This window comes from Fictibacillus sp. FJAT-27399 (genome assembly GCF_001510655.1).
GTDB lineage: Bacteria > Bacillota > Bacilli > Bacillales > Fictibacillaceae > Fictibacillus_C > Fictibacillus_C marinisediminis.
In genome coordinates this window covers 106,582-269,678 of the sequence record NZ_LMVC01000002.1, presented here as the reverse complement: position 1 = coordinate 269,678, position 163,097 = coordinate 106,582, and the positions used below count along the sequence as shown (strand labels likewise).

187 protein-coding genes, 3 pseudogenes, 5 riboswitches and 1 other annotated feature are annotated in these 163,097 nt (G+C 43.2%); of the genes and pseudogenes, 58 read left to right on the top strand and 132 right to left on the bottom strand.

The annotated features are described in order from the left end of the window. Window positions 1-115 precede the first annotated feature (115 nt). On the bottom strand, window positions 116-1,465 hold the full coding sequence (locus tag AR335_RS06430) for a glucose-6-phosphate isomerase (protein ID WP_062233302.1): 1,350 nt from the start codon (window positions 1,463-1,465) through the stop codon (window positions 116-118). A 155-nt stretch (window positions 1,466-1,620) separates the two neighbouring features. Beyond that, the gene (locus tag AR335_RS06425; RefSeq protein ID WP_062233299.1) at window positions 1,621-2,784 is read right to left on the bottom strand and encodes an iron-containing alcohol dehydrogenase; all 1,164 of its coding nucleotides are present in this window, start codon (window positions 2,782-2,784) and stop codon (window positions 1,621-1,623) included. 243 nt (window positions 2,785-3,027) lie between these two features. Between AR335_RS06425 and AR335_RS06420 the strand changes: the two genes are divergently transcribed. Further along, complete coding sequence (locus AR335_RS06420; RefSeq protein WP_062233296.1) at window positions 3,028-3,264, top strand: DUF378 domain-containing protein; 237 nt, start codon at window positions 3,028-3,030, stop codon at window positions 3,262-3,264. 51 nt (window positions 3,265-3,315) lie between these two features. On the opposite strand, the gene yugI is transcribed toward AR335_RS06420, so the two are convergent. The 4 genes from yugI to AR335_RS22985 form a co-directional block, all read right to left on the bottom strand. After that, entirely contained in the window at window positions 3,316-3,714 is a 399-nt protein-coding gene (gene yugI / locus AR335_RS06415; protein WP_053357353.1) for a S1 domain-containing post-transcriptional regulator GSP13, read from the bottom strand. Between the two features lie 183 nt (window positions 3,715-3,897). Continuing rightward, window positions 3,898-5,280 carry a class II fumarate hydratase gene (locus tag AR335_RS06410; protein WP_062233293.1) on the bottom strand — a complete coding sequence of 461 codons (1,383 nt, stop codon included), beginning with the start codon at window positions 5,278-5,280 and terminating at the stop codon, window positions 3,898-3,900. A 343-nt stretch (window positions 5,281-5,623) separates the two neighbouring features. Next, complete coding sequence (locus tag AR335_RS06405) at window positions 5,624-5,887, bottom strand: hypothetical protein (protein ID WP_053357350.1); 264 nt, start codon at window positions 5,885-5,887, stop codon at window positions 5,624-5,626. Window positions 5,888-5,985: 98 nt separating this feature from the next. Further along, the gene (locus AR335_RS22985; RefSeq protein WP_082683383.1) at window positions 5,986-6,153 is read right to left on the bottom strand and encodes a sporulation protein YjcZ; all 168 of its coding nucleotides are present in this window, start codon (window positions 6,151-6,153) and stop codon (window positions 5,986-5,988) included. Window positions 6,154-6,327: 174 nt separating this feature from the next. On the opposite strand from AR335_RS22985, the gene AR335_RS06400 reads away from it, so the two are divergent. Beyond that, a complete protein-coding gene (locus tag AR335_RS06400) occupies window positions 6,328-7,200 on the top strand; it encodes an alpha/beta fold hydrolase (protein WP_062233289.1) in 873 nt (290 codons plus the stop codon). A gap of 12 nt (window positions 7,201-7,212) precedes the next feature. On the opposite strand, the gene AR335_RS06395 is transcribed toward AR335_RS06400, so the two are convergent. The 5 genes from AR335_RS06395 to kynU form a co-directional block, all read right to left on the bottom strand. Continuing rightward, window positions 7,213-8,352 carry a conserved virulence factor C family protein gene (locus tag AR335_RS06395; protein WP_062233286.1) on the bottom strand — a complete coding sequence of 380 codons (1,140 nt, stop codon included), beginning with the start codon at window positions 8,350-8,352 and terminating at the stop codon, window positions 7,213-7,215. Window positions 8,353-8,364: 12 nt separating this feature from the next. Further along, complete coding sequence (locus tag AR335_RS06390; protein WP_062233283.1) at window positions 8,365-8,652, bottom strand: hypothetical protein; 288 nt, start codon at window positions 8,650-8,652, stop codon at window positions 8,365-8,367. A 121-nt stretch (window positions 8,653-8,773) separates the two neighbouring features. Then, a complete protein-coding gene (locus AR335_RS25430; protein ID WP_369795801.1) occupies window positions 8,774-8,962 on the bottom strand; it encodes a transposase in 189 nt (62 codons plus the stop codon). Between the two features lie 190 nt (window positions 8,963-9,152). Further along, on the bottom strand, window positions 9,153-9,779 hold the full coding sequence (kynB, locus tag AR335_RS06385; RefSeq protein WP_062233280.1) for an arylformamidase: 627 nt from the start codon (window positions 9,777-9,779) through the stop codon (window positions 9,153-9,155). Beyond that, window positions 9,779-11,044, bottom strand: a complete 1,266-nt coding sequence (gene kynU / locus AR335_RS06380; protein WP_062233277.1) for a kynureninase — start codon at window positions 11,042-11,044, stop codon at window positions 9,779-9,781. The genes kynB and kynU overlap by 1 nt, the downstream gene beginning before the upstream one ends. A 214-nt stretch (window positions 11,045-11,258) precedes the next feature. Further along, a riboswitch (cyclic di-GMP riboswitch) is annotated at window positions 11,259-11,343 on the top strand. Between the two features lie 26 nt (window positions 11,344-11,369). Here kynU and AR335_RS22980 point away from each other — a divergent pair. Next, window positions 11,370-11,525: an anti-repressor SinI family protein gene (locus tag AR335_RS22980; protein ID WP_082683509.1), complete on the top strand. Its 156-nt coding sequence runs from the start codon at window positions 11,370-11,372 to the stop codon at window positions 11,523-11,525. Between the two features lie 81 nt (window positions 11,526-11,606). Continuing rightward, window positions 11,607-11,936 carry a helix-turn-helix domain-containing protein gene (locus tag AR335_RS06375; protein WP_062233274.1) on the top strand — a complete coding sequence of 110 codons (330 nt, stop codon included), beginning with the start codon at window positions 11,607-11,609 and terminating at the stop codon, window positions 11,934-11,936. A gap of 29 nt (window positions 11,937-11,965) precedes the next feature. Here AR335_RS06375 and AR335_RS06370 read toward each other — a convergent pair whose 3' ends face one another. From AR335_RS06370 to AR335_RS06345, 6 genes are all read right to left on the bottom strand, one after another. Then, window positions 11,966-12,205 (bottom strand): hypothetical protein, encoded by a 240-nt coding sequence (locus AR335_RS06370; protein WP_062233271.1) that lies wholly within the window; start codon window positions 12,203-12,205, stop codon window positions 11,966-11,968. Next, window positions 12,202-12,537, bottom strand: coding sequence for a helix-turn-helix domain-containing protein (locus AR335_RS06365; protein WP_062233268.1), 336 nt, complete (start codon window positions 12,535-12,537; stop codon window positions 12,202-12,204). Before AR335_RS06365 ends, AR335_RS06370 begins: the two co-directional genes overlap by 4 nt. Before the next feature lie 202 nt (window positions 12,538-12,739). Beyond that, window positions 12,740-13,225 carry a hypothetical protein gene (locus AR335_RS06360; RefSeq protein WP_062233265.1) on the bottom strand — a complete coding sequence of 162 codons (486 nt, stop codon included), beginning with the start codon at window positions 13,223-13,225 and terminating at the stop codon, window positions 12,740-12,742. A 25-nt stretch (window positions 13,226-13,250) separates the two neighbouring features. Next, window positions 13,251-13,853, bottom strand: coding sequence for a hypothetical protein (locus AR335_RS06355; protein ID WP_062233262.1), 603 nt, complete (start codon window positions 13,851-13,853; stop codon window positions 13,251-13,253). A gap of 64 nt (window positions 13,854-13,917) precedes the next feature. Beyond that, window positions 13,918-14,442 carry a TasA family protein gene (locus tag AR335_RS06350; protein ID WP_062233260.1) on the bottom strand — a complete coding sequence of 175 codons (525 nt, stop codon included), beginning with the start codon at window positions 14,440-14,442 and terminating at the stop codon, window positions 13,918-13,920. Between the two features lie 123 nt (window positions 14,443-14,565). Further along, window positions 14,566-15,129, bottom strand: a complete 564-nt coding sequence (locus AR335_RS06345; RefSeq protein ID WP_062233257.1) for a signal peptidase I — start codon at window positions 15,127-15,129, stop codon at window positions 14,566-14,568. A 309-nt stretch (window positions 15,130-15,438) separates the two neighbouring features. Between AR335_RS06345 and AR335_RS06340 the strand changes: the two genes are divergently transcribed. Beyond that, complete coding sequence (locus AR335_RS06340; protein WP_082683382.1) at window positions 15,439-16,608, top strand: CapA family protein; 1,170 nt, start codon at window positions 15,439-15,441, stop codon at window positions 16,606-16,608. Window positions 16,609-16,683: 75 nt separating this feature from the next. Here AR335_RS06340 and AR335_RS23710 read toward each other — a convergent pair whose 3' ends face one another. Together AR335_RS23710 and AR335_RS23705 are read right to left on the bottom strand one after the other, a co-directional pair. Next, window positions 16,684-16,836, bottom strand: coding sequence for a hypothetical protein (locus AR335_RS23710; RefSeq protein ID WP_156418876.1), 153 nt, complete (start codon window positions 16,834-16,836; stop codon window positions 16,684-16,686). Between the two features lie 90 nt (window positions 16,837-16,926). Continuing rightward, window positions 16,927-17,076, bottom strand: a complete 150-nt coding sequence (locus AR335_RS23705; RefSeq protein WP_156418875.1) for a hypothetical protein — start codon at window positions 17,074-17,076, stop codon at window positions 16,927-16,929. Between the two features lie 375 nt (window positions 17,077-17,451). Between AR335_RS23705 and AR335_RS06330 the strand changes: the two genes are divergently transcribed. Continuing rightward, window positions 17,452-18,795, top strand: a complete 1,344-nt coding sequence (locus tag AR335_RS06330) for a serine hydrolase domain-containing protein (protein WP_062233251.1) — start codon at window positions 17,452-17,454, stop codon at window positions 18,793-18,795. A gap of 14 nt (window positions 18,796-18,809) precedes the next feature. Here the strand turns inward: AR335_RS06330 and AR335_RS22975 are convergent, their stop codons facing one another. Both AR335_RS22975 and AR335_RS06325 read right to left on the bottom strand, forming a co-directional pair. Continuing rightward, window positions 18,810-18,983 carry an aspartyl-phosphate phosphatase Spo0E family protein gene (locus AR335_RS22975; RefSeq protein WP_082316160.1) on the bottom strand — a complete coding sequence of 58 codons (174 nt, stop codon included), beginning with the start codon at window positions 18,981-18,983 and terminating at the stop codon, window positions 18,810-18,812. Between the two features lie 138 nt (window positions 18,984-19,121). After that, window positions 19,122-19,641 (bottom strand): annotated as a pseudogene (locus AR335_RS06325) (molybdopterin-dependent oxidoreductase). Window positions 19,642-19,755: 114 nt separating this feature from the next. On the opposite strand from AR335_RS06325, the gene AR335_RS06320 reads away from it, so the two are divergent. The 4 genes from AR335_RS06320 (at window position 19,756) to AR335_RS06305 (ending at window position 22,174) form a co-directional block, all read left to right on the top strand. Then, the gene (locus AR335_RS06320; protein WP_062233246.1) at window positions 19,756-20,349 is read left to right on the top strand and encodes a biotin transporter BioY; all 594 of its coding nucleotides are present in this window, start codon (window positions 19,756-19,758) and stop codon (window positions 20,347-20,349) included. 166 nt (window positions 20,350-20,515) lie between these two features. Beyond that, the gene (locus AR335_RS06315) at window positions 20,516-21,160 is read left to right on the top strand and encodes a TetR/AcrR family transcriptional regulator (protein WP_082683381.1); all 645 of its coding nucleotides are present in this window, start codon (window positions 20,516-20,518) and stop codon (window positions 21,158-21,160) included. Then, entirely contained in the window at window positions 21,150-21,821 is a 672-nt protein-coding gene (locus AR335_RS06310; protein WP_062233243.1) for an MBL fold metallo-hydrolase, read from the top strand. The genes AR335_RS06315 and AR335_RS06310 overlap by 11 nt, the downstream gene beginning before the upstream one ends. Before the next feature lie 17 nt (window positions 21,822-21,838). Beyond that, window positions 21,839-22,174 (top strand): YrdB family protein, encoded by a 336-nt coding sequence (locus AR335_RS06305; RefSeq protein ID WP_062233240.1) that lies wholly within the window; start codon window positions 21,839-21,841, stop codon window positions 22,172-22,174. 330 nt (window positions 22,175-22,504) lie between these two features. Here the strand turns inward: AR335_RS06305 and AR335_RS06300 are convergent, their stop codons facing one another. The 3 genes from AR335_RS06300 to AR335_RS06290 all read right to left on the bottom strand — a co-directional run bounded on the left by AR335_RS06300 (window position 22,505) and on the right by AR335_RS06290 (window position 25,503). After that, the gene (locus tag AR335_RS06300; RefSeq protein ID WP_062233237.1) at window positions 22,505-23,443 is read right to left on the bottom strand and encodes a cation diffusion facilitator family transporter; all 939 of its coding nucleotides are present in this window, start codon (window positions 23,441-23,443) and stop codon (window positions 22,505-22,507) included. Window positions 23,444-23,592: 149 nt separating this feature from the next. Beyond that, entirely contained in the window at window positions 23,593-25,080 is a 1,488-nt protein-coding gene (locus AR335_RS06295) for a leucyl aminopeptidase (RefSeq protein WP_062233234.1), read from the bottom strand. Window positions 25,081-25,116: 36 nt separating this feature from the next. Beyond that, the gene (locus AR335_RS06290; protein ID WP_062233231.1) at window positions 25,117-25,503 is read right to left on the bottom strand and encodes a DUF309 domain-containing protein; all 387 of its coding nucleotides are present in this window, start codon (window positions 25,501-25,503) and stop codon (window positions 25,117-25,119) included. A 175-nt stretch (window positions 25,504-25,678) separates the two neighbouring features. Between AR335_RS06290 and AR335_RS06285 the strand changes: the two genes are divergently transcribed. Together AR335_RS06285 and AR335_RS06280 are read left to right on the top strand one after the other, a co-directional pair. Beyond that, window positions 25,679-26,161, top strand: a complete 483-nt coding sequence (locus AR335_RS06285; RefSeq protein ID WP_053357326.1) for a divergent PAP2 family protein — start codon at window positions 25,679-25,681, stop codon at window positions 26,159-26,161. A gap of 13 nt (window positions 26,162-26,174) precedes the next feature. Beyond that, window positions 26,175-26,963 carry a cobalamin-binding protein gene (locus AR335_RS06280; RefSeq protein WP_062233228.1) on the top strand — a complete coding sequence of 263 codons (789 nt, stop codon included), beginning with the start codon at window positions 26,175-26,177 and terminating at the stop codon, window positions 26,961-26,963. Window positions 26,964-27,010: 47 nt separating this feature from the next. Here the strand turns inward: AR335_RS06280 and AR335_RS06275 are convergent, their stop codons facing one another. The 5 genes from AR335_RS06275 to AR335_RS06260 all read right to left on the bottom strand — a co-directional run bounded on the left by AR335_RS06275 (window position 27,011) and on the right by AR335_RS06260 (window position 30,362). Next, window positions 27,011-27,700, bottom strand: a complete 690-nt coding sequence (locus tag AR335_RS06275) for a 3D domain-containing protein (RefSeq protein ID WP_304438390.1) — start codon at window positions 27,698-27,700, stop codon at window positions 27,011-27,013. Window positions 27,701-27,827: 127 nt separating this feature from the next. Next, a complete protein-coding gene (locus tag AR335_RS06270) occupies window positions 27,828-28,145 on the bottom strand; it encodes a YuiB family protein (RefSeq protein ID WP_053357324.1) in 318 nt (105 codons plus the stop codon). 102 nt (window positions 28,146-28,247) lie between these two features. Next, window positions 28,248-28,379 carry a YuiA family protein gene (locus AR335_RS24655; RefSeq protein WP_175501778.1) on the bottom strand — a complete coding sequence of 44 codons (132 nt, stop codon included), beginning with the start codon at window positions 28,377-28,379 and terminating at the stop codon, window positions 28,248-28,250. Window positions 28,380-28,521: 142 nt separating this feature from the next. Further along, a complete protein-coding gene (locus tag AR335_RS06265; protein WP_053358493.1) occupies window positions 28,522-28,995 on the bottom strand; it encodes an NUDIX domain-containing protein in 474 nt (157 codons plus the stop codon). Between the two features lie 164 nt (window positions 28,996-29,159). Beyond that, the gene (locus AR335_RS06260; RefSeq protein WP_053357323.1) at window positions 29,160-30,362 is read right to left on the bottom strand and encodes an NAD(P)/FAD-dependent oxidoreductase; all 1,203 of its coding nucleotides are present in this window, start codon (window positions 30,360-30,362) and stop codon (window positions 29,160-29,162) included. 350 nt (window positions 30,363-30,712) lie between these two features. On the opposite strand from AR335_RS06260, the gene AR335_RS06255 reads away from it, so the two are divergent. The 3 genes from AR335_RS06255 to AR335_RS23695 all read left to right on the top strand — a co-directional run bounded on the left by AR335_RS06255 (window position 30,713) and on the right by AR335_RS23695 (window position 32,171). Continuing rightward, complete coding sequence (locus AR335_RS06255) at window positions 30,713-31,693, top strand: NAD(P)/FAD-dependent oxidoreductase (RefSeq protein WP_053357322.1); 981 nt, start codon at window positions 30,713-30,715, stop codon at window positions 31,691-31,693. Between the two features lie 15 nt (window positions 31,694-31,708). After that, window positions 31,709-31,879: a hypothetical protein gene (locus AR335_RS23700; protein WP_156316332.1), complete on the top strand. Its 171-nt coding sequence runs from the start codon at window positions 31,709-31,711 to the stop codon at window positions 31,877-31,879. A gap of 130 nt (window positions 31,880-32,009) precedes the next feature. Continuing rightward, window positions 32,010-32,171, top strand: a complete 162-nt coding sequence (locus tag AR335_RS23695; protein ID WP_156316331.1) for a hypothetical protein — start codon at window positions 32,010-32,012, stop codon at window positions 32,169-32,171. Here AR335_RS23695 and AR335_RS06250 read toward each other — a convergent pair. The 4 genes from AR335_RS06250 to AR335_RS06235 all read right to left on the bottom strand — a co-directional run bounded on the left by AR335_RS06250 (window position 32,168) and on the right by AR335_RS06235 (window position 33,489). Beyond that, window positions 32,168-32,434, bottom strand: a complete 267-nt coding sequence (locus AR335_RS06250; RefSeq protein ID WP_062233224.1) for a hypothetical protein — start codon at window positions 32,432-32,434, stop codon at window positions 32,168-32,170. The two genes, AR335_RS23695 and AR335_RS06250, sit on opposite strands and share 4 nt — an antisense overlap. Next, complete coding sequence (locus AR335_RS06245) at window positions 32,435-32,650, bottom strand: hypothetical protein (protein ID WP_062233221.1); 216 nt, start codon at window positions 32,648-32,650, stop codon at window positions 32,435-32,437. It abuts the gene before it with no gap. A 216-nt stretch (window positions 32,651-32,866) separates the two neighbouring features. Next, window positions 32,867-33,223 (bottom strand): HesB/IscA family protein, encoded by a 357-nt coding sequence (locus tag AR335_RS06240; RefSeq protein ID WP_062233218.1) that lies wholly within the window; start codon window positions 33,221-33,223, stop codon window positions 32,867-32,869. 83 nt (window positions 33,224-33,306) lie between these two features. Beyond that, window positions 33,307-33,489 carry an aspartyl-phosphate phosphatase Spo0E family protein gene (locus AR335_RS06235; RefSeq protein WP_062233215.1) on the bottom strand — a complete coding sequence of 61 codons (183 nt, stop codon included), beginning with the start codon at window positions 33,487-33,489 and terminating at the stop codon, window positions 33,307-33,309. Between the two features lie 353 nt (window positions 33,490-33,842). Between AR335_RS06235 and mqnE the strand changes: the two genes are divergently transcribed. Further along, window positions 33,843-34,937, top strand: coding sequence for an aminofutalosine synthase MqnE (gene mqnE, locus AR335_RS06230; protein WP_062233211.1), 1,095 nt, complete (start codon window positions 33,843-33,845; stop codon window positions 34,935-34,937). Between the two features lie 109 nt (window positions 34,938-35,046). Here mqnE and AR335_RS06225 read toward each other — a convergent pair whose 3' ends face one another. Next, the gene (locus AR335_RS06225) at window positions 35,047-35,277 is read right to left on the bottom strand and encodes a hypothetical protein (protein WP_053357316.1); all 231 of its coding nucleotides are present in this window, start codon (window positions 35,275-35,277) and stop codon (window positions 35,047-35,049) included. Between the two features lie 950 nt (window positions 35,278-36,227). Between AR335_RS06225 and AR335_RS06220 the strand changes: the two genes are divergently transcribed. Then, entirely contained in the window at window positions 36,228-36,803 is a 576-nt protein-coding gene (locus AR335_RS06220) for an ECF transporter S component (protein WP_053357315.1), read from the top strand. Between the two features lie 201 nt (window positions 36,804-37,004). On the opposite strand, the gene AR335_RS06215 is transcribed toward AR335_RS06220, so the two are convergent. Beyond that, window positions 37,005-37,241 (bottom strand): YuzB family protein, encoded by a 237-nt coding sequence (locus tag AR335_RS06215; protein ID WP_053357314.1) that lies wholly within the window; start codon window positions 37,239-37,241, stop codon window positions 37,005-37,007. A gap of 233 nt (window positions 37,242-37,474) precedes the next feature. Here AR335_RS06215 and AR335_RS06210 point away from each other — a divergent pair, with 233 nt between their 5' ends. Further along, entirely contained in the window at window positions 37,475-38,539 is a 1,065-nt protein-coding gene (locus tag AR335_RS06210; RefSeq protein ID WP_053357313.1) for an NAD(P)/FAD-dependent oxidoreductase, read from the top strand. Window positions 38,540-38,633: 94 nt separating this feature from the next. On the opposite strand, the gene AR335_RS06205 is transcribed toward AR335_RS06210, so the two are convergent. After that, a complete protein-coding gene (locus AR335_RS06205) occupies window positions 38,634-38,960 on the bottom strand; it encodes a YuzD family protein (RefSeq protein ID WP_062233208.1) in 327 nt (108 codons plus the stop codon). Between the two features lie 162 nt (window positions 38,961-39,122). Here AR335_RS06205 and AR335_RS06200 point away from each other — a divergent pair, with 162 nt between their 5' ends. Then, window positions 39,123-39,362, top strand: a complete 240-nt coding sequence (locus tag AR335_RS06200; RefSeq protein WP_053357311.1) for a NifU family protein — start codon at window positions 39,123-39,125, stop codon at window positions 39,360-39,362. A 44-nt stretch (window positions 39,363-39,406) separates the two neighbouring features. On the opposite strand, the gene thrB is transcribed toward AR335_RS06200, so the two are convergent. The 6 genes from thrB to yutH all read right to left on the bottom strand — a co-directional run bounded on the left by thrB (window position 39,407) and on the right by yutH (window position 45,651). Beyond that, window positions 39,407-40,318 (bottom strand): homoserine kinase, encoded by a 912-nt coding sequence (gene thrB / locus AR335_RS06195; RefSeq protein WP_062233205.1) that lies wholly within the window; start codon window positions 40,316-40,318, stop codon window positions 39,407-39,409. Then, window positions 40,315-41,376, bottom strand: coding sequence for a threonine synthase (gene thrC, locus AR335_RS06190; RefSeq protein WP_062233202.1), 1,062 nt, complete (start codon window positions 41,374-41,376; stop codon window positions 40,315-40,317). Before thrC ends, thrB begins: the two co-directional genes overlap by 4 nt. After that, window positions 41,373-42,671 (bottom strand): homoserine dehydrogenase, encoded by a 1,299-nt coding sequence (locus AR335_RS06185; protein WP_062233199.1) that lies wholly within the window; start codon window positions 42,669-42,671, stop codon window positions 41,373-41,375. The genes thrC and AR335_RS06185 overlap by 4 nt, the downstream gene beginning before the upstream one ends. A 171-nt stretch (window positions 42,672-42,842) precedes the next feature. Beyond that, window positions 42,843-43,433 (bottom strand): SDR family oxidoreductase, encoded by a 591-nt coding sequence (locus AR335_RS06180; protein ID WP_255357581.1) that lies wholly within the window; start codon window positions 43,431-43,433, stop codon window positions 42,843-42,845. A gap of 78 nt (window positions 43,434-43,511) precedes the next feature. Continuing rightward, a complete protein-coding gene (locus AR335_RS06175) occupies window positions 43,512-44,489 on the bottom strand; it encodes a 2-hydroxyacid dehydrogenase (RefSeq protein WP_062233192.1) in 978 nt (325 codons plus the stop codon). A gap of 136 nt (window positions 44,490-44,625) precedes the next feature. Beyond that, entirely contained in the window at window positions 44,626-45,651 is a 1,026-nt protein-coding gene (yutH, locus tag AR335_RS06170) for a spore coat putative kinase YutH (protein WP_062233189.1), read from the bottom strand. 141 nt (window positions 45,652-45,792) lie between these two features. Between yutH and AR335_RS06165 the strand changes: the two genes are divergently transcribed. Next, window positions 45,793-46,290, top strand: a complete 498-nt coding sequence (locus AR335_RS06165; RefSeq protein ID WP_053357304.1) for a phosphatidylglycerophosphatase A family protein — start codon at window positions 45,793-45,795, stop codon at window positions 46,288-46,290. 44 nt (window positions 46,291-46,334) lie between these two features. On the opposite strand, the gene AR335_RS06160 is transcribed toward AR335_RS06165, so the two are convergent. Continuing rightward, a complete protein-coding gene (locus AR335_RS06160; RefSeq protein WP_062233186.1) occupies window positions 46,335-47,105 on the bottom strand; it encodes a TIGR01457 family HAD-type hydrolase in 771 nt (256 codons plus the stop codon). A 115-nt stretch (window positions 47,106-47,220) separates the two neighbouring features. Here AR335_RS06160 and AR335_RS24845 point away from each other — a divergent pair. Then, window positions 47,221-47,325: pseudogene (locus tag AR335_RS24845) on the top strand (small, acid-soluble spore protein, alpha/beta type); the annotation flags it as partial. Between the two features lie 320 nt (window positions 47,326-47,645). Here the strand turns inward: AR335_RS24845 and AR335_RS06155 are convergent. From AR335_RS06155 to AR335_RS06140, 4 genes are all read right to left on the bottom strand, one after another. Then, a complete protein-coding gene (locus AR335_RS06155; RefSeq protein ID WP_062236911.1) occupies window positions 47,646-48,035 on the bottom strand; it encodes a VOC family protein in 390 nt (129 codons plus the stop codon). A 91-nt stretch (window positions 48,036-48,126) separates the two neighbouring features. Further along, window positions 48,127-49,431 carry a homocysteine synthase gene (locus tag AR335_RS06150; protein WP_062233183.1) on the bottom strand — a complete coding sequence of 435 codons (1,305 nt, stop codon included), beginning with the start codon at window positions 49,429-49,431 and terminating at the stop codon, window positions 48,127-48,129. A 304-nt stretch (window positions 49,432-49,735) separates the two neighbouring features. After that, window positions 49,736-49,841: riboswitch (SAM riboswitch) on the bottom strand. 343 nt (window positions 49,842-50,184) lie between these two features. Beyond that, window positions 50,185-50,826 (bottom strand): helix-turn-helix transcriptional regulator, encoded by a 642-nt coding sequence (locus AR335_RS06145; RefSeq protein WP_091003332.1) that lies wholly within the window; start codon window positions 50,824-50,826, stop codon window positions 50,185-50,187. A 90-nt stretch (window positions 50,827-50,916) separates the two neighbouring features. Then, window positions 50,917-51,369, bottom strand: coding sequence for a DUF86 domain-containing protein (locus AR335_RS06140; RefSeq protein WP_062233180.1), 453 nt, complete (start codon window positions 51,367-51,369; stop codon window positions 50,917-50,919). Between the two features lie 155 nt (window positions 51,370-51,524). On the opposite strand from AR335_RS06140, the gene AR335_RS06135 reads away from it, so the two are divergent. Continuing rightward, window positions 51,525-51,794, top strand: coding sequence for a DUF3055 domain-containing protein (locus AR335_RS06135; RefSeq protein ID WP_234293217.1), 270 nt, complete (start codon window positions 51,525-51,527; stop codon window positions 51,792-51,794). 92 nt (window positions 51,795-51,886) lie between these two features. Next, a complete protein-coding gene (locus AR335_RS06130) occupies window positions 51,887-52,177 on the top strand; it encodes a hypothetical protein (RefSeq protein ID WP_199805060.1) in 291 nt (96 codons plus the stop codon). A gap of 25 nt (window positions 52,178-52,202) precedes the next feature. On the opposite strand, the gene AR335_RS06125 is transcribed toward AR335_RS06130, so the two are convergent. Then, on the bottom strand, window positions 52,203-52,478 hold the full coding sequence (locus AR335_RS06125; RefSeq protein ID WP_053357299.1) for a YutD family protein: 276 nt from the start codon (window positions 52,476-52,478) through the stop codon (window positions 52,203-52,205). 109 nt (window positions 52,479-52,587) lie between these two features. Between AR335_RS06125 and AR335_RS06120 the strand changes: the two genes are divergently transcribed. After that, the gene (locus AR335_RS06120; protein ID WP_062233173.1) at window positions 52,588-53,202 is read left to right on the top strand and encodes a YhcN/YlaJ family sporulation lipoprotein; all 615 of its coding nucleotides are present in this window, start codon (window positions 52,588-52,590) and stop codon (window positions 53,200-53,202) included. An 87-nt stretch (window positions 53,203-53,289) separates the two neighbouring features. On the opposite strand, the gene lipA is transcribed toward AR335_RS06120, so the two are convergent. Beyond that, the gene (gene lipA / locus AR335_RS06115; protein WP_053357297.1) at window positions 53,290-54,183 is read right to left on the bottom strand and encodes a lipoyl synthase; all 894 of its coding nucleotides are present in this window, start codon (window positions 54,181-54,183) and stop codon (window positions 53,290-53,292) included. Between the two features lie 190 nt (window positions 54,184-54,373). Here lipA and AR335_RS06110 point away from each other — a divergent pair, with 190 nt between their 5' ends. Next, a complete protein-coding gene (locus AR335_RS06110; protein ID WP_053357296.1) occupies window positions 54,374-55,375 on the top strand; it encodes a M23 family metallopeptidase in 1,002 nt (333 codons plus the stop codon). A gap of 46 nt (window positions 55,376-55,421) precedes the next feature. On the opposite strand, the gene AR335_RS06105 is transcribed toward AR335_RS06110, so the two are convergent. Both AR335_RS06105 and AR335_RS06100 read right to left on the bottom strand, forming a co-directional pair. After that, window positions 55,422-55,898: a dihydrofolate reductase gene (locus tag AR335_RS06105; RefSeq protein WP_062233170.1), complete on the bottom strand. Its 477-nt coding sequence runs from the start codon at window positions 55,896-55,898 to the stop codon at window positions 55,422-55,424. After that, window positions 55,895-56,689 (bottom strand): thymidylate synthase, encoded by a 795-nt coding sequence (locus AR335_RS06100; RefSeq protein ID WP_062233167.1) that lies wholly within the window; start codon window positions 56,687-56,689, stop codon window positions 55,895-55,897. The genes AR335_RS06105 and AR335_RS06100 overlap by 4 nt, the downstream gene beginning before the upstream one ends. Window positions 56,690-56,866: 177 nt before the next feature. Between AR335_RS06100 and AR335_RS06095 the strand changes: the two genes are divergently transcribed. Then, a complete protein-coding gene (locus AR335_RS06095; protein WP_062233164.1) occupies window positions 56,867-57,049 on the top strand; it encodes a hypothetical protein in 183 nt (60 codons plus the stop codon). 34 nt (window positions 57,050-57,083) lie between these two features. On the opposite strand, the gene AR335_RS06090 is transcribed toward AR335_RS06095, so the two are convergent. The 3 genes from AR335_RS06090 to AR335_RS06080 form a co-directional block, all read right to left on the bottom strand. Further along, entirely contained in the window at window positions 57,084-57,386 is a 303-nt protein-coding gene (locus tag AR335_RS06090; RefSeq protein ID WP_062233161.1) for a YunC family protein, read from the bottom strand. 56 nt (window positions 57,387-57,442) lie between these two features. Further along, window positions 57,443-58,840, bottom strand: a complete 1,398-nt coding sequence (locus AR335_RS06085) for a bifunctional metallophosphatase/5'-nucleotidase (RefSeq protein ID WP_062233158.1) — start codon at window positions 58,838-58,840, stop codon at window positions 57,443-57,445. A gap of 128 nt (window positions 58,841-58,968) precedes the next feature. Then, window positions 58,969-59,814 (bottom strand): DUF72 domain-containing protein, encoded by an 846-nt coding sequence (locus AR335_RS06080; protein ID WP_062233155.1) that lies wholly within the window; start codon window positions 59,812-59,814, stop codon window positions 58,969-58,971. A 558-nt stretch (window positions 59,815-60,372) separates the two neighbouring features. Between AR335_RS06080 and AR335_RS06075 the strand changes: the two genes are divergently transcribed. Together AR335_RS06075 and AR335_RS23685 are read left to right on the top strand one after the other, a co-directional pair. Then, window positions 60,373-60,543, top strand: a complete 171-nt coding sequence (locus AR335_RS06075) for a hypothetical protein (RefSeq protein WP_053357289.1) — start codon at window positions 60,373-60,375, stop codon at window positions 60,541-60,543. 33 nt (window positions 60,544-60,576) lie between these two features. Then, on the top strand, window positions 60,577-60,681 hold the full coding sequence (locus AR335_RS23685) for a Fe-Mn family superoxide dismutase (RefSeq protein WP_234293215.1): 105 nt from the start codon (window positions 60,577-60,579) through the stop codon (window positions 60,679-60,681). 550 nt (window positions 60,682-61,231) lie between these two features. Here the strand turns inward: AR335_RS23685 and AR335_RS06070 are convergent. Together AR335_RS06070 and AR335_RS22965 are read right to left on the bottom strand one after the other, a co-directional pair. Further along, window positions 61,232-61,561: a YmaF family protein gene (locus AR335_RS06070; protein ID WP_062233152.1), complete on the bottom strand. Its 330-nt coding sequence runs from the start codon at window positions 61,559-61,561 to the stop codon at window positions 61,232-61,234. A 77-nt stretch (window positions 61,562-61,638) separates the two neighbouring features. Further along, window positions 61,639-61,797, bottom strand: a complete 159-nt coding sequence (locus AR335_RS22965) for a lysozyme family protein (protein WP_234293273.1) — start codon at window positions 61,795-61,797, stop codon at window positions 61,639-61,641. Between the two features lie 183 nt (window positions 61,798-61,980). Between AR335_RS22965 and AR335_RS06065 the strand changes: the two genes are divergently transcribed. Then, window positions 61,981-63,411, top strand: a complete 1,431-nt coding sequence (locus AR335_RS06065) for a PQQ-dependent sugar dehydrogenase (protein WP_062233150.1) — start codon at window positions 61,981-61,983, stop codon at window positions 63,409-63,411. A gap of 455 nt (window positions 63,412-63,866) precedes the next feature. Here AR335_RS06065 and AR335_RS06060 read toward each other — a convergent pair whose 3' ends face one another. The 4 genes from AR335_RS06060 to AR335_RS06045 are packed head-to-tail and all read right to left on the bottom strand — an operon-like array spanning window position 63,867 to window position 66,862. Beyond that, entirely contained in the window at window positions 63,867-64,358 is a 492-nt protein-coding gene (locus tag AR335_RS06060) for a thioesterase family protein (RefSeq protein ID WP_062233147.1), read from the bottom strand. A 28-nt stretch (window positions 64,359-64,386) separates the two neighbouring features. Then, window positions 64,387-65,346 (bottom strand): 3-hydroxyacyl-CoA dehydrogenase NAD-binding domain-containing protein, encoded by a 960-nt coding sequence (locus AR335_RS06055; protein WP_062233144.1) that lies wholly within the window; start codon window positions 65,344-65,346, stop codon window positions 64,387-64,389. Window position 65,347: 1 nt separating this feature from the next. Further along, window positions 65,348-66,241 carry a 3-keto-5-aminohexanoate cleavage protein gene (locus tag AR335_RS06050; protein WP_062233140.1) on the bottom strand — a complete coding sequence of 298 codons (894 nt, stop codon included), beginning with the start codon at window positions 66,239-66,241 and terminating at the stop codon, window positions 65,348-65,350. 57 nt (window positions 66,242-66,298) lie between these two features. Beyond that, on the bottom strand, window positions 66,299-66,862 hold the full coding sequence (locus AR335_RS06045; RefSeq protein ID WP_369795798.1) for a GbsR/MarR family transcriptional regulator: 564 nt from the start codon (window positions 66,860-66,862) through the stop codon (window positions 66,299-66,301). Between the two features lie 262 nt (window positions 66,863-67,124). On the opposite strand from AR335_RS06045, the gene AR335_RS06040 reads away from it, so the two are divergent. From AR335_RS06040 to AR335_RS06025, 4 genes are read left to right on the top strand one after another with little or no spacing between them, the layout of a single operon-like run. Then, the gene (locus AR335_RS06040) at window positions 67,125-68,273 is read left to right on the top strand and encodes a betaine/proline/choline family ABC transporter ATP-binding protein (protein WP_062233134.1); all 1,149 of its coding nucleotides are present in this window, start codon (window positions 67,125-67,127) and stop codon (window positions 68,271-68,273) included. A 13-nt stretch (window positions 68,274-68,286) separates the two neighbouring features. Continuing rightward, a complete protein-coding gene (locus tag AR335_RS06035; RefSeq protein WP_062233131.1) occupies window positions 68,287-68,940 on the top strand; it encodes an ABC transporter permease in 654 nt (217 codons plus the stop codon). 17 nt (window positions 68,941-68,957) lie between these two features. Further along, window positions 68,958-69,872 (top strand): osmoprotectant ABC transporter substrate-binding protein, encoded by a 915-nt coding sequence (locus AR335_RS06030; protein WP_062233128.1) that lies wholly within the window; start codon window positions 68,958-68,960, stop codon window positions 69,870-69,872. Window positions 69,873-69,895: 23 nt separating this feature from the next. Beyond that, complete coding sequence (locus tag AR335_RS06025; RefSeq protein WP_062233125.1) at window positions 69,896-70,558, top strand: ABC transporter permease; 663 nt, start codon at window positions 69,896-69,898, stop codon at window positions 70,556-70,558. Here the strand turns inward: AR335_RS06025 and AR335_RS06020 are convergent. The 8 genes from AR335_RS06020 to AR335_RS05990 form a co-directional block, all read right to left on the bottom strand. Beyond that, window positions 70,546-70,749 carry a hypothetical protein gene (locus AR335_RS06020; protein WP_062233121.1) on the bottom strand — a complete coding sequence of 68 codons (204 nt, stop codon included), beginning with the start codon at window positions 70,747-70,749 and terminating at the stop codon, window positions 70,546-70,548. The two genes, AR335_RS06025 and AR335_RS06020, sit on opposite strands and share 13 nt — an antisense overlap. Window positions 70,750-71,357: 608 nt before the next feature. Beyond that, a complete protein-coding gene (gene sufB / locus AR335_RS06015) occupies window positions 71,358-72,755 on the bottom strand; it encodes a Fe-S cluster assembly protein SufB (protein WP_053357276.1) in 1,398 nt (465 codons plus the stop codon). A gap of 262 nt (window positions 72,756-73,017) precedes the next feature. After that, window positions 73,018-73,458, bottom strand: a complete 441-nt coding sequence (gene sufU / locus AR335_RS06010; protein ID WP_062233119.1) for a Fe-S cluster assembly sulfur transfer protein SufU — start codon at window positions 73,456-73,458, stop codon at window positions 73,018-73,020. Beyond that, window positions 73,448-74,668 carry a cysteine desulfurase gene (locus AR335_RS06005; RefSeq protein ID WP_062233116.1) on the bottom strand — a complete coding sequence of 407 codons (1,221 nt, stop codon included), beginning with the start codon at window positions 74,666-74,668 and terminating at the stop codon, window positions 73,448-73,450. Before AR335_RS06005 ends, sufU begins: the two co-directional genes overlap by 11 nt. Continuing rightward, on the bottom strand, window positions 74,668-75,963 hold the full coding sequence (gene sufD / locus AR335_RS06000; RefSeq protein WP_062233113.1) for a Fe-S cluster assembly protein SufD: 1,296 nt from the start codon (window positions 75,961-75,963) through the stop codon (window positions 74,668-74,670). The genes AR335_RS06005 and sufD overlap by 1 nt, the downstream gene beginning before the upstream one ends. A 21-nt stretch (window positions 75,964-75,984) precedes the next feature. Continuing rightward, the gene (gene sufC / locus AR335_RS05995; protein ID WP_053357272.1) at window positions 75,985-76,770 is read right to left on the bottom strand and encodes a Fe-S cluster assembly ATPase SufC; all 786 of its coding nucleotides are present in this window, start codon (window positions 76,768-76,770) and stop codon (window positions 75,985-75,987) included. A 215-nt stretch (window positions 76,771-76,985) separates the two neighbouring features. After that, a complete protein-coding gene (locus AR335_RS24650) occupies window positions 76,986-77,123 on the bottom strand; it encodes a hypothetical protein (RefSeq protein WP_197275540.1) in 138 nt (45 codons plus the stop codon). A 264-nt stretch (window positions 77,124-77,387) separates the two neighbouring features. Continuing rightward, window positions 77,388-77,762, bottom strand: a complete 375-nt coding sequence (locus AR335_RS05990) for a carboxymuconolactone decarboxylase family protein (protein WP_082683377.1) — start codon at window positions 77,760-77,762, stop codon at window positions 77,388-77,390. Window positions 77,763-77,926: 164 nt separating this feature from the next. Here AR335_RS05990 and AR335_RS05985 point away from each other — a divergent pair, with 164 nt between their 5' ends. Then, on the top strand, window positions 77,927-78,772 hold the full coding sequence (locus AR335_RS05985; protein WP_062233107.1) for a metallophosphoesterase: 846 nt from the start codon (window positions 77,927-77,929) through the stop codon (window positions 78,770-78,772). Window positions 78,773-78,846: 74 nt separating this feature from the next. Here the strand turns inward: AR335_RS05985 and AR335_RS05980 are convergent, their stop codons facing one another. The 9 genes from AR335_RS05980 to AR335_RS05940 all read right to left on the bottom strand — a co-directional run bounded on the left by AR335_RS05980 (window position 78,847) and on the right by AR335_RS05940 (window position 86,058). Beyond that, the gene (locus AR335_RS05980) at window positions 78,847-79,281 is read right to left on the bottom strand and encodes an RDD family protein (protein ID WP_062233104.1); all 435 of its coding nucleotides are present in this window, start codon (window positions 79,279-79,281) and stop codon (window positions 78,847-78,849) included. A 97-nt stretch (window positions 79,282-79,378) separates the two neighbouring features. Continuing rightward, window positions 79,379-80,206, bottom strand: coding sequence for a MetQ/NlpA family ABC transporter substrate-binding protein (locus tag AR335_RS05975; protein WP_062233101.1), 828 nt, complete (start codon window positions 80,204-80,206; stop codon window positions 79,379-79,381). A 30-nt stretch (window positions 80,207-80,236) separates the two neighbouring features. Next, window positions 80,237-80,902 (bottom strand): methionine ABC transporter permease, encoded by a 666-nt coding sequence (locus AR335_RS05970; protein WP_053357268.1) that lies wholly within the window; start codon window positions 80,900-80,902, stop codon window positions 80,237-80,239. Further along, the gene (locus AR335_RS05965; RefSeq protein ID WP_062236900.1) at window positions 80,895-81,920 is read right to left on the bottom strand and encodes a methionine ABC transporter ATP-binding protein; all 1,026 of its coding nucleotides are present in this window, start codon (window positions 81,918-81,920) and stop codon (window positions 80,895-80,897) included. The genes AR335_RS05970 and AR335_RS05965 overlap by 8 nt, the downstream gene beginning before the upstream one ends. An 88-nt stretch (window positions 81,921-82,008) precedes the next feature. Next, a riboswitch (SAM riboswitch) is annotated at window positions 82,009-82,122 on the bottom strand. 122 nt (window positions 82,123-82,244) lie between these two features. Beyond that, complete coding sequence (locus tag AR335_RS05960; RefSeq protein ID WP_053357267.1) at window positions 82,245-82,547, bottom strand: hypothetical protein; 303 nt, start codon at window positions 82,545-82,547, stop codon at window positions 82,245-82,247. A 102-nt stretch (window positions 82,548-82,649) separates the two neighbouring features. After that, a complete protein-coding gene (locus AR335_RS05955; RefSeq protein WP_062233099.1) occupies window positions 82,650-83,933 on the bottom strand; it encodes an anti-sigma factor domain-containing protein in 1,284 nt (427 codons plus the stop codon). A 131-nt stretch (window positions 83,934-84,064) separates the two neighbouring features. After that, the gene (gene sigI / locus AR335_RS05950) at window positions 84,065-84,811 is read right to left on the bottom strand and encodes an RNA polymerase sigma-I factor (protein ID WP_062233096.1); all 747 of its coding nucleotides are present in this window, start codon (window positions 84,809-84,811) and stop codon (window positions 84,065-84,067) included. Between the two features lie 404 nt (window positions 84,812-85,215). Then, a complete protein-coding gene (locus AR335_RS05945) occupies window positions 85,216-85,545 on the bottom strand; it encodes a thioredoxin family protein (RefSeq protein WP_062233093.1) in 330 nt (109 codons plus the stop codon). 165 nt (window positions 85,546-85,710) lie between these two features. Next, complete coding sequence (locus AR335_RS05940; protein WP_062233090.1) at window positions 85,711-86,058, bottom strand: toprim domain-containing protein; 348 nt, start codon at window positions 86,056-86,058, stop codon at window positions 85,711-85,713. 304 nt (window positions 86,059-86,362) lie between these two features. Here AR335_RS05940 and AR335_RS05935 point away from each other — a divergent pair, with 304 nt between their 5' ends. Continuing rightward, on the top strand, window positions 86,363-86,746 hold the full coding sequence (locus AR335_RS05935) for a KGG domain-containing protein (protein ID WP_062233086.1): 384 nt from the start codon (window positions 86,363-86,365) through the stop codon (window positions 86,744-86,746). A 59-nt stretch (window positions 86,747-86,805) separates the two neighbouring features. On the opposite strand, the gene AR335_RS05930 is transcribed toward AR335_RS05935, so the two are convergent. The 6 genes from AR335_RS05930 to AR335_RS05905 all read right to left on the bottom strand — a co-directional run bounded on the left by AR335_RS05930 (window position 86,806) and on the right by AR335_RS05905 (window position 93,567). Beyond that, window positions 86,806-87,054: a YusG family protein gene (locus tag AR335_RS05930; RefSeq protein ID WP_234293213.1), complete on the bottom strand. Its 249-nt coding sequence runs from the start codon at window positions 87,052-87,054 to the stop codon at window positions 86,806-86,808. Window positions 87,055-87,133: 79 nt separating this feature from the next. After that, a complete protein-coding gene (gene gcvH / locus AR335_RS05925; RefSeq protein WP_062233080.1) occupies window positions 87,134-87,520 on the bottom strand; it encodes a glycine cleavage system protein GcvH in 387 nt (128 codons plus the stop codon). Window positions 87,521-87,596: 76 nt separating this feature from the next. Continuing rightward, the gene (locus AR335_RS05920; RefSeq protein WP_062233077.1) at window positions 87,597-87,956 is read right to left on the bottom strand and encodes an arsenate reductase family protein; all 360 of its coding nucleotides are present in this window, start codon (window positions 87,954-87,956) and stop codon (window positions 87,597-87,599) included. A 211-nt stretch (window positions 87,957-88,167) separates the two neighbouring features. Then, a complete protein-coding gene (locus AR335_RS05915) occupies window positions 88,168-89,952 on the bottom strand; it encodes an acyl-CoA dehydrogenase family protein (protein WP_062233074.1) in 1,785 nt (594 codons plus the stop codon). Window positions 89,953-89,974: 22 nt separating this feature from the next. Continuing rightward, window positions 89,975-91,153, bottom strand: a complete 1,179-nt coding sequence (locus AR335_RS05910; RefSeq protein WP_062236897.1) for an acetyl-CoA C-acetyltransferase — start codon at window positions 91,151-91,153, stop codon at window positions 89,975-89,977. Window positions 91,154-91,170: 17 nt separating this feature from the next. After that, a complete protein-coding gene (locus AR335_RS05905; protein WP_062233070.1) occupies window positions 91,171-93,567 on the bottom strand; it encodes a 3-hydroxyacyl-CoA dehydrogenase/enoyl-CoA hydratase family protein in 2,397 nt (798 codons plus the stop codon). A 206-nt stretch (window positions 93,568-93,773) separates the two neighbouring features. Between AR335_RS05905 and AR335_RS05900 the strand changes: the two genes are divergently transcribed. From AR335_RS05900 to AR335_RS05890, 3 genes are all read left to right on the top strand, one after another. Then, window positions 93,774-94,655 (top strand): hypothetical protein, encoded by an 882-nt coding sequence (locus AR335_RS05900; RefSeq protein ID WP_062233067.1) that lies wholly within the window; start codon window positions 93,774-93,776, stop codon window positions 94,653-94,655. Between the two features lie 242 nt (window positions 94,656-94,897). Beyond that, window positions 94,898-95,587 (top strand): CoA transferase subunit A, encoded by a 690-nt coding sequence (locus AR335_RS05895; RefSeq protein ID WP_062233064.1) that lies wholly within the window; start codon window positions 94,898-94,900, stop codon window positions 95,585-95,587. 18 nt (window positions 95,588-95,605) lie between these two features. Further along, window positions 95,606-96,283 (top strand): CoA transferase subunit B, encoded by a 678-nt coding sequence (locus tag AR335_RS05890; RefSeq protein WP_234293211.1) that lies wholly within the window; start codon window positions 95,606-95,608, stop codon window positions 96,281-96,283. A gap of 101 nt (window positions 96,284-96,384) precedes the next feature. Here AR335_RS05890 and AR335_RS23680 read toward each other — a convergent pair whose 3' ends face one another. Next, window positions 96,385-96,579: a hypothetical protein gene (locus tag AR335_RS23680; RefSeq protein ID WP_156418871.1), complete on the bottom strand. Its 195-nt coding sequence runs from the start codon at window positions 96,577-96,579 to the stop codon at window positions 96,385-96,387. Between the two features lie 90 nt (window positions 96,580-96,669). Between AR335_RS23680 and AR335_RS05885 the strand changes: the two genes are divergently transcribed. The 3 genes from AR335_RS05885 to AR335_RS05875 all read left to right on the top strand — a co-directional run bounded on the left by AR335_RS05885 (window position 96,670) and on the right by AR335_RS05875 (window position 100,599). Further along, complete coding sequence (locus tag AR335_RS05885; RefSeq protein WP_156418870.1) at window positions 96,670-98,064, top strand: GntP family permease; 1,395 nt, start codon at window positions 96,670-96,672, stop codon at window positions 98,062-98,064. 114 nt (window positions 98,065-98,178) lie between these two features. Beyond that, entirely contained in the window at window positions 98,179-98,964 is a 786-nt protein-coding gene (locus AR335_RS05880; protein ID WP_062233061.1) for a 3-hydroxybutyrate dehydrogenase, read from the top strand. Window positions 98,965-99,054: 90 nt separating this feature from the next. Continuing rightward, a complete protein-coding gene (locus tag AR335_RS05875; RefSeq protein ID WP_062233058.1) occupies window positions 99,055-100,599 on the top strand; it encodes a hypothetical protein in 1,545 nt (514 codons plus the stop codon). A gap of 381 nt (window positions 100,600-100,980) precedes the next feature. On the opposite strand, the gene AR335_RS05870 is transcribed toward AR335_RS05875, so the two are convergent. From AR335_RS05870 to AR335_RS05830, 10 genes are all read right to left on the bottom strand, one after another. After that, window positions 100,981-101,898 carry a proline dehydrogenase family protein gene (locus AR335_RS05870; RefSeq protein WP_062236889.1) on the bottom strand — a complete coding sequence of 306 codons (918 nt, stop codon included), beginning with the start codon at window positions 101,896-101,898 and terminating at the stop codon, window positions 100,981-100,983. Window positions 101,899-102,199: 301 nt separating this feature from the next. After that, window positions 102,200-102,451 carry a YusU family protein gene (locus tag AR335_RS05865; protein ID WP_062236886.1) on the bottom strand — a complete coding sequence of 84 codons (252 nt, stop codon included), beginning with the start codon at window positions 102,449-102,451 and terminating at the stop codon, window positions 102,200-102,202. A gap of 85 nt (window positions 102,452-102,536) precedes the next feature. Further along, window positions 102,537-103,628, bottom strand: coding sequence for an MBL fold metallo-hydrolase (locus AR335_RS05860; protein WP_082683376.1), 1,092 nt, complete (start codon window positions 103,626-103,628; stop codon window positions 102,537-102,539). A 111-nt stretch (window positions 103,629-103,739) separates the two neighbouring features. After that, window positions 103,740-104,822 (bottom strand): copper resistance D family protein, encoded by a 1,083-nt coding sequence (locus tag AR335_RS05855; protein ID WP_062233055.1) that lies wholly within the window; start codon window positions 104,820-104,822, stop codon window positions 103,740-103,742. Window positions 104,823-104,974: 152 nt separating this feature from the next. Further along, entirely contained in the window at window positions 104,975-105,751 is a 777-nt protein-coding gene (locus tag AR335_RS05850; RefSeq protein ID WP_062233050.1) for a hypothetical protein, read from the bottom strand. A 208-nt stretch (window positions 105,752-105,959) separates the two neighbouring features. After that, window positions 105,960-106,697 (bottom strand): UMP kinase, encoded by a 738-nt coding sequence (pyrH, locus tag AR335_RS05845; RefSeq protein WP_062233048.1) that lies wholly within the window; start codon window positions 106,695-106,697, stop codon window positions 105,960-105,962. Between the two features lie 238 nt (window positions 106,698-106,935). After that, window positions 106,936-107,067, bottom strand: coding sequence for a hypothetical protein (locus AR335_RS25125; RefSeq protein ID WP_255357545.1), 132 nt, complete (start codon window positions 107,065-107,067; stop codon window positions 106,936-106,938). Between the two features lie 126 nt (window positions 107,068-107,193). Beyond that, window positions 107,194-108,513 (bottom strand): nucleobase:cation symporter-2 family protein, encoded by a 1,320-nt coding sequence (locus AR335_RS05840; RefSeq protein ID WP_062233046.1) that lies wholly within the window; start codon window positions 108,511-108,513, stop codon window positions 107,194-107,196. Beyond that, complete coding sequence (locus AR335_RS05835) at window positions 108,510-109,106, bottom strand: xanthine phosphoribosyltransferase (RefSeq protein ID WP_062233044.1); 597 nt, start codon at window positions 109,104-109,106, stop codon at window positions 108,510-108,512. The genes AR335_RS05840 and AR335_RS05835 overlap by 4 nt, the downstream gene beginning before the upstream one ends. 149 nt (window positions 109,107-109,255) lie before the next feature. Then, a riboswitch (purine riboswitch) is annotated at window positions 109,256-109,357 on the bottom strand. Window positions 109,358-109,512: 155 nt separating this feature from the next. After that, complete coding sequence (locus tag AR335_RS05830) at window positions 109,513-110,106, bottom strand: superoxide dismutase family protein (RefSeq protein ID WP_062233041.1); 594 nt, start codon at window positions 110,104-110,106, stop codon at window positions 109,513-109,515. A 46-nt stretch (window positions 110,107-110,152) separates the two neighbouring features. On the opposite strand from AR335_RS05830, the gene AR335_RS23675 reads away from it, so the two are divergent. Next, entirely contained in the window at window positions 110,153-110,299 is a 147-nt protein-coding gene (locus AR335_RS23675; RefSeq protein ID WP_156418804.1) for a hypothetical protein, read from the top strand. Between the two features lie 263 nt (window positions 110,300-110,562). Here AR335_RS23675 and AR335_RS05825 read toward each other — a convergent pair whose 3' ends face one another. The 3 genes from AR335_RS05825 to AR335_RS05815 form a co-directional block, all read right to left on the bottom strand. Next, entirely contained in the window at window positions 110,563-111,258 is a 696-nt protein-coding gene (locus AR335_RS05825; protein ID WP_234293209.1) for a peptidase E, read from the bottom strand. A gap of 261 nt (window positions 111,259-111,519) precedes the next feature. After that, complete coding sequence (locus tag AR335_RS05820) at window positions 111,520-112,848, bottom strand: ABC transporter permease (RefSeq protein WP_062233035.1); 1,329 nt, start codon at window positions 112,846-112,848, stop codon at window positions 111,520-111,522. Next, complete coding sequence (locus AR335_RS05815) at window positions 112,832-113,536, bottom strand: ABC transporter ATP-binding protein (protein ID WP_062233032.1); 705 nt, start codon at window positions 113,534-113,536, stop codon at window positions 112,832-112,834. The genes AR335_RS05820 and AR335_RS05815 overlap by 17 nt, the downstream gene beginning before the upstream one ends. A 162-nt stretch (window positions 113,537-113,698) precedes the next feature. On the opposite strand from AR335_RS05815, the gene AR335_RS05810 reads away from it, so the two are divergent. Together AR335_RS05810 and AR335_RS05805 are read left to right on the top strand one after the other, a co-directional pair. After that, window positions 113,699-115,315 carry a M20/M25/M40 family metallo-hydrolase gene (locus tag AR335_RS05810; RefSeq protein WP_062233028.1) on the top strand — a complete coding sequence of 539 codons (1,617 nt, stop codon included), beginning with the start codon at window positions 113,699-113,701 and terminating at the stop codon, window positions 115,313-115,315. A gap of 107 nt (window positions 115,316-115,422) precedes the next feature. Further along, entirely contained in the window at window positions 115,423-116,259 is an 837-nt protein-coding gene (locus AR335_RS05805) for a dimethylarginine dimethylaminohydrolase family protein (RefSeq protein ID WP_062233025.1), read from the top strand. 23 nt (window positions 116,260-116,282) lie between these two features. Here AR335_RS05805 and AR335_RS05800 read toward each other — a convergent pair whose 3' ends face one another. Beyond that, window positions 116,283-117,341, bottom strand: a complete 1,059-nt coding sequence (locus tag AR335_RS05800) for a M42 family metallopeptidase (RefSeq protein ID WP_062233022.1) — start codon at window positions 117,339-117,341, stop codon at window positions 116,283-116,285. 268 nt (window positions 117,342-117,609) lie between these two features. Here AR335_RS05800 and AR335_RS05795 point away from each other — a divergent pair, with 268 nt between their 5' ends. After that, on the top strand, window positions 117,610-118,941 hold the full coding sequence (locus tag AR335_RS05795; RefSeq protein ID WP_062233018.1) for a murein hydrolase activator EnvC family protein: 1,332 nt from the start codon (window positions 117,610-117,612) through the stop codon (window positions 118,939-118,941). A gap of 89 nt (window positions 118,942-119,030) precedes the next feature. Here the strand turns inward: AR335_RS05795 and AR335_RS05790 are convergent, their stop codons facing one another. The 3 genes from AR335_RS05790 to AR335_RS05780 all read right to left on the bottom strand — a co-directional run bounded on the left by AR335_RS05790 (window position 119,031) and on the right by AR335_RS05780 (window position 121,775). After that, window positions 119,031-119,801: a hypothetical protein gene (locus AR335_RS05790; protein WP_082683375.1), complete on the bottom strand. Its 771-nt coding sequence runs from the start codon at window positions 119,799-119,801 to the stop codon at window positions 119,031-119,033. 106 nt (window positions 119,802-119,907) lie between these two features. After that, window positions 119,908-120,924, bottom strand: a complete 1,017-nt coding sequence (locus tag AR335_RS05785) for an ABC transporter permease (protein ID WP_062233014.1) — start codon at window positions 120,922-120,924, stop codon at window positions 119,908-119,910. Further along, window positions 120,921-121,775, bottom strand: coding sequence for a hypothetical protein (locus AR335_RS05780; protein ID WP_062233012.1), 855 nt, complete (start codon window positions 121,773-121,775; stop codon window positions 120,921-120,923). The genes AR335_RS05785 and AR335_RS05780 overlap by 4 nt, the downstream gene beginning before the upstream one ends. A gap of 185 nt (window positions 121,776-121,960) precedes the next feature. On the opposite strand from AR335_RS05780, the gene AR335_RS24840 reads away from it, so the two are divergent. Beyond that, window positions 121,961-122,806: a hypothetical protein gene (locus AR335_RS24840; RefSeq protein ID WP_231689216.1), complete on the top strand. Its 846-nt coding sequence runs from the start codon at window positions 121,961-121,963 to the stop codon at window positions 122,804-122,806. Window positions 122,807-123,153: 347 nt separating this feature from the next. Here the strand turns inward: AR335_RS24840 and AR335_RS25605 are convergent. The 8 genes and pseudogenes from AR335_RS25605 to AR335_RS05740 form a co-directional block, all read right to left on the bottom strand. Continuing rightward, a pseudogene (locus tag AR335_RS25605) lies at window positions 123,154-123,575 on the bottom strand (nuclease-related domain-containing protein). A 44-nt stretch (window positions 123,576-123,619) separates the two neighbouring features. Beyond that, complete coding sequence (locus tag AR335_RS25600; protein WP_425589897.1) at window positions 123,620-123,781, bottom strand: hypothetical protein; 162 nt, start codon at window positions 123,779-123,781, stop codon at window positions 123,620-123,622. Window positions 123,782-123,998: 217 nt separating this feature from the next. Then, entirely contained in the window at window positions 123,999-125,366 is a 1,368-nt protein-coding gene (locus tag AR335_RS05765) for a sigma-54 interaction domain-containing protein (protein WP_062236877.1), read from the bottom strand. A gap of 61 nt (window positions 125,367-125,427) precedes the next feature. Further along, on the bottom strand, window positions 125,428-127,056 hold the full coding sequence (locus tag AR335_RS05760) for a long-chain fatty acid--CoA ligase (protein ID WP_199805085.1): 1,629 nt from the start codon (window positions 127,054-127,056) through the stop codon (window positions 125,428-125,430). Between the two features lie 265 nt (window positions 127,057-127,321). Further along, window positions 127,322-127,567 (bottom strand): hypothetical protein, encoded by a 246-nt coding sequence (locus AR335_RS05755; RefSeq protein WP_062233003.1) that lies wholly within the window; start codon window positions 127,565-127,567, stop codon window positions 127,322-127,324. Between the two features lie 130 nt (window positions 127,568-127,697). Next, a complete protein-coding gene (locus tag AR335_RS05750; protein ID WP_062233000.1) occupies window positions 127,698-128,453 on the bottom strand; it encodes a DUF4931 domain-containing protein in 756 nt (251 codons plus the stop codon). Between the two features lie 83 nt (window positions 128,454-128,536). Then, complete coding sequence (locus AR335_RS05745; RefSeq protein WP_062232994.1) at window positions 128,537-130,564, bottom strand: penicillin-binding transpeptidase domain-containing protein; 2,028 nt, start codon at window positions 130,562-130,564, stop codon at window positions 128,537-128,539. Between the two features lie 93 nt (window positions 130,565-130,657). Next, window positions 130,658-131,197 carry a GNAT family N-acetyltransferase gene (locus AR335_RS05740; RefSeq protein ID WP_062232991.1) on the bottom strand — a complete coding sequence of 180 codons (540 nt, stop codon included), beginning with the start codon at window positions 131,195-131,197 and terminating at the stop codon, window positions 130,658-130,660. A gap of 146 nt (window positions 131,198-131,343) precedes the next feature. Between AR335_RS05740 and AR335_RS23665 the strand changes: the two genes are divergently transcribed. Next, the gene (locus AR335_RS23665) at window positions 131,344-131,487 is read left to right on the top strand and encodes a hypothetical protein (RefSeq protein WP_156418869.1); all 144 of its coding nucleotides are present in this window, start codon (window positions 131,344-131,346) and stop codon (window positions 131,485-131,487) included. 543 nt (window positions 131,488-132,030) lie between these two features. On the opposite strand, the gene AR335_RS05730 is transcribed toward AR335_RS23665, so the two are convergent. From AR335_RS05730 to AR335_RS05720, 3 genes are read right to left on the bottom strand one after another with little or no spacing between them, the layout of a single operon-like run. After that, entirely contained in the window at window positions 132,031-132,642 is a 612-nt protein-coding gene (locus AR335_RS05730; RefSeq protein ID WP_062232985.1) for a flavin reductase family protein, read from the bottom strand. 21 nt (window positions 132,643-132,663) lie between these two features. After that, complete coding sequence (locus AR335_RS05725; RefSeq protein ID WP_053357224.1) at window positions 132,664-133,278, bottom strand: alpha/beta hydrolase; 615 nt, start codon at window positions 133,276-133,278, stop codon at window positions 132,664-132,666. Then, window positions 133,275-134,234 carry a ring-cleaving dioxygenase gene (locus AR335_RS05720; protein ID WP_199805059.1) on the bottom strand — a complete coding sequence of 320 codons (960 nt, stop codon included), beginning with the start codon at window positions 134,232-134,234 and terminating at the stop codon, window positions 133,275-133,277. The genes AR335_RS05725 and AR335_RS05720 overlap by 4 nt, the downstream gene beginning before the upstream one ends. Window positions 134,235-134,548: 314 nt before the next feature. Between AR335_RS05720 and AR335_RS05715 the strand changes: the two genes are divergently transcribed. The 4 genes from AR335_RS05715 to AR335_RS25120 all read left to right on the top strand — a co-directional run bounded on the left by AR335_RS05715 (window position 134,549) and on the right by AR335_RS25120 (window position 138,321). Next, window positions 134,549-136,015, top strand: coding sequence for an NAD(P)/FAD-dependent oxidoreductase (locus AR335_RS05715; RefSeq protein WP_062232984.1), 1,467 nt, complete (start codon window positions 134,549-134,551; stop codon window positions 136,013-136,015). A 106-nt stretch (window positions 136,016-136,121) separates the two neighbouring features. After that, complete coding sequence (locus AR335_RS05710) at window positions 136,122-136,790, top strand: SOS response-associated peptidase (RefSeq protein WP_062232983.1); 669 nt, start codon at window positions 136,122-136,124, stop codon at window positions 136,788-136,790. Window positions 136,791-136,831: 41 nt separating this feature from the next. After that, window positions 136,832-137,074: a binding site (T-box leader), on the top strand. A 42-nt stretch (window positions 137,075-137,116) separates the two neighbouring features. Then, window positions 137,117-138,112, top strand: a complete 996-nt coding sequence (locus AR335_RS05705; protein WP_062232982.1) for a tryptophan--tRNA ligase — start codon at window positions 137,117-137,119, stop codon at window positions 138,110-138,112. 83 nt (window positions 138,113-138,195) lie between these two features. Next, complete coding sequence (locus AR335_RS25120) at window positions 138,196-138,321, top strand: hypothetical protein (protein WP_255357535.1); 126 nt, start codon at window positions 138,196-138,198, stop codon at window positions 138,319-138,321. A gap of 171 nt (window positions 138,322-138,492) precedes the next feature. Here AR335_RS25120 and AR335_RS05700 read toward each other — a convergent pair whose 3' ends face one another. After that, complete coding sequence (locus tag AR335_RS05700) at window positions 138,493-139,107, bottom strand: DedA family protein (RefSeq protein ID WP_062232980.1); 615 nt, start codon at window positions 139,105-139,107, stop codon at window positions 138,493-138,495. 187 nt (window positions 139,108-139,294) lie between these two features. Here AR335_RS05700 and spoVB point away from each other — a divergent pair, with 187 nt between their 5' ends. Beyond that, window positions 139,295-140,827, top strand: a complete 1,533-nt coding sequence (gene spoVB, locus AR335_RS05695) for a stage V sporulation protein B (protein ID WP_062232977.1) — start codon at window positions 139,295-139,297, stop codon at window positions 140,825-140,827. Window positions 140,828-141,160: 333 nt separating this feature from the next. Here the strand turns inward: spoVB and AR335_RS05690 are convergent, their stop codons facing one another. The 3 genes from AR335_RS05690 to AR335_RS05680 form a co-directional block, all read right to left on the bottom strand. After that, the gene (locus AR335_RS05690) at window positions 141,161-141,757 is read right to left on the bottom strand and encodes a DedA family protein (RefSeq protein ID WP_062232973.1); all 597 of its coding nucleotides are present in this window, start codon (window positions 141,755-141,757) and stop codon (window positions 141,161-141,163) included. Window positions 141,758-141,786: 29 nt separating this feature from the next. After that, window positions 141,787-142,599: a pyrroline-5-carboxylate reductase gene (gene proC, locus AR335_RS05685; protein WP_062232970.1), complete on the bottom strand. Its 813-nt coding sequence runs from the start codon at window positions 142,597-142,599 to the stop codon at window positions 141,787-141,789. 84 nt (window positions 142,600-142,683) lie between these two features. Then, a complete protein-coding gene (locus AR335_RS05680; protein WP_369795797.1) occupies window positions 142,684-143,742 on the bottom strand; it encodes a M42 family metallopeptidase in 1,059 nt (352 codons plus the stop codon). Between the two features lie 122 nt (window positions 143,743-143,864). Between AR335_RS05680 and AR335_RS05675 the strand changes: the two genes are divergently transcribed. Next, window positions 143,865-144,365, top strand: coding sequence for a peroxiredoxin family protein (locus AR335_RS05675; protein WP_062232965.1), 501 nt, complete (start codon window positions 143,865-143,867; stop codon window positions 144,363-144,365). A gap of 494 nt (window positions 144,366-144,859) precedes the next feature. Here the strand turns inward: AR335_RS05675 and trpE are convergent, their stop codons facing one another. Beyond that, the gene (trpE, locus tag AR335_RS05670; protein WP_062232961.1) at window positions 144,860-146,365 is read right to left on the bottom strand and encodes an anthranilate synthase component I; all 1,506 of its coding nucleotides are present in this window, start codon (window positions 146,363-146,365) and stop codon (window positions 144,860-144,862) included. 226 nt (window positions 146,366-146,591) lie between these two features. On the opposite strand from trpE, the gene AR335_RS05665 reads away from it, so the two are divergent. Continuing rightward, window positions 146,592-147,530: an NADP-dependent oxidoreductase gene (locus tag AR335_RS05665; protein WP_062232958.1), complete on the top strand. Its 939-nt coding sequence runs from the start codon at window positions 146,592-146,594 to the stop codon at window positions 147,528-147,530. A gap of 149 nt (window positions 147,531-147,679) precedes the next feature. Beyond that, window positions 147,680-147,853, top strand: coding sequence for a hypothetical protein (locus tag AR335_RS23655; RefSeq protein ID WP_156418866.1), 174 nt, complete (start codon window positions 147,680-147,682; stop codon window positions 147,851-147,853). Here AR335_RS23655 and AR335_RS05660 read toward each other — a convergent pair. From AR335_RS05660 to AR335_RS05645, 4 genes are all read right to left on the bottom strand, one after another. Further along, on the bottom strand, window positions 147,848-148,366 hold the full coding sequence (locus tag AR335_RS05660) for a GNAT family N-acetyltransferase (RefSeq protein WP_062232955.1): 519 nt from the start codon (window positions 148,364-148,366) through the stop codon (window positions 147,848-147,850). The genes AR335_RS23655 and AR335_RS05660 overlap by 6 nt on opposite strands. A gap of 229 nt (window positions 148,367-148,595) precedes the next feature. Then, window positions 148,596-149,387, bottom strand: coding sequence for a lipid II flippase Amj family protein (locus AR335_RS05655; protein ID WP_062232951.1), 792 nt, complete (start codon window positions 149,385-149,387; stop codon window positions 148,596-148,598). 168 nt (window positions 149,388-149,555) lie between these two features. Next, a complete protein-coding gene (locus tag AR335_RS05650) occupies window positions 149,556-150,335 on the bottom strand; it encodes a class I SAM-dependent methyltransferase (protein WP_062232950.1) in 780 nt (259 codons plus the stop codon). Window positions 150,336-150,348: 13 nt separating this feature from the next. Then, a complete protein-coding gene (locus AR335_RS05645; protein ID WP_062232947.1) occupies window positions 150,349-151,116 on the bottom strand; it encodes a class I SAM-dependent methyltransferase in 768 nt (255 codons plus the stop codon). A gap of 210 nt (window positions 151,117-151,326) precedes the next feature. Between AR335_RS05645 and AR335_RS05640 the strand changes: the two genes are divergently transcribed. Next, the gene (locus AR335_RS05640) at window positions 151,327-152,541 is read left to right on the top strand and encodes a cytochrome P450 (RefSeq protein WP_053357207.1); all 1,215 of its coding nucleotides are present in this window, start codon (window positions 151,327-151,329) and stop codon (window positions 152,539-152,541) included. Here the strand turns inward: AR335_RS05640 and AR335_RS23650 are convergent. Both AR335_RS23650 and AR335_RS05635 read right to left on the bottom strand, forming a co-directional pair. Beyond that, entirely contained in the window at window positions 152,527-152,853 is a 327-nt protein-coding gene (locus AR335_RS23650; RefSeq protein ID WP_156418865.1) for a hypothetical protein, read from the bottom strand. The genes AR335_RS05640 and AR335_RS23650 overlap by 15 nt on opposite strands. Continuing rightward, window positions 152,850-153,485, bottom strand: coding sequence for a hypothetical protein (locus tag AR335_RS05635; protein ID WP_062232943.1), 636 nt, complete (start codon window positions 153,483-153,485; stop codon window positions 152,850-152,852). Before AR335_RS05635 ends, AR335_RS23650 begins: the two co-directional genes overlap by 4 nt. A 101-nt stretch (window positions 153,486-153,586) precedes the next feature. Here AR335_RS05635 and AR335_RS05630 point away from each other — a divergent pair, with 101 nt between their 5' ends. Then, a complete protein-coding gene (locus tag AR335_RS05630; RefSeq protein ID WP_062232940.1) occupies window positions 153,587-154,240 on the top strand; it encodes a LysE family translocator in 654 nt (217 codons plus the stop codon). A gap of 41 nt (window positions 154,241-154,281) precedes the next feature. Here the strand turns inward: AR335_RS05630 and AR335_RS05625 are convergent, their stop codons facing one another. The 9 genes from AR335_RS05625 to AR335_RS22955 form a co-directional block, all read right to left on the bottom strand. Then, a complete protein-coding gene (locus tag AR335_RS05625; protein WP_369795796.1) occupies window positions 154,282-155,844 on the bottom strand; it encodes a flotillin family protein in 1,563 nt (520 codons plus the stop codon). 12 nt (window positions 155,845-155,856) lie between these two features. Continuing rightward, window positions 155,857-156,396 carry an NfeD family protein gene (locus AR335_RS05620; protein WP_062232932.1) on the bottom strand — a complete coding sequence of 180 codons (540 nt, stop codon included), beginning with the start codon at window positions 156,394-156,396 and terminating at the stop codon, window positions 155,857-155,859. 251 nt (window positions 156,397-156,647) lie between these two features. Beyond that, window positions 156,648-157,262 (bottom strand): NAD(P)-binding protein, encoded by a 615-nt coding sequence (locus AR335_RS05615; protein WP_062232929.1) that lies wholly within the window; start codon window positions 157,260-157,262, stop codon window positions 156,648-156,650. A gap of 2 nt (window positions 157,263-157,264) precedes the next feature. Next, complete coding sequence (locus AR335_RS05610; protein ID WP_062232927.1) at window positions 157,265-158,011, bottom strand: sirohydrochlorin chelatase; 747 nt, start codon at window positions 158,009-158,011, stop codon at window positions 157,265-157,267. Beyond that, complete coding sequence (gene cobA, locus AR335_RS05605) at window positions 158,012-158,794, bottom strand: uroporphyrinogen-III C-methyltransferase (RefSeq protein ID WP_053357200.1); 783 nt, start codon at window positions 158,792-158,794, stop codon at window positions 158,012-158,014. It abuts the gene before it with no gap. Between the two features lie 89 nt (window positions 158,795-158,883). Beyond that, on the bottom strand, window positions 158,884-159,483 hold the full coding sequence (cysC, locus tag AR335_RS05600) for an adenylyl-sulfate kinase (protein ID WP_062232924.1): 600 nt from the start codon (window positions 159,481-159,483) through the stop codon (window positions 158,884-158,886). A gap of 11 nt (window positions 159,484-159,494) precedes the next feature. Beyond that, on the bottom strand, window positions 159,495-160,643 hold the full coding sequence (gene sat / locus AR335_RS05595; protein WP_062232920.1) for a sulfate adenylyltransferase: 1,149 nt from the start codon (window positions 160,641-160,643) through the stop codon (window positions 159,495-159,497). A 27-nt stretch (window positions 160,644-160,670) separates the two neighbouring features. Beyond that, window positions 160,671-161,372 carry a phosphoadenylyl-sulfate reductase gene (locus AR335_RS05590; RefSeq protein WP_062236872.1) on the bottom strand — a complete coding sequence of 234 codons (702 nt, stop codon included), beginning with the start codon at window positions 161,370-161,372 and terminating at the stop codon, window positions 160,671-160,673. Window positions 161,373-161,465: 93 nt separating this feature from the next. Continuing rightward, window positions 161,466-161,582: a YezD family protein gene (locus tag AR335_RS22955; protein WP_369795823.1), complete on the bottom strand. Its 117-nt coding sequence runs from the start codon at window positions 161,580-161,582 to the stop codon at window positions 161,466-161,468. 131 nt (window positions 161,583-161,713) lie between these two features. Beyond that, a riboswitch (SAM riboswitch) is annotated at window positions 161,714-161,824 on the bottom strand. Window positions 161,825-162,048: 224 nt separating this feature from the next. Between AR335_RS22955 and AR335_RS05585 the strand changes: the two genes are divergently transcribed. Next, window positions 162,049-162,951: a sulfite exporter TauE/SafE family protein gene (locus AR335_RS05585; RefSeq protein WP_062232918.1), complete on the top strand. Its 903-nt coding sequence runs from the start codon at window positions 162,049-162,051 to the stop codon at window positions 162,949-162,951. Window positions 162,952-163,097 lie beyond the last annotated feature (146 nt).

Sequence of the window (163,097 nt, the reverse complement as noted above, 5' to 3'; positions counted from 1 at the left end):
TCCCGCAGGAGTCTCGCATCTTCCACTTCAATTAACTTTTCATTGAAGATTTTTCAAGCCAAAAAGGGGCTGCCTGAAGGTCAATTTCCGACTTTCTGGACAGCCCCTTTATGGATTAAAGGCGTTTTTCCAATTCTTCTTTTTCTTTCTCAAAGCCTGGCTTGCCGAGAAGCGCAAACATGTTTTTCTTATAGGCTTCCACCCCAGGCTGATCAAACGGGTTCACTCCGAGAAGATAGCCGCTGATGGCACATGCTTTTTCAAAGAAATACACAAGGTAGCCAAAATGATATGGCGTTAATTCTGGAATAGTAACAATTAAATTCGGTACTCCGCCGTCGGTATGTGCAAGCAAAGTTCCCTGGAATGCTTTTTTGTTGACGAAGTCCATTGTTTGTCCAGCAAGGAAATTCAATTTATCAAGATTTTGATCGTCTTCCTCAATCTTAATTTCTTCGCGTGTATTCTCTACATTCAGTACAGTCTCGAACAAATCACGGCGTCCTTCCTGAACATATTGTCCCATAGAGTGAAGGTCAGTGGAAAAGTCTACAGACGCAGGATAGATCCCCTTGTTGTCTTTTCCTTCACTTTCACCAAACAGCTGTTTCCACCATTCAGAAACATAATGTAATCCTGGCTCATAGTTCACCATCAATTCAATGGTTTTCCCTTTGTTATACAGAGCATTTCGTGCAGCTGCATACTGGTATGCTTCATTTTCAGCAAGATTCGGATTGGAATAATCCTTGCTTGCTTCTGCTGCTCCATTCATCATTTCATCAATATTTACTCCGCTTACTGCGATTGGAAGAAGACCTACAGCTGTTAATACAGAATAGCGTCCTCCAACGTCGTCAGGAATAACAAAGCTCTCATAGCCTTCTTCATCCGCCAGCGTTTTCAGTGCACCTTTTGCACGGTCGGTTGTTGCATATATACGTTTGCGTGCTTCTTCTTTTCCATATTTCTCTTCAAGGAACTTGCGGAAAATACGGAACGCGATTGCAGGTTCTGTTGTTGTTCCAGATTTTGAAATGACGTTCACGGAAACATCCTTGCCTTCTAGTACTTGGAACAAGTCTTTAACATAGGTAGAAGAGATGTTTTGGCCTGCAAAAATAACCTGAGGAGTATTGCGGTCTTCTTTAGAAAGCATATTGTAGAACGAGTGATTGAGCATTTCAATTGCTGCCCTTGCTCCAAGATAAGATCCGCCGATACCAATAACGATCAATACATCAGAATCACTTTTGATCTTTTCAGCACTTTTTTGAATACGGGCGAACTCTTCTTTATCATATGCGGTCGGAAGGTCAACCCATCCTAAAAAGTCGCTTCCCGCTCCAGTTCTATCATGGATTTGCTCGTGTGATGCTTTTACTAATGCAGATAAATTTGATACTTCTTGCTCACCTAAGAAAGGCAAAGCTTTGCTGTAATCAAAATGCAGTTTATTAGCCATGTCTTAAACTCCTCCGTTTTTTGTTCTGGTTTCTTTTACTTTAACCAAATAAAAAATGTTAATCAAGAAAACGGCCGCTTGAAAACGCTTACTCCAAGTAGTCGGAATATTCTTACTTATTGCAAATAAAAAAGAGGGGAAGCTCCCCTCTTTTTTTATAGAGACATGCGAAGGATTTCTAAAACATCCTCTTTGTTAAGCTTTTTAAAGTTGCCAAACTCGCCGTTTGCCATCGCTTTATCCGCGATCAGATCAAGTTTTGAATCATCGATGTCATAATCAGCAAGACGGTTCGGTGCACCTAAAGATGTCCAGAAAGCAGACAGCTTGTCGATCCCTTCAAGTGCCACTTCACGATCTGATTTCCCTTCTGTATCCACGTTAAATACGCGAACAGCCAGTTGCTTCAAGCGCTCTGGACCTTGATCAATTACATGGCGAAGCAAGTTCGGGAACAGGATTGCCAGACCGCCGGCATGAGGAATATCATAAACGGCTGAAACAGCATGTTCAAGGTTATGAGTGGCCCAATCGCCTTGTACACCCATTGCAATAGTTCCGTTCAATGCCATTGTCCCATTATATAGAATGGTCTCACGAAGGTCATAATTCTCAAGATCTTCTACTAATTTTGGAGCTGCTTCCATTACCGTTAATAGAATAGATTCTGCGAAACGGTCTTGAAGATAAGCATTTTCAGTATGGTTCAAATACGTTTCCAGCACGTGCGACATCATGTCTACCATGCCATAAATCGTATGGTCTTTTGGCACAGTAAAGGTATTGACCGGATCAAGAATAGAAAACTTAGGGAACACAAGCGGACTTCCCCAGCCATACTTTTCATTTGTCTCCCAGTTGGTAATAACAGATCCAGCGTTCATTTCAGAACCTGTTGCTGCAAGAGTAAGAACTGTACCAAACGGAATTGCTTCTTTAGGAGTGCTTTTTTTAGTTACAAAATCCCAAACATCTCCGTCATATTTTGCTCCTGCCGCCACGGCTTTTGTACAGTCGATAACACTTCCGCCTCCGACTGCAAGAATGAAATCAATATTGTTCTCCTTACAGATTTCCACACCTTTTTTTACGGTAGTTAATCTCGGATTCGGTTCAACTCCTGATAATTCATGAACGTCTGCACCGATCTTGTTGAGCTCGGCTACTACTTGATCATATAGACCGCTGCGTTTAATGCTGCCACCGCCATAAACAAGCAATACCTTCTTGCCATACGGCTTCATTTCCGCAGACAGCTGGCTAAGTTGCCCTTTCCCGAACACTAAACGGGTTGGATTATAATACGTAAATGAATTCATTTATTTACCCTCCTTGATGTTCCAATACTTTCGTTAGTATTATCTATCAGGGTGAAATTAAAAGTAAAGAAATCGGCTTTAAACATTTTTATGATGTACAAATATTAAACAAAAGATTGAACAAATATTGAATTTAATTCAAGATAATGTTTATATTCGCCTTGAAGGTGGAAATGTATAATCGTAAAAGAAAGAAGTCATCCTATTACTGCTATCTATTTAATTCCCTTAGGAGGTAATACCATGAATGGATTACAGCGGACTGCCTTAGCACTAGTTATTATTGGTGCCATTAACTGGGGTCTTATTGGATTCTTCCAATTTGACTTAGTGGCAGCTATCTTCGGCGGTCAAGATGCAGCTCTTTCCCGCATCGTTTACGGATTGGTTGGTTTATCCGGTTTATATTGCCTGACTCTTCTTTTTGCTCCAGCTCATGAAGTTGAACGTGAGGACCGCATCGAAACAAATCGTGTTTAATGAAATTAAAAAATAAAAAAGGTTCTTCCTCATAGGAAGAACCTTTTATATTTACTTCTTAAGACGTTTGTTCAGTTGAGCTTGACGGTCAGTTGACTCTTTCAACCACTCTTTAAGCTTTGCTTCAAGTGTGTTGAAACCTTTGGAAGAGTCTTGAGCCGCTTGCTTCTTAGGTGCAGGACGGCGTTCCTTTTTAGGGGCTTGAGCCGGAGCTTCTTGAGTTTGACGAATGGATAAAGAGATCTTTTTAGAATCTTCGTCAACAGAAAGAATTTTAACCTGAACAACATCTCCCACTTTTAATACGTCGTTAATATCTTTAACAAAGCTATGAGAAACCTCAGAGATATGAACTAATCCCTGAACTTCGTCGTTTAAAGCGACGAAAGCACCAAACGGTTTAATTCCTGTTACTTTACCTTCAACGATGCTACCAACTTCAAAATTCATGAAAACACTCCTAACTATTTTTTAACCTATTAAGTATAACACATACAGAAAATAAAATAAAACGTATGAAACAGGATAAAACGTCCCGACCATACTCATTTTCGTGCAAATAGAGCATAAGAATGACATTTGCATCATTCCCATACCCAATTTTGCATGAAAAGGAAACTTTTTTCTGTAAAATCAGACCAGTTTTTCTGGATTTAACAAGGAATCCGCTTCTTCTTCTGTAACATATCCCTTTTCCACAGCCACTTCTTTTACCGTCTTACCCGATTTATAGCTTTCTTTTGCTACCTCGGCTGCTTTTTCGTAGCCCGTTTTTGGATTTAGTGCTGTGGCAATCGCAAGGCTCTGTTCCATCAGTTCTCTGATCCGGCCTTCATTGGCTTCCAGTCCATTGATACAGCGATCGGTAAACACGTTCAATCCTGAAGACAGGATGGTGATGGAGTGAAGAAGGTTTAAGCCAATGACCGGCATCATCACGTTAATCTCAAGCTGGCTGCCGATTCCGGCAGTGGTGATACATGTATCATTGCCGATGACCTGCGCACAGATCATGTACATGTTTTCAAGGATGACCGGATTTACTTTCCCCGGCATGATGGAAGAACCGGGCTGTACAGCGGGTAAAATGAGTTCTGAGATTCCTGTTCTCGGACCTGAACTGAGCAGGCGAAGGTCGGACGATATTTTTATAAGATGAATGGCTAGTTCCTTTAAATGGCCGCTGATCTGGATAGCTGCCCCGTTATTCTGCATAAAGCGGAAACGGTCAGTCGGTGCTTTAAATGGAAGGCCCGATCTGTCGGCAACCTCTTTGATGGCTCTTTCAGCATATTCCGGATGGGCGTTGATTCCCGTACCCACAGCATTTCCCCCAAGTCCAATCTCAAAGAGGAACGGTTCACTCTGTTTTAATGCATCATAAACTTTTTGCAGACTTTCCGCATACCCTCCAAAGGAATGGCCAAGCCGCATGGGAACCGCGTCCTGGAGGTGGGTCCTGCCTGATTTGATAATGTGGTGAAATTCGTTCTGTTTGTTTCTGAGCGCTTTAATCGTTTTTTCAAGTGCCGGGTATAAATTTTGATACAGCTCTTGTGCTGCGGCAATATTGATGGCCACATGGATCGTATCATTTGTTGACTGTGCCATGTTCACATGATCGTTCGGATGGACCTTGCTCCAGTCCCCTTTCGAACCGCCAAGAAGCTCTGAAGCCCTGCTGGCGATGACTTCATTGGCATTCATGTTCTGAGAGGTTCCTGCTCCCGCCTGATACGCATCAACGACAAATTGATCCTTTAGCCTGCCCTCCATTATCTCCTCTGCTGCCTGAATAATCGCGTTTGCCTGTTTTTCCTCAAGTTCACCGCAATCTCTATTTGCTGCAGCTGCACTCGCTTTAATAATCGCCTGTGCTTTTACAAAAGCGAACGGCAGCCTTTGCCCGCTGATCGGAAAGTTCTCGACCGCCCGCTGCGTTTGTGCTCCGTAATATGCCTCCTTGGGCACCTTCACTTCCCCGAGTGTATCCTTTGCAATCCGATATTCCGTCATGACCACATCTCCTCTCTATCGCGGTGCCAGGCACCGCAATTACACACATGTCAAAGAGCGGTGCCTGGCACCCGCTTTTTGACCCGCATTTTGACCTTTATTTGACACCTTATTACACATTCTCTGTATTCCCTTTTTTTCTTTTTTTTATGGTTTATCTTTTTGCGGAGCTGTCCATAATGATAAGACAGCATTCAATATTCCCCCTTTTTCTTTTGGCAGGCATGCCACCACATGCCTGTTCTTTTTTGTCCATTTCTTATTCGGGCAGATCTCCCGAGCATACACGATGCAAACAAAAAAAGCCCCCCACCATGTGCAGAGACCTTGTACATCAATAGTATTATTCAGAAGATGCCCGGTTCGTCCTTTTTTTATGTAAGGCGATCACCCTGGCTGGAGATTTTTTAATTTTTCGGTGTTCCGTCCGGAAGCCTGCCTTTTTTTGTTTCATGAACGTTGCTTTTGAAATGGGACGGGGACGGGACCACGAAATAGACTCCGGATTTTTCCAGGAATCATGGGTGATCAGCTCGGTTTTGTAATAATAACAATTCCCGCTTAAGTATTCTTCACATATATATAATACGGTGTGTTTGCTATGCATCCGCTTTTCGCTCCATTTTTTGATACATTATCCCCTTTTTGATCCGCTTTATTCATGGAAAGAGCCTGAAGCTTAAGATCTTCAAGCCCTTCACTTCCTTATCTAAAGAACCACCATAAAGCTCCAACGATAAGGAGAAGTATAAATATGATAATCAAGACAGCCCATATCCAGCCCCAACCAAATCCAACGCCGCCACCGCCGCCAACACCATAGCCGTAGCCATAGCCATAGTACGGAAAACCGCCACCATAAGGATATGCCATATTACAAACCTCCTTCATCTGTTGCGTCCTACACACTAATAAAATATGTAAGACCAGGGTAAAAAGGAATAGAGGCAAATGCGGATTTTGTGCCTGTTCAAGGAAATTATTTCTTTTGTAAACGAAATAAGATTGGACAAAATAAACGAGACGTAAAGATGATGGAGGAATGCAATGGAAACGAAAACTCAGCCGCTGCTTACTCCGGCATATCGGAAAAGAATAGGCGAACTCGACCTTTATTATGAAGATTACCCACACAGGAATCCTGACGCCCAAGTTTTGATCCTGATACACGGGTTTCTTTCTTCAACTATCAGTTTTCGGAAGCTAATCCCGCATTTAGCTGAAGATTATCATGTAGTTGCCATTGATCTGCCGGGATTCGGCAAGAGCGAAAAGTCAAAAACATTTACGTATTCACTGGCAAGCTACGGCAAGCTCGTTCTATCATTCATCAAAGAAATGGGCTGGAGAGATGTCGTACTGATCGGTCATTCCATGGGCGGCCAGGTGGCTCTTCATGCATCGCGGCAGGATGGAAAACTGATCAGAAAGCTCGTGCTCCTCGGCTGCTGCGGTTACATCAAACGGGCGCGGTCTACCATGATCTGCTGCTCCTACCTCCCTTTTTTCTCATGGGGATTAAAGAGATGGGTGCTTAAAAAAGATCTTCGCAATAATTTAAGCGGTGTCTTTCACAACATTGATCTTGTAACAGAAGACATGATCAAGGAATACAGGGCACAATTTTTAGAAGACGGATTTTTTGACAGCTTGATTCGTCTGCTCCGACACCGTGAAGGAGATTTAAAGCCATTTGAACTGAATTCAATTGTCCATCCCATTCTGCTCATTCACGGCAATGATGATAAAGTCATCCCCCTCACTACGGGAAAAAGACTTCACAGTGATTTAAAAAATTCACGACTCATCGTCTATAAAGATGCCGGACACCTCATCATGGAGGAAAAACCGTTAGACTTGGCAAGAGACATCAAACAATTCATCTCCAGCGAAAGAGAAGCGCTTCAGACCTCCGTCTGAGCGCTTCTCGTTTTATTCGTTGTTTTCCCTGCTTTTCATCATCTGCTGCCAGACTGAACCTGCAGCTTCTTCCCCGCTCTGAATGCGTTCAAGCGCAATCTTTGCCTGGAGACGGACTTCAAACTCTGGATCGTCTTCTGCGTCTTCCAATGCCGGTATGGCCGTTTCGTCTCCTACTTCAAACAAGAATCGTGCAGCGCGCCAGCGGACCAGTTTATTTTTATCATTGAGTGCTTCACACATGGCAGGAATTGCACTCGGATTCCCAAGGTCGGATAAACAGTCTCCTGCCGTTCGGCGAACCGCGACATTTTTATCTTTTAACCCGGCATAAAGCAGCGGAAGAACCGCTTCATCTTCAATCATGCCAAGATAAACGACAGCCAGGCGCCGGATCGAAGGCTTCGGATCCTTCAGTGCCTGCTTTAACACCATAATATCGTTGACCGTCGGGTTCATGCGTTCTAAAGCCGCATAACGGGTCTGCCAATCTTCATCCTGCATCTTTTCGGCAACTTCAGTTGTAGATACTTCTTCTTTCGGCGCTTCTTTCCCGGATTCCATGGAGAAAGCCTGCTTCACAAGCTTCTGAATCCGTTCTTCATCATAAGCGGCGGAGATTTCCTCGACGACTTCTTGTCCGATCTGTTCAAATGTTCCGTAACGAACACCCTGCTCTTCCCATTTCCGTTCCATGACCAGGTTATCTGATGCTTTTTGAGCTTCGAGCGCCGCATTCATAAACCGCTCTGGAAGGCCTGCGCGCCGTTCTTCATTTTCGGTTTTCAGTTTTACCTGCATCGGCAAGCCTCTGAACATTTGAATAAGAACTGTAATCTCCAGGTACTCGTCTTCCTTTTTCTCCTGTCCGGACGCTTCAGAGAGCTGGTCGTCCGAATCCCCGAATACTTCACGGACGCCTGCCAATACATCTTCCCAATCTGCTCTTGGATGACGGTCAAGTGCAATAAAATCTGCCACATGGTAAACGCTTTTCACGCCCTCCACCTTAAAGATTTCTTTAATATATTCAGGTGCATCATCAAGGTTTTCCCTCGTGTAGTTGTAGCGCTCGTTACCCGGCAGTGCTTCGTCCATATTAATTTTCATGGAGTTCGGACTTGGTGTCGGTTCAATGCCTTTAATCTTCAATACACTCACCCCTTATATCAGATCGTGTTCTTTTATATACGAAAGCATTTTCTCTTTCTCCCGGTCGGTAAACTTGTATTCACAGTCGACCCCTTCGTCATGAACAATAAAATCCTGTACCTCGCCATCACGATCGAACACAACGAGTGCACTCGGATCATAAAGATCACCAGGGAGTTTCGTCTCCGCTGACAAATCAAAATTCAGGTACACATTGATCCAATGCTCACCCTTCATTACTTCCGGATAAAAAGCGGTAAAATCCGCTTCAAAATAATTTTGAAATCCATACTTATACATAATGTTCCCCCGTATTGGCTCTATCTTCTTTTTTATTATAAACAATCGGAGGAAAGGAAACAAAGATGGCGGTTGTAGCAAAGGAGAGTTTTCAGGTGATGCTGTTATCTCTGGCTGCCGTTTACATAACTAGGTTTTGGCGGGTATTTAGGAGAATTCGGCGGGTAAACTCTCGGTTTTGGAGGGTATCATAAGGGATATCTAACCTTTGGCAGACATCCGTCATTTTATGTCCATCAAGTACAATCTGTTTGGTCACAAACTCTTTAAACTCCGCTGAATACTTACCATATTTCCTCAAGTAAAACACGTCCTTTTACTGGTTGATCACGATCAAAACATACGCCAATGTCCGTGTCCACTTTTTATACTAACTTTATAAATGCTTCAAATTCGGCTTGTAAATGTATTCCAAGTCCTCGATCTGAATTGAAAAAACGTAAAAAGAGACGATTTCAGCCCGAAAATCATTCGGCTCAACCATCATCTCTTCATTCACATTATATTTCTCTCAATACCGCACGCACAGGACTGCCATCCGCATCCTTTAACGGCAGCGGCAGCGCGATCAGCTCATATTCTCCTGGCTCCGCATCATCAAGGACTATACCTTCCAGGATATTAATGCCGTTTTGAAGCAAGGCATGGTGTGCAGGAAGCGCTTTGCTGTCGAGGACATCTACAGACGGCACATCAACTCCGATAAGTCTCACACCTTTTTCTGATAAAAAAGCAGCCAGCTTTTCATCTAGATAGGTGATCTTTTCCGGAAACACGGTTCTGTCCTGCCAAGAGCCTGTTTTCAGCAGCACACGCTCCGCTCCATCCAGCGGTTGATCCTCCAAATCCTCTGGAGCGATGACCTCTTTGCCCGTAACATCTATCACTATTGCTCTGCCGGCATAAATTTCAAGATCCAGCTCCAGTACCCGTTTTCCTTCACTATCAAAGTGATACGGCGCATCAATATGGGTGCCGGTGTGCGTGCTCATTTCCACTTTACCGACATTCACGGATCCTGATTCTGCTTTCGTCCAGGCTAAATCAAACGAGTACGGGGTGTCCCCCGGCCAGGTCGGAACGGACGAGGTCAAAGGCATGGAGATATCGATCAGTTTTCCAGCCATTACGCAATCACCTCTCTTACGTTTGAAAACTTTTCATACTGCTTCTCACCCATGATTTTTTTTAGCCGCTGAACCGCTTTATGTACATCTTCAAAAGAGGTATAAAGTGCAACAGGAGCGAGGCGGATCACATTCGGTGCACGGAAATCCGGCACGATGCCGTTCTCTTTTAAACTTTTACAGATTCTCGCTGCTTCATCATGCTCCAGGCAAACATGGCCACCGCGACGTATATCATCCCTCGGATTCCCGATCGTAAATCCAAAGCCCGCAAGTTCGGTTTCAATCAGCTCCATCATATAGCGTGTCAGATTAAGAGATTTTTCTCTTAGCCGATCCATTCCCGCTTCCTCAAAAATTTCAAGCGAACCGATTAATGGTGCCGTGCTTAACACGTGCGGGGTGCCGATCTGAAAGGCTCCCGCAGTATCTGCCGCCACGAATTCATGGTTCATATCAAACTGTTTATCTTTATTGGAACCGAACCAGCCTGCTAGTCCAGGCTCTTTTCCAAAATGTTTAGCATTAATATAGAGTCCCGCAACACTGCCAGGTCCTGCGTTCAAATATTTATAGTTGCACCAGAAAGCAAAGTCAACATTCCATTCCGAAAGTTTATGAGGCACTGCCCCAATGGAATGGCATAAATCAAAACCGATCAATATTCCGCGCTTGTGGGCCTCATCCGTTAAGCGTTTCATGTCAAGCAGCTGCCCGCTTCGGTAGAGCACGGAGGGCAGCACAATAAGAGCTGCTTCATCCGTCATAGCCTTGATGATGTCCTCTTCTTCAATCAGCCTGCCATCACGGCTTTTCACTCTGATCAGATGCTGGCCAGGGTCCAAGCTTCTTAATGCCAGCTGGCTTTTCAGTGCATAAATATCTGAGGGAAAGGTCAGCTCATCGGCTAAAATTTTCGTTTTTGATCCTGAAGGTTTAAAAAAAGTGGATGTGAGCTGATGGAGGTTTCCAGTGGTGGATCCGGTAATAATGACTTCCTCCGGGTTTGCCCCAATTAGTGGCGACAATTTCTTCCCTAGTTCCTCGCTAAGTGTATACCATGGATGCTTTCCAGCCATCCAGCCATCAATACCGCATTCCTTCCAATCATTTAGCGACTCCAACAGTGATTTCTCAGCTCTTTTCGACAAAAGCCCCAGCGAATTGCCGTCCAAATATAACACGCCTTTTTTTAAATAGAATTCGTTCTTAAAGCTTTTCAGAAAATCTTTTTCGTCCAATTCTTTCCATTTTCCTAGTTCCATCACTCATTCACCCCGTTTTTGCTCTCTCTATTCATCTTAAACAATTCAGGGGAAAGCATCAATGCAAACGCTTACTTTTCAAAAATATTACAGTTATGTAACAGCCAAATTATGACAGATTCCTAAAGAATGAGATACTATAATAAAATTGTGAGTTAAGCACTAGTAATTGGTTAAAATTGTATGTATTAAGTGACTGTCGGAATGCCACCCTCCAGTTAAAGGGCAAACATCGCTGAAAAGCATGGACGCAAAATCACAGGTCTAAGGTGAGTAACTATGATGGCTGGATTACCTGGAAAACCACCAATTTCAGGAGGGAAACATGGAAACTGTAAAAAAAACAGAGCTTGATCGTGAATGGGTAGCATTACTATTACAAGCCAAAAAGCAAGGTTTAAGCATGGAGGAAATCCGTAACTATCTTCAAAAAACGTACATACGATCAAATGAGCGAATATTTAAAGCGACATCGATCTGATGTCGCTTTTGGTCTATTTACAGCCTATCGTCCCTAAATGTATAATAGAAGCAAAATTTGTAGTAAAAAAGAGGGATTAACGTGATTGGTGAACTTGTAAAAAAATATCGCAAAGAAAAAGGTCTATCTCTTTCCGCACTAGCAGAACGAGCAGGTATCGCCAAATCCTATCTCAGCTCCCTTGAGCGAAATATACAAACCAATCCTTCTGTACAGCTGCTTGAAAAGCTGGCAGCCGTCCTGGATATTCCTGTTGAAAAATTGCTGAATGAAAAAGCTGAGGTCAATGAGGCGGAGCTGGATTATGAATGGGCAGAGCTCGTAAAGGAAGCTATGGAGTCTGGTGTCAGCAAAGACCAGTTTAAAGAATTTCTTGAATTCAACAAATGGAAAAATAAAAATCAAAGCTAAACCGGCACTCTTTAGCGGTGCCGGTTTTTTCATACTGAAATATCGATGATCGGAACAAGTTCTTTAAATTGATAATGTCCGATATAGGCAGTGGATAGAGGTTCTCTCTTCTCCCACTTCAGAATTTGTTTTTTTACATAATCAAAAGGTGCTCTTCCTATTAGCTCATCATTAATAAAAATTTCACAGATGTTGCGGCCCATGTACACGACCTTTACTTTATTCCCCGCTGCTTCACATAAATAGACTCCATTGCCAAGGCGAATCATTTAGCTTCATCATCCTTTGTCTGCTGTTTCCAGCTTTCATACCGTATAAACGTACGGATTTCCTCTAGGTTGATTCCCATTTCTTTAGCTTGCAGGAAAAGTTGGACCCAATCTTGGTCCAATGCAGCCACTTCATGATTAATCACTTTTTCCACTGGCACCTCCAGGGCTTTCGCCAGCTTTTTAACCATATGTGCGGACGGGTTATTTTTATGATTTTCAATGCTGCTCAAGTATCCTTTGGAGATCCCGGCTATATCTGCAAGTTTTGTTACAGTGTAGCCCTTCTCAATCCTAAATAATTTTATTCGCTTCCCTATTTTCTTAGTCACTTTTACCTACTTTTTCAATTCACTTTTAATAAAGTTTCTAAAGACCGTTGAATTTCCAAAATTCATAAGTATGTATGGAAGATATTATTTAAATTTCTGAAATTACGTATATGAAAGAGCAAGTAATTACCTGCCCTCTCATATAAAAAAGATTAAACTATCATGCAAAGAAACAGTGATTTTTATTACTTGAAACTTCAAGTTATTCTTCTGTAGATGTCGAATCAGTAGTAGTTTTTTCTTTTATAGTTTTTTCTTTTATAGTTTTTTCTTTTATAGTTTTTTCTTTTATAATTTTTTCTTTTTTAGCCTCTTTTGGTGCGTCATTAACTAATTTTGACTGTGCCTGTTTTTTGTTGGCGGGCTCTTTTGTTGATTCAGTGTCTTCAGAAGGTGAATTGCTTCCTTTATCCTTCTGGTCATCCACTTTCTCTTCTTTCACAGCCTTCTTGTCTTCCACTTTTTTATCATCATTCTTGGGTGGCTTTTCTTCCTTTTCGCATTTGTCATGATCACGATTGTTATTTTCTTCGTCATCATGATTGCTATTGTCATGTGGTGTACACTTGAACTCAACATGAAGCAAAGTTGTGCTAGTCGTAGCTGAATAATCACCGAATGTTCCATTTGAACCAAGACACATGCCGACAAACCCAAAGATCATGATGAGCAAATAACATCTTTTCATCGTTAACACTCCAAGGAATTAAAGATTAATCTTTTTGAACAGAATGAACGTTCAGATCGAATTTTAAATATTTACCCATGATGTCGTTATTGGCATCCCTGCTCATTTTAATCTGAACATAAAATGGCGTTTGATATAAAGTGTGATTCAACCTCGCATCGTATGGCTGCAGGTTTAACGTCTTTGTCATGGATTGCTCTCCAGAAAGAAGCTGTGCCATTGTTCCATCAAACACAGGTTGACCACCAGGAAGTCCACTTGTGATCTTTACTTGAAGCCAGCCCGCAAATTTTGCTTTAGTAGCAGCATCCATATTGGTATCTCGAACTGTAGCCGATAACGTCTTCAATGAAACAGGTAATGATCCTGTATTACGAATGATCATAGACTTCGTTTCTGATTGCTTTCCTGGCTGCCAATAGCCATCCGCCCACTCGTCAGGAAAGCCTTCACCTGTATTCGTAAAGAACATAGGATCCGGGTATTGTTGATTCAATTCAATCATTACAGTACCAGTGTCCACTTTGGCATGAGTCTCTGTTGTCGATGTAAAATCAGAGAACGTGCCGGTCGTGAGTGCGGTAGCGGCGATGCCTACAGCAAGGATTGTTCCAGCAAGCTTTTTCATAGCTCCTCCTTATATAAAAAGGACAGGACGAATGATCATCCTGTCCTTCAACTGTGATTTACTCTTATTCGTAAGCTTTTGCAGAAACCGCTACGCTTACATTAACACTTAGGTTTTGGTAAGTGTTATCTGCTGCATGAGTAAGTTCAACTTTTACTGGAAGAGTATAAGTGTCGTTAGCGTTTAGGCTTTGGCCATTCACTTTGCTTTCGATGTATGATTCTAATTGATCAAGCGTTTTTGGTTGACCATCTATAGTCACTTTGAATTCAGGAAAAGCAGTTAGATCAGTCACAGCTACTCCATCTTTCGTAACAGAAACGGTTACATCAGCAGAAAGATCCTTTGCTGTTAGAGAACCTGCATTGTGGATGGTGTAATCCTTTGTTTCTGTATATCCAGGCGCTTTCTTTGTAGCGGAGAATAGCGTGCCGCTGGACTCAAGAGCAAGGTTTCCAGTTTCAATTTTGTTGTTTTCACTTTTTGCAGTAGAAGTAAAGTCAGAGAATGTTCCAGATCCGAATCCAGCTCCTATAGTTACAGCTCCAGCTAACATTGTTCCAAGTAATACCTTTTTAGTCTTGTTCATTTTAATTTTCCCCATTTCATTAGTTTTTTTGGTAAAGCTTCAACAGATAATTCCGTAAGTATGCGTGCGATCCCCTAACCCCTATTATGTAATTGACATCACCCCCTAAAATGGTCACCCAGATCAGACAATATCTTCTTGAGGATATGGTCGATCTTTTCTTCCCTTCTTCTTTGGCCGCTTGTCTTTAAATACTTCACTCAAGACAATCAAGATAGCCGGCAGGATAATAAATAATAGAATGCCGAGTTTTCCACGAGCGAACTCCAAGAAGAATCCTGCATTTGGAATATGAAAGGCATAATCACCAACCACTTGCTGCGGAGCAACCAGCTTGTTATCCTCCACGTTGTTGGCATCTCCCTTTGTCTTGTAATAGACGACGCCATTCTTCTTCACTAAATCAATGACTCGGTGGGTAATGAATTTATCTTCACGCTTATACGTAATAATTTGATCCACTTTGAATTTTGCTAAGTCAGGGTCACGGTCAATCACAATATCACCTGGCTGCAACATTGGCCTCATGCTTCCGGATAAAACCGTCATAATCTTATAACCGAAAATACTCGGTATTTGTCCAGGGTGTTTGTGAGATTGATAGCTTAGAAGAATGGATGAAAGAAATAACGTTGCAAGCAATAGTAAAAACGTATTGCCGATCCAGCGAGAAACCACTTTAAACATCAAAAGCCCCTTTCCAATTTGCACGATGATGCGCGCATTTAAATTATTTTCTTAAAATAAAATAGTTCTTTTTAACGAACAACTTGTGTTTAGTATAGAACGATATGCCTATTCGGAAAACTTCCAAAATTGGTTAAATTTGTTCTTTTTAACGAACTTTTATCCTGCTTATCTCTCTAAATCGCTAAATATCGTATTTTTTCATTATTTTTTAACGAACAATTTCATTCGTTTTAAAGAACATTCTGATTTTTTGCTTGAATTCCCGCCTCAATCGCATAGTATAGAAGTAGGAGGAAAACGCTTACTATGAAAAAAATGATAATTATTACAAGTGTTGTTGTTGTGATCTTGCTTCTTGCTCTTATTCCTGTACTCAGTAATAAAACAGCCGAGAAAACCCGCCAGGAGCCTGCAAGCAGTGAACAGATTAAAAAGGACACCGATAAAAAAAAGACGGTTAAACCACCGCCAAAAAAGACGGAACCTCAAGAAACCGTCCACACAGCTACGATCGGCGCTGTCGGGGATGTTCTTATTCATGACCGGGTATACAATAAAGCGAAAAAACGTGACGGGTCCTATGACTTTAATCCGATGCTGAAAGAGGTAAACCCCTATTTGGAAAAGCCGGATATTACGGTGGCCAATCAGGAGACGATGATTGGCGGGGAAAAGCTCGGATTATCCTCCTATCCTTCCTTCAATTCGCCTCAGGAAGTCGGGGATGCGCTGAAGAAGAACGGTGTGGATCTGGTCACGATTGCGAATAACCATACGCTGGATCGAGGAGAGAAAGCCATTTTAAGCGCGATCAACCATTGGAATGAGATTGGCATGCCGTATACAGGTGCTTTTCAATCGTCCAAGGATCAAAGGATCATCCGTATTCTGAAGCGAAATCAGATCACCTTTTCTTTTTTGAGCTATACCTTTGGAACGAACGGCATCCCTGTACCTAAGGGCAAACCGTATCTTGTTAACCTGATCGATGTGAAGAAGATGAAAGCGGACCTCCATCAAGCAGAAAAAATTTCTGATGTTGTGGTGATCAGTCTCCACTTTGGGAACGAATACGAGCGGATGCCAAATGAGACACAAAAAGAACTTGTCCAGATGGCAGCAGATTCAGGAGCAGATATCATCATAGGGCATCATCCTCATGTACTTCAGCCGGTTTCCTGGATAAAGAAAAAGAACGGAGAGCGGGCTTTCGCAGCATATTCTCTTGGCAACTTCTTTTCTGGACAGACAGGCCCGTATAAAAACATAGGGGGTATGATGGATATTAGGGTGAAGAAGATTCAAAAGGGGAATAACGTTAAAATTGAGCTTGAAAACCCTGCATTTCTCCCAACCTGGGTTGACCGATCATGGCATGTTCATCCGATGAGGGACGTAAAAACGCAGAAAAAACAGTATCGTGAAATAAAAAAACATATGAACCAATATGTGCCTGAACTGCAGTTTTCATTTTAATGAAAAAAGGAGACCCGGTCTGATCTTAACTTCACCCCTATAAAATTGGGGGAAGATCAGGCTAGGGTCTCCTTTTTATGCTTCGCCTTTTGATTTCGGGCTCTTTGTATCGCGCTTTGGAATATCATCTGCGAACGTATCGTCAGAGAACTCTACGTCTGTCATGCTTTCTGTCGGGGTTTGATTGTTCTTGGCGGCAGCATCTTTGGAATGTTTTCTTTTAGCCATCTGGTATCGTTCCTCCTTTTAAATTCCTATATAGTGTGTGAAGAAATGGAGGATCTGATTCCAAAAGAAAAAGCATTCCGAGTAGGAACGCTAATCGCCAATGGCTTTGCTGACACAATGGTCGCAAACGGCTATTTGTTTTTCTTCCCAGCTGGAAAGCTCATTGTTGCAAACCATGCAATGCTCGGACTGCATAGCCCGTTGATCTCCTTGCTGGTTTTCTTCGTTCACAAAGTCCATGATGGAATCCGCCTCCTTCTCCCCTAGTATATTCAAAAAAGAAGACTGCTTATTCTATACTATTGTTTGATATTTCTGACAAAATTCCTGCTTCTTCTAACATTATTTTTAAAAAATAAGCTATGTTAATCCATGTTGTTGTTTTAGTGGGGGTGATTGAACCGCCATCTGAAAAGCAGAAGGGTATAAGCCAGCTTTTTCCCAACTGCTTTTCAGGCGCTTCATTTGTTTCACAAATCAGCCGGCTCTTATAATCGCCAGCTATCACCCCTAATTTTTGGTGAAAAAGACTTGTTCTTTTGCCGCCTTCTGTTCAATAAAGGAGAAGCTCTCCTTTTTGCAGAATGTTTTCTTCTTATATAGGAGGAATAGGATATGACCCGGCTTATAAACAAAACAACATTAAAAACAAGACTGAAAAATTATATGACGGCGTATGACCGATTAGGCTATTTTAATGGCTCTGTGCTTGCAGCATATAAAGGAGAAATCTTGATTCATGAAGGATATGGTTCGGCCAGCCGGACGTTCAACATTCCGAATTCACCTCAAACCCGCTTTCCGATTGCTTCCCTGACCAAAAACTTTACGGCAGCGGCTATCCTTTTGCTTGAGGAGCAAGGTTTAATGAAACTCGAGGATACCGTGGCACTTTTTATAGCGGGGCTCACCTATGCTAAACAAGTGACCATACATCAGCTTCTTTCCAACACATCTGGAGTTTCCGATTTTACCTCCATGCAGGATTATTGGACAAAAGAGATGAGGCTTCCCGCAGATCTTACTGGACTGATCCATAGAATCAAAGACAAACCTCTTGAATTTGAGCCTGGTTCTCAATACAGTTATTGCAACTCAAATTACATTTTACTGACAGCAATTATAGAAAAGGTTTCAGGACAATCCTATGCCCATTTTCTTCAGGAAAATCTGCTAAAACCGTTTGGCCTTAAGAACACCGGTGTATTGGACGGAAGAACCATAGTTCAAAATTTGGCATCAGGTTATACGGTAAATAAAGACTTTGTGCATCCTGATTATATTGATATGAGTTTTCCGCTTGGGGCATATGGTATGTATTCTACTACTGAAGATCTGTTTAGGTGGACAGAAGCGTTGTTTTCCGGAGAGGTATTGAATAAGAGGTCGCTAAATAATATGCTCACACCCTGCGAAGGCAATTATGGATATGGCTGGGGTTTTGATAAAATTGGCCAAACTGCGGCCGCCTGTCATTTTGGTGATGTGAACGGATATTGTGCTGAAATGCTGAAAAGCCTGAATGGAGAGATCACGGTGATCGTCATGAGCAATTTTAATTTAACCCCTGTTACAAAAATCAATCGTGACCTGGCAAAAATAATACTGCATGAAGAAATACGAAGTCCTGTATTTTACGAAGAACGAATTAGGGGGACTGAGATTTCTGCAACTGCACAAGGAACGTATTCTTCTAAAACGAATGATGCCTCTTTAACGCTTGAACAGGATGGAAGGACATGGCTCCTAACCATTCCAAAAAGGTATGGAGTTCCATATACAATTCCGTTACTTCTTGTATCTAAAACTGATGCTGATTATGAATTCATCTCCAGCTTCACACCTGAAAAAGTTAAAGTGATGATGAATGAGGAGAACAAAGAAATCGTGGTAATCCACGAGGACACGGACGGAATAAAAACTCATTATACAAAATATAAGGAAGCAGCTAATAGGTAAGCTGCTTCCTTTTGTTATTTATAGGTTGGTTTCAATTGTCGTTGATAAAGAGTGATCAGTTCATCAAGCTCTTGGCTGATTTTTACGATGGCAGGGTCTGAGTAACTGTTTGCCGATCGGCATGACTGATATAACTTTTCCTTAACTTTCTCCATCTGATCACAGACGGATTGAAGATTACAGTTCACGGGCACTTCTTTCCTTTCCTTACCGAATAGAGCATAAACTGCACTTAATTACAATATCGGTCCATCTGGGAAAATTTACATGTATTTTTTAAGGTTTTTATAAATATTTTTGATTTTTGCTTACATGATCATTGTTTCTTAGTCCCAGCTAAAGCGCTCTTCCTTCCAAGGATCTCCATACATATGATAGCCATTTTTCTCCCAAAAACCTGGCGTTTCCATCGGCAGAAATTCAATGGCACGGAGCCACTTCGCACTTTTCCAGAAATAGAGATGCGGAACCACTGCACGGAGTGGATACCCATGCTCCGGCGATAACGTTTGTCCATTGTGCGTATGAGCCAGCAAGCTGGTTTCCTTTAAAAAATCATCCAAAGGAAGATTGGTTGTCCATCCTTCTTCTGCATGCAAAAGGACGTACTTGGCCGGTGACACAATGGATATCATTCGTGGCCGATGATTTCGGAAGTGCCATGAGCTCCTCGTAAGTAAAAGTTGTCGGGTTCTCCACCATTCCGTAGATTTTCAGATCCCATTCACTTAAATCCTTGTAGTAAGGAACATTACCATAATGAAGAACAGGCCAGCGGGTTGTAACATTCTGATTCGGCGGCACCCTCTCATTATCCTTTTTCTTCGGTATTTTTCCAAAAAACATGTGATGCACCTCCAATAATATCAATATGTAAACCTTATTTCAAAATTAAGTTGACAATAGTCTGTCCTCTGAATTACCATCAATATAGATAAATTACCACATGAGGTGAACCTAATGAAGTTTAGAGCGATTGATTTAACACTGGCCGCCATGTTTGCGGCATTGATGGCAGTAGGAGGTAATATTACAGCATGGATTCCTGCCCTCGTCTTTGGGCAAGTGCCTGTCACCCTTCAAACCTTCTTTTGCATTTTGGCCGGTCTGCTGCTCGGAAGCCGTCTCGGCGCTGTATCGATGATCGTATACACACTTGTCGGACTGGCTGGTGCTCCTGTGTTCGCAGGATTCTCCGGGGGGCCTTCCATCATTTTCAAACCAACCTTCGGCTTTATTTTATCATTCATTCTTGCCGCTTATGTAGCAGGAAAAATTCTTGAGATGGCAAAAAAAACAAGCCTGCCGGTTTTCTTTCTCGCTTCCTTTGCCGGTTTGATCGTCAACTATTTTGTCGGCACTACTTTTCTCTATGCCGCGCTGACAAACTGGGCAGCTGTTGAAGGTGTCACCTATCTTGGCACTTGGAAAGGAATGCTTCTGTTCCTCCCAAAAGACGTGATCCTGACTGCAGTTACCGCTGTAATCTCACCGCGAATTTATAAGGCAGTCGCTAAAAACCGCCGCAGCACATCGAATTCAAACGCAGCTTAAATACAAAGAGGTACATCCTGAATGCAGGATGTACCTCTTTTTTTTATGCTGCATAACCCAACATCCAATAAGAAAGTTTTGTCGAACAAAAAATTTTGACAATTATATGTTGAATCGAATATATTATAACCAGTGGTTAGTAACCGATGGTTAGGAGCGATTGATTATGGCAAACAAGCAAGAACTGCGTTCGGAAGAAACCAAGAAAAACATCCTTGAAGCAGCTGGAAGACTTTTTGGCAAGCGTGGATATGAAGTCGTAACGATAAGAGAGATCGCAAAAGAAGCCGGATGCTCGCACACGGCCATCTACCTCTATTATAAAGACAAAGAATCGCTGCTCCATCATTTAGCGATGCCGCTCTTACAGGAGCTTAAACTGCTGCTGGAGGATATCTCTCATCGCCAGGATGCGGGAGGTTCCGCTAAATTAAAATCCATCTGCCGGACCTTTATTGAATTTTGTCTCCTGCATCAGAGTATGTACACCACATTTATCACTGCCAGTTCTTCCAGAGTGGATGAACAAAATCCAAAACTGCAGATCAACAAAGTCCGGATTGAGCTTTTCCAGCTGTTAATGAGTGTATTGAAAGATGTGCTCGGTATTTCTGATAATGAACAATCCCTTGCCTTTGCCCGTATCCTTTTCTACAACCTGCACGGCATTATTAGTACCTACCTCAATCATAAAGAGCCTCTTCAAGAGCTCCTTGTGCGTCTTTCACCCACCTTTGAACAAAGCGTAGAAGCCCTTTTTCTCGGTTTTCATGAAATCATAAAACAAGGAGCGAATAACCATGAAAGTTGAACAGATCTCCCCTCATATTTGGAGCCTGAAAACATGGATGATCATACCGATCCATGTTTGGGCTGTTCGCGGTAAAGAAGGAATCACTCTTGTAGACGCAGGAATTCCGATGATGGCGAAAGGAATATTGAATACGATAAATCAGCTGAATGCCGGCCCTCTGCAAAGGATATTGCTGACACACGGCCATTCGGATCATACCGGATCTATTTCAGCCATCCTGAAGGATCATGATGTTCCGGTATACGCCCATTCACTTGAAATTCCTTATCTGGAAGGTGACCTTGCCTATCCCCGCAGAAAGAAGGCTGTTGCATCGGTCTCAAAGGGCATTACCCAGCCCTTGTCTGCTGGAAACGAGGGTGAACTGGAACTCATTGATGGAATAAAACCCTACCTGACTCCGGGGCACTCTCCCGGCCACACTGTTTATTACCACGAAGAAGATCAGGTCCTTCTTGCAGGTGATCTGTTCACTTCCAAGAAAGGAAGGCTTAAAAAACCGATGCCGTTGTTTACGGCTGATATGGAGGAAGCCTTCAGGAGCAGCTCCATCGTCAGCCAGCTCAACCCAAAACGTCTTGAGGTTTGCCACGGAGACACCGTTCTTCATCCCGAAGCACAGATGGCTGACTATCGTTTAAAGGCAGGAATTCAATAAGAAAGCGGGGAATCATCATGGCCATATTGGGGCCCTTTCTTTTAGGTGTGCTGTTTTTATCAGAGCTCTTTGTATTGGGAGCCTTTGGATACTGGGGATTTCACATGGTCAGCGGATTTTCGAAATATGTTCTCTGCCTAGCTGCTCCGCTTCTGGTTGCAATCTTTTGGGGAATGCTTCTTTCTCCAAAGGCATCGATTCCGATCCCTATTTCTTTGCGTACCCTGCTTCAGCTCACTGTGTTTGCTGCTGGTGCCATTGCGCTTTATACCTCCGGACACTCTAAATCAGCCCTTATTTTTTTCCTGATCGCCAGCATTGATCTTTTGCTCATCCGGTTTTTTAGATTATAAATTCTTTAATTCCTATTTTCTTCATAAAAAATCCCGAATAATGAACGTTTTTTAGGATCCATCATTCGGGATACAGTACATACCTAGGCCAGGTTAGAATACGTTTCTTAATAACGCTACGATAGTAAATACAATAATTAAAATAGGTATCGTTAAAATGATGTACCAAAAAATGCGTGCTGCCAATGATTTCTTTTCGCTCATAGAGAACCCCTTTACGGTTGTAGCATAAGTATTGTCCTCATTTTAATCAATATGCAGCAGTTATGTCCATTTCCTTGCACCCGAAAAAAAGAGCCCTTCACCATTTTGAAGAACTCAAAAAGAAATTTAGGATTTATGTGTTTCTAAAAACTGCTTGCCGTACTCTCCATGGTGATGGATAGTGGCGTGTTCAATCTGAACGGTTGTATGTTTGAGTTTGTATTTGTCCTTCAGCATCTCATTAATGGCAAGAATCACACAGAACGGCTGAATGTTTTCATTAATGAAAACATGGGCGGTAAGAGAATGGTGATCACTGGTCACCGTCCATAGATGTAGCTCATGAACATCTTCTACACCTTCTACTTGATAAATATCCGCTCGGATCGCTTCCAGATCCAAACCTTCTGGAACAGATTCCATTAGGATCATGTAGGATTCTTTTATAATCTTGTAGCCGCCTGTAAAGATGATCCCGCCGATGATCAAGCTGATCAGAGGATCAAAGAAATATAGATCGGTAAATTTAATGAGAACAGCAGAGATAATAACCCCGATTGAGCTCAGCAAATCTCCGATAAAATGCCAGAGAGCACTTTTTACATTTAAGTTTTCCTCTTCCTTCATGCTTCGGCTTAGGACAATGGTCAGCACAAGGTTCACGGTGAAGCCGATCACTGCGATGATCAGCATCAATTTAAAATCGATTGTTTCCGGCTTGATAAAACGCTTGATGCCTTCAATAAAAATACCAATGGCAATGATAGCCAGGGCAAGCCCATTCAGAAAGGAAGCGATGATTTCAAAACGCAAAAAACCAAAAGTGAATTTGGCATTCGGCTGCCGGGTAGCGAGGTAAATGGCCAGCATGCTTAAACTGAGTGCCAGCACATCAGAGACCATGTGGGCAGAATCCGATAATAGTGCAAGTGAGTTGGAGATCAGCCCGCCGATTACTTCAACGATCGTAAAAAACAGGGTCAGCAAGAGGGTAATCCACAACGTCTTCTTTGACCGGCTCTGCACTTTTACATGTGGGAGATGGTGATAATCGTAATCAGCCATTGAACAATCCCCTTTCCTTTATGTATTTTAAAATGATTATAAAGTAATAATAATTATATTATAATACAACTCCTGGAATCCTGCAATCCTCTTTTTCTTTTCAGAGTATGTAAAAAAGCATGACAGGTGCCATGCTTTTTCTTGCTGTATTATTTGAAATTCATCGCCAGCCTGGCCAATGTCCGTACCATGACCCCTGTAGCCCCTTTTGGACCGAGGTTCGAAGGCTTGGAGGAATACGCTGTACCCGCAATGTCCAGATGGACCCAAGGGGTCTTCCCAGCGAATTCCCCGACAAACAGCCCACCGGTAATCGCGTGGCCTAACCGTCCTGTGGAGTTATTCAGATCGGCTACATCACTCGACCTCAGCATATCCTTAAAGGGCTGATGGCTTGGCAGAAGCCAAAGGAGTTCTCCTTCATGTCCTGCAGACTGGCTCACCTGTTTGAAAAACACTTCGTCGTTCGTAAGAGCTCCAGTTGTACAATCTCCCAACGCCACTACGACACCACCGGTTAATGTAGCCACATCCACCAGATAGTCAGCACCCATTTCTTTTGCATAGGTGATGGCATCCGCAAGAATCAGTCTTCCTTCTGCATCAGTATTACGGACTTCAATCGTTTTCCCGCTGAGTGAAGTAAAAACATCTCCAGGCTTCATCGCCTTTCCGTTAATCAGGTTTTCACTGGACGGAATAACAAAAAGAAGGTTGGTCTTGGGTTTCAGCCGGCCCACTGCTTCCATGGCGCCAAGCACAGATCCGCTTCCTCCCATATCACTTTTCATTTCATGCATGTTGGCACCCGGCTTGATGGAATAGCCGCCTGAATCAAACGTCAGGCCCTTGCCTACAAGGGCAAGAACATGATCCCACGTGTCCCGTCCTTTGTATTTCACTGTGATCATTTTTGGGGGCTCATCGGAACCTTGTGACACGGCAAGGAGCGCTCCCATGCCTAGCCGTTCCATATCCTCCCTCTCTAGAATCTCATATTCCATCCCGTATTTGATGGCAATCTCCATCGCTGCCCGAGCGAGGTCTTTCGGAGTCAATAGGTTGCCGGGAGTGTTCACAAGATTGCGTGCTGTATTGATTCCTGCACCAAAAGCATGGCCTGTCGAAAGCCCTGCACCTGTCTGGCTGTCCGAACTGTATACCGTAATTTCTGTCAGCTTTTTATCTCTTTCATTGGAACGTTCCTTATAGTTTTCAAAGGCATAGCTGCCCGCCACGACTGCTTCTGCAAAAGCGTGGGCAAGTTTCTCAGAAGACAGTCTGTCGTTTTCAAAGGTTTCCAGAACGATAGCGGCTTTTTCCCGCTTTTCCCGCTTCAGCATCTGAACCGCTTTCCCGAACGCCTCTCTTATGCTCTCATAAGTTGCTTCCGCCCGCCTTCCCAATCCGATAAAATACAGCCGTTTGGCTCCCACGATGCCAAACGTATGGAGCTTTGTGACTGATTTTGCCATCACGGAAACATCCCCTTCCCGCAAAAGCTCCGTGATATGGCCATTAAAGGCCTCATCAAGTACGGCAGCAATTCCCTCCAGTTTTTTGTGATCGGACCAGATGCCGATCAACAACGCCTCTTCCGCATTGTCTTTATTCCAATTTGCCTTTACGGTGAACATGCACATCCTCCTTTTGCACGGTATGCTAATGTAAGTTTATTCTTCCTCAAGGTCATTTAGTAGCAGGATCAATTCTGGCAAAGCCGGCAGTTTATCCGCATCCTCAAAAGCGACACTGTCCATCTCATGAGGTATTCTGTTCAAACAGGCTTCAATAAAACGATACACCTCTTCAAGATCTATCCCCCAATAAAAAGGCCGATACTCTTGGAGGTAGTTGTGGGCGGCCTGCATCATGGCTCTTGCTCCTTTTAAATTTCCATACTCATAATGGTAGATCGCTACCGTCATCTGCAGCAGCCCTTTTAGAAAATAATTTCTCTTATCCGTCATCCACATTTCCTCCAGCAGATCATGGCACGTATAATAATCTCCCTCATTGAATGAAATGAAAAACTCATAGTATTCCTTCGGATAATCCATCTGTTCTCCGCCATCCCTTCCCTATTATGATAACAGAAGGCACATTATCTCCCTTCGAATGACGTCATTCATGGCAGAACTATAAGATTGCAAACAACAAAAAAAGGGTATTATGAAAGCATTAGAACAACCTTATCTCGATACATTGTAGAAAAAGGCTGCGAGGAGACGATCTATGGACCTATTATTCAATTTTCCTTTACTTGCTTCCTTATTAGGAATATTAATGGCTCAATTCTTGAAAATACCGATTACCTACCTGGAGACAAAACAAGTGAGATGGGATTTGTTTATCAGTACAGGAGGCATGCCTAGTTCTCACTCCGCTGCTGTTACAGGGCTTGCAACAGGAGTTGCTCTCAGAGAAGGCCTTGGCAGCTCTATTTTTGCCGTTGCTGCTATGTTTGCCATTATTGTTATGTATGATGCGAAAGGAATTCGATGGCATGCAGGAGAACAGGCTGCCGTATTGAATAAGTTAGTAACTGATTTCCGGGAACATGTGGAAGTCAGCCAGGCAATGAAAAAAACTGACGTTAAAGAAAAGCACAAACAATTAAAGGAGCTTCTGGGACACCAGCCGGATGAGGTATTCTATGGCGCACTGCTCGGAATTATCCAAACACTGATTGTATACTGGCTTTTCTTCGTTCTTTAAGGGGTGACGATTCATGAGATTGATATCTATTTGTCCGAGCAATACAGAGCTTGTTGATTATCTTGGGTTAACTGAACAGCTGGTGGGGGTTGATGACTTTTCCGACTGGCCTGAACGAGTGCGCAGCTTGCCTCGGCTCGGCCCTGATCTATCCATCAATATGGACATGGTCGAGGAACTTAAACCGGATCTCGTGATTGCCTCCTTAAGTGTTCCTGGTATGGAAAAGAATATAGAAGAACTGAAACGGCGCAATCTTCCGCATGTAGTTTACAACCCCAATACGCTTGAGGATATCGCTGGGGATTTAAAAGATTTGGGCAGAAGGACCGGCGTTGAGAAGCGTGCCGATTATCTCGTTTCTCAATATAAAGAAACCATTAATGAATTTCGGTCGTTTGCAGCAGGAATAAAGGAGAAAAAAAGCCTGTACTGGGAATGGTGGCCCAAGCCTGTTTTCACACCAGGAAAGCTGAACTGGCTTACTCAGATTTCACACCTTGCCGGAGCTGAGAACGTGTTCGAAGACGTTGAACTGGCAAGTGTTCAAACAACCTGGGAGGATGTAATTAAACGTGATCCTGACGAGATCTGCATCGCTTGGGTAGGGGTAAGAAAAGAGAAAGTAAAACCGGAACTTCTGGAGAAACGCCCTGGCTGGGCCGATCTTAGAGCAGTAAAGGAGAACAAGGTACATATCCTTGAGGAACATCTATTCTGCCGGCCGTCACCAAGGCTGATTGATGGTTTGAAGAAACTGCATCAAGTGCTGTGGAAACAGCCGGCTCGTACAGCAAAGTAATTCATAATACAATATAAAAGCTTCAAGCCAGCGGGCTCGAAGCTTTTTTAATACAATTGTTTTCGATAGAACTGCATGGATTTTTTTTCATTCCACGTTTTGAGCTCCTGCTCGGTCACTTTCCCGGATCCTTTTTGAATCACGTAGACCTTTAACGTCTTTTTGCCCCATTTTTCATAGACGTCTTTCGTCGTCTCATAGTATAGGTCTATTCTTTTTCCCTTTATGGCTGAACCCGTATCAGCCACTACGCCAAACCCGTAATCGGGAATGAACAGAATGGTGCCGATGGGAAAAACAGCGGGATCTGCGGCAATCGTGGAATAAAGATCACGTTTTACCTTTAACCCCGATTTTGTAATCCCATAAGCGGGATGAGCTTTATTTTTTCCAGTGGACTCTATCCCTGCAGTATAGCCTGTAGCTGTTACCGTTACTGAGGGGTAGGGAGTTACATCAAAATGATCAAGTGGGGATGCTGCGGTTTCTGCTTCCGGCTCTGTTGTTACAGTAAACTCCCTATCCCAGAATGATGGAACATTCTCAAGCGCACCGGCAATATACTTTGCCAATTCAATGTTCAATGAACGCAACAATCCATCCTGCTTACCTTTCTGTTCGGAAGATGCCCAATCTGATACATCCTTAGCCTCGACACCCGAGATTGAGTGCAAGGTCGTAAGCAGAGCAAGGATAAACATAGCTGTCATCATTAGCCGTTTTATGGCAGTAGGTATAAAACGCAAACTTTCACTCCTCTCTAAAACGTAGTATTTTCCAAGAAAAGTGAGTTTTATACCGCAGAAGGGGCTTCAGCCCGACAATGAGCATAAAAAAAGAACCTTCTATTAATCATAGAAGATTCTAGAACATTTGATATCCTCTGACGCGCAGCATCTTGATGGCCATGCCGGCAAAAATCGCTCCGACCATTCCGCTAACCAGGATACAAATGTCTACAGCCTGAAGATGGATAAAGTCCTGGCCGAGTTCTGCAAAACTTTTTCCGGGACTTGAAAAGTATTTAAAAAATTTAACATGATCAATAATCATAATCACGACAACCGGATAAATAACAGCCATAATCCATGTTGAACGCAGAAGCATGTTTAAAAGGAAACCGATTCCAAAGAAAAGAACGATAAATAATAGCATGGAAATAAATAATTGCGGTAAGTACATTCCTTCACCCCCATATTCAAAGCTAGTTTACTGAAATAGGGGATTAAAGTCAATATAAGGATAAAGAAAAGGGAGCACCGCATCACGGTGCTCCTTCCTTATTTATCTCTCCCTTTTTCCGCTTCCACAGCACTCTTCACAAGTTTCAGAGCCACCTAGAAGAAGCTGGAAATACCCCTTGCCTTCACAATATTGACACTTTTCCTGTGCTTTTGTTCTTGTTGACGATTTCATAAGATGACACTCTCCTTGTTTGAATTTTCTGATAATATATCAAGAATCCAAAAACTTGAAAAGGGAGCATTTCCGGCCATATCACCCATGTAAGCGTAAACATTTTAATTTATCATTAAATATGTCCAAATTCCATACAATTTCAACGATTATCAAAAATTTTATAAGAAGTATAGCCGAATATATCTCCAGGATTTAAATGCTCATTAACGGTTTCTTTTTTCTCATTGAGAAAATGGTGGACCATCATGGAAGTAACCGGATCATCCCTTAATTCCTCCGGAGTGAGAAACCTTGCTTCTTCAATCTCTTCTTGCTGAGGACGGATCTCTCCTCCTATATGCTCCAGCAGAAAAACGACCATATTGTCACTGATTTCGTTCTTTATGACACCAGTTCGTATACCGACCACGTTCACAGCCCTGCTCTGGATCCCTGTTTCTTCTTTCACTTCTCTTACAGCCGCCTCATCCACCGTTTCACCTGGATTCACAAACCCTGCAGGAATGGACCACTTGCCTTTTAGCCCCCCATACTTCTTTTTTACAACGAGGCATTTACCGTCATGGATCACCAGCCCTGCCGCTGCGAGCCAGACACTTCCTCTCTTTTTCATCGTACTCATAAAATATCTCCTTTTAAAAAAGCTTATGGTTGATTTACATTCCTATCATGCATCGCATACTGATGGCGATTCAATCACACTCCATCAAATTCCAAACCAAAAAAAGAGCAGAGCCCCGAAGGACTTCTGCTCTCATCATATCATGGTGTCATTTATTAAAATAATTTAAGCTTTCCTTTTTTGATGACCATTGGTACTCCGCCAAGCAAGAAAAGGTAACGGTTATCGATGACTTTTTTCATCGCAGATGCTGTTGAACCAAATAGTTTTTTGTTTCCAACGACACCGATTGCTTCACCCTTACCAAGAGAAGCTACAGTACCTTTAATATCCGGTTTGAACTCTTCCATCTGTCCTCCGCCATTAATGAGCGTTTTCAGGTTACGGCCGATTGTATAAGCCTGCTGAATAGCGATTTGAGCTGTTGGAGGGTAAGGACGGTTAATTTCTTCATTAATAATAAGAGCACAGTCTCCAGCTACAAAGATATAGTCATATCCAGGCATGCGAAGGTCTTTTTCTACTTTTACACGTCCGCGCATTGTTTCAAAGCCAGCTTCTTCTACTAAGTGGTTACCGCGTACTCCGCCAGTCCATACAACAGTAGCTGCTTTAATTTCTTCACCGGAAGCAAGAAGAACTCCGTCTTCGCTACATTCTTTGATCGGTGTGTTTACAAGGAATTCTACACCGCGGCGTTCAAGATTATTGATTGCGTACTCAACGAGCTCTTCGTCAAAGCCTGGAAGAACATTTGGAGCCGCTTCAATATTAACGATACGGACTTTTTCACGCGGAATATCGTATTCTTTGCAAAGTTCAGGAACACGGTCAGCCAGTTCACCGACAAACTCGATTCCAGTAAATCCAGCACCGCCGACAACGATGTTGATTAGTTCTTGTTTTTGTCCTTCGTTGTTGTAACGAGCAAAGTTATATTCGATGTGCTCACGGATTTCACGGACAGAGTTGATACTGCGAATGCTGAACGCATTTTCTTTCAAACCTTGAATGCCGAATGTTTCTGGGTCTGATCCAAGAGCAATGATAAGGTAGTCGTACGTTAGCTCGCCATTTGCAAGAATGACACGCTTCTCATCTTTCTTGATCTCAACGACTGTATCTTGTACAAAGTTGATTTTGTTCGTGTCGATAATGTCATCAATCATGATGCGTGTTTTATCATGGTGCAGCGTACCTGCCGCATTTTCATGAAGCCATGTGGTTTGGTAGTGATAGTTGTGCTTGTTCACAAGCGTAACATCCGCATTGTTTAAACCAAGCTCTTTTTCCAGGCGGACAGCTGACATCATCCCGCCATATCCTCCACCAATAATTAATATTTTTGGCTTACTCATATGATCACTTCCAGTTCAGATTTTTTATAGTTTGACCTAACCAATAAGGAAATATGATAGACAAAAAGTTTGTGACGTATTTCACGTAGTAGGATAAAAATAAAGACGAAAACTGTCACAATTCCCCCATGTTTTTTCCTTTTTTATCTTAGTCCTTTTCTTCTTATATTTCAACCGTTTTTTGAAAAAAAGGCATAATCAGTTGACACAGTCTCCTTACCTATTGTATAAATACAGCCTTACAGAACAGTCATCGACAAAGAACGTACATTGGTGGTATTATTCTTTCCTTTCCCTCTCATTCTTACTATAATGGAGGGAAGAATGAAAATATTCTCGGGGGTGGAAGTATGACAGAAGAAAATCTTTATGATGTTACAATAATTGGCGGAGGTCCAACAGGATTGTTTGCAGCATTCTATGGGGGAATGCGCCAAATGAAAGTAAAGATCATTGAAAGCATGCCACAGCTCGGGGGACAGCTCGCTGCCTTATATCCCGAAAAATACATATATGATGTAGCAGGATTTCCAAAGATTCTTGCCCAGGAGCTTGTGAATAACCTAAAAGTCCAAGCAGAGCAGTTCAACCCTGAAATTGTGCTTGAAGAATCCGTTCAAAACGTTGAGAAAAAAGAAGAACATTTTGAACTGACAACAGATAAAAATAAACACTATTCCAAAGCGGTCATCATCACAGCCGGTGTAGGAGCTTTCCAGCCAAGACGGCTGGAGCTTGACGATGCCAAAGCATTTGAAGGAAAGAACCTTCATTATTTCGTGAATGACCTTCAGGCGTTTGCAGGTAAAAAAGTTTTGATTGCAGGCGGCGGTGACTCTGCGGTCGATTGGGCACTCATGCTTGAACCTGTTGCTGATGAAGTTACACTTACCCATCGGAGGCCCAAGTTCCGCGCGCACGAACATAGTGTAGAACAGCTGCTGAGCTCAAACGTAAAAATCAAAACTCCATTTCAGATCAAAGAACTCGTGAATGACGGCGAAAAGATAACCCATGTCATTCTGGAAAACGAAGATGTGGAAGAAAAAGTTGAAGTCGATGCCGTTATCGTCAACTATGGATTCGTTTCTTCACTCGGGCCGATTAAAAATTGGGGACTTGAGATTCAACGCAACTCCATCGTCGTAAATTCAAGAATGGAGACGAACACCAAAGGAATTTATGCTGCAGGAGACATCTGTTCTTATGATGGAAAAGTAAAACTGATCGCTGCAGGTTTTGGTGAAGCACCTACCGCTATTAACAATGCGAAAACTTATATAGATCCAAAAGCAAAAACCCAGCCACAACACAGCAGCAGCTTATTTTAGGAGGAAATTCAATTTATGAATCGCCAATGGACCGAAGATGAACTTTACATTGCTGAACTGCTGCAGGATCTTCAGCGTAAGATTGGATCACTGCACATTACAGATGAATCGTTTCTTGAAAATGTTCAGGCAGCCCTCCCTGAGCTCAAGCAGCTCTTGGAAAAAGTCAAAGGCTCACTGGAATAAAGTGGTTCTTGGTTTTGCCGTGGTAAGTATGCTACAATGACATCAGCAGACAAGTTCTGCTCATAAACCCATAAATATAACCCGGTGTCGGCACACCGGGTTTTTTTCTACATAAATAAGGAGATTACAAATGAACACATTCATCATCATTGGAATTGTTTTCTTTATACTCGGTACCGGATTAATGATGGCAAGCAGCCGGAATGCCGGCAGAAAAAAGTGGATGTATATCGGGTTTTCCGTCTTATCTGACCTTATCGGCCTGTTCTTTCTTCTGTATTTGGGGAACTAAAAATCTTTTATGAAGGTGGTTAGCAGTAAGCTAAACACCTTTTTTCCTTTTTCATTTCGTTTCCGGATTATTATTTCTTTTTGAAATAGTTCTTCATTGATTGTTATGGTTTCATAATCCACCGTTGCTTCCTGACCTTTAACGTAATCTTCATATGTCTTTTGCAGATAGGCTTCCGCTTCTTCCTTCGTATTGAACTCAATCTCTACCGTAAGACCTGGCCTCCCTTTGGATTGCCTGCGTATTTCGATTACATACTTCATTTATGACACACTGCAGTAAAGCAGCACCCACAGGATACTGATCAGCAAGATTCCTAGCCATCCCCCCATTGCATAACCCGCTGCCATAACGAGCAGTACCGAAAAGCTCGCCAGCAGCCACGACAATATGTTTCCCATGAATCGTAAATTACGGTTCATCATCTCCACTTTTTTCTCTCCCTTTACAGGTTGATTTTTTTCAAGTGGTATAAACATATTCTCTGCCGCCGGTAAAATTGCACACAGAAAAGCGAAAGGCCGTGCTAAAGTCCGATAAAGGAGACACGGCTCATGTTTTTATGAGTCAATATCGCACTTATGCCCTGTGGGTACAAGCGCTGGAACCAATACACAGCCTCAGGCACTGTAGCTAGACAAAAAAAACCTCCTTGTCAGCCATCAGCGGCTTACGAGGAGGTTTTTTCTATATGATTAGCACTCTTCAGGAGTACCAGTATTGGTTGCAGTTTTAAATGAAGAACCGCATCCACATGAAGCGATCGCGTTCGGATTATTGATTGTAAATCCTCCGCCCATCATGTTCTGCTTAAAATCAACAGTTGTACCATTTAAAATCTTGGCACTTTCATCATCCACAACAATTTTAAGGCCATTAATCTCCTCTTTATGATCATTGCTCTGGGTTTCTTTATCAAAGCCCATGCCGTATGAGAGGCCGCTGCATCCGCCGCCTTTTACACCGACACGAAGAAAAAGTCCTGATTCCTCTTCAGCTGCAAGCATCTCTTTAATTCTGCCTACTGCCGCATCTGTAAAGTTTACGATCATCTCTGTACACTCTCCTTCATTGAAGGTTTTATAACTATATTATACAAGTGCAAACCAAAACTCTCAAGGTTTAGGCTTACTCCTTAAAATGAATTTTCTCCTTCAATCTTTAATATGAGGTTATGGGTTTCATCAATTTTACGGCTATAGCTCAATACTTGGGGATGATTCAGACCAAATAGATCAGCCGTTTTAATCATCTTTTGGCGGAGCACTTCTATCTGCTCATTATATTGGATTAACCGTTCGCAATCAGCTACATTCATCACGTGCAACACTCCCTGGTTCAATACCTGGTGGTTCCATTATTCTACTTCATCTTCAATTTTTTTACAATATAAGACACTCAATATTATGTATTCTGCTATATTTTCACCCTTTTGTCTTTATTATTTCTAAAAAGTAAACAATCTTTAACGTTTGTTACACGAATGTGACATTGAAGGTAATTCGTTCCTTCCTTGTCCTCCCAAATAAATGAGCGTATAATAGACTGCGTATTCTTCGGGCATTTTTACTAGCCCTAGAAAAAAGCTTTTAATCAAAAAGTTTGATTTCGCGGGATTCTTTCCTGCACAATAGAACGTATATACATATTAATTGAAACGGGGGAAAAGGAATGGCAATCATTACACAAGAAACAAAAATTCATGACATTGCTGAAAAAATCCGTAACGGTGAACGACTTTCAATTGAGGACGGCCTTTTTTTATATGAAACCAACGATATACTAGGTGTCGCTCAATTGGCGAATGAAGTGAATTCGAAGAAAAACGGCGATAATGTTTATTTTATTGAAAATATGTACATTAACCCAACCAATGTATGCGAAGCAACTTGCAGCTTCTGCGGTTTCAAGCGGAAGCCTGGTGAAGAAGGCGCCTATACAATGAACGAAGAACAGCTGCTTGAGTATGTTGAAAAGCGATGGAATGATAATATCCGCGAATTCCATATTGTCGGCGGCCATAATAATGAAGTGCCTTTTGACTACTATCTGGACACCATTCGTGTTCTGAAAAAACATTATCCAAATGCTGCAATCAAAGCCTATACAGGGGCAGAAATTGAATTTTTTGCACGCATATCCGGTTTGTCCATGAAAGAAGTATTAGAGGAACTTGTTAAAGCAGGACTGGACACAATGCCAGGAGGCGGTGCTGAAATTCTGACTGAACGCTATCGTGAAAAAATGAGTCCGGATAAAGCTTCTACCGATCAATGGCTGGAAGCCCATGAGATTGCTCACGGTCTTGGACTTCGTACTCATGCAACCATGCTGTACGGTTCTATTGAATCAAAAGAAGAACGGTTGATTCATATGGACAGACTTCGAAAGCTTCAAGATCAAACGAACGGATTTATGGTTTTCATTCCGCTTGCGATGCAGCCAAGAACAGCTTCCATGGGGCTTACTCGCCGGACGTCAGCTTTTGATGATATGCGCACAATCGCTATCAGCCGCTTGATGCTCGATAATTTTGACCATGTTAAAGCGTACTGGATCAACATCGGTGTTCAATTAACACAGATGGCCTTGACTTTTGGTGCTGATGACATTCACGGAACTTTGATTGAGGAAAGAATTTCTCACTCTGTTGGTGCCCTCACTTCTCAAGGCATTACGCGTAAAGAATTGGTGCATTTAATAAAAACAGCCAACAAGAAACCTGTTGAACGCGATACGTTCTATAACATCATCAAAGAATATTAAACAAAAACTGCCGGAAGCATCCGGCAGTTTTTGTTTAAAGTAAATTCACGGAAGTAATGCCTAGCTTCAGCGCTTTTCGGACTTAATCAGGGCGCTTGCGCTTTTCTTCTTATCTTAACTTTTCCTCTGTCCAGAAGTAATCATCATCTGCGTTTAAGATGGTCAGCTTGCTGTGGCAGCATGGCATGACCAGCAGCTGCTTGATGCCTTCCTTTGCACTGTTCAGCTTTTCTTCAGAAAATGCCGTCAGCACATTGGACTTATGGCAGAACGGGCATTCATTTATATAGATATCGTCCATCATTTTATCGTAAGGCCAAGAATTCTCAAATGTCAGCATAACCACTGGCTTCTTTCTCAGAACAGCCAGATTTCCCCTCCTTGCATAGATTATTTCCTACCTATTGTATACCAGAAGACCAAGCATCTGTGTGATTTCTTTTACCCATTCTTTTCGGTTCATAACCTTATTCTATTTCCAAGGCTTTTTTCAAAAAGCTTGTTGCATTATGAACATTTCTGCATAGAATCTTCCTTGACAAGTTGATTGGAGTGGAAGGTGCGAGACTCCTGCGGGGGTAGCGTGACAGGTAAGACCCAAAGGCGCTTGCGCCGTGGGGCTTACCTCATGCCCCGCGGAAAGCGAGCAGCCTGGAACGGAAATCAACCACTATCAAGTACAACAATGAAAACGAAACAGCAATTTCCAAAAACCCACTAAACTTTTGTAAGTCAAAATGGTTCCCAAATTCCTTTTTATGCAGTATAATAAGCAATGTATTTTACAAAAAAATAGCGATCCATCTTCGGGGCAGGGTGAAATTCCCGACCGGCGGTATTTGAAGATTCCCTCTTCATCAGCCCGTGAGCTCATGAGAAGAGCTGAAACGCATCGCTTAGAGCCGACAAGCATTGGAACTCACTGACCATCAAACACTTTTTGTTTTTTGGCAGGGAGTGAAAGTGACTCGAGGCTTTAGGCATTGAAGCTAGACATCGTTTCGTTGCTTCTTGTCTGCTGATCTGGTGTAATTCCAGAGCCGACAGTAAAGTCTGGATGGGAGAAGATGACGGTGCATCGTTCAGTTCTTTTACAATAAAGAGATCTATTGTAAAACGACTGAGCCCTCGCTCAGCTGCATTCTAAGGACAAAACGTTCTTAAAATGTTTATTTGATGATGCCTGACACTCTCCCTTAGCTTCAATAAAAAGCTAAGGGTTTTCTATTGTTGTCAGGGGTGCACTGCATTTGAAATCAGAGATGGCGCAACAAAAGGAGAGATTTCAACATGCAAAAGGGAAAAGTGTATAAGATGGTGGCTGTTTCCATGCTAAGCAGCATTGCGTACGTATTACAGTTATTGGATTTTCCGTTTCCGGGTCTTCCATCATTCCTGCAGATTGACTTCAGCGAAGTCCCTGCATTGCTTGCAGCGATTGTCTTCGGACCGCTCGCAGGAATTGCCGTTGAAGCAATTAAGAACTTCCTTCATTACGGAATTGTCGGCAACCTGACAGGGGTTCCAGTTGGAGAACTGGCAAACTTTATCGCTGGATCGATCTTCATTGTTCCTGTCTCCTATTTCTTCCGCAAATACCGTACTACGAAGGGCTTATCCGCAGGGTTGGTCAGTGGAACAGTCTTAATGACGTTAGCGATGGGGGTATTGAATTACGTGCTGATCCTTCCCGCTTACACATGGTTCCTGAACTCACCGCAAATGTCCGGTGATGCGATGCTGAACCTGATCTTAGTAGGGATTGCACCGTTCAATGTGATCAAAGGATTACTTATCACAATTTTATTCATTGTGTTATATACAAGGATTCAGCCTTGGCTGAACAGACAATATCAGCATTCTTAAAAAATGCAGAAAAAGCTGGCTCACTCGATGAGCCAGCTTTTCTATTGATCCAGGCAGTTTACATTAAGTTTGATCGGACAGTAAATGTTATGTTTTGGCCAGTTAATGCATTTTATAAGTCGTTTAGAACTTCATCTTTGTTGCCAAACTAACGCTGAATATAAAAAAACACCATTTCCGCGGAGGAAATTGTGTTTTTTATTAAAACATCGGATTTTCTTCTAAAAATTTATAAACGTTCTCGACCAGCTCGTCCGGTGTTTCACCGTGTACAATTTCTCCGTTCACTAAAGCGAATAGAGAACGGGCACAGTGCCCACAATATCCGAGACAGCCGTATTCAATCACATCAAGGTCATAATCCTGTTCCAATTTCTCTAGTGCACGCTGCGAGCCGTTGGCCAGGTTGCTGACACAAAATTCGATAATCGGCTTCATCTTTTCACCTCGCCTTACTTTTTCTATCCTATCTTGTACGAACAGGACAGTCAAACCCTTTAACTTGTCCCCTTCAGTTTTTCATTAAAATGGTTGAGAAATTATAGTAAAATGCTATACTTAGAAGTGTTTGAATGTGAAATCGCTTCCGTTGAAGCCTGTAGAAAACGTTGATTTACTGCTATTATTGATGAGATTAGTACACATTGTGCCATAGAAAGAAGGGAAAGACAATGAAACACCTAGTATTGCTTGGCGGAGGATATGGGGGAATGCGCCTAATGAAGCGCCTGCTCAATGCATCTGAGCTTCCATCCGACGTCCAAATTACCTTAATCGACAAGCTTCCTTATCATTGTTTAAAAACTGAATATTATGCGCTGGCTGCTGGAACGATTTCCGACCACCATATCCGGGTTCCGTTCCCTGAACATCCCCAGCTTAAAGTGAAATACGGAGAAGTGACCGGCCTTGATTTTGACGGAAAACAAATCCACCTTTTAGATGATGAAACTTTGACTTATGATGAATTAGTCATTGGCTTAGGCTGTGAAGATAAATATCATAATGTCCCTGGTGCTCCAGAATATACGCTCAGCATTCAAAGTGTGGACAAGTCCCGGGAAACCTACCAGGTATTAAATAACCTTCCGCATAATGCAGTTGTCGGTGTTGTCGGTGCAGGATTGAGCGGTGTCGAATTAGCCAGTGAACTCCGCGAGAGCCGTTCCGATTTGAACATCAAGCTTTTCGACCGCGGACCGATCATACTTAACGGGTTTAAACCGCGCCTGAGCAACTATGTACAAAACTGGTTCATTCAGCATGGTGTTGAAGTTATCAACAATTCGAATATTACCCGAGTAGAAGAAAACGTACTCTACAATCACGATACAGCCATTGAATGTGATGCCATCGTCTGGACAGCAGGCATTCAGCCAAACAAACTCGTTCGTGAATTGGATGTGGAAAAAGATGCTCAAGGCCGGGTCAAACTGACTAAGTATCACCAGCTCCCAAACGACGAGAACGTATATGTGGTCGGTGACTGTGCAAGCATGCCATTCTCTCCAAGCGCTCAGCTTGCGGAAGAACAGGCAGAACAGATTTCTGATATCCTTCTTAAAAAATGGAGAAATGAACCGATGCCAGAGCTTGAAGAAATCAAGCTGAAAGGTGTTATGGGATCCCTGGGCAAGAAGAGCGGATTCGGAACGATGGGTGGAGCTTCCCTCATCGGACGTGTTCCCCGTCTTTTAAAATCCGGAATTCTCTGGCTCTATAAATATCAAAACTAACGTAAAAAAATCCATGGGATGATCTTCAATCACCCCATGGATTTTCTTTTGTCTCGAAATAGCCCCTTTTATCTCTAATTATTAACTCACCAATTTAGACAACATCCCGATAGCCGTGCTGTTCCATAATTTCATAAATATCCTTCAGTCGTGGATTCCCTTCTGCTACGATTTTATTGTTGATGACAACGACCGGATAGAACAGATCTTCCTCAAGAATCTGAAGAGCAAATTTCTGGTTCTCTCCTTCTGTTGGAGAAAAGATATCCACGTATTCTATACTGAAGAGCTGATTTGGAAATTTCCGTGAGATGGCCGCTTCCAGCCATTCCGCTGTTTCTTTTGATGTAGGAAGATTCACACAGCTCGCACATTTTTGTTCCCCGCCGAATACTTTTATGATGATCTGACTCATGTCCATTTACTCACCCCAATTTGAAGTCCCCTGCTTTCTTTTATTGTAATAGATTCTGCTCCGTTAATAAAGGTGAATTCTTTTCAATGTTGTGATGCACGCACATGGATTTTTTTATTCAAAACCCGTATAATAAAAGTAAGTTTTTAATGAAAGGAGCATTTTATTATGACTACTGAAATTTCTATGCGTGAGCAAGTTGAAGAAGTTCTAGATAAATTACGCCCATTTTTGCTTCGTGATGGCGGTGACGTTGAACTCGTTGACATCGAAGACGGTATTGTTAAAGTACGTTTGATGGGTGCTTGCGGAAGCTGCCCTTCCTCCACCATTACGTTAAAAGCCGGTATCGAGCGCGCCCTTCTTGAGGAAGTGCCTGGTGTCGTTGAACTGGAACAAGTATTTTAATTAATGCGATATGTAAAAAACCCCGCTCAATGGAGTGGGGTTTTTTATGCCGGAAGAGAAAGCTGTTCGATTCGAACTCCCTTTGAATCAGGAAGAACCATTCTGCAGACATAACCCTCAAACGCTGAAGCCAGCCGTTCCCTGATGCGTTCTCCGGAACCTGCCGGCACAAAGCTGATCACTGTCGGGCCTGCCCCGCTTATGGCTGTTCCATAAGCGCCAAGGTCGTATGCTTTCTGTTTAATTGCTGCAAAATCAGGAAACCAGCACTGGCGATAAGGCTCGTGCAGCAGATCTCTTTCCATCATTTTTCCCGCCGTTTTCCAGTCGTTTGTAAGCACAGAAGCAACTAACACGTTGCTTACCGCACTCGCCTGAACTGCCTGAGCGTGAGGCAAGCTTTCGGGCAATGCTTCTCTTGCCTTGCTCGTTGAAAGCTCAAAGGACGGGATGACAAGCACCATTTCCACTGATAAATCATGAACTTGTACCGTTTCTACCGTGTTTTCTCCGTAGCTGCTGACGGCTAAGCCGCCGATCAATGAAGGGACCACATTGTCAGGATGCCCTTCCATTCTGCATGCATATAAGGATTTCTCTTTTTTAGACAAAGAGAGCGAAAGCACACGGTTTGCCCACTCTATACCAGCTACGATTGCTGCCGCACTGCTGCCAAGTCCCCTTGAAAGAGGGAGCTCGCTCTCCACTTCAATGGAGCAGCATGGCAGCTCTTTACCATGATCCTTTGCAACCAGCAAAGCTGCATCATGTATAAGATTCGTTTTTTCTCCGTTCAGTATTTGCAGTTCATTTCCAATGTAAGTAAATTTCCATTGTGAAGCCGGAAACACATTCACGGTTAAGTACATTGTGATAGCCATTCCTATTGAATCAAAACCGGGTCCTAAATTTGCTGTGCTGCCCGGAACTTGGATGGAAAATGGGGAAAAGGTCATTGAAGCACACAACCCTTCATGGCCTCCCTAAGCTCTTCAATTTGATTGGAAACTTTGACCGGGTTGACAGAAACCGTCTCCATCGCTGTTTCCGGATCCTTCAGCCCGTTTCCAGTCAGCACGGCGACAACCCTTGTTCCTTTGGCGAGCTTGCCGCTTTTTACGAGTTTCCAAACGCCTGCAATGGATGAGCACGAAGCCGGTTCTGCAAAGACGCCTTCTTTTTTCGCCAGCAGATGGTATGCTTCTACAATTTCCTGATCACTGACACTGTTCACTCCGCCATTCGACTGCTGTACAGCTTCAACCGCGAAGTTCCAGCTGGCTGGATTCCCGATTCGAATTGCAGTGGCAATTGTTTCTGGATTCTTTACTACGGCATTGTTAACGATCGGGGCTGCTCCTTCCGCCTGAAAGCCTTGCATCCTCGGGAGCCCGCTTCCCTTCTTCTCGTGATATTCTTTGAATCCTTTCCAATACGCAGAAATGTTGCCTGCATTTCCTACGGGAATGGCAAGCACATCTGGTGCTGAACCCATCGCGTCCACGATTTCAAACGCGGCTGTTTTCTGTCCTTCCAGACGGAACGGATTGACAGAGTTTACGAGAGTCAGCGGCTCTTCTTCACTTAATCTGCGGACCATCTGAAGTGCTTCATCAAAATTCCCTTCGATCTCAAACACTTCCGCACCATACATTTTAGCCTGTGCCAGCTTGCCGAGCGCCACTTTTCCAGAAGGAATAACTACGATACACCGGAGCCCTGCCCTCGCCCCATAGGCAGCCGCCGCTGCACTCGTGTTACCTGTTGACGCACAGATGATGGCCTTGCTTCCTTCTTCCTTCGCTTTCGCTACGGCCATTACCATTCCCCGGTCCTTGAAGGATCCCGTCGGATTGGCTCCTTCATATTTAACGGAGAGCTCGATACCCCATTCTTTTGAAAGGTGTTCAAGAGGAATAAGCGGTGTGTTTCCTTCCAACAGAGAAAGTTCAGGTGTAGCGGCATTGACGGGTAAGATTTCCCTGTACCGATGAATTAGTCCTTTATAGCTCATTGTGCTCCTCCTTCTACTCTGTAATGGCTCTTAATTACTTTAACGACCCCTGAATCCCGTAACTGCTGATAGATCTGGTCATTTTGGTGCTTTGTTGTCGTATGCGTTACGAGAACAACCTCAGCAACCCCGTCTTCACCGACTGGTTTTTGAAGCAGTTTTTCCAAGCTGACGTGATTTTCTGCAAAGACTGAAGTCAGAGAAGAAAATGTTCCTGCTTCATCTTTGACATGCAACCGGTAAAAGTACTTCCCTTTAATCTCATCTGCTTGCTTTAATTGTTTTTCAAATTGAGGAGCCACTACACTTTTTCCGTTAACGCCAAGGCGCATATTGCGAACGACTGCTACAAGGTCAGACACGATGGATGTAGCGGTAGGCAGCTGGCCGGCACCCGGACCGAAGAACATGGTCTCCCCAACAGCTTCTCCATAAATGTAAACCGCGTTATATTCGTTTTGTACAGAAGCAAGCGGATGTGTATCCGGAAGCAGCGTCGGTTCCACACTCACTTCGACTTTTCCACCATCTTTTCTTGCGTTGCCGATCAATTTCATTGAATAGCCAAACTGGCGGGCATACACTAGATCATCACTTGTAATATTGGAAATCCCCTTCACTTCCACATCATCAAGATGTATGTTCATAGAAAAACCGAGGGATGCCAGAATCGCCATCTTCCTTGCAGCATCGATTCCTTCTACGTCTGAAGTCGGGTCTGCTTCCGCATAGCCTAAGTCCTGAGCCTCTTTTAATACTTCTTCAAACGTTAAATTTTGTTTGTCCATCTTCGTTAAAATGTAGTTGGTCGTTCCGTTTACGATTCCCATCATCTTCGTGATCCGGTCTGATGCAAGGCCGTCCACAAGAGTGCGGATAATCGGAATTCCTCCTGCTACACTCGCTTCATAAAATAGGTCACACCCATTTTCTTCGGCGGCCGACAGCAATTCTGCACCATGCAGCGCCATAAGATCTTTATTTGCTGTAATCACATGTTTTTTATTGTTTAAGGCCTGCAAGATGTATTCTCTTGCTAGCTCGATACCTCCGATAACCTCAATGACAACATCTATTTCAGGGTGGTTCACAACCTCTTCAGCATTGCTCGTCAATAATTCTGGCTTAATCGTACAGGATCTTGCCTTGTCCAGATTTTGTACGAGTACTTTTTCTATGAAGACCGGACAGCCTACACGGTGAAGCAATTCCTCCTGGTGGCCCTCCACCATCCGGACGACTCCGCTTCCTACTGTTCCTAGTCCTAATAATCCTACAGATACGCTTTCAACCATTGCCAACACTCCTGTCCTCACTAGAAATACATATGTTTTTATATTAAGGACAATTGTAGACCCTATTTGGGTTTGAAACAACCAGGAATATTGTAAAGATTTTGGCAGCGCTTACATTTTAGTGTGAGACCAAAAGCCTCTTTTGCTTGCAAGAGGCCAAATAGCAGGTTATTATCCGCGTTTGAAACCACCCTCTGAATGTATGATCTGGCCTGTAATCCATTCGCTTTGTTCGCTGGCAAGAAAATGAACTAACCTTGCTGCATCATCGGGTATCCCAACTCTTCCTGATGGGAAACGGGCAGCTAGGTGCTTATGCGTCTCTTCATTCATCCAGCCTGTGTCTGTCGGTCCAGGATTAATTGTGTTTACTGTAATGCCTTGTCCCCCCACTTCCTCACTGAATGTAACTGTAAGTGCATCAATGGCCCCTTTTGTAGCTGCATAGGCAAGTTCTCCCGCCATCGGCCCTTTAGACTGTCCTGACGTCATATTAATGATCCTTCCGCCAGAACCTCCATTCCAGCGGCGGGCGAATTCCACACAAAGCATTGCCGTTGCGCGAACATTGATTTCATAGTGTTTGTCCAAATGTTCTGCCGTGAACTTCTCAATCGTGTCATTTACTGAATAACAGGCGTTGTTAACAAGGATGGAAGGCGCCCCAACCATACGTTCCGCTTCATCAAAAAGCCTTGCATAGGAATCGGCCACCGCAAGATTCAATTCCATCATGCCATGAGACAAACCGAACTGTTTCAGCTCCTGTAAGAGGATTTCAGGTTACTCCCGTGACAATAGCAGCTTTTCCTAACAATTCCTTGTTCATTAATCCCTCATTTATTCATGATTACCTGTATTTACAGCTGCAGGAGGCTTTAAACCCTGCAATACATGAGCAATATTACTCACAGCAAGTCTTGCCATCTTAAGGCGTGTTTCTGTACTTGCACTCCCAATGTGTGGAAGTGCCGTCAAATTAGGATGTCTTAAAAGCGGATGGTCTGGATTGATCGGCTCTTCCCGGAACACATCCAGACCTGCACCATTGATCCAGCCCTCTGATAACGCACGGTCCAGCGCCTCCTCAACCACTACTCCGCCTCGCGATACATTTATAAACAGCGCCGTATCTTTCATCATCTTAAAAGCCTTTTCATTAAATAGATCTTTCGTTTCTGGCGTAAGCGGTGTTAAACAGACAATATAATCCGATTCTTTCAGCAAGTCCTCGAATATCCGGTAAGAGAGCCCCAGCCTTTCTTCAGTTTCAATCTTACGACGGCGGTTATGATAAAGAACCTTCATATCAAAGCCTGATGCCCGTCTAGCTACCGCTTCACCAATACGCCCCATGCCAACGATTCCTAATGTTTTATGGTGAATATCAGTACCTGCAAGAAGAAGCGGGCTCCAGCTGTTCCATTTTCCATCATTAATATATTCTGCTGCTTCTGTAATTCTCCTCCCGGCTGCCATCAGCAATGCAAATGCCAGATCTGCTGTTGTGTCTGTAAGCACATCAGGTGTGTTGCAGACGGTCACTCCGTATTTTGAAGAAGCTTCCACATTAATATTATCGAATCCCACAGCAAGATTAGCTACAGCCTTTAGGTGCGGCGCCTGGCGCAAGAGCTCCTCATCAATTCGGTCTGAGAGCATCGTCAGCAGTCCTGCTGCCTTATTTGCCTTTTCGAGCAGAATACTGCGCGGAACCGGTTTTTCTTCTTCCATCCACATTTCCACCTCAGCGATTTCCTGCAGTCCGGCAAGTGTTTCTTGTGGTAATTTTCGCGTTATGTACACATAGGGCTTCATATCAGCACTCCAAGCTTTTTCCCTTATTTTCTCATGTTTGTCCTATCAGTTCAATTTAGGAAAGCATAAGCGCCCTGTTAAGGTCCGACAAGCGCTGGACCTAGACAAAAGAAAAAGCGCTTCACAAAGAGCGCTTTTACGTGCTGGGGAGAAGCCAGTCAACGATTGGAATCTGAAGCCGGTCCGCAGGCAAGCCGATCGATGGAAAAAACGAGCGCAGGAATTTTTCGTTCTGCTCTTCCATCAGCAGATATTCTGTAAATTTGTGCTGAGATAATTCTTTGCCGATCTCCCGTTCATTTTGATAGTGCTTTTCAAGCAGATCAAAATACCACACCGGATATAAAAGACGTCCGTATAACAATCTCCAGCCTTCTCTTTTTAGAGGGATTACCCGCTCGTAATCATCGAGAAACGATGTGATGCTTTCAGGAGTAAAGTTTTTTTGGTATACACAGGAACGGATCCACTCTGCAATATCACGCACAGGATGGTCGAGTACCCAGCCTGTAGGAAGCTTTATATAATCGTCATCAAACTGAAGCCATGAATTCTCCTGAAATCGCTCGTGGCATATGGAGGGGCCGGCCTCTTCTCTTATGGAATCTTCCATATTGTAATCGATAATGTACTGGATCGCATTTTCTGAAAGTCCTTCATAATAAGGAAATGTCGTTAGAAACAATTGGTCAAATTCTGTTTTTACCGGCTTCGCAAAAACTTCCCTGTACCACTCTTTGGCCTGGTCAACACGGTTCATCCACAGGACGGCCCAGCTTCCATACAATAAGCTATCCGACGCAGCCGGCGGAGGAAGCTCTCGGCCGTTTTTATGGAAGGCGGCAAGTTCTTCGCCCAGCGGCCTTTTTTCCGATGCAGTGCGGTTTGACTTTTCAATTTTGAATAATAGGATAGGTTCACCCTCAATATTGGCATTAGGGAGGTTCGACAATGTAGGAAAAAGTCCTGCGATGCCCTTCTCCCCCTTGTACCTTAAATAATCGCTGAAATAAACTATCTCTTCAATGCGGTCAATCGTAATCTTTTTCTGCGGAACGACTAAGTACTGTTCTCCCCCAGAAACAAAATAGCGATATCCACTGATACTTCTTTTTCCATCACAATATAATTGATAATGATGATAAATGTCCCTCTCGAACATAGCCTCACCCCAACTCCTTCAATAATTATAGTCTATGACCCAACACCTTTGATGGTTATTAAATTTTGGCTGGACTCATAACTTAGGTTTGGACACATATACTATAAAAAGCTTAACGTCGTGAAAGATAAGGAGATCTTTATGAGAGAGAAAAAGGTAGAGAATGTTGAGGAAACAGCACTGCGCCTGCTCAAAGAACGGGGCGTAACATTAAAGGATATCGCCGAACTTGTTTATTTTCTTCAAGTGCCTTACCATCCTGACCTTGAGTTATCTGTCTGCCTTCAGAACGTGGAAAGGGTCGTTGCCAAACGTGAGGTGCAAAACGCTATATTGACTGGAGTACAGCTTGACATGCTCGCCGAGAAAAAGATGCTTGAAGGCCCTCTTCAGGAAATTCTAGAACGAGATGAGAGCTTGTATGGCATCGATGAAGTTATTGCTCTTTCTATTGTTAATATATACGGATCCATCGGTTTTACGAACTACGGCTTCATCGATAAACAAAAACCGGGCATCCTTGAAAAATTGAACGATAAATCCACAGGAAAAGTGCATACCTTCCTCGATGATATTGTGGGTGCGATTGCGGCTGCAGCTTCCAGCCGTCTTGCCCACCGTGCAGCCAATACGGAGTAATCAGAAGAAAACAGCTCCCTCATACGGAAGCTGTTTTTTTCATTTTATTCAAATGCTTTCCATTCATCCAGTCCATTCACCGTGTACGTCGGCTGAATATCAACCAGGCCGAGGTGCTCCTTCTGGGTTACACCCGTGTGAACAAGGAGGGTATCAAGACCAGAACGTATTCCCGCCAAGATATCGGTATCGTAATTGTCGCCGATCATCAGTGTATCTTCCTTCGCGGTACCTAGCTCTTCAAGTGCCATCTCCATAATAACTGCTTCCGGCTTACCAATGAAGGTCGGTTCTACCCGTGTGGAAACAGCAACTACAGAAGTCAACGAGCCGTTTCCTGGTAACAGGCCTCTTTCGGTAGGCAGAGCAATATCACCGTTGGTAGAAATAAAACGAGCGCCGTTTCTCACAGCAAGACAGGCAATCGATAATTTTTCATAGTTGATCGAACGGTCGATTCCCATAACCACAAAATCAGGCTGCTCCTCAGTAATGGTGAAGCCCTTTTCCAATAATGCCTGCCGGATCCCTTCTTCTCCGATGCAATAGACAGTAGCGTCTGGTTTAATTTTTTCAATATAGTTGGCAGTTGCCATGCTTGTCGTGTACACATGATCCGAGGTGGCTGGGATTTCAAAGTTTTGGAGAACAGATGCCACTTCTTCTTTCGTTTTTGAAGAGTTGTTCGTCACAAAAAGATAAGGGAGGCCTCTCCTGTTCAGCTCCTGAACGAATTGCACCGCCTCTTCAATCCGTTCCTTTCCTCTGTACATCGTTCCATCCAGATCAATCAAATAGCCTTTATATTTTTTCATTTCACTAACTCCTTTTTTCAGTCAAAGGTTAGTGTACCAAAAATGGGACCTTCCTAACAAAAATTTGAACCCCTTAACTCTCCGATTTCCTCTTTATGTATATTGTTCCATTTTGGAGTTTGGTGTTTCTTTAGGAGCAGATACGACGTCTAGACAGAACGGTTCGGTTGGCAGCGAGATCACGAAGCGCCTCGTACAGATGGCTGAGCAACGGCTTTGAAAGAAAGTAGCTAGACATCACAACTTTTCAAGTTTTCATTGATATCAAAAAAGGGGCTGTCCAAGAAGTCTGGTAGCTGTTGATCTCCGCTCCAGGCTGCTCGCTTTTACCGGCGCGAGCTCCTACTTTCGCGGGGCGTGCGGTGAGCCTTACCGGCGTGAACGCCTACTTTTTGGCGCAAGCGCCTGCGGGAGTCTCACCTGTCACGCTAGTCCCGCAGGAGTCTCGCACCTTGCACTCCAATCAACTTTTTATTGAAGATTTTTCACGTCAAAGGAGCTGCCTGAAGGTCAATTTTCGACTTTCAGGACAGCCCCTTTTTATTTCGGCGTTGCTGGCTGAAAATATTCAATTCTCTCCCGGTCAGGGCCATAGAAGAAAATATACTGAGAACCATCCGGCAACGATGTCACCTCATCTTCGACAAACAGGACGCTATGATTCTTCAGCTCCTGAATTTCTTTCGAGAGATCATCTACGGTAAACGCCACATGATTCACTTTTCCTTCTTCAGCCAGCTGTCTATTGTGGCCAGCTACCAGCTCAACCAGGATCTCCCCTTCCAGTCCCAAAAATACTAGTTCGATCCCTGGCTTGGAGTGTTTCATTCGTTTGATCACATCCATACCTATGATGTCACGGTAAAAGGAAATGGATTCTTCCAAGTTTTCAACCATAATTCCTACATGCTCAAGCTTTCTTACAGCCATACCAAACATCCCTTCCAATTTCGATTCATTCACCTGAAAATTTCATACTTGTCTTAAGTATAGTAGAAAGGGAGTTTATTGAACATAACAATTACTGGCCGCTTGGAACCGGACTGATGACCGCTAGTGCCTGCTCGAGATCATAGATAATATCATCAATCGTTTCAATGCCCACCGACAGCCTTACCATCTCAGGCGATACTCCTGCTCTAAGCTGCTCTTCCTCTGTCAGCTGCTGATGCGTAGTGCTTGCCGGATGGATGATTAATGATTTAGAATCACCGACATTCGCCAAGTGAGAGAATAACTTCACACTTTCAATGAGCTTTCTTCCTTCTTCTACCCCGCCTTTTACACCGAAAGTGAGGATGGCACCAGCACCTTTAGGCAAATATTTCTGCGCCAGCTCATTATACTTGTTATCTTCTAATCCAGGATAGTTCACCCAGTCCACAGCAGGATGTTCTTTTAAGTATTTCGCCACCTTCAGGGCATTTTCACTATGCCGTTCTACACGCAGTGCCAGCGTTTCAAGCCCTTGAATAAAGAGGAAGGAGTTAAACGGTGATACGCAAGAACCGAGGTCTCTGAGCAATTGGACACGCGCCTTGATAATATAAGCCAGCGGTCCGACTGCTTCCGTATAAACGACGCCATTATAGCTTTCATCCGGCTCCGTAAGTCCTGGGAATTTGCCGTTCGTCCAATCAAACTTACCGGAATCTATGATTAATCCTCCAATCGATGTGCCGTGTCCGCCAATGAATTTTGTAGCGGAATGAACGACAATGTCTGCTCCATGCTCGATAGGACGGCAAAGATATGGTGTTGCAAACGTATTGTCTACGATAAGCGGAACCCCTGCTTCATGAGCAATTTCTGCAATGGCTGAGATATCTGCCACGTCAATTTTCGGATTCCCGATCGTCTCAATGTAAACCGCTTTTGTCTTTTCAGTAATGGCATCACGGAAGGATTGAAGGTTATCCACTTCTGCAAATTTAAAATTGATTCCGAGCTTCGGAAGTGTATTCGCAAACAAGTTATAAGTTCCGCCATATAGAGAGCCAGACGCTACAATTTCGTCACCTGCCCCCGCTATGTTTAAAATGGAATACGTAATCGCCGCCTGGCCGGATGCCACCGCCAGCGCTCCAACACCGCCTTCTAGCTTTGCAATCGTCTGTTCAAACGCATCCTGTGTCGGATTCATGATTCGGCTGTAAATGTTCCCAAACTCTTTTAAACCAAAAAGGTTGGCTGCGTGCTCCGTACTGTTGAATTGATAAGACGTTGTCTGGTAAATAGGAACCGCTCTCGCGCCTGTTGTCGGATCTACTTTCTGTCCCTCGTGCAATGAAACCGTCTCAAAACCATATTCTCTTTCTTCACTCATGTTCAATCTCTCCTTCTAAAATGTAGTGGTTTAAACAGGGGCAAGGTTCTGAGTAAAATGTTAGCCAACAAGAAAAGCTGAAGTGCCCTGCTAAGGTCCGACAAGCGCTGGAGTTCTTCTCAAGCAACACGTTTTTTGTGTTGAGGGAGAAGAACGAAGATGACTAAGGATGAAAAGAAGATCTTACTTTTCATCTATCGAGGACCTTAGCTGAAAACTTAAGTTCGTTTTCAGCATTGGGCACTGAAGCTGGACAATCAAAAAGACCTCTTCTAAAAGAAGAGGTCGCAGTTTTCACCGTCGGCTCTCATCTTTCAGAACATTTGCGTGTTCTGCTGAAATTAGCACCATGCATTTCTGCTGGTTGCCGGGTTTCATCGGGTCAGTCCCTCCACCTCTCTGGATAAGATACATCTGAATATTAAGTTATTTTGAATAATACTGAACTTTAATGTTGAAGTCAACCCTTTTTTTCACGATAAGGAAGGGGCAAAGTTTTTGGCACGCTCCCCCGGGCCGATTTTCGAAAGTTTGCATTTTTTATTTTCTGCTGCAGTCAGCAATACCATATCGGTCTTCTGCCCTGCTCCAGTAAGAGAAAAAGTGTGGCCAGCGAGACGATGGAATAAGAGATCACCCTCGAAGAGCTCTACCTACGTCCTTCGTGCGACAACAGAAGGAAAGAATAAAGGGCGGATGATCGTAAAAATCCAACAAAAAAATAAACCCTATTGGCGGATCAGCCAGTAGGGTTTATGCGTTTTTCTCTTCGGAAATCAAATATTTGCAATACGAGCCGCCTTTAGCAAGACATTCTGTGCGTTCCACATGGTCTGTACCGAGCATTCTCTGGAATAAAGAAAGCTCACATGAGCAGGCATTCTGATATTCATTTGCTACTTTGGCAATCGGGCAGTTGAATTCTTTTAATTCATACTGGCCGTCTTCTGTTTTTTCCCACTCGACCATATAGCCGGCTTCGTTTTGAATGTCGGCGAGTTCGGCCACCTTTTGCTCAAAGCTCTTATTCTCCATCCGTTTCTTATACTTATCATTTAAGCGGTTTTCCCGGCGGACAAACAATTCATGCACAGCTTTCTCACCGGCAATCTCCTGAATGTCTCTCATAAATTCAACGGTCAGCCCCGAATAGTTGCGCGGAAATTGTTCATCCGCAGCTTCGGAGAGCTGATACACATTCAGCGGCCGTCCCATGGCCTGGCGGACCAGGGTGGTTTCAACGAGCCTGTCTCTCTCTAATGTATTTAAGTGGCGCCTGACAGCCATCTCGGTAATCCCAAGGCGGCTGGCCATTTCAGTAACCGTCAATTTTCTATATCGCTTAAGCATATGAATGATTTCAGAACGGGTAGAGGTGTTATTAGCCATAGCCATTAACAATCACCTTCCTTACCACTATCTTACAGCATTTGCTAGCAAAAGTACATTCTAAACAAAAATGTTTAGAAATAGGGATAGCAGCTTTTACCTCTGCTCCTCTTCAGGCAAAAATGCAGAAACAGGCCCCAATTCTTGTTCAATATAACGCCTCACATCGGCAGGGAAACTTTCGATCGATCCAGAATTCTCCAAAAGGACCTCGGAAATTTCAGAATGGCTGACACTCGCAAAATGCTGGACCAGCATTTTGCGCAGTGATACGACCTTTTTCAATCCTTTCGCATTTTGCGCGGTGATCACTTTTTCATCCTCAAGGATATCCAATATGTCTTCATAACTGCCCGGATCCCTCATTATGAAGCCATCGATCATCGAATTACCCACATCGATCATACTTTCGATGATAACGTGAGCCGCTCGTTCAAGAGCCAGCTTTTCTACATCGCCTTCCTTGCCGGCCAGTTTCTTTGCCTGCTGATGCAATGATTCCAGATATACTAAATGGTGTTCAATTTTTTTTCTGTCAACAAAATACATATGTATCACCCTGCCTTGTCATTCTGCATAGTCCTTATTAGTTTATCACAAAATTCAAGGAGAATTACGGAAGGAGCCTCCTATTTTCTTATACCGGCTTGTCTGCTATCATGGGGAAGAAAGAAGGAAAGCCCTTGAGGCAAGGAGGACTGAATGTGGCAGAAGAACGCTTTTTTCTGTATGACGATACCGAGAAATCCGAGACACGCTTCGTAAGTTTTATGGGAACGAATACCCGATTTGACCTCGCCATTGTAAAAACAGGAAGACATTACGGCAAGAGCCTGATACTCGATCTGCAGGGAAGCCGTTTTTCCATCATAGGAGAAGATGACCTTGAAGAAGAGGCATACTTGGAGCATGTTTTCCAGCTTAATGAGGAAGATGCACAGGAGCTTCGGGAGTTCCTATACGAAACACTATAGTTTTGCGGGAAAATTACCCACACAAAAAAAGCCATTTCATGGGCAGGTTAAAAAAGGATAGATGCCTTCTATCCTTAACCTGCCTGAAGGGAATGGTTATTTTGTATAACAAGGATAAAACAACCTATACGGATTTCTCAAATGTGGAAACCCGCAGGCGCTATGTTCTGCCTGAAGACTTGCCTGAAGGACCATACGGATCTCCAATTAATGCAAAGCTTGGAAAATCTACTCCCTGGGAAGAAAATCAGCGGTATTACAGCGCCTTCAACTATGAATATAAAAATCTTCACGCCGGCATGGAACGCCAATATCCCGGTGCCCATCCGACGCATGATGATCCTGGAGAAGATACAGAAGAACCATACCAAAATTATAAATAAGGCAGGATAAATAACCCCTTGTTGATCAAGGGGTTATTTTCTTTAGCACAAAATAAGGACAGCCAAAGTTACAATACTCATAAATGTATTCCGGAAGCGTACTGATCTTCGTGTCATATGTCGCTTTATCATGTCCGTCTTCGAAAAAGCCGCGCAGCCTGAGCTGTTCATAGCCGATATCACCGACAAGATAATCATATTTATGTAAAATTTCGCTGTACCTTGATTTGAGCAGTTCCTCATCAAAGGCCTCTTTATTATTCTCTATCAGTTCGTAGCAATGCTCACCAATACAAATCATGAACTCACCTCACTTTTATATTTTACCATGTCCCATAAAAATACAGCCAACAATTTCTTTGTAAAAAGTTTTTTATTGTGGTCAACCTAAGGATAAGGAGGTGAATCACATGAACAAGAAAATTGCTGCATTAATGATCCTATCCTTTACCCTGTTTACCGCTGCCTGCTCGGATGATGACACGAGAAAAGAAACAACAAGCGGTTATAAATTTTCCAACACCAGCTACAAAAATTACAAAAATGATAATAATACGATGGGAACCGACAGAAGATACGGGGACTTCGGCTATGTGCGACATGAATATAAGGGAGAGAACAGAAAGCCCCTCTCTGCCAATCAAATACCCAAAATGGATCGCCAAAAACTGGCTGACATGATTACTGACATGGCTGTACGCCTGCCGAACATTAAAGATATGGCTGTTTTGGTTACAGATGAAGAAGTCCTTATGGCTTACGAAACAACCAGCAAAAATCGGATGGCCATGGCGGATAATGTTAAAAAAACAGCTTTTTCCGTCGTCCCCCGCTACTACCATGTCTACGTTTCAGATAAAAAAGGCATGATCGGCAAACTCGAGCAGTACCGCTCCATCAACTATGATACTGAAAACGCCGAGGGCATCATCGACCGATTGGTTGCACAGATGAAAAAATCTCCGCAAGGATACAAAGTAAGCGATGGCGAGAATCAGAACGGGGAAATGAAAGGCGAAAAATGAAAAGCAAATAAGAAAAGCGTAAACGTCCTACAATTACTCACCCAAAACAAAAAAGCCGGACACATTTACATCCGGCTTTTTTTCTAATTAGTTGCTTTGAACCGCTTTGTTGGCAGCATTTACCTGTTCATCTGCATGGTAAGAGGAACGGACAAGCGGGCCTGCTTCACAATGCTTGAATCCTTTGCTAAGAGCAATTTTGCGAAGCTCTGCAAATTCGTCTGGATGATAATATTTTTGAACTTTTAAATGTTTCTTTGTCGGCTGCAAATATTGTCCAACGGTAACGATATCGACATTGTTGGCACGAAGGTCATCAAAAGTTTCAATGATTTCTTCCATTGTTTCCCCGAGGCCGATCATAATGCTCGATTTTGTAGGAATGTTTTCGTTCATTTCTTTTGCACGGCGCAGGAACTCAAGTGTGCGCTCATACGTCGCACGGGCTCTGACTCTTGGTGTCAAACGTCTTACCGTCTCAATATTGTGGTTCATGATATCAGGCTTGGCATCCATTAAAGTTTCCAGGTTTTCTTGAACGCCCATCATATCGGAAGGAAGAACTTCAATGGAACAGAACGGATTGCGCTTGCGAATCGCTCTAACGGTTTCCGCAAAAACAGCTGCACCTCCATCTTTTAGATCGTCACGGGCAACAGCGGTAATGACCACATGCTTCAATCCCATTTGTTCAACAGATTCCGCTACGCGTTCCGGTTCCTGCAGATCCAGTTCTGTCGGCAATCCCGTCTTTACTGCACAAAAACGGCAGGCACGGGTACACACGTCACCAAGAATCATGAAGGTTGCCGTTTTTCTTACTGCCCAGCACTCATGGATGTTCGGGCAACGCGCTTCTTCACAAACGGTATGTAGCTTCTTTTCGCGCATCATTTTTTTGAGGCCTTTATAGTTGTCGTTTGTGTTCAGCTTTATTTTTAGCCATTCCGGTTTACGGATGTGCTCTTCTTTCTTAGCCAAAATCCTCACTCCAATTCATCGTCCTGCACAAAAAAATCTTGTGCTTTAAAAGGTAGAGATACATTAGAAACTTTAACATAACTGGCGGAAAAACTCCAATCCATGATATTTCCATCATTTATATAATATGAAATTTCTTTTCCCAACCAAACTAAGGATATGATTCAGGAAAGGAGTTGAAGAACTCACCATGAAAAAATGGCTAAGACTTTTCTTGTTTGCTTCCTTGATCGGTTTTATATTTCCTGAGCGGGAGGCCTTGGCCGCACCAACCTATAATAAAGAAGATGTACAGCGGCTGGCACTATATAAAAAGATGGAAACGGTATCGAGCATTCCCTGGTACTACTTCGCTGGTGTCGATCAGTACGAACGAAGCGTACGGCGTGCCCGAAGGGATCTTCCTGATGCTTCCGGACTTGTCGGCATTTATTTTTCCCCTATTCAATGGTCAGGACCGTTAAATCCAAACATGGAGGACAAAAGCCCTGATTCCATTCGAATATTTGGCGGTGCAGGGATGGATGGGAATAATGATGGAGTCGCCGATAGGAACAATGACGAGGATTTGCTGTACACGTTTGCGAACATTATCCAGAAATACGGGTTTGATCAAGAAAATTTTAAAATTGGATTATGGGAATTCTATAGACGGGATAAGGCTGTCAGCATCATTATGGAGAATGCCCAAATTTACAAAGCCTATGGAACAGTCGCATTGAACCAGCATGCTTTCGTCGTCCCTCTTCGTTCGAACTACAGCTTCAAAAACACTTGGGGTGACCGAAGGGGATATGGCGGCCTGCGTATTCATGAAGGGACAGACATCTTTGCTGACTACGGTGTGCCGGTAAAAGCAACATCATACGGAATCGTTGAGATAAAAGGCTGGAACCGTTTTGGCGGCTGGCGAATCGGAATCCGAGACATCAATAACGTCTATCATTATTTTGCGCATCTCTCCAGTTTTAACAAATCCATTGAAAAAGGATCAATCGTACAGCCTGGAATGGTCGTAGGCTATGTGGGAAGCTCCGGGTATGGCCCGCCAGGTACGTCCGGAAAATTCCCGCCTCACTTGCACTATGGCATGTACAGAGATAACGGGTATACGGAATGGGCTTTTGATCCCTACCCGTACCTCCGAGCCTGGGAACGACAGGAGCGGACTGCAGCACGATTGCATCGCTAATAAAAAAGCCACCCGTGGGTATAAAACGGGTGGCTTTTGCATATTGCTATATTTTTTCGATCACAAGAAAATCATGGGAATATTTATTTTTTTCGTCTACAATTCCCGGTGTTTCGGAAACCAGCTTCCATTCGGATTCATCATATTCAGGAAAACATGTGTCACCATGAAAGCTTTCGTTAATCTTCGTGATATACATCCGTTGGACATGCGGCATAAACAATGAAAAAACTTCCGCACCGCCAATGACACATACTTCTTCTTCCGGCCGCTCCAGTGCCTGGTCTATCGAATGAATGACAGTGCAGCCTTCCGCTTGAAATGATTCATCTCTCGTCAGGATGATATTTTCACGGCCCGGAAGCGGTTTTCCTATGGATTGAAACGTTTTGCGGCCCATAACGATCGGCTTTTTCATCGTTACTCTTTTAAAGTGCCGCAGATCAGCCGGGAGGTGCCAAGGGAGGCCATTGCGATCACCGATCAATCGGTTCTCGTCCATAGCGAACACATAAGAAATCATACTGATACCTCGCCCTTAATCCTCGGATGGTGCTCATAATTCACGAGCTCAAAATCCTCATATTTAAAATCAAAGATAGAAGCCACTTCTGGATTTATCTTCATCAAGGGCAGCGGTTTAGGCTCTCTTGTCAGCTGCAGTTTCACCTGATCCAAATGATTCAAATAGATATGAGCATCACCGACCGTATGTATAAATTCGCCTGGCTTCAGGCCGCATACTTGAGCAATCATCAGGGTTAACAGCGCATACGATGCAATGTTAAACGGAACGCCTAGAAAAAGATCCGCTGAACGCTGATAAAGCTGGCAGGATAATTTTCCGTCAGCAACATAAAATTGAAAAAGGGTATGACATGGCGGAAGAGCCATTTTTGGAACATCGGAAGGATTCCATGCCGAAACCAAAAGCCTTCTGGAATCGGGATTATGCTTAATATCGTGAATGAGATTGGAAATTTGGTCGATCGTTTCGCCGCTTGGAGTCTGCCATGAACGCCACTGATGGCCGTAAACCGGTCCCAGATCACCATTTTCGTCTGCCCATTCATCCCAGATTGACACTCCGTTTTCATGAAGGTAGCCTATGTTCGTGTCTCCTTTTAGAAACCAGAGAAGCTCATGAATAATGGACCGCAAATGAAGTTTTTTCGTGGTCACTACCGGAAATCCCTCTTCAAGGTTATATCGCATTTGCCTTCCAAAAACAGAGATCGTTCCTGTTCCTGTACGGTCTTCTTTTCTTGTCCCATTTTCAAGGGTATCTTGAAGCAGATTCAAATATTGTTTCATTTCAGCCGAACACCTCTCTTTTCGTTACTACTATCCTACACTAAATGGTTCGGTGTTTCTAGCCGGAAAAGTTTGTCTCAATTTAATTACAATTATAAAAAATTTATCCATTTTCTTCATATCATTGTTATACTGAATGTGGAGTTAACTTGGTATTGAAATACAGGGGGGATGACCTTGGATTTCAGAAGGCTTTTACAGTGGATGTATTACTTGCAAATCGCCTTTTTTGTAAGCGGAATCTACCTATTATTAGTATACATTCTGACGAGCAATACAAAGCGCATTCAGATCATGAGCGGAGTTCTCTGCTTTAACCTCATCTCGCTTAAGCTTATGAGGGACCGTTATAAAATCTAAAAAACTGTACCCAGGGATGGAGTACAGTTTTTCTTTATACCATCTTCAGCAAGGCATCCCTTCCGGACATTCCTGCCTCGATCCCAATGGCATATGCTTCTGTTGTAATGGATTCCAGCGGCGCATTAATCAGTTGATCTATGGTTCGTACACCTACTGCTCGGCCTGCAATAATTTTTCGGTCTGAGAGCTTTTCATTCAAGAGGGCGACATCCAAAGCCCCGCACATGATATACCCTTTGTCATTATACACGGCAAGCAGGCTTGTTTTCGGCAGCTGGACGGTTACCGCTGTAAATGGGTGGCCGTCAATGATTACCGGGTTTAATTCAATCATGCTTTCCCCCCCTTTCCTCCTATATGGTATGTACAAGAGGGGAAAGAGTGCGTCCACTACTGCCCATTCATCTTCTTAAGCTTCCATTCGAGCAGATCACGAAGTGTTTCAGGCAGCATAAATGTTTTTGTTTTGTTTCTTGCGATCGCTGGATAAAGCTTGCCGAACGTAAACATATCAATGACGGCAACCTTGTATATCCCCCCATCTATTACAGGTTCACCATTCAGCCAAATGTTTTTAACATGAGACTGCTGATCTTCAAGTACCGCTTCTTCCACTGTGATGCCTGAAAACGCCATACGGCCCATGACCTTTCCTCTGAATCCGAATCCCTTAACCTCTTTATGGATCATCTCACGGCTTAAACCCGCATGGACAATTTCCTTGATCTCATCACCAGTCAGATCGACAATGCACGGATTAATCGGATGTGGACAAATCCGATGCAGATCTCCTTTTGTGACAGGGCCAGCAGGCAGACTTTCCAGAAGTGTTCCCGAATTAACCATGGAATAGGAGGTCTTGCACCACTCTTTAAGTGCGTCCGCCATCAGCTGTGCAAAAGGTGATGGCTCATACCATGAAACATGAAGAGGTTCGCTTAATACGGCTACTTCCCTCTCCAGGACTTTTTCTCCTTTTTGTTTCAGTTCATCCAGAAGCTCGGCACCTTGATTGTCCTCTGCTATATCTGTCAGTTCAATCAGCCTTGCTTGTTTTGATGCAATTTTTTTTGTGGATGCATCATACTGAATATTGATTTCACCAAGATACTGACCGAATTTTCCGGTTTGAGCGATCAAAGTACTATTTATCCTTTTTCCTTCTGGGAGCACATGGTGTGTATGGGCACCGAGGATAAGGTCAATTCCGCTTATTTCCTGGGCCATTCTTTCATCAAAGTTTAATCCTAGATGCGAGAGTACAATGACAAGATCACAGCTGTTTTTCAAATCAGCGATAATCTCAGGCAGAATCTTGAACGGATCTTCCACCCGCCACCCTAAAGAGTGATAAAAAGCCTGAAAAGCTACCGTGGCTCCCGTAACCCCTATTCGAATTCCATCCTCTGTCGTGAACACTTCAGAAATTTTTGCCCAATGAGGGCGTTCTCCCTCTTCATTAAAAAGGTTTGCTGCCAGTACCGGAAAATCAGCTTCGGTATAAAGAGAATAAAGTTCCTCTTTTGTAAGTGTGATTCCCTCATTATTTCCGATAGTTACCGCATCTGCACCAGCCTGATTAAGAAGGAGCGTATTCCCTTGTCCAAGCGTTCCTTCTGTCAGCGAATTGGCACGGTCCATAAAATCCCCGCAATCAAAATAAAGCAAGGACTGTCCTTTTGCGGGAAATTCTGCCCTGCCTGTTTTTATCTGCTTTACGATACGCGGCCAATATTCAAAATGGCTGTGTACATCATTGGTGTGATAAATTTTTAAAGTATTTAGCATATTGCCCCCTGAACCTTAAGAACCTGCCCTAATTATCAGCAGCAGGCCATTTCATGCGTCATTTTCACTATGAAATCGAATGACTGTTACTAATCAGTATAAACCAAATGGCGTTGTGCCACCCCTTTTTAAAACAAATCAAGCTGTCTCGGAGATAGCCCTTCATAATCAAGGCTCAGCATATCGATAAACTTCCTGGCGTTATCTGCAGCATCGCCTCCAGAATTGTTGTTGAACAATATGACGATCTCCTTAGACTTTTCACTCAATTTTTCAACATGCTGCTTCCATTCAGCAAGTTCTTTATCATTGTACCGATATAAATACCGAACTTCTCTCCAGTTTTCCTGGCCGTGATTGTTCCAGCCATGAACATTCCTTCCATGCATTCGAATGATGGTAAGCGCTGAAGACGTTGGTTCGATTACAGCAGGGACCGATCCCTGGCCCGCTTGAGGTTCATCACAAATCGTATGAATCCAGCGTTCTTCTATCATAAACTCCACCGTCTTTTCTCTCATTTCAGGCATAAACCATGATTGATGGCGAAATTCAAGAGCAACCGGGATGCCCTCCATCATTTCCCTCGTAAACCTCAGCATCTGTACACTTTCCTTATTGCATTCAAACCAAGGCGGATACTGAAAAAGCACTGCCTTCATCTTACCTGACTCGATCACAGGCTGGATGGAAGCTTTAAATAAATCAAACATTTCTTTTGTCGATTCAAAAGGTATCTTGCCACGAGAATGTCCCGTCATTCCTTGGTAGGCTTTAATGATAAACGAAAAACGGTCCGGTGTGTCCTTTATCCATTTTTGATAATTTTTTAACGGCTGGATGGCATAGAAGGAGGAATCAACTTCCACAACCGGAAAAAAGCCGCTGTACAGCTTTAATTTTTCAGTGGATTTCGTCCCTTCCGGATATAAAGACTGGTGGTCCCCCCAGCCCGTTACTCCAATCAGTATCATAGTCCTTCTCCTCATTATGAATGGTTACTCTCTCTATTCCCCAAAATTTCATTATGTAAAAAAAAGCGAACCCATAGTGGCGTTCGCCTTTTGATTTGCTATATTAGCCGATAGAACCTTCCATCTCGAATTTGATTAATTGCCGTTTTCAAAATGTTTTAAAGAGATGGAAAAACCTTGATAAATCAACGTTTTTCCCTTTTTCATTTTCAGAACGGTATCAAGTTTTTCAAACTCAATCGGCACGAAATCGGCACGCGAGAATACCTAATAAAACATATTTATATTAATGTTTTGAGTGAATTTATACTAACATAAAGTTGATTTGGAAGATAGTTAGAAGATGTATTATCCCTTTAAAACCATACTCATGTAAATAAATTAAGGAAAAAGAAATGGTAAACGGATTATCTTTTGAGCCATTCAAGGGATAGGAGCATCAGCCATCCCGGCTCCAATAACAAGCAATATAATTTTCTACTTCATAATGAACAAAGAGTAAAAGGCAACGTATAAGCAATACTAAGAAGGAAGTTTTTGAATAAAGGAGGGAATGAAATGACAAGTCGCAATGGCAGCAAAGGAAGCCAAAACCAAGGTTCACCACAAGCACAATACAATCAAGAATTTAGCAGTGAGTTTGTGAGTGGGAATGATAACAAAGGAAAAGAATATCGTTCTAAAAAGGGTAGTAAATCAAAGAGTGATCCAAAGGAAAGCGGAGCTTAAAAAAATCGTGAGGTATACGCCTCACGATTTTTTATGCCTACTGCTGAAAAGCATCAGAATCTGACTCAATGGGATGTTATTCCGTTGCTTGTTCTAGTTGTTCGGGAACATGCCTACTACCTGCAATCCAAATCGTGAATTGGAGAGAAGTGGAGCAACGATACAATCAGGCAAAATAAATTATATGGCAGCAGCTATTTTAAAAGGTCAATATTTCGTTGTAGAAAGCGTTATTACCTTTTGGCAGTTTAATTGCTCGTAAAGCTTGAACATGACGTGTTAGAGCGGAAGAAATAAATACTGTCCGTTTAACATTTGAAACCATTATCTTGGCTATCATGATAGAAATCCGAGAAACACAAAATTGGGGATGCCGTCATCTTTTCCTGCGAGCACTACAATACGTTGAACAGAACTACTCAGTGATATAACCCCAAAATAGCAAATGGCGTTGTTCAGGTACGATATTTGCCATTCCGTTTGACTGATGTACTCCCACAATGAACAACCCAAACCTGAAGAGCAGAAAAGCTGCGGGTATAAATGAAGCGATAAAAGGAAAAACAGAAGGGTTTGTAAGAACTCGTTCTGGGGCCTTTTATACCCGCCATTAAAGCATAAGTTCTCCAACGTTTCATAAGTACATTTCAACACTCAGTGATTTTGCAACCCTCTTACATTTTAGAATTTAAGCGTTTATGTTCCTTCCTGTCCTTCCCGAGTAATAATGTACGTGTCCATTATTAAAGGTGGTTGTTCCAGAAAACTCATGATAATGTGTCCCATCGCCCAGATGGACAGCAGGTCCCGTCTCTCCTGAAAACCCATGAACATGCCCATTTGCAAAAGTGGTTTTTCCCTCATAGTAATGAACATGAGTAATGGTGTTATTTACTGGTGTTGTTGTTCCCTGTACGTTGTGCGAATGTCCATTATTTATCGTCGTTTCCGTGGCATATTGATGTCGATGAAGAACTCTTTCATTCCATTCTATTTGTTCAATATCATGCTCGTGCACAGAACCCCTCCTCTTACTTGAAATACATCTGAATATATCTATGTAACAAATTAAAAACGTATAACTCCAATCCTTATTTACACAATTAAATTTATGGCAAGTTCCTTGGTGTAATGACCGTCTCTTTGATTCACGTAATCTATAAATCCATCACCCAAGTTATAACTTTGGATGGCGGTTTTTAGATCACCCTTTGTTTTTTTTAGTTGCTGTGCGTGTTTTCCAAAAACATCTATTCTTATACCGTTGACATACCATCTAAAGGCAGCTGAATCCTAAATTAAAGAACCCTTTAGTTTAAGTACGCTGGTGCGGAAAATGGTGCAATGCCTTTTAGATTCCCCGGCACTAATTTTGTACTAATAGAACATTCTAATCATATTCTTATAAAAGAATAGAATAAGAAGGAGTGTAGTTAGTTGATTAAAGTTAAGGTTAGTTTACGGCCCATTGTAAGTAAGGTAAATTTACCCACTGTTTTGAAAACAACTATACTTCCGGGTGACTCAATTGAAAGATTATTTATTGCAACCCAGGTAGGAGAGATCTTTTACATAGGAAACTCAAGTTTAAGGACTTTTTTAGATATTCGCCCGCGAATCATAAAACTAGGTGATTCTGAACTAGGTGTTTCTGGTAGTGGATATGATGAACGGGGATTGCTAGGTCTAGCGTTTCATCCAGAATTTTATTATAACGGTTTGTTTTATCTTCATTATTCAGTAGCTGGAACACAAGGTCCAGGTGCTCTTCCTGAACCTTTTATGCCTAACCCGTGTGATCCCAGAACTTTAAACCTAAGATGGATAAATAGAGAAACTCAATATGATCATATTGATACCGTTGAAGAATGGATTTTACAATCGAATGGTCAACCTCAAAAACGAAGGACATTACTTAACTTAAGAAGACCATTTTTTAATCATAATGGTGTCAATAGCTTAAACTTTTCACCTGAAACAGGAAAACTTGTTTTAACAACCGGAGATGGTGGATCAGGCAATGATCCATTTAATTTAAGCCAGGATGATATGGAAATCGCCGGTAAAATAATTGAAATTGATGTAGTTAAGAATACATTTACCTATAATCCACCCGTAGTCACACGTTTTAATGAACTTCCCGCACCTATTCAGGAAACGCTTACGGTAATTGCCAAAGGGGTTCGCAATATACCAGGCATCTCATTTCAAAGGTTTAATAATCAGTATATCAAATATGCAGGAAATGTCGGACAGGATTTGGTAGAGTCCATTTTTTCATTCGTTGATTATAAACCAATCCCGGTTACTCAGCTTATTCAAGCTTCTTTAATGAATTCTGAACCTGACCAAGAAGGATTTATTAACTTTGGCTGGCGAGGGTGGGAAGGTGCTTTTCCTGCTTCGATGATAAAAAGCTGCTCTGCAAATCCGACTTTGGATGAGAAAACAATGGCTTATTACAATGAAGCAGTAAAAACTTCAGTGAGGCGTCTTCAGCCCTTAACTTGTTATTTTCATAAAGATCCCCGACCCGATAAGTTTGGAGGAACTGCACTTACAGGAGTGCAAGCCTATATGGGGAATGGAATCCCCGATTTAATGGGAAGCGTTGTGTTTACCGATCTTGCCCGGGCAGAAGAATCTCACTCTCATGTTAGAGGGGTTTTAGCTTATACCAGGTTAAAAACAGATTGTAAACTAAATGATTTTAGTGTTATTAAAACCGATTATAATTTTGGGTCTCAATCAGCTTATTTTGTTAATCTGGGAACGAATCTGGATCAAACCAGACTATATTTAGGGGTTTATGGCTCTATGAAAGTGACTGATTTTAACCAAGGCACTGTTTTTGAAATTGTTCCATGATTCATAATTATAAAATTCTACTTAATACCAGATAAATCTCTTTCTTGGATTTAATTGAAATCGAAATATAAAACAAACTAGAGAGCAAATCATACTTCGAATCGAATAAAAAAGCCTTGGTATATATACCAAGGCTTTTAAGACTTTATCCGATAGAACCTTCCATCTCGAATTTGATTAATTGGCATTTTCATACTGTTTCATATTATTTTAAAAACCTTGTTAAATCAACGTTTTTGTTTTTGTGCTTTCATATCGTTTTAAGGTTTTTCAAGTTCAATCGGCACAAATCCGGCACGAAATCGGCACGTCGATGTATCTCTGTTTCTTTGTTGTAAAAAACCTTTATTTATTTTATGGCTGTGGTTCCCAAGAAAAAACTTGTGTGCGGAACACATTTTACCCTTTTTTCTCTTTTTTTAAAGCTACTCCCCAGCAGTTTAGCATCCACCGCTTTAACCATTCCCGATCCCATTTCCCCTTTTGATCGCTATTCTTCGACCTGCCTCTTGAGGTTTAATGGTCTGGCATTCATTGGCAATTTTTTGGATTTGAGCTTTAATCGGCAAAGGAAAAGGAGCGGGTCGCCTACTTTCCATGTTCATTCCCATCAGCATTTGTTCACTGGTGGCCAGCCGCTTTCCTTTTTGATCCTTCATCTCAAAAAAAACATGGAGACGTTTTGAATCATAATCCAACCACTGTACAAACACATCAATCTGCTCTCTCTCACGCACTTCAGCTAAATAGCAGAGATGGGTTTCAAGCGTATAGATGGAGTACTTCTCATGCTCCCTGAAGGTTTCATTTAACCCTATGTCTTCCATTAATCGGTCCACGGCTCTGCTGAATACAAGAGCATAGGCCGCATCATTCATATGGGCATTGTAGTCAACCCACTCTTTTTGTACCTTTTCCTTTAAAAGCGGTTTATTGATGTTATCCATAATAGAGTCTCCTTCATATAAGACCTACTTACAGTTTTCCGTTCAGATTAGCAGAGGGCCAATATTTTTCGAGCAGATCTGTTAATTCAATTAGAAAGTCATCACGGCGTTTTTCGAGAATGCTCATGTCCATCCCATCCGTTTGTTTTTCACAACCCTCAATGACTCGCTGAGCAAGTTCTTCCGTTAATTCGGGTGCAACAAGATGTGTCCATGGAAGTTTTAACGCAGGGCCAAACTGCTCAAGCATATGTCTCATTCCTTGTTTTCCCCCTGCCATATGAAGAGTGAGAAACGGACCCATTAAAGCCCACCGCAAGCCAGGCCCATAGACTATGGCCGCATCCACTTCCTCTGTCGTAGCCACTCCATCATTAACAAGATGGAGAGCTTCACGCCAAATGGCTTCCATTAAACGGTCGGCAATGTGACCATCGATTTCACGGGACACGATCAGTGCCTTCATCCGTACTGAATGGTAAAAGGACTGTGCCCGAACCATAACCTCTGAACTCGTTTGTTGTCCACCGACTAATTCTACGAGCGGCATGAGATACACGGGATTAAAGGGATGAGCGACAATGACTCTTTCTGGATGAAGGCAATCCTTTTGAAGGATACTGGGCATATAACCGGAAGTACTCGATGCGATGATGGCATTTGGTTTAGCCGCATGGGATATCGTTTTTAATAGGGAGCGTTTTAATTCTTCACGTTCGGGTGCGTTCTCTTGAATAAGATCCGCGTTACTAACTGCCCTTTCAAGATTTGGTTCGAAATGAAGGCGGTCAGGTGCCGCTCCAGCTGCCAGCCCTTGTTTTTCCAAGGAATTCCATGCCGATTTTACCGCTTGTCTCATTTTTTCTTCAGCGCCTGGTGCTGGATCAGTCGCTGTAACATGGTATCCATTAGCTAAAAACCGGCTGATCCAACCGTTGCCAATAACACCAGTCCCTACAACAGTGACGTTTTTCACTAATGACTGCACGTTATTCCACCTTCCCTTGTGGATCTTTTAAGCCAAGATGTTGTCTTGCCTCTTTTGGTGACATTGGACGAACACCTATATTTTCAATAATGGTTACTGTTTTATCAACGAGCTGTGCATTTGTAGCCAACGTTCCTTTTTCTAAGTACAAATTATCCTCTAACCCGACACGAATGTTTCCGCCAAGAAGCATGGATTGAACGGCAGCAGGTATTTGATGCCTTCCGATTCCAAATGCTGACCAGTGGGAATTTTCAGGAAGTTTTTCTCTCATATACAACATGGTTTCCGCATCGCAATCCGCTCCCCATGGAATACCCAAGCAAAATTGAAACATAGGATCTCCGTCAATTAGCCCTTCATTCACCAATTTTTTCGCAAACAATAGATGACCCGTATCAAAGCATTCTAACTCCGGCTTAACGCCGCATTGCTGAATGAGTTTAGCCTGTTTACGAAGCCAATCAGTAGGGCTTATATACAGCTGGTCTCCAAAATTCAAGCTCCCGCAATCCAGTGTACAGATTTCCGGCAACAGCTGCCCGACCGGATCATGTCGCTCTTCAGGAGTTTGAATATCGGTTCCTGGTCCGCCAACAGCCGGATTTTCTCTGCTGGGTATCCAATCCCCTCCACCGCCGGCTGTTAAATTTAAAATGACATCTGTGGCCGAGTCCCGCACGCGTTCAACCACTTCGGCAAATAATGAGGAATCATGACTAAGTGCTCCTGTTTTTGGATCGCGGACGTGAATGTGGGCGATTGCGGCTCCCGCTTTTGCGGATTCGATGGCAGATTCAGCGATTTCTTTAGGAGTCACCGGGACATAAGAACTTTTCTTCGTTGTCTCTCCTGCTCCGGTCACGGCACTAGTGATAATAACGTTATTTCTCATAGTATCCTCTCCTTGTTTGTAATTGTTTATGGTCAATATAAGGATAGAAGAGTTGTGTCAAGGTTTTGGTACGTATTTAAAAATCTCTTCACTTTCGAAGAACTCAACCAGGTTGCTCAACCACTGATAATAATTCAACCATTCTTTTGTTTCCTTTAGCAGGTCATTTATTTTTTCTTCACTTTCTTTGTCTATCTTTTCGTTTTCCAATAGATCAAGGAGCTCCCTGTTCAGTTTCTTCTCAAACATTTTGTTTTTATTGATAACTTTCCGCCAGTTTGAAGTAAACAGAGAAATGAAAGTTTGATAATAGTCTTGTTCAACATTATACAAATCCTTCCGAACCCCTTTTTCAAAAACCTTCTCCGCAATATTGAACTCTACCATTTCACGAACAACCTGGCTCATACGGGTTTTACTCATTCCCGTTGCATCCGAAAGTTCATCGAGCGTCATTGGTTTCCGATTCATATAGATAATGCCCAGTACCCGACCTACTGTGGGTGAAACGCCATAGGTGTTCATATTATCAGCTATTTTTTCAATAAATTGCTCTTCTACTTGATTGATTTTCTGTACGGGTTTCTCTTTCACAAGGACCCTTCCTTTCAATATCACCATATTTCTTTGCCCACTGTACCATATTCAAGATCGAATAGAAAATTAGGATTCCAAAGGATATCGCCGTAATTAAAAGGAAATGTAACCATATAGAATCTTAAACTTTGTACAATAAATATTTTACATATATTATAAACTATATAAACTTTTTATAAACTTTCTATTACACAACTTTTCTATTAAGCTTATATTGTGAGAAGTTTGGGCGGGGTTATCATTGTGTGATTACATTTCTTTAAAAATATATTGGAGGTGCTTGCTTTTGCTGAAATTTGAACATGTTTCTAAAGCGTATAAAGGCAGTAAAAAAGCAGTTAACGACATATCCATCGAGATTGAACGAGGAGAATTCATAGTATTCATCGGCCCAAGCGGATGTGGAAAAACAACAACCATGAAGATGATTAACCGCTTGATTGAACCTTCAGAAGGAACCATTTCTATTGAAGGGCAAAATATTCTTGAAAAAGATTACGTTCAATTAAGACGAGAAATCGGTTATGTCATTCAACAAATCGGCTTGTTTCCTCATATGACCATCCAGGAAAATATCGCTTTAGTTCCCAAATTATTAAAATGGCCGGAAAGTAAACGACGAGAACGTGCGATGGAGCTCCTGAAACTTGTAAATATGACAGATGATTTCCTCGATCGTTACCCTCATGAATTAAGTGGCGGACAACAGCAACGTGTTGGGATTTTACGTGCGCTGGCAGCTGATCCTCCTCTCATTTTAATGGATGAGCCTTTTAGCGCATTAGATCCTATTACACGTGATTCCCTTCAAGAAGAGTTTAAGAAGTTACAAAAAACTTTAAATAAAACGATCGTCTTTGTTACCCATGACATGGATGAGGCATTAAAAATTGCAGACCGTATTGTCATCATGCGTGACGGAGAGTTTGTTCAGATCGGAACACCTGATGAAATTTTACGAAATCCTGCGAATGATTTTGTGGAAGAATTTATCGGAAAAGAACGTTTAATCCAGGCGAGACCTTCTATCCAGACCGTCGAGCAAATCATGAATACTAATCCAGCAACGGTGACTGCACATAAATTACTCTCTCAAGCGATTACGTTAATGAAGGAAAAACGGGTGGATTCACTGCTGGTTGTCGATGAGCAGCATAAGCTCGAGGGCTATATTGATGTGGAGATGATTGAACAAAATCGCAACAAAGCTGACACAGTAGGTGAAATCATGGAAACCGTGTTTTATAAAGTAGAAACAGATACGCTGCTGCGGGATACCGTTTATAAAATCTTAAAAAGAAGCTTAAAATATGCTCCTGTCGTGGATAAAAATAATCATCTTGTAGGCATCGTAACAAGAGCCAGTCTTGTGGATATTGTTTACGATTCAATCTGGGGTAATGAGGAAGGCCTCGCCGCGGCAGGCCAGGAATAGGGGGAAGAAACGAATGGAAACCCTAATCAGCTTTTTAAACAGTAATTGGACAGAACTCCTTTTTAAAACATGGGAACATTTTTATATTTCCCTCACTGCTGTGATTCTCGGCATTTTAGTGGCTGTCCCACTAGGTATATGTTTAACCCGGATTCCTGGAATCGCCGGGTTTGTAATGGGCCTGGTCGGTGTGATTCAGACACTGCCCAGCCTGGCTATCCTTGCGTTTTTTATTCCTCTGCTTGGTGTTGGAAAAATCCCAGCAGTCATTGCTTTATTTTTCTATTCAGTCCTGCCTATCCTGCGAAATACCTATACCGGAGTTAAAGGTTTAGACAAAAACCTATTAGAAGCCGGGCATGGGATGGGGATGACTGGATGGGAACGAATCCTCTATGTTGAAATCCCGCTTGCCATTCCCATTATTATGGCAGGGATCCGTGTATCTACCGTTTATCTAATTGGCTGGGCGACACTTGCCTCATTCATTGGCGCCGGCGGGCTGGGAGATTATATTTTCTCAGGCCTGAATTTATACCAGCCGGAATTTATTATAGCCGGAGCAGTACCGGTTACATTATTGGCACTTCTCGTAGATCTGCTATTAGGACGGCTCGAATACGCAGTGACACCAAAAGGAATGAAAAAAGCGGATCAAACGGCTTAGAAGGGGGACACCAGAAAATGAAAATAAAACAAAAAGGGATCATTGCAATGATGCTTTTGTTCGTATTGGTAATGAGCGGGTGTTCTTTGCCGGGTTTGAGCAAGACCTCTGATCATACGATTGTAATTGGTACGCTCAATACTACAGAATCCCAAATCATGGGGAATATAATCCGTCAAATGATCGAACACGATACGAATCTAAAAGTAGAAATGGCCAATAACCTCGGCTCCTCCATCGTTCAGCATAAAGCGATGATGAATGGCGATGTAGACATTACAGCGACGCGATACACAGGGACAGACCTTGTCGGGGCCCTGGGAATGGAGCCGGTGAAGGATCCGAAACAGGCATTATCGATCGTTCAAAAGGAATTCTCAAAACGCTACCATCAAACGTGGTTCGATTCCTATGGATTTGCAAATTCCTATGCTTTTACAGTGAGGAAGGATTTAGCAGATAAGGAAAACCTGAAGACGGTCTCTGATTTAAAAAAGATCGCTCCGGATTTACGGCTAGGAGTAGATAATGCCTGGTTAAAGAGGAAGGGTGACGGCTACGAGGGATTTGTCCATACGTATGATATGGAGTTTGGAAAAACGTTTCCAATGCAAATAGGTTTAGTTTATAAAGCTGCAGCTAACGGAAAGATGGATGTTGTTCTAGCCTATACAACGGATGGACGTTTGAAATCTTATAACCTCAAAGTGCTGAAGGACGATAAGAAATTTTTCCCACCGTATGATGCTTCCCCGGTTGCTCGGAATGAAGTGTTGCAAAAACATCCAGAAATCAAAAAGATTTTACAAAAACTTCAAGGAAAGATTGACACTGAAAAAATGCAGGAGCTTAATTATGAAGGTGATGGAAAAATGAAAGAGCCGGCTACGGTCGCGAAAGAATTTTTACAAGAGCATCACTACTTTGAGTAACAAGATAAGGAGGTGTTGGCAGGATGGGAACAATAAAAGATTTGTGGCTGTATTATAACCAAAACTTTGACTACGTGTGGACCGAATTCTACCGCCATTTTCTAATGTCGGCATATGGGGTATTATTTGCGGCAATTATTGCGATTCCATTAGGCATCTTGATTGCCCGTTATGCCAAATTAAGCCAATGGGTGATCTCACTGACAAATATCATTCAAACCATTCCGGCATTAGCTATGCTTTCTGTGCTCATGCTGGTTATGGGGTTAGGAACGAATACGGTCGTTATGGCTCTTTTTCTCTATTCACTGCTTCCTATCATTAAAAATACGTATACCGGAATTTGCAGTGTGGACAAAGCTTTACTGGAATCTGGAAGAGCAATGGGCATGACGAAAGTGCAGATCTTGCGAATGGTTGAGCTCCCACTTGCAGTTTCTGTAATAATGGCCGGACTTCGGACAGCGCTCGTTATCGCGATCGGAATAGCTACCATTGGTACATTTATCGGTGCCGGCGGATTAGGTGATATTATCGTAAGGGGAACAAATGCCACAAACGGAACAGCCATTATTTTAGCAGGTGCTATTCCAACAGCTTTGATGGCCATATTAGCAGACATTCTAATGGGCTGGATGGAACGGACACTTTCACCCGTAAAAGGGAAAAATCTTCAAAAATCATGATGACATTCATTCACAAGCTGGACTTCTTCCATGGTTTTTTTGAAGGCATCGTGTAGAATAGTAAGAACATCTTCAGGTAAATCCTTCAGTGCAATCAGGCCGGTATAAACATCGAAAGAAACATCTGACCATTTGTCCTTAGCCAAAGGTATGTCCTTATATTCTTCAACAACTTTGCTGCCCACGTTCACTAATGGTCGTATTTCACCTGCATCAATTTGAGACTTTGCTTCTTGAATCTGTATTGCTGCTTAGGTTATTTACGGCTAATAAATAACAATAAATTTTTATACTAAACCGCCGATTCTTCGAGGACCTCATGATACGCGTTCCGAATAATTTTTTTGACTTTATTGTTGGTGTTTTGTGGGTGAAAATCTTAATTAAGGTATAAATTAAATTTTACTCACAAAACAAAAATCCCTTGATACCAATGGTATCAAGGGATTTTAGTCTTAATACATGCTAATATATTGTTCACGTTCCCAAGGGTGAACTTGTGTACGGAATATATCCTATGTATTTTTCTACAATTGATAATTGTCTAAAACCGCATCAAATCAATACTTTTAAAAGTAAGTGAGTATTAAAATATATTACAGTTAAAAAATTCAGGGTTTTTAAATTTATCCTATTTGATTGTGTTTTCTGATTCAATACCTATTTCGGAAGCGACAATTATTTAATTATCTTCAGTGTACTGAACAAAAGATTTTGAGTTGGCACGAAACTGGCACGACTCTAATTTTCACATAAAAAAGCCTTGGTATATCCCTTATATACCAAGGCTTTTCAGACTTTATCCGATAGAACCTTCCATCTCGAATTTAATCAGACGGTTCATTTCAACCGCATATTCCATTGGAAGTTCTTTTGTAAATGGCTCGATGAAGCCCATTACGATCATTTCTGTTGCTTCCTGCTCAGAAATACCACGGCTCATGAGGTAGAACAATTGATCCTCTGACACTTTTGAAACCGTAGCTTCATGCTCAAGAGTAATATTGTTGTTCAGAATTTCGTTGTAAGGAATCGTATCTGAAGTGGATTGGTTATCCATAATCAATGTATCACATTTGATATTGGATTTGGATCCTTCAGAACGGCGTCCAAAGTGAGAAATACCGCGGTACGTAACTTTACCGCCATGCTTGGAAATTGACTTCGAAACGATAGTAGATGAACAATCAGGCGCTAAGTGAAGAACCTTCGCTCCAGCATCCTGATGCTGTCCTTTCCCTGCAATCGCGATGGAAAGGATAGTTCCTTTTGCCCCGCGTCCCTTCATAACAACGGCCGGATACTTCATGGTCAGGCGTGAACCGATGTTTCCATCTACCCATTCCATTGTTGCATTTTCTTCTGCAACGGCACGTTTTGTTACAAGGTTATAAATGTTATTCGCCCAGTTTTGAATGGTTGTATAACGAGCATAAGCGTTCTTTTTAACAATGATCTCAACAACCGCACTGTGCAGAGAGTTCGTTGAGTACACTGGTGCTGTACATCCTTCTACATAGTGAACGGAGCTGTCTTCGTCAGCGATGATCAGGGTACGCTCGAATTGACCCATGTTCTCAGAGTTAATTCGGAAGTACGCCTGCAATGGAGTATCACATTTTACGCCTTTTGGCACATATATGAAAGAACCACCGGACCATACAGCCGAGTTAAGAGCAGCAAACTTGTTGTCAGAAGGAGGAATAATCGTTCCAAAATACTCTCTGAAAATTTCTTCGTGCTCTTTTAGCGCTGTATCAGTATCTGTAAACAGAATCCCTAAGTCAGTAAGGTCTTCTTTCATGTTGTGGTATACCACTTCTGATTCGTATTGTGCAGAAACTCCTGCGAGATATTTTTGCTCTGCTTCAGGAATTCCAAGCTTATCAAACGTAGCCTTAATCTCAGGCGGCACTTCATCCCAAGACTTTTCGGACTTCTCGGACGGCTTTACATAGTACGTAATGTCATCAAAGTTCAAGTCTTTCAAGTTTCCGCCCCATTGAGGCATAGGCATTTTATAAAATTGCTCTAAAGATTTCAAACGGAAGTCCAGCATCCATTGTGGTTCGTTCTTCATCTTGGAGATTTCTACTACAACTTCTTTAGTCAATCCGCGTTTTGAGCGGAATATCGAAACGTCTTTATCGTGAAAACCGTATTTGTATTCACCGATATCAGGCATTTTCTTAGCCATCGTTTCATCCCTCCTTAAAGGATACAATTCTCTTGCAATGGCACAAAAACTTCTTTGAACGGGTGTCTGGCACCAGCAATTTAACCCACTTGGTGCCTGACACCATTTAAAAAGAACTAATTGCTTCTATGAAATAGTAACTTACACCACCAGTTTAACCCAAATGATGCATTACACCAAATAAAAAGTGAAAATCACTTCTCTGAAATGGTGCCTGGCACCCAATTAAAAGAACAAATTGCTTCTTCGAATATTTGATGTTTTATTCTTCTTTTTCGTGCCCTACGCCCTTCTCCATCGCTTTCCAGGCAAGGGTGGCACATTTTATGCGGGCCGGGAATTTGGAAACACCCTGCAGGGCTTCAATGTCACCGAGATCAAATGTTGTATTATCATAATCTTTACCCAGCATCATATTGTAAAATACATGTGCGAGCTTAACCGCGTCCTCCACAGATAAACCCTTTACCGTTTGTGTCATCATGCTTGCAGAAGCAAGGCTGATTGAGCACCCTTCTCCATCAAACTTCGCGTCAGAAATTTTTCCATCGTCCACCTTCAAATGAAGCTGAATTCTGTCTCCGCACGTTGGATTATTCATGTTGATGGTGACCGAATCATCGGCTAATTGCCCTTTATTGCGAGGGTTTTTGTAATGATCCATAATGACTTGCCGGTAAAGCTGATCTAAATTAGAAGACATGGCCGAAATACTCCTTTGTCGTGACTAATCCCTTTACAAAAGAATCAATCTCGTCTTTGGTGTTATATAAATAAAAGCTTGCCCGTGCGGTTGAAGATGCATTCAGCCATTTCATCAATGGCTGGGCGCAGTGATGTCCAGCGCGCACGGCAATTCCTTCAGCATCTAAAACAGTGGCTACATCATGAGGATGAACATCGTCGATATTAAACGTCACGATTCCAGCACGGTCCTTAGGCCCGTAAATGGTAATGCCCTCAATTTCCGACATGCGCTCAATAGCATACTCCGCAAGATCATGTTCATGCTTTTGAATGTTTTCAAGCCCCATTTCCTGAAGAAAATCAATGGCTGCCCCCAAACCGATCGCTCCTGCAATGATTGGAGTGCCTCCTTCAAATTTCCAAGGAAGCTCTTTCCATGTGGAGTCATACAAATCAACGAAATCGATCATTTCTCCACCGAACTCAACAGGCTCCATTTGGTTCAGCAATGCTTTTTTTCCGTAAAGTACACCAATACCAGTCGGCCCGCACATTTTATGGGAAGAGAAGGCAAAGAAATCGCAATCCAGATCTTGAACATCCACTTTTAAATGTGGTGTGCTCTGCGCCCCATCCACTACCATTACAGCTCCGTTTTTATGAGCGATCGCTGCAATTTCCTTTACAGGATTAATTGTTCCCAGCACATTGGATACGTGCATAACGGATACGATTTTAGTTTGTGGAGTTACGGTATTTTCAACATCCTGAAGATCAATGGATCCATCTTCTTTTAAAGGAATGTATTTAAGTGCCGCACCGGTTTTTTTAGCAACCTGCTGCCATGGAATAATATTGCTGTGATGTTCCATCGGCGTAATGACGATCTCGTCGCCTTCTGACAGGTTCGTTAAACCGTAGCTTGCTGCAACTGTGTTGATTGAGGTCGTAGTTCCACGTGTGAAAATAATTTCCTGTGTGGATTTCGCGTTAATAAAACGCCGAACTTTCTCCCTGGCTCCCTCGTAGCCGTCAGTAGCTCTGGTCCCCAAAGTATGGACACCCCGGTGAACGTTTGAATTGTATTCCCGGTAATATTTTTCCAGCGCTTCAATGACAGATACCGGCTTTTGTGAAGTGGCGGCACTATCAAAGTAAACAAGCGGTTTTCCATTGACTTCCTGATGCAGGATCGGAAACAGCTTTCTTACTTCATGTGCGTTCATTATCTGACTTTCCTTTCTATTACCTCAACTAAACGTTTTTTCACGGATTCAAGCGGCATCTCATTGACAACAGGCCCTAGGAAACCATGAATGATCAATCGTTCAGCCTCAGCTTTTGATATTCCGCGGCTCATCAAGTAGAACAACTGAATCGGATCAATTCGTCCAACTGATGCGGCGTGGCCAGCTGTAACATCATCTTCATCGATCAAGAGAATCGGGTTCGCATCTCCGCGTGCTTTTTCGCTCAGCATTAATACCCGTTCTGTCTGTTCGCCGTTTGATTTTGTCGCACCATGTTCAATCTTTGTAATTCCATTGAAGATCGAGCTTGCAGAATCCTTCATTACTCCATGAGTTAAGATGTAGCCTTCAGAGCTTTTTCCATGATGGAAAATTTGAGCAACAAAGTTCTGTTTTTGATCACCCTGGCCGATATTTACAGTCTTCGTGTCTGTGAATGAACCGTCTCCGACAAGATGTGTTGTATTATCAGATACTGTGTTTCCATCATTAAGCTGTCCTAATGCCCACTCGATTCGCGCGTCGCGTCCTGCACGTCCTCGGCGGCTGATATAGGAAGTCATTCCTTTGGCCAGATTATCGACAGCTCCGTACACTACTTTAGCTCCTGAACCTGCAAAGACCTCAGATACGATATTGGCAACAGATTCACTGTTTTCGTTTGTTGACAAGTAGTTCTCAACATACGTGACCGAACTGTTGTCTTCCGCTGCGATGATGACATGGTTAACGAGCCCTGTTTGCTCATCATCATGGAAGTAGATCGCCTGAAGCGGAGTTTTCAATTCTACATTCTTTGGAACATAAATGAATGCACCATTGGTTACTAGTGCCGCATGAATGGCTGTAAGGCGGTTTTCGTCAATGCTGACAGCTTCTTTCATGAAATACTTTTGAAGAAGGTCTCCATGCTTTTGAGCTGCAGTTACGAAATCGGTGAAAATGACACCTTGAGAAGCCAGCTCTTCTGTAACCGATGAGTGAGCGACGTTTCCGTTGCGGATCACAAGCAGATTGCCCGCTTCTTCATCACTAATTAATGCTTTCACTTGCTCAGGAAGGTCTGCGCTTTCCTCAGCAGTGCTCACGTGATTGAATTCAGTAAGGTTCCATTTATCAATTTTTGTTTTATCAGGTTTAGGCATGGGAAGCTGCTGTGCCAATTCCAATGCGCGTAAACGAAGTTCTGAAAGCCATGCTGGTTCTTGGCGGCTTTCAGAGAACTTGCTTACATAATCCCTGTCATATTTTAAAGAAGTTTCAACTGACATGTACAAATCCTCCTAACTTGCTTACGCCTCTTGGCCAACAGTTTCGTCTTCAATTCCCAACTCTTCCTTAATCCAGTCATATCCTTCCGCTTCTAGACGCTGTGCAAGTTCAGGTCCTCCTGATTTTACAATGCGCCCTTGCATCATCACATGTACTTTATCTGGAGTGATGTAGTTAAGTAAACGCTGATAGTGAGTAATGATTAAGCAGCCAAACTCTGGGTTTCTCATTTCATTGATGCCTTTAGCTACTACTTTAAGAGCATCGATATCCAAACCAGAATCAATTTCATCCAAGATGGCAATCTTAGGTTCGATCATCATCAATTGAAGAATTTCATTACGTTTCTTTTCTCCACCAGAGAAGCCTTCATTTAAATAACGGTGAGCAAACGCATTGTCCATTTCAAGAAGCTCCATCTTCTTATCCAATTCACGGATAAATTTCATAAGAGAAATTTCCTGACCTTCTTCTCGGCGTGCATTAATAGCAGAACGCAAAAAGTCAGCGTTTGTAATTCCGCTTACTTCACTTGGATATTGCATCGCTAGGAAAAGACCAGCTTTTGCACGTTCGTCAACTTCCATTTCGAAAAGGTCTTCTCCGTCAAATGTAACGTTTCCATCGGTCACTTCGTATTTAGGGTGCCCCATTAACGCAGATGAAAGAGTGGATTTACCTGTTCCATTTGGCCCCATGATCGCATGGATTTCTCCGCCGTTTATTTCAAGGTTTAAACCTTTGATGATCTCTTTGTCATCGATAGAAACACGCAGGTTTTCAATCTTTAAATTTGGTGTAGACATAAAATTTACCTCCATCTTATATTTCAGTGAAATATATTGTTAATGTGAACAAGAATGAAAGCTTCTCTCATTCCATTCTCAATTTATTCTCATTCTAATATTATAACAAATTTATTTTATCTTCAACCTGTAGGAGTTATTGGCAGAAGAAAATGCAAAAACTACATAAATAGAAAATCAGCACCCAGTTCTGAATGCTGATTTCCCTACTTATACTATAGAATTTTTCGTTCCATTTCATTAGAAATTTCTAAACTTTTTTGATATTCTTTATCACGTTCTTGTTCAATAGTGATTCGTTTTTCTAGATTTCGTTCATATTCAGCATAACCAATACCATGATTCTTTTGCATGGCTTTTTCCATTTCAGGAGTGTGGTTAACTTTAATCGAGTGAATAATGAATCATTCCTTTCGTGTATATAACACTTAATCAACGTATATAGCGTAACAAAGCTACTCCTGTGATTCAATTTCCATTCAGCGCCATATATGCAAGGCTCAAGGGTTATTCTTTTGTTGAACCATAATGAGTCATGAATCCTTATATATCCTCCCAAATGCTTGCTTATGTGAGCAAATACAAAAAAGAGTCCCAATTATGGAACTCTTTTATTTTTAATGCATGGGATTGTTTAATTCCTGGATGCATTCCTGAACAAGTGTTACACCTTGGCTCATAGCAGCTCCGCCGCCAAAAGCTGCTGCAACTCCCACAGCCTCAAGAATTTCATTTTCACTGGCTCCCTGATCCAAACAGCCTTTCGTGTGATAGATGATACAGTATTCATCCTGAGAATAAATACTGATCCCTAAAGCCATCAGCTGCTTGTTCTTTTCAGAGATCTCGCCTTCCTTGAAACAATGGCGTGTGAATTCACTGAATGAATGGACCAGTTCAGGCATATTTTCCGTATACTTACCGAGACCTTCTTTATAGCGGATCAGATGGTGCTGCGTTGAGTTTTTTCCAGACATTTCTTGATGTTCCATTTCCTTTTCATCCTCCTGTCCATAAGATAGACAAGATTTAGTATGAGTTATAGCTATTTTTCTTATCCCAATTTTAAAACGGGAGCTGAACTTTTTGCTTCAAGTCTTCTGCAGTCGGGAATATAATAGGCTAAAAGAAACTGGCTGAAAAAAAGGAGTAAAAGATGGAAGAGGAAAAGGTAAAGAAGTCATTGATTGCAGGTTCAATCGGATTGGGTGCCCTTGCAGGCGCTGCAGGAGCGGCAGCTTTTTATTCTGCGTTTATTGAACCGTACTGGTTTGATGTTAAAAAAATCGATATTAAGCTCCCCAGGCTCCCAGCGGCCTTTAAAAAATTTCATATTGTCCATATTAGTGATTTTCATCTGGGCTTTCATTTTAAGGCCAGGCATATTGCTAAGATGGCAGATAAAATACAGAAGCTTAATCCTGATATGATCGTCTTCACAGGCGATTTGGTGAATTCCCACCGGTCGCTGAAAACCGTTATAAAGAGTCTTCCTTACTTAAATAAAATCAAGGCACCCTTCGGTAAATTCGCGATTCTCGGTAATCATGATTACCTTGAAAGTATCGATACCATTTCTGAACTGCTGAGAAAAAGCGGCTTTGAACTTCTAATAAATGAGAAAAGGATGATTAAAAAAGAAAATGATGAGCTGTACCTCGCAGGATTGGATGACTATCTGAGAGGAGAAGCAGATATCGAAAAAACACTGAATGGTATTCCTTTAGACCGTTTTACTCTTCTGCTTGCCCATGAACCGGATTATTTCAAAGTCAGTTCCAAATTCCCTGTAGATCTGCAGCTGTCTGGCCATAGTCACGGAGGACAAGTCCGAATGCCATTGTTCGGTCCGATCATCACTTCAAAAATGGGAAGGAAATACCATAGTGGACTTTATGAAACAGAAAACAAATTTCTATATACCAACAGAGGAATGGGAACTACTCATCTGCCCTTCCGTTTCTTCTGCCGGCCTGAAATTACATCCATCACATTAAAATAAGACGGCATCTATGAACTGCACCCTCCAATTGTTCCAGTGTCTAACAATAAGGATGCAGTTCCATGCCGCCTTGTTCACCCTTCTTTTTGCGGTGGCAAATGGGTAACATACGTACCAGCGATCAAATCATGGATGCCTCTTTTGTCTTTGCGGATACCGACCATAAAGGCGCTGACAATCAACGCAATTCCAAGGGTTAACCCATATATTAAGCCGCCGACTAACACTCTCAGCACCATTGCCCCAATTCCAAGCTTGCTTCCGTCCGCTTTAACAATCCTGATTCCACAGATTCTCTTGCCAACCACATAACCGTTCCAGTAAATGGGCAGCAAAAGCGCATAAAGAAAACTAATCACATTCATGAACCAGTCTCCACCCGGATCTTCTGATACAAAGTTACCTGTGAATAAATAACCGATTAATGATAATGGAATACCAATAATAAGGCCATCCAATATACTGGCTCCAAACCTGATCCAAAAACCAGCCGGTTGCTGTACTTCCATCCTGCATCCCTCCATCAATAAATTGTTAAATCATCTTACAGTTATTACAAATGGACAAAAAAAAGAACAGCCCAAAGGCTGTCCTTCTTAAAATCATTTATTTGTTTACCGGTACAACAGCACCCTTATATTTCTTTTTGATAAAATCTTGAATTTCTTTAGAGTGAAGCACTTCAACAAGGGTTTTCACCGTTTTAGCATCTTTATCGCCTTTGCGCACAGCAATGATATTTACAAACGGTGAGTCAGATCCTTCAATTGCAATGGAATCCTTTTGAGGGTTCAACCCAGCATCGATCGCATAGTTCGTGTTGATCAATACAGCGTCTCCTTCACCGTTTTTATACGCTTTTGGAAGAAGGCCAGCTTCAACATCTGCTTTAAATTTCAAATGTTTTGGGTTTTTGGCAATGTCTTTAATCTTTGAGTTGTAACCTTTTCCAGGTTTAAGTTTGATCAAGCCTTCGTGCTCAAGCAATGTTAGCATACGTCCGTGGTCAGCAACGGAATTACTCATGATGATCGTTGCTCCGTTTGGAAGTTCTTTTAAAGACTTGTACTTTTTAGAATATACTCCGATCGGTTCGATATGAATACCGCCGGCGTTCTCAAATTTGTAATTTTTATTTTCTTTCATTTGTGATTTCAAATACGGAACGTGCTGAAAGTAGTTGGCATCAATTTCATTGTTTGCAAGTGCTTTATTAGGAAGTACATAATCCTGGAACGTTTTAATTTCAAGATCAATTCCTTTTTTCTTCATTAAAGGTTTAGCTGCTTCAAGAATTTCGGCATGCGGAACATTGGATGCTCCCACAACAATCTTATCGTCAGCTAGTTTTTTGTCTTTCCCTCCGTTTGCACCACATGCAGCAAGGGCTGTTGTCAATGCAAGTAAAAGAACGAGTGTAATGATTTTTTTCATGTTGTTCCTCCTGGTTGTGTAATTTAGATTTTAACGTTTATCAAGACGGCGAGTTACATTATCCCCAATAAACTGGATGATAAACACAATGATTAGAATGATAACTGTAGCGACAAATGTAACATCATTTTGCGTACGCTGGAAACCTTCAAGGAACGCCAAATTCCCGAGCCCGCCTGCTCCGACTACCCCCGCCATTGCTGTATAACCGACAAGCGCGATTGAAGTTACCGTAATCCCGGAAACTAATGCAGGAAGGCTTTCAGGGATCAAAACTTTAAAAATAATTTGAGCGTTGCTCGATCCCATCGATTTTGCCGCTTCGATTACCCCTTTATCAATCTCGCGAAGTGCTATCTCAACCATCCGGGCATAAAACGGTGCAGCTCCAATAATCAAAGCAGGCAATGCTGCATTGGCGCCAAGCATAGATCCTACTAACAAGAGCGTAAACGGAAGCAATAAAATGATCAGGATAATAAACGGAATGGAACGGAAGATATTTACGATCGCTGAAAAGACAAAATTTAAAAACCGATTCTCCCATAGGTTCCCTTTACCCGTTAAAAATAATGCTAATCCTAAAAGAAGACCTAAAATAAAAGTGGCAAGAACCGCAACAGCTGTCATGTACAGTGTTTGTCCGGTGGCACCCCACATTCCACTCCATTCCACATTCGGAAAAAGACTATTCATATGAGATCACCTCCACTTCTACTTTCTGCCCATTCATATAGGCTACCGCTTCCTGAATTTCAGTATCTGTTCCTTCCAGCTGGATGAACAACGTTCCATATGGCCCGTTTTGTGTTTGTGATACCTTACCCTGCAGGATATTCACCTGAACGTCAAATTTACGGATCACATCTGTAATAACGGGCTGTTCTGCACTTCCTCCAACAAAGGTAAGCTGTACAATTTGGCTCTGAGGTTTTTCAGATGCCAGCTGCTTGATCATGTCTGTCGTTTCTTCTGGCTCTGTTACTTGCTTAACAAAATCTTTTGTAATGGACTCTTTAGGTTGCCTGAATACTTCCAAAACCGGCCCTTGTTCCACTATTTTACCGTCTTCCATAACAGCGACCCGATGGCAGATCTTACGGATGACATGCATCTCATGTGTGATAAGAACAATGGTCAAGCCGAGCTTTTGATTGATCTCAACTAATAAATTAAGGATGCTGTCTGTTGTTTTCGGATCAAGGGCTGAAGTCGCCTCGTCACAGAGAAGAACTTTAGGGTTATTGGCCAGTGCACGTGCGATCCCGACTCTTTGCTTCTGTCCTCCACTCAATTGGGAAGGATACGATTCTCCGCGGCCCTCTAATCCAACAAGTTTAATCAGTTCATCCACCCGCTTCAGGCGCTCTGCTTTCGGCACACCTGCAATCTCAAGTGGAAATGCAATGTTTTCCCTTACTGTTCTGGACCAAAGCAGATTGAAATGCTGAAATATCATGCTGATTTCCTGCCGAGCTTTTCGAAGCTCGTTGTTACTAAGTTTGGAAAGATTTTTTCCCGCAACGTTAACATCTCCGCTCGTCGGTCTTTCCAGCATGTTCAGCATTCGGATCAGTGTACTTTTACCTGCACCACTGTATCCAATAATCCCGAAAATTTCTCCTTGATCTATAGAAAGATCGACATGGTCAACTGCGTTTACAGCTCCGTCTTTCGTCTGAAAAATCTTTTTTACTGCGTCTAATGTTATCAAGAGACCGGATCCCTCACTTTCTGAAAAATAAAAAATGCCCTTCTGCCAGGTCATGAGCAGAAGGGCATAAAAATTTATATGCACCGTCATCTCATCTCCCAAAGCAGGTTGCTTTGCAGGATTTGGCACCTTTTCAAGCAGGAAGCTGCTTAACGGTTGCCGGGTTTCATAGGGCCAGTCCCTCCACCACTCGCGATAAGAACGAATTTGTTATTCGTTATTTAGTTAAAATTTCTTAACACGTTTCGAATTTTAACATCACCTTTATGGAGTGTCAATCCATAACTCCTGTTTATTTAGATAGAAGGACCCGATTCTTTTGGCTTAGGACTCCAATTTGCATAAAAACAGAAGAGATTCTAACTTAAGCTGTTCTCTGTATGTTCCCGTAAAAGTTACTCTTTTTATCCTGATTAAATCGCTCAGACGCTGCTGGCCTTCAAACACCTCATGCAAATCATCCATCCTGCCTGTAAGCATGGATATCCGTTCTGATCCGTTATACTTATTTACGAAGGAAAAACATAATCGTTCTCCGTCAGCCGTCACACTGGGAGTCTCCGTGCCTATCAGCGGCTGAAGGAAGGCCGTTTTTTGAACCTGTTCCTGCCAAAGAACCCAATCCATAAACATCCCCCTTTTAAAAACATGTATATCTTAATGTTCGGGAGATGGTTGGTGTCTTCCTTGATTTTTCCTTCGACAGTTTATTAAACGTAGTGTCGACTTTTAGCCAGCCTTTTTATGTATTTCTTTATTCATTTGTGGCTTTTTATGATTTTTCTGCAGTACTTTTTTCCAGTACGTTTTTTCAGGCCGATGAACGGGAGAATTTTTCTGCTCTCTTTTTTCAAGCCTTTTCCCCTTATTCCATTTATGGTTTTCATGTTTATTCTTTTCATGAACATGCTGTTTCGGAGCAGTATTCAAATTAGTATTTTTCTTTGCTTGCTTGTTGTACATCGGCTGTTCGTGATGTTGCTTTGAAGGATGTGGTTTTACTTTTTTTGATTCATTTTTTTCTTTATCTTCAGCTTTACGGCCGCTTTTTCGATCTTCGTGCCTTTTGGTTTTTGGGACAGCACGTTTATTGTTTGGTTCTAGCTTGGGTTCAATCCTTTCTTCTTTGACTTCTTTTTTCGCATGTTCTTTTAGAGAAGAACTATGCAGGGAACTCGTCTTAATCTTTATGGGTTCAAGATTTCTATGATTGCGAAGAATTTTTTCTGAATGGTTTTTTTTATAGCCGGATTCTTCTGGCTCTTCATGTACAGGTTTTATCTTTCTCTTTAGCTCGGTATAAGACATGTTCTTCACTTGATTAAGAGAAATGTTTTTATCTTTTCGTTTAGCATCCAAGTACATCATATATTTTCCGGATGATACGCCATTCTTTTGGGCAACATTCCGTTTATTTGTATTAATATTCTTTACCATGATGGCGGCTTTCGAATTATAGATGGATGCATTCCGTTTAATTGAAGATACAGTCTCATCCAATGCAGACAAAAGCTTGTCATTATTTTGGTTCACGATGGTTGTTCCGATCATGACATCCGGGTTTTTCTTCAGATATCCTTTGTTGTCATAAGCATTCAGCAAAGCTGAAGCAAAGTGGGAAAGGCTTATGTTTTTCTTTTGTTTTAATGATTGGAGAATTTCCCGTCCCTCAGCGTTATATGCTTTTACTTTTATGACTTGCAAGTCTTTGTTAACTCCTGCTTCGAGGCTGGGATTTACGTCAAAACTCACATAAGCCGCAACAGTATTGTCGTTGCGGCCGAGTGGACTTACTCCTGAAAATAAAACAAGTATAAGCAATGCTGCTATTGTAAGTGAAAGAGAAGGAAAAATAAATTGGCGTGTTCTGCTTTTTGAAAAACTTGAAACGCTGTATTCCATACCTACCACCGGATGCTTTCCGCGTGGTACCTTAACGGTGATGAAACAACCGTCTTTCGTTAATAGGACGGCTTTCCCTTTCTTAACTTCCATTAAAATTCCATTCTTCATCCCACATATCCCTCCTGCTAGGCGAAGGATCTGCTTCGTATCATAACCATCATGGGTTTTGCTGCTCTCTTGCTTTGCTTATTTATTACGATTTCCCCACGAGTAATTACAACCGTTTAACTTCCCCTTATTTAAGGCTGAATATAAGACTTTAACGCTTTAAAGTCCCCTAGATATATTAGCGATACCGCTATTATATATTTTCGATTTCTCTCTATTGTTTTACGACTGCAGGAAACCATACTTAACAAATCTTTTATAGGAAGTTGTTTTTTTTCCAATAAAAATTCAGCCATTTCCTGGTTTTCCACTAACAAACGAGCGATTTCTTTAGCGTTTTCCCTTGCATCCACATGCTTTGGGCAATGTTTGCTTAACACTTTAAAATTAAGGCTGAAATCCTTCAGAAGTTTTTGATATTCTTCGATTTCATACACGCGGTTCTCTGCCTGGATCTTTTCTTCGTAATGTTCCATGGCAGCTTTTTGTTCTGCGTAGCTGTCCTCGACACGGCCTTCTTCATCTTCCTCATCCGGCTGCAAATAAATCAGACGGTTCTGTCTAACTTCTTTTCGGATATAGTCGATAACCCTGCGGCGGATTACCATGTCAGCAAAGGAAAGAAAACGGCTTCCTTGTCCTTCTTGATATTGATCAATGGCTTCATTGAAAGCGTAAAGACCTACACTAAATTCATCCATCGTACGATCTATATATTGACTGCAAACTTTTGAAGTCACTTTTTTAATAAATGGCTGGTAAGCTTCGATCAGCTCATTTCTTAAGGAATCATTTCCTCTTTGAATTCTTAGTACTTTATCCTCAATGTTAACGAGTGGTGTGCTGTTACGAATAGTTGGTACAAATGCAGTAGACATAGTTTCACCTCTTAAATCCAGGTTGTATTGTACTTTTGGATAAAATGATCATACATTCCAAAAGTCGACAGGAGCAAACATGTTTCAAGCTCTCCTATACATTTATACCATTGATTCGTAGGTTTGTAGGATACAGTTGTATAACAATGTTACAGGACTTATAACAATTGTAATGTTTTTGTCACGTTCCTGAAAAGGATAATTTTTGCAGTCTTGACCCATAAATCGTTCGGAAGCGGTAACTTGCTTGCTATTACTGCTGTTTGGAGATATCGTTTCATTTTGTTGCACCTGAATCGTTCTGTAAAATTTATTACACATTTCTTCTTTATTTTACCACATAAACCATGTATTACATTTAAAAAATACCCCCTAAAAACAAAAAAAGACACAATCCGTGTCTTTTACAGGTACTTTTTTAAGTTTTGATACAAAAAATCAACAGATTGCATGGCATAAATCTTCTTTACGGCAATGCCCCTGTTTAAAAAAAGCAGGCAAGGGACACTCGTGATGCTGTACTTTTCAGCAAGCTCCGGCATCGCATTTAGGTTGCAAGCACCGATTTTAGGTTCAGACGTTTCTGACTGGCTTATTGCTTCCAATGTGATGTCGAGCATCCGCCTTCCCATCTTACACGTTCCGCAAAGCGGTGTCTGGATATAAAGAGCTGCTGGCTCCTCTGTTGAACCTTTAATAAAATTATGAATTTCTATATTAGTTAAATCCCTCATATCTCTCTCCAATTGCAGTTTTTTACGAATCCATTTTTTCTCTATGTAATTGAATATCCCGGATCTAAGAGGTGCTGTCAACAACCGTGCTTATAACAGTACGTAAAATACAAACTTAAGAAATCCTCCTCAAAGAGGATTTCTTTCGGTTCAATTTTGCTTTCCTTATCCCAGGCATTCTTTATTTACGGTGAAACGAGCGCCAAGCAGAATATTGGCAAGATACATGAGCGGTGTTTTTGCCACTTCTCGGTACATTTTATGAATATAAAGATGTTCTGCATTTGGAAGCTCCCGCTGTAGCATTTTTCTTAATTTTGCTCCAGCTTCATCCGCATCGACCAGTATATAGACATCTCGGTTTTCAATTTGTATTGCAAGTTCCTCAAGCCGGGAAAGCCCCATTGTGCCATTGGTACAGATGATCTCAACAGGCTCATTTAAAATGGAGAACAGTTTTTCCTTGTCTGATTTCCCTTCAACGATAATCACTTTGTCCAAGTTGTTATTCATCAATCATCTCTCCTATATCTGCTAAAGAACGAGTATTAATGCGATTGATATTTTTTTCTTACTTACTATAATACCCTTTATTTTATTAGAATCCTCCATTGATTGTTAATAAATCAGACAACTATTTATGTATATGTAACCCATTTTCCTACAAGCAGCCAACTTAATAAGGAGTTTCGTACCAACTTCGATTAAAGCTGTTTAACCATTGCGAAAAGGGGATATTGTTTCTCTAAGTCCAACAGCACAAAGTGAATAGCTGTTGGGAACACACTATTTACCATATATAAGGAGGAATTTTGAAATGGCTAAGAATAATGACAACCGAGACGGAATGAGCAGAGAAGAAGCAGGGCGCATGGGCGGTCAAAAAACGTCTAAAACCCGTGGCAAAGATTTTTATCAGGAAATCGGCAAAAAGGGCGGAAATGCTACTTCTAAAAGCCACGATCAAAACTTCTACCAGGAAATCGGTCAAAAAGGCGGAGTATCAACTGCATCCAGCCATGATAAAGACTTCTATCAAGATATTGGCAAAAAAGGCGGTAAGTCGACGGCTGATAGCCATGATAAGGATTTTTATCAGGAGATCGGTAAAAAGGGCGGAGAAGCTACTTCCGACAGCCATAACAAAGATTTTTACAGAGAAATCGGCAAAAAAGGCGGTAACAGCCGCAGCAGCGATTAATATATAAAATTGCAAAAAGGACAAGCCCTGAGGGTTTGCCCTTTTTTACACTTTTCTAACTAACACCAGCCCTCATCGCATCCCTGTACGTAACTTTGGGGATATTCTGCAGAACTGTTGTCTTTTTTATAAATTTTGTCAGCATCAAATTCAAAGCCTTCAGCCATTTCATACTGATTTCCTTGATCGGAAAAGATGACGCGGCCTATTTTCTGGTTATCATGGAACAGGGACATGTAACCTGTATCCATTTTTCCATACACTTTTGACGTAATGTCCGATTTAGATCCTGAGTTTTTTGAACCCAATGAACACTCACTTCCTTCCATAGAAGTATTGTCTCCGGAAAGAAGCTGAGTACTCATCAAAAATACTTAAAATAAGGGATTAGTCTTCTTTTGTCATTTCCTCATATTGTTCAGCTGTCATTAGGTTTTCTGTCTCAGAAAGATCAGATGCCTCAACAACGATCATCCAAGCTTTTTCATAAGCAGATTCGTTTACAAGCTCAGGGCTGTCATCAAGATCTTCGTTGATTTCAACCACCTTGCCAGAGATTGGAGCATAAAGTTCAGAGACTGTTTTAACAGATTCAACACTGCCAAAAGGCTCGTCCGCTTTAATTTCATCGCCCACTTCTGGAAGCTCTACAAATACGATATCACCCAGTTCATCCTGCGCAAAGTCAGTAATACCGATTCTTACCCTATTTCCATCTTCAACTTTTACCCATTCGTGTTCTTCTGAATAACGCAATTCTTTTGGAAAATTCATTTGTATCCCTCCAGCTTTTCTTGTTATTTATAATAACTATAATATTAAATTTATTATAGTTAAGCAACTAATTACATCACTTACTCCAAGTTTCGTTATATGCACCTTCGTTAAAGCCGACTGTTACCTTGTTTCCATCTGTAGTGATCGGGCGTTTCAGCAGCATGCCGTCAGAAGCCAAAAGATTCAGCAGCTCATCTTCGGAAGCTGTTTTCACCTTGTCCTTCAAGCCAAGCTCCCTGTATTTCATCCCGCTCGTATTAAAGAACTTTTTGATATCAAGGCCGCTCTTTTCTACCAGCTCTTTGATTTCCTCTTTAGAAGGAGGGTTTTCAACGATATGTACGGATTCAAGCTCAACATCATGGGAATCCAGCCACTTTTTAGCCTTTTGGCATGTTCCGCATTTTGGGTATTGATAAAAGGTTATACTCATGCAATTTCTCACTCCTTCCATTCCATAGTAACACAAAATAGTCTAGCCAGGTAAAGGGAAATTAATCACTTATCTCGGTGCCTGGCACTGCTTTTTGACACTTGTGTAATTTCGGTGCCTGGCACCGTAATAAATAAAAAAAGTGCTCCGGTGAATCACCGGAGCCAAATTGAGAGAGTATGTTTCAAGATAAGGCATTATTAGAATAAATTTAGATAACGTAGCGTTCTTCTTCCAAAACAACAGCAGCAATTTCACGTTTCTTCTTGATCACGTTGATCGGTGTGTGGCGGGTAAGCTTACGCAGTGCGGACAGCATCATGCGCAAAGTGTCCCCTTCTTCCACTCCGATAATGGATTCCTTCGCATGTGCTTCGATGCGGTTGAAAGCTTCCTGACAGAACACTTCTGTCATAAGCACTTTTTGCGTGTTTCTTTCAAGACTTGTTCTGTTGATCGCTTTTTCCGTACGAAGAACGACAGATTCCATCGCGTACACTTCACTGACCAAATCAGCCATGTTGGCAAGCAGCTCTTGCTCGTTTTCAAGCTTTGGTCCAAACTTCTGAACTGCGAGACCAGCTACCATCAGGATGACCTTTTTCGCCATGCTTACAAGATATTTCTCCTGCTCAAGCGGCTCCGTTCCTACTTCCTGTGGCATCATCATCATGAGCTCATTCTGAAGCGCGGTCGCTTTCTCGATTAGAGGAAGCTCACCTTTCATCGCTTTACGGACGAGGGTGCCTGGCACCAATAAGCGGTTGATCTCGTTTGTTCCTTCAAAAATACGATTAATACGGGCATCTCGGTACATTCCCTCGACTTCATATTCACTCATGAAGCCATATCCGCCATGAATCTGGACAGCTTCGTCAGCTACATAATCCAGCACTTCAGAGGCGAAGAACTTGTTTATTGAGCATTCAATAGCATATTCAGCAATGGCTTTTCCGATTTGCAGCCCATCCTTTTGAGCTTCTTCACTCAGGCTGCCGAGACGTGTCTCAAACAAACCGACTGTCCGGTAAACCGAGCTTTCTGACGCATATGTTTGAAGCGCCATGTTAGCGATCTTTTCCTGAATCAGGCTAAAGGAACTGATTTTGCGTTTGAATTGAGAGCGCTCGTTCGCATACTTCGCAGAAACTTCGATTCCGCGTTTCGCAGCACCCACGCATCCGATCGCAAGCTTATAGCGTCCGATGTTCAAAATGTTAAACGCGATCACATGCCCTCTTCCCGGCTCACCAAGAAGATTTTCTTTCGGCACGTGAACGTCTTCTAAAATAAGCGTTCGGGTGGATGAAGATTTGATACCCATTTTCTTTTCTTCCGGCCCTGTGGAAACGCCCGGATAATCCCTTTCTACGATAAACGCAGAGAATTGTTCTCCATCAATTTTCGCATACACGACAAAAACATCGGCAAAAGCGGAGTTTGTGATCCATTGCTTTTCTCCGTTCAGCACATAATGTGTGCCTTCAGCGTTCAGCCTCGCCGTGGTTTTGGCACCTAGAGCATCGGAACCAGATCCTGGCTCAGTGAGTGCATAAGCTGCAATTTTTGCTCCTACTGCCAGATCAGGCAGATACTTTTTCTTCTGTTCTTCGTTACCAAAGAGGACAATCGGCAGTGAACCGATTCCGACGTGGGCACCATAGCTGATTGAAAAGCCGCGTCCGCGTGCAAATTTCTCAGTAATTAAGGAAGAAGAAATTTTATCAAGTCCAAGGCCGCCGTATTCTTCAGGAACATCAGCACCAAGAAGACCCAGCTCTCCCGCTTTCGTCAGGAGCTTCCTGGAAATATCGAACTCATGGTTCTCGAGCTTATCAAGCTGCGGAACAACTTCTTTACCTACATAATCCTCAGTTGTTTTGGCGATCATGAGGTGTTCTTCTGAAAAATCCTCTGGTGTAAAGAGGTCCTCTGCCTGAATATCTTCCACTAAAAAGCTTCCGCCTTTAAAAACCTTTTCCATTGTGTTAGACATGTTTATACCCTCCTGTATTGGATTAGCCTACTAATTCGAATACGCCAGCAGCGCCCATTCCGCCGCCGATACACATGGTTACGACACCAAACTGCTCTCCTCTTCGCTTCATTTCGTGAAGAAGCGTGAGAGTAAGCTTTGCTCCGGAGCATCCAAGCGGATGGCCGAGAGCGATTCCTCCTCCGTTGACATTGACTCTGTCTTCCGGAAGACCCAGCTCACGAATCACTTGCACAGCCTGTGAGGCGAACGCTTCATTGAGCTCGAACAAGCCGATATCGGATACTTCAAGTCCCGCAAGTTTTAACGCTTTAGGAACAGCAGCGACAGGACCGATCCCCATGATTTCAGGCGGTACACCCGCCACGGCAAAGCTTCTGAACTTCAGCAGCGGCGTCAAGCCTTCTGCTTCTGCTTTCTCACGGTCCATCACAAGAACGGTCGCAGCCCCATCACTCGTTTGTGATGCGTTGCCTGCTGTTACAGAACCATTAATGGAAAATGCAGGGCGCAGGCGAGCAAGGCCTTCTAATGAGGTATCAGCACGAACGCCCTCGTCCGTATCAACCATGAACTCTTTTTCTTTTAGCTTGTTGTCTTCCCCAAGCCATCGTCTTGTGACGGAGACAGGTACGATTTCATCCTTGAATCTGCCTTCTTTAATGGCTCGTGCAGCATTTTGATGGCTTCGAACCGCAAAGGCATCCTGATCTTCCCTCGTTACACCAAATCGCTTTGCCACTTCCTCGGCTGTGAATCCCATCCCCATGTAATATTGAGGAACTGTTTCAACCAGGTGAGGATTCGGTTTGATGACATGGCCTTCCATCGGCAGCAAACTCATGGATTCCGCTCCGCCGGCTAAAACAGCCTGCGCATGACCGAGCATAATTTTCTCAGCGCCATAAGCAATACTTTGAAGTCCTGAGGAACAGAACCGGTTAACGGTGATCGCCGGAATGGTATCCGGGAGGCCTGCTCTCGCCCCGATCAATCTTGCCATGTTCATGCCCTGTTCTGCCTCTGGAATGGCACATCCCATGATGAGATCGTCAATCGGGCCGTCATAGCCGCCAGCCCGCCGCAGTGTTTCTTTTACGGTGATCGCTGCGAGTTCATCTGACCGCATTTGAGCGAATGATCCTTTTTTTGCTTTGCCTATCGGTGTTCTTGCTCCTGCTACGATTACAGCTTCTTTCAGCATTGTTTCCCCTCCTTTTAGTTGCGAAGCGGTTTACCTTTAGTCAGCATATACTGCATTCTTGCTTGGGATTTTGGCTCACCCGCAAGACTCAGGAAAGCTTCCCGTTCGAGATCCAATAAATATTGTTCATCGACCAGTGTTCCTTCAGGGACTCTTCCGCCTGACAGGACAAAGGCGAGTTTTTTAGCTATTTTCAGATCATGCTCGGAGACGTAGCCCCCAAATCTCATCGTTTCAGCACCGAGTGAAAGTGTCGCATAGCCTGCTTCACCAACAACCGGTATCTTTTTATGTTTCGGCGGCTGGTACCCCTGCTTCGCCAATGAAAGCACGCGCTGTTTGGCATCATACAGAAGATGATCGCTGTTAACAGAGATTCCATCCTGCGGCCTTAAGAATCCAAGCTTTTCAGCTTCTTGTGCTGAAGTAGAAACCTTGGCCATCGCAATGGTTTCAAACACTTGGTTAACAACACCTTGAAGATCCAATTTTGCACCTTTAGGCAGACGTTCCACCTGGCGAAGCAGCAATTCTTTGTTTCCGCCTCCGCCAGGGATTAACCCGACACCTACTTCTACAAGGCCCATATATGTTTCAGACGACATTTGCATCTCAGCTGCAGGAAGAGAAACTTCCACTCCTCCGCCAAGGCTCATGCCAAAGTTTGCGGTGACGACCGGTTTTTTACTGTAGCGCACCATGCCCATCGTATTCTGGAACTGGCGGACCATCATATCCAGCTCATAAAAATTGTCATCTTGTGCTTCCATTAAAATTAGCATCAGGTTGGCACCGACGCAGAAGTTTTTCCCCTGGTTTCCGATGACAAGCCCTTCGTAATTTCTTTCTACTTCTTCCAGCGCTTTATGGATCATCATGATGATATCAGGGCCCATGGCGTTGTTTGGAGACGTAAATTCTAAACAGGCTACCCCGTCCCCCATGTCGATCAGACTCGCACCGTTGTTCTTTGTGATCAGGTTTCCTTTATTTTTCAGCAATGAAAGGTGAATCGTCTTTTTGTTTTCATTGACTCTTCTATAGTCACCGTTATGGTAGAACGAAACTTCACCCTGCTCTGTCTGGTAGAAAGAGTTGTTTCCGCTTTCAACAAACTCATGAATCCAGGATGGTACAGTCTCTCCTTCATCCTTCATGCGTTTAACGGATTCTTTCACTCCGATGGCATCCCAGATCTCAAACGGTCCGTGCTCCCATCCGAAGCCCCATTTCATCGCATTATCGATGGCAACAATATCATCCGCGATTTCATACGCTTTTTCAGCAGAGTAGATCAATACCGGTTTAACGATCGACCAAAGCATCTCTCCTGCACGGTCTTTACTATATAAAAGCGCTTTCACTTTTTGCTCTGTTGTCTTCAATTGTTTTGCCTGTTCTGTGGTGGCGGTCTTCAGTTTTTGGCGCGGCTTGTATTCCAGTGTAGTAGGATCCAGTTCAAGGATCTCTGCTCCCTGCTTGCTCTTCTGTTTTAAATAGAAGCCTTGGCCGGATTTGCTTCCCATCCACCCTTTTTCCACCATTTCGTTCAAGAATGGAGGAACATCAAACACTTCTTTTTCTTTTCCTTCGACTTGGTCATATACGTTTCTTGCCACGTGGAGGAAGGTATCCAATCCTACTACGTCAAGGGTCCTGAAGGTCGCACTTTTCGGGCGGCCGATCAGCGGACCTGTCACAGAATCAATCTCCCCTACGCTGTACCCCTGTTTCATCATTTCCTGAACCGTGACCATCAGGCCGTATGTTCCAATCCTGTTGGCGATGAAGTTCGGTGTATCTTTTGCTACGACTACGCCTTTTCCAAGTATGTTCTCCCCAAATTCCTTCATAAAAGAAACGATCTCAGGGCTGGTATCCTTTGTTGGGATGATTTCCAACAGTTTTAAGTATCGCGGCGGATTAAAGAAATGCGTGCCTAGGAAATGTTCTTTAAAATCGTCAGAACGATCCGCTGCCATCGCATGGATGGAAATACCTGATGTGTTAGAGCTAATAATTGAACCTTTCTTGCGGAATTGTTCCACTTGTTCAAAAATCTGTCGCTTGACATCCAGCCGTTCAACAACGACCTCAATGATCCAGTCCACATCATTCAGCTTGGATAAGTCATCTGTAAAGTTGCCGACTGAAATTAAATCAAGATTCTCTTTTACCGCCAGAGGTGCTGGTTTTTGTTTAAGCATTCTTTCCTTTGCCTGTATGGTGAGTCTGTTGCGGAACTGGGGGCTGTCTTCCGTAATGCCTTTTGCCTTTTCAGCCTCTGACAACTCTCTCGGCACCATATCCAGAAGCAAAGTAGGGATTCCTACATTCGCGAGATGTGCAGCGATTCCTGCTCCCATCACTCCAGACCCCAAAACAGCAGCCTTTTGAATGGTTATGGCCATCTTATTTCCTCCTTCAGCTATTGAATGAACACTCATTCATTTTTAGGGTAAAAAATAAATGACTACTTTTTAAATTTAGTTCTATACTCATCATAAGACATTTCAATTATTTTGACAACATAGAATTTTCTTTCTTTTTGTAAAGGTTTTTGTCATAGTAAAACCAAGCCCTAATCACTCATCAAAACATCAAAGGAAGTGAAGTCATGTCAGTTAAAGTAGGAGTTCTGATCCTTCACGGAATCGGCAACCAGGATGAAACGTACGCCGATGATTTTATGAAGGCTTTAAAACGCAGCTTCGTACGAAAAATTGCTTCCGAACATCATGCTCCCGAAACACAGCTTGAAATGGTCCCTGTTTTTTGGGGTGGCGTATTCAATGAAAGGGAAGAAGATTTATGGACTTCGATGAATAAGAAGATTTCGCTGAATTATGCCCCTCTTCGTCAGTTTGTCATTCGCTTTTTCGGCGATGCTATCGCTTATCAGCCAGCTCCCGCTTCATCCTCGCATTTAAATCCAAACTATGAAAGAGTTCATGAAACCGTTGCGAAAGGCTTACATACACTGCGGAACAAAACAGGAGATCAAACTCCGCTTTCTGTCGTCTCTCACAGCCTTGGCACGGTTATAGCGAGCAATTATTTTTATGACCTTCAATTTATCCCGGATAAAATTCCAGATTCTATAAAACATCTAAAGTCAGACAATCCTCTTGAAAATGGTGAAACCCTAACCAGCTTTTATACACTGGGTACTCCCATGCCTTTATGGACGCTGAGATATCCGGATTTTGACAGTCCCATATTCGTACCATCGCCTCATTTAAAAAAGCATTACAGCCATGTTCAAGGAGAATGGATTAATTTTTATGATCAGGATGACGTTATTGCATTTCCTTTAAAAACATTAAATGAGGAATACAATCGGTCGGTGACAAAAGATGTTGAAGTGAATACAGGAAATCTTTTTGCTTCTTGGTCGCCCCTCTCCCATCTCTATTATTTTAAAACGGACAAAATCATCGACCATATCAGTTCCTCATTGTCCAAGCTCTGGAAAACCATTAATAAAGTTAATGGATAGTTAAAGTTTATGACGGAGTTTTTCCGGAAATTCGGAATCATTTCCGTTTTTCCGGAATTCGATCCATTCTTAACATACATGGACTTTCATGCCATTCGTCCTCTTTCCTTTCCGGAATTTCGGAATATAATCTTCTTGAAATATTCATAAAAATTTCAAAAGTCTGATAGCGCTTTAATTTCTTCGTTTTGGCACGGAACTTGCAAGATAGAAAACAGAGCAGAAAAAAGGAGTGAATGCTTATGAAACCTGTAATATCTTCATTTCAAGAAGCCGTAAAGGACATTCAGGACGGTTCCGTACTCATGGTAGGCGGCTTCGGACTGGTCGGTATCCCTGAAAATCTGATTCTGGCCCTTGTTGAGAAAGGGACAAAAGATTTAACAGTCATCTCCAATAACTGCGGGGTGGATGATTGGGGACTTGGCCTGCTTTTGAAAAATAAACAGATAAAGAAGATGGTAGGTTCTTATGTAGGAGAGAACAAAGAATTTGAGCGTCAAGTTTTATCAGGTGAAATTGAAGTCGAACTGCTCCCGCAAGGCACATTGGCAGAAAGGATTCGAGCCGGCGGTGCTGGCATCCCTGCGTTTTATACCCCTGCTGGAGTGGGTACTCCACTTGCTGAAGGCAGAGAAATCCGATCTTTCGGCGGGAAAGAATACATGCTGGAAACTGGACTTCAGGCAGACTTCAGCCTCGTTCGTGCGGCCAAAGCCGACAGAATGGGTAACCTGATCTACCACAAAACAGCGAGAAACTTTAATCCTATGATGGCTGCAGCAGGCAAGGTGACGATCGCAGAAATAGAAGAGCTTAATGAAACAGGATTTTTGGAGGCGGATGCCATCCACACTCCCGGCATCTATGTCCAGTACCTTATTGTCGGGTCACAGGAAAAAAGAATTGAAAGGTTAACAGTTGCCAATTAACCGGAACGGAGGATATGAATGGGTACGAATGTAATGGATAAGAAAGCGATTAGAGAAAAGATCGCAAAACGTGCTGAACAGGAAATTGAAAGCGGTTACTATGTCAACCTCGGAATTGGAATGCCTACCCTTGTTGCCAATTATATTTCGGCGGATAAAAGTGTCGTTCTGCAGTCTGAGAATGGACTTTTGGGAATCGGACCTTATCCTGATGAAGCGAATGTTGATCCTGATTTAATCAACGCCGGGAAAGAAACGGTCACTGCCATCGAAGGAGCGTCTTATTTTGACAGTGCAGAATCCTTCGGGATGATCCGGGGCGGGCATATTGATATTGCCATCCTTGGAGGCATGGAAGTTTCCGGAAACGGTGACCTCGCGAACTGGATGATTCCCGGAAAAATGATAAAAGGCATGGGCGGCGCAATGGATCTTGTCCACGGAGCAAAAAAGATCATCGTCATCATGGACCATGTCAGCAAAGACGGGAAAAGCAAGATTTTAAATGAATGCACTCTCCCGTTAACCGGGTGTGGCGTCGTTAACCGGATCATCACAGAACGAGCCGTTATGGACGTAACCGAGAACGGTTTGGAGCTTGTAGAAGTCGCACAAGGCTTTTCCGTGGAGGACATCCAGCAATGCACTGAGCCTAAGCTTTCAGTTTCAAAGAATATTAAGCTGGAAGCCTACTGATTTTCTGCAGTATGAAAGGAGTGATGCAGTTCCTTCAACCGTTTTGCAAAATGCTCTTTTCTAAAAGATTGTTGCCTGGGGAACATTTTTGTAAAGAAACTTCATTGACAAGTTGAGAGGAGTGCAAGGTGCGAGACTCCTCGAAAATGAAATTCACATTTTCTTCGTGCGATATAACGCTGCCGAAGCTTTCCTTGTCCTGCGGGGGAAGCGTGACAGGTGAGACACGCAGGCGCGTGCGCCGCGGGGCTCAGCGCACGCCCCGCGGAAAGCGAGCATCCTGAAACGGAGATCAACCAGCTCAATAGCAACAAAGGTTGCGAAAACAGCCTTGCAAAAAACAGAGTGTGGCATTCAGGTCAGAAACACTATAGGGGGGTTACCTAGTGGATATCATTATTATTTTATTGGCTTTATTTTTCCTCATGTTTGTCGCGTACCGTGGCTTCAGCGTCATTTTATTTGCACCGATCGCGGCACTGTTCGCGGTGCTTTTAACAGATCCAGGCCATGTACTTCCGTTCTTCTCGGGAGTGTTCATGGAAAAGATGGTCGGATTTATTAAACTATATTTCCCGGTCTTCTTACTTGGAGCGATTTTCGGTAAAGTCATAGAAATGTCAGGCTTTGCAAAATCTATCACAAGAGCGGTTATCAAATTAATCGGACCGAGCAGAGCGATGCTGGCGATTGTCCTTGTCGGCGCCATTCTGACATACGGCGGCGTTTCCTTGTTCGTTGTAGCATTTGCACTCTACCCATTCGCCTCTGAACTGTTTAAAGCTGCGGATATTCCAAAACGCCTCATTCCTGGAACGATCGCACTTGGCGCGTTCACCTTTACAATGGATGCTTTCCCTGGAACACCTCAGATTCAGAACATCATCCCTACCACGTTTTTTAAAACGGATACGTGGGCTGCACCATGGCTGGGATTGATCGGTGGTCTATTTGTTCTTGCGATTGGTATGACCTATTTAGAATGGAGAAGAAGAAAAGCAGCAAGAGCTGGAGAGGGCTATGGAACAGGCCATATAAACGAGCCGGAACAAATTCCGGATGAAGTGCTGCCAAATGCTTTTATTGCCATTCTTCCCCTTCTTCTCGTCGGTATTTTCAATAAAGTATTTACAAACATGATTCCAAAGTATTACGGCACCGTTTTTGATTTCACAAAAATCGGAATGAAGGATGTTCCTCCGGTTGAAATTCCGAAACTTGCTGCGGTGTGGGCGGTTGAAGGTGCTCTTGTCATCGGAATTGTAACAGTTCTCCTGTTTGCTTTCAGACAAGTAAAATCAAATTTCAACGCCGGCATCAATCTTTCAATCGGCGGAGCACTGCTCGCTACACTCAATACCGCTTCCGAATACGGATTTGGTGGAGTTATCGCTGCACTACCTGGTTTTGCTTCTGTCAATAAAGGAATGGCTGAAACAATTCAGGACCCGCTTGTTAACGAAGCCGTAACTACGACTGCACTGGCTGGTATTACCGGTTCGGCTTCCGGCGGTTTGAGTATTGCCCTGGCCACGATGGGGGACAAATATATCGCCCAGGCCGATAAGCTCGGAATTGATCCTGAAGTACTTCACAGAGTAGCCTCCATGGCAAGCGGAGGCATGGATACACTTCCTCATAACGGAGCGGTCATCACCCTGCTCGCGGTTACCGGGCTAACTCACAAACAATCCTATATTGATATTTTTGCGATGACTGCCATTAAAACAATTGCTGTATTTTTTGTAATCGCCCTTTATTATCTTTTCGGCATCGTTTAAAAGAAAAGCGCAAGCACCCGAAAACAAGAAATACGTTTTCAGCCTTGGGTGTTGGAGCTAGACATTTCTTCACAGCTTATTCTTACATCAACATGTAAAAGGAGAAAAAATGGTATGGGAAGCTTAGTACAGGATAAAGTCGCATTTATTACAGGAGCTGCAAGCGGAATTGGACTCGAGATCGCGATGGATTTTGCCAAGGAAGGGGCAAAGGTGGCTATTTGTGATTTAAATGAAGAAAAAGCCAAGGATGCTGCTTCATCACTTAGAGATAAAGGCTATCACGCTATAGGAACAGCCTGTGATGTCAGTGATGAAGAAGCGCTCAAACGGGCGATGGATGAGACCGTTCACGAATTTGGAAGACTGGATGTCGTCATCAACAACGCCGGCCTGCAGCATGTATCACCCATTGAAGATTTCCCGACTGAGAAATTTGAGCAACTGATCAAAGTGATGCTGACTGCGCCGTTCATGGCGACGAAACACGCGTTTCCGATCATGAAAAAACAAGGCTTCGGACGCATCATCAATATGGCATCCATCAATGGGCTTGTCGGTTTTGCCGGAAAAGCTGCCTATAACAGTGCCAAACACGGCGTGATCGGTCTGACGAAAGTAGCCGCCCTTGAAGGTGCAGAGCATGGAGTTACTGTAAATGCCATCTGCCCTGGCTACGTGGATACGCCGCTTGTAAGGAACCAGCTTTCAGACTTGGCACGCACCCGAAATGTAGAACTTGAAAAAGTACTGGAAGAGGTCATCTACCCTCTCGTTCCCCAAAAACGTTTGCTTTCAGTTAAGGAGATTTCTGATTATGCGATCTTCCTCGCAAGCGATAAGGCTGGAGGAGTTACTGGCCAGGCGGTTGTGATCGACGGCGGATACACCGCTCAATAAAAACAGTGAGAGAAAAATAGATATCAACAACGAGAAGAGCCCGCCTGTGATCCTGGAGGGCTCCTCTCTATTTAGAATGGAGGAATTGATGTGAGACGGAAATGGATTGGGATTACAGCTGCTGCATCTCTATTGCTTTTTTCAAGTCTATCAGAGGTTCATGCTGCTAAGGGTTTCAGGCAGCCAGTTGATTTTAAAGGTGCCCACGGTGTCACCGAAACTATTTTTGACGGAAAAAACGGGAATTGGATGACAACGAAAAATCCGAAGCAGTATGAAGCCGCAACGGTCTATGGAAACCTTGGTCTTGCTCCATACAATTGGGGAGATAAGTCAAAGGGAACAGGCTGGAACAAGCTGTATCAGCCGGCCGAAATTACCGGCACTCAGGTAAACGGCATTTTTGATGATGCCCATTTTGTGATCAGGGTACCAGATGATTGGAACGGCAAGCTGGTTGTTTCCGGTATTCCTGCTACTCGAAATGAAACCTCAACAGACCTTCTCTTCAGTGACTTTATGCTTGCTAAAGGATATGCATTTGCAGCCATTGATAAAGGGACTCAAGGGACAGCCGATCCTAATGATCCTTTTGCCAAAGTGAAAAATGCTCTTGCCAGTGAGGATGACAGCATTCCCGAATGGCACCAAAGGTTCCGGCAAGTAACCATCGCCGCTCAAAACTATCTCGTTAAACACTATTCTGATCAGCTTATCAAGAGAAACGACAGAAAAAATCCCGCAAGTAAACTGATCACCCCTCATCACCGGGTACCGACGTATGCGGTCGGCATATCCAATGGAGGCTATGTCGTCCGCTATGCGCTGGAGCATGACGGCATGAAAAAAACAGGGCATCCTCCTTTATTTGACGGAGGCATCGATTGGGAAGGTGTATTATGGAGAGCTCATGATCCCAATCTGATCACGTCTCTCACCCCTGTTGTCAACCATGCAGAAAAAGCGCTGTATGGTACTCCTGCAGAACAAAAAGCCGCCCGCGAGGAGTTATATAAAGCCGGCCTTCCGAAGGGATCAGAAAATCTTTGGAGCTACCATGACCAGGTATACTGGTTTGTAACATTAAATATATACAGAGATGAACTGGATCCATCCGCTCCAAACCGTCTCGACTGGAGAAACTACTTAAACTTCACGAACGGTGTCCGCGACCGCACCTATGATTCCATTTTTCAAGGCTATGATTATAACTCTCGCCCGGAACAAGTGAAAAAAAACGTAGAAGGCATTGAAAATACAGGAGAAATCAACGTGCCGCTGATCAGCCTGACTGGTTCATGGGATTCTCTCATCTTCCCGTCTGTCCATGCTGATCCATATGACAAGCTCATCAAAAAGAAAGGCCGGGGCAAGCTTCACCGGCTGTATACCATCGAGAAGGGAAATCATGTGGACAGCTTGGTTTGGAACAGCGCCACAGATGCTAAAAAGGAGCTGCAGCCGCTTCTTCCTTACGTCTATCAATCGTTTGATCTCCTTGTAGACTGGGTCGAGAACCACAAAAAAGCACCGGATAGCAAGAAAGTTGGAACGCCAAACGACGCTGCAAAAGTCATTGATCTAAAAACCGGAAAAGAACGGGAGCCGATGGCAACCTCTGTCGACGGAAAATAGGACAGCATCAATAAGAATGAAAAAAGCACCCGGTATAAATACTGCCCGGGTGCTCTCTCGTTTCGATTCAGAAAAACAAAGGGGCTGTCCAAGAAGTCTGTAAGCTGTTGATTTCCGTTCCAGGCTGCTCGCTTTCCGCGGGGCGTGCGGTGAGCCTTACCGGCGTGAACGCCTACTTTTTGGTGCAAGTCTCACCTTCACGCTAGTCCCGCAGGACAAGGAAAACTTCGGCAGCGTTATATCGCACGAAGAAAATGTGAAGTTCATTTTCGAGGAGTCTCGCATCTTCCACTTCAATTAACTTTTCATTGAAGATTTTTCAAGCCAAAAAGGGGCTGCCTGAAGGTCAATTTCCGACTTTCTGGACAGCCCCTTCAACTATTACTTGCCAAATACACCTTTTAATACAAACATGACGTTGGCAGGACGTTCAGCCAGACGGCGCATGAAATAGCCATACCAGTCGTTTCCGTAAGGGACATAAATGCGCATTTTGTACCCTTCCTGCATGAGTTGATCCTGGCGCTCCACTTTAATGCCGTAGAGCATCTGGAATTCAAACTGATCCATTGGGATGGAGTGCTTTTCAACAAGCGCTTTTGTATAGTTGATGATTTCGTCATCATGAGTTGCAATAGCCGTATAGTTGCCATTCAACAGGTGTGTTTCAATTAGTTTTTTATAGTTTTCGTCCACATCAGTTTTGTCAGGGAAAGCGACTTCAGTGGATTCCTTATATGCCCCCTTAACAAGACGAAGATTTGGATGGTAATCATTTAAATCCTTCACATCATCAAGTGAACGGTACAGGTAAGCCTGAATAACGGTTGAAATATTATCAAATTCACTTTTCAGCTTTTTGAAGATGTCCAGCGTTTTCCCGCAGCGCGTGTAATCCTCCATGTCGATGGTAACGAATACATTATGCTTCTGGGCAGTTTCCATGATCTTGCGCATGTTCGCCATCACAAGGTCATCACTGATGTCCAGACCCATGGAAGTCAGCTTTAAAGAAAGCTGGGAATTGACGTTCTCTTTTGCGATAGCTTTGATCGCATCGATACAATGTTCCGTCATTTCCTTCGCCTCGAGCTCGTTGTCGACAAACTCTCCTAAATGGTCGATCGTGACAGGCATACCTTTCTCATTCAGCTTTTTGATTGCTGAAATGGAGCTGTCCAGTGATGCTCCTGCAACAAAGCGGCTCGCTCCAAACTTGAGGCCGTACCTCTTCGCAAGCTTCGTCATTGTTTTGTTCTTCGCAAGAAACAGAAAGAAATCTCTCATCGCCTGTTCCATATCTTTTCCCCCTATAAATTCAGTATCAGTAATCATCTATTTATCTCTTTTATCGGTGCCAGGCACCCGAATTACACAAGTGTGTAATTAAGGTGCCTGGCACCGCACAATTTACTGAACTTTCAATGATGTATCCGCTTTAATAATATCATTTATTTTAACAATAATGGCTTTTTTGAAAAATTTCGACATTTTTTGTCGGAAAACCTTCACCTTACAAGACCATCATTGTTTACCTTTATTATATGAGGCATGAAGGGGAATTTCTTCTTTCCAGCCAGCAAAAACCCCCTTCATACCACTATTTTCCACTATCCTGGCGGTGCTGTTCGTTTAGTTGCTTGATCTCTGAAATAATCTCTTTTATTCCTTCTTTGCCTTCTGGATAGCGTTCGTTCCAATGTTTCACAAGAGCAGGCATCGATTTAGCAATATAGGTATATAAAGCCCACATCTTCACTTTTTCTTTCTTGTCCTCATCACTGTCTCCAAGCAGCAATTCTGTATATTTCTCCAATAGACCATCAAACTGCTCGCGAAGCTGCTGTTCCATGTTGATTCCCTCCCATTTTCCGTCATTGTAACAATAGAGATATGGAAAAGAAAGCCCATCAACATGAACTTCTTTTCCTTGAATGTTATTTCCACCACACCCTTTGGGGGTAATTCTTTGTGCCAATGATAACCGCCTCTCCAATTTGAGGAGCAGCAACGGGAACATTTCTTTTCCTCGCTTCTTTCGTCACGCGTTCGATCGGATCAGTCCAATCATGCAGCGCCAGCGTAAATGCTGACCAGTGAATGGGAATAAGCAAGTCACCTCTCACATCAATAAATGCCTGAACCGTTTCCTCTGGCATCATATGAATCTCTGACCAGCGGTCGTCATACTGTCCGCATTCCATCATCGCTGCATCAAATGGGCCATATCGATCTCCAATATTTTTAAAATGAGGGCCATACCCGCTGTCCCCGCTAAAAAATATTTTAGACTGCTTTCCTTTGATCACCCAGGAACACCATAGGGTGGTGTTCCGATCCGTTAAACTTCGCCCGGAAAAATGCCTGGCAGGTGTACAGACAAGATGAAGCCCTTCCCACTCCATTTCATCCCACCAGTCATGTTCACTAATTCGTCCGGATTCTACTCCCCAACTCTCCAGATGGCTCCCCACTCCGAGCGGGACAAAGAACCGCCCTGCTTTCTCTTTCAATTTTTTGATGGAACGGTAATCAAGATGATCGTAGTGATCGTGTGAAAAAAAGACCGCATCAATGAAAGGCAGATGTTCTATAGTAAAAGGCAATGTCTTGCTGTACCTCTTCCCTCCGAACATAGGAAAAGGAGAAGGAGCTTGTCCAAACATCGGATCAAGAAGCATGCGCTTGCCATCCATCTCCAGCATGAGGGCCGAATGGCCAAACCAGGTAATCCTTGTGTTCTTTTCGAGATCATCCTGTACTTTGAGTTTTACCATTTTCAGCGGTTGATCAGGTCTTCCCTTTGGATTTCCTTTAATAAAATCTTTGGCAATCGAGAGGGTCGTAGATAATGAGGTGTCCATCACAGTCGGTGGCTCATTCACAAAATGACCTTGTTTAAATTGAAGAGAGCTTTGAAAAGACTCCCTTTTTTGCTTTGATGGTCTTCTGCCAAAATCGGGGTACCCATTCATAAAAAAATACACAAAAAGCAAAAGCACAATAATCGTGAATATAACAGCCATCATACGATTCTCCACCTGTTCTTTTTTACTAGTATGTTCCTGTTTTCAGTATACAATGACTCCCGCCCTAAACATCAAAAAAGACCGATGCACGAAGCATGCGGTCTATTATATTCAAATCGACACAGAGAACATAACAGCAAGATACAACACCAACGCTGATCCAGCAGTCAGCAGGAAAACAAATAATGAACGGACACTCTTTCGGATACAGAAAATGGCGGCCAAAAGTAAAAGAAGAGCGCCAGCAGCTAACAGTCCTGTAAGGGCATTTGGACCAAGATGTACTGATGTCCCGGCATGCACGCCCTTTTCAATAAACGCGGTAAAGAGCTGTGACGGCTTTTGAAAAGCCAGCGTTTGCGATACATCATGAGGAGGTTCCTGCTGTACCATAACGGAGGTCGCAATAAAGATCAATAGAAGGAACACACTTTCCAGCCTCATCCACCTGTATGGTGAAAACGAGGGCTCACTCATTTTCCTCCGGATCCAAATCGAGTTGACAAGCGCGTAAAAAATGACAACAACAAGCAGCACATGCTTGATCAAAAGAGCCTGTCCGTAGTTCATCATCCATGAATTATAATATTGCGGAACAATGTAGCTCATGAGCCAGATCCCCGCACCGATGGTCACACTTAGACAAACTAGCGCAAACGGTGTAAACCATTTTAAAAAGACAGGAATCTTTTCACGGTCTTTGGAGAGCCAGCTTACGGCCAACAACGTCCCTGTCCAGCTGGTTACGGCAAGAAAGTGGAGAGAATGAGCAGCAAGGCCTCCCCATTCATTCAGCGTTGCGGCATGGCTCGTATAGCCGACAGCAGCCGTGATCATGACCCCGATAAACAAAGATAGCTTAGCAAGAAACCGGTCCTTGGAGACATCATTAAAATAAACAAGAACAAACAATAGAAAAGAGAGGGCAAGAATAAAGAACCAGCCCTTTCCGATATCAAAGGAAAATAAAATATCATTCAGTGTGGGCCAGAATCCAAATTCCTTTCCCAAACTTAACGCAAGCTCAAAAACTTGGGAAAAAGCAGCAACAGGTATGAGGAAGATGCTAGCCAGCAGCCACTTTTTGTGCATATGAATAAATGGACGCTTCTCAACAGGCATTGAATATAAAAGGAACGTTCCAATAAAAAGTGAAAAAACTAAATATAATACAGCTTTCGCAACAAACAGCATACGAGAAAAAATCCCCCTGTGTAGTTTTGTATATACTTTTAGTAATCTACCATAAATTCACAAGAGACACCACATAGAGGATGCGGCCATCCCGTTGGTTACCTTATAAAAAAAGCAAGCTCCTTAAAGGAAACTTGCTTTATTAATGCATACTAGACTCTTTTTTTCATTCTTTTGGCGGTACTGCGAAATTCTTTCAGTCCTTTTCTTGTGATGTTGAAATTCTGATCCACGTAGCCTGCTTGCAGCAGTGATTCAGATACCTCCTGGCTTATTGTCGGCTGAATGGATTTTACTTTTTGGTTCAATTCATCGAACGTCGCACCTAGAATGACGTCCTTTCCAAGGACCGCCACAAGATCATTGATGCTGTTGACTGTCCCGCTTTCTGCAGGGGAAGGGCCGTTTGCAAATTCATCCGCTTCCTCAAGCTGAGCCGATACCTTGTCCGCTTCCATCTGAATCAGTGCTGCTTCCTTCTCTTTTTGCAGGAGGTAATCAATGTAATCTCTCTTGTCTTCTTGCTCAAGATCTTGACTCAGCAGCAGACGGTCGATGATTTCATTCTGAACCTTTTTTACCCGCTTTAGCTGGTCTTTATGCTCTTCAAGTGTCTGCACCAATTCTTCTTCATTTTTTACAGGGACATTCTCAGCATAAGCCGCTGTATTTTCCATTTTCTTGTTTCGTTTCAAGAGCCCCGGCGCGCTGCCCCCTAATAAGCGGACAATCTCGTTTACCTTTGAGTAAAACAGCACCGCGATGGCAATCGCAAATACGGCTAAAATAAATGATAATAAATCCGAGAAATGAAACGTAAATTTTGCTGTAGCTACTTTAAACATGAGTACCATGCAGAACAGGCTGATCAGGATGATCTTAAACCAGCTGTTTCTGTTTTTAATCTTATCGTCCATCGTTTGTTTCATTAAAATGTTCCTCCTTAACTTCCGAAACCACTGCTTTTGAAAATGAGAACTTAACATCATTTCGTGAGCCATTAATCATATATGGCTATATATGTATTGTAAACAAAAGGGAATGAATTAGCCAAACGTAAAGAAACCCCATCCCGATTTTCGGGGAGAGGGCAGTGACATACTGTATGATCCGCCGACTTTCTTTGGACAGCATAGGCTAGATCAAAACAATTGTTTTATTGCTGCTGATAATTGTTCCCGGATTGTGGCCGTTCTTGCAGATCTCCGAAAATGCGCCCTTCTGGTCAAAGTTAAACAAGTGAATCGGAAGCTGAAAGTCCTTTGCCAGTATCATTGCTGTCTGGTCCATAACCTTTAAATTGTTTTTTATGGCTTCTTCATACGAGAGGGAGACGTACCGTTTGGCCTTCTTCTCTACCTTAGGGTCACTGCAATATACACCATCTACCCCATGCTTGGCAACAAGCAACGCTTCAGCCCCCATCTCCAGAGCGCGCTGAACCGCTGGATAATCTGTTGAAACAAAGGGCTGCCCGTTGCCTCCCGCAAAAAGTACAATACTTCCCCGCTCAAGGTACTTTATACTTTTAGCACGGTTATAATGCTCTGCAGCTGCGAGAGGTTCTGAGGCCATGACGATGACTTCTCTGTCCGTCAAACTCTTTAGAGCGCTTTTAAGCATTAAGCTGTTGATCACCGTTCCTAACGTACCAATCTGGTCTGCTTCTACCCTGTTCATTCCCCATTGCTCAGCAAGGCTGCCTCTGAATATGTTTCCTCCCCCTATCACAGCAGATACTTGAACGCCAGAGTTCGCTACATTAATCATTTCCTGTGCAATATGGCTGAGTTTTTGCGGATTGAACCCAAAATTCCCTTGCCCTGCAACTGCTCCGCCGCTTAATTTGATCAGTACCTTCTTATACCTCAACATTTCTTCTCCTCCCACTAGGTAAAATCAGCATTTGATCTGATGTTGTCTGTCCATGCATAAAAAAAAGAACCAAATCCCTTAAAAGGCTTTGTTCTTCCTATGGCGGGTATGATTCCATTCGCGATCAATTATTCTTACATCCATGAGACCCGCCTCCTTTTTCTTCTACATTATATTGATGAAGGATCCAAAAAGTTCATCGAAAAATAGCAAAAAAAATAAGACATACCACTATGTCTTATGCGGATGCTAATTTTCTTTCGTTGCTTAGAACCGTAATTACGATATCCTGGGTATTGGTCCCATCACATACTGTGCAGCCATCTGTACCATGGTGCAGAATGTTCAAGCAGTCTTTGCAATATTTCATGAAGCATTTCTCCTCTCTTGGTCGCTAACTCATCTACCTGCAATATACCCACATCTTTGGAAGTAAAAACATGGTGCCAGGCACCCGCATTACACAAGTGTGTAATTACGGTGCCTGGCACCTGTTTTACTTCGTAGTTAATACTCCCACTGCTGCTTCTTTTCTGTTTTGAACCTTCACCTTTTTCCGTTCAGCATTAAACACCAGGTTTAAAACAATCGCTGTGAGGCTTCCGGCTACAATACCGTTATCAGTTAAGATTCGTACAGCCTGCGGAAGCTTCGCAAAGAGATCCGGCTCCACTGTTACTCCCAGGCCAAGCCCGACGGAACAAGCGATAATCAGAAGATTTTCCTGTATGTTAAAATCCACATCACTCAGCATTTTAATTCCAGAAGCGACCACCATTCCGAACATGGCGACCATCGCCCCTCCCATTACTGGAGTTGGGATCAAGGTCGTCACTGTTGCAACTTTTGGGACAAGACCGAGAACAATCAACATGCCTCCCGCTGTATAGATGACATTTTTCGTACGGATGCCCGAGAGCTGAACGAGACCTACATTTTGTGAATAGGTCGTATAAGGGAAAGCATTGAAAACTCCACCCAGCATTACAGCGAGCCCTTCCGCACGGTAACCTTTTGTCATCTGTTCGGGGCTGATCTCTTTGCCGCAGATTTTTCCTAACGCAAGGAATACACCCGTTGACTCAATCATACTCACGATCGCAACGAGAACCATCGTCAATATGGCGCTGGCATGAAACGTTGGAGGACCGAAGTAAAAAGGTTTGACCATATGGAACCAGGAAGCATCCGCAACAGGTCCGAAATCCACTTTACCCATGAAACTGGCAGCAACCGTACCTGCAAGAAGTCCAAGCAAGATGGAAACCGCCCGGATAAAGCCTGTAAACAATCGGTAAACAATAATGATAAACGCAAGAACGCCGAACGAAAGCATCAGATTGTCCGGTGAACCGAAATCTTTGCTGCCCTGCCCCCCGGCCATATCCTGAATCGCGACAGGAATAAGCGTTACACCAATAATCGTTACAACTGAACCCGTAACAACCGGAGGGAACAGTTTAATGATCTTGCCGAAAACGCCAGCAAGCAGCACAACAGCCAGTCCTGATACCAGGATTGAACCATAGATCGCAGAGATCCCATACTGAGACCCAATTGCGATCATCGGTCCGACGGCAGTGAACGTACAGCCGAGAACAACCGGAAGGCCGATTCCGAAAAAGCGGTTATTCCAAACCTGCAAAAGGGTTGCCAGCCCGCAGGTCAACAAATCAATGGAAACCAGATAGGCGAGCTGTTCGGTTGAAAGCTTCAATGCTCCGCCAACGATCAAAGGTACGATAACGGCCCCTGCATACATCGCAAGCACATGCTGAATGCCGAGTGAGAATAACTTGCCGTTGGTCATTTTCATAAACTCCAAGCCTCCTGTCCGCTTCTGGTGAACGTAATGGAACCATTGGAAAGAGAAGCGACTCTAGCCAACGACTCAACCCTGTAACCTTTTTTCAAAAGCTTCTCACGTCCAGACTGGAACGATTTTTCAATTACAATGCCAAACCCGGCGACTTCTGCTCCAGCTTCTTCTACAAGGTTCGCCAAACCGAGTGCAGCTTCTCCATGAGCAAGAAAATCATCAATCACGAGGACCTTCTCACCCGGTTTTAGCCATTTTTTCGAAACGGAGATCTCATTTTCTTCTTCTTTCGTAAACGAATAGACTTTCGCTGTCAAAAGATCACCATTCTGGGTCAGCGATTTGCGTTTCCGGGCAAATACAACCGGAACACCCAGCTCGAGACCGGCCATGACAGAAGGAGCGATACCTGATGATTCAATCGTAAGTACTTTTGTAATGCCCTCGCTTCGATACAGGCGAGCAAACTCCTGGCCAACCTTCTGCATCACTTGAGGATCAATCTGATGATTCAAAAAGGAATCCACTTTGAGCACCTGATCCGAAAGTGCCTGTCCTTCTTTTAGGATTACTTCTTCAAGAAAGTTCATGATATATATCTCCTTTACGGTTTACTGACAAAAAAAGACCCGGAAAAGCGCCTCCCTACGTGAGTGAAGCGTTTCTCCGAGCCATCATATGTACCCGAAAGGTAAAAAATCGAAAGGTTTTCACCTGCAGCACGTGCAAATAAAAACAGAACGATTTAAGCGACACCCGTAGTCGGATCATTTACGGCAATCCGGTAGAGACTTGCAGGCCATATCCCTGCTATTATACGAGTCTATGAAGTTAGACACATTATAAAATAATTTCCTCAAAAAAGGAAGTATCGTTCGGAAAAAAGTGAAAATACCAAAGAATCGCTTTGTACAATATAAAAAAGTTTGAAAAATCCAAACTATCTAATTTAAAAAACCGGCTCAATTCTATCACATCGAGCCGGCTTCCAACCTGTTATTTCTTGATAACCCCGCACAGGACGCGGTCTCCCGAATTTCCGGTAGGATCAGTCTTGTAGTCATCCGCTTTTGCATGAACGACAAGGGCAGTGCCACCCTCTTTCAGGAGGGAATTGCTCTTGCCTTCCTGAAGGGTAACGAGGGAAGACATGAGGTCACCTGTCGCTTTACCGGATGAATCTGCTTTTATATTCTTCAGATCACCCACATGCGGGCCTTTCGGGTTTTTGAAACCATGCATTTTGCTTGTTGGATTAAAATGCTTTCCTGCTGATTCAAACTTCGGCGCTTCACAAACTCCTTTTTCATGAAAGTGGATTCCGTGTTCACCTGGGGTAAGACCTGTCGCCTCCACATTTACTTTTACCCCTTCAGCTGCCTGCTCAAGTGTTGCCTTACCGGCTTTCTTGCCTTTCGCATCCAGTAACTCCACCGTAACAGGCTTTGCCTTTGTCATGCTGGATGCTCCTTCTGATTTTTTTCCACTGTCCATATTGTGATTTTTATGATTTCCCTGGCCTGTTCCGCCGCACGCAGCGAGCAGCATACATATCATAAAGACGCATAAAGCGATGGTCCATTTCTTCATAAAAAAAATCCTCCTTTATGGGGCTGTCCAAGAAGTCTGTAAGCTGTTGATTTCCGTTCCAGGCTGCTCGCTTTCCGCGGGGCGTGCGGTGAGCCTTACCGGCGTGAACGCCTACTTTTTGGTGCAAGCACCGGCGGGAGTCTCACCTGTCACGCTAGTCCCGCAGGAGTCTCGCATCTTCCACTTCAATTAACTTTTCATTGAAGATTTTTCAAGCCAAAAAGGGGCTGCCTGAAGGTCAATTTTCGACTTTCTGGACAGCCNTCTCGCATCTTCCACTTCAATTAACTTTTCATTGAAGATTTTTCAAGCCAAAAAGGGGCTGCCTGAAGGTCAATTTTCGACTTTCTGGACAGCCCCCTTGTCATCTCATTTATGTGATGACCCAGTCTCACATTTATGTGATGACCTAGTCTCACATTTATGTGATGACCTTGAAAGAGGATTTTTAAACCTTTAAAAACCTAAATAATCCGTTGGAAGGACTTCTTCGTTAATTTTGCCGCTGACTTTCGAAACCTTGTATCCTTTGGCATGGGGCCTTGAACTTACTGCTTTCGTAAGCTCTCCATTCATAAAATGAAGTGTTGCTCCGTCGTCAGCTGCATACCCCTCCGATAAACCATGCAGAATGAGGTCATGATACGAAGACCGTCTGTCCTTTTCCCCGTCGTAATGAGGGCAGTTGCTTCCTTTCAGAATCCCGAGACAAGATATCTGGGTCAGCTGGCCTGGGATGGAATCGGTGACTCCTTCTTCAAACCAGCAAAGCGACCCGGCACTGATGCCGGCAAGGACAATGCCCTTTTCATAGGCTTCTCTCAAAATATGATCCAGCCCCCACTCCCTCCATAAAACCATAAGATTTCTAGTGTTGCCCCCTCCAACGTACATCACGTCCTGTTCAAGAACAAAACCTCTAAGATCGGCAGATGGCGGCTTGAACAGTGAGAGATGAGATGGAACACACTCATGCTTTTTAAAGGCTTGATAGAAACGCTCTATATAGCCTTCAGCATCACCGCTCGCTGTCGGCAAAAAGCAAATCTTCGGGTTTTTCTTCAGAGATTGCCGCAGGATATACTGATCCAACAAAGGGTTTTCGGGTTCCATGGAAAACCCGCCCCCGCCCAATGCTATGATCTGCTTCAACATCAACGCCTCCTTATGTTTTTAAATCCTCTATCGTTAATTTTTTTTGATTCACCAAATAGGCTAAAGAAGATCATCCTGAAAAAACGGATGTTGCCTTGATTTTTCATTAATAAAGTCCATTTCAATATGGTTTGTCAGCCATGTTCCAATGTCTTTTAATTTTGAGTTCATTGATTAATCTCCCTCTCAAGAAAGGAAGTTATAGAGTTTACTATGTAAGAAAAAAACCACCTCTATTAGAAAGGCGGTTTATTAGAATTAAATATCCCTACGCAGCGCCTTCAGAACGTCCACCTGGGTGGCTCTTACCGCTGGCCGCAAACCGGATATCAGGGTTACGCCAAAACAGATAGCGATGCAGATCAGCGGAAGCGTTACGGGAATATAGGAAAAATAAAAGTTCTCAGGCGGTTTTTCATGAAAAAATTGCTGGATCAGAACAGGAAGAAACATATTGACACCATAACTAAAAAGATATGCAATCAACGTTCCAAAAAAAGCACCCAGTAATCCGATAAAGCTGCTCTCCATCAAGAAAATCTTTTTGATGACTCCCGGATGGGCTCCGATGGCTTTCATGATGCCAATGTCTTGGGCCCTTTCAGTGACTGCCATTGTCATCGTGTTGAAGATGCCAATCGAGGCAATCAATACGGCTACCGTTCCAACTGTAATCAATCCGATCTTTATAATCAGGAAAACGACGTTAATTTCCTTTAATTCGTTTTGTGCGGAATAGGTACTGTAGCCCAGCTTCTCAATCTTTTTAGATACGGCTTCTACTTCACCGGCATCATGGGTGTAGACTTTAACATCTGTAAATACATTGTATTTCTCATCAGTCGCTGAGTTTTGCGGATCGTTCATTATTCCTCTCGGCGTTTTAGTGAAGGCCTCTATCTCTTTTAATACCCCTTCAGAAATAAAAACCGACTCATTCAGAAACCATTTTTTTGAAGGTTTTTTGCCCACACCTGCAATTGTAACCGGTATTTTTTTCTTGACCACCTTTTTCCCTCTCAGCTGTTGAATTTCAAGCTGAAGAGTTTCCCCGAGTACCTCCCCTTTAAACTGGCTATCCTTCATCTTTTGTTGAGCTTCTTTTTCACTTAGACCTTTCCTCACTTTTTCCGGAATCTCTTTCATCAGTGACTTGGCAAAGTCATAGCCGACAATCACTTCATTTTTATGTACAGGCATCTTACCGCTGTTTAGCTCAAATCCTGCTTTTTTTTCTGCGGGCATATAAGCGACCATCGTTTCGGCTTGTGACCTGTAGCTTCCCAAATGGTAGGCCAAGTTGTTTTCTACCCTCTGTTTTCTCGTTACCGTTTTCGTGTTCTTCAGTTTATCTAATTGATTTACTTCCTTGATCGTAAAGGGCTTTTCCCCATGCACCTCAATCTCTGTCATCAGCCTGCCGTTCGTGATATCCTTGATGGCCGTTCTATGAATCCCAAAACCTATGGAAGCCAAAACAATCAAGAATGCACAGCCGATTGTGGCAGCAAGCACTGTCATAAATACCCTTGTTCTATTCTTTTTCATATTCGCCCGGACAAACCGGTATCTATCTTTGAACTTCATAAAAGCTTCTCCCCTCATTCAAATGGCCATCCACAATCTCTATCTTTCGGTGCGCGATCTGAGCTACTTCTTCATCATGAGTAATGATTAAAAACGTAATCCCATCGTCTTGGTTCAGTTTTTGGATAAATGAAAGCAGCTCCTTTTCATTGTCACTGTCCAAACTCCCTGTAGGTTCATCCGCAAGTATAAGGGGTGGATTGACGATCAATGCCCTGGCTATGCTCACCCTTTGCTGCTGGCCACCCGAGAGTTCACCTGGATAATGCCCTCCATATTCACTCAAACCGACCCGCGCTAAAATCTCTTCTGTCTGTTTCATACGAAGTTTTTCGTCCACCCCTTTCAGAACGAGCGGCAGCTGAACATTTTCAAAGGAAGTCATGCTTGGGATTAATTGAAAGCTTTGAAAAATAAAGCCAAGATGGTTCAACCGGAAATCTGACCACTCCCCCTCCTTAAAAGAAGTAACATCTGTTCCATCGATATGGATTTTTCCTGAAACAGGTTTAATATAACCGCTGATTAAATTCAGCAGCGTGGATTTTCCAGATCCGCTTTTGCCGACAATCGCCACAATCTCACCTTTACGCACCTGAAGAGTAATGTTGTGCAGAACTGGAACAATTCTTTCCTTTGCTTTTTGTCCGATTCGAAACTCATGAGACAGCTGTTGAACGTTAATCATTTCCTTTTCTCCTCCATGTGTAATACTCTATCTAGCACGCATGTTACTAACATTTTTTTCCAATGTCAATCCTTCCCTTGAAACCTTCAAACTTTCTTAAGATTTTAAAAGTTTATGGTAGGATAATAGAATCAAGAAAATGTAGGGAAATGAGGAGATCGTATGTTTAGATGGAAAAACAAAGAAGGGTTGACAGCCCTTGTAAAAGAGCTTGTGGAAATTCCTAGCATATCTCAGCAGCCGGCAGAGATTGCGATGGCCGAACATCTCTATTACACGCTGGGGTCTCTCGATTATTTCAAAGGAAAACCTGATCATTTGCAGCTTCAGCCTATGCCTGATGGTCGAAAACTATTAACCGCTTTTGTACAGAACGGCTCACACGAGGATACCATCATCCTTCTTAGCCATTTCGATGTCGTCAATGTGGAAGATTTCGGTGATTGGAAGCATTTAGCTTTTCGGCCTTCTGAATTAACAGAACAGTTTTACCAAGCTGATACACTGCCTGATGGTTTAAAAGAAGAAATAGAGGAAGAAGATTGGCTGTTCGGACGGGGAACCATGGATATGAAAGCCGGTGTTGCCCTCCATATGTCTATGGTCGAGCAAGCAGCACACGGTAAATTCCCAGGAAACATCCTCATGGTATCTGTACCCGATGAAGAAGTTAATTCTGCGGGAATGCTTGCTGCTGTACCGGTATTAGAGCAGCTGAAGAAACAGTACAGCATTACGTACAAAGCCTGTTTGAACGGGGAACCTGCCTTTACCCGTTATCCCGGTGACCAGAACCACTATCTGTATACAGGGACGGTAGGCAAAATATTGCCCGGATTTCTTTGTTATGGCCGCGAAACACATGTCGGCGAGCCTTTTGGCGGTTTAAACGGAAATCTCATGGCCTCAGAAATTACAAGAATGCTTGAGTTGAACATGGACTTTTGTGAAACGATGGACGATGAAGCGATTCCTCCTCCAACCAACCTCGTTCAAAAAGACTTAAAAGATCATTATTCTGTCCAGATTCCGCATGTCGCCGTGACCATGTTCAATCTGCTTATGATGGAAAGATCATTGGGGGATATCAACACGCAGCTTTTAACACTCGCCAAGAAAGCAGCAAAGCAGATAGAATCCTTTATATATGAGCGTTCCCTGCAATATTCGAAACTTGTCCCTTTTGATGTAAAAGAAACCTCCATATCCGTTTTCACTTTTCAAGAACTGTATCAGCGTGCGGTCGAACTGCACGGACAGGAAGAAATCACAAGGCGTGAAAATTATATCCTGTCCAACCATCCTCATCTGGATGACCGCGATGTTACGACCATGCTGGTGAATGACCTGGCAAGCTTATGCAAGCAGTACGCGCCGATGATGGTTTTGTTTTATGCTCCGCCTTTTTATCCGGCTGTCTGTTCCAAGGATGATGCACTCATTCAGCAAACCTCCCGTGAAGTCATTCAGTTTGCAAAAGAAAAGCATCTGATCACTCTAAGAAAACAGAATTATTTTGCCGGGCTTTCTGATCTAAGCTACATCGGCTTACCATATGAAAAGAACGAACTAAAACCATTGCTTGAAAACATGCCGATATTCGGTGAGCGGTACAAGCTGCCGATCGATGAGATGGCAGCAATGACAATGCCGGTTATGAATCTCGGTCCGCTGGGACGTGATGCGCACAAATGGACAGAACGGCTTCATGTGAACTCATTCGTTCAAACACAGGACTTGATTTCCTATACCATTTCCAAGCTGTTGACAAATGAATAGTAAGGTTTAATGGCATGTTTTATCCCGTTCGTGGCAAGAATAGCAGATGGAGTCGTTGTCAGCTTTAACCTGCCATGTAAAAGAATTTATGAAAACGAGGGAAAAATATGGCCTGCTATAGTGAGTATGAAGCATTAAAAGACGTAATTCTTTGTCAGCCTAAATTCATGAAAATCCGGGAAGTCATCAACGAAACTCAAAAATATTACGCAGATGAAAACATAGACACTAAATTAGCCATGCAGCAGCATAAGCAGTTTTCCAAAGCATTGGAGGACAGAGGGATTAAAGTCCACCAGCTTCCTCCTCTTGAAAAATATCCAGAGCAGGTGTTTACCCGCGATATCGGATTCACGATCGGCCACACCCTCTACATTTCAGAGATGGGACGGGAGATCAGACAGGGAGAAGAAAAAGTATTAAAAGAATGGATGAATGAAGAACATATCACCATTAAAGACTTAAAGAACGACAGCATTGAAGGCGGTGATGTCCTGCTGGACCGCAAGACGGTCTTTGTAGGCGTCAGCCACAGGACGAGCAGGGCGGCGATAGAAAGCCTGATGCAGCATGAGCCTGATTACAATGTTATTCCGGTGCCCTTCAACGAAAAATACTTGCATCTGGATTGTGTATTCAACATTCTTTCACCTGAGGAAGCGATCATTTATCCGCCCGCTTTTCATGAAGAAGAACTTAAACTACTAACTTCAAGATATAAAACGATCGAGATTAATAAAAAAGAGCAGTTCACGCTTGGCACAAATATTCTCTCGATTGGCAATAATACGGTTCTTGGTCTGCCCGTCAACAAGGAGATTAACGCAAAATTAAGAGAAAACGGTTATGAAGTGATCGAGGTCGATATATCTGAAATCATAAAATCCGGTGGTGCCTTTCGATGCTGCACTCTTCCACTGGACCGTAAAAAAACAGCCTTATAATCAGGCTGTTTTTTGTTGCTTTCTTATTCGGCGTGCAGACGTTCGAGCCAATCGTTATCCATTCTTGCCACACAGGCGGTGACCAGCTTAACCGTATTTTCAAAATCATCTCGGTGCAGGATGCTGTTGTGGCTGTGGATGTACCGGGTAGGAACGGTGATGGATAAAGCGGGAACGCCCTTGCCATCAAATTGAGCTTCTCCTGCATCCGTTCCTCCATTTTCAAGAGTAGCCAGCTGATAAGGAATGCCTTCCTCCTCCGCCACTTGAATCACAAAGTCTCTTAATCCTTTATGCGGAATATGATAGTTGTCTTTTAAAATAATAGCAGGACCTTTTCCGGTTTTTACCAAACCCCTGTCTCCAGGTACATCATCAGCAACAGTTACATCCACCGCAAACATCACATCAGGTGAGATGGCTGCTGCAGAGGTTTTTGCTCCGCGGGAGCCAACTTCCTCCTGAATGGTCCCTACGCCATAAACGGTATTGCTGTGTTCCTGATTATGCAAGGCTTTCATGACTTCAATAGCTGCAGCACATCCAATCCGGTTGTCCCAAGCTTTCGCTGCTAAATATTTAGAGTTTTCCAAAACAGAAAATTCAGTGTCAGGAACAACAGAGTCTCCAGGCCTTACCCCAAACACTTCCGCTTGCTGTCTGCTCTCTGCTCCAATGTCCACAAACATATCCTTTATTTCTACCGTTTTCTTTAAGTTGCGGACATCCGGAAACTTAAAGCCAAATATTCCCGTTAACTCTTTCTTTCTCGTAATGACTTTTACCCGGTGAGCCATCATATTTTGCATCCACCAGAAGCCAAGGGCCTCCACTCGAAGAAAACCTTCCTCTGTAATATTGGTGACCATAAATCCGACCTCATCCAAATGGCCTGCGATCATAATACGCGGCCCATCCGAATTCCCCTTCTTCTCTGCGATCAGGCTTCCAAGATGATCATGGGCCATACGGTCAGCATAGGGAGATATGTAGTTTTCCATCACTTTTCTGGCAGCTCTCTCATTCCCGGGAACACCGGGTGCATCTGTTAAATCTTTCAGCATCGTCAGCAGTTGATCCATTGCTGATTCACTCCTCTTTTATTTCTATCATTCATCAGCTTTTTTAATAGTAAAACTTTTTTATTAAATATACCACACAGTCTATTTTATTCCCATAAAAATTCCTTTTAAAGTAAAAAAATAACTTAATGTCACTTCGACTCGTATTTTGTAACATTTTGAAATACAACTGTAATATTATTTCACGAAAATAACTGGTTTTTAAGTGATATAATTACTTTTGTGATTTATAGATTGGTAACATTTGCATATTAAGGGGGACTTATAGTTGGGAAGTAAGATTTTAACAGCTACTTTATCATTAACCATTGGGCTATCCGGATTTACATATACAACAGCATCCGCTGAAACATTAAAAGACATTCAACAAAAGCAAGCTGAAAACCACATTGAAAAATCAAAGAAAAGCAAACAAGTCAAAGAGGTTCAGGGTGAACAGGACCAGCTTCTTAAAGAGCTGGACAAGCTTGAAGCTTCTTTGAAAAAAACAACTGGCGATATTCAGACAAAGAAAAATGAAATCGCTGAAACAAAAGCAAACATTGCGCAGCTTAAAAATGAAATTGCTGTCCTGGAAAAACGAATCGAAGAACGCGACGCCCTATTAAAAAACCGTGTCCGTAACATGTATGAAAATGGCGGTGCCGTAAAATACCTTGACGTTCTTCTCGGTTCCCAAGGATTCGGTGATTTTCTTGACCGCATGATCAGCCTGAATATCATTGCCGAACAAGATAAGACAATTCTTGAAGAACATAAACGCGACAAAGAAGATGTCGAAAAAAAGAAGCAGCAGGTTGAGTCTCAGCTTGCCTCTTTAAACAGCAAACTATCAGATTTGAATTCTCTTAACAGCCAATTAAAAGACAATAAAGCCAAGAAAAACAAAATCATGAAGAGCCTCAGAAGTGAAGAACAGCATCTTCATGATGACATTGGCAAGCTGGTAGAAAAAGACGCACTTCTTGCCGATCAAGAGAAAGCGATTAAAGCAGAGATTGCCAGAGCAAAAAAAGAAGCAGCTGAACGTGCCCGCCGTGAAGCAGCAGAAAAAGCCGCCGCTGCAAAACGTGCAGCACAGCAAAAAGAAGCAGCTGAACGTGCAGCAAGGGAAAAAGCGAAGCAGCCTTCCCGCCATTCTTCACCGGCGCCAGCACCTGCTCCTGCTCCAGCACCTGAGCCTTCTTATGAAGCACCGAGTGCGGCAAGATCTTTCATCTTCCCGTCAGCGGGCTATGTAACTTCTCAGCTCGGTTCAAGATGGAACAAGTTCCATGCCGGGATTGATATTGCCAAGGCTGGCTATGTTCCGATTCATGCTTCTGCATCCGGAACAGTAGCACGCTCATATACGTCTTCTACGTATGGTAACGTGGTATTCCTGTCACATTACATCGATGGACAGCTTTATACAACGGTTTACGCACATATGAGAGACCGTGCAGTGAGCACAGGACAAACCGTATCCCAAGGCCAAACTCTTGGACATATGGGCAGTACTGGACATTCTACTGGCCAGCATCTTCACTTTGAGCTTCACAAAGGCCCGTGGAACGTAAACAAAACCAATGCGGTTAACCCGCTTCCTTACATTCAATAAACGATAAAAAAGAACTGGCTGAAAAAATTCTGCCAGTTCTTTTTTATGTATGGAAAAGCCCGCCCGGTTTTTGCTGCCGGGCGGACTTTTTACACGAGTAAACGGCGCAGGGGATGACCTGTATATTCTGCCATCCTTCTGAAGTTCGGCCGGATGATCTGTCTTGTGAGAAAAGCAGATGTCGTCGCTCCGGGCCTTCTTCTCTCATTGAGTACGTTAATAAACTCACCTAGCATCCCTGCTCCTATACCGTGGCCAAAAAACAGCCCATTTCCTAAATCAACGAGATTCTCACCCTGCCACTGCGGTGTTGCCGGATGAAACTCAGGATTTTGGATATAGCGGATATCTCCCGGCAGCGAATCTCCCTGATGGACTGCCGTTAGCTGAAGATCCTCATCATGCTCTGTGCTCCATAACAAAAGACCTCTGAACAGCTGGTTAAACGTCGATGGCCCGATCGTTTCCAACATCGCCTTATAGAGTATAATCATCATGGCAGTCGTACACTCGAATCCGTATTTTCGCCCCTGGACGAAGATATCGGTAATGGCATCCGCCGGCGTGACATCCGGTCTGATGAGAAAACCGCCATACGCTGTTAAAATCCAGAAATTCCGGTTAGCTTTCGCTGTTGTGAACGTCGCAAACCTTGCTCCACTGTCTTTTAGTGCATAAGCTGATGATACAATGTTGGCGCGATAGGTAATCTCAAACTGGAGCTGGCGGGGATTATCATAAAAAAAGGACTCTCTGCTGTTCAGCAGTTTGAGGGCAGTTCCCCGCTGGGCCTCTGAAAATTGTCCTGCCCCCGGTATTTCTTCTATTGAATTCAATTGCGTTCCTTTTACATAGATCAACTTTAGCCCCCCTGTTCACACAGGATAATATACAAGATATGGGGACACATGGAGAAAGGTGATTACTTGGCCCAGTGCGATAAGCCCGAAAAACAAAAAAGAGGCGCTATGCCCCTTCTTGATTAATAAATTTAAAGTTTGTAGATCCGGTCACGATTTTGTCCTCTTTCTCTTCCTCTCTGTCTGCTTTTTCCCTCTGCCTTCCTGATTCAAAGTGCGTCTTTAATCCTTCCGTCACGAGATTAAAGGAATAAATCGCAATTCCGAACATGATAACAGGGCCAAGTGCGATCAGTGGATGAGCGAATATGTTCTGATAATACTCACCGATCAGACCTGACCATTCATTGGATATGGATTGCGGAGGGATATCACAGAACGGCGCATAACAGACATCCGTTCCGCCGAAAAACAGCTGAAAGTAACCTAAATGCGCAAAAATAATCAGTGCTGAAACGCATTGCTGTGTAACGACAATGAATAATTTTGGCAGCAGGTGAGGTACAACATGCTTCATGAAGATTCTCAGCTTTCCTGCTCCAAGCACCTGTGAACTTTGGATAAATTCTTCTTTCAGCTGAGCGGTTATCATATTGCCGATCATCACACTGACCAGGGGCACGACGAGAAGCGTAAGAATGCTGACCTCAAGGAAAATTCTCATAAAAAAACTATAGGTGAAGTATTCTTTGTCTCCAGAAAGCTGCTCCGTCAGCACAGGCTGCAGCAAAAAAATAGCAAGGATGGTCAAAGGGACGTAATAAAAGGAGCTTAACAGTTTCTCCAGACCTTTTCTTGCCCAGAGCGGAAAATAAAAAGCATACGGAATGGCGATAAAAAAGGCGATCACCACGCGTAGGAAGGCGATTAATATGGCAAAGGGAATCGTGTATTTGGCACCCTGCACTACTTTTGCGAACATGTCATAACCCTGCCTGTCCGTTCCAAAAGGCATTTCAAGGGATGCTGGCAGCGGTGCAGCTTTAACTGCTTCGCCTTTTTCGTTGTACAATACAACTACTTTTTTAATATTGCTGTCAAAGACAAACTGATGGACAAGGCTTGAACCGACAAGGACAGCCAGTACAAAACAGCCGATCCAAAACTTTACGCTTCTGATCATGCCCCCACCTCCTGCCGTATACGGATCGACAAAAAGAATTCAAGGAATGCGAAAAAAACAAAAAACGGGAATGCAAGAAAAGTTAAGACTACTGCCATGATCTCCGGCCTGAAATCCGAATAGAGGTAATACGTGATCCCATTGATATTAAAGATCCATTCCACAAGCAGCAGATTTGAGATCATAAACCAAAGAACCGTTTTGGAAAAATGAAAAAGCGTTTCGTGAGTATTTCTCGTCACATGAAACAATAAGACATAGATTTTCCTTAGCCCTTTTGCCCGGCTGAATTCAAAATAGGGTTTCCTGCTTTCTTCCTCTGACAGCAGCACCATCATCTTATAAAAATAAATAAGCGGCAAAATGGTCAGACACATGATGGGAATGACATAAATCCGCTGTTCCCCGACAGAAGCAACATCTGATAAAAGAATATTCGTCTGCTTATAGAAGAACACGATAAATATCTGAACGAGGGCAAATACAAGCAAATCAGGAAGAGACTCTAGTAATGTCAGCAGGTTTTTAATAGCAGCTCTGATCTGTTCGGGCAATATCATCGTCAGCCATGTCAGAAGCTGAGCAAGAAAAAATGCCAGAATAAACGAAGTAAGCAGTATGGTTAATGAATAAAAATAAGGATCCACAAAATCCGGGAATAATGACCGTGAATGTTTGTATCGTATGTATTCCAAATGTCCTGGATGAAGCAAAGACGTACCCACTTCTTTTACTTTTCCCCAATATAAAGGCAGGCTCTTTGTTAAGAATAGAACCGGCAATCCACTGATTAAGATGATGGAAACGACCGTCAGCACAAATTGAATCAGCATTTTTCTTACAATCGCCATTCTATCCCTCCTTTTTCCTTTACTAAATAGACGTTTAATATTTCATAATTGTTACAATTTTAACATAAATAAGCATATTTCGTCGGTCATCCCTTAAAAAATTAAATTTTATTCGCTTAGATCTCGTTTATTTTTAACATTTCTTGACATATTAAAGAAGATGATAATTTCAAGGAGAGAATAGTATGTTAAGAAAAAAATACAGCATAGCCTTGCTTGCTTTTATGATTTTTATGATGATATTGCCCATCCATTCGGGAGCAGCCGGTGAGTTTCCGTTCACTGTTTATCCGGTACCCGAAAAAGGAAAAATTGTCCGATGGTCAAAAGTAGACAAGCTCCTTCCAAAAGGAAAAAAATTCAAGGTCATTGACCTGGAGACCGGTTTTTACTTTTCTGTCCAACGCCGGGCAGGAAACAAACATGCGGACGTCCAGCCCTTAACCTACAAGGATACAGCCGTCTTAAAGCATCTTTATAACGGAAAATGGAGCTGGCGAAGAAGAGCGATTTTGATTCCCGTAAAAGGTAAAATGCTTGCTGCCTCCATGCATGGGATGCCCCATGGACACGGTGCCCTGCAAAATGGATTCCCCGGGCATTTCTGCATTCACTTTGCCGGCAGCACCACCCACAAGACGCGGAACGCTGACCCCTCTCATAAAATGATGATCTTAAAAGCAGGCGGCAAGCTTGATGATTATGCCCATCATGCGAACCCCCATCAAGTGGCAGAAATGTACCTATTGTCGCTAAAAGAAAACGATCCAGATTTGATGAAGCCTGTCTTGCCTGAGAAAGGTAAAGTGCGAAAAGAACTGCTGAAGTCAGCGCGCAGCATATCAGCCATCCATTACGATATTCGCGGGAAGGAATCACGCAAGCATCTGGCCGTCAAGACCATTATTCCCGTTAAAACTGTGATCTTTCGGAAGAATGTTGGGGCAGAAAAAGTACACTTGTATATCACTGTGGCACGGTTATCTCCATGGTCTTCCTGGAAAATTAGTGAGGTTGAGTGGGGGGAATAGGGGTTATTCAGATGGATGTAAAAAATAAATTTTATCTTTAAACGTTCCTGACACTGGAAGATTCATGGAACATAACATCTTGTGTGCTATTGAAGAGGAAGAGATCAGGAGGAATTGTCTAAATTGGCAGTTATTAATGGTACTGCCCAGGAGTAATTCATAGTCAACCAATGCCATAAGGTGAGCATCTTTTGATGTTTTCAGGCATTTCGGGCATATCCACTTTGCCTGCATTCTTTTCATCGGTAAATAACCACAGTCGGGGCAGTGGACCCCTGTTAACAGTTCATCAGTTTTAATATCAAACCGCTGTAGTAAATCAATGCTTAAAGGCGTGTGCTTTTTACTCATTTGTCGAGCAGCTTTTTTATCAATTTGTCTGTTAGGATCGGACTATGATATAACCTTTCAAAATCATTTACTTTTTTGGACAATTTACCACTGTGAATGACCATCTCAAGGTGTTCTGCTTGATTATCTCTAGAATTTTTAATTGAGGTGTAGGGACTGCTGATGATAACGAGGCTTTCGATGGGGATTTGGTGAAAGTGATGTTGATGTAGCCAGGCTCTGAACTGCTGTTCATGTCTCTGTACTTGCAGGATAGGATCAGGGAACGCCTCCTCTTTTTCGTCGGTGATTCGTATTAATTGATTAAACGTTTGGTCAAAAACAAGAGTTCCAGTGATGTTTTTTATCTCTAATAACAAATGAATTTCGATGAGACAATAAGAGTGTCAATTTGAAAATAACGAACTCCGTCTGACAGCCTAACATCATGAAGAATGTAGTATTCCTTCTCCGGCAGAAAACCTAATACGTAATCAAAATAGACTCCTCTCCTCTATAACCGGCCATATATTTAGCAAAACTCGCCTCAATATCCTTTCTCTGAGGATGATGCTGCGGAAGCCGTCTAAGTAAAGCGTTTAATTTTCGAATAATAAGCGGCATTTTCCGTTCTTTAATGATCAAAAATGTCACCTCCTTTATAAAAATTATAAACGGCGGGGGATTTAGCGAGCTAAATCTCCCTCGGCAGAAATTGAAATTCAGATTACCCGCCAAAATGGGTGATTTACCCGCTGAAATGCTCCCTTTACCTGCCAAAATCATAAAATACCCGCCAATATCAGATTATGTCAACTAGATCACAACCCCACAGTAACCCAAGAGCTACTCAAAACCTTCTCTACTCCACCCCATATTTCTTCAGCTTGTCATACAAACTGGTTTTCCCGATTCTGAGGCTTTTCGCGGCCTGGAGTTTGTCGCCATGATGCTCTCGTAATGCCGCTTGCAGCACTCTTTTTTCAGTATCCTCTAGTATTTCCTTCAGGCTTTTCGCTCCCAGTGCCATGACCGTATCTTCTTTTAAATAATCGGGAAGTGCGTCCTGTGTGATCCACTCTCCCTGGCACATGTGAACGGCTGCTTCCATTACGTTTTCAAGTTCTCGGGCATTTCCCGGCCAGTTATGCTTGGCGAAACGGCGGGTGACGTCCTCATGCATCCCGAGAATTCTTCTGCCTGTCCGCTTATTGATTTTTTGGAGAAAATGCTGTGACAGCTGCTCGATGTCTTCCGGCCGCTCGCGCAGCGAAGGAATATTGATCTGGATGACGTTGATCCGGTAAAACAGATCTTCACGAAACCGCTGCTCTTCTACCATCTTCTCTAAGGGCTTATTTGTCGCAGCGAGAACACGGACATCGACTTTTACCGGTTTGACACTGCCAACTGATTCTACTTCTTTTTCCTGAAGAACACGAAGCAGCTTGACCTGCATGTGCATCGGCATATCCCCGATCTCATCAAGTAAAAGCGTTCCCCCGTCTGCCAGCTGGAACTTTCCCAGCTTTCCGCCCTTTTTTGCTCCGGTAAAAGCTCCTTCCTCGTACCCAAACAATTCGGATTCGAGCAGCTGCTCAGGAATGGCCCCGCAGTTGACTTTGATGAACGGCTTATTGCTTCTCTCGCTGAGCTGGTGGATGCTGTGGGCGAAAAGTTCCTTTCCGGTCCCGCTCTCCCCGCGTATGAGCACGGCAACCTCGCTGGTCGCGACCTTTTTGATTCGGTCTTTCATAACCAAGATCTGAGTGGATTTCCCCACAATATCATGCAGAGAATACTTGGCTCCGGTATTCTCCTCCTGCACATTTCGATAATATTCCAGCTCCGTTAAGAGATTTTTAATGTGGGAATTCATCGTACGCCATTCTTCGGTATCACGATAGGTGACCGTTCCAACTGCCCCCACAGACTCTCCGTTCCGGAAGATCGGAATGCGGTCTGCGATCATGTAATTTCCCTCGATATACTGAAGATCGGCTATCTCTTCTTTTCCGGTTTTGGCAACGATATGCATCCGTGTATTTTCTATTACATCGGTGACATGCTTCCCGATCGATTCAGTTTGATTTACTTTTATAAAATCACAATAAGCTTTATTGATATACGTGATGACTCCATTCGCATCCACGACAACGACACAATGGAACGCATTATCAAGGATGGTCTCGAGGAGTTCATCCTTAAATTGGTTTTCTGTAATTAACAATCTTGCCACCTCAGTATTTATGAAAGAAGCCGCCCTCTTTGAAGCAAGGCTGCTCTCCCCTTTACTTTTCCAATGTTTGAGCCCCGGCATAATGGTCTTTCACCTGGTCCCTCAACGCTCTTTTTAGAAATTTGCCGACAGACGTTTTTGGTATTTCTTCGATAAACAGCACATCGTCAGGGATCCACCATTTTGCAAATTGTGGTTTTAGGTATTCTTTGATGTCTTCCTTTGTCACTTTGCCTTTTGCTCCGTCCTTTAATACGACACAGGCAACCGGTCTTTCCTGCCATTGCGGATCAGGTATAGCAACCACAGCGGCTTCGTATATATCATCATGAGCGATGAGAGCGTTTTCAAGATCAACAGAAGAGATCCATTCACCACCGCTCTTTATTAGATCTTTCGTACGGTCGACGATTTTTACTGTTCCTTCCTCATCGACTGTCACTACGTCACCTGTATGAAGCCATCCGTCTTCAAACGCCGTACTGTTTTCATCACCGTAATATTCATCGGCGATCCAGTTGCCCCTTAAAAGCAGCTCGCCCATCTCGTTTCCATCCCATTTCACGTCACCGGCTGCACCTTTTACCTTCATTTCCACACCGGGAACGAGGTAGCCCTGCTTGGCCCGAATGTTCAGCTTTTCTTCATAATCCAAGTCTTCCTGATAGCTTTTAATCCTTGAAAAAATAACAAGCGGGCTCGTTTCTGTCATGCCGTATGCATGAGCAAACGGGATGTTGTGCCTCGTCTCAAAGGCTTTGATCATTCCTTTAGGAGCCGCTGAACCACCGCATAAAATATAACGCAGGCTTCCTGTATCATAGTTTCCTTCCTCCAGCTCTTTCAATAGGCCAAGCCAGATGGTAGGAACTCCAGCAGTGATCGTAACTTTCTCCCGTTCGATCAGTTCCGCAAGCAGCTTCGGTGTAAACTGCGGCCCAGGAAGCACCTGTGTCGTTCCGAACCAAACGGCGGCAAACGGAAGGCCCCAGGCATTCACATGAAACATCGGAACAACAGGCATGCAGATATCCGACTCAGATACACTGCCTCCATCTGCCAGGCCGAGCGCCATGCTGTGGAGCACGATTCCGCGGTGCGTATAGACGACACCCTTTGGATTACCAGTCGTGGCTGACGTATAACACATGCCCGCAGGTTCATTTTCATCGATATCCGGATTAAAGATGAAAGAAGGATCTCCTTCTTCCAGGATTTTTTCATAATGATACAGCGGTTCAAGCGTTGAATCCGGCAGTTCAGGTTCATCGGTCATCAAGACAAATGCCTTAACCCCTGTGATCTCATCTTTTAATTTTTCAATCAGCGGCAGGATGTCCTGATCAATAAGAAGAACCTTATCATCAGCATGATTGATGATATACGCGATATGAGCGGGAGACAAGCGAATATTGATCGTATGAAGAACGGCCTCTGCACCGGGTATAGCAAAGTAAGCTTCCAAATGGCGGTGATGGTTCCAGGCAAGCGTCCCTACCTTATCTCCCTTTTGAACGCCAATCTTTTTGAGCGCACTGCTCAGTCTTCTTGTCCGGTTGGCGATCTCACGGTACGTAAACTTTCTGATGCCGGATGCGGTCCGGCTGATTACTGTCTTTTTTGGAAAAAATGCTTCTGCATGCTCCATCATGGCTGTTACTCTTAATGGCACGTTCATCATCATCAAATTCCTCCCTTAGATAAATAAAGATTTTATCCTGTTGAATCTGCTGCTTCAATCCTCTTTTGTACCTAGTTTACTACTTCCCCATTCATGCAAAAATCCCTTGTTTCTTTTGGGGAAATGGTTGTAATGGGATTATTTTCCTACTAGAAAGGCGCAAGCGCCCTGTTAAAGTCCGACAAGCGCTGGAGCTGGACATTACTTCTATGCAATTTGGAAAATAAAAAACCAAAAAGCATAAAGTTGCCCTTTGGTTTTTTCTTTATTTTTTCAAATACGGCATCGGCTTTGGAATGGGTATAGGCTTGACAGGAACAGGTTTAGGTTTCATCCATCTCGCTTTGGATTTTTTGTCAGGAAGCGGCAGCAAGCCGTTTTTCTGCATGGGTCCCCATTGCAAACTTTCCTTTGGTCTCATGGGTTTCGTTTCGGCCCGGCTCTCAAGAACCGGGTGAACAGCTCCGCCACCCAGCAGAATGGACATCATGATGGACAAAAAAACTTTCAAATGGAATCCTCCTCTCTTTATTTTTAGGTTGTTCTATTGACTTAGTCGTATGCTTGCAAGAAATGTTTCATTTAACGGCCTAACAAAAAAAGCGCTCGAAGAAACGAAGCGCTTGAATTTCTTTTTTAAACTATAGATACATTTGTTTGATCTTTTCAGCAACAGCGTCTATATTGCTTGCCACCTGCGGAAAGGAATACCCGACATACAACGGGGAGGCGGCGAATCGCGGAACGACTTTGGCAATTATTTTTTCTTCCCACTGGTAAAAGAAGAGATTATAGCTGTTGCAGGTTTTACTGAACCCGTTCAGCAAGAAATGGGTGGAGAGCTGAATGTAATCAGCGAGCTCTTTTACTTTGCTCCGGTCTTCAAGCAGAATGTTCAGTTCATAGAATCCCATTTTCGGCTTTGTTGAAATGTTGAATTCGATGCCAGGCTGTTTTTCAATGATGATTCCTTCAAACTGTGACGGATGGATATTCTGATGATAATCTGCTTCTTTAAATCCTATAATTTGCATATGCGGGTGGCGGAGTGTGCCGCCAGAATACGGTCCATGGTTCTTAAAGAAGATAACGGATCGGTATTCTCCGCTTTGTATGGTCTTTTCCCATGCAGAAAGGCCAAATTCAAAGAGTTCATATAGATGTTCTTTTGAATACTGAGACAGCTCGGAGTAACACTCTTTTGTTTCAATCAGAACCGTCTGGAACGCGTTGGCAAGCACCGGATATTTATTCTTGAGCCAGATGATGTCTCCTTTTTCTTCGATAATGCCTGTCAGGCTTCCCCTTTCACAAAAAGGGCACTTTGTTTCTGTGTTCCGTATGCTCTCTGGTTTCTGTGTGCCAATGTTCATATTAAAAAGAAGATGTGTTTGCATGGAGATCACCCTTTATTCAGTGTTATGAAAGCAGGAAAACAATCCTATTTATCTTTCTACTCTCAGGCAGGAAAAACCTCTTCTTAACGAAGAGGCTTTTCTTTCATGTATTCTTTAAATGCATTTTTCACTTTCGGAACAACATAATGGCTGCCACCCTTGTCCTGTACATTTTCAATCATCATAGAGACGAGAAGGCTTGGCTGTTCCTGGTTAAACGCAACGAAATAACCATTTTCCTGGCCTTTCTCGCCAATTTTGGACTTCAGCTCTGCCGTTCCTGTCTTCCCGGCAAGTACGATATTTTTAAGTGGCGGCTTGTATCCTGTTCCTCTCTTATCCCCAACGACTTTTACCAGATCACTTCTGATTCTTGTAGCCGTTTCCGGGGAAATGACGTTTTTCTTCCACACTTTAGCTTTCGGATTATCTGCTTTCACCAACTGCGGTGCGATTAAATTCCCGTTATTGATAAAAGGAGTATAGGAAAGCCCGAGGTGCAGGATGTTCATTTCCACTCTTCCCTGCCCATATCCGGTATCAGCAAGCATACCTTCTGAATCAATGTCTTCCTTCTTCAGTGAAGAATTTTCGAAATCCAGATCAAACGGCATGTCTTCATTAAAACCAAACTTTTCTGCGCCTTTCACCATGTCTTCTTTTCCGATGGCCAGCGCTGTTTGGGCGAAGTAAATGTTATCGGAATACATGAGGGCTTTCTCCAGATTAACAGATGGCACCGCAGAAACCCGGGTTACAAATTTCTTATCCCAGCCTTTCTTCTGCCACTTTTTCCCGGAGATGGCGACTTCCTTGTTTGGATTCAGCTTATTGGTCTCCAGACCGATGGATGCCGTAATCGGCTTAAACGTGGATCCAGGGGCATACGTGTAAGCAAAACGGTTTAACATCGGTTTCTTCGGATCTTTTTCAAGCTTCTGGTATTGTGAACCCGAGATCCCCAGTACAAAATCATTCGGATCGAAACCCGGGCTGTTCACAAGGGCAAGAACCTCTCCTGTTACAGGATTGATGGCCGAAGCTGTTCCGACATCCTTTTTCATCTGATTGTAGAGGTCGCTTTGCAGATACATATCAATGTTCAGTGTTACTGATTTTCCATCCACCGCTTCTTTCTTGGCAACCGTTCGTTTTTCGTTTTCACCAGAATCAACGATCCTGATCAATCCGCCGTTTTTCCCGCGGAGCTGCTTTTCATAAAATTTCTCAAGGCCTCTTCTTCCGATCACATCGGTAGATTCGTAGCCTTCAGATTTTAATTTTTCAAGCTCTTCTGCTTTAATCGGCTGCACAAATCCTGTTAGATGGGATCCCGCTTCTTTATACGGATACACTCTCGTCTCGATGGACTGAGTGCTCACTCCCTTGATTTTCGCGACTTTTTTAAGACGAGGGTCTTCCTCAGCAATGGTCTTAATCGGTACAAAGAATCCAGGCTGCACCCATGAAGCATTCAGAGCGTTATCGATGGTCTTCTTATCAATACCAAGCACTTTTGCTAGCTGTTCCTTGCTTGCGTCTTTGTTTGCTGGTAGATTTTGAGGGACAATCCCTACCTGGGAAGCCACTCCATTAACAGCGAGTCCATTTCCATTGCGGTCAAGGATTTCTCCCCGCTTCGCTTTGTTCGTTTGAACCCTCACTTTATCTCCCTTTGCCATGCCCGGGAAGATCTGTGAATAATCCCAATCAATGTACCAGTCTTTCTTGTTTTTCTTTTCCTGCTCTTTCATTTTTATTTTATTCTTGTACTGAACAGGGCCAGCGAGCGTATCCATTTTTACGTTGTATGTATATGTGATGTTTCCGTTCTTGTCCGGCTCAGGCTCTTCTTTCGGGATAACAGGTTTGATCGAAACATCTTGTGCTTTAATCCCGCCATAAATCGCTGAGTATTTCTTCACAAACTCATCCTTTGTAATCTCTTTTTTGCTCTTGTCTGACAGCATACTGTACATCTTATCAAACTTCATAGACTGCCAGTTTTTCATGTAATCTTTTAATCTCGGCTCCGGTTTAGGACCGTCCGAACAGCCGGCGATCACCATGAGCATCAGCGCTATGAAAAATATACCTAACCTATGTTTCAATGATATTCCCTCCTGGCTACTTCACTTTCTGTTTCTATTTTAATCCAATTAAAAAAATAACCGAAGCAATAACCCCTCACTTCAGCTTTCGTTTTATAAATCTTTTTTTGAACGCCAATAATCTTCTGCTGTCATGCTAAAATACTGAAGCTCCATATTCCATAGGCTTATATCCTTTTCCCAGGCCATCCCAACTTTTTTCAGAACCATTCCTGAACCTTGGTTTGCAGGCATTGCAAGCCCAATTAATCGGTTGAGATGCAGTCTTTCAAACACAGCTTTTACACAGGCAGCCGCTGCCTCGGCTGCAAATCCTTGGCCCCAGCTTTCCCTGCTGAAAGCATATAAAAGTTCGACTTCATCCAAATCTTTTACATAATTCAATCCGCAATGGCCGATCAGTTCCCCATCTTTCATCTGAACGGCAAACGTTCCAAATCCACGGTCCTCCCAGCCTTTAATAAAAAAAGCCATCATTCGCATCGCTTCTTCAGGTGAATAAGCCCCCCGTTTGGGTAAATACCTTCCTACCTCATCCTGCCCAAGCACCCGTGCATAGTTTTCAGCATCTTTTTCTTCATCAAACATTCGCAGGATCAGCCGATCGGTGACGAGAGTCTGAACCGAGTCCATTCCATTTCCTCCCCGTGATTGCTCTTTTCTATCATGCTACCATACACTCAATGAAAAGTATGACTTTTTGGGATGAACAGGTTAATCCTTCTAATAAAACGGGAAAACACAAACTAATAAATTCCAAGTAAAGAGGTGTCCGTCTGATGAACAGTGGTAACTGGTATGTAGAGAGACGTGCAAATTATAAAACGTGGAAAGAACGGTTTGATAAGGAAATGACGATGCAGCAGTCACTGATCTATGGAGTGCCTACGGTTCTTATGATACTTTGTATCTTTCTCAAATAAGTTTGGTTAACAATGTTGGAGCCCTCTGAAGTGGATGGGATGGAAGAGCCTCATTCATTCGCCAGCTGCCTCCATCCTCACGGTAAATGAAAAAAACTTGAGGGTCTCTTTCAAGCATCAGTTTGAGATGAGTATCTGGATGGAATTCATGAATAAGCTTTTCAATTAAAATAAAGGGGCTGTCCAAGAAGTCTGGTAGCTGGTGATCTCCGCTCCAGGCTGCTCGCTTTCCGCGGGGCGTGCGGTGAGCCTTACCGGCGTGAACGCCTACTTTTTGGCGCAAGCGCCTGCGGGAGTCTCACCTGTCACGCTAGTCCCGCAGGAGTCTCGCACCTTGCACTCCAATCAACTTTCCATTGAAGATTTTTCACGTCAAAGGAGCTGCCTGAAGGTCAATTTTCGACTTTCAGGACAGCCCCNAGGAGTCTCGCACCTTGCACTCCAATCAACTTTCCATTGAAGATTTTTCACGTCAAAGGAGCTGCCTGAAGGTCAATTTTCGACTTTCAGGACAGCCCCTTTTATTCAGTATTTCAAGATATCTTACTTTGGCCGTTCAAGCGTGAAAGTCTCCCCAAGTTTTGAGTAATTATTGCCCGCTAGCCTGCTGACAGGCTTTAATCCTGCAGCATCAATGCGGCCTTCTTCGTACAAATCTTCTCTGATATGATAGTGGACGATTTCCCCGATGAGCAGATCACATGCCGGATTTTCTTCACTTCCGCCAAGCGGAATGGACTGCTCCAGGACACACTCCAAGCGGATGCTTGCTTCTTTTAAGCCTGGAACAGCTACTTTAGTGCTCTTAATGGGTGTAAGTCCGGCCAGTTCGACCTCACTCTCATCCGGCGGAAGGCTTGCGGCTGTCTGATTGATGGCTTCTACATAGCTTTCATCCGAGATATGAACAACAAATTCACCAGCCTCCATTGCATTCCTTGCCGTATCTTTCGGCTGGCCGTCCGCTCTCTGAACGGAAACAGAAATGAGCGGAGGAGTTGAACTGACTATATTAAAATAACTGAAAGGCGCCGCATTCAAAATACCATCTTTTGTTGTGGTAGTAACAAAAGCGACCGGCCTCGGAATGATACTTCCTGTAAGAAACTTATAGTTTTCTTTAGCGGACAAACTTTTTGGATCGATCGATTTCATGCAGATTCCCCTCTCTCGCGATTAGCTTTTAGAGTAATACTTTTGAAACCAGTCCCGTGCAGCCTCTGCCTCAGGCTGTGTGAGCTGATGGCCGTAATCTCCCCAGTACGTTTCCACATTCGCTCCTGCTCCTTGCAAGAGGCTTTCCAGTTCTTCCGTCTCCTGTGGAGGGCAGATCGGGTCATTTTTACCGGCACCGATAAATATCGCTGCATTCTCGAGATTTGGCAGTGTGATTCCTCTTAATGGCACCATGGGATGATGAAGGATTGCGCCGCGCAATTCTCCTTTATAGTGAAATAAAAGGCTTCCGGCGATATTCGCACCATTCGAATAGCCGACCGCTACGATATTCTGCCGGTCAAACTCATATTCATCGGCCGCATGATCTAAAAAGTCATGCAGCTCTTTCGTGCGGAATTTCAAGTCTTCTTCATCGAAGACCCCTTCAGCCAATCTTCTAAAGAAGCGAGGCATTCCATTTTCAGTGACGTTTCCTCTGACACTTAATATAGAAGATTCCGGTGAGATCATTGAGGCGAGCGGCAATAAATCCTCTTCCGTACCACCAGTTCCATGGAGCAGAAGCAATACTGGTGCCTTTTCGTTTCTTCCTTTGTTAAATAAATGCCTCATTTTACTTCATCCTCCTTTAAAACCCGAACTTCTGCCGGCATAAGCACAGATTCAATCTTTTCCCGCTCTGGCTCAAGCCACGGAGGAAGAAGAAGATTTTTACCCATAATGTCTTTCGGCTCGTCACGTGCAAATCCAGGCGGATCAGTCGCGATTTCAAAAAGAATACCACCTGATTCGCGGAAATAGATCGCATTAAAATATTGACGGTCAATAACTGGTGTTACTTCAAAACCGCTCTGCTGAACATGTGATCTCCAGCTTTCATGGTCCTCATTATCGGAAGCCCGCCATGCGATATGATGAACTGTACCGGCACCCATCGTTCCTCTTCCAACGGCTGACGTTTTAATGTCAATGATATTTCCCAGATCGGATGCAGCTCTAAACCTGATGAAATCATCGTCTTCACCTGCTTTTTCCAAGCCCATGACATCAGTCAGCAATCTCATCGTTTTTTGAGGAGCACCTGACAACAATACCGCACCGCCAAATCCTTTGATGGCAACCTCGGCAGATACCCCGCCAAATGACCATGTACTGTTTTTTCCTTCACTGCGGCTTACCAATTCAAGATGAAGTCCGTGGGGGTCATCAAAGGCTAAATACCGCTCGCCAAAGCGCTCTGTTTTTTCAAAAGCTACGTTAAATTTAGTTAGGCGCTCTTCCCAGAAGGTTAATGCTCCTTCAGGTACCACGAACGCCGTGACACCCACCTGTCCCGCTCCTGTTCTTCCACTATACGCGCCAGGCCAAGGAAAGAAAGTCATAATCGTCCCTGGCGAGCCTTCCTCGTCTCCAAAATAGAGATGGTACGTACCCGGGTCATCAAAGTTTACGGTTTTCTTTACGAGGCGAAGCCCCAGCACTCCAGCATAAAAATCAACGTTTTCCTGTGGATTCCCAACAATAGCTGTAATGTGGTGAATTCCACTTGTCCTTTTTTCCACAATCATATCTCCCTTCATATATACCCTGTTACTATTCCCTTTTATTATGAACAAACACTTTAACTTACTTATAGTAAGTATAATAACAAACGTAACTTACTTATGTCAAGCACTTTACACGTTATCAATTTTATGGTTTTTATAAGCTGAAAGCGGATAAAGAGGTTATTTATTCCATTTTAGAACGCTAAATACGAACATTAAAATTAATTTTTAATTAAAGGTTCGTAAATTTTATTGTTTTTGTTTTCAGAATTTGATATAGTTACTAAGGTTGAGTAAAACAACACGTAGAAGCTTGAACTCGGGAGGTTCTTTTTATGAATAACAAATATGATGTCATTGTGGTTGGTGCTGGTCCGGCCGGAATATTTTCTTGCTATGAATTAACTCGCAAAATGCCGGAAGCCAACATTTTATTGATCGATAAAGGCCATGATATTTATTCAAGAAACTGCCCGATCCTGCAAAAGAAAATTCAAAAGTGCCCGCCTGCTGCCGGAAGAAAAGAATTTGCCGGCTGCCTTCCAGCCTGTTCGATTACGAATGGCTTTGGAGGAGCAGGAGCATACTCTGATGGAAAGTTTAATATTACAAGTGAGTTTGGCGGCTGGATGACTGATTACCTGCCGGATGAAACCGTGATTGATCTTATAAAATATGTAGACAGCATTAACCTTGAACATGGAGCGACAGAAACCATTACTGACCCGCTGACTGATGAAGTGAGAGATATCGAGAAGCGCGCGTATGCTGCTGGATTGAAGCTTCTCCGTGCACAGGTCCGCCACCTTGGAACGGAACAAAACCTTGCTATTCTGACCAGCATCTATGAATACTTAAAAGAAAAAATCGAAATGCGCTATAAAGCAGAAGTATTGGATCTTGTTACAGAAAAAGTGGATGGCACGCACAAAGCAACTGGCGTGGAATTAAAAGACGGAACGATCCTCTCTGCGGATAAAATCGTCATCGTTCCAGGCCGCGATGGCTCATCATGGCTCACCAAGATTCTGAAAAAACGCCGGCTGAAAATGGCAGCTAACCAAGTGGACATCGGTGTCCGTGTAGAAACGTCAAACGTGGTGATGGAGGAAATCAACGAGCATTTATATGAAGGGAAATTTGTGTTCAACACGTCTGTCGGCACAAGAGTCCGAACGTTCTGCAGCAATCCGTCAGGACACGTAGTGGTCGAGAACCATTCAGGCATCATGCTGGCAAACGGGCATGCCTACAAAGACCCTGCTCTCGGAAGCCCGAATACCAACTTTGCTCTGCTTGTGTCCCATAAATTTGATGATCCATTTGATGAGCCTACGGAATATGCACATGAAGTATCGAGGCTTGCTAACCAGTTATCCTCTGGAGGCTTGGTCGTACAAAAGTACGGAGATATTAAGAAAGGCCGCCGTTCCACTGAAAAACGGATCAAAGAAGGCTTTCTTAATCCAACAATGAAAGAGGCGGTTCCTGGTGACCTCGGTTTAGTTCTTCCTTATAACACAATGAAAAGCCTGATTGAAATGACAGAGGCACTGAATGAAGTTACCCCTGGTATTTCTTCAGAACATACATTATTTTATGGAGTAGAGGCCAAATTCTATTCTGCCCGGCCGAAGCTGAATGACCGTTTTGAATCAGAGATTTCCGGCCTCTATGTCGGCGGAGACGGCGCCGGGATTACGCGAGGACTTGCACAGGCGAGCGCGTGCGGAGTCTGGATCGCTCGTGATATCGCTGATAAATTGAACACAAAAGAAAAGGAACTGGTGGTCATCTATTAATGGCAGATTCAAAGACTCGTTTATCAGGAACGGGTCTTTTTTAGGTTTTAGAAGCCTAGGCTTTACGCTAAAATAGAAGTAGAATCTTTCAAAGGAGCTGTTTCGTATGTGTGGCAGATATTCTTTGTATGCGGATATGCATTTTATTCAGGAAGAGTTTGATATCACCATTCCCAAAACCTTGCCTCAGCGCTTTAACATCGCTCCATCACAAAACGTGCTTGTTATTACCTCGGATGGAAGGACACGAAAAGCGGAAATGCACCGCTGGGGGCTGATTCCCTTTTGGGCGAAAGATCCCAAGATCGGCTACAAGATGATCAACGCCCGGGCCGAAACGGTGGATGAGAAGGCTTCATTTAGAGGTCCCTTGAAAAATAAGCGTTGTCTCGTGATAGCCGATGGCTTTTATGAATGGAAAAGAGAAGACAAACAAAAGCAGCCGTTTCATATCCGGCTGAAAAACCGTAAACCTTTTGCCTTTGCAGGCCTCTGGGATCAATGGGAACAAAATGGAGAAGTGATTACGTCCTGTACTCATATCACAACACGCCCGAATGCATTGATGAAAGACCTCCACGACCGCATGCCGGTCATCCTGACAAAAGAAGCAGAAGAAAGCTGGCTGGATCCTTCCATTCAGGATAACGAGTACTTAAAATCTCTCCTCACTCCATATGATAGTGAACAGATGGAGGCATTTGAAGTATCACCGGTTGTCAACTCACCGAGACATGACGTGAAGGACTGCGTTGTACCTTTATTAAATTTTTAGCTTGATTTATCAATATCCATCATTTAACATTATGGAAACGATACATGGCTATGAAGAAGAAGAGTAGATGGCACGTACACTTCAGAGAGCTGGCGGTTGGTGAGAGCCAGTGTGGAAATGCGATTGAATGGGCTTCTGAGCCTCAAACCGAAACCGCTGGGAGTAGGCTTTGACGGAAGGTCTCGCCGTTAGAAGGAGACAGGTATTCGGTCTTTGGATACTGTTAAAGCGGACTGCTTAGAGCAGTTCATCAAGGTGGCACAACGGGGTTTCTCGTCCTTAATCAGGATGAGGAGCCCCTTTTTTATTGGACAGGAGGAAATTAAATGGAGAAAAAAATTGTACTGACTGGAATCAAGTCTACCGGAAGGCTGCACATCGGAAATTATATTGGAGCCATTAAACCAGCTCTCCAGCTGGCTGAAAACGATGCCTATTCACCTTATTACTTTATTGCAGACTACCACTCTTTAACAACGGTTCAACATGCAAACCAATTCAAGGATTATGTATATGGCATTGCGGCAACCTGGCTTGCACTCGGTCTTGACCCCGAAAAATCAACCTTTTACCGCCAGGCAGATGTTCCAGAAATTTTGGAGCTCGCATGGATTCTCTCCTGCCTCACACCAAAAGGTTTGATGAACCGCGCCCACGCTTATAAAGGTTTGATTGAGGAAAACCGGGAGAACGGTCTCGAGCAGGATTCCGGTATCAATATGGGTGTGTTTACGTATCCCATCTTAATGGCCGCAGATATTTTATTGTTTCAATCAGATATTGTCCCTGTCGGCAAAGACCAGATTCAGCACGTGGAAATCGCCAGAGACATCGCCGGACATTTCAACCATATATATGGCGAGACATTCAAAATGCCTGAATACAAGGTTGACGAAGAAACTTCAGTCGTTCCGGGGCTTGATGGCAGGAAGATGAGTAAGAGCTATAACAATACGATTCCTCTTTTTAGTGAGGAGAAAGAGTTAGAGAAACTGATCAAACGGATTGAGACGGATTCTAGTTTACCTGAGGACCCAAAAGACCCAGCTCGTTCATCTTTGTTCTTAATCTATAAAGAATTTGCATCAAAAGCGCAGGTGAAGAGGATGCGTGAGAGATATGAGAATGGAGTTGGCTGGGGAGAGGTTAAAAAAGAATTATTTCATGTTATGAACGCCTATTTGGAAACACCAAGGCAGCGTTATATAGAACTCATGAACAACCCGAGGAAAATGGATGAAATTCTCCTGCACGGAGCTGAAAAAGCTCGCCGGCGGGCGAGACCATTTCTTGAAGAGGTTAAGGAAAAGATAGGTTGCTGAGTGACGGCTTCCGCCCATTATTTGGTTCAGCCGCCCGGTTCCTCTCTCAAAAAAAGGGGGCTGTCCAAGAAGTCTGTAAGCTGTTGATTTCCGTTCCAGGCTGCTCGCTTTCCGCGGGGCGTGCGGTGAGCCTCTTGGTGCAAGCACCGGCGGGAGTCTCACCTGTCACGCTAGTCCCGCAGGAGTCTCGCATCTTCCACTTCAATTAACTTTTCATTGAAGATTTTTCAAGCCAAAAAGGGNGCTAGTCCCGCAGGAGTCTCGCATCTTCCACTTCAATTAACTTTTCATTGAAGATTTTTCAAGCCAAAAAGGGGCTGCCTGAAGGTCAATTTTCGACTTTCTGGACAGCCTCTTTTTTCCTATTCTTACACTCTTTCTCATGAAACGTCATATCGTTGTGATTTTCTTCCCTTTGTTTTCAAAGAATAGACAGCTACAGCAATTGCAATGATAAAAACGGCCAGGCCGAGAAGGCTCGCCTTATGAACAAATGCGGTAACAAGGTACCATTTTGCACCTACCGTTCTGCCGATCATGATGAACAGAAAACTCCAGATAAATGCACCGATATATGCATAAAAGGCGAATACACGATACGGAAGCGAGGACATCCCTGCAAAATAGGCTGTAAGATGCCGGATTCCTGGAATAAAGTATCCAAACATGATTAATGGTTTTCCGAAACGCTGAAAGTAAGATTGTGAGGTGTGTATTTTATGTGTTGATAAGTGAAATTTCGGTCCATATTTAAGCAATAAGGGTAAACCAAAGCTCTTTCCGAGCCAATAGTTGATCGTAATCCCGGTCGCTGATCCAGCAAAAGCGGCGAGCAGTGTCAAAGCAAAAGAAACTTCACCCGTGTAAACGATATAACCGGCAAAGGTCAGCAGGAACTCATCCGGCACTGGAAGACCGATCACACCAAGCGCAAGAAGGAAATACAGTGCAAAATACCCGTAATGATGAAAAAGATTTTGTAAAAAGATCTCCATACAACACCAACTAGTTTAGGATAGTATCTCTATCTTACCGAAAATATACAATTTTGTATCGTTTTTTTACAATTCTTTTATTTTCCAATCCAAAGGACTCCTTTTTTCGACATTATAAATCTCTCTTCTTTTTCACTTCATATGTCATATACATGTTAAGGAGATGAATTGGACAAAGGGTGAAATCATGGGAAAATTTCTAAAAGGAACACTTATTTTATCTTTGGCAATGCTCTACACAAAAGTCGTGGAATTTGTAGTCAGCGTCCTTCTCGCAAGATCATTGGGCAGTGAAGGTATGGGATTTTACATGATGGCACTGCCGGTAATCGGACTGCTGATCACGATTGCCGCTCTTGAATTTCCAACGGCCCTCTCAAAGGTTTTGGCCGAAGAGGAAGTACATCAGAATGACAAACAGAGGCTCCAGATCGTTAAGGTATCGTTTTACGTCATCATGGGATTAAGCCTGCTGCTGGTGCTGATCAGTGCGGCAGTTACGCTGGTGCTTTTAAAATGGGAGACCATTGATACTCGGCTCGGGTATCCTTTGCTTGCTCTCATCCCGATCGTGCCGGTCATAGGAACGACCTCAATTCTGAAAGGCTACTTCAGCGGACTTCAAAAAATGAAGCCCATAGCAATCGCTCAGCTTTTAGAAAAAACGGCGCAGCTGAGTTTTATTTTTTACGTCCTGCAATATATGAAAGGTTTGCCATTAGAATATAGAGTTGTTGCTGCTGTATTGGGTATTGGGGCCGGTGAGCTTGTCTCACTGTTTTTCTTTTCAACGTCGTTTTTACTAGGGCAGCGAAACTTAAAAGATGTTTCGAAATCAGATTTCACACCTGTTCCGCGCAGAAGCATCTTAAAAAAGCTGTTTCAAGTAAGCCTTCCTACGACTGGAGTCCGCATCCTGAACGCCCTTACTGCTGCAGTGAATCCGATTTTGATCACGCAAAGTTTAATGTTCGCCGGAATTACAGCATCAATCGCCACTAAACAGTATGGCATGCTTACGGCGTTTGCGATGACGATCGGCTACTTTCCGGGATTTATCGGATATTCACTGTATGTTTCACTCGTTCCTTCCATTTCCGAAGCACGCTCCAAACAGGATGAAGCAGGGCTGCATCAGCGGATCCACCAGGCTTTTCATATTACCTTTCTTTATGGCATTCCGTGCTCGATCGTGATGTATTTTTTTGCAGATGAACTTACCGTGCTCTTCTATCATTCTCCACAAGCCGGCCAGTTTCTGATGCTCCTCTCACCCTTTATTCTGTTTCATTATTTGCTTGCACCGCTTCAGGCCATCCTTTTTGGCCTGGGAAGGGCAAGAGATGTGTTCTCGCAAACCATATGGGTTAATATCCTGTCTATCCTGCTCATTCTTTCCCTTGCTTCACAAACATCGTTTGGCATCCATGGGGTCATTATAGCAGTGAACTTTAGCGGGGTTTTACTTTCCTTCCTCCATTACCACACCATCGTGGAAGAGGTGAAGTTCAAGCCTAAGCTCGCAGAATACTTTACGTTCATTGCATCAGGAGTTGCAACCATCTGTCTGTGCGAACTTATGCATACCACCCACTATGAAAACCACCTGTCGATCACCCTCCTGCTGATCGTCGTGTTCTCCTTTTATTATGGAACGCTATTCCTGCTGCGGATGCTGCAAAATGGCATCGGCCGCCTTTGGATGAAACCTCAAAAATAAAAAGGGGCTGTCCAAGAAGGCTGTAAGCTGTTGATTTCCGTTCCAGGGTGCTCGCTTTTACCGGCGTAAACGCCTACTTTCGCAGGGCGTGCGGTGAGCCTTACCGGCGTGAACGCCTACTTTTTGGCGCTGGCGCCTACGGGAGTCTCACCTGTCACGCTAGTCCCGCAGGACAAGGAAGACTCCGGCAGCGTTTAATCGCACGAAGAAAATGTGAAGTTCATTTTCGAGGAGTCTCGCACCTTCCACTTCAATCAACTTTTCATTGAAGATTTTCAAGCCAAAAAGGAGCTGCTGAAGGTCAATTTTCGACTTTCAGGACAGCCCCTTTTTTTACGCACGTTTCATTTTAACTTTATAGATAAGCCAAATAAGCAGCACTGCCGCTACAGCCGTGAGAATAGCGTAGAATCCCAGGTTGTGAAAGTACTGCTCAACAACTCTCCACTTTCTGCCCAACTCTTTTCCGAGCATGATAAACGTGAAGCTCCATACTAATCCGCCTGAATAGGCATACAGCGCAAACCTTTTAAATTTCATGGCTGAAATGCCCGCAATATAAGCAGAAATATGGCGGATTCCCGGAATAAAGTAACCGATGATAATCATCAGTTTTCCATATTTTTGAAAGTGCCATTGTGTTTTTTCTATTTTTTCTTCCGTAATACCAATTTTAGGGCCAAACGTTTTCAAAAATGGCAGACCGAGTTTATAGCCTAGAAAATAACTGACGGAGATTCCGGACATCGCTCCCAAAAAGGCAGACAACAAGGTCAATGCAAATCCTGTTTTTCCTTCGTAGACTAGATAGCCTGTAAAGGTGAGTAAAATTTCATCCGGAACCGGCAGACCAATTAAACCAAAGGCAAGAGCAAGAAAGATACCGACATATTCATAGTGAATAATAAAATCCAAAATCGTTTTACTCATAGATTACCCCTATACGGTTATGATGTCTGTCATTCTTTCACAGCCTTGCCTAGCTCAGCTGCACGTTCGTTGGTCGCTTGAACCGCCTTTTGAATCAGCTGTCCAAAACCAGCTTCTTTTAAGATCTCCAGCCCGGCCGCTGTTGCCCCGCCTGGTGTAGTGACCGCTTCCCTAAGGTCAATCGGTGACAAACCACTTTTTAACATGACCGCAGAACCATAGATCATCTGTGAAACGAGCTTCCGTGCTTGGCCTTCTGATATCCCATAGCTCGACGCAGCATTAATGAGAGCAGAAGCAAATTCATAAAGAAAGGCTGGAGCGCTCCCAGTAACAGCAGTAAGTTTATGTATCTGCTCTTCAGTGCATTTTTCGGAGGAGCCGATACTGTCCAACAGAATTTTCAGCTGCTGTTCTTGGTTAGCATCCAAGGTTTCAGCATGTGTATAAATGGACATGGATTCTCCCGCCTCTGAAGCCGTATTAGGCATCACCCAGGCTACCGGTGTGCGAGCAGGAAGGTTATCCTCCAGTTTTTTGAGTCCGACTCCAGCCGCCACGGAAATGACAAGTTGGCCATCGATAGCGGTTGAAAGTTTTTCTAAGACAGCATCATGGGCGTCAGGAGGAACGGCAAGAACAATGACAGAACTATCCAGCACATGATGAATCCAGTCTGTTGTCGTCTCAACAGCATATAACGAAAATAACTCCTGAAGTCTTTCTGTGTTTCCCTGATTTCCTGCAATGATCGATATATTATGGTCTTTAGAAGACTGAAGTCCTTTAATCATTGACTCTGCCATGCGGCCTGCGCCAATAAACAGGAATGTTGTACTCATTTGTTGATCTCCTTTTAAACAAGTGATTTCAAAAGCAAAAGGCGTTCAAAAAGAACACCTTTTCTCTATTGTAGCTTATTTTGTTTAAAAATCTATCAGGGACTCCATTTTCTTCTGATCGACTGTTTTAACGACTGCCGCCAATAGTTTTACTGTGTTTTCCAGATCGCTCTTGCTGACCATGGAAACATGGCTGTGGATATAACGCGATGCGACACCGATTACAAGAGAAGGAATGCCTTTTTTAAACAAATGGAACCTGCCGGCATCCGTTCCTCCGCCGAGCATGACATCCACCTGGTAAGGGATGTTATGTTTCTCGGCGATCTCGATCACCATGTTTCGCAGTGGAACGTGCGGCACCATAGAAGAGTCAAGGAATGTTATGAGCGGACCAGCTCCGAGCTTGGCTTTGTTTGAGTTGTCACCCGGTCCATCTTGCGCGATCCCCACATCCATTGCAATCGCAAGATCAGGCTCCATGGCATACGGTGCGGTTGCTGCTCCCCTTAAGCCGACTTCTTCCTGAACTGTGGCTCCACAGTAAATGGTGTTCGGGTGGTCACTGTCTTTGAGTTGCTTTAACACCTCCAGTGCAAGATAGCAGCCCGCACGATTATCCAATGCTTTTGCCAGGATTGTATCGTTATCTGGCAAAAGTTCAAACGGACAGATCGGCATGATCGGATCTCCAACCTTGATCCCCCATTCTTTCACCTGATCTTTATCGTTTGCCCCAATATCGATAAACATTTCACGCATCGGATAGACTTTTTTCCGTTCTTCCAGAGTCAAAATATGCGGAGGCTTTGACCCTACCACACCTGTGAACGTTTTCTTGTCTGTAATCACGTGAACTCGCTGGGAAAGGATAACTTGATCCCACCAGCCGCCGAGCGGAACGAACCGCAAATAGCCATCCTTCGTAATTTCGCTAATCATGAAAGCTACTTCATCCATGTGGCCGGCAAGCATGATTTTAGGTCCATCAGCTGACCCTTTTTTCTCGCCAAAAATGCTTCCCATGTGATCATAAACAAGCGGTGCACCGGACTTTTCGATCTCACGCTTCATAATTTTTCGTATCTCGTTTTCAAAGCCTGGAGCACCATTGGTTTCTGTCAGTTCTTTTAAAAGATCCAAATCTATCACCATCCTATATCTATAGAATGGTAAAAATGCCCTTGTTTTATTACAAAGCATTCAAGGTTTTATTTATAGACGATTAAGGAATACTTAAATAATAAAAAAAGGAGGACAACATTTTGCCAAAATTCCAATTGGGCGATCAGGCCCCTGACTTTACAGCAGTAACAGCAGAAGGAGAATCCTTTCATTTTTATGACCATTTAAAAACGGATGACCGCTTTCACTTGCTTGTATTTTTCCGCGGAGAATGGTGCCCGGTATGCAACGAACAGCTCAAGGATCTTGAGAAACATAAAGAAACGTTTCGTGAGCTGAATACTCACATTCTTGCCATTTCTACTGACGAATCCGCCAACCTTGCAAAAATGAAGCAAAGCAGGACACTCTCTTTCCCCGTTCTGAGTGACAAGGATCAGGAAGTAATTAAAGCTTACGGCGTCTATTACCATGATGATACCTATTATGATGATCATGGCTCACATGGAGAACCGGCTGTCTTTCTCGTTGATCCGCAAAAAAGAATTCTTTATCTAAGCTTTCAGACCGGCCCTTTCGGAAGGCCTTCCGCTGAAGATCTTCGAAAAACCATTAAGTACATTCAGAAAACATTGCGTTAAAAAAAGAGCCTCTTTTTTTTATTACACATGGAGTTCAAAAAACTCGATAAAAAAAAGAACCCCCAGGGCTCTTTTTTTTAGGTTGTTTTCGTAACCTTTGTTGCTCTTAGGAGTGGTTGATTTCCGTTTCAGGAGGCTCGATTTCCGCGTGTCTCACCCGTCCCGTTAATCTAGCCTCAGTCTCGCACCTTACACTCCAATCAACTAATCAATGAAGGTTCTTTACTTGTTCCTAAAGCAACAATCTTTTAGAAAAGAGCCTTTTTTTATTGATTTTGTAAAGACCTATATTGAGGTCATTCATATTGTGCACCCCTACTGATTCTTGAAAGAAACCCTCAAATTTTTTTCTCCTTTAGTAGGGATGTGATCGCTGGCGATGATAAGAGCCGGCTGGTTGTGAAACAAATGAACCGCCTGAAAAGCAGATGGGATAAGCTTGCTTATACCCTTCTGCTTTTCAAACGGCGGTTCAAAATCATACCCACTTTTTATTACACTTGAAGTTCCATCGCTTCAGCCACTTGAATGGCTTTCAGCAAGGCTTTCGCTTTATTAAAGGTCTCTTCGTATTCGTTCTCCGGAACAGAATCAGCGACGATGCCTGCCCCCGCTTGAATATAAGCTTTTTGATTTTTAAACAGAATCGTACGGATCGTAATGCAGGAGTCCATATTCCCTGAAAATGATAAATATCCGATGGCCCCTGCATACGTTCCTCGAGCTTGCGTCTCAAGTTCTGATATGATCTGCATGGCTCTGATTTTCGGAGCTCCGGACAGCGTTCCGGCTGGCAGGCAAGAGATCAGAGCGTCAAAGAAGTCTTTATCGCTTCTCAGCGTTCCAGTTACGTCCGATACGATATGCATGACATGAGAGTATCTCTCAATCTCCATAAATGAGGACACTTCCACACTGCCATATTCTGAAACCCTGCCGATATCGTTCCTTCCTAAATCGACAAGCATGATATGTTCTGCCACTTCTTTTTCGTCCGCCAATAATTCCTCTGCTAATAGCTGGTCTTCCTCCATGTCTTTTCCCCGGGGACGAGTCCCGGCAATCGGTCTGGTTCTTACCTGCTGTCCTTCTACTTTGACAAGCAATTCTGGTGATGAACCAACGATGGTCTCATCCGGCATCTTCAAGAGATACATGTAGGCAGATGGGTTTACGATCCGCAGAACCCGGTAGACGGTCAGCGGGTCCGCTTTTGCTTCACTTTCAAAGCACTGTGAAAGCACAACTTGAAAAATATCACCGGCAGTAATATATTCTTTAGCTCGCTCTACCATCCTGCAAAACTCTTCTTTTGTCAGATTAGATTGTACTGCGCTTATATCAACTTCCTGCTGAGGAAGGTAGCGAAAGGCTGGAACAGGGTGATTCACATTATTTTCAAGCTGTGCCAGCGTATCATGTATGGACTGTTCAGCTTTTTTGTAGGCTTCTTCAATTTGCTGCTCCGAGTGGTTCTCCGGAACATGAAGGTTGCAGACAATTTGTATGGATTGTTTTAGATGATCAAAGACAATCAGTTCATCTACGAATAAAAATTTCATATCATCTGTATTGATGACATCTTTGCCGTGAGGTGGAATGTTTTCAAAATATTGCAGGATATCATAGCCGAAATAACCGACTGCACCGCCTGCAAATTGAGGCAGATTGTTATGCGCGGGACTTTTGAATTGGTTGAGGAGAGATTTTAAAATATCAATAGGATGCCCTGTAAAGGTTTCATCCTGGCCTTTTTTCTTTATCGTTGTTTTACCCTTCTTGCACGAGACCACCATAAAGGGATTTTTTCCGATATACGAATACCGGGCCCATTGCTGGCCGCCTTCTACACTTTCAAGCAAGAAAGAATAATCTTCCTTATAATACGTTTGATACAGTTCAATGACTGTATGAACATCTGCGAATAACTCAATGCTTACAGGAACTAAATTATAGCTTCCTGCCAGTTGTTGTACTTCTTCCAATGATGGTTGAATCATGGCTATCATCCCTTCTTTACGAGAGACGAAGATTAGCAACCATAACCGCTAATCTCAGCTCGGCTCTGCTCTTTTGTTCCCACTCAACTCTTCTCAACTAACCTCACGATTAAAAATCACTATATAATGCAATAGGAAAACTGTCAACCGTTACTTTCCGGATTCAACCTCATTTCAACAGGGAAAGCTACCTATGATGAGATTACTATAGAAGAGGTGAAAAGGAATGAAAGCAGTTGTTATTAATGAATATGGAGGAAGAGATCAGCTTGTGGAGAAAAAAGTGAACGATCCCAAGCCAGGTCCGAAAGATATCCTCATTGAGATCCATGCCACTTCAATTAACCCGGTGGACTGGAAAATTCGTGAGGGGTACTTGAGAGACAACCTTTCCTTCACTTTTCCAATAATACTTGGATGGGATGCAGCGGGAGTAGTGAAAGAGACCGGCTCTTCTGTGACCAAGTTCAAGCCGGGAGACGAAATATTTACACGGCCGGCAACAGAACGGGACGGCACCTATGCTGAACTGCTTGCTGCTGATGAAGAATTGGTCGCCTTCAAGCCAAAAAACCTGACGTATGAAGAAGCAGCCTCTATTCCCCTCGTTGGCCTTACGGCATGGCAATCCCTGGTGGAGTTTGCACACATTCAGGAAGGACAAAGGGTCCTTATTCACGCAGGCGGAGGAGGAGTCGGCAGTTTTGCTATTCAGCTTGCTAAAGCAAAAGGAGCTTACGTCCTATCAACAGGCAGTAAGGATTCAGAGGAGATTATCAAAGAATCTGGTGCAGATGAGTTTATTGACTATAAAGTAAAAGATTTTGCCGAAGCGATTGAACCCGTAGACATCGTGTTTGATACGATCGGCGGGGAAGTGCAGCATAACAGCTATAAAGTGATCAAGCCGGGTGGAATTCTCGTTTCCATCGTAAGCCCGCCGGTACAGAAGGAGGCCACCAATCATTCTGTCAAAGCTGGGTTTGTCTTTTTGGATCCTGACGGAGACCAGCTTGCTGAGATCGGAAAGTTGATTGAGGCAGGGAAAATTAAACCTTTTGTGGGAGAAACCTTTCCTCTAACCCAAGAGGGTGTAAGAAAAGCTCACGAATTAAGCGAGTCTCATCACGCTAAAGGAAAAATCATTATTCAAGTGAAATCCTAGTCTTCAGCAGAAATGAGGCCTGTAACGAAGGATATATCATCCATCGTTACAGGCCGTTTTTAATGTAAGAAAACCTAACATAACTATAGAAATCCTTTCCTGCATCATGATAAGGTTAACCTACATTTTCTTTTCATAAGGAGGAAATTATGATTCTTTCCCATCAGTTAACACCAGAAGAAAAAGAAAAGGTTAAGCAGTTAAAAAGTAAAATAAACCGCACGGATTGTCCAGAAGAAAAATCCGCCTATGAAAATCAGCTCATTAAGCTCATGGAAAGAATCTTCATACGCCATAAACTTCAGCGTAGAAATGAATTATAACTGAAGCAGTTTCGCGAGATCGAACCCCAAAGCCTCTTCCGTCAACTGCTGTTTTCCAATCTGTATTACTTCTTCCCCAAGCTTTATACCGCCCAGCTTTTCATACGCTGCTTTGCATGGATTATCTTTCAAAACCCAAACAAGCATCGTACGATAGCCGGCATCGTATTGATTTTGAGCAAAATGCCGGATTAGACTGCTGCCGATCGTTCTTCTCTGATACTCCTGCAAGAGATAGATGGCATACAGTTCAGATTCATAAGGAAAGCGGCCTGAGCGATTGGGACCGCCGGAACAAAAACCAATAATCTCCTGATTAATAGATGCCACATATAAAAAACTTTTCTCCAGTGGCTTTTGAATGATGCCCATCCACAAATCCTGCCTGTCCTCTGCCTTCATCTGCTCCAAGTATTCATCGTTAACAATTCCTTTATAAGTCGTTCTCCAGCTATCAACCTGCACGAAAGCTATTCCCTTTTCATCTCCCGGAGTGGCTTTTCTTATCTCCAATCGAATCACTTCCTCTCTAAAAAGATGTGATTTTTCGTTTCAGCTTTTCCGATCTAGCTGCAACGCCCTCCAGTGCCTGTCGTCTTTAAACAGGCGTTTCAGCTTTTCTGATCTAGCTTCAACGCCTAAAGACTCTGCCACTTCGATCTTTGCCAGAAAACAAAAAGCGTTTTATGGCAACGCCCTCCAGTGCCTGTCGTCTTTAAACAGGCGTTTCAGCTTTTCTGTATTATTGATAAAAACTGGCGATGATTTTTGCTGCTGGCAGGAAGATGAGCTGCCCGAGCACGGTTCCGATCAGCTTAGTCGTGATCAGCAAGATAACGAGCGCTTTCACATCGCCGTAGGGCCGCTTTCCTCTGATCGCCTGATCGGTAATGATCGCTGACTTTGGATCAATAAAGAAGGTAAGCATGATAGTTGCTGCTCCATTAATCATGCCGGATGAAGCTGCCGCTGCCAGCTGATTTTGGGATGGAACCAGCAATGAGGAATAATTGGCGGCAAGTACCCCTATTGTATAGATACCCGTTACTACCGCATGAAGAAGCAAGAATCTTTTAGGAATTTCTCTAAACCGCAGTTTTTGAAGCATTTTCTTCTTCGGAACCGTTGCTTTTTTTACAATGCGTTTCATATTGTTTGCGTGCAGCGCTTCAAACACGAGGGAAGGAACAGATCCTGACAATGCAATTTTCTTCACCCCGATCTGAAAAATTTTCAGGAAAGTGGGAATTACAAAAACCCCTGCCAGAGTGCCTGCTGTAGCAGCGGCAATAACGTATCTCATATCGCTGAGGGGATCCAGATCTTTTGCAATACTAAACCCTATTATCTTTCCGATCAAGGGAGCCTGAAACATATTTGCCGTTCTAGAAACAAGTACAAAAAGATTGAAAATGGAAAAAGATAATGCCACTTGCCCTGTTTTAACAGAGTTCAGTCTAACAGAATAGCCAAGAGTATCAATCACATGGATGACGAAAGTCAGTAAAATCAATTGAATAAGAACATGATCCATCTCTCTAACACCCCTTCGCCGCAAATTTCGATTTCTTTTTCATTTCCCCGGAAATTGTTGTATTTTGAAATGTAATCATAGTATATATTTTTCGTACTTTCGCTGATCATTCCTTCTCACTTGTAACCAAAAAAAGGACTGCCACTCAGCAGTCCATCATCCTAACCATTATCCTTTTCTGGCAAACCAAAGTGTCCATCGGTCCTGTTCCATTATTTCCTGTTCATCTCGCAATTTTGTTTCAATGTATTGGATTAAGTGCTCCAATTTTTCATCGTCCAATTCAAACAGCAGCGACCGGCCAGTACGTTTTCTAAGGTCCTCTGTGAGGTCTTTTACAGAAGAATACTGTTTTCTCATTTCCCAAAGCTTGACCTCTTCAACATGTGAAAATCCTGCTTTTTCAAGAGCTCCACGAACCTGCTCACCTGTATAACGCCTCTCGATCTCCTTCTTCATCAATTCTGGATTTTGTTCAAAGAAATATCCCCGGATATGTGTGTCTGTTCCTGGGAGCAAACAATCCTCAGGTGTCCTGTCTTGAATGATGAACATTCCGCCTGGTTTCAACAAGCGAAAGGCTTCTGATATACATCCTTCCAATTCGGTCAAATGATGAATCACTGCCCGTTCCAATACGACATCCGCGGTAAGCGATTCAAGCCCTGTATTCCACGCAAATCCATGTACATACTGAACACGTCCTCCAAAACCTTGGCAGTTCTCGCGTGCTGCTTCCAGCATTTTTTCTGAAAAATCGACAGCAGCCACTTGCCTGGCGCCCAGTTCAATCAGTGCTTTCGTATAGATGCCTCCTCCGCAGCCGATATCTACCGCGCTAAAATCCTTCAAGGCCAGATATTGTCCAATCATCTTTTTCCAATCATCTGCTGCTGTTCTAGTGGCGTAGGATAATTTGTTATCCTCTCCATGAAAATCAATTGCCATAATGCTCAGCTCCTTATTTGACGGCCTTTATCAGAATAGCTTCTCCGCTGAATTCCTGAACCTTTCCATCCTTCTCCATAATGCTAAAATATTTCTTAACATGTGAAGGTGAATCTATCATTTTTTTAATCAGCTGATCTTTTTCCTCCTTTTTCATCTCCATCCGTTCACACCAGCTGTCAAACGTAAATGTCTTTTTAAAAACATTGATCTGCTCGATCCTGAAACCGGCTTCTTCCAAAAACGTTATCCACTCGGACTTTTTCCAAGCGCGGTAATGGCTGTGGTCTCTTCTTTTTTCTATATCATTATAAAACTCATCATATTCTTTATTTTCCGGTGCCGTATTATCTACGATTAATAGTTTTCCGCCCTGTGACAGCACCCTGTAGGATTCCGAGATAAATGATTGAAGATCCGGAAAATGGTGAGGTGCGATCCGGCTCGTAACCACTTCAAACGATTCTTCTGGAAAAGGAAGTTTCTCCGCATCACCTTTGACGAACGAGACATTATGATAACCGTTTCCTTCAATAAATCTTTTTGCAGCTTCCAATATCTCGCTCGTCAGATCCAACGCGGTCACTTCTTTAACAAGTGGAGAAAATACATTGGCGGTGTGCCCGCCACCTGTTGCAATATCCAGCAGACGGTCCTGTGGCTCTGCGTTCGAGATCTCCACCATTTGTGCCAAATCCTTACCTTTAGCATGAATGGGACTGCTCACATATTTTTCAGCATTTTTTCCAAACTGCTGCTGTACCCTCGCTTTAATATCCATCTATCCTCTCTCCTTTCTCTCAATCTCATCATATGCATAAGCTACACACAAGAAAATTACTAATAAACATACCAATCACATAAGAAAAACTAATCATAAGGACAGAATATTTAAAATAGTAAAAGTTTTAGATAAATATTCTTTGTACTTTCATCCCATTGGACGTATTCTTTTTATGTAGCCACTACCAAAAACTGGAGGTAATCCACCATGGAAAATTCTACTCAAACAGCATTTCGGCAAGTAGAGGAAATTTCGACGAAAGAAGAAAGATATGAACCTTTTTCCTGGTATGAAAAAATGCGGAAAGAAAGCCCAGTTCGCAAGGATGAAAGACGGGGTGCGTGGGATGCCTTTGATTATCAGAGTGTAAAGTACGTTCTGGAAACGAAAGAACTGTTTTCCTCCAACCGGTCAAAAAAACAGGAGGATGAACAAAAGTCCCCAATTGAATTGAGTTTGATCAGCATTGACCCGCCAAAACATACACAGATGCGCGCTCTCGTGAACAAAGCCTTTACTCCAAAAGTTATGAAGGAATGGCGTCCCCGGATCGAGCGAATCGCGAAACAGCTTTTAGACGAGGTCGATCCAGCATCCGATATAGATATCGTAAAACAATTTTCCTATCCGCTTCCGGTGATGGTGATCGCTGAAATACTGGGAGTACCCATCGAAGACCAATCCAAATTCAAAGAGTGGTCTGACTGGGTAGTCGCAGGGCCAAAAGACAACAGCCCCGAGGCTATAAAACATTTGGAACAGAACCAGCAAAGAACGTACCATGAGCTGTATGTCTATTTTAAAGAGATTATAAGAAATAAAAGAGAACACCCTGAAAAAGATATTATCTCCGTTCTACTGGGAGCCGAAGCTCAGGGCACTGTGCTTTCTGAAGACGAGATCATCGGATTCTGCATTTTGCTGCTTGTTGCAGGAAATGAAACAACAACCAACTTAATCAGCAATGCATTCTTTTGCTTCACAGAGTTCCCGTATATTTATGAGGAAATCCTCAAGAATCCAAAAGGCACTCTCCCGCTTGCCATCGAAGAAGTACTGCGGTACCGTTCTCCTGTACAGGCCATGAGCCGTGTTGCGAAAGAAGATACCGTTCTTGGCGATGCCCAGATTAAAGCCGGCGATATTGTGGTGGCATGGATGGGATCTGCGAATCGGGACGAGCAGCAATTTGAACAGGCCGGCCAATTCAATATCAAAAGAAAGCCAAATCCTCATCTCGCCTTCGGTAAAGGCATCCATTTCTGCCTTGGAGCACCGCTTGCCCGGCTGGAAGCAGAAATCGCCATTGAAGAATGGATGAAACGATATCCCAAATTTGAGAAAAGCAGCAACTTTTCCCTTGAACCGATCGAGAGCACCTTTGTGTACGGATTAAAAGAGTTCAAGCTATCTGTTCTGTGAAATTGGATGGAATAGGATTGAAGGGCCATTCGTATGTGATGTTTCTCTGAATGTAAATCCGCATTGAGCTTTAACAAAACCAACTATTAAAAAAGGGGGCTGTCCTGAAAGTCGAAAATTGACCTTCAGGCAGCTCCTTTGACGTGAAAAATCTTCAATGAAAAGTTGATTGAAGTGGAAGATGCGAGACTCCTGCGGGACTAGCGTGACAGGTGAGACTCCCGCCGGTGCTTGCACCAAAAAGTAGGCGTTCACGCCGGTAAGGCTCACCCCACGCCCCGCGGAAAGCGAGCAGCCTGGAACGGAAATCAACAGCTTACAGACTTCTTGGACAGCCCCTTCTCGCCGTTTAATCCGGTCACAATGACCTTATTCGGGTCTTTGCTGCTTCCTTCCACACCTTCCATGAAAACCTCCTGAAGGTGAAACTGTGCTCCTTGAACAAAACTGATTTCTTCCATTTCTCGGTGAAACAGCCTTTCCAGTCCTCTTTCAAATGCTTCATCAGGGCTTGCGATTACCAGCCTGGCCAGAGAGCCATCTCCCCCGTCTACTGCATCTTTGCGGGTTTGCAGCTCGATCTTGAACCGGTATGGAGTATAGATAAAAGTCCTGCGGGCACCTGCTTCTGTTTTCCATCCCATCACATCAGCACGGTTGCAAAGCTGTTTCAGTTCTTCATCGGTTACTAAATATCCAATGTGGTCAAAGATTGGCTTTTTTCCAGCTCCAAACGTTATATTGATATTCCCTTTTCTGACTTCGATAATGCGAAAAATAAGAGCATTCTCACGAAAGTCATCCCACTCCAATGGAGGATGGTAGGGAGTTACCGTTCCTTTTTCCATTGCGTATCTGCCTTCTACTTGAAAGCCCAGACGCCGATAATAGCTTTCTGTCTCTTCTACTCTATCTGTCCAAAAATGATAATGAAATAGTTTCAAAGTTCCAACTCCCGGGTCTTCTAATTATTCTTTCTGTGTCTGAAACCTTACAGTCAAACATATAGTGAGAGTATACAAGCCAATACACTTGGAGGCAAACTATGCTCGTTTTATTTTTGCTTGGCCTCGCTCTTGCTGCCTCGCCAGGTCCGGATTTTTTATTAATGACAAAGCATACATTAAGCCATGGCACGCGGATGGGCTACGCCACGTTTTTAGGAAATCGTACAAGCTTCATCCTGCATCTCACTCTCGCCGTATTCGGACTTTCTGTCATTTTGAAAGAATCAGCTCTATTATACTTGTTTATCCGTATGGCTGGGGCAGCATATTTAATTTATTTAGGCTGCAATAATATTTTCAGAAGAATTTCTCCCCAGGCTGCGCATTCATCCAGCATCACATCCATCGCCTTGTCGGCACTGCTCGCCTATCAGCGGGGTTTTTGGAGCAATCTGCTAAATCCAAAGGTTAGCCTGTTTTTCCTTAGTATCTTCCCTCAGTTTGTGACCGCAGAAAATTTAGCTTCCGAACCATTCAGTAACGCTCTTATCTTTTTGGCTGGCAATTCCTGCTGGTATCTGGCCGTTCTTCCTATTGTCGGCATGCAGCTTATCCGGGAAGGAATGGCCCGCTTTCAAGCGATTTTGGATCTTGTATTCGGTCTTCTTTTTTTAGGATACGGGGGAAAAATGATCATTGAAGATCTCCAAATTCTTTTGCGTTACCTGCCCGGTTATTCCTTCTTCTCTTGAAATACATAAAATCCCCCTACCAGAGGGGGATCTCAGTTGTTTTATTCTACCGCCAATGGATCTTCACTGCGGTCATATGGTGCGGGTTCATTGTTCTTTTGGGCAAGGTCATAGCGCAGTCCGTCGAGGCTCTGTCTAACATTTCCTTTGCCTGAAAAATTCTCGATCAGCTCTTTTACATCGATTCCAGATGAGGCCTTAAGGGTTTCCTGAAGAGATGCCATCAGGTTGGTCGCATAGCCGGTTACTTTATTCGCTCCGCCGTTTTCACCGCTGCCGCCAGTATCCACAACCGTAATTTTATCAATGTTGGACAGAGGGCTTGCCACTTCTTTCGCATACGCCGGCAGCATGTTCACGATCATATCGAGAATAGCTGCCTGGCCGAACATTTCAAAGGCTTCGGCGATTTTTTGCTTCGCTTCTGCCTCAGCCAGACCTTTCAAACGGATAACTTCTGCTTCTGTCTCCCCTTTGGCCCGCTCAGCTTCTGCTTTAGAAAGCCCTTCAAGACGTACCTTCTCAGCCTCAGCTGTCGCCATCGCTTCCACTCTATATTTATTGGCATCCGCCTCAGCGAGCTGTTTGCGCTTTTCCGCTTCTGCCGCTTGCTCCACTGCATAACGATCCGCATCCGCTTTTTTCTTTACTTCAGAATCATATTGTTTCTCGCGTCTCGCAATCTCTTTTTCTTCCAATTCAATCTGTTTTTGGCGCTCAATGATCTTGATCTGCATCTGCTGTTCAGTAACTTCCTGTTTGGCACGCGCTTCCTCCAAGTGGTATGCCTGGTCCGCTTTTGCTTTGGCGATATCCTGTTCTCTGCGGAATTCTGCAATTTTCAGCTGATTGATCTTTTCTGCTTCCGCAACCTCTGTCGCACGCTCAAGCTCGGATTTTTGTGCTTCCTTATTCGCTTGTGCCCGTTTGATGCGTGTTTCTTTTTCAGCTTCTGCCGTTGCAATGTCAGCATCTCGTTTCACCTGGGCAATCCTCGGTTTTCCGAGAGCCTCAAGGTATCCATTCTTATCCCTTACATCTTTAATCGTAAAGGATACAATCACAAGACCCATTTTCGCCAGATCCTGAGAAGCAATGCGCTGAACCTCCTGAGAAAATTTATCACGATTTTTATAGATTTCTTCCACTGTCATGGAACCAAGAATGGAACGGAGATGGCCTTCCAATACTTCTCTAGCCTCGAGCTCGCGGTCCTGCTTCGTTTTTCCAAGAAACTGTTCAGCTGCTGTTGCAATTTCCCCGATCGAACTGCCGATTTTAATGATAGCCGTTCCATCCGCTGTGACCGGAACCCCTTGCTCGGTATAAACTTCCGGTGTCTGAACTTCAAGCTTGCTTGAAAGCAGGCTCAGTGGTTCGGACTGCTGGAAGACCGGGAATACAAAGGTGCCTCCCCCGCGAACGATCTTGATCTTGTTTCCTGATTCATCGATGTTCACGTTCTTGCTGCCCAGGAAACTTCCCGTTACGATCAGTGCCTCATCTGGTCCTGCGGTCTTATACTTTGTAATAAAAACAGAAATCAGGGCAACTACAACAAACACAACAATTCCCGCAGCGATAAAAATAGGTGTCATTTCCATTCCTCCAATTCATTAGTACAATAATGCGGTTTGTTCATAAGGCATAACATGAACGACGCCGCTTTTTACATCCACGATTAAAATCTTGGATCCTTGCCCGATCGGCTCATTATCCATGCTGATCGCTGTCTTCGCAATATTTCCGCTGATCCCCTCAATAAAGACTTCTCCAAAACCATTGGACGGGATAGAAGTAATCACTTTACCGATTCTCCCCCGTAAATCCTCCTCAGCGTAATTGAGTGACGCTTCTGCGGAGGCAAGCGGGATCAGGACAAAAATGTTCAGCAAGGACACAAGGATTAAAGACGATCCTGCCGATATACCTAAGATGAGCCAGCTGTTAACAGATGTTATTGTTTCCAATACATAGCCGCATGCACTCAGTATCGTAAAAAAAGAAAGTACAAGAGTCGGACTGAGAATGTGGGAAAAAACCTCAAATGCTCCATGGATGAGATCACTTACCAAAACATATAGAAAGGTAATGCATCCAAATACGATTAATCCAGTTAAATAGATGGTTTCCATCGGATACCCCATAATATCCATAACGTACCTTCCCCCTTCTCTTAATGAGGTTTTAACCACCTAAGTATGTAATCAGCCATTCACCTTCCCCTCTCCATATCTGGGAATATCGTAGCATAAACCGCTTGAAATAATTGGTAAAAATTGTCGAACTTCCACAAAATTTCATGTTGTTCTAATTATATAAACGGATAAAATATGAAAAAGTTTCATATTTTGGAAACTAAATTCAGATTATTTATTATTCATCTTACAAAAGAAAAAAAGCCTCCTTAAAAGGAGACTTTCTGTTCTAGAGTACGTATGAAATTTTCCTGTTCATCTCTTGAATGAATGAAGCGTTCTTCCAGCAGCTCATGGAGCAGCGACTGTTTTTCCTCTAAGGAGGCTTCCCATTCTTTAATTCGCTCTCGGCATCGAAATAAAAACTGAGTGTAGGCCTCGTAATCTTCTGAATAAGCAGCCAGTAACTCTTTTTTAATCCGTTTGGCAAGAATCGGACTTGCTCCTCCAGTTGAAACAGTCATGACCAGCTTTCCTCTTCTGGCTACCGCGGGAACCGAGAAATTTCCAAGTACCGGCTGATCAACGACATTAACCAGCTGGTGGTTTCCTGCATTTTCGGCAATCTGCTGATTCACTTCCGGCTGATCAGTCGCTGCAAAAATGATAAATGCGTCCTTATAATCACTTGGTTCCACAGATTTCTTATCCCATTTCAGGAGATGTTCATGCTGCATTTTTTGGATCGCCGGAACAGCCTCAGGACTAACCACCTTTATTGCTGCTCCTGCCTCAAGCAATCCTAAAATCTTGCGATGGGCGACAGCTCCTCCGCCAATCACTACAGCAGGCTTACAATTAAGATTCAGCATGATCGGATACATGGTTACACAACCGCACTTTTCATTTCTGCTTCTTCAATTCTTGTGAGGAGAACGTCTTGCAGAACAGGATGGTATCCGAGCGCCTCGCACAAAATAAAGTTTTGATCACTCTGTTTTTGCTCATGTGCTATGGCTTTTTTCATCCCGCTGAGCAGGATGCCGGGAAAGAGAAGATAAGGAACAACGATGATTTGCTGATACCCCCAGCCTGAGAGCCTCAGCATCTCTTCAAAGCTAGGCTGGGCAGCCGTCAAAAAACACGTTTCAACCCGCGGCACCTCATAGTTCTTTTGTAAATTTGCAGCAATGGCATTGAGATCTCTCTTCACATCAGGGTCACTGCTTCCTCTTCCAACGAGAAGGATTACAGCGTTCTTATGAAACTTATCAACAGACTCTGTAATCCGCTCCCATAATAAATGAGAGAGAGAATCGTGCACTCCGAAAGGTTTCCCGTACGATATCTCTACATTTGGATACCGTTCTTGCTGCAGCATTATTTCCTCTGGAATATCCTTTTTTGCATGAGCTGCCGTTAATAAAAGAACCGGTATTGCGCAGATGGAGGCTGCTCCTTGACGGACACATGCTTCAACCCCTTTGGAAATATCAGGTGCTGACAGTTCCAGAAAACAAACTTCCTTAATGGGATAGTCGCTGGCTCCCATGCACCGTTTCGCAAATTCCAATGCTTTTTCCATGCCTGCTTTTGTTCTGCTGCCGTGGCAGATGAGGAGTAATGCTTTCATTTACAACGCCTCACTTATAATAGAAGAATCCTTTTCTATTAGCGTCTTTTCAAACCAGCTGATCTTTTCGCGGAGTTTGACTACCTCTCCAATGATGATCATGCTTGGATTTTGAATCCCTTCATTTCGTGCTACTGTTTCAATCGTTTCAAGAGTGCCTGTAACCGTCCGCTGCTCCCCAAAGGTTCCCCATTGAATTAAAGCAGCTGGTGTTTCTTTGCTCTTCCCATATTTTACGAGGCTATCACAGATGTAAGGAAGGTTCTTAACACCCATATAGATTGCAAGTGTATCAATTCCTTTAGCAAGGCTTTCCCATCTCTGCTTCTCGTCCTCTCCTTCTTTCCGGTGGCCGGTGACAATAGCAAAGCTGCCTCCATACTCTCTATGAGTGACTGGTATACCAGCATAAGCCGGTGCAGCAATTCCAGATGTAATACCTGGAACCACTTCAAATTCCACATGGTTTTTAACGAGAGCTTCCGCTTCTTCACCGCCCCTGCCGAATACAAAAGGGTCACCACCCTTTAACCGGGTGACAACTTTTCCTTTTTTGGCATACTTCACTAAAAAATGATTGATCGTATCTTGCTGCATCGTATGAAGATTAGGGAGCTTCCCGCAATAGATCAAATCTGCACCTGGCTTTGCATAATCCAGCAGATCTTTATTAACAAGCCGGTCATAAAGAATAACATCAGCTTCCTTAATGCATCTTGCTCCTTTGACGGTAATTAATTCCGCATCCCCCGGTCCAGCACCTACTAAATACACTTTGCTCAATTTCATTCACCTGCCTCAGCTGTTTAGTATCGTTTCCCTTTTAGAGACCACAAAACCGTTGCCGTTATAGGCCACGATTATTCCTTCCTTTAGATCAGATTTTTGCTTTCAAGAAAAGAGATGACTTCGGCCGTGCATTCCTCAATCGTCGAGGCCTTCGTATCCACTGTAAATTCTGGAGATTCCGGCTCCTCGTATGGGGAATCGATCCCAGTGAATGCTTTGATCTCTCCCTTTCTTGCTTTTTGGTAAAGTCCTTTCGGATCTCGGTTTTCACATTCTTCGAGCGGACATTTAACGAAGATTTCAAGGAATTCATCACTGCCTAAGATCTGTCTCGCCTGTTCCCGATCTTCCTTAAATGGTGAGATAAATGCCGTCAGCACAACTGTTCCGCTGTCTACAAACAGCTTGGATACTTCACCGATCCGGCGTATGTTTTCTTTCCGGTCCTCGTCTGAAAAGCCAAGATCATTATTTAAGCCGTGGCGTATGTTGTCGCCATCCAGCACATAGTTTTTCACTTGCCGCCGAAACAGTTCTTTAGCAACCTCATTGGCAAGAGTCGATTTTCCTGAACCCGATAGCCCTGTCAGCCATATTACGAAACTATGATGGGCATTTTGTGTTCTTCTGTCTTCCTTTGATACGGCCGCCTGGTGCCATGTAATGTTCTGTGTTTGACTCATCATGTTCCTCCTTATGCGGTTATTGTTTTTTCTTGCAGACCTTTGATCAGTACTTCTACGACTTCTTTGCGGCTGAAGGCGGCTGGCGGAAGCTCTCCATTTCTCAGCAGTTCCCTCACTTTTGTGCCTGACAAAATCACATGATCCTCTTTGCTGTGAGGACATGTTTTGGATGAGGCCATTCCTTCGCACTTTGTACAATAGAAGCTATGTTCAAAGAACATCAGTGTAATGCCTAGTTCTTCCGGAGTAAACCTGGAAAAGATTTTTTGTGCATCATACGTCCCATAATAATTGCCCACACCTGCATGATCTCTTCCAACGATAAAGTGTGTGCATCCGAAGTTTTTGCGGACCATCGCATGAAAAATGGCTTCCCTCGGTCCTGCATATCTCATCGCTGCCGGAAATACGGCCAAGAACACACGGTCTTGGGGATAATAGTTTTCAAGCAGAATTTCATAGCTTTCCATCCTCACATCAGCGGGAATATCATCGGATTTCGTTTCTCCAACAAGCGGGTTCAGGAACAGTCCATCTACGGTTTCAAGGGCTGTTTTTTGAATGTATTCGTGTGCTCTATGCACAGGATTTCTTGTCTGGAAGCCAACAACTGTATTCCATCCCCTGTCTCTGAAGACTTGGCGGGTTTCAGCTGGATCCAGACGATATTCAGTAAACCTCTGTTTTTCAGGCCGCTTTACGAGAGTGATTGATCCTCCGACATAGTAAGAAGGGCGTTCCAGAAGTTTTTTAACCCCAGGGTGTGCAGTATCTGCCGTTTGGTAGACCTGCTCTGCTTCATGCTTAATGTCCGGGCGGTAAAGGTCTTCCACCTCGATGACTCCGTACGTTACACCCTCAAATACGAGCCTCGCCTGATCTCCGGCTGATAGCGTCCTTGCTTGTTTTTCATGAACTGGAAGGACGATTGGGATGCTCCAAACCGTTCCATCAGCAAGACGTAGAGAATCAACGACAGATTGATAGTCTTCTTCATTTAGAAAACCGGTAATTGGGCTGTAGGCTCCTACACCGATCAGCTCGAGATCACTTAAGGATGTAGCATCCAGTTCCACTTCCTTTTGAATGTGGTCTGTTGGCAGATTTGGTTCATAACGGTTTATCAGCTTTCCTCCATGCGGCAAAATTGATGTCATGTTAATTCCTCCTGTAATTTTATTTTATTATTGGTGAAGTCCACACTCTGTTTTCCCTTGCCCTGACCAGCGTCCTGAGCGGGAATCACCCGACCCGTCAGCCGGAAGCGTGCACGGCTCGCAGCCGATGCTGGGATACCCCTGATCGTGAAGCGGATTGTAGGGCAGATTCTGCTTGTAGGCGTATCTCCAAATTTCCTTCCACGTCCAATGGATCAGCGGACAGATTTTCACGGATTTAAAACGTTCATCCTTATTGATGTACTGAACATTGCTCCTCCCTGCCGACTGCTCCCTCCGGAGACCCGACAGCCATGCCGGTGCTCCGTTCAGTGTTTCCTCAAGAGGGGCTACCTTTCGTATATAACAGCAGAGGTTCGGTTCTCTTTTCCATAACTCGCTGCCATGCTTTTCCGCCTGTTCCAACAAGGACAGCGAAGGCTTCTTCATCTCAATCTTCATTTCCGGATATCTTTTTTTCGCCTTTTCGATCACCTCGTACGTTTCCTTGAAGTGAAGGCCTGTATCCAGGAAAACGACTCTTGCATCTGGTTTGACCTTGGATACAAGATCCACCAGGACACTGCCTTCTATTCCGAAGCTGCACGCATAAACGAGTGCATCTCCATATTGCTCATACGCCCATTTCAGTACTTCGAATGCCCCCTTCGTTTCACTGTCTTCCGGAAACGTAAACTCCTGTTCTTTCCATGTGTCAAACTTGAGCATGTTAACCACCCCTCCAATGAAAAAGGCAGCTTTAACCATAAGCAGCCATCCTGCTATGTTAAAACCGCCTCTAGTTTTCTAGTCAGCGAATATTTATTTAAAACGTACCTTTTCGTTTTTTTCCAGCTGAATCAGCTTTCCATCCTGAACAATTAACGTGATGGACCCATACTTGATACTGTTCAGCATTTCTTTTAACTGTTCAAAAATTTCATCCTGGCTTTTACCGTTTACCACATCAGAACCTCCTCGTTTAATATGTTTTGTTAGGTTTTTTTAGGAATTAAAATGGCAATAAAAAAACCTTTCCATTTCGGAAAGACTGACGAGGTAAACATATTACCTTATCTTCCAAAATGTAATAAACATTCTGCTGGAGTTAGCACCTTGCAAATAAAATGCAGGTTGCCGGGTTTCATCGGGCCAGTTCCCTTCACCGCTCTGGATAAGTTTTTTTATTTTTTTAAATAATAACACACATTTATGCTTTCGCAAACCCTATTATTCTTATCGGATTAAAAAATATTTATTGAAATATCCAAAAATTTTATTGACAGACTTTCATTCCATTGAATATAGTAGATACTAAATTCGAAAAGAGATACACTGCTGATCGGAAAAACCGAAGGCTCTTAACTTTACTGTTAAGGGCCTTTTATTTGTTAGGAGGAGTAAAATGAAAAAACTGATCATCCTGGCCCTGATTGGACTCGTTGCACAACTGATTGACGGGTCACTCGGAATGGCTTACGGACTGACTTCGACTTCCCTGCTGCTGGCCTTCGGAATCGCTCCGGCGGTTGCTTCGGCTTCGGTTCACTTTGCAGAGGTTGTTACGACAGCCGCCTCAGGTGCATCACACATCAGGTTCGGTAATGTTGACCGTAAAATTATCTTTCGTCTCATTATTCCGGGATCCATTGGGGCATTTACCGGTGCCTGCTTTTTATCCAATCTTCCTGGCGACGCAGTAAAACCGTATATTTCCTTTTTCCTGCTGTTCCTTGGTTTCTTTATTCTGTACCGATTTTTATTTAAAAAGAACAACAAGCCTGCTGATCATGAAAAAGCGTTCAGCCGCAAGCAGCTCATCCCGCTCGGACTTGTTGCCGGCTTCTTGGATGCCACCGGAGGAGGAGGCTGGGGACCGGTAGCCACACCTGTCCTGTTAGCCAAAAACGGCACAACAACAAGAAAGGTCATCGGTTCCGTGGATACGAGCGAATTTGCTGTTGCCGTTTCTGCTACACTCGGTTTCCTCATCTCTCTCGGATGGGAGCAGGTCAACTGGATGTGGGTTATCGCCCTCATGGCGGGAGGATTAATCGCAGCACCGATCGCAGCATGGCTCGTCCGCATTATCCCTTCGCATATTTTAGGTGTAGTTGTTGGAGGATTGATTATTGTAACGAACGCCCGGACGCTTTTGCAGTCCGCTGGAATCTCCGGTACAGCACTGCAATCGGTCTATACCGTGCTGGTCGTCGTTTGGCTGGCGGCAATTTCCTTCAGCATTAGAAAAAATAAAAAACATTCTTTCTCAGCTGGACCACAAACTGAAAGCACTAATCTCCACTGACACATCACAAACAATAATTTATACCAATGGGGCTGTCCAGAAAGTCGAAAATTGACCTTCAGGCAGCCCCTTTTTGGCTTGAAAAATCTTCAATGAAAAGTTAATTGAAGTGGAAGATGCGAGACTCCTCGAAAATGAACTTCACA

Excerpts from the sequence above, each read along its gene's own strand:
- AR335_RS06430 (WP_062233302.1), bottom strand. The coding sequence starts at position 1,465 with ATGGCTAATAAACTGCATTTTGATTACAGCAAAGCTTTGCCTTTCTTA.
- AR335_RS06425 (WP_062233299.1), bottom strand. The coding sequence starts at position 2,784 with ATGAATTCATTTACGTATTATAATCCAACCCGTTTAGTGTTCGGGAAA.
- AR335_RS06420 (WP_062233296.1), top strand. The coding sequence starts at position 3,028 with ATGAATGGATTACAGCGGACTGCCTTAGCACTAGTTATTATTGGTGCC.
- yugI (WP_053357353.1), bottom strand. The coding sequence starts at position 3,714 with ATGAATTTTGAAGTTGGTAGCATCGTTGAAGGTAAAGTAACAGGAATT.
- AR335_RS06410 (WP_062233293.1), bottom strand. The coding sequence starts at position 5,280 with ATGACGGAATATCGGATTGCAAAGGATACACTCGGGGAAGTGAAGGTG.
- AR335_RS06405 (WP_053357350.1), bottom strand. The coding sequence starts at position 5,887 with ATGCATAGCAAACACACCGTATTATATATATGTGAAGAATACTTAAGC.
- AR335_RS22985 (WP_082683383.1), bottom strand. The coding sequence starts at position 6,153 with ATGGCATATCCTTATGGTGGCGGTTTTCCGTACTATGGCTATGGCTAC.
- AR335_RS06400 (WP_062233289.1), top strand. The coding sequence starts at position 6,328 with ATGGAAACGAAAACTCAGCCGCTGCTTACTCCGGCATATCGGAAAAGA.
- AR335_RS06390 (WP_062233283.1), bottom strand. The coding sequence starts at position 8,652 with ATGTATAAGTATGGATTTCAAAATTATTTTGAAGCGGATTTTACCGCT.
- kynB (WP_062233280.1), bottom strand. The coding sequence starts at position 9,779 with ATGGCTGGAAAACTGATCGATATCTCCATGCCTTTGACCTCGTCCGTT.
- kynU (WP_062233277.1), bottom strand. The coding sequence starts at position 11,044 with ATGGAACTAGGAAAATGGAAAGAATTGGACGAAAAAGATTTTCTGAAA.
- AR335_RS22980 (WP_082683509.1), top strand. The coding sequence starts at position 11,370 with ATGGAAACTGTAAAAAAAACAGAGCTTGATCGTGAATGGGTAGCATTA.
- AR335_RS06370 (WP_062233271.1), bottom strand. The coding sequence starts at position 12,205 with ATGATTCGCCTTGGCAATGGAGTCTATTTATGTGAAGCAGCGGGGAAT.
- AR335_RS06360 (WP_062233265.1), bottom strand. The coding sequence starts at position 13,225 with ATGAAAAGATGTTATTTGCTCATCATGATCTTTGGGTTTGTCGGCATG.
- AR335_RS06355 (WP_062233262.1), bottom strand. The coding sequence starts at position 13,853 with ATGAAAAAGCTTGCTGGAACAATCCTTGCTGTAGGCATCGCCGCTACC.
- AR335_RS06350 (WP_062233260.1), bottom strand. The coding sequence starts at position 14,442 with ATGAACAAGACTAAAAAGGTATTACTTGGAACAATGTTAGCTGGAGCT.
- AR335_RS06345 (WP_062233257.1), bottom strand. The coding sequence starts at position 15,129 with ATGTTTAAAGTGGTTTCTCGCTGGATCGGCAATACGTTTTTACTATTG.
- AR335_RS06340 (WP_082683382.1), top strand. The coding sequence starts at position 15,439 with ATGAAAAAAATGATAATTATTACAAGTGTTGTTGTTGTGATCTTGCTT.
- AR335_RS23710 (WP_156418876.1), bottom strand. The coding sequence starts at position 16,836 with ATGGCTAAAAGAAAACATTCCAAAGATGCTGCCGCCAAGAACAATCAA.
- AR335_RS23705 (WP_156418875.1), bottom strand. The coding sequence starts at position 17,076 with ATGGACTTTGTGAACGAAGAAAACCAGCAAGGAGATCAACGGGCTATG.
- AR335_RS06330 (WP_062233251.1), top strand. The coding sequence starts at position 17,452 with ATGACCCGGCTTATAAACAAAACAACATTAAAAACAAGACTGAAAAAT.
- AR335_RS06320 (WP_062233246.1), top strand. The coding sequence starts at position 19,756 with ATGAAGTTTAGAGCGATTGATTTAACACTGGCCGCCATGTTTGCGGCA.
- AR335_RS06315 (WP_082683381.1), top strand. The coding sequence starts at position 20,516 with ATGGCAAACAAGCAAGAACTGCGTTCGGAAGAAACCAAGAAAAACATC.
- AR335_RS06310 (WP_062233243.1), top strand. The coding sequence starts at position 21,150 with ATGAAAGTTGAACAGATCTCCCCTCATATTTGGAGCCTGAAAACATGG.
- AR335_RS06305 (WP_062233240.1), top strand. The coding sequence starts at position 21,839 with ATGGCCATATTGGGGCCCTTTCTTTTAGGTGTGCTGTTTTTATCAGAG.
- AR335_RS06300 (WP_062233237.1), bottom strand. The coding sequence starts at position 23,443 with ATGGCTGATTACGATTATCACCATCTCCCACATGTAAAAGTGCAGAGC.
- AR335_RS06295 (WP_062233234.1), bottom strand. The coding sequence starts at position 25,080 with ATGTTCACCGTAAAGGCAAATTGGAATAAAGACAATGCGGAAGAGGCG.
- AR335_RS06290 (WP_062233231.1), bottom strand. The coding sequence starts at position 25,503 with ATGGATTATCCGAAGGAATACTATGAGTTTTTCATTTCATTCAATGAG.
- AR335_RS06285 (WP_053357326.1), top strand. The coding sequence starts at position 25,679 with ATGGACCTATTATTCAATTTTCCTTTACTTGCTTCCTTATTAGGAATA.
- AR335_RS06280 (WP_062233228.1), top strand. The coding sequence starts at position 26,175 with ATGAGATTGATATCTATTTGTCCGAGCAATACAGAGCTTGTTGATTAT.
- AR335_RS06270 (WP_053357324.1), bottom strand. The coding sequence starts at position 28,145 with ATGTACTTACCGCAATTATTTATTTCCATGCTATTATTTATCGTTCTT.
- AR335_RS24655 (WP_175501778.1), bottom strand. The coding sequence starts at position 28,379 with ATGAAATCGTCAACAAGAACAAAAGCACAGGAAAAGTGTCAATATTGT.
- AR335_RS06265 (WP_053358493.1), bottom strand. The coding sequence starts at position 28,995 with ATGAAAAAGAGAGGAAGTGTCTGGCTCGCAGCGGCAGGGCTGGTGATC.
- AR335_RS06260 (WP_053357323.1), bottom strand. The coding sequence starts at position 30,362 with ATGAGTAAGCCAAAAATATTAATTATTGGTGGAGGATATGGCGGGATG.
- AR335_RS06255 (WP_053357322.1), top strand. The coding sequence starts at position 30,713 with ATGACAGAAGAAAATCTTTATGATGTTACAATAATTGGCGGAGGTCCA.
- AR335_RS23700 (WP_156316332.1), top strand. The coding sequence starts at position 31,709 with ATGAATCGCCAATGGACCGAAGATGAACTTTACATTGCTGAACTGCTG.
- AR335_RS23695 (WP_156316331.1), top strand. The coding sequence starts at position 32,010 with ATGAACACATTCATCATCATTGGAATTGTTTTCTTTATACTCGGTACC.
- AR335_RS06250 (WP_062233224.1), bottom strand. The coding sequence starts at position 32,434 with ATGAAGTATGTAATCGAAATACGCAGGCAATCCAAAGGGAGGCCAGGT.
- AR335_RS06245 (WP_062233221.1), bottom strand. The coding sequence starts at position 32,650 with ATGTTTATACCACTTGAAAAAAATCAACCTGTAAAGGGAGAGAAAAAA.
- AR335_RS06240 (WP_062233218.1), bottom strand. The coding sequence starts at position 33,223 with ATGATCGTAAACTTTACAGATGCGGCAGTAGGCAGAATTAAAGAGATG.
- AR335_RS06235 (WP_062233215.1), bottom strand. The coding sequence starts at position 33,489 with ATGAATGTAGCTGATTGCGAACGGTTAATCCAATATAATGAGCAGATA.
- mqnE (WP_062233211.1), top strand. The coding sequence starts at position 33,843 with ATGGCAATCATTACACAAGAAACAAAAATTCATGACATTGCTGAAAAA.
- AR335_RS06225 (WP_053357316.1), bottom strand. The coding sequence starts at position 35,277 with ATGCTGACATTTGAGAATTCTTGGCCTTACGATAAAATGATGGACGAT.
- AR335_RS06220 (WP_053357315.1), top strand. The coding sequence starts at position 36,228 with ATGCAAAAGGGAAAAGTGTATAAGATGGTGGCTGTTTCCATGCTAAGC.
- AR335_RS06215 (WP_053357314.1), bottom strand. The coding sequence starts at position 37,241 with ATGAAGCCGATTATCGAATTTTGTGTCAGCAACCTGGCCAACGGCTCG.
- AR335_RS06210 (WP_053357313.1), top strand. The coding sequence starts at position 37,475 with ATGAAACACCTAGTATTGCTTGGCGGAGGATATGGGGGAATGCGCCTA.
- AR335_RS06205 (WP_062233208.1), bottom strand. The coding sequence starts at position 38,960 with ATGGACATGAGTCAGATCATCATAAAAGTATTCGGCGGGGAACAAAAA.
- AR335_RS06200 (WP_053357311.1), top strand. The coding sequence starts at position 39,123 with ATGACTACTGAAATTTCTATGCGTGAGCAAGTTGAAGAAGTTCTAGAT.
- thrB (WP_062233205.1), bottom strand. The coding sequence starts at position 40,318 with ATGACCTTTTCCCCATTTTCCATCCAAGTTCCGGGCAGCACAGCAAAT.
- thrC (WP_062233202.1), bottom strand. The coding sequence starts at position 41,376 with ATGAGCTATAAAGGACTAATTCATCGGTACAGGGAAATCTTACCCGTC.
- AR335_RS06185 (WP_062233199.1), bottom strand. The coding sequence starts at position 42,671 with ATGGTTGAAAGCGTATCTGTAGGATTATTAGGACTAGGAACAGTAGGA.
- AR335_RS06175 (WP_062233192.1), bottom strand. The coding sequence starts at position 44,489 with ATGAAGCCCTATGTGTACATAACGCGAAAATTACCACAAGAAACACTT.
- yutH (WP_062233189.1), bottom strand. The coding sequence starts at position 45,651 with ATGTTCGAGAGGGACATTTATCATCATTATCAATTATATTGTGATGGA.
- AR335_RS06165 (WP_053357304.1), top strand. The coding sequence starts at position 45,793 with ATGAGAGAGAAAAAGGTAGAGAATGTTGAGGAAACAGCACTGCGCCTG.
- AR335_RS06160 (WP_062233186.1), bottom strand. The coding sequence starts at position 47,105 with ATGAAAAAATATAAAGGCTATTTGATTGATCTGGATGGAACGATGTAC.
- AR335_RS06155 (WP_062236911.1), bottom strand. The coding sequence starts at position 48,035 with ATGGCTGTAAGAAAGCTTGAGCATGTAGGAATTATGGTTGAAAACTTG.
- AR335_RS06150 (WP_062233183.1), bottom strand. The coding sequence starts at position 49,431 with ATGAGTGAAGAAAGAGAATATGGTTTTGAGACGGTTTCATTGCACGAG.
- AR335_RS06145 (WP_091003332.1), bottom strand. The coding sequence starts at position 50,826 with ATGGCTATGGCTAATAACACCTCTACCCGTTCTGAAATCATTCATATG.
- AR335_RS06140 (WP_062233180.1), bottom strand. The coding sequence starts at position 51,369 with ATGTATTTTGTTGACAGAAAAAAAATTGAACACCATTTAGTATATCTG.
- AR335_RS06130 (WP_199805060.1), top strand. The coding sequence starts at position 51,887 with ATGGTTATTTTGTATAACAAGGATAAAACAACCTATACGGATTTCTCA.
- AR335_RS06125 (WP_053357299.1), bottom strand. The coding sequence starts at position 52,478 with ATGATTTGTATTGGTGAGCATTGCTACGAACTGATAGAGAATAATAAA.
- AR335_RS06120 (WP_062233173.1), top strand. The coding sequence starts at position 52,588 with ATGAACAAGAAAATTGCTGCATTAATGATCCTATCCTTTACCCTGTTT.
- AR335_RS06110 (WP_053357296.1), top strand. The coding sequence starts at position 54,374 with ATGAAAAAATGGCTAAGACTTTTCTTGTTTGCTTCCTTGATCGGTTTT.
- AR335_RS06105 (WP_062233170.1), bottom strand. The coding sequence starts at position 55,898 with ATGATTTCTTATGTGTTCGCTATGGACGAGAACCGATTGATCGGTGAT.
- AR335_RS06100 (WP_062233167.1), bottom strand. The coding sequence starts at position 56,689 with ATGAAACAATATTTGAATCTGCTTCAAGATACCCTTGAAAATGGGACA.
- AR335_RS06090 (WP_062233161.1), bottom strand. The coding sequence starts at position 57,386 with ATGATTGAATTAAACCCGGTAATCATTGACGGCCACCCATTTACAGCG.
- AR335_RS06085 (WP_062233158.1), bottom strand. The coding sequence starts at position 58,840 with ATGCTAAATACTTTAAAAATTTATCACACCAATGATGTACACAGCCAT.
- AR335_RS06080 (WP_062233155.1), bottom strand. The coding sequence starts at position 59,814 with ATGATACTGATTGGAGTAACGGGCTGGGGGGACCACCAGTCTTTATAT.
- AR335_RS06075 (WP_053357289.1), top strand. The coding sequence starts at position 60,373 with ATGACAAGTCGCAATGGCAGCAAAGGAAGCCAAAACCAAGGTTCACCA.
- AR335_RS23685 (WP_234293215.1), top strand. The coding sequence starts at position 60,577 with ATGCCTACTGCTGAAAAGCATCAGAATCTGACTCAATGGGATGTTATT.
- AR335_RS06060 (WP_062233147.1), bottom strand. The coding sequence starts at position 64,358 with ATGGATAACATCAATAAACCGCTTTTAAAGGAAAAGGTACAAAAAGAG.
- AR335_RS06050 (WP_062233140.1), bottom strand. The coding sequence starts at position 66,241 with ATGAGAAATAACGTTATTATCACTAGTGCCGTGACCGGAGCAGGAGAG.
- AR335_RS06045 (WP_369795798.1), bottom strand. The coding sequence starts at position 66,862 with ATGGTGATATTGAAAGGAAGGGTCCTTGTGAAAGAGAAACCCGTACAG.
- AR335_RS06035 (WP_062233131.1), top strand. The coding sequence starts at position 68,287 with ATGGAAACCCTAATCAGCTTTTTAAACAGTAATTGGACAGAACTCCTT.
- AR335_RS06030 (WP_062233128.1), top strand. The coding sequence starts at position 68,958 with ATGAAAATAAAACAAAAAGGGATCATTGCAATGATGCTTTTGTTCGTA.
- AR335_RS06025 (WP_062233125.1), top strand. The coding sequence starts at position 69,896 with ATGGGAACAATAAAAGATTTGTGGCTGTATTATAACCAAAACTTTGAC.
- sufB (WP_053357276.1), bottom strand. The coding sequence starts at position 72,755 with ATGGCTAAGAAAATGCCTGATATCGGTGAATACAAATACGGTTTTCAC.
- sufU (WP_062233119.1), bottom strand. The coding sequence starts at position 73,458 with ATGTCTTCTAATTTAGATCAGCTTTACCGGCAAGTCATTATGGATCAT.
- AR335_RS06005 (WP_062233116.1), bottom strand. The coding sequence starts at position 74,668 with ATGAACGCACATGAAGTAAGAAAGCTGTTTCCGATCCTGCATCAGGAA.
- sufD (WP_062233113.1), bottom strand. The coding sequence starts at position 75,963 with ATGTCAGTTGAAACTTCTTTAAAATATGACAGGGATTATGTAAGCAAG.
- sufC (WP_053357272.1), bottom strand. The coding sequence starts at position 76,770 with ATGTCTACACCAAATTTAAAGATTGAAAACCTGCGTGTTTCTATCGAT.
- AR335_RS24650 (WP_197275540.1), bottom strand. The coding sequence starts at position 77,123 with ATGCAAAAGAATCATGGTATTGGTTATGCTGAATATGAACGAAATCTA.
- AR335_RS05990 (WP_082683377.1), bottom strand. The coding sequence starts at position 77,762 with ATGGAACATCAAGAAATGTCTGGAAAAAACTCAACGCAGCACCATCTG.
- AR335_RS05985 (WP_062233107.1), top strand. The coding sequence starts at position 77,927 with ATGGAAGAGGAAAAGGTAAAGAAGTCATTGATTGCAGGTTCAATCGGA.
- AR335_RS05980 (WP_062233104.1), bottom strand. The coding sequence starts at position 79,281 with ATGGAAGTACAGCAACCGGCTGGTTTTTGGATCAGGTTTGGAGCCAGT.
- AR335_RS05975 (WP_062233101.1), bottom strand. The coding sequence starts at position 80,206 with ATGAAAAAAATCATTACACTCGTTCTTTTACTTGCATTGACAACAGCC.
- AR335_RS05970 (WP_053357268.1), bottom strand. The coding sequence starts at position 80,902 with ATGAATAGTCTTTTTCCGAATGTGGAATGGAGTGGAATGTGGGGTGCC.
- AR335_RS05960 (WP_053357267.1), bottom strand. The coding sequence starts at position 82,547 with ATGGATTGGGTTCTTTGGCAGGAACAGGTTCAAAAAACGGCCTTCCTT.
- AR335_RS05955 (WP_062233099.1), bottom strand. The coding sequence starts at position 83,933 with ATGAAGAATGGAATTTTAATGGAAGTTAAGAAAGGGAAAGCCGTCCTA.
- sigI (WP_062233096.1), bottom strand. The coding sequence starts at position 84,811 with ATGTCTACTGCATTTGTACCAACTATTCGTAACAGCACACCACTCGTT.
- AR335_RS05945 (WP_062233093.1), bottom strand. The coding sequence starts at position 85,545 with ATGAGGGATTTAACTAATATAGAAATTCATAATTTTATTAAAGGTTCA.
- AR335_RS05940 (WP_062233090.1), bottom strand. The coding sequence starts at position 86,058 with ATGAATAACAACTTGGACAAAGTGATTATCGTTGAAGGGAAATCAGAC.
- AR335_RS05935 (WP_062233086.1), top strand. The coding sequence starts at position 86,363 with ATGGCTAAGAATAATGACAACCGAGACGGAATGAGCAGAGAAGAAGCA.
- gcvH (WP_062233080.1), bottom strand. The coding sequence starts at position 87,520 with ATGAATTTTCCAAAAGAATTGCGTTATTCAGAAGAACACGAATGGGTA.
- AR335_RS05920 (WP_062233077.1), bottom strand. The coding sequence starts at position 87,956 with ATGAGTATAACCTTTTATCAATACCCAAAATGCGGAACATGCCAAAAG.
- AR335_RS05915 (WP_062233074.1), bottom strand. The coding sequence starts at position 89,952 with ATGTCTAACACAATGGAAAAGGTTTTTAAAGGCGGAAGCTTTTTAGTG.
- AR335_RS05905 (WP_062233070.1), bottom strand. The coding sequence starts at position 93,567 with ATGGCCATAACCATTCAAAAGGCTGCTGTTTTGGGGTCTGGAGTGATG.
- AR335_RS05900 (WP_062233067.1), top strand. The coding sequence starts at position 93,774 with ATGTCAGTTAAAGTAGGAGTTCTGATCCTTCACGGAATCGGCAACCAG.
- AR335_RS05895 (WP_062233064.1), top strand. The coding sequence starts at position 94,898 with ATGAAACCTGTAATATCTTCATTTCAAGAAGCCGTAAAGGACATTCAG.
- AR335_RS05890 (WP_234293211.1), top strand. The coding sequence starts at position 95,606 with ATGGGTACGAATGTAATGGATAAGAAAGCGATTAGAGAAAAGATCGCA.
- AR335_RS05880 (WP_062233061.1), top strand. The coding sequence starts at position 98,179 with ATGGGAAGCTTAGTACAGGATAAAGTCGCATTTATTACAGGAGCTGCA.
- AR335_RS05870 (WP_062236889.1), bottom strand. The coding sequence starts at position 101,898 with ATGGAACAGGCGATGAGAGATTTCTTTCTGTTTCTTGCGAAGAACAAA.
- AR335_RS05865 (WP_062236886.1), bottom strand. The coding sequence starts at position 102,451 with ATGGAACAGCAGCTTCGCGAGCAGTTTGATGGTCTATTGGAGAAATAT.
- AR335_RS05860 (WP_082683376.1), bottom strand. The coding sequence starts at position 103,628 with ATGATGGCTGTTATATTCACGATTATTGTGCTTTTGCTTTTTGTGTAT.
- AR335_RS05855 (WP_062233055.1), bottom strand. The coding sequence starts at position 104,822 with ATGCTGTTTGTTGCGAAAGCTGTATTATATTTAGTTTTTTCACTTTTT.
- AR335_RS05850 (WP_062233050.1), bottom strand. The coding sequence starts at position 105,751 with ATGAAACAAACGATGGACGATAAGATTAAAAACAGAAACAGCTGGTTT.
- pyrH (WP_062233048.1), bottom strand. The coding sequence starts at position 106,697 with ATGTTGAGGTATAAGAAGGTACTGATCAAATTAAGCGGCGGAGCAGTT.
- AR335_RS25125 (WP_255357545.1), bottom strand. The coding sequence starts at position 107,067 with ATGAAATATTGCAAAGACTGCTTGAACATTCTGCACCATGGTACAGAT.
- AR335_RS05840 (WP_062233046.1), bottom strand. The coding sequence starts at position 108,513 with ATGAAAATGACCAACGGCAAGTTATTCTCACTCGGCATTCAGCATGTG.
- AR335_RS05835 (WP_062233044.1), bottom strand. The coding sequence starts at position 109,106 with ATGAACTTTCTTGAAGAAGTAATCCTAAAAGAAGGACAGGCACTTTCG.
- AR335_RS05830 (WP_062233041.1), bottom strand. The coding sequence starts at position 110,106 with ATGAAGAAATGGACCATCGCTTTATGCGTCTTTATGATATGTATGCTG.
- AR335_RS05820 (WP_062233035.1), bottom strand. The coding sequence starts at position 112,848 with ATGAAGTTCAAAGATAGATACCGGTTTGTCCGGGCGAATATGAAAAAG.
- AR335_RS05815 (WP_062233032.1), bottom strand. The coding sequence starts at position 113,536 with ATGATTAACGTTCAACAGCTGTCTCATGAGTTTCGAATCGGACAAAAA.
- AR335_RS05810 (WP_062233028.1), top strand. The coding sequence starts at position 113,699 with ATGTTTAGATGGAAAAACAAAGAAGGGTTGACAGCCCTTGTAAAAGAG.
- AR335_RS05805 (WP_062233025.1), top strand. The coding sequence starts at position 115,423 with ATGGCCTGCTATAGTGAGTATGAAGCATTAAAAGACGTAATTCTTTGT.
- AR335_RS05800 (WP_062233022.1), bottom strand. The coding sequence starts at position 117,341 with ATGGATCAACTGCTGACGATGCTGAAAGATTTAACAGATGCACCCGGT.
- AR335_RS05785 (WP_062233014.1), bottom strand. The coding sequence starts at position 120,924 with ATGATCAGAAGCGTAAAGTTTTGGATCGGCTGTTTTGTACTGGCTGTC.
- AR335_RS05780 (WP_062233012.1), bottom strand. The coding sequence starts at position 121,775 with ATGGCGATTGTAAGAAAAATGCTGATTCAATTTGTGCTGACGGTCGTT.
- AR335_RS24840 (WP_231689216.1), top strand. The coding sequence starts at position 121,961 with ATGTTAAGAAAAAAATACAGCATAGCCTTGCTTGCTTTTATGATTTTT.
- AR335_RS05760 (WP_199805085.1), bottom strand. The coding sequence starts at position 127,056 with ATGATGAACGTGCCATTAAGAGTAACAGCCATGATGGAGCATGCAGAA.
- AR335_RS05750 (WP_062233000.1), bottom strand. The coding sequence starts at position 128,453 with ATGCAAACACATCTTCTTTTTAATATGAACATTGGCACACAGAAACCA.
- AR335_RS05740 (WP_062232991.1), bottom strand. The coding sequence starts at position 131,197 with ATGGACTCGGTTCAGACTCTCGTCACCGATCGGCTGATCCTGCGAATG.
- AR335_RS23665 (WP_156418869.1), top strand. The coding sequence starts at position 131,344 with ATGAACAGTGGTAACTGGTATGTAGAGAGACGTGCAAATTATAAAACG.
- AR335_RS05730 (WP_062232985.1), bottom strand. The coding sequence starts at position 132,642 with ATGAAATCGATCGATCCAAAAAGTTTGTCCGCTAAAGAAAACTATAAG.
- AR335_RS05725 (WP_053357224.1), bottom strand. The coding sequence starts at position 133,278 with ATGAGGCATTTATTTAACAAAGGAAGAAACGAAAAGGCACCAGTATTG.
- AR335_RS05720 (WP_199805059.1), bottom strand. The coding sequence starts at position 134,234 with ATGATTGTGGAAAAAAGGACAAGTGGAATTCACCACATTACAGCTATT.
- AR335_RS05715 (WP_062232984.1), top strand. The coding sequence starts at position 134,549 with ATGAATAACAAATATGATGTCATTGTGGTTGGTGCTGGTCCGGCCGGA.
- AR335_RS05710 (WP_062232983.1), top strand. The coding sequence starts at position 136,122 with ATGTGTGGCAGATATTCTTTGTATGCGGATATGCATTTTATTCAGGAA.
- AR335_RS05705 (WP_062232982.1), top strand. The coding sequence starts at position 137,117 with ATGGAGAAAAAAATTGTACTGACTGGAATCAAGTCTACCGGAAGGCTG.
- AR335_RS05700 (WP_062232980.1), bottom strand. The coding sequence starts at position 139,107 with ATGGAGATCTTTTTACAAAATCTTTTTCATCATTACGGGTATTTTGCA.
- spoVB (WP_062232977.1), top strand. The coding sequence starts at position 139,295 with ATGGGAAAATTTCTAAAAGGAACACTTATTTTATCTTTGGCAATGCTC.
- AR335_RS05690 (WP_062232973.1), bottom strand. The coding sequence starts at position 141,757 with ATGAGTAAAACGATTTTGGATTTTATTATTCACTATGAATATGTCGGT.
- proC (WP_062232970.1), bottom strand. The coding sequence starts at position 142,599 with ATGAGTACAACATTCCTGTTTATTGGCGCAGGCCGCATGGCAGAGTCA.
- trpE (WP_062232961.1), bottom strand. The coding sequence starts at position 146,365 with ATGATTCAACCATCATTGGAAGAAGTACAACAACTGGCAGGAAGCTAT.
- AR335_RS05665 (WP_062232958.1), top strand. The coding sequence starts at position 146,592 with ATGAAAGCAGTTGTTATTAATGAATATGGAGGAAGAGATCAGCTTGTG.
- AR335_RS23655 (WP_156418866.1), top strand. The coding sequence starts at position 147,680 with ATGATTCTTTCCCATCAGTTAACACCAGAAGAAAAAGAAAAGGTTAAG.
- AR335_RS05655 (WP_062232951.1), bottom strand. The coding sequence starts at position 149,387 with ATGGATCATGTTCTTATTCAATTGATTTTACTGACTTTCGTCATCCAT.
- AR335_RS05650 (WP_062232950.1), bottom strand. The coding sequence starts at position 150,335 with ATGGCAATTGATTTTCATGGAGAGGATAACAAATTATCCTACGCCACT.
- AR335_RS05645 (WP_062232947.1), bottom strand. The coding sequence starts at position 151,116 with ATGGATATTAAAGCGAGGGTACAGCAGCAGTTTGGAAAAAATGCTGAA.
- AR335_RS05640 (WP_053357207.1), top strand. The coding sequence starts at position 151,327 with ATGGAAAATTCTACTCAAACAGCATTTCGGCAAGTAGAGGAAATTTCG.
- AR335_RS05630 (WP_062232940.1), top strand. The coding sequence starts at position 153,587 with ATGCTCGTTTTATTTTTGCTTGGCCTCGCTCTTGCTGCCTCGCCAGGT.
- AR335_RS05625 (WP_369795796.1), bottom strand. The coding sequence starts at position 155,844 with ATGGAAATGACACCTATTTTTATCGCTGCGGGAATTGTTGTGTTTGTT.
- AR335_RS05620 (WP_062232932.1), bottom strand. The coding sequence starts at position 156,396 with ATGGATATTATGGGGTATCCGATGGAAACCATCTATTTAACTGGATTA.
- AR335_RS05615 (WP_062232929.1), bottom strand. The coding sequence starts at position 157,262 with ATGTATCCGATCATGCTGAATCTTAATTGTAAGCCTGCTGTAGTGATT.
- AR335_RS05610 (WP_062232927.1), bottom strand. The coding sequence starts at position 158,011 with ATGAAAGCATTACTCCTCATCTGCCACGGCAGCAGAACAAAAGCAGGC.
- cysC (WP_062232924.1), bottom strand. The coding sequence starts at position 159,483 with ATGAGTCAAACACAGAACATTACATGGCACCAGGCGGCCGTATCAAAG.
- sat (WP_062232920.1), bottom strand. The coding sequence starts at position 160,643 with ATGACATCAATTTTGCCGCATGGAGGAAAGCTGATAAACCGTTATGAA.
- AR335_RS05590 (WP_062236872.1), bottom strand. The coding sequence starts at position 161,372 with ATGCTCAAGTTTGACACATGGAAAGAACAGGAGTTTACGTTTCCGGAA.
- AR335_RS05585 (WP_062232918.1), top strand. The coding sequence starts at position 162,049 with ATGAAAAAACTGATCATCCTGGCCCTGATTGGACTCGTTGCACAACTG.